The 230,686-nt window shown below is 70.1% G+C and carries 193 protein-coding genes and 1 pseudogene (2 of these 194 running past the window's edge); 93 read left to right on the forward strand and 101 right to left on the reverse strand.

Features of this window, described 5'->3' with window-relative positions:
• From ACQP2T_RS35530 to ACQP2T_RS35565, 8 genes are all read right to left on the reverse strand, one after another.
• Positions 1–2,507: the 5' portion of a glycoside hydrolase family 3 C-terminal domain-containing protein gene (locus ACQP2T_RS35530; protein WP_433509264.1), read on the reverse strand. Its footprint begins 412 nt before the window's first position; the window shows 2,507 of its 2,919 coding nt (coding positions 1–2,507); it begins with the start codon at positions 2,505–2,507; its stop codon lies beyond the left edge, outside the window.
• A gap of 11 nt (positions 2,508–2,518) precedes the next feature.
• Complete coding sequence (locus ACQP2T_RS35535; RefSeq protein ID WP_433509265.1) at positions 2,519–3,331, reverse strand: carbohydrate ABC transporter permease; 813 nt, start codon at positions 3,329–3,331, stop codon at positions 2,519–2,521.
• Positions 3,328–4,194 carry a carbohydrate ABC transporter permease gene (locus tag ACQP2T_RS35540; protein WP_433509266.1) on the reverse strand — a complete coding sequence of 289 codons (867 nt, stop codon included), beginning with the start codon at positions 4,192–4,194 and terminating at the stop codon, positions 3,328–3,330. Before ACQP2T_RS35540 ends, ACQP2T_RS35535 begins: the two co-directional genes overlap by 4 nt.
• Complete coding sequence (locus ACQP2T_RS35545; RefSeq protein ID WP_357952764.1) at positions 4,184–5,491, reverse strand: ABC transporter substrate-binding protein; 1,308 nt, start codon at positions 5,489–5,491, stop codon at positions 4,184–4,186. The genes ACQP2T_RS35540 and ACQP2T_RS35545 overlap by 11 nt, the downstream gene beginning before the upstream one ends.
• Positions 5,488–7,785, reverse strand: coding sequence for a TIM-barrel domain-containing protein (locus ACQP2T_RS35550; RefSeq protein ID WP_433509267.1), 2,298 nt, complete (start codon positions 7,783–7,785; stop codon positions 5,488–5,490). Before ACQP2T_RS35550 ends, ACQP2T_RS35545 begins: the two co-directional genes overlap by 4 nt.
• Positions 7,786–8,034: 249 nt before the next feature.
• The gene (locus ACQP2T_RS35555) at positions 8,035–8,961 is read right to left on the reverse strand and encodes a hypothetical protein (RefSeq protein WP_433509268.1); all 927 of its coding nucleotides are present in this window, start codon (positions 8,959–8,961) and stop codon (positions 8,035–8,037) included.
• Between the two features lie 144 nt (positions 8,962–9,105).
• Positions 9,106–12,276 (reverse strand): S8 family serine peptidase, encoded by a 3,171-nt coding sequence (locus tag ACQP2T_RS35560; protein ID WP_433509269.1) that lies wholly within the window; start codon positions 12,274–12,276, stop codon positions 9,106–9,108.
• A gap of 492 nt (positions 12,277–12,768) precedes the next feature.
• Positions 12,769–13,779 (reverse strand): LacI family DNA-binding transcriptional regulator, encoded by a 1,011-nt coding sequence (locus ACQP2T_RS35565; RefSeq protein ID WP_433509270.1) that lies wholly within the window; start codon positions 13,777–13,779, stop codon positions 12,769–12,771.
• Between the two features lie 126 nt (positions 13,780–13,905).
• Here ACQP2T_RS35565 and ACQP2T_RS35570 point away from each other — a divergent pair, with 126 nt between their 5' ends.
• Genes ACQP2T_RS35570 through ACQP2T_RS35590 form a run of 5 tightly spaced genes read left to right on the forward strand, consistent with a single transcriptional unit; the run spans position 13,906 to position 20,858 of the window.
• A complete protein-coding gene (locus ACQP2T_RS35570) occupies positions 13,906–15,267 on the forward strand; it encodes an ABC transporter substrate-binding protein (RefSeq protein WP_433509271.1) in 1,362 nt (453 codons plus the stop codon).
• Positions 15,267–16,181 (forward strand): carbohydrate ABC transporter permease, encoded by a 915-nt coding sequence (locus ACQP2T_RS35575; RefSeq protein WP_433509272.1) that lies wholly within the window; start codon positions 15,267–15,269, stop codon positions 16,179–16,181. Before ACQP2T_RS35570 ends, ACQP2T_RS35575 begins: the two co-directional genes overlap by 1 nt.
• Positions 16,178–17,020, forward strand: a complete 843-nt coding sequence (locus ACQP2T_RS35580; protein WP_433509273.1) for a carbohydrate ABC transporter permease — start codon at positions 16,178–16,180, stop codon at positions 17,018–17,020. Before ACQP2T_RS35575 ends, ACQP2T_RS35580 begins: the two co-directional genes overlap by 4 nt.
• A 36-nt stretch (positions 17,021–17,056) precedes the next feature.
• Entirely contained in the window at positions 17,057–19,150 is a 2,094-nt protein-coding gene (locus ACQP2T_RS35585) for a glycoside hydrolase family 2 protein (protein ID WP_433509274.1), read from the forward strand.
• Positions 19,151–19,208: 58 nt separating this feature from the next.
• Positions 19,209–20,858 carry a ricin-type beta-trefoil lectin domain protein gene (locus ACQP2T_RS35590; protein WP_433509275.1) on the forward strand — a complete coding sequence of 550 codons (1,650 nt, stop codon included), beginning with the start codon at positions 19,209–19,211 and terminating at the stop codon, positions 20,856–20,858.
• Between the two features lie 3 nt (positions 20,859–20,861).
• Here the strand turns inward: ACQP2T_RS35590 and ACQP2T_RS35595 are convergent, their stop codons facing one another.
• The 6 genes from ACQP2T_RS35595 to ACQP2T_RS35620 all read right to left on the reverse strand — a co-directional run bounded on the left by ACQP2T_RS35595 (position 20,862) and on the right by ACQP2T_RS35620 (position 29,487).
• Complete coding sequence (locus ACQP2T_RS35595; protein WP_433509276.1) at positions 20,862–21,737, reverse strand: carbohydrate ABC transporter permease; 876 nt, start codon at positions 21,735–21,737, stop codon at positions 20,862–20,864.
• Positions 21,734–22,612 (reverse strand): carbohydrate ABC transporter permease, encoded by an 879-nt coding sequence (locus ACQP2T_RS35600; protein ID WP_433509277.1) that lies wholly within the window; start codon positions 22,610–22,612, stop codon positions 21,734–21,736. The genes ACQP2T_RS35595 and ACQP2T_RS35600 overlap by 4 nt, the downstream gene beginning before the upstream one ends.
• Before the next feature lie 4 nt (positions 22,613–22,616).
• Entirely contained in the window at positions 22,617–23,939 is a 1,323-nt protein-coding gene (locus ACQP2T_RS35605) for an ABC transporter substrate-binding protein (RefSeq protein WP_433509278.1), read from the reverse strand.
• A 28-nt stretch (positions 23,940–23,967) separates the two neighbouring features.
• On the reverse strand, positions 23,968–26,064 hold the full coding sequence (locus ACQP2T_RS35610; RefSeq protein ID WP_433509279.1) for a glycoside hydrolase family 36 protein: 2,097 nt from the start codon (positions 26,062–26,064) through the stop codon (positions 23,968–23,970).
• Positions 26,065–26,104: 40 nt separating this feature from the next.
• Positions 26,105–28,270 carry a CBM35 domain-containing protein gene (locus ACQP2T_RS35615; protein ID WP_433509280.1) on the reverse strand — a complete coding sequence of 722 codons (2,166 nt, stop codon included), beginning with the start codon at positions 28,268–28,270 and terminating at the stop codon, positions 26,105–26,107.
• Between the two features lie 161 nt (positions 28,271–28,431).
• Entirely contained in the window at positions 28,432–29,487 is a 1,056-nt protein-coding gene (locus ACQP2T_RS35620; protein ID WP_433509281.1) for a LacI family DNA-binding transcriptional regulator, read from the reverse strand.
• Between the two features lie 198 nt (positions 29,488–29,685).
• Here ACQP2T_RS35620 and ACQP2T_RS35625 point away from each other — a divergent pair, with 198 nt between their 5' ends.
• The 3 genes from ACQP2T_RS35625 (at position 29,686) to ACQP2T_RS35635 (ending at position 30,875) form a co-directional block, all read left to right on the forward strand.
• Positions 29,686–29,997 (forward strand): STAS domain-containing protein, encoded by a 312-nt coding sequence (locus ACQP2T_RS35625; protein WP_433509282.1) that lies wholly within the window; start codon positions 29,686–29,688, stop codon positions 29,995–29,997.
• Positions 29,998–30,103: 106 nt separating this feature from the next.
• A complete protein-coding gene (locus tag ACQP2T_RS35630) occupies positions 30,104–30,520 on the forward strand; it encodes an ATP-binding protein (RefSeq protein WP_433509283.1) in 417 nt (138 codons plus the stop codon).
• Positions 30,521–30,725: 205 nt separating this feature from the next.
• Positions 30,726–30,875, forward strand: coding sequence for a hypothetical protein (locus ACQP2T_RS35635; RefSeq protein ID WP_433509284.1), 150 nt, complete (start codon positions 30,726–30,728; stop codon positions 30,873–30,875).
• Positions 30,876–30,994: 119 nt separating this feature from the next.
• Here the strand turns inward: ACQP2T_RS35635 and ACQP2T_RS35640 are convergent, their stop codons facing one another.
• From ACQP2T_RS35640 to ACQP2T_RS35665, 6 genes are all read right to left on the reverse strand, one after another.
• Positions 30,995–34,471 (reverse strand): ThuA domain-containing protein, encoded by a 3,477-nt coding sequence (locus ACQP2T_RS35640; RefSeq protein ID WP_433509285.1) that lies wholly within the window; start codon positions 34,469–34,471, stop codon positions 30,995–30,997.
• A gap of 265 nt (positions 34,472–34,736) precedes the next feature.
• The gene (locus tag ACQP2T_RS35645) at positions 34,737–35,570 is read right to left on the reverse strand and encodes a sugar phosphate isomerase/epimerase family protein (protein ID WP_433509286.1); all 834 of its coding nucleotides are present in this window, start codon (positions 35,568–35,570) and stop codon (positions 34,737–34,739) included.
• A gap of 41 nt (positions 35,571–35,611) precedes the next feature.
• Positions 35,612–36,808, reverse strand: a complete 1,197-nt coding sequence (locus ACQP2T_RS35650; RefSeq protein ID WP_433509287.1) for an ABC transporter substrate-binding protein — start codon at positions 36,806–36,808, stop codon at positions 35,612–35,614.
• Complete coding sequence (locus tag ACQP2T_RS35655) at positions 36,795–37,745, reverse strand: ABC transporter permease (protein WP_433509288.1); 951 nt, start codon at positions 37,743–37,745, stop codon at positions 36,795–36,797. Before ACQP2T_RS35655 ends, ACQP2T_RS35650 begins: the two co-directional genes overlap by 14 nt.
• On the reverse strand, positions 37,742–38,755 hold the full coding sequence (locus ACQP2T_RS35660; protein WP_433509289.1) for an ABC transporter permease: 1,014 nt from the start codon (positions 38,753–38,755) through the stop codon (positions 37,742–37,744). Before ACQP2T_RS35660 ends, ACQP2T_RS35655 begins: the two co-directional genes overlap by 4 nt.
• A complete protein-coding gene (locus ACQP2T_RS35665; protein ID WP_433519868.1) occupies positions 38,756–40,198 on the reverse strand; it encodes a sugar ABC transporter ATP-binding protein in 1,443 nt (480 codons plus the stop codon).
• 382 nt (positions 40,199–40,580) lie between these two features.
• On the opposite strand from ACQP2T_RS35665, the gene ACQP2T_RS35670 reads away from it, so the two are divergent.
• The 7 genes from ACQP2T_RS35670 to ACQP2T_RS35700 are packed head-to-tail and all read left to right on the forward strand — an operon-like array spanning position 40,581 to position 47,162.
• Positions 40,581–41,714: an inositol-3-phosphate synthase gene (locus ACQP2T_RS35670; RefSeq protein WP_433509290.1), complete on the forward strand. Its 1,134-nt coding sequence runs from the start codon at positions 40,581–40,583 to the stop codon at positions 41,712–41,714.
• Positions 41,711–42,556 carry an SCO3242 family prenyltransferase gene (locus ACQP2T_RS35675; RefSeq protein ID WP_433509291.1) on the forward strand — a complete coding sequence of 282 codons (846 nt, stop codon included), beginning with the start codon at positions 41,711–41,713 and terminating at the stop codon, positions 42,554–42,556. The genes ACQP2T_RS35670 and ACQP2T_RS35675 overlap by 4 nt, the downstream gene beginning before the upstream one ends.
• A complete protein-coding gene (locus ACQP2T_RS35680; RefSeq protein WP_433509292.1) occupies positions 42,526–43,419 on the forward strand; it encodes a sugar phosphate isomerase/epimerase family protein in 894 nt (297 codons plus the stop codon). The genes ACQP2T_RS35675 and ACQP2T_RS35680 overlap by 31 nt, the downstream gene beginning before the upstream one ends.
• Positions 43,364–43,870, forward strand: a complete 507-nt coding sequence (locus tag ACQP2T_RS35685; protein WP_433509293.1) for an EboA domain-containing protein — start codon at positions 43,364–43,366, stop codon at positions 43,868–43,870. The genes ACQP2T_RS35680 and ACQP2T_RS35685 overlap by 56 nt, the downstream gene beginning before the upstream one ends.
• On the forward strand, positions 43,871–44,716 hold the full coding sequence (locus tag ACQP2T_RS35690; protein WP_433509294.1) for a TatD family hydrolase: 846 nt from the start codon (positions 43,871–43,873) through the stop codon (positions 44,714–44,716).
• 2 nt (positions 44,717–44,718) lie between these two features.
• Positions 44,719–45,831: a metabolite traffic protein EboE gene (gene eboE / locus ACQP2T_RS35695; protein ID WP_433519869.1), complete on the forward strand. Its 1,113-nt coding sequence runs from the start codon at positions 44,719–44,721 to the stop codon at positions 45,829–45,831.
• Positions 45,831–47,162 (forward strand): alkaline phosphatase family protein, encoded by a 1,332-nt coding sequence (locus tag ACQP2T_RS35700; protein WP_433509295.1) that lies wholly within the window; start codon positions 45,831–45,833, stop codon positions 47,160–47,162. Before eboE ends, ACQP2T_RS35700 begins: the two co-directional genes overlap by 1 nt.
• A 31-nt stretch (positions 47,163–47,193) precedes the next feature.
• Here ACQP2T_RS35700 and ACQP2T_RS35705 read toward each other — a convergent pair whose 3' ends face one another.
• The 3 genes from ACQP2T_RS35705 to ACQP2T_RS35715 all read right to left on the reverse strand — a co-directional run bounded on the left by ACQP2T_RS35705 (position 47,194) and on the right by ACQP2T_RS35715 (position 54,182).
• Complete coding sequence (locus ACQP2T_RS35705; RefSeq protein ID WP_433509296.1) at positions 47,194–48,900, reverse strand: ThuA domain-containing protein; 1,707 nt, start codon at positions 48,898–48,900, stop codon at positions 47,194–47,196.
• Between the two features lie 10 nt (positions 48,901–48,910).
• The gene (locus tag ACQP2T_RS35710) at positions 48,911–51,730 is read right to left on the reverse strand and encodes a PQQ-dependent sugar dehydrogenase (RefSeq protein WP_433509297.1); all 2,820 of its coding nucleotides are present in this window, start codon (positions 51,728–51,730) and stop codon (positions 48,911–48,913) included.
• Positions 51,731–51,800: 70 nt separating this feature from the next.
• Positions 51,801–54,182, reverse strand: a complete 2,382-nt coding sequence (locus ACQP2T_RS35715) for an RICIN domain-containing protein (RefSeq protein ID WP_433509298.1) — start codon at positions 54,180–54,182, stop codon at positions 51,801–51,803.
• 326 nt (positions 54,183–54,508) lie between these two features.
• Between ACQP2T_RS35715 and ACQP2T_RS35720 the strand changes: the two genes are divergently transcribed.
• Together ACQP2T_RS35720 and ACQP2T_RS35725 are read left to right on the forward strand one after the other, a co-directional pair.
• Complete coding sequence (locus ACQP2T_RS35720; protein ID WP_433509299.1) at positions 54,509–55,246, forward strand: FadR/GntR family transcriptional regulator; 738 nt, start codon at positions 54,509–54,511, stop codon at positions 55,244–55,246.
• A gap of 322 nt (positions 55,247–55,568) precedes the next feature.
• Positions 55,569–57,017, forward strand: coding sequence for an arabinofuranosidase catalytic domain-containing protein (locus ACQP2T_RS35725; protein ID WP_433509300.1), 1,449 nt, complete (start codon positions 55,569–55,571; stop codon positions 57,015–57,017).
• Positions 57,018–57,075: 58 nt separating this feature from the next.
• On the opposite strand, the gene ACQP2T_RS35730 is transcribed toward ACQP2T_RS35725, so the two are convergent.
• From ACQP2T_RS35730 to ACQP2T_RS35745, 4 genes are read right to left on the reverse strand one after another with little or no spacing between them, the layout of a single operon-like run.
• Positions 57,076–58,215, reverse strand: coding sequence for a mandelate racemase/muconate lactonizing enzyme family protein (locus ACQP2T_RS35730; RefSeq protein WP_433509301.1), 1,140 nt, complete (start codon positions 58,213–58,215; stop codon positions 57,076–57,078).
• A gap of 25 nt (positions 58,216–58,240) precedes the next feature.
• Positions 58,241–59,068: a carbohydrate ABC transporter permease gene (locus ACQP2T_RS35735; protein WP_433509302.1), complete on the reverse strand. Its 828-nt coding sequence runs from the start codon at positions 59,066–59,068 to the stop codon at positions 58,241–58,243.
• Positions 59,068–60,003, reverse strand: coding sequence for a carbohydrate ABC transporter permease (locus tag ACQP2T_RS35740; RefSeq protein WP_433509303.1), 936 nt, complete (start codon positions 60,001–60,003; stop codon positions 59,068–59,070). Before ACQP2T_RS35740 ends, ACQP2T_RS35735 begins: the two co-directional genes overlap by 1 nt.
• A 28-nt stretch (positions 60,004–60,031) precedes the next feature.
• Positions 60,032–61,312, reverse strand: coding sequence for an ABC transporter substrate-binding protein (locus tag ACQP2T_RS35745; protein ID WP_433509304.1), 1,281 nt, complete (start codon positions 61,310–61,312; stop codon positions 60,032–60,034).
• Between the two features lie 126 nt (positions 61,313–61,438).
• On the opposite strand from ACQP2T_RS35745, the gene ACQP2T_RS35750 reads away from it, so the two are divergent.
• The 3 genes from ACQP2T_RS35750 (at position 61,439) to ACQP2T_RS35760 (ending at position 66,913) form a co-directional block, all read left to right on the forward strand.
• The gene (locus ACQP2T_RS35750; protein WP_433509305.1) at positions 61,439–62,209 is read left to right on the forward strand and encodes a FadR/GntR family transcriptional regulator; all 771 of its coding nucleotides are present in this window, start codon (positions 61,439–61,441) and stop codon (positions 62,207–62,209) included.
• Positions 62,210–62,576: 367 nt separating this feature from the next.
• Entirely contained in the window at positions 62,577–63,926 is a 1,350-nt protein-coding gene (locus tag ACQP2T_RS35755; RefSeq protein WP_433509306.1) for an RICIN domain-containing protein, read from the forward strand.
• A 164-nt stretch (positions 63,927–64,090) separates the two neighbouring features.
• Complete coding sequence (locus ACQP2T_RS35760) at positions 64,091–66,913, forward strand: glycosyl hydrolase family 95 catalytic domain-containing protein (RefSeq protein ID WP_433509307.1); 2,823 nt, start codon at positions 64,091–64,093, stop codon at positions 66,911–66,913.
• 85 nt (positions 66,914–66,998) lie between these two features.
• Here the strand turns inward: ACQP2T_RS35760 and ACQP2T_RS35765 are convergent, their stop codons facing one another.
• Both ACQP2T_RS35765 and ACQP2T_RS35770 read right to left on the reverse strand, forming a co-directional pair.
• Positions 66,999–68,402 (reverse strand): endo-1,4-beta-xylanase, encoded by a 1,404-nt coding sequence (locus ACQP2T_RS35765; RefSeq protein WP_433509308.1) that lies wholly within the window; start codon positions 68,400–68,402, stop codon positions 66,999–67,001.
• 550 nt (positions 68,403–68,952) lie between these two features.
• The gene (locus tag ACQP2T_RS35770; protein ID WP_433509309.1) at positions 68,953–70,236 is read right to left on the reverse strand and encodes an MFS transporter; all 1,284 of its coding nucleotides are present in this window, start codon (positions 70,234–70,236) and stop codon (positions 68,953–68,955) included.
• A gap of 264 nt (positions 70,237–70,500) precedes the next feature.
• Here ACQP2T_RS35770 and ACQP2T_RS35775 point away from each other — a divergent pair, with 264 nt between their 5' ends.
• The 4 genes and pseudogenes from ACQP2T_RS35775 to ACQP2T_RS35790 all read left to right on the forward strand — a co-directional run bounded on the left by ACQP2T_RS35775 (position 70,501) and on the right by ACQP2T_RS35790 (position 71,874).
• Positions 70,501–70,707, forward strand: coding sequence for a 2TM domain-containing protein (locus ACQP2T_RS35775; RefSeq protein ID WP_433509310.1), 207 nt, complete (start codon positions 70,501–70,503; stop codon positions 70,705–70,707).
• A 3-nt stretch (positions 70,708–70,710) separates the two neighbouring features.
• The gene (locus ACQP2T_RS35780) at positions 70,711–71,010 is read left to right on the forward strand and encodes a hypothetical protein (protein WP_433509311.1); all 300 of its coding nucleotides are present in this window, start codon (positions 70,711–70,713) and stop codon (positions 71,008–71,010) included.
• A 92-nt stretch (positions 71,011–71,102) separates the two neighbouring features.
• Positions 71,103–71,172, forward strand: a pseudogene (locus tag ACQP2T_RS35785) (hypothetical protein); the annotation flags it as partial.
• A 36-nt stretch (positions 71,173–71,208) separates the two neighbouring features.
• Positions 71,209–71,874 carry an alpha/beta hydrolase gene (locus ACQP2T_RS35790; RefSeq protein WP_433509312.1) on the forward strand — a complete coding sequence of 222 codons (666 nt, stop codon included), beginning with the start codon at positions 71,209–71,211 and terminating at the stop codon, positions 71,872–71,874.
• A 212-nt stretch (positions 71,875–72,086) separates the two neighbouring features.
• On the opposite strand, the gene ACQP2T_RS35795 is transcribed toward ACQP2T_RS35790, so the two are convergent.
• A complete protein-coding gene (locus tag ACQP2T_RS35795; protein WP_433509313.1) occupies positions 72,087–72,212 on the reverse strand; it encodes a hypothetical protein in 126 nt (41 codons plus the stop codon).
• Positions 72,213–72,405: 193 nt separating this feature from the next.
• Between ACQP2T_RS35795 and ACQP2T_RS35800 the strand changes: the two genes are divergently transcribed.
• The 4 genes from ACQP2T_RS35800 to ACQP2T_RS35815 all read left to right on the forward strand — a co-directional run bounded on the left by ACQP2T_RS35800 (position 72,406) and on the right by ACQP2T_RS35815 (position 77,784).
• Positions 72,406–73,521: a branched-chain amino acid aminotransferase gene (locus ACQP2T_RS35800; RefSeq protein WP_433519870.1), complete on the forward strand. Its 1,116-nt coding sequence runs from the start codon at positions 72,406–72,408 to the stop codon at positions 73,519–73,521.
• A 38-nt stretch (positions 73,522–73,559) separates the two neighbouring features.
• Positions 73,560–74,288: an ATP-binding protein gene (locus ACQP2T_RS35805; RefSeq protein WP_433509314.1), complete on the forward strand. Its 729-nt coding sequence runs from the start codon at positions 73,560–73,562 to the stop codon at positions 74,286–74,288.
• A 153-nt stretch (positions 74,289–74,441) separates the two neighbouring features.
• A complete protein-coding gene (locus ACQP2T_RS35810; protein WP_433509315.1) occupies positions 74,442–76,418 on the forward strand; it encodes a hypothetical protein in 1,977 nt (658 codons plus the stop codon).
• A 148-nt stretch (positions 76,419–76,566) separates the two neighbouring features.
• Positions 76,567–77,784 carry an ROK family protein gene (locus ACQP2T_RS35815; RefSeq protein ID WP_433509316.1) on the forward strand — a complete coding sequence of 406 codons (1,218 nt, stop codon included), beginning with the start codon at positions 76,567–76,569 and terminating at the stop codon, positions 77,782–77,784.
• On the opposite strand, the gene ACQP2T_RS35820 is transcribed toward ACQP2T_RS35815, so the two are convergent.
• From ACQP2T_RS35820 to ACQP2T_RS35905, 18 genes are all read right to left on the reverse strand, one after another.
• A complete protein-coding gene (locus ACQP2T_RS35820; RefSeq protein WP_433509317.1) occupies positions 77,757–79,088 on the reverse strand; it encodes an ROK family protein in 1,332 nt (443 codons plus the stop codon). The genes ACQP2T_RS35815 and ACQP2T_RS35820 overlap by 28 nt on opposite strands.
• The gene (locus ACQP2T_RS35825; RefSeq protein ID WP_433509318.1) at positions 79,088–81,163 is read right to left on the reverse strand and encodes an ABC transporter ATP-binding protein; all 2,076 of its coding nucleotides are present in this window, start codon (positions 81,161–81,163) and stop codon (positions 79,088–79,090) included. Before ACQP2T_RS35825 ends, ACQP2T_RS35820 begins: the two co-directional genes overlap by 1 nt.
• Positions 81,160–81,912, reverse strand: coding sequence for an SDR family NAD(P)-dependent oxidoreductase (locus tag ACQP2T_RS35830; RefSeq protein WP_433509319.1), 753 nt, complete (start codon positions 81,910–81,912; stop codon positions 81,160–81,162). Before ACQP2T_RS35830 ends, ACQP2T_RS35825 begins: the two co-directional genes overlap by 4 nt.
• Before the next feature lies 1 nt (position 81,913).
• Positions 81,914–82,801, reverse strand: a complete 888-nt coding sequence (locus tag ACQP2T_RS35835; RefSeq protein ID WP_433509320.1) for an SMP-30/gluconolactonase/LRE family protein — start codon at positions 82,799–82,801, stop codon at positions 81,914–81,916.
• Positions 82,798–83,664: an ABC transporter permease gene (locus ACQP2T_RS35840; RefSeq protein WP_433509321.1), complete on the reverse strand. Its 867-nt coding sequence runs from the start codon at positions 83,662–83,664 to the stop codon at positions 82,798–82,800. Before ACQP2T_RS35840 ends, ACQP2T_RS35835 begins: the two co-directional genes overlap by 4 nt.
• Positions 83,661–84,608 carry an ABC transporter permease gene (locus ACQP2T_RS35845; protein ID WP_433509322.1) on the reverse strand — a complete coding sequence of 316 codons (948 nt, stop codon included), beginning with the start codon at positions 84,606–84,608 and terminating at the stop codon, positions 83,661–83,663. The genes ACQP2T_RS35840 and ACQP2T_RS35845 overlap by 4 nt, the downstream gene beginning before the upstream one ends.
• A gap of 9 nt (positions 84,609–84,617) precedes the next feature.
• A complete protein-coding gene (locus ACQP2T_RS35850) occupies positions 84,618–86,189 on the reverse strand; it encodes an ABC transporter substrate-binding protein (RefSeq protein WP_433509323.1) in 1,572 nt (523 codons plus the stop codon).
• Between the two features lie 11 nt (positions 86,190–86,200).
• Positions 86,201–87,304 carry a mandelate racemase/muconate lactonizing enzyme family protein gene (locus tag ACQP2T_RS35855; protein ID WP_433519871.1) on the reverse strand — a complete coding sequence of 368 codons (1,104 nt, stop codon included), beginning with the start codon at positions 87,302–87,304 and terminating at the stop codon, positions 86,201–86,203.
• A 586-nt stretch (positions 87,305–87,890) separates the two neighbouring features.
• Positions 87,891–89,099 (reverse strand): allantoicase, encoded by a 1,209-nt coding sequence (gene alc / locus ACQP2T_RS35860; protein ID WP_433509324.1) that lies wholly within the window; start codon positions 89,097–89,099, stop codon positions 87,891–87,893.
• Positions 89,100–89,119: 20 nt separating this feature from the next.
• A complete protein-coding gene (locus tag ACQP2T_RS35865; RefSeq protein WP_433509325.1) occupies positions 89,120–89,674 on the reverse strand; it encodes an HD domain-containing protein in 555 nt (184 codons plus the stop codon).
• A gap of 5 nt (positions 89,675–89,679) precedes the next feature.
• Complete coding sequence (locus ACQP2T_RS35870; RefSeq protein ID WP_433509326.1) at positions 89,680–90,438, reverse strand: GntR family transcriptional regulator; 759 nt, start codon at positions 90,436–90,438, stop codon at positions 89,680–89,682.
• Positions 90,439–90,440: 2 nt separating this feature from the next.
• A complete protein-coding gene (locus ACQP2T_RS35875) occupies positions 90,441–91,196 on the reverse strand; it encodes an aspartate/glutamate racemase family protein (protein ID WP_433509327.1) in 756 nt (251 codons plus the stop codon).
• A complete protein-coding gene (locus ACQP2T_RS35880) occupies positions 91,193–92,110 on the reverse strand; it encodes an ABC transporter substrate-binding protein (RefSeq protein ID WP_433509328.1) in 918 nt (305 codons plus the stop codon). Before ACQP2T_RS35880 ends, ACQP2T_RS35875 begins: the two co-directional genes overlap by 4 nt.
• Positions 92,107–93,288: an ABC transporter ATP-binding protein gene (locus ACQP2T_RS35885; protein ID WP_433509329.1), complete on the reverse strand. Its 1,182-nt coding sequence runs from the start codon at positions 93,286–93,288 to the stop codon at positions 92,107–92,109. Before ACQP2T_RS35885 ends, ACQP2T_RS35880 begins: the two co-directional genes overlap by 4 nt.
• A gap of 2 nt (positions 93,289–93,290) precedes the next feature.
• The gene (locus ACQP2T_RS35890; RefSeq protein WP_433509330.1) at positions 93,291–94,136 is read right to left on the reverse strand and encodes a carbohydrate ABC transporter permease; all 846 of its coding nucleotides are present in this window, start codon (positions 94,134–94,136) and stop codon (positions 93,291–93,293) included.
• Complete coding sequence (locus tag ACQP2T_RS35895) at positions 94,133–95,023, reverse strand: carbohydrate ABC transporter permease (protein WP_433509331.1); 891 nt, start codon at positions 95,021–95,023, stop codon at positions 94,133–94,135. Before ACQP2T_RS35895 ends, ACQP2T_RS35890 begins: the two co-directional genes overlap by 4 nt.
• Positions 95,024–95,059: 36 nt before the next feature.
• Positions 95,060–96,313 (reverse strand): ABC transporter substrate-binding protein, encoded by a 1,254-nt coding sequence (locus tag ACQP2T_RS35900; protein ID WP_433509332.1) that lies wholly within the window; start codon positions 96,311–96,313, stop codon positions 95,060–95,062.
• A 32-nt stretch (positions 96,314–96,345) separates the two neighbouring features.
• On the reverse strand, positions 96,346–97,308 hold the full coding sequence (locus tag ACQP2T_RS35905; RefSeq protein WP_433509333.1) for a polysaccharide deacetylase family protein: 963 nt from the start codon (positions 97,306–97,308) through the stop codon (positions 96,346–96,348).
• 231 nt (positions 97,309–97,539) lie between these two features.
• Here ACQP2T_RS35905 and ACQP2T_RS35910 point away from each other — a divergent pair, with 231 nt between their 5' ends.
• Positions 97,540–98,688 (forward strand): DUF6986 family protein, encoded by a 1,149-nt coding sequence (locus ACQP2T_RS35910; protein WP_433509334.1) that lies wholly within the window; start codon positions 97,540–97,542, stop codon positions 98,686–98,688.
• A gap of 74 nt (positions 98,689–98,762) precedes the next feature.
• Here ACQP2T_RS35910 and allB read toward each other — a convergent pair whose 3' ends face one another.
• From allB to ACQP2T_RS35930, 4 genes are all read right to left on the reverse strand, one after another.
• Positions 98,763–100,073, reverse strand: coding sequence for an allantoinase AllB (allB, locus tag ACQP2T_RS35915; protein ID WP_433509335.1), 1,311 nt, complete (start codon positions 100,071–100,073; stop codon positions 98,763–98,765).
• Positions 100,074–100,160: 87 nt separating this feature from the next.
• The gene (locus ACQP2T_RS35920; protein ID WP_433509336.1) at positions 100,161–101,057 is read right to left on the reverse strand and encodes a carbohydrate ABC transporter permease; all 897 of its coding nucleotides are present in this window, start codon (positions 101,055–101,057) and stop codon (positions 100,161–100,163) included.
• Entirely contained in the window at positions 101,054–101,986 is a 933-nt protein-coding gene (locus ACQP2T_RS35925; RefSeq protein ID WP_433509337.1) for a carbohydrate ABC transporter permease, read from the reverse strand. The genes ACQP2T_RS35920 and ACQP2T_RS35925 overlap by 4 nt, the downstream gene beginning before the upstream one ends.
• The gene (locus ACQP2T_RS35930; protein WP_433509338.1) at positions 101,983–103,341 is read right to left on the reverse strand and encodes an ABC transporter substrate-binding protein; all 1,359 of its coding nucleotides are present in this window, start codon (positions 103,339–103,341) and stop codon (positions 101,983–101,985) included. Before ACQP2T_RS35930 ends, ACQP2T_RS35925 begins: the two co-directional genes overlap by 4 nt.
• A 179-nt stretch (positions 103,342–103,520) precedes the next feature.
• Between ACQP2T_RS35930 and ACQP2T_RS35935 the strand changes: the two genes are divergently transcribed.
• From ACQP2T_RS35935 to ACQP2T_RS35945, 3 genes are read left to right on the forward strand one after another with little or no spacing between them, the layout of a single operon-like run.
• On the forward strand, positions 103,521–104,195 hold the full coding sequence (locus ACQP2T_RS35935) for a GntR family transcriptional regulator (RefSeq protein ID WP_433509339.1): 675 nt from the start codon (positions 103,521–103,523) through the stop codon (positions 104,193–104,195).
• Complete coding sequence (locus tag ACQP2T_RS35940; protein ID WP_433509340.1) at positions 104,182–105,117, forward strand: dihydrodipicolinate synthase family protein; 936 nt, start codon at positions 104,182–104,184, stop codon at positions 105,115–105,117. The genes ACQP2T_RS35935 and ACQP2T_RS35940 overlap by 14 nt, the downstream gene beginning before the upstream one ends.
• On the forward strand, positions 105,114–106,250 hold the full coding sequence (locus ACQP2T_RS35945) for a mandelate racemase/muconate lactonizing enzyme family protein (RefSeq protein WP_433509341.1): 1,137 nt from the start codon (positions 105,114–105,116) through the stop codon (positions 106,248–106,250). Before ACQP2T_RS35940 ends, ACQP2T_RS35945 begins: the two co-directional genes overlap by 4 nt.
• Before the next feature lie 4 nt (positions 106,251–106,254).
• Here the strand turns inward: ACQP2T_RS35945 and ACQP2T_RS35950 are convergent, their stop codons facing one another.
• Genes ACQP2T_RS35950 through ACQP2T_RS35960 form a run of 3 tightly spaced genes read right to left on the reverse strand, consistent with a single transcriptional unit; the run spans position 106,255 to position 109,483 of the window.
• Positions 106,255–106,929 carry a GntR family transcriptional regulator gene (locus tag ACQP2T_RS35950; protein ID WP_433509342.1) on the reverse strand — a complete coding sequence of 225 codons (675 nt, stop codon included), beginning with the start codon at positions 106,927–106,929 and terminating at the stop codon, positions 106,255–106,257.
• Positions 106,926–108,041, reverse strand: a complete 1,116-nt coding sequence (locus ACQP2T_RS35955; protein WP_433509343.1) for a CaiB/BaiF CoA transferase family protein — start codon at positions 108,039–108,041, stop codon at positions 106,926–106,928. The genes ACQP2T_RS35950 and ACQP2T_RS35955 overlap by 4 nt, the downstream gene beginning before the upstream one ends.
• Positions 108,038–109,483, reverse strand: coding sequence for an aldehyde dehydrogenase family protein (locus ACQP2T_RS35960; protein WP_433509344.1), 1,446 nt, complete (start codon positions 109,481–109,483; stop codon positions 108,038–108,040). Before ACQP2T_RS35960 ends, ACQP2T_RS35955 begins: the two co-directional genes overlap by 4 nt.
• Positions 109,484–109,549: 66 nt before the next feature.
• On the opposite strand from ACQP2T_RS35960, the gene ACQP2T_RS35965 reads away from it, so the two are divergent.
• The gene (locus tag ACQP2T_RS35965; protein ID WP_358184595.1) at positions 109,550–110,710 is read left to right on the forward strand and encodes an acyl-CoA dehydrogenase family protein; all 1,161 of its coding nucleotides are present in this window, start codon (positions 109,550–109,552) and stop codon (positions 110,708–110,710) included.
• A gap of 6 nt (positions 110,711–110,716) precedes the next feature.
• Here ACQP2T_RS35965 and ACQP2T_RS35970 read toward each other — a convergent pair whose 3' ends face one another.
• From ACQP2T_RS35970 to ACQP2T_RS36010, 9 genes are read right to left on the reverse strand one after another with little or no spacing between them, the layout of a single operon-like run.
• Entirely contained in the window at positions 110,717–111,799 is a 1,083-nt protein-coding gene (locus ACQP2T_RS35970) for a C45 family autoproteolytic acyltransferase/hydolase (protein WP_433509345.1), read from the reverse strand.
• Complete coding sequence (locus ACQP2T_RS35975; RefSeq protein WP_433509346.1) at positions 111,796–112,413, reverse strand: FMN-binding negative transcriptional regulator; 618 nt, start codon at positions 112,411–112,413, stop codon at positions 111,796–111,798. The genes ACQP2T_RS35970 and ACQP2T_RS35975 overlap by 4 nt, the downstream gene beginning before the upstream one ends.
• 5 nt (positions 112,414–112,418) lie before the next feature.
• Positions 112,419–113,387 carry a P1 family peptidase gene (locus ACQP2T_RS35980; protein WP_433509347.1) on the reverse strand — a complete coding sequence of 323 codons (969 nt, stop codon included), beginning with the start codon at positions 113,385–113,387 and terminating at the stop codon, positions 112,419–112,421.
• The gene (locus ACQP2T_RS35985; RefSeq protein ID WP_433509348.1) at positions 113,384–114,121 is read right to left on the reverse strand and encodes an ATP-binding cassette domain-containing protein; all 738 of its coding nucleotides are present in this window, start codon (positions 114,119–114,121) and stop codon (positions 113,384–113,386) included. The genes ACQP2T_RS35980 and ACQP2T_RS35985 overlap by 4 nt, the downstream gene beginning before the upstream one ends.
• The gene (locus tag ACQP2T_RS35990; RefSeq protein ID WP_433509349.1) at positions 114,118–115,068 is read right to left on the reverse strand and encodes an ABC transporter ATP-binding protein; all 951 of its coding nucleotides are present in this window, start codon (positions 115,066–115,068) and stop codon (positions 114,118–114,120) included. Before ACQP2T_RS35990 ends, ACQP2T_RS35985 begins: the two co-directional genes overlap by 4 nt.
• Positions 115,065–115,910: an ABC transporter permease gene (locus ACQP2T_RS35995; protein WP_433509350.1), complete on the reverse strand. Its 846-nt coding sequence runs from the start codon at positions 115,908–115,910 to the stop codon at positions 115,065–115,067. Before ACQP2T_RS35995 ends, ACQP2T_RS35990 begins: the two co-directional genes overlap by 4 nt.
• A gap of 50 nt (positions 115,911–115,960) precedes the next feature.
• Positions 115,961–116,869 carry an ABC transporter permease gene (locus ACQP2T_RS36000; RefSeq protein WP_433509351.1) on the reverse strand — a complete coding sequence of 303 codons (909 nt, stop codon included), beginning with the start codon at positions 116,867–116,869 and terminating at the stop codon, positions 115,961–115,963.
• Positions 116,870–116,871: 2 nt separating this feature from the next.
• On the reverse strand, positions 116,872–118,491 hold the full coding sequence (locus tag ACQP2T_RS36005) for an ABC transporter substrate-binding protein (protein WP_433509352.1): 1,620 nt from the start codon (positions 118,489–118,491) through the stop codon (positions 116,872–116,874).
• Between the two features lie 12 nt (positions 118,492–118,503).
• Positions 118,504–120,408 carry a primary-amine oxidase gene (locus tag ACQP2T_RS36010; protein ID WP_433509353.1) on the reverse strand — a complete coding sequence of 635 codons (1,905 nt, stop codon included), beginning with the start codon at positions 120,406–120,408 and terminating at the stop codon, positions 118,504–118,506.
• 141 nt (positions 120,409–120,549) lie between these two features.
• On the opposite strand from ACQP2T_RS36010, the gene ACQP2T_RS36015 reads away from it, so the two are divergent.
• The gene (locus ACQP2T_RS36015) at positions 120,550–121,572 is read left to right on the forward strand and encodes a LacI family DNA-binding transcriptional regulator (RefSeq protein WP_433509354.1); all 1,023 of its coding nucleotides are present in this window, start codon (positions 120,550–120,552) and stop codon (positions 121,570–121,572) included.
• Here the strand turns inward: ACQP2T_RS36015 and ACQP2T_RS36020 are convergent.
• Positions 121,567–122,244, reverse strand: a complete 678-nt coding sequence (locus tag ACQP2T_RS36020) for a response regulator (RefSeq protein WP_433509355.1) — start codon at positions 122,242–122,244, stop codon at positions 121,567–121,569. The genes ACQP2T_RS36015 and ACQP2T_RS36020 overlap by 6 nt on opposite strands.
• Before the next feature lie 152 nt (positions 122,245–122,396).
• Complete coding sequence (locus ACQP2T_RS36025; RefSeq protein ID WP_433509356.1) at positions 122,397–123,740, reverse strand: sensor histidine kinase; 1,344 nt, start codon at positions 123,738–123,740, stop codon at positions 122,397–122,399.
• Positions 123,741–123,871: 131 nt separating this feature from the next.
• On the opposite strand from ACQP2T_RS36025, the gene ACQP2T_RS36030 reads away from it, so the two are divergent.
• Positions 123,872–124,978 (forward strand): hypothetical protein, encoded by a 1,107-nt coding sequence (locus tag ACQP2T_RS36030; protein WP_433509357.1) that lies wholly within the window; start codon positions 123,872–123,874, stop codon positions 124,976–124,978.
• A 69-nt stretch (positions 124,979–125,047) separates the two neighbouring features.
• Here ACQP2T_RS36030 and ACQP2T_RS36035 read toward each other — a convergent pair whose 3' ends face one another.
• The 3 genes from ACQP2T_RS36035 to ACQP2T_RS36045 form a co-directional block, all read right to left on the reverse strand.
• Entirely contained in the window at positions 125,048–126,625 is a 1,578-nt protein-coding gene (locus tag ACQP2T_RS36035; protein WP_433509358.1) for an RICIN domain-containing protein, read from the reverse strand.
• Between the two features lie 98 nt (positions 126,626–126,723).
• Positions 126,724–127,851 (reverse strand): lectin, encoded by a 1,128-nt coding sequence (locus ACQP2T_RS36040; RefSeq protein ID WP_433509359.1) that lies wholly within the window; start codon positions 127,849–127,851, stop codon positions 126,724–126,726.
• Positions 127,852–128,129: 278 nt separating this feature from the next.
• Entirely contained in the window at positions 128,130–128,912 is a 783-nt protein-coding gene (locus tag ACQP2T_RS36045) for a FadR/GntR family transcriptional regulator (protein ID WP_433509360.1), read from the reverse strand.
• 95 nt (positions 128,913–129,007) lie between these two features.
• On the opposite strand from ACQP2T_RS36045, the gene ACQP2T_RS36050 reads away from it, so the two are divergent.
• From ACQP2T_RS36050 to pucD, 6 genes are read left to right on the forward strand one after another with little or no spacing between them, the layout of a single operon-like run.
• On the forward strand, positions 129,008–130,033 hold the full coding sequence (locus tag ACQP2T_RS36050; RefSeq protein ID WP_433509361.1) for an LLM class flavin-dependent oxidoreductase: 1,026 nt from the start codon (positions 129,008–129,010) through the stop codon (positions 130,031–130,033).
• A complete protein-coding gene (locus tag ACQP2T_RS36055; RefSeq protein WP_433509362.1) occupies positions 130,030–131,193 on the forward strand; it encodes a M20 family metallopeptidase in 1,164 nt (387 codons plus the stop codon). The genes ACQP2T_RS36050 and ACQP2T_RS36055 overlap by 4 nt, the downstream gene beginning before the upstream one ends.
• Positions 131,194–131,196: 3 nt before the next feature.
• Positions 131,197–132,489 carry an MFS transporter gene (locus tag ACQP2T_RS36060; protein ID WP_433509363.1) on the forward strand — a complete coding sequence of 431 codons (1,293 nt, stop codon included), beginning with the start codon at positions 131,197–131,199 and terminating at the stop codon, positions 132,487–132,489.
• A complete protein-coding gene (locus ACQP2T_RS36065; RefSeq protein WP_433509364.1) occupies positions 132,486–133,343 on the forward strand; it encodes an FAD binding domain-containing protein in 858 nt (285 codons plus the stop codon). Before ACQP2T_RS36060 ends, ACQP2T_RS36065 begins: the two co-directional genes overlap by 4 nt.
• Before the next feature lie 3 nt (positions 133,344–133,346).
• Positions 133,347–133,811 carry a (2Fe-2S)-binding protein gene (locus tag ACQP2T_RS36070; protein ID WP_433509365.1) on the forward strand — a complete coding sequence of 155 codons (465 nt, stop codon included), beginning with the start codon at positions 133,347–133,349 and terminating at the stop codon, positions 133,809–133,811.
• Positions 133,808–136,087, forward strand: a complete 2,280-nt coding sequence (gene pucD / locus ACQP2T_RS36075) for a xanthine dehydrogenase subunit D (protein ID WP_433509366.1) — start codon at positions 133,808–133,810, stop codon at positions 136,085–136,087. Before ACQP2T_RS36070 ends, pucD begins: the two co-directional genes overlap by 4 nt.
• 91 nt (positions 136,088–136,178) lie before the next feature.
• On the opposite strand, the gene ACQP2T_RS36080 is transcribed toward pucD, so the two are convergent.
• Both ACQP2T_RS36080 and ACQP2T_RS36085 read right to left on the reverse strand, forming a co-directional pair.
• Positions 136,179–138,674, reverse strand: a complete 2,496-nt coding sequence (locus tag ACQP2T_RS36080) for a beta-glucosidase family protein (protein WP_433509367.1) — start codon at positions 138,672–138,674, stop codon at positions 136,179–136,181.
• A 173-nt stretch (positions 138,675–138,847) separates the two neighbouring features.
• Entirely contained in the window at positions 138,848–139,567 is a 720-nt protein-coding gene (locus ACQP2T_RS36085; protein ID WP_433509368.1) for a hypothetical protein, read from the reverse strand.
• A gap of 293 nt (positions 139,568–139,860) precedes the next feature.
• Here ACQP2T_RS36085 and ACQP2T_RS36090 point away from each other — a divergent pair, with 293 nt between their 5' ends.
• Together ACQP2T_RS36090 and ACQP2T_RS36095 are read left to right on the forward strand one after the other, a co-directional pair.
• Positions 139,861–141,339, forward strand: a complete 1,479-nt coding sequence (locus ACQP2T_RS36090) for an MFS transporter (RefSeq protein ID WP_433509369.1) — start codon at positions 139,861–139,863, stop codon at positions 141,337–141,339.
• Positions 141,336–141,812 (forward strand): MarR family winged helix-turn-helix transcriptional regulator, encoded by a 477-nt coding sequence (locus ACQP2T_RS36095; RefSeq protein ID WP_433509370.1) that lies wholly within the window; start codon positions 141,336–141,338, stop codon positions 141,810–141,812. Before ACQP2T_RS36090 ends, ACQP2T_RS36095 begins: the two co-directional genes overlap by 4 nt.
• Before the next feature lie 66 nt (positions 141,813–141,878).
• Here the strand turns inward: ACQP2T_RS36095 and ACQP2T_RS36100 are convergent, their stop codons facing one another.
• The 4 genes from ACQP2T_RS36100 to ACQP2T_RS36115 form a co-directional block, all read right to left on the reverse strand.
• On the reverse strand, positions 141,879–143,429 hold the full coding sequence (locus ACQP2T_RS36100) for a M4 family metallopeptidase (RefSeq protein WP_433509371.1): 1,551 nt from the start codon (positions 143,427–143,429) through the stop codon (positions 141,879–141,881).
• Positions 143,430–143,574: 145 nt separating this feature from the next.
• Positions 143,575–144,039, reverse strand: coding sequence for a hypothetical protein (locus ACQP2T_RS36105; protein ID WP_433509372.1), 465 nt, complete (start codon positions 144,037–144,039; stop codon positions 143,575–143,577).
• A gap of 41 nt (positions 144,040–144,080) precedes the next feature.
• The gene (locus ACQP2T_RS36110; RefSeq protein ID WP_433509373.1) at positions 144,081–145,250 is read right to left on the reverse strand and encodes an MFS transporter; all 1,170 of its coding nucleotides are present in this window, start codon (positions 145,248–145,250) and stop codon (positions 144,081–144,083) included.
• 207 nt (positions 145,251–145,457) lie between these two features.
• Entirely contained in the window at positions 145,458–146,441 is a 984-nt protein-coding gene (locus ACQP2T_RS36115; RefSeq protein WP_433509374.1) for a LacI family DNA-binding transcriptional regulator, read from the reverse strand.
• Between the two features lie 157 nt (positions 146,442–146,598).
• Here ACQP2T_RS36115 and ACQP2T_RS36120 point away from each other — a divergent pair, with 157 nt between their 5' ends.
• Genes ACQP2T_RS36120 through ACQP2T_RS36130 form a run of 3 tightly spaced genes read left to right on the forward strand, consistent with a single transcriptional unit; the run spans position 146,599 to position 148,740 of the window.
• Entirely contained in the window at positions 146,599–147,408 is an 810-nt protein-coding gene (locus ACQP2T_RS36120) for an SDR family oxidoreductase (protein ID WP_433509375.1), read from the forward strand.
• Positions 147,405–147,869: a pyridoxamine 5'-phosphate oxidase family protein gene (locus tag ACQP2T_RS36125; RefSeq protein ID WP_433509376.1), complete on the forward strand. Its 465-nt coding sequence runs from the start codon at positions 147,405–147,407 to the stop codon at positions 147,867–147,869. Before ACQP2T_RS36120 ends, ACQP2T_RS36125 begins: the two co-directional genes overlap by 4 nt.
• Positions 147,870–147,879: 10 nt before the next feature.
• Positions 147,880–148,740 (forward strand): haloalkane dehalogenase, encoded by an 861-nt coding sequence (locus ACQP2T_RS36130; protein ID WP_433509377.1) that lies wholly within the window; start codon positions 147,880–147,882, stop codon positions 148,738–148,740.
• A gap of 42 nt (positions 148,741–148,782) precedes the next feature.
• On the opposite strand, the gene ACQP2T_RS36135 is transcribed toward ACQP2T_RS36130, so the two are convergent.
• Positions 148,783–149,277: a cupin domain-containing protein gene (locus tag ACQP2T_RS36135; protein ID WP_433509378.1), complete on the reverse strand. Its 495-nt coding sequence runs from the start codon at positions 149,275–149,277 to the stop codon at positions 148,783–148,785.
• A 193-nt stretch (positions 149,278–149,470) separates the two neighbouring features.
• Between ACQP2T_RS36135 and wrbA the strand changes: the two genes are divergently transcribed.
• Positions 149,471–150,079 carry an NAD(P)H:quinone oxidoreductase gene (gene wrbA / locus ACQP2T_RS36140; protein WP_433509379.1) on the forward strand — a complete coding sequence of 203 codons (609 nt, stop codon included), beginning with the start codon at positions 149,471–149,473 and terminating at the stop codon, positions 150,077–150,079.
• 30 nt (positions 150,080–150,109) lie between these two features.
• Complete coding sequence (locus tag ACQP2T_RS36145) at positions 150,110–150,547, forward strand: YybH family protein (RefSeq protein ID WP_433509380.1); 438 nt, start codon at positions 150,110–150,112, stop codon at positions 150,545–150,547.
• Positions 150,548–150,607: 60 nt separating this feature from the next.
• On the opposite strand, the gene sigJ is transcribed toward ACQP2T_RS36145, so the two are convergent.
• Positions 150,608–151,558 carry an RNA polymerase sigma factor SigJ gene (sigJ, locus tag ACQP2T_RS36150; RefSeq protein WP_433509381.1) on the reverse strand — a complete coding sequence of 317 codons (951 nt, stop codon included), beginning with the start codon at positions 151,556–151,558 and terminating at the stop codon, positions 150,608–150,610.
• A gap of 50 nt (positions 151,559–151,608) precedes the next feature.
• Positions 151,609–152,343: a DeoR/GlpR family DNA-binding transcription regulator gene (locus ACQP2T_RS36155; RefSeq protein ID WP_433509382.1), complete on the reverse strand. Its 735-nt coding sequence runs from the start codon at positions 152,341–152,343 to the stop codon at positions 151,609–151,611.
• Positions 152,344–152,611: 268 nt separating this feature from the next.
• Between ACQP2T_RS36155 and ACQP2T_RS36160 the strand changes: the two genes are divergently transcribed.
• From ACQP2T_RS36160 to ACQP2T_RS36170, 3 genes are read left to right on the forward strand one after another with little or no spacing between them, the layout of a single operon-like run.
• Positions 152,612–153,916, forward strand: a complete 1,305-nt coding sequence (locus ACQP2T_RS36160; RefSeq protein ID WP_433509383.1) for an extracellular solute-binding protein — start codon at positions 152,612–152,614, stop codon at positions 153,914–153,916.
• On the forward strand, positions 153,913–154,833 hold the full coding sequence (locus ACQP2T_RS36165) for a carbohydrate ABC transporter permease (protein ID WP_393480926.1): 921 nt from the start codon (positions 153,913–153,915) through the stop codon (positions 154,831–154,833). The genes ACQP2T_RS36160 and ACQP2T_RS36165 overlap by 4 nt, the downstream gene beginning before the upstream one ends.
• The gene (locus ACQP2T_RS36170; RefSeq protein WP_433509384.1) at positions 154,830–155,642 is read left to right on the forward strand and encodes a carbohydrate ABC transporter permease; all 813 of its coding nucleotides are present in this window, start codon (positions 154,830–154,832) and stop codon (positions 155,640–155,642) included. The genes ACQP2T_RS36165 and ACQP2T_RS36170 overlap by 4 nt, the downstream gene beginning before the upstream one ends.
• A 3-nt stretch (positions 155,643–155,645) precedes the next feature.
• Here the strand turns inward: ACQP2T_RS36170 and ACQP2T_RS36175 are convergent, their stop codons facing one another.
• The 3 genes from ACQP2T_RS36175 to ACQP2T_RS36185 are packed head-to-tail and all read right to left on the reverse strand — an operon-like array spanning position 155,646 to position 158,702.
• The gene (locus ACQP2T_RS36175) at positions 155,646–156,830 is read right to left on the reverse strand and encodes an amidohydrolase family protein (protein WP_433519872.1); all 1,185 of its coding nucleotides are present in this window, start codon (positions 156,828–156,830) and stop codon (positions 155,646–155,648) included.
• A 37-nt stretch (positions 156,831–156,867) separates the two neighbouring features.
• Positions 156,868–157,314, reverse strand: coding sequence for a GAF domain-containing protein (locus tag ACQP2T_RS36180; RefSeq protein ID WP_433509385.1), 447 nt, complete (start codon positions 157,312–157,314; stop codon positions 156,868–156,870).
• Positions 157,311–158,702: an MFS transporter gene (locus ACQP2T_RS36185; protein ID WP_433509386.1), complete on the reverse strand. Its 1,392-nt coding sequence runs from the start codon at positions 158,700–158,702 to the stop codon at positions 157,311–157,313. Before ACQP2T_RS36185 ends, ACQP2T_RS36180 begins: the two co-directional genes overlap by 4 nt.
• Before the next feature lie 142 nt (positions 158,703–158,844).
• Between ACQP2T_RS36185 and ACQP2T_RS36190 the strand changes: the two genes are divergently transcribed.
• Positions 158,845–159,774 (forward strand): MurR/RpiR family transcriptional regulator, encoded by a 930-nt coding sequence (locus ACQP2T_RS36190; protein WP_433509387.1) that lies wholly within the window; start codon positions 158,845–158,847, stop codon positions 159,772–159,774.
• Positions 159,775–159,833: 59 nt separating this feature from the next.
• On the opposite strand, the gene ACQP2T_RS36195 is transcribed toward ACQP2T_RS36190, so the two are convergent.
• Positions 159,834–161,873, reverse strand: coding sequence for a spermidine synthase (locus ACQP2T_RS36195; RefSeq protein WP_433509388.1), 2,040 nt, complete (start codon positions 161,871–161,873; stop codon positions 159,834–159,836).
• Between the two features lie 183 nt (positions 161,874–162,056).
• Between ACQP2T_RS36195 and ACQP2T_RS36200 the strand changes: the two genes are divergently transcribed.
• On the forward strand, positions 162,057–163,415 hold the full coding sequence (locus tag ACQP2T_RS36200; protein WP_433509389.1) for a S8 family peptidase: 1,359 nt from the start codon (positions 162,057–162,059) through the stop codon (positions 163,413–163,415).
• 104 nt (positions 163,416–163,519) lie between these two features.
• On the opposite strand, the gene ACQP2T_RS36205 is transcribed toward ACQP2T_RS36200, so the two are convergent.
• Together ACQP2T_RS36205 and ACQP2T_RS36210 are read right to left on the reverse strand one after the other, a co-directional pair.
• Complete coding sequence (locus ACQP2T_RS36205; protein WP_433509390.1) at positions 163,520–164,245, reverse strand: ABC transporter permease; 726 nt, start codon at positions 164,243–164,245, stop codon at positions 163,520–163,522.
• Positions 164,245–164,985, reverse strand: a complete 741-nt coding sequence (locus ACQP2T_RS36210) for an ABC transporter ATP-binding protein (protein ID WP_433509391.1) — start codon at positions 164,983–164,985, stop codon at positions 164,245–164,247. Before ACQP2T_RS36210 ends, ACQP2T_RS36205 begins: the two co-directional genes overlap by 1 nt.
• A gap of 67 nt (positions 164,986–165,052) precedes the next feature.
• On the opposite strand from ACQP2T_RS36210, the gene ACQP2T_RS36215 reads away from it, so the two are divergent.
• Positions 165,053–165,763: a TetR/AcrR family transcriptional regulator gene (locus tag ACQP2T_RS36215; protein WP_433509392.1), complete on the forward strand. Its 711-nt coding sequence runs from the start codon at positions 165,053–165,055 to the stop codon at positions 165,761–165,763.
• On the opposite strand, the gene ACQP2T_RS36220 is transcribed toward ACQP2T_RS36215, so the two are convergent.
• Entirely contained in the window at positions 165,686–166,003 is a 318-nt protein-coding gene (locus tag ACQP2T_RS36220) for a DUF4190 domain-containing protein (protein WP_433509393.1), read from the reverse strand. The genes ACQP2T_RS36215 and ACQP2T_RS36220 overlap by 78 nt on opposite strands.
• A 91-nt stretch (positions 166,004–166,094) precedes the next feature.
• Here ACQP2T_RS36220 and ACQP2T_RS36225 point away from each other — a divergent pair, with 91 nt between their 5' ends.
• Positions 166,095–166,568: a nitroreductase family deazaflavin-dependent oxidoreductase gene (locus ACQP2T_RS36225; RefSeq protein ID WP_433509394.1), complete on the forward strand. Its 474-nt coding sequence runs from the start codon at positions 166,095–166,097 to the stop codon at positions 166,566–166,568.
• Positions 166,569–166,679: 111 nt separating this feature from the next.
• Positions 166,680–167,642: an ion transporter gene (locus ACQP2T_RS36230; protein WP_433509395.1), complete on the forward strand. Its 963-nt coding sequence runs from the start codon at positions 166,680–166,682 to the stop codon at positions 167,640–167,642.
• A 6-nt stretch (positions 167,643–167,648) separates the two neighbouring features.
• On the opposite strand, the gene ACQP2T_RS36235 is transcribed toward ACQP2T_RS36230, so the two are convergent.
• Both ACQP2T_RS36235 and rpsD read right to left on the reverse strand, forming a co-directional pair.
• Positions 167,649–168,923, reverse strand: coding sequence for a low temperature requirement protein A (locus ACQP2T_RS36235; protein ID WP_433509396.1), 1,275 nt, complete (start codon positions 168,921–168,923; stop codon positions 167,649–167,651).
• A gap of 2 nt (positions 168,924–168,925) precedes the next feature.
• Entirely contained in the window at positions 168,926–169,540 is a 615-nt protein-coding gene (gene rpsD / locus ACQP2T_RS36240) for a 30S ribosomal protein S4 (RefSeq protein WP_358184842.1), read from the reverse strand.
• 76 nt (positions 169,541–169,616) lie between these two features.
• On the opposite strand from rpsD, the gene ACQP2T_RS36245 reads away from it, so the two are divergent.
• Together ACQP2T_RS36245 and ACQP2T_RS36250 are read left to right on the forward strand one after the other, a co-directional pair.
• Positions 169,617–170,318 (forward strand): DUF2470 domain-containing protein, encoded by a 702-nt coding sequence (locus ACQP2T_RS36245; protein WP_433509397.1) that lies wholly within the window; start codon positions 169,617–169,619, stop codon positions 170,316–170,318.
• Positions 170,319–170,438: 120 nt separating this feature from the next.
• Positions 170,439–170,957 (forward strand): hypothetical protein, encoded by a 519-nt coding sequence (locus tag ACQP2T_RS36250; RefSeq protein WP_433509398.1) that lies wholly within the window; start codon positions 170,439–170,441, stop codon positions 170,955–170,957.
• 78 nt (positions 170,958–171,035) lie between these two features.
• On the opposite strand, the gene ACQP2T_RS36255 is transcribed toward ACQP2T_RS36250, so the two are convergent.
• Positions 171,036–172,226, reverse strand: coding sequence for an ROK family protein (locus ACQP2T_RS36255; RefSeq protein ID WP_433509399.1), 1,191 nt, complete (start codon positions 172,224–172,226; stop codon positions 171,036–171,038).
• Between the two features lie 142 nt (positions 172,227–172,368).
• On the opposite strand from ACQP2T_RS36255, the gene zwf reads away from it, so the two are divergent.
• The 6 genes from zwf to ACQP2T_RS36285 all read left to right on the forward strand — a co-directional run bounded on the left by zwf (position 172,369) and on the right by ACQP2T_RS36285 (position 181,376).
• Positions 172,369–173,844, forward strand: coding sequence for a glucose-6-phosphate dehydrogenase (gene zwf, locus ACQP2T_RS36260; protein WP_357952640.1), 1,476 nt, complete (start codon positions 172,369–172,371; stop codon positions 173,842–173,844).
• Between the two features lie 41 nt (positions 173,845–173,885).
• Positions 173,886–175,826 (forward strand): phosphogluconate dehydratase, encoded by a 1,941-nt coding sequence (gene edd / locus ACQP2T_RS36265; protein WP_433509400.1) that lies wholly within the window; start codon positions 173,886–173,888, stop codon positions 175,824–175,826.
• A gap of 52 nt (positions 175,827–175,878) precedes the next feature.
• Positions 175,879–176,883, forward strand: a complete 1,005-nt coding sequence (gene glk / locus ACQP2T_RS36270; protein ID WP_433509401.1) for a glucokinase — start codon at positions 175,879–175,881, stop codon at positions 176,881–176,883.
• On the forward strand, positions 176,880–177,491 hold the full coding sequence (gene eda, locus ACQP2T_RS36275; protein ID WP_433509402.1) for a bifunctional 4-hydroxy-2-oxoglutarate aldolase/2-dehydro-3-deoxy-phosphogluconate aldolase: 612 nt from the start codon (positions 176,880–176,882) through the stop codon (positions 177,489–177,491). The genes glk and eda overlap by 4 nt, the downstream gene beginning before the upstream one ends.
• Before the next feature lie 433 nt (positions 177,492–177,924).
• Positions 177,925–180,915 (forward strand): AfsR/SARP family transcriptional regulator, encoded by a 2,991-nt coding sequence (locus tag ACQP2T_RS36280; RefSeq protein WP_433509403.1) that lies wholly within the window; start codon positions 177,925–177,927, stop codon positions 180,913–180,915.
• A gap of 80 nt (positions 180,916–180,995) precedes the next feature.
• Complete coding sequence (locus tag ACQP2T_RS36285; RefSeq protein ID WP_433509404.1) at positions 180,996–181,376, forward strand: hypothetical protein; 381 nt, start codon at positions 180,996–180,998, stop codon at positions 181,374–181,376.
• A 1-nt stretch (position 181,377) separates the two neighbouring features.
• Here the strand turns inward: ACQP2T_RS36285 and ACQP2T_RS36290 are convergent, their stop codons facing one another.
• Positions 181,378–182,532 carry an RtcB family protein gene (locus ACQP2T_RS36290; RefSeq protein WP_433509405.1) on the reverse strand — a complete coding sequence of 385 codons (1,155 nt, stop codon included), beginning with the start codon at positions 182,530–182,532 and terminating at the stop codon, positions 181,378–181,380.
• Positions 182,533–182,754: 222 nt separating this feature from the next.
• On the opposite strand from ACQP2T_RS36290, the gene ACQP2T_RS36295 reads away from it, so the two are divergent.
• Both ACQP2T_RS36295 and ACQP2T_RS36300 read left to right on the forward strand, forming a co-directional pair.
• Positions 182,755–183,279, forward strand: coding sequence for an NUDIX hydrolase (locus ACQP2T_RS36295; protein WP_433509406.1), 525 nt, complete (start codon positions 182,755–182,757; stop codon positions 183,277–183,279).
• 185 nt (positions 183,280–183,464) lie between these two features.
• Positions 183,465–185,393 (forward strand): protein kinase domain-containing protein, encoded by a 1,929-nt coding sequence (locus tag ACQP2T_RS36300; protein WP_433509407.1) that lies wholly within the window; start codon positions 183,465–183,467, stop codon positions 185,391–185,393.
• A gap of 23 nt (positions 185,394–185,416) precedes the next feature.
• On the opposite strand, the gene ACQP2T_RS36305 is transcribed toward ACQP2T_RS36300, so the two are convergent.
• A complete protein-coding gene (locus ACQP2T_RS36305; protein WP_433509408.1) occupies positions 185,417–186,700 on the reverse strand; it encodes an MFS transporter in 1,284 nt (427 codons plus the stop codon).
• 376 nt (positions 186,701–187,076) lie between these two features.
• Here ACQP2T_RS36305 and ACQP2T_RS36310 point away from each other — a divergent pair, with 376 nt between their 5' ends.
• A complete protein-coding gene (locus ACQP2T_RS36310; protein ID WP_433509409.1) occupies positions 187,077–187,670 on the forward strand; it encodes a maleylpyruvate isomerase N-terminal domain-containing protein in 594 nt (197 codons plus the stop codon).
• A 186-nt stretch (positions 187,671–187,856) separates the two neighbouring features.
• Here the strand turns inward: ACQP2T_RS36310 and ACQP2T_RS36315 are convergent, their stop codons facing one another.
• From ACQP2T_RS36315 to ACQP2T_RS36330, 4 genes are all read right to left on the reverse strand, one after another.
• Entirely contained in the window at positions 187,857–188,489 is a 633-nt protein-coding gene (locus ACQP2T_RS36315) for a response regulator (RefSeq protein ID WP_433509410.1), read from the reverse strand.
• A 241-nt stretch (positions 188,490–188,730) separates the two neighbouring features.
• Positions 188,731–189,837 (reverse strand): sensor histidine kinase, encoded by a 1,107-nt coding sequence (locus ACQP2T_RS36320; protein WP_433509411.1) that lies wholly within the window; start codon positions 189,835–189,837, stop codon positions 188,731–188,733.
• A 174-nt stretch (positions 189,838–190,011) separates the two neighbouring features.
• Positions 190,012–190,617, reverse strand: coding sequence for a histidine phosphatase family protein (locus ACQP2T_RS36325; RefSeq protein ID WP_433509412.1), 606 nt, complete (start codon positions 190,615–190,617; stop codon positions 190,012–190,014).
• A gap of 143 nt (positions 190,618–190,760) precedes the next feature.
• A complete protein-coding gene (locus ACQP2T_RS36330; RefSeq protein WP_433509413.1) occupies positions 190,761–192,005 on the reverse strand; it encodes a PEP/pyruvate-binding domain-containing protein in 1,245 nt (414 codons plus the stop codon).
• 59 nt (positions 192,006–192,064) lie between these two features.
• Between ACQP2T_RS36330 and ACQP2T_RS36335 the strand changes: the two genes are divergently transcribed.
• From ACQP2T_RS36335 to ACQP2T_RS36345, 3 genes are all read left to right on the forward strand, one after another.
• Positions 192,065–192,460 (forward strand): DNA-binding protein, encoded by a 396-nt coding sequence (locus tag ACQP2T_RS36335; protein WP_433509414.1) that lies wholly within the window; start codon positions 192,065–192,067, stop codon positions 192,458–192,460.
• Complete coding sequence (locus ACQP2T_RS36340) at positions 192,457–193,092, forward strand: transcriptional regulator (RefSeq protein ID WP_433509415.1); 636 nt, start codon at positions 192,457–192,459, stop codon at positions 193,090–193,092. Before ACQP2T_RS36335 ends, ACQP2T_RS36340 begins: the two co-directional genes overlap by 4 nt.
• 68 nt (positions 193,093–193,160) lie before the next feature.
• Positions 193,161–194,786, forward strand: a complete 1,626-nt coding sequence (locus ACQP2T_RS36345) for a serine/threonine-protein kinase (protein WP_433509416.1) — start codon at positions 193,161–193,163, stop codon at positions 194,784–194,786.
• Here the strand turns inward: ACQP2T_RS36345 and ACQP2T_RS36350 are convergent.
• Complete coding sequence (locus tag ACQP2T_RS36350) at positions 194,783–198,001, reverse strand: BTAD domain-containing putative transcriptional regulator (RefSeq protein WP_433509417.1); 3,219 nt, start codon at positions 197,999–198,001, stop codon at positions 194,783–194,785. The genes ACQP2T_RS36345 and ACQP2T_RS36350 overlap by 4 nt on opposite strands.
• 267 nt (positions 198,002–198,268) lie before the next feature.
• On the opposite strand from ACQP2T_RS36350, the gene ACQP2T_RS36355 reads away from it, so the two are divergent.
• Positions 198,269–198,823 carry a hypothetical protein gene (locus ACQP2T_RS36355; RefSeq protein ID WP_433509418.1) on the forward strand — a complete coding sequence of 185 codons (555 nt, stop codon included), beginning with the start codon at positions 198,269–198,271 and terminating at the stop codon, positions 198,821–198,823.
• Positions 198,824–198,972: 149 nt separating this feature from the next.
• Positions 198,973–200,172 (forward strand): hypothetical protein, encoded by a 1,200-nt coding sequence (locus ACQP2T_RS36360; protein WP_433509419.1) that lies wholly within the window; start codon positions 198,973–198,975, stop codon positions 200,170–200,172.
• On the opposite strand, the gene ACQP2T_RS36365 is transcribed toward ACQP2T_RS36360, so the two are convergent.
• A complete protein-coding gene (locus ACQP2T_RS36365) occupies positions 200,169–201,089 on the reverse strand; it encodes a carbohydrate kinase family protein (RefSeq protein WP_433509420.1) in 921 nt (306 codons plus the stop codon). The two genes, ACQP2T_RS36360 and ACQP2T_RS36365, sit on opposite strands and share 4 nt — an antisense overlap.
• Before the next feature lie 14 nt (positions 201,090–201,103).
• Positions 201,104–202,129, reverse strand: coding sequence for a LacI family DNA-binding transcriptional regulator (locus ACQP2T_RS36370; RefSeq protein WP_357646170.1), 1,026 nt, complete (start codon positions 202,127–202,129; stop codon positions 201,104–201,106).
• Between the two features lie 352 nt (positions 202,130–202,481).
• On the opposite strand from ACQP2T_RS36370, the gene ACQP2T_RS36375 reads away from it, so the two are divergent.
• Positions 202,482–203,762 (forward strand): ABC transporter ATP-binding protein, encoded by a 1,281-nt coding sequence (locus ACQP2T_RS36375; protein ID WP_433509421.1) that lies wholly within the window; start codon positions 202,482–202,484, stop codon positions 203,760–203,762.
• A gap of 102 nt (positions 203,763–203,864) precedes the next feature.
• A complete protein-coding gene (locus tag ACQP2T_RS36380; protein WP_433509422.1) occupies positions 203,865–203,987 on the forward strand; it encodes a hypothetical protein in 123 nt (40 codons plus the stop codon).
• A 327-nt stretch (positions 203,988–204,314) separates the two neighbouring features.
• Here ACQP2T_RS36380 and ACQP2T_RS36385 read toward each other — a convergent pair whose 3' ends face one another.
• Positions 204,315–204,935, reverse strand: coding sequence for an IS110 family transposase (locus tag ACQP2T_RS36385; RefSeq protein WP_433509423.1), 621 nt, complete (start codon positions 204,933–204,935; stop codon positions 204,315–204,317).
• Between the two features lie 551 nt (positions 204,936–205,486).
• On the opposite strand from ACQP2T_RS36385, the gene ACQP2T_RS36390 reads away from it, so the two are divergent.
• The 4 genes from ACQP2T_RS36390 to ACQP2T_RS36405 all read left to right on the forward strand — a co-directional run bounded on the left by ACQP2T_RS36390 (position 205,487) and on the right by ACQP2T_RS36405 (position 209,112).
• Positions 205,487–205,882: a GntR family transcriptional regulator gene (locus ACQP2T_RS36390; RefSeq protein ID WP_433509424.1), complete on the forward strand. Its 396-nt coding sequence runs from the start codon at positions 205,487–205,489 to the stop codon at positions 205,880–205,882.
• Positions 205,879–206,775 (forward strand): ABC transporter ATP-binding protein, encoded by an 897-nt coding sequence (locus ACQP2T_RS36395; protein WP_433509425.1) that lies wholly within the window; start codon positions 205,879–205,881, stop codon positions 206,773–206,775. Before ACQP2T_RS36390 ends, ACQP2T_RS36395 begins: the two co-directional genes overlap by 4 nt.
• Positions 206,772–207,794 (forward strand): ABC transporter permease, encoded by a 1,023-nt coding sequence (locus tag ACQP2T_RS36400; RefSeq protein WP_433509426.1) that lies wholly within the window; start codon positions 206,772–206,774, stop codon positions 207,792–207,794. Before ACQP2T_RS36395 ends, ACQP2T_RS36400 begins: the two co-directional genes overlap by 4 nt.
• A gap of 124 nt (positions 207,795–207,918) precedes the next feature.
• Complete coding sequence (locus tag ACQP2T_RS36405) at positions 207,919–209,112, forward strand: alpha/beta hydrolase family protein (RefSeq protein ID WP_433509427.1); 1,194 nt, start codon at positions 207,919–207,921, stop codon at positions 209,110–209,112.
• Between the two features lie 193 nt (positions 209,113–209,305).
• On the opposite strand, the gene ACQP2T_RS36410 is transcribed toward ACQP2T_RS36405, so the two are convergent.
• Together ACQP2T_RS36410 and ACQP2T_RS36415 are read right to left on the reverse strand one after the other, a co-directional pair.
• Complete coding sequence (locus ACQP2T_RS36410; protein WP_433509428.1) at positions 209,306–209,608, reverse strand: transposase; 303 nt, start codon at positions 209,606–209,608, stop codon at positions 209,306–209,308.
• Positions 209,556–210,470 (reverse strand): SDR family oxidoreductase, encoded by a 915-nt coding sequence (locus ACQP2T_RS36415; protein ID WP_433509429.1) that lies wholly within the window; start codon positions 210,468–210,470, stop codon positions 209,556–209,558. The genes ACQP2T_RS36410 and ACQP2T_RS36415 overlap by 53 nt, the downstream gene beginning before the upstream one ends.
• 45 nt (positions 210,471–210,515) lie before the next feature.
• Between ACQP2T_RS36415 and ACQP2T_RS36420 the strand changes: the two genes are divergently transcribed.
• From ACQP2T_RS36420 to ACQP2T_RS36435, 4 genes are all read left to right on the forward strand, one after another.
• Complete coding sequence (locus ACQP2T_RS36420; RefSeq protein ID WP_433509430.1) at positions 210,516–211,469, forward strand: AraC family transcriptional regulator; 954 nt, start codon at positions 210,516–210,518, stop codon at positions 211,467–211,469.
• A gap of 349 nt (positions 211,470–211,818) precedes the next feature.
• Positions 211,819–212,001, forward strand: a complete 183-nt coding sequence (locus tag ACQP2T_RS36425; protein WP_433509431.1) for a hypothetical protein — start codon at positions 211,819–211,821, stop codon at positions 211,999–212,001.
• Positions 212,001–213,155: an AAA family ATPase gene (locus ACQP2T_RS36430; protein WP_433509432.1), complete on the forward strand. Its 1,155-nt coding sequence runs from the start codon at positions 212,001–212,003 to the stop codon at positions 213,153–213,155. The genes ACQP2T_RS36425 and ACQP2T_RS36430 overlap by 1 nt, the downstream gene beginning before the upstream one ends.
• Positions 213,152–213,754: a DUF4276 family protein gene (locus ACQP2T_RS36435; RefSeq protein WP_433509433.1), complete on the forward strand. Its 603-nt coding sequence runs from the start codon at positions 213,152–213,154 to the stop codon at positions 213,752–213,754. The genes ACQP2T_RS36430 and ACQP2T_RS36435 overlap by 4 nt, the downstream gene beginning before the upstream one ends.
• Positions 213,755–214,077: 323 nt before the next feature.
• Here the strand turns inward: ACQP2T_RS36435 and ACQP2T_RS36440 are convergent, their stop codons facing one another.
• Complete coding sequence (locus ACQP2T_RS36440) at positions 214,078–215,595, reverse strand: sulfatase-like hydrolase/transferase (RefSeq protein WP_433509434.1); 1,518 nt, start codon at positions 215,593–215,595, stop codon at positions 214,078–214,080.
• Between the two features lie 108 nt (positions 215,596–215,703).
• On the opposite strand from ACQP2T_RS36440, the gene ACQP2T_RS36445 reads away from it, so the two are divergent.
• The 11 genes from ACQP2T_RS36445 to ACQP2T_RS36495 form a co-directional block, all read left to right on the forward strand.
• On the forward strand, positions 215,704–217,494 hold the full coding sequence (locus ACQP2T_RS36445) for a sulfatase (protein ID WP_433509435.1): 1,791 nt from the start codon (positions 215,704–215,706) through the stop codon (positions 217,492–217,494).
• A 26-nt stretch (positions 217,495–217,520) separates the two neighbouring features.
• On the forward strand, positions 217,521–218,930 hold the full coding sequence (locus ACQP2T_RS36450) for a sulfatase family protein (protein WP_433509436.1): 1,410 nt from the start codon (positions 217,521–217,523) through the stop codon (positions 218,928–218,930).
• Positions 218,931–219,023: 93 nt separating this feature from the next.
• Positions 219,024–219,665 carry a TetR/AcrR family transcriptional regulator gene (locus ACQP2T_RS36455; RefSeq protein WP_433509437.1) on the forward strand — a complete coding sequence of 214 codons (642 nt, stop codon included), beginning with the start codon at positions 219,024–219,026 and terminating at the stop codon, positions 219,663–219,665.
• A gap of 122 nt (positions 219,666–219,787) precedes the next feature.
• Positions 219,788–221,359, forward strand: coding sequence for an ABC transporter substrate-binding protein (locus ACQP2T_RS36460; RefSeq protein WP_433509438.1), 1,572 nt, complete (start codon positions 219,788–219,790; stop codon positions 221,357–221,359).
• Positions 221,356–222,303, forward strand: a complete 948-nt coding sequence (locus tag ACQP2T_RS36465; protein ID WP_433509439.1) for an ABC transporter permease — start codon at positions 221,356–221,358, stop codon at positions 222,301–222,303. The genes ACQP2T_RS36460 and ACQP2T_RS36465 overlap by 4 nt, the downstream gene beginning before the upstream one ends.
• A 2-nt stretch (positions 222,304–222,305) precedes the next feature.
• Positions 222,306–223,208, forward strand: coding sequence for an ABC transporter permease (locus ACQP2T_RS36470; protein WP_433519873.1), 903 nt, complete (start codon positions 222,306–222,308; stop codon positions 223,206–223,208).
• The gene (locus ACQP2T_RS36475) at positions 223,205–225,256 is read left to right on the forward strand and encodes a dipeptide ABC transporter ATP-binding protein (protein ID WP_433509440.1); all 2,052 of its coding nucleotides are present in this window, start codon (positions 223,205–223,207) and stop codon (positions 225,254–225,256) included. The genes ACQP2T_RS36470 and ACQP2T_RS36475 overlap by 4 nt, the downstream gene beginning before the upstream one ends.
• Positions 225,253–226,275 (forward strand): SUMF1/EgtB/PvdO family nonheme iron enzyme, encoded by a 1,023-nt coding sequence (locus ACQP2T_RS36480; protein ID WP_433509441.1) that lies wholly within the window; start codon positions 225,253–225,255, stop codon positions 226,273–226,275. The genes ACQP2T_RS36475 and ACQP2T_RS36480 overlap by 4 nt, the downstream gene beginning before the upstream one ends.
• A 107-nt stretch (positions 226,276–226,382) precedes the next feature.
• Positions 226,383–227,945 (forward strand): sulfatase family protein, encoded by a 1,563-nt coding sequence (locus ACQP2T_RS36485; RefSeq protein WP_433509442.1) that lies wholly within the window; start codon positions 226,383–226,385, stop codon positions 227,943–227,945.
• Positions 227,946–227,961: 16 nt separating this feature from the next.
• Positions 227,962–230,415 (forward strand): beta-glucosidase family protein, encoded by a 2,454-nt coding sequence (locus ACQP2T_RS36490; protein ID WP_433509443.1) that lies wholly within the window; start codon positions 227,962–227,964, stop codon positions 230,413–230,415.
• A 53-nt stretch (positions 230,416–230,468) separates the two neighbouring features.
• A protein-coding gene (locus tag ACQP2T_RS36495; RefSeq protein WP_433509444.1) for a sulfatase family protein crosses the window boundary here: on the forward strand, positions 230,469–230,686 show its 5' end (the start). The gene runs 1,138 nt beyond the window's last position; only the first 218 of its 1,356 coding nucleotides appear in the window; it begins with the start codon at positions 230,469–230,471; the stop codon falls past the right edge of the window.

A 230,686-nucleotide genomic window follows, 5' to 3' on the forward strand; every position in this document is an offset into this window, starting at 1 on the left:
CGCTGCCTGATGGCCGAGGAGGAGCCGCCGACCAGGACGTCGTGGGTGGCCGTCTCCACGGTCCACTTGCCGCGGGTGACGTCCCACAGGGCCAGGTCGGCCTTCTTGACGGTCAGCTTCACCGTACGGCTCTCGCCGGGGCGCAGCGTGACGCGGGTGAAGCCGCGCAACTGCTTGACCGGCTGGGTGACCCGCGAGCTCTGCTGGTGGGTGTAGAGCTGGACGACCTCGTCACCGGCCCGCGACCCGGTGTTGGTGACCTTGACGGTGACGTCGTAGGAGTCGCCGCGCGGGGTCACCTTCATGCCCTGGTAGCCGAAGGTGGTGTAGCTGAGGCCGTGGCCGAAGGCGTAGCGCGGGTCGCCCCGGTGATAGAGGTAGGTCATCCCGGTCTTGGTGAGGTCGTAGTCCAGGATGTCCGGCAGGTCGTCGGAGCGGTACCAGGTCTGGGTGAGCCGGCCCGCCGGGTTGCGGTCGCCGAAGAGCACGTCGGCCACGGCGTGCCCGGTCTCGGCGCCCGCGTGGGTGGTCCAGAGCAGGGCCGGGGTGTCCACGTTCATGGTGGTCGGGTAGCTGTCCTCCAGGACGACCACGGTGTTGGGGTTGGCCGCTCGCACGGCCTTGATCAGCTCCTGCTGGCCCTGGCCGAGCGCGAGGGTGGAGCGGTCGTGGTTCTCGCGGCCGTAGACGAACGGGTTGCTGCCGACCACGACCACCGCCGCGTCGGCGCCCTTGGCCGCCGCCGCCGCGGTCTTGGCGCCGCTCTGGACGACCTCCCTGGCGAAGTGCGCCGCGGCGGCCTTCGTCCCGGTGCCGAGCGTGCCGTCCGCGCCGACGGTCACGTAGTGCTCGGGGAAGGGCCACCAGCCCTCGTTGACCTCGTAGCCGACGTACTGGATCAGGTACGTGCCGTCCGCCTGGGCCTCCAGCCGGAACTGCTGCTGGACGAACCAGCCGCCCGGGACGTCGGAGTTGGTGACGTACGGCCCGAAGTTGCCGGTGAGCAGCTTGCCGTTGCCCACGTTGCGCAGCGTCGAGACGTCGCCGGTCCAGTCGGTCTGGTCCCAGGTCGAGGCGCCGCCGGGCGCGGTGTCGGAGACGACGACGCTCTGGCCCGTGGTGCCGGTCGCGGTGACGTACTTGCCGCTGGCCAGGTCCTTGAGCGCGATCCGGTCCAGCGCGTCGGCGCCGGTCACGGCCGCCCGCGCGCCGAGCCGCTCCTTGATGCCGGCCAGCGGGGTCACCTTGTACGGCATGGTGCCGCCGTACCAGTCGCTGAAGAGGGTGTCCTGCAGCGGCCCGAGCACCGCGACCTTCTTCAGGCCGGTCGAGAGCGGCAGCGTTCTGCCGGAGTTCTCCAGCAGGACCATCGCCTCGCCCGCGGTCTGCCGGTTGAGCCGCTGGTTCGCCGCCGAGTTGATCACGTCCTTGGTGATCTTCGCGTACGGCCCGCCGTCGGGGTCGAGCTGGCCGAGCCTGATCCTGATCGACAGCACGTGCCGCACGGCCCGGTCGATGTCGGCCTCGGTGATCAGCCCTTGGGACAGGGCGGACTTGATGTTCGCGGTCATGAGGGAGGGGTCGTCGTTGTTGACCGTGAAGCTGTCCAGGCCGGCCTTGAGCGTCGCGGCGACGGCCTCGGGCTTGGTGTCGTAGTAGTGCTCGTACTCTTGCAGCGCGTCCGGCGCCCAGGCGTCGCTCACGTTGTAGAGGTCCTTGGCCGTCCACGAGCGGACGACCGCGTCGAGGTCGGGGTTGACGGTGTTCGGCCGTCCATTGACCAGGTTGTAGGAGGCCATCACGCCGGTGGCGGCGTCGTTGGAGATGGCCGGCTTGAACGCGGCCTCGTCGTACTCGTGCTTGATCCTCGGCCGCAGGTTGGAGGAGGTCAGGCCGCGCAGATATTCGTTGTTGTTGGCCAGGTAGTGCTTGAGCACCGGCGCCGTCTTGAGGTAGACGGGGTCGTCGCCGGACAGGCCCTTGCCGTAGGCGGTGGAGATGGCGCCGGTCAGCAGCGGGTCCTCCGAGTAGCCCTCCTCGTTGCGGCCCCAGCGCGGGTCGCGCAGCAGGTTGACCACCGGCGCCCACACCTGGGTGCCCCACAGGACCGGGTCGATCGCGTTGTAGCCGCGCACCTCGTCGCCGACGGCCGAGCCGACCCGCTTGATCAGCTCCGGATCCCAGGTGCTGGCCAGGCCGACGGCCTGCGGGAAGACGGTGCCGCTGGCCAGCTTCTGGGTCCAGGCGTCGTTGTGGTCGTTGGACCAGGCGACGCCGTGCAGCGCCTCGGTCCCGGCCTTGAAGTACGGCAGGCCGAGCCTGGGGATCGCCGGCTGCGACTGGTGCAGCAGCGAGATCTTCTCGTCGAGGGTGAGCCGGCCCAGGAGGTCGCCGACGCGCTGGTCGAGCGGCACGGCCGGGTCCTGGTACGGCAGGACCGCCGAGGCGTGGACGGGCGCGGTACCCATCGTGAATGCCAATAAGACGGCCGCTAGGGCTCGCTTCATGATGGAAGCTCCTACTTGATGGCGCCGACCGTGATGCCCCTGGTCAGCGTCCGCTGGAAGATGAGGAAGAACGCGACGGCCGGGACGATGCCGAGCAGCGCCGAGGCGCTGGACATGGTGGCGTCCATGTACTTCTCGCCCTGCAGCACGCCGAGGGCGACCGGCACCGTCTGGGTGTCGTTGGAGACCAGGAAGATGAGCGGAAGGAAGAACTCGTTCCAGGTCCAGATGAAGAAGAAGATCACCAGGACCGACAGCGTGGGCCTGCTGATCGGGACGACGATCCGCCACAGCGCCAGGAAGCGCCCCGCGCCGTCCATCCGCGCCGCCTCGAGGATCTCCTTCGGGAACTGCCCGAGCACGGCACTGAGCAGGTAGGTGCCGAAGGCGGCCTGGATGACGGTGAACACGATGATCACCGACAGCTTGGAGTCGTACAGGCCGGCCGCCTTGGCCAGGTAGTAGAGCGGGTAGGCCAGCGCCTCCTGCGGCAGCGTGTTGGCCACCAGGAACAGCACGAGGATCCACAGCCGGCCGCGTACCCGGCCGATGCCGAGGGCATAGGCGTTGAGCACCGACAGCAGCACGGCCAGCACGGCGACGGAGCCGCTGATCACCAGGCTGTTGAGGAGCTTCTCGCCGAAGTCGACCCGGGTCCAGAACGCGATGATCCCGTCCAGGTTCAGGCCCTGCGGCGGGCTCAGCGGGCTGCCCGCCGAATACTCGGCGGGCGTCTTGAAGGCGTTGAAGGTGACGATGACGAACGGGAAGAGCATGACGGCGGCGAGCACCGTCAGCGCGGCCAGGGTCGGGTAGCGTCTCACGGCTTCCGCTCCTGGAGGAACAGGAAGGCCGAGGTCACCACGACGATGATCAGCGCCAGCACGGTGGCGATGGCCGAGCCGTAGCCGATATTGGCCTTCTGGAAGAAGTTCAGGTAGGAGAAGTACGAGGGCACCATCGTGGCGTTGCCCGGCCCTCCCCTGGTGAGCACGAAGATCGGCCCGAACACCTTGAGCGCGGCGATCGTGCACGTCAGCAGCACGACGAAGATCTCAGGACGGATCTGCGGGATCGTGATGTGCCAGAACCGGCGCCACCACGAGGCCCCGTCGATCTCCGCCGCCTCGTGCAGCGCCGGGTCGGCCCGCTGCAGCCCGGCCATGAAGATGACGACCGGGTAGCCGAGCTGGAACCAGACCATCACCGCCATCACGGTGGCCAGCGCGTAGTCGGGATCGCCGAGCCAGTTGACCTTCAGCCCGAAGATCTGGTTGACCGCGCCGTAGGTCGGGTGCAGCATCCAGCCCCACACCACCCCGGCCACCGCGACGGGCAGCACTTGCGGCAGGTAGTAGGCCGCCCGCAGGGCCGCGGCCGTGCGGGGGCCGAACCTCTTGCCGATGTAGTCGAACAGCGCGGCGGCCAGCACCAGCCCGATGACCGTGGGGATGATCGCCATCGCGACGATCAGCCCCACGTTGTTGCGGAACGACGTCCAGAACCGCTCGTCCGCGAACAGCCGGACGTAGTTCTGCGTACCGATCCAGGTGGGTGTGCCCACCCCCGACCAGCGGGTGAAGCTCGTCGCGACATTCATCACGAACGGCACGACGATGACCGCGGTGAACAGCACCGCGCTGGGGATCAGGTACGGCCAGTAGCCACGCTCTGTTCTAGTTGCCAAGGTCGGCGAGGTTCTCGTTGTACGGCTGGGCGATCTCGTCGAGCACCTTCGCCGGAGGCTTGCTGCCGTTGATGAGGTTCTGGACACCGGCCACGAGCACGTCGTAGTAGCCGGGGGCCGGCCAGTCGGGGTAGAAGGCCAGCTGGTCCTGCGAGGTGAGCTTGTTGAAGTTGTCGATGAGCTCCTTGCTCTTGGGGTCGGTGATGGCGGCAGGGTCGGCCGCGACGGGGACGCCGCCGGAGTTGCCGAGCAGGTTCTGGATCTCCTTGCTCATCGTGATGTCGATGAAGTCGTAGGCCAGGTCCTTGTTCTTGGACTTCTCGGGGACGACCCAGATGTTGCCGCTGGAGCCGGGGGCGAGCTGGTTGCCGGGCCACAGGAACGAGCCCCACTCGAACTTCTTGATCTCCGTCTGGAACCGGCCGTACCACCAGCTGCCGGACACCATGATCGGGAACTTGCCGCCGATGAACGCGGTGGCCATGTCCTCGGCCTTGATCCCGGCCGAGTCCTTGGCGATGTACCCCTTCTTCACCCAGTCGGCCATCGTGTCGGCGGCGTAGGTGAGCTCGGGACCGTGGAAGTCGACCTTGCCCTTGTAGAGCTCGTAGGAGTCGACCCACGCCCGGTTGGCCTTGCTCAGCGCGAGCAGGTAGAAGATCTGCTGGGCGGGGTATTCGGCCCCGGCCGTGGAGATGGGCGTGACGCCGGCCTTGGCGAACTTGTCCAGCGCCGCGGTGAACTCCTCGAACGTCGTCGGCACCGTGACGCCGTTCTTCTCGAACAGCTTCTTGTTGTAGTAGACCATCACGTACTCGCCGTAGTTCGGCACGCCGAACCACTTGCCGGAGCCCATGATGCCCCGGTCGTCATACTTGGCGGTGGTCTGCAGGCTGGCCGACAGCAGCTTGTCCCAGCCGCGCTTGGTCGCCTGCTCCGACAGGTCCGTCAGCAGGCCCTGCTTCGACAGCAGCCCGGCGGTGGCGTTGCCCTTGTTGTACTCCATGACGTCGGGCGCCTCGTCGGAGTTGAGCACCATGCTGGCCGTCTTCTGGATCTGCTCGAAGCCCTTCTCCTCGAACTTCACCGTCACGCCCGGGTGGGTCGATTCGAACTTCTTGATCGCCGCCGCCCAGGCCTTGCCCATCGCGCCTTCGGCGCTCTCGTAGTGCCACAGTTTGAGCACGCGCGGCTGGCCGCTCGCGGCGGGCTGCTGCCCGTCGGAGCCGGAGCCGCAGGCGGTCAGGGTCAATGCCGCGACGGCGAGCGCCGCCGCGGCACTTCTCAGCTTGATCATGGTGTCTCCTGGGAGGTGATGACCGCCCGGACCGGGGCGCCCGCCACAGGGGCGAACTCGACCCCGGCGACCCGCTTCGGACCGGTGACGGTGACGTGCAGGGTGTCGCCGTCGCGGGTGGCCTCGACGACGGTCTCGCCGTCGAGATCGTGGACCGTGCTACGGCTGTCGCCGCCCCCGAAGGCGACAAGGGTGATCTCCGAGGGGACGTCCACGGTGTCCCCAGGCGTGGTGACCGGGATGAGCGCGCCGTACCGGACGAACAGCGGGATCTGCTCCAGCGGCGCCGAGACGGCGCGGTAGCGCCCGCCCTCCAGCAGCTCCCCGGTCCAGTAGTCGGCCCACCGGCCCTCGGGCAGGTACACCTGCCGGGTGCCGTCGGGCGTGGTCATGGGCGCGACCAGCAGGTCGCGGCCGAGCAGATACTCCAGGTCGGCCTGCCAGGCGACGGGGTCGCCCGGATGGTCGACGCACAACGCCCGCATCATCGGCGCGCCGGTCCGCGCGGCGTCCACGGCCGCCGAGTAGAGGTAGGGCATGAGCCGGTACCTCAGCCGCAGCGCGGCCACCGCCTCGGCCTCCACCTCGGGAAACTCCCACGGCTCGCGGCTGGTGGTGCCGTGCAGCCGCAGCAGCGGGGAGAGCGCGCCGAACTGGGTCCAGCGGACGTAGAGGTCGTCGGCCGGGCGGCCGGTGAAGCCGCCCGCGTCGTGACTCCAGAACGGCACGCCCGACAGGCCGTGGGCGAGGCCGCCGCGCAGCGTGCTGCCCATCGCCGGGTAGCTGGTGAAGGTGTCACCGCTCCACTGGGCCGAGTGCCGCTGGCCGCCCAGGAACGACGAGCGAGCCCAGACCAGGCCGTGCCCCTTGACCTCGCGGGTCACCTCGGCGACGGCGTCGTTGAACAGCAGCGTGTAGACGTTGTGCAGGTCGGTGCCGGTCATGCCGTTGAAGGCCGTCGCGTCGTGCGGCACGCCCTCGGCGAAGTCGGTCTTGAACGCCTGTACGCCTTGCTGGAGCAGGGGGCGGAGCAGTCCTTGGAACCATGCGACGGCGGCCGGGTTGGTGAAGTCGACGATGCCGCAGGCCGGGTAGGACCCGTGCCAGCAGTCGGCGACGTACGCCTCGCCCTCCTGCTTTTTCAGGAAATATCCGGCTTCGGCGGCTTGGGGGAAAGCTGGGCTCAGGTGGGAGATGTAGGGGTTCATCCAGAGGCAGACCTTGAAGCCCATCCGGTCGAGCTCTTCGAGCATCCCGGCGGGATCCGGGAAGCGGGCCTCGTCCCAGCGGAGGTCCGACCAGTGGCCGTCGGTCTGCCAGTAGGTGTCCAGGTGCAGCACGTCGCACGGGATGCCGCGCTCGCGGATCGTCCGGGCCCGCGTCATGACCCGCTCCTGGCTGTCCACGAAGAAGCCCGAGGAGATCCAGGTGCCGAACGCCCACTTCGGCGGCAGCGCCGGACGGCAGGTCAGCCGGTCGTAGCGGTCGAGGATCTCGGGCGGCGTCGGCCCGGCGATCACGTAGTAGTCGATCAGGTCGTCGGGGACGACGATCTGCACGACGCTGTGCGTGGACTGGCAGACGTCGAACTCCGTCGGCGCCCCGCTGTCGACGACGATGCCGTATCCCCTGCTCGACTGGTAGAAGGGCACGTTCTTGTAGGCGCGCTGCGACTCGGCGCCGAAGGCGTCGAAGTTCCACATGACGGGCCGCTGGCCGCGCTTGTCGAGCGGGGTGAACGACTCCCCGAACCCGGCGAACGCCTCGTCGGCCGGCGCGGCGAAGCTCTCGTGGTAGGCGACCGTGACGCCGTCGGCGTGGGAGCGGCCGAACGGCAGCGTACGCAGCCGCCCGCTGATGTCGGTGTGCCCCCGATCCTGCTCCACCAGCGTGGCGCCCGCCGCGTCGGTGAATCGCAGCCGCCACGGGTCCAGGGTGATCTCCGCGCGCAACGAGCCCGCGTCGATGCTCAGCCCTCCGGGCCGGGTCTCCACCCGGGCTCCGGCATACGTGCCCGGTGTCACCAGGGAGGTCGCCCGGGCCGAGCGGGCGCGGGCGTCCACGTCCTGGCCGAGGCGGACCCGGATCACCCCTTCGCCCGCCACCCGCACCTGTACGACCAGGCTCTCCTCCGCCGAGGTGATGCCCTTCAGCGTCACCCCCGAGTCGTCCACGGCCACCGGCTCGGCGGCGGTCAACGCGGACAGGCCCTGTTCGCCCCGTGTGCGGACCGGCAGCTCCGGCGGGTCGGCGACAAAGTACTCGTGCGCGACCAGGGGCGGGCGGTAGGGCATGAAGGCTCCTTCAAGTGACCGGCACGGCTCGCGAGTTAGTTTTCCGTCCCAACCAACAAACGTCAACGGTCGCCCATTAGTTTAGATGCCAGCCAAACAAAGGAAGTGGCCGTGCGCTGACCCCGAGAGACTGCGCACGCACGCGCGGGGGCCTCACCCCAGGTGCGGGGGCCTCACCCCAAGGCCCGGGGTCCTCACCCCAGACGTGGGGTCCTCGCCTCAGGTCCGGGGGCCTCGCCTCAGGTCCGGTCAGAGTCTCCGGATGCAGGTGATCGCCGGGTAGGGATCGGGGCCGTGGGCCAGCCCGTACAGCGTGGTGGTCGAGCTCGTCACCGAGTAGTCGGCGGGCCGCCGGCACTCGAACTCGATGCTGACGTGCCCGACGACCTTCCCCCACGCCTTCTTGGCCTTGCAGGACACCTTCTTCAGCCCGCCGACGATGGAGTTCTCGGTGCCGAAGACCGTCTTGCGCTTCTTGGTCTTGGGCGCGGTCAGACAGCTCGCGAGCGCGTACTGCGGACCGACCTCCTTGGCGTCCTCACCCGGACCGACGCACACGTAAGAGCCCTGCCACTTGTAGGCGTAGGACCAGATCTTGCGCGTGCACGCCTTCTTCGTCTTGGTGAAGGACCTGATCCGGCCGGGGCCGTGGGCGTCGTAGCAGGCCCGCTCCTCGACGGTGACGACGGGATCGTCCTCGATGAGCGTGCAGTCGCCGACGCGCAGGAGCCCGCCGCCCTTGCCGACGTCCCCCGGGTGCGGGGCGCGGCGGTTGCGCAGGCAGGCCGTGCGCGGCTCCTGGCCGGCCGGGGTGTCCAGCAGCCCGTCGCTGTCCTTCGGGCACTCGACCGGCCCGTTGCCCTGGTAGACGAGCTTGGTGATCCGGGCCCCGGCCGTCACAAAGGCGCAGTCGACGAGTGCGGGGACCTGGCTGTCCGGTTTGGGCACCTGAACGTCAAGGCAGAGCCCGGCCGCCCAGGCGGTCGGCTGGCTGGTCGGCTGGCCGGCGGGCTGGCTGGGGGGCTGGCTGGGGGAAGGCGGCGAGTTCGGCGCGAGCGAGCCGGCGGCGGAGGAGGGCGGAGGCGTCTGCGTCGGCGGGGTGTCACCGTCGCAGGACGACACGGTCACGATGACCGCCGCCACCAGGGCCGTCACCGTCCATAACCTGCTGCTCACGTCCCGCCACCCCCGCCAGATCGCCGTCGGGGAGATCTTCATCCACGAGCCGCCGCCTGACAAGACACCGCCGGCGACCCGCCACGGCCGCGGGTTCCCAGACCCGGCCGATGAGGAGCCGGGCCTGGGTGGTGTGGTCGGCGCTCAGCCGATGGCGTAGGCGCGGGTGATCGTCTGGGTCAGTCCGATGCCCTCCGTGTCGGTCACCGCCGCGCGGAGCGAGACGAACCCGGCCTCACCCGGGTTCGGCACCATGGCGGACCAGCCCGAGCCGGTACGAACGACCGGGATCCTGCGCCAGTTCGCGCCGTCGTCGACGGACATCTCCAGCCGGACCGACTTCGCCTGCACCGGCGCGGACCCGGAGTTGCGCTCGATCCGGATGGGCAGGCGGGTCACGCTGCCCGGCTCGGCGCGGTTCGACCCGTCCAGGCCCTCGGGGTTGTACCGGACCGCGGTCAGCGGCAGCGGCTGCGCCTTGACGGTGGTCGCGGACGGGAACGTCCAGACTGACTCCACGCCGGTGGACAGCGCCGAGTGCGGGACCTGCCTGCGCATCGACGCGGTCAGCGTGTACGAGCCGCGCCCGGAGGGAAGGTCAGCGCGCAACTGGCACTTTTCCTGCTCGTAGACCCAGCAGCCGGCGAGGTCGGCGGTGGCCAGCACCTGCCCGTCCTTGGCGAGGGTGGCGACGCCGGTGGCGGCGGTGTCCGACCCCGTCCTGCCCGCGCCCCCGTCGGAGAACAGCCCCACTCCGGAGAAGGTCAGCTTGTCGCCGGTACGATCGCCGCCCGGCAGCAGGAAGGCCGGCCCGATGACCGCGGCGTTCCAGACCTCGCTGGTCTGGCCGCGCTTCAGGGCCTTGCCGCCGTCGAACATCAGCGAGGTGCCGACCTGGAGCCCGCTCTCGTAGGTCAGCCCGGGAGTGCGGTAGTGGATGAGCGTGCCGGGCAGGGTGATCTCGCCGACCAGCGGCGACAGGGCTGAGGCGGGGAAATCAGTGCGCAGTCCGGACATCGGCATGCCCGTGGCCGCCGCTCCCGCGGCCCGGTAGGTCGCCGTGACCTTCGCCAGATCCTTCTGCCGGAAGTTGTGGGCAGGATCCTCGGGGAGGCCGTCGGTGCGGTGGTCGACGATGTGGTAGGCGTACGGGCTGGGAGAGGCGTCCTTGCTGAGCCACGTGGTCTCCACACCGTAGGTCAGACCTGCCTGGCGGCTGGGAACGACGAAGAGGTCGCTGTTGACGTCGCCATTTGTCGACCACCAGGAGTTCCATGCGCCGTGGGTCACCCCGAGGGCGTAACCGCGCTGACGTTCGGCGCTCGGATCGTCAAGCGTGATCTTGGCCGCCTTGCCCTGGCGCGCGTCCACCGTCAGCTTCTGGTCGCCTCCGTCGATCTTCAGCGCGGGGTCGGCGATCGTCGTGACCCACTTCCCGTCGATCTTCTCCGCGATCTCGGTGTAGACGCTCCAGTCGCCCTCGGGCAGTCGTACCTTGGCCACACCGTCACGGAAGGCCGGCTGGTGGATGGCTCCGGTCTTGGCGTCGTAGATCTGGCTCTGCATGGGGTTGACGGGCCGGCCCTGCTTGTCGACGACGGTGAGCGTGACGTCGTAGGACTCGGGCTCGACGTAGGCGCCGGCCAGCGTGCGGACCACCGTCTCGCCCGACCTGGCGGTGACCGTTCCCGGGTAGTCGCCCGGCGCCTTGCCACCGGCGTCGATGGTGAGCGTGACCGAGGCCTCGCCCTTGGCCGGGACCGTGACCTGATCGGCCGGCAGCTTCAGCACCTCGCCCTGTGCCGACAGGTCGAGGGTGACCGAAGCGTCGCTCGCGTTGGCGTACGTGATCGTTTTGGTCGTCACCCGCTCGCTGGCGGCGTTCCAGGGGAAGGCCGCCCAGAGGTTGCCCTGCGCGACCGTGACCTGCTGCTTCAGCACGCGTACCAGGTCGATCAGCCCGGCTCCCTGCTGATAGAGCGTCGCGTCCTGAGCGGGCGCGGCGCTGCCGATCAGCGCGGCCTTGAGCTGCGCGCCCGTCCACTCCGGGTGGCGCTGAGCCAGGATCGCCGCCGCTCCCGCCACGTGCGGGCTGGCCATCGAGGTGCCGCTGAGCGGTCGGTGGAGGCCGTCGGCGGTGCCCGCCGCGGCCGCGGCGACGATGTTCACGCCCGGCGCGGTCACGTCGGGTTTGATCGCGTGGTCGCTCACTCGCGGCCCCGGGCTGGAGAATTCGGCCATGCGACCCTTTTTGTCCACCGCGCCCACGGTCAGCGCCGCCTCAGCACTACCGGGACTGGTAACCCTGCCGCTGGCGCCGCCATTTCCCGCCGCCGCGACGAACAGCGTGCCGGTCCGCTCAGAAAGCGTGTTGACGGCCTGCTCCAGTGGGTCCAGATCGATGCTGTCCGTGTCGCCGAAGCTCATGTTGACGACCTTGGCCTTGACCTCGACGGCCGCCCACTCCATGCCGGCGAGGATGGCCGAATCGGTCGGGCCCGCGGGACCGCCCACCTTCCCGATCGCCAGCGTCGCCTCCGGCGCCACGCCCCGATACTTCTGATCCCTTCCCGCAACGATCGAGGCGACATGAGTGCCGTGGCCGAGGGAGTCGCGAATGTCGGGTTCGTCGCTGAAGTTGCGCTCCTGCTGTACCGCGTCCTTCAGGTCCGGATGGTCGGGGTCGTAGCCGGAGTCGAGGACCGCGACGGTGACGCCCTTGCCCGTCATGCCCTGCTGCCACGCCTGCGGGGCGCCGATCTGCTTGACGCTCTCGTCCAGCGAGAACGATCTGCGGCCGTCCAGCCACAGCTTGCCACGTCCCGCCGCCAGGCCGCGGGCGCCGCCGCCCGTCAGGTCCTTCCAGGTCTGGGCGGCGTTCGCCTTCGGCACGCGCGCCGCGCTCATCCCAAGGCTGGATAACTGACGGACCCGCTGGGCGCCCTGCGGCGCGACGGCCTGCCCAGCGTTCCCCTGCGAGATGACGGGTATGTCGGGGGTGTCGGCGTCGCCGTACTTCCAGGCCAGAAGCTGGGTGACGTCGAACAGCCGCCGGTCCAGCACACCCTGGGCGATCAGCGGTGTGGCGTCGGCGGGTATCACGTAGAGGTGGCCGCCGAGCACCTGGCTCGTGAAGTCTGTCCGCCTGCCGGGACCGGGCTCCACGCGGTGCCCCGGCCCGGTGACCACGACCCGGTCACCGGTGATCAGGGTCACCCCGTTCTCCTGCTGAGGCGGGGCCTGCTGGGCCCACGCCGGCGTGACGCCGATTGCTCCCGCCGCGAGAGCGGCGATGAGCGACTTGCCTAAATTCACGGTCTACCTCATAGACGTAGGTTGATGATCTTCTCCTCTGCTATTCGCCGAAAGGCGCGTTCGTCTTCCCGAGGTGCCATCGGGGAGCACAGCGAGACGCTCGGCGAGGGGCCGTCCCTGCCGAGCGTCTTTTTGAATGGAGCGTTGAGCTCAACGGCGGTGGCGGCGACGGCGGCGCGCGAGCGCGGCACCGCTGCTGTCACTGGACAGATCCGGAGGCGCAGGGTACGGCGGGCGGATCATGCCGAAGAAGCACAGAATAGACATGGTGTTCTCCGTGGGATTCTGGTGTCAGCGGGGACGGGTGCTGCCCCCTCTATCCACGTTAGAACAACCCGAGCGCCCACAGGCTGCCCGCCGAAAGGGCTTGTGACCTGGATTTTCATCTCCCGCACCCATGCTGAGACCCAAGCCCCTGCGCCGTCCACCGCGCTTTACCCCGCGAACATGCCGGTGTGGCGTTCGGGCTCCGATAGGAAAGACTAGGCTCCGTTAGAGAGCGGTGCTCTCCCGGACGATGAGGCGGTGGGGGACGACGATCTCCGACGGCGCGGAGCCCGAGCCGTTGATCGACTCGATGAGGACGCCCACCGCCAGCCGGGCGATCTCCGCCTTGTCCGGGGCGACCGTGGTGAGGCTGGGCGTGCTGTACTCGCCCTCCTCGATGTCGTCGATGCCGACCACCGCGACGTCGTCCGGGATGCGGCGCCCGGCCCTGTTCAGGGCGCGCATCGCGCCGAGGGCGAGCAGGTCGTTGTAGCAGAACACGGCGTCGGGCGGGTCGGGCAGCGCGAGCAGGCGCTCCATCGCCTCCAGGCCCAGACGCCGGTGGAAGCGCGGGGTGGGGACGATGAGCCGCTCGTCGACGTCCAGCCCCAGCCGGGCGTGCGCCTGCCGGTAGCCGGACGTGCGCAGCTGCGCGGTCTCGCCGGTCGCGTACGGCTGATCGCCGATGGCGGCGACGCGGCGGCGGCCCAGCTCCAGCAGATGCCCGGTGGCCGTACGGGCGGCGGCGACGTTGTCGATGGCGACATGGTGGAAGCTGCCGTTGAAGATGTGCTCGCCGAGCAGCACGATCGGGACCCGGTTGCCCCGGCCGCGCAACTCCTCGGCGGAGATGGCCAGCGGGCTCAGCAGCAGACCGTCGAACATGCTGGCCCGCGAGTCACGGGCCAGCAGCTCCCGCTCCCGCTCGGCGTCTCCGTCGGTCTGGTCGACCATCACCACGTAGCCGTGCGCCCGAGCCGCGGTGATCACCTCGCGCACCAGCTCGGCGAAGTAGGGGACGTCCAGCTCGGGGACGACCAGGCCGATCATCCCGGTGCGGCCCTGCTTGAGGTTGCGGGCGATCAGGTTGGGCCGGTATCCCACCTCGTCCAGCACGAGCTGCACCCGGGCCCGCAGCTCGTCGGAGACCGGCGCGTAGCCGTTGACCACGTTGGACACCGTGCGGATCGAGACGTTCGCCCGCTTGGCGACGTCACGCAACGTTGGACGGGCCATGTTCCTCCTCTGCGGTTGGTGTGATCATAACTCACTCTTGCATCGTTGCAGAGGAGTATGCATTATGTCTGCATCGTTGCAGAGCATTTGCTGCGACCGTGCCGTACCCCCGCCTGAGGAGTAGAGATGTCCACACCCGCCATGGCCCGCCGCGGCTTCCTCAAGGGAGCGCTCGGAATCGGCGCGCTGGCCGCGGCCGGCGCCTGCGCTCCCGGCGGCGGCACCAGCGCGGCGCCGAGCAAGCTGGCCAAGCCCACCGTCACGGCGTCCACCTCCGCCAAGGGCGAGATCACGATCTGGAACCGGTCCGGTGACCTGTTCAAGGTGTTCGACGCGGCGATCGGCAAATTCCGGCAGGCCTACCCCGGGGTCAAGGTGAACCACCTGGCCGTCGACATCGACGCCAAGCTGGCCAACACCCTGATCAGCGGCACCGACGTGCCGGACGGCAGCTTCTGGGACGACGCCAAGATCGGTGGCCAGTCCGAGCACCTGTACGACCTGACCGACCTGATCGCCCCCTACCGCGACAAGGTCGCCCCGTACAAGCTGTCCGTCAACACCGTCGGCGGCAAGATCTTCGGCGTGCCGTGGGACCTGGACCCCGGCCTGCTCTGGTACCGCGAGGACATCCTCCAGGACGCCGGCGTCGACCCGGCCGGGATCGGCACCTACGACGACCTGCTGACCGCGGCCCGGACGATCAAGGAGAAGGACCCGAAGACCAAGCCCATCCACCTGGACAAGAACCCGTTCCTCGGCCAGCTCTGGCTGGAGATGCTGGCAAACCAGCAGGGCACGAGCCTTGCCGACGCGCAGGGCAAGCTCCGGCTGGAGTCGGCCGAGTACCGGCGGACCCTGACCTGGATCCAGGACGCGGTCAAGGGCGACCTGGTCACCCACGCGCCCTACCTGGAAGCGGCCGACATCAACACCCTCGACAGCGGGCAGCAGGTGTTCGTCCCGTGGGCGATCTGGTGGTCGTTCGCGCCGCAGCAGCTGCTCAAGGCCACCAAGGGCAAGTGGCGGGCCGGGCCCCTGCCCGCGTGGACGCCCGGCGGCGCCCGCAGCGGCGCCATGGGCGGCAGCAGCTTCATCATCCCCGCCAAGGCGAAGAACCCCGAGCTGGCCTGGCTGCTGTACGAGTTCCTGTGTTTCACCGAGCCCGGCTGCACCGCCGTCTACGGCCCCAACAGCATCTACCCCGGCGGCCTGTCCACCTCCGTGCCCTCCTTCACCCCGGCGCTGAAGCCGGACAAGCCGCTGTTCAAGCCGATCGACGCGCTCGGCGGCCAGGACCTGTGGAAGGTCGCCGTCGAGGCCGCCGCCACCATCCCGGCCGCCGCGCCGATCCCCGTGTGGTGGGCCCAGTCCGTGGACTATCTCGGTGACAACACCCAGCGCCTGATCGAGGGGAAGATGTCCCCCGACGACGTGATCGCCGAGTCGGCCAAGAAGATCCAGCGCAACCTGATCGACCGGGCCTGATGTCGGCTCTCACCGCCACGACGGCCGGGCGGGCCGCCACCGGCTCGCGACGCCTGCCCCGCCTGTCGCCGTACCTGTTCATCGCGCCGTTCTTCGCGGTCTTCGCGGCCTTCGGCGTCTACCCGCTGGTCTACGCGCTGCGCCTCAGCTTCACCCGCTGGCGCGGCGCGGGCGAGGCCACCTGGGTCGGCGCGGGCAACTACGTCTACCTGCTGACCAACCCCGACTTCTGGGCCTCGCTCGGCAACAGCGCGGTGATGTGGCTGCTGATCGTGCCGGTCCAGGTCATCGCCGGACTGGGCGCGGCGGTGCTGCTGGCCAACGCGCGGCTGCGACTGCGCGGGCTGTTCAGGGTCGCCTTCATCGCGCCCTTCGTGACACCGCTGGTGGCCATGGCGCAGGTGTGGATCGTGGTGTTCGACGAGGACTACGGGCTGGTCAACCACGTGCTCGGGCTGGTGGGCCTGCCCGCCGTCGGCTGGCTGACCTCCACCGCGTGGGCCAAGCCGACGCTCGCGCTGCTGTTCCTGTGGAAGACCACCGGATTCGCGATCATCATCCTGCTCGCCGGGCTGCAGGCCGTACCGGGCGCCGTGTACGAGGCCGCCTCGATCGACGGCGCCTCCCGGTGGCGGCAGTTCTGGTCGCTGACCGTGCCGCTCGTCCGGCGCAGCATCGCCTTCCTGGTGGTCGTGCAGACGCTGGCGGTCTTCCAGATGTTCGCCGAGCCGTACGTGGTCACCGAGGGCGGCCCCTACGGCTCCACCACCACGGCCGGCCTCTACCTCTACGACCACATCTCGGCATCCGACCTGGGCACCGGTGCCGCCAACTCCTTCCTGCTGGTGCTGCTGGTGTTCGGCCTCTCGCTGGGCGCGGTGCGACTGCTGCGCCCGAAAGACGAGGTCTCATGAAACAGGCCAGGCCCGGCCCGGCGCAGTACGTGGTGCTCGCGCTGCTCGCCGTCGCGTTCCTGTACCCGATCTGGTGGGCGCTCAGCTCCTCGCTCAAGCCCGCCGCCGAGATCATCACCAGCCCGCTGTCCGTCGGCGGACCAACGCTGGACAACTATCGGGCGATGTTCGCCGACGTGCCGATCGGCACCGGCTTCGTGAACACCGCGCTGGTCCTGGCGGTCAAGGGCGCGATGACGATGGTGTTCTGCCCGCTGGCCGGCTACGCCTTCGCCAAGTACACCTTCCCCGGCAAGAACGCGCTGTTCGGGGTGGTGATGCTCACGCTGATGCTGCCGACCCTGGTGCTGATCATCCCGCTGCTGCTGGAGATGAGCTCGCTGGGCTGGGTCAACACCTACCAGGCGCTGATCCTGCCGGGCAGCGTCGACGCCTTCAGCATCTTCTGGATGCGCCAGGTCATCGCCGCGATCCCGGACGAGCTGCTCGACGCCGGGCGGGTGGACGGCGCGAGCGAGTTCGGGGTCTTCGCCCGGGTCGTCATCCCCGTGATCCGGCCCGGCCTGGCCGCGCTGGCCGTGCTGACCACCATGAACATCTACAACGACTTCGTCTGGCCGGTCGTCGCCGTCAACGACACCGCGCACCAGACGGTCCAGGTGGTGCTGTCGACCCTGGCACAGAACGTCACCGGCAACCGCGTCGGCGCCGACTTCGCCACCGTCTGGGGTGAGCTGCTCGCCGCCGGCAGCATCGCCATGCTGCCGCTGCTGGTGATCTTCATCCTGCTGCAGCGCCACTTCATCAGCGGAATCCTCGCCGGCAGCGTCAAGGGCTGACCGGGCACACCTTCTCATGATCGGAGCACCCTTCCAATGACGCCGCGTGCGGAATACCCGCGCCCCCACTTCGACCGGTCGCACACCTGGTCGAGCCTGAACGGCGACTGGGACTTCCGGGCCGACGCCGACCAGGGCTGGGACCGGACCATCACCGTGCCTTTCGCCTGGGAGACCCCGGCCTCCGGCATCGAGGCCCACTGGCTGCCGGTCGCCTGGTACCGCCGCCGGATCACCGTCCCCGCCGACTGGGCGGGACAGCGGATCGTCCTCCACTTCGGGGCCGTGCACCACGAGGCCACCGTCTGGGTCAACGACACCGAGGTGGCCCGCCACGTGGGCGGCTACACGCCGTTCGAGGCGGACATCACCGACGCGCTGCGCGACGGCGAGCAGGAGATCCTGGTACGGGTCTCCTCCCCCGCCGACAAACGGGAGATCGCGCACGGCAAGCAGCGCAGCATCCCGCGAGACGACTTCGACGGCGTGTGCTTCACCCCTTCGTCGGGCATCTGGCAGAGCGTCTGGCTGGAGGCGCGGCCCGCCACCCACCTGGCGGCGCTGAAGCTGCGCCCGGCCGAAGGGCTGGACGGCATCGAGGTCGAGGCCCGCGTCGGGGGTTCCAAGGGCTCCGCTCCGGCGATGCTCCGGCTGACCGTACGCGGCCAAGGGACGACGGTGGAGATCCCGGTCTCCGGCGACACCGCACACGCCGCGCCGCAGGCCGATGGGGACGCCGGTGGCGGTGTCGTGCGAGCCGTGCTGCCGATCGCCGAGCCGCGCCTGTGGTCGCCCGAGGACCCGCACCTCTACCACGTGGACGCCGAACTGGTCTCGGCCGACGGCACCGACCGGGTCACCGGCTACACCGGGCTGCGCCGGATCGAGGTGTCCGGCGAGGACCTGTACCTCAACGGCCGGCGCCTGTTCGTGCGCGGCGTGCTCGACCAGGGCTACTGGCCGCGTACCGGCATCACCGCGCCTGACGACGCCGCGCTGCGCCGCGACCTCGAACTGGCCGCCGCCGCGGGCTACAACCTGGTGCGCAAGCATCTCAAGCTGGAGGATCCGCGCTTCGTCCACCATGCCGACACACTCGGCGTGCTCCTCTGGGTCGAACCCGCCGCCACCGGCCGGTTCTCGGCGGAGTCGGTCGCCGCCTTCGAGGCGCAGATCGCCCCGATGGCCGAGCGCGACGGCAACTCCCCCGCGATCGTCATCTGGGGCCTGTACAACGAGGAGTGGGGCCTGGACTGGGATATCCCCGGCGACCCGGCCAAACAGGACGCCGCGGCCCGCGCGTACGACCTGCTCAAGGCCCTCGACCCGACCCGGCCCGCGGTCGACAACTCCGGCTGGGCGCACGTGAAGACCGACCTGCTCGACTGGCACTACTACGACGAGTCGGCCGCCTCCTGGGGCCGGACGATCGCCGCGCTGCTGAACGGCGACCAGGACGACTTCCCCGTCCCGCTCGGCCCCGACTACGTGGTCCGCAAGAAGCTGACCGGGTCGCCGTCGCAGCCGCTGCGCGGTCTGCCCAACCTGAACAGCGAGTACGGCACCGGCTTCACCAGCGTGCAGCGGGGCTGGCAACTGCGCTGGCAGACCCAGGAGATGCGGCGCCACGACCGGCTGGCCGGCTACGTCTACACCGAGATGTACGACATTGAGCACGAGTCGGCCGGGCTGCTGGACTTCGAGCGCCGCGCCAAGGACCTGGCCGGGGTGGATCCGGCGCACGTCAACGCCACGACGACGCTCGTCCTGGACGTGGTCCCGGTCGCCCCCGGCCGTGACCTGCTCAGCGAGAGCGGGCGGGTCACGGTCCCGGTCCGGATCTCCCATCACGGCACCGACTCCGTCAGCGGCCACCTGCACACCGCCTGGTCCCCCGTCTTCGGGCCCGCGCCCGCGCGACCGGGTACGGCCGGGGAGCGGGCCGAGGCCAAGCCGTTCCTGCTCGGCGCGCCCGCCGAGGTCCACGCCGAACTGCCCGAGGGCTGGACCAGCGGCCGCCTGCACATCGCCCTCGTGTCCGACGACGGCACCGTCCTGGCCCGCTCCGCCGTGGACGTGGACACCCGCATCGCCCCGGTCATCGGCGACGACCCCCAGGCCCGCCCCTGAGTACAGCCGGAAAACGTCCCGGTGAGATCCGCTCACCGGGCCCACCCCAGGAGACACCGTGCGCATCGCACCACCCCCCAGGCGCCCGTTACCGCTGGTGATGGCACTGACCCTGATCGCCGGGCTGCTCGTGGCCCTGGCCGGTCCCGCCTCGGCCGCACCGGCCGGACAGGTGCTCTACTCCCCCAACCTGACCACCTATCCCCAGGGTGACGCCAGCTACCCGAGGGCCGTCCGGCTCGACTACGACGGCTCGCCGAACGAGACGATGCTGGCCACGTTCGCCCGCAACAACCACAACGCGCCCAACGCCTTCCCGATCTACCGCAGCACCGACGGCGGCCGCACCTGGACCGCCAACCCGATCTCCACGATCACCTCGCACACCTCGGGCTGGGACCTGGGCGCCCCGGTCCTGTACGAGGTGCCGCGCACCGCGAACGGGCTGAACCAGGGCGACCTGCTGGCGGCGGGCACGGCCTGGCACGTCGGCGACTTCACCGCGCAGAAGGTCGAGGTGTTCAAGAGCACCGACCACGGCGTCACCTGGACGTGGCTGTCCAACTGCACGCAGACCAGCGGCCAGCCCAACACCGTCGGGCACGGTATCTGGGAGCCGTGGTTCCTGCTCGCCCCGAACAACACCCTGGCCTGCTTCATCTCCGACGAGCGGCCCGCGAACACCCCGACCAACAACCAGGTCATCGGCCACTACACCTCCGCCAACGGCGGCCAGACCTGGAGCCCCACGCTGACCCAGGACGTGGCCTTCCCCGGCGGCAACCTGGCCAGGCCCGGCATGTCCATCCTCACGCCGCTGCCGAACGGCACGTTCCTGATGGCGTACGAGCTGTGCCGCGACGCCACCGACCCGGACCACGCCTGCGAGGTCTACACCAAGACCAGCCCCGACGGCCTCAACTGGAGCGCGGCCGGGACCATCGTGCGCACCTCCGACAGCCGGGAGCTGCTGCACACCCCCTATGTCGCCTGGCTGCCCGGCGGCGGGCCCAACGGCACGCTGCTGATGTCCGGCCAGCGCGTGGTCGCCGGCCCCACGGGCAACAAGACCGTCAACGGCGAGTCGGGCCTGGTCCTGTTCGCCAACACCAACCTGGGCACCGGCGCGTGGACCGAGATCGAGGCCCCGGTGACCGTCAACCCCACCGGCGGCTACGCCCCCGGGGCTCCGGCCTGCCCCGGCTACAGCTCGCCGATCGTGCCCGCCGCCGACGGCACGAGCTTCCTCTACCTGGCCGGGACCCAGCTCACCGGCAACCAGTGCCAGGTCCGCTACGGCATCGGCACGCTAGGCGGCCCGGTCGGCCAGATCACCGGCCCGGCCACGGCCGGCAAGTGCCTGGACGTCGACACCAACACCAACGCCAACCGCAACGCCGTCCAGCTCTGGGACTGCGGCGTCGCCACCGGCCAGCGCTGGTCCATGCACCCGAACGGCACGATCCGGGCGTTCGGCAAGTGCCTCGACATCGACGCCAACGCCACCGCGAACTTCAGCAAGGTCCAGCTGTGGGAGTGCAACACCGCGGGCGGCCAGCAGTGGCGCAAGCGGGCCGACGGCTCGCTGCTCAACCCGCAGTCGGGCCGCTGCCTCGACAGCCCGCAGGGCGCCACGGCCAACGGCACCCGCCTGCAGATCTACGACTGCAACGGCCTCGACCCGCAGAAGTGGACCGTCCCCCAGTAGCCCCTACTTCACCGCGCCCCCGGTGATCCCCGAGATGATCCTGCGCTGCGCCACGGCGAAGACGACCAGCAGCGGCAGGCTCATGAGGATGATGTAGGCGAAGATCAAGTGCCAGTTGTTGAGGTAGAGCCCGGCGTTGGCCACCTGGAACAGGTTCAGGGGCAACGTGTCCATCCGTCCGCCGATGACGAAGAACGCGTAGAAGACGTCGTTCCACACGTACAGGCAGATGAGGATCGTGGCGGTGGCCAGCACCGGGCGCAACATCGGCAGGATGACCGAGACGAAGACCCGCACGGGGCCCGCGCCGTCCATGCGCGCGGCCTCCTCGATCGACAGCGGCACCGTACGGACGAAGCCGGTGACGAAGAAGACGACGGTCGACAAGTAGATGCCGACGTAGACGCCGATCATGCCGGTGAGGGTCCCGGCCAGGCCGAGCTGGCGCAGCAGCAGCACGATCGTCACCACGGCGGGCGGCAGCACGATGCCGCTGATGGCCAGCGCGTACAGGACGGCGTTGAGCCGGGTGGCCCGGCGGGCCAGGATCCACGCCGCCATGGAGCCGAACGTCAGCACCAGGGCGACGGCCGGGACCACGATCAGTACGCTGCCGAGGAACGCGGCCGGGATGTCGCCCTGGGTCCACACCTGCGCGAGGTTGTCCCACAGGAGCCAGCGCGACGGGAGCGACAGGTCCGGCGAGAGCGCCTCCGACTGCGACTTGGCGGCCGTCGAGACGATCAGCCACAGCGGCACGCCCATCACGGTGGCGACGAGCGCGACGACGGCGAAGGGACGCAGCCGCGCCGCGAGGCCGCTGGCGCGGGGCGGCCGGACCCGGCGGCGGCCGCGGACACCGAAGGCGGGGATGGTCACAGGATCTCCTCCCGCTTGCGCAGAATCCGGATGACGGGGAAGGCCAGCAGCCCGACCAGCAGGAACAGCACCAGGCTCATGGTCGTGGCCTGCGCGAACAGGCCCTGCCCGAAGGTGCGGTAGATGAAGATGTTGAGGATCTCGGTGCTGCGCGCCGGCCCGCCCCCGGTGGTGGCCTGGACGATGTCGAAGCCGTTCATCGAGCCGAGCAGCGCGGTGGCGACGTTGAAGGTCACCGCGGGCGCCAGGAGCGGGAAGCGGATCGACCAGAACGCCTGCCAGGGCGAGGCGCCGTCCATCCTGGCGGCCTCGGTGACGTCCTCCGGCACGGTCTTCAGCCCGGCCAGGTAGATGAGCATGGACAGCCCCATCCACTTCCAGGCGTGGATGAGCGAGACCACGACCAGCGTCCAGGTGGTGTCGCCGAGCCAGGCGACGCTGACCGGGTGGCCGAGCAGGCCGCCGAGCAGGCCGTTCAGGCTGCCGTTGGGTTTCAGCAGCGCCTGGAAGACGTAGCCGACGGCCAGCGCCGACATCAGCACCGGGATGAGGAAGAACAGCCGGGCGATCCGGTTCAGCCAGGTGTCGCGCTCCAGCAGCACGGCCAGGCCGAACCCGAACAGGTTCTGGAACAGCGCCACCAGGACGGCGTAACTCACGGTGATGCGCAGCGCGCTGAACAGCGTGCCGTCCGACAGCAGGTCGGTGAGGTTGTCCAGCCCCACGGGGCGGATCTCGCTCTTGAAGCTGGACCAGTCGGTGAAGGCGTAGATGAAGTTGAACAGGGTCGGCAGGAAGAAGAAGACGAACAGGATCGCGAAGGCCGGGATCAGGAACCACATCGGATGCGTGCGGCGCACGCTGGTAACGGTCATGTGGTCAGAACCCGGACGCGCCGGCCGCCTTCGCGAGCTGGGCGAACTGCTTCTGGGTCGCGGCGGCCACCTGCTCGGGCGTCAGGCTGCCGGTGATCATGTCGGCCAGGTTGAGGTACAGGTCGGGGTTGGCCACCGCGAGCGCCTGCATCGAGCCGACCGCGTCGCCGAGCGACTTGTGCACGTCGAGCAGCGCCTGCGGCACGCCCGCCGGGCTCGGCACGTCGGCGCGCAGCGAGACGGTCTTCCGGTCGGCGACGAAGCCCTGGTAGCCGGGGCCCATCCAGTACGACAGCAGCTGGCGGGCCGCCGCCTCGCGCTTGGCGTCGCCGGTCCTGAAGGCCACCAGCGCGTTGCTCTGGTCGGGGATGAAGGTGCCCACGTTGCCGGACGGCGAGACCGGGAAGAAGCCGATCTTCTTGTCCAGCGTCGCGGTGTCGGCCTTGGCCTGGAGCTGGCCGAAGAAGGAGTTCACCTGCACGGCCATCGCCGCCTTGCCCGACAGCAGCGCCGCGCCCTGGTCCTCGAACTTGGCCGTCTTGATGTCGGCGTTGAACAGGCCCTCGCCGATCAGCGCCTTGTACTTCTTGATCGCGTCCAGGATGGTCTTGTCGGAGAAGGTCTCCTTGCCGGTGTTGACCCGGTCCCACAGGCCGTCGCGAGCGGCGTCGGCGAGCTGCACCTGCACCCACCACTGGGTGGCCCACTTGTCGCCGGCCATCTCGAAGAACGGGGTGACGCCCTTGGCCTTGAGCTTGCGGGCCGTCTCCACCATCTCGTCGAAGTTCTTGGGCGTCGCGGTGATGCCGTTGGCGGCGAAGACCTCCTTGTTGTAGTAGACGCCTTCGACGGCCGGGCTGGTGACGAGGGCGGCGTAGCGGGTCTTGTCCAGCAGGCCGGTGATGTCGCGCAGTTCGGGCGTCATCGAGGCGATCCAGGGGGCGCCGTCCAGCGGCTGGAGGTTGGTCCTGGCGTTCAGGGCGGTGAGCATGGAGGCGGTCGGCTGCCAGAAGGCCAGGTCGGGCTTGTCGCCGGTGGCCACCTTGGTCTGTACGCCCTGCTCGTACGGGTCCGGGATGGTGACCACGTCGACCTTGGCGCCGGTGGCCTGGGTGAAGGCGTCGGTCACGGCTTTGGGCACGGTGTTGCTGTTCTGGGCGGCCCAGATGGTGAGCGTGGTGCCGTCGAGCCGGCCGGTGGGCGCGGCCCAGGCGGCGGGCTGCCCGTTCCCCGCCGGGGTGGCGGCGGGTCCGGAGGCCGGGTCGCTGCACGCGGTGAGGGTCAGGAGCGCGGTGGCGGCCGCGGCCGTGATCGCGGTGAGTTTCACGGTGTGTTTCCTTTTGGTCCGTGGGGGGTCAGAGGGTGCGGAGCTTCAGGATTCGGGCGGTCGGTCCGGTAACGGTGCTGGTCACGGACAGCTCGGCGGTCTGCGGGTCCCACGAGTGGCCCCATCCTGCCTTATCGCCCGGGTAGACGGTCTCGATCTGGACGGCGCGCCCGGCCAGGTGGGGCAGCGACAGGACCGAGGTCTCGGCGGCGCCGGCGCGGCGCCACAGCCCGAGATGGGTGGTGTCCCCGGCGCGCAGGCCGAGGGCGAGCCAGTGGTCGGCCCAGCCGGGCAGGCCGAGCGGCCAGCACGGGAGCGCGCGCACCAGGTCGGCGCGCAGGTCGCGGTGCGCGCGTACGCCCGCCCGCACCAGGTCGAGCTGGGCGGCGCTCATGGCGGGCAGGTTGCCCGACAGGTAGAGCCGCCCCAGCACGCCGGTGCACATGGTGAAGACGAGTTCCTCGTCGGTCATCTCCGGTTGCGGGTAGGCCCAGTTGGCGGCCTGTTCCGGCAGCATGGACAGCGGCGCGGCCACGGCTATCGGCGGGTAGCGCAGGAAGTCCTGCTGATCGCTGGTCGACTGCAGGTTAAGCCGGGACAGCAGCGCGTAGTCCATCCGCATCGCGCCCGACGCGCAGTTCTCCAGGACGAGCCCGGGGTGCCGGTCCAGGACGCCGTCCAGCCAGGCGAGGTGCGCCCGGTTGCAGGCCAGCAGCCCGGCGCCGGCGCTGTCGGCGTCCAGGTCGGTGCCGGCGCCCGGGTTGATGTTGTAGTCGAGCTTGAAATAGCCGACGCCGAGCTCCTCCACCAGCCGGTTCACCACCTGGTCCAGGTGCCCGGTGGCCGCGGGGTGACGCAGGTCCAGGTGGTAACGGCCGTGCTCGGCCACACGCCGGCCGCCGCGCTGCAGGAACGCCTCGGGGGGCAGCTTGTCGGCCATCGGGCTGCGTACGCCGATCACCTCGGGCTCCAGCCACAGCCCCGGTGTCATCCCCCGGTCCCTGATGTGACCGAGAACCTCCTGGATGCCGCCCGGGAAGCGGCTCCGGGACGGCTCCCACGCGCCGACGCTGTCCCACCAGGCGCCGTCGTTGTCGTACCAGCCCGCGTCGACGCAGAAGATCTCCGCCCCGGCCGCGGCGGCGGCGTCCACCAGCGGCAGCAGCTTGGCCGTCGTCGGGTCGCCCATCAAGGTGTTCATGTAGTCGTTGAACACGACGGGTAGCGCGGACCTGTCGGGGTGCGGGCGCAGCAGCGCGCGGCGGTGCTCGGTGAGCGCGGCCACCGCGCCTTCGAGCCCGTCGTCCGAGACGGCGACCGAGACCGGCACCGTGGTGAAGGACTCCCCCGCCGCCAGGGTCTGGCTCCACTGGTGGTCGGCGTCGGTGGGGCCGGTGGCCACCACGTACACGCCGTCCAGCCGCTCACCGGTCTCCCACCCCCAGGCGCCGTTGTGCTCGATCTGCCACAGCCAGGTCTGGCCGGTGCGCCGGTCGGCCAGCCCGCCCATCGGCACGTACCGTCCGCTGGACCAGGTCCCGGTGCTGCTCAGCGCGTACCGGCCGCGCCCGTGCTGGCCGTGCGCGGCCAGGCCGAGGTCGGCGATGTGGTCGGCGAGCGGCCGCCTGCTCCACCTGCTCTCGCCCAGCCACTCGCTGTCGGCGGACAGGACGTCCACCTCGCTCACCGGGCGGCCGAGGAAGCCGCCGGCGAAGGAGGAGACCGCGAGCAGGAGCACCGGGTCCGTGCCCTGGTTGGTCACCCGTACCTGGGCCTGGCAGGCGGCCACGCCGTCGAAGGAGCGCAGCGTCAGCTCGGCCGCCAGCCCGGACACCTCGTCGCGCAGCTCGACGCGCAGCGTGTGCCAGTCGCCGTCGCGGCTCTGCTCGGCGCCGGCGTACCGCAACCGGCAGCCGACCGCCGTCTCCGACAGCCGCTGCGAGGCCTTGGCCCGGCCCTCGCCGGGGATCAGCACCTCGACCAGCGGCTGCGACAGACGGGACGACTCGGCGCCGGGGGGTCCCAGCCTCTGGAGGGCCACCGGCCGGTCCGGGTGGATCTCCACCACCGCCGCCAGGGCGCCATGTCCCCAGCGCAGGGTCTCGACCACGTCGGCAGGCTTCACGTAACTCTCCTTCGGTTGTGCGGTGGTGGTGAGACAGGCGTCAGCCGAGAGCGGCCGCGACCTGGATCCGGTCGACGTCGGGGCCGTACGCGGCGGCGTTGCCGAACTCGATCGTGTTGGCGCCGGCCCTGAGGTCGGCGGTCATCACGGTGGTGCGGAAGTTCGACCAGCCCAGCGTGTTGCGGAAGTAGACCCGGGTGGACGTGCCGCCATTGACGCGGATGTCGGCGTAGCGGTCCACGATGTTGGTGTTGTAGTTGGACGCGCCCTCGCCCAGCTCGCCGTTGGCGTAGGTGATCACCACGCGGTAGCGGCCGGCGGCCGGGGCGTTGACGCCGGTGAAGCGCAGGATGTTGGCGGCACCCTTGCCGATGTAGCCGACGTACGAGCCGCCGGACGCGGCGCCGTTGGCGCCGACCACCGCCGTGCCGCCCAGGACGTTGGCGCCGCTCTCGGCCTCGTAGGCGGTGACGGTGCCGGTGGTGGCGGTCACGTCCAGATAGTCGAGGTTGACGGCGTCGCGGTCGTCGGTGGTGAAGGCGTGCACGCCGACCCGGTTGACGCCGGCCTGGAGGAACGCCTTGGTCGTCACCGTGTTCCAGGTGTTCCAGTCGGCGGTTCCCGGCAGCGTGAGGTCGGTCAACGCGGTGCCGTTGAGCACCAGGCGGGCGGCCCGGTTCTGCGGCGCGCCGGTGTACGGGCCCGCCGAGTAACGCAGGCCCAGGTTGTAGTAGCCGTCATTGGGCGCGGTCACCACGAACGTGGTCGCGGCCGAGTCGCTGGCGCCGTACCCCTCGGAGAAGGAGGTGCCGGAGTAGCCGGTGTTGGGACCGTAGGTGACGCGGGCGGTGCCGCCGAGCGCCGCGTACTCGGCCTGGTAGCGGGTGGCCGGGCCCGCGGGCGTCAGGTCGGTGTTCGGGGTGACGATGACCTGGTACGCGGCGGCGCCGTTCAGTCCGGTGATCGGGACGGTGATCTGGCCGCCCGAGACCGTGTAGTCGCCCTCGTGGATCAGGGCCGGGCCCGGGGAGGCGTTGAGGCCGGTGCTGTTCACCCCCCACACCGTCACGTGGACCGAGCTGCCGAGGTAGGGGGCCGAGGCGATGCCCTTGACCACGACGTCGGCGGCGTAGGTGTCGTTCACGCTGAGCGAGCCGCCGAAGATCACCCGGGCCTGCTTCCTGGCCGGGTCCAGAGCGGCCAGCCCCTGCAGGGAGCCGTTCCTGGTGGGCGGGGTGACGGTGACCGTGTGGCCGGTCAGCTCGCCGTACCACTTGTACAGCCACCACCCGCCGGTGGCCTGGTTGTTCCTGGTCACCAGGTCGTTGAGCGCTCCGGCCGTGGTCCAGTAGGCCAGGCAGGCGTCCACCTTGCTGTTCTCGAACCGGGTCACGTACTGGACCAGGTTGCCGGGCACGCCGAGGTCGCCGGAGGAGCGGGCGTACTCGTTGATCGCGATGGGCCGGGGGCTGATGCCGAGGCTCGTCTCGATGGCCCGGTAGTCGGCGTGGTGGTCGTACCAGCTGGTGAAGAAGTCGTTGCCGAGCTCGTGCCAGGTGAAGACGTCGGGCAGCACGTTGTTGGCCTTGGCGTAGGTGAGGAACGCGCGGTGGTCGGCCGAGCGGTAGGAGGCGAAGTTGGGGCCCGCGATCCGGGCGCCGGGGTCGATCGAGCGGATCTTCTGGAAGACGCGCTTCCAGGCGTCGAGCAGGCCGTTGAGGTTGCCCTGGTACCAGATCTGGTCGGGCTCGTTGAAGGGCACGTACACGTACGACGTCCGGTACGGGTCCGCGACGATCTTGCGGGTCATCGTGTCGACCTTGGCCAGGTAGTCGTCGATGCCGAGGTTCTCGTACGGCCATTGGCGGTAGACGTCCTGCATGTAGACCTGGATGTCACGGCCGCCGGTGCGCTTGAACATGGGCGCGATCTGGAGCGCGTCGCCGTTGGGATGCTGGAGGCCGTCGGGCGCCTTCTGCGCGGTGACCTGAGGCTTGAGGGCCGCCAGCATGGTGTCGGTGGGTATTCCGTCGTTGCCCAGGCCGTACAGGAAGCCGGTCGCGCCGTACTTCAGCGGGCCCGTGTCCGAGGCGAGGTCGACGACGAGGGCAGGGGACGCGGCCTGCGCGGGGGCGGCGGCGCAGAGCAGGGCCGAGACGAGCGCGGAGACGACGGTCGTGACACCCAGGAGCCGGAACGAAGTCAACGGGAGTACCTCCTGCCGGGAGAGGAGCGGCCATGTGACCGGTCACATGGAGTGTGAGCGGTCACATGGCAGGAGCGGAAGGGCCCTTTGCCGGATTGTTACGCGCCGGTTTCGAGTGCGGTCTCAGGTTGAGACGCGGCGCGTTCTCGGCGGGGGCGGTCTCAGGAGGCGGCGGTGCGTGGGGGTGCGGTCGACTCGCGCACGATGAGGCGGGGCGGGGTGAGCTCGGTCTCGGGCTGCGGCTGCCCGGTCAGCTCGGCCACCGCCGCCAGGAAGCACGCCCGCCCCAGCCCGACGAAGTCCATCCGTACGGTGGTCAGTGCGGGGATCCAGAACGCCGAGCCGGGAATGTCGTCAAATCCGACGATGCTCACGTCACCGGGCACGTCCCGGCCGGCGTCGTAGAGGGCGCGGCGCACCCCCTGGGCGATGTCGTCGTTGCCGCACAGCACCGCTGTGACGTCCGGATCACCGGCCAGCCGTTGCCCAGCCAGATAGGCGGCCCGGATGTCCCAGCCGGAGGCGACCACCTCGGGGATCTCGGCGCCCGCCCGCGACAGGGCGTCGCGCCAGCCTGCCTGACGACCGCTGGAACGCCCCTCGGACGGGATCGCCACATGGTGCACGGTCCGGTGGCCCAGGGCCAGCAGGTGCTCGGTGGCGTCGGCGGCGGCACCCCGCTCGTCCAGCGCGATCGTGACCCTGCCCGTGTCGGGCGCCACCGGCTCGGTCGCGGCGATCGCCGGTATGTCCGCCGGCAGCGCCTCCAGCACCGCCGTGCCCGCCGGGTCGAACGCGATGACGACCAGGCCGCCCGCGCTCGGGTCGCTCACGTAGTCGACGGTCTGCTTGATCTCGGCGGGCGAGTCGGACTCCACGACCCTGACCCCCACGGCCAGGCCCTCGGTCCGCGCGGCCTCCTCGATGCCCTGCAGCGTGGAGGCGTAACCGTACAGCATGGTGTTGGACGTCACCACGGTGATGCCCGGAGCGCGCCCCAGGCCGAGCGCCCTGGCGGCCCGGTTGGGCCGGAACCCCAGCGTCTCGATGGCCGCGCGCACCGCGGCCCTGGTGTCAGGGTGTACCCGCGGCGAGTCGTTGAGCACGCGTGAGACGGTCTGGTAGGAGACGCCCGCCGCCGCCGCGACGTCGCGGATGCTGGGCACGGCCCCTCTGCGGGCGCCGGAGCGCGGCTCGCGCCGAGGGCTCGGACTCACGATCACATCGTAAGGCTCCGCCCCCGCCCACCTGCCCGCTGGGAGCCGTCGCCGGGTGGCGTGGCGGTCGGGCGGGTGATAAATACCCCTATGTACCGGACAATGTTGGGATGCGGGCAGCCGACCGGCAGTCCGGAGCGCATCATGGGGGCGAGCTTGCCGTGCTCGGAATCGGCATCGGCCCAGGAAGGAACGCGCATGGAGGTCGTGTCGGTAGGCACCGTGACCGACGGCACGCTGGAAGTGGTGCTGCGCGGCGACATCGACTTCACGAACGCGGCCTGGGTGCGGAGCACGGTCTCCGCCGCCGTGCTCGACCAGCGCCCTTCCGTGGTGTGGATCGAGATGAGCGAGGTGGCCTTCATCGACTCCTCCGGGATCGGCGTGCTCGTGGACGCGATGAAGGCGTCCGCCGAGGTCGGGGCGGCCTTCAGCGTGCGGCATCCCACGTCGCGGGTGTTCGACCAGCTGCGCATCACGGGGCTGCTGGCCGCGTTCGGTCTGGCCTGAGGAGGGCCGAGCTGACGAGCGCCGGGCTGACGAGCGCTGGTCGCCACCGCGACCTCCGCTCCGCGGCCCCGCCGCCCCGCCCGCGCCGGTCGGGGCGGGCGCGCCGATGAGTGAACCCGGCGAGGCCCCGGAGACACGGTACGACTTCGACTTCGGCACTCTCGTGCTGCTGCGCCGGTTGGTGGAGCGATACGCCGCGCGCCACGGCCTCACCGGGCGAGACCTGTACCGGTTCGTGGTGGCGGTCAACGAGATCACCACCAACGCGGTGCGCCATGGCGGCGAGCGCGGACGGCTCAGCCTGTGGCAGACCGGCGGCCGACTCTACTGCCGGGTCACCGACAACGGCCCGGGGCTGGCCCGGCCGGACTCACAAGGCCAGCACGCCGTACCGGCCGACAGCAGCAACGGCCGAGGCCTATGGCTGGCCCGGCAATGGGTCAACCGGCTGACCATCGAGAGCGACACCAACGGCACCACCATCACCCTGGAGGCCACGCCCTCGCGGCCGGACCACCCCTGAGACCGCGACCCCGGGCCGCGTCTATCGGGACGCGAGATCCAGCCGGCCCGGCTCGCCGAGCCCGCGGGCGTGTCGTACGACGCGTTCAGCAACCTGCCGGCCGACCTGCCCGTGCAGGCCACGCCCGTACGGCGCGGCGTCGGCACCATCCCCAACTCCGGCATGGCCACGGCGCTGTCCACTGGCTCGTCCCCGATGGCGGGTCGTGGGGCGCCATGCCGGCGGGCGTCACCTCGACCGGCGCCGCCCGGCACCGGCCGCGGTGCGCGACGTGCTCGCCGACGCCGACCACGCGGCAGGTGCGGAACTACGTCTCGGCCCATGGGACGTACGTGTCCTGCTGGAGATGCCATAGTCCTCGCTGGACCATGACCCGTCGGGCCGGGGCCGCCAGCCGCGATGACGCCCCTGCCGTCCAGACCCCTGGAGCCGCTACGGAAGGGCCGGCTCCAGAGTCCGGACGGCACACGGCGTTCAGACGCGAGTCCACTTCTGGTTGTTCTGGCCGTTGCACGCCCAGATCTGCACCTTGGTGCCGTTGGCGGTGCCGGCGCCGCTGACGTCCAGGCACTTGTTCGCTCCGACGGCGGTGACGCTGCCATCGGCGTTGAACCGCCATTTCTGGTTGTTCCCCCCGTTGCAGTCCCAGATGATCAAGGCAGTGCCGTCCGCCGTCCCGCCCCCGTTCACGTCCAGGCACTTGTTGCCGTACACCCGCAGCTCACTCGCGGCGGTCGACGTCCACTGCTGGCCGGGCTGCCCGTCGCAGTCCCAGATCTGCACCTGTGTGCCGTTCGTCGGCGAGGCGCCGTTGAGGCATCGGTTCGAGCCCATACCCCGCAGCGCGCTGGTGCTGCCCGGGGGCGAGCCGCCGCCCTGCCCGACGCCCTTGCCGTTGAAGGTGAACGAGTCCACGTCGAAGGAGTTCGCCGACGACCCCTTGAACACGAGGTAGACATTGTGGGTGCCACCGGGGTCGGTGACCTTCACCGCGGCCAGTGATGCGTAGGTGTTCCATCCGCCGGTCGCCGTCACGGGACTGGAGGCGATGAGCGCCCCGGTCGGCGAGTCGGCGTGCAGTTCGATGGACGCCCCGGTGTTGGACGGCGCCGAGACCCGGAAGGACACCGTGTCGATCCCGGACATGTTGATCGGGCTGAAGGAGATCCAGTCGTTGCCGGAGATGTCGCCGATGCGCCTGCCGCCTTCGGCTCCGGGCTCATCGACGATCCGGATGCCGGATGAGCCGGTGTAGTGCTCGGCCTGCTTGTGCTTGGGCTGCAGGGTGACGCCAGTGCTGCCCTTCAGGCCGCCCTTGTCGGTGTAGTCGGCGGACAGGGCGTAGTAGACGTTGGCGGCCTCGTCATGGCCGGAGGCAGTGGTCGTGACCGTCCCGGAGCAACCGGTGTACTGACCGGTGTCGTGGGCGTGCTGGTCATGGCCGAGCGCGGTGATCACGTTGACCTTGGCGCAGTCGACGGCGCCGTCCTCGGGGTCGGTGACGTTCACCGCGTAGGCCACCTGGTCGCCGAAGTCGATGAACCCGCCGTCGGGCGGAGCCGAGAAGACGACCTTGGGACGGGTGTTGCCGACGCCGATGGACAACGTGACGCTGCCCGTCTTCCCGCCGGAGTCCCGTACGGTCAGCTTGGCCGTGTAGGTGCCGTTGGCGTTGTAGGTGTGGGACGGGTTGGCGCTGGTGGAGGTCCCGTTATCGCCGAAGTCCCACGCGTAGGTGATCGCGTCGCCGTCGGGATCGGACGAGCCGGCCGAGGAGAACGCCACCGTCAGCGGTGCCGCGCCCGAGTCGGGAGTGGCGCTCGCCTTGGCCACGGGGGCGCGGTTTCCGGCTACGTAGTCGACCCGGTAGACGCTGTCGTCGGTGTTGTCGTGGCCGAAGCCGTTGCCCCAGTCGGCCATGTAGAGGGCGCCGTCCGGACCGAACTTCATGTCGATCGGCGCATGCGGGGCGAGCTGTGCCGCAAAGGGGTTGATCTTCAGGAGGTTGCCCGAGGAGTCCAGGCGGAACTCCTTGACGAAGTTGCGGCTCCAGTCGTAGAAGAACGGCGTGCCGTCGAAGTACTCGGGGAACCTGCGGTCAGAGCCGCCGGCCGCGTCGTAGCGGTAGAAGGGGCCGCCCATCGGGGCGGCACCGCCGCAGCAGTTGATCTCGGGGAACTCAGCCGAGGCGTGGTAGTTGTACCAGAGGGTCGCGGGCTTGGCCGCGGGCAGATTGGTCAGGCCGGTGTTGTTGGGCGAGTCGTTGACCGGTGCCGAGCAGTTGAACTTCGCACCGGAGGCGTTGGTGGCGAAGTTGAAGTCGTTGAAGGGGATGTTGTTGCCGACGCAGTACGGCCAGCCGTAGAAGCCCGGCTGCTTGATCAGGTTCCACTCGACGGTGCCCTCGGGACCACGGCTGGAGTTCGCGGAGCCCGCGTCGGGGCCGTAGTCACCCACCGAGAGCCAGCCCGTCACCTTGTCGACCGAGAAGCGGAACGCGTTGCGGAAGCCCATCGCGTAGATCTCCGGCCGCGTCTTGGCGGTGCCGGGCGCGAACAGGTTGCCGGACGGAACCGTGTAGGTGCCGTCGGTGTCGGGGTGGATGCGCAGGATCTTGCCGCGCAGGTCGTTGGTGTTGGCCGCGGACCGCTGTGCGTCGTAATGCTCCCGGCCCGGCCGCTCGTCGATCGGGGCGAAGCCGCTGGACCCGTTGGGATTGGTGTCGTCACCCGGGCCGATGTACAGGTTCCCGCCCGGCCCGAACGCGAGGTAGCCGCCGGTGTGGCCGGGCTCGTCGACGTTCCGGTACGCCGGAACCTCGATGATCTTCTTCTCACTCGCCAGGTCGAGGCTGGTGCCGTTGAAGGTGAACCTCGACACCCGGTTCACCTCACCGCCGTTGGACGGCGAATAGTTGATGTAGATCCAGCCGTTGGTGGCGAAGTTCGGATCCAGCGCCAGCCCGATGCCACCGTCCTCGCCGCCGTCGTACACCGGCAGGGTGGCGATGACGCGCGTGCCCCCGCCATTGGCGGGGATCAGATTGACCTTGCCCGAGCGCGACATGTAGAAGACCCTGCCGTCGGCGGCCACGTCGAGTTCCATCGGCTGGTCCGGTGCGCCGTCGAGGGTCACCTTCTGGAACCGGGCCGCGACGGTGCCGCCGCAGTCGCCTGGCGCCGCACCCGCCGCCCACTTCAGCCCGCCCAGCAGGTGCTGCTTGAACAGCGGCTCCGAATAGGAGGACGCCTGGTGGCCCATCGCGGTGGCCCACAGCCGGCCGCCCTCCGGGTTGTGGCACCAGGAGATCGGGTGATCGGCGCCCATCTTGTTCGGCCCGGCGTCATACGTGGTCTCGTCCGCGCTCACCAGCACGTGCACCGAGCCCCGCAGGTTCTTGTCGAAGTTGTACCACTCCTCCGTGCGCACCCACCGATCCGGCAGCCCTTTCGTGGACGGGTGAACCTTGTCCGCCACCTTGGCGGTGCCCTGCAGGATCGCCGAATGCGCGGTCATGTGCGCGCCGGCCAGGGCGACCTGGTCCCACCAGGGAAACTGCGCCTCGATGTTCATGTCGGTGGCGTTGTGGATCGCGACGACGCCGTGGCCGCCGCGCACGTACGCCTGGAAGGCCTGGCGCTGGGCGTCGTTATCCCACACCATGCCGCTGGTCTGCAACATGATCACCGCGTCGTAGGTGTTCAGGGTCGCGGCCGTGAAGACGGCGGAGTCCTCGCTCTGGTCGAGCTGGAAGTTGTTGTCGGCCGCCATCTGCTGGAACATCGCGACACCGGCGGGGATGGAGTCATGCCGGTAGGCGCCGCTCGCGGTCTTGCTGAACAGCAGCACCTTGAACTGCGGAGCGGCGGCGTGCGCCGCCAGCGGCACCGCGGACAGCCACAGCCCTAAAAAGGCTGCGGCGAGGGCGGAAAGCAGGCGTGATATTCGCATGAAGGATCTCCTGGGGGGCGGCGCGTGGCGACCACGTGAGACCAGACGTCGAATCGATTCGGAACGAAAATAGGTCTGGCTAAACATAGGTGTCAAGCGGGCTTATTCCGCGAATACAGGACCACCTTTTCGCTTCTATCGAGCCAGAGTCTCGCTGCGCTTACCGGGTATCAGCAGGTGAAGGCGGTTCTTTCGATGCCGTACTTTCTCACCAACCCCCAGCGAGCCAACCAAAATAGCCCTTCGATAAGTATGAAACTTTCAATCAGAGAGTGCGCATGTAGGCGAGGCCGTCCACAGCCAGCGCGTCCTGGCTTTCCGCGAGGGGCCGCCAGATGGAGGCGGCGGTGGCGATGGTCTGGTTGTGCGCGGTGAAGGACTCGATGACGAGCGGCCCGTGATAGCCAACGTCGCGCAGGGCCCGGGTGAAGCCGGGCCAGTCGAAGCGGTCGGCCCCCGGCGTGCCGCGATCGGTGCCGCAGACCTGCACGTGCGCGATCCGATCCGCCGCGGACCGCACCGCCCGGGCGGGGTCTTTCTCCTCGATGTTCATGTGGTAGGTGTCGAGCGCCAGATGACAGTCCTCGGGCAGCGCTTCCAGCGCCTGCTCGACGGTGTTGATGAGGCTGGTCTCGTACCTGTTGAGCGGCTCGACCGCGAGCTTCACCCCGCGCTCGGCCGCATGGTCCAGGACGGGCCGCAGATGCTCACGCAACTCGGCGTAGGCGGCGCGGCGCTCGTCCGGTGCCAGCCGCCACGTACGGCCGACCGAGGCGTAGGCCGGCCCCCCGATCACCGGGGAGCCGACGGTCACCGCTACGTCGACGCAGTACCGCAGATAGTCCTGGGTGTCGCGAACGGTCGCCGAGGAGGCGGCCACGAGCTCGCGCCCGGGCGGCATGACGAGCACCACCGACGCGGCCAGCCCGTGCTCGGCCAGCACCGCCGCGGCCTTGCCCGGGTTCCACTCGCCGGGTCGCTCGACGGGTAGCTCGATGACGTCGAAGCCCCACCCGGCGATGCGGGGCGCGAGCCGCGCCAGGTCCTCGTCGGTCAGCGGGGAGACCCAGACCCAGGTGTTCACTCCGATGGCGAACATGGCGTCCCTCCTCTTCGTCGTCGGTTCGCGGAAGGAGCCGATCAGCTCTTCTTCCCGCCCCAGGTCTCCGGGAACCCGGGCAGGTCCTCACAACCGCACAGCGCGTAGTGCAGCGGCGGCATGTTGGGCCTGAGGTAGGTCGACAGGTTCTCGCTGGTGATCGTCGGCTGCGGCAGGTTCCACATCTTGGGCACTTCCTCGCCCTTGAGGATCTTCAGCGCGGCGATGATCGGGGTGCGCCACTGGTAGGTCGGGTACGTGGGCGCGACGGCGGTGAGGTTGGCATCCTTCCACTTCCGCAGGAAGTCCTGCTGGTCCTCGCCGTTGATCGGCGGCACCGGCACGCCCGCGTCCTCGAACGCCTCGATCGCCGCCACCGTCGTGGCGCCCGAGTCCATCCAGACGCCGTCGATCTTGCCGTGCCGCTGGAGGTAGTCGCTGACGATGCTCTTGGTCTTGGCGGCGTCGCCGTCGGTGAACTCCATCCCCACCACCTGGAGCCGGCTCTTGTCGAAGACCACCTTCGCCGCCGACCAGCGGGTCTCCAGCACGTCCACGCCGGGCAGGATGCGCAGCGCCAGCACCTTCCCGCCCGCCGGCACCTTCTCGACCAGGAACTCGGCGGCGTCGGCGCCGAAGGCATAGCCGCCGATGGGCTTGATGAACGTCACCGGGCAGTCCGTCCCCACGCCCCGATCGAACACGATGACGGGCACCTTCCCGCAGGCGGCCGTCACAGCGGGGGTGAGCGTGGCCGTGGTGTTCGGCGAGACGATCAGCGCGTCACAGTCCTTGGCCCGCAGCTCGGCGATGTCGGAGATCTGCTTGTCGTCCTTGCCCTCGGCATCCAGCGCGGTGAACTTCCCGATCTCCTTGTGCAGGCCGACCTCGGCCTGCATCGACTTCCACCCGACCTGGCGCCAGGGGTTGTCGACCGCCGCGTTGGAGAAGCACAGGTGGTACGGCCCGTCCTTCTTGTACTTCGCCGTCTCGACCATTTTCGGGGCGATGGCCTGTTCCCAGGGCTTGTCGGTGGGACCCTGCGGCGTCTGGGAGCGCATGGCCAGCTGGGCGTCGAAGTCCGCCTGCACGAAGAACTTCGACTGCGCGCCCGTGCCCGGACCCTGAGCGCTTGTGGCGGGCGCCGCGGATCGGGTGGTGGACGTCGGCTTGTCGGTCGTGCAGCCGACGAGGACGAGCGCGGCGAACAGGGCGGCTGTGGCCTTATGACGCGGCATGTGCGTCTCCTCTTCGGGGGGTGAACTTCCGGGGAAGCCGGATGGCTCCCACCGCGGCCGCGGCGATGATGATGACGCCCTGCACGGTGAACTCCAGCGCCCCCGAGATTCCGTACAGGTTGAGCAGGGTGAACAGCGCCTCCAGCGTGAAGCCGCCGGCCATGGCGGCCGGCACGGAGCCGCGCCCGCCGCCGAGCGCCACGGCGCCGAGGACGACCGCGGTGATGGCGGAGAACTCGAGTCCCTGGCCCGCCCGCGCCGATACTCCGGCGAAACCGCCGAGCAGGATCGCCGCGACGGCCGCGGCCAGACCGGAGAGCATGAAGGCGAAGATCTTGACCCGGTCGACCCGGACCCCGGACAGTGCGGCGGCACGCTCGTTGTCGCCGGTGGCGATGAGGGTCTTGCCGAAATCGGCACGCATGAGCCAGATCGCCGCCGCGCCCACGGCCAGCAGGATCAGCACCGACCACGGCAGGAGCCCGAGGCCGCCGCGGCCGAACATCCGGAAGCCCTCCGACAGCGCGCCACGCGGGGCGCCGCCGGTCCAGAGGAAGACCGCCCCGCTGAGGACGAGCAGCATGCCGAGCGTCACGATGAACGACGGCACCCGCAGCTTGGTGGTGACCACTCCATTGACCAGTCCGACGAAGAGCCCGACGGCGATCAGCAGTGCGAGGACCGGCCAGGTGGCGGACTCGTCGCCGTCGATGAGCCGCGCGGCGATCACCACTTCGGCCGTCACCAGCGAGCCGACAGACAGGTCGAACTCGCCGGAGACGATGACGAAATACTGTCCCGCGGCGAGGATCACCAGCGGCGCGGCCCGCTTGAGGAACGCCAGGATCCCGGCGGGCTCCAGGAAGTGGGGGTTGGCGACCGTGATCGCGGCCAGCAGCACCACGAGGACCGCGAGGATGGGAAGTGCCCGTTTCATGCCGACCGCCGTGTTCCGCGCCGGGCGTAAACGGCCACCGCGATGACGATGACCACGCCGCGGACCACGTCCTTGGCGAAGGAGTTGACCTCGAGCTGGTTGAAGATGGTGTCCAGGACGGCCAGCAGCAGGACCCCGCCCACGGTTCCGGCGACCCCGCCCTTGCCGCCGGCCAGCGCGGTGCCGCCGAGCACGACCGCGGCGATGGACTCCAGGTCGTAGCCGCCGTCGGTGCCCACCGTGGGCGCTCCCGCCCCGAGCCTGCCGGCCAGCAGCAGGCCCGCGATGCCGGCGCAGAGCGAGCAGAGCACGTGCGTGAGCACGATGACCTGGCCGGTGCGGATCCCGGACAGCCGGGCGACCTCCTCGTTCCCGCCGACCGCGTAGATCCGGTATCCCAACCGGGTCCTGCTCAGCAGGAACCAGGCCACGATGGCCACGCCCGCCCAGAGCATGGCGGAGACGGGGATCGGCCCGATGCGGGAGTAGCCGAGGATCTGGAACGACTCGGGCACCTTGCCCGCCGGCCCGTCGTACAGGTGGTCGACGACGCCCCTGATGATGAGGGCGACGCCGAGCGTGGCGATGAAGGCGTGAACCTGGAGCCTGGTGATGATCAGCCCGTTGAGCAGCCCCACCAGCGCGCTGATGGCCAGCACCGCGGCGACCGCCGTCGGGATGTTCCCGTCCCGGCCCGCCATGATCTCCGCCGCGACCAGCGAGGTCAGGCTGATCAGGTACGCCACGGACAGGTCGAGCGAGCCGGCCAGGATCGCCAGTGTCTGGCCGATCGCCACGATGCCGAGGGCCGCCGAACGCTGCTGGATCCCGACGACGCTCTCCATGGTGAGGAACTGATCGCCGTCAAGCGCGACGAGGGCCCAGCCGACCGCGACCAGGCCGAGCAGCGCGAGGAACACCACCTGCGTGGGTTCGCGCAACCGCGCCGCCAGGCCGCCGTGCGTCTCGCCGGGGCGGGCGGGGCGGCGCACGCGCACGAGCAGGTTCAATCAGGCCACCTCTCCCGCGGCCAGGCGCATGACGGCCTCCTCGGAGGCCCCGGCCGGCAGCGTGCCGGCGATGCGGCCGTCGCGCAGGACGACGATGCGATCGCTCATGCCGATGAGCTCGGGCAACTCGGAAGAGATCATCATGATGGCCATGCCGTCATTCGCCAGTTCGCGCATCAGGTCGTGGATCGCGGCCTTGGCCCCGACGTCGACGCCCCGCGTCGGTTCGTCGAACAGCAGCACCCGCGGCGCCATGGTCATCCATTTGGCGAGCACGACCTTCTGCTGATTGCCTCCGGACAGGTAGCGGACCTCCTGTTCCTGGCGCGGAGGCGAGAGGCGTACCCGTACGAGCAGGTCGTGGAGGCCGTCGCGGCCCTTGGCGCCCGCCGCGCGGGCGACGAGCAGGGCGTTGTCGCGTACGGACTGGTGCGGGGCGAGCCCCTCGGCCTTGCGGTCCTCGGTCACCAGCCCGATGCCCATGGCCACACCCTCCCGGACCGAGCGGGGGCGCGACGGGGTCATCTCGCCCGTGGTGAACGGCTCCGCGCCGAAGATCGCTTTGGCGAGTTCCGATCTGCCGGATCCCTGCAGGCCCGCGATGCCGAGGATCTCCCCGGCGCGCAGTTCCAGATCGATGTCGCGGAGCTTGCGGTTGCCCGCTCCGCGCAGGCTGAGCCGTACCTCGCCGGCGCCCGCCGAGCGGGGCGGGAAGTAGGCGCCGAGGTCGCGCCCCACCATCAGGCGGATCAGCTCGCCGGGGGACACCTCGCCGATCGGGAGCGTGGTGACGCGCGAGCCGTCCTTGAGCACGGTGACCCGGTCGGCGAGATCGGACACCTCGCGTAATCGGTGGGAGATGTACACGACGGCGACGCCGCGTTCCCTCAGCCGCCCGATCAGCCGGTAGAGCAGCTCGACCTCGTGCTCGGCGAGTGCCGCGCTGGGCTCGTCCATGACGAGGAGCCGGGCGTTCACCGACAGCGCCTTGACGATCTCGACGATCTCCCGCTGGGCCACCGACAGGCGCTTGACGGCGTCGCGGGGGCCGAAGGGGCCCTCGCCCAGCTCGTCGAGGAGCCGCGCGGTCGCCTCCTCCATCGCGGCCCGATCGACCAGCCCGCCGACCAGGCCGCGCCGGACGGGCTCGCGTCCGAGGAAGACGTTCTCGGCGACAGTGCGCTCGGGCAGCAGGTTGAACTCCTGATGGATGATCGCGATGCCGGAGCGCTGCGCCTCAAGCGGATGGCCGAAGGAGACGGGGTGACCGTCGATCTCGATCGTGCCCTCGTCCGGCGGGTGAACGCCGCAAATGATCTTCATCAGGGTGGACTTTCCGGCACCGTTCTCGCCGACCAAGGCGTGGACCTCGCCGGCCGTCACGTCCAGGTCCACTCCGGACAGCACCCGCACACCCAGGAAGCTCTTGCCGATGCCACGCATGCTCAGCACCCCGCCTCCCCCATGTGGCCGGTCCTGCGGGCAGGGGTTTGAGGGTGAGCCCTGGGGGCGGCGGCAAGTTTCTGCCTTATATCCCTCATGCTGCCGGATGCTAAGCGGGCTTATGTCGATGGTCAAGCAAAAGCTCGCACCCTCCCGGCATAATCGGTGGGTCTACAGCAGGGCTCATCAGGTGGCCACGCAGCACCTCGGCGACCGCGCGGGCATCGCCGGTGCGGTGATGATGGCCATAATCGGCGGATCTTCAGACAGCGATAAGCCTGCTTATGCTTGACCACCGACAAAAATGGCTCTTACCATCACGGAGACTTACATACCGGATGCCTTCCGCATGCGGGGATAGTCCCGACACGATGGAGCTTTCATGGACAAGCTCGGTGTGTGGCTTATCGGGGCGCGAGGATCCGTGGCGACCACTGCCATCGTGGGCGCCGCGGCCATCAGGGCGGGAATCGCGACCCCGCAAGGATGCGTGAGCGAGTCCCCCGGCTTCCCAGGGCATCTGGTTCCGCTGACCGAACTGGCCTTCGGCGGCCATGACATCACCGAGACCTCCTTACGCAAGCGCGCCGAACAGCTGGGCAGAGCAGGGGTCATATCATCGGACCTCCCGGAACTGCTCGCGTCCGATCTGGACGCCGCCGACGCCGAGATCCGGCCGGGCTACGTCCCCGGCGACGGCGGCCGGGCCGCGACCCGGCTGATCGACGACATCGCCGGCTTCCGGTCCCGGCACGGGCTGGCCCAGGTGGTCGTCGTCAACGTGTCCTCGACCGAGCCCCCGGTGGATTCGCGCCCGGAGTTCGAGAGGCTGGCCGATCTCGAGGAGCGGCTCGCCGCGGGAGACGACGTCCTGCCGCCGAGTTCGCTGTACGCCTTTGCGGCGTTCCACGCCGGGTGCGGCTACGTGGAGTTCACCCCTTCCACCGGGCCGGCCCTGCCCGCCCTGGCGGAACTCGCCGCCCGGCGGAGAGTGCCGTACGCGGGACGCGACGGCAAGACCGGCGAGACCCTGGTCAAGAGCTCCCTGGCGCCCATGTTCGCCGACCGGGCACTGCGGGTCCGCTCCTGGTCAGGGCTCAACCTCCTCGGCGGCGGCGACGGGGCGACACTCGCCGATCCGGCCGCCAGATCCAGCAAACAGCTCTCCAAGGACCAGGTCGTCGCGAAGGTCATGGGCGGACCCGTCGAGGGTGAGACGCACATCGACTATGTCCCGGATCTCGGAGAGTGGAAGACCGCCTGGGACCACGTGACGTTCGAGGGATTTCTCGGCGTGCGGATGACGCTGCAGTTCACCTGGCAGGGCTGCGATTCGGCGCTGGCCGCTCCCCTCGTACTGGACCTGGCCCGGCTGGTCGCCCGTGCGCACGAGAAAAGACGGCACGGCGTCCTGCCCGAGCTCGGTTACTTCTTCAAGAGCCCGCTGGGGACGGACGAGCACGCGCTGGCCGCCCAGTACGCCCGGCTGCGCGCCTTCGCCGAGGAGCTGTCATGAGGGCGCTGCTCGAGCTGGTCCGCGCCCCGGCCGCCCTGTCGGTGCCGGGGGACACCATGGCGGGGGCCGCCGCCGCGGGGCGGCGGCCGGCACCCGGCCTGGCCCTGGCGTCAGTGCTCATGTACTGGTCGGGAATGGCGCTCAACGACTGGGCAGACCATAAGGCGGACGCCGTCGAGCGTCCTGAACGCCCGATCCCGTCAGGCCGGGTTCGCCCGGGCGCCGCGCTCGGGCTCGCGGCCGCCCTGACCGGCGCGGGCCTGGCCACCGCAGCCCTCGCCGGCGGCCGTCGCGGTCTCACCGTGGCCGGCCTGCTGGCCGGCGCGGTGTGGGCCTACGACCTGGGCCTCAAACGGACGGCGGCGGGACCGGCCTCGATGGCGGCCTGCCGCGTGCTCGACGTGCTTCTGGGCGCGGGCGAGCAGGCCAGGGCCGCCGTGCCGGCGGCGCTGGCGATAGGTGCGCACACCTACGGGATCAGCGTCCTGGGCCGGGCCGAGGTGGCGGGGGCGGCACGCGGGACCGCCGAGCGCGCGCTCGTGGCCAGCACCGCCGCGGCCGGGCTCGCGGCCGCCTCCTGCGTGCGCAACCGAGCCGCCGACCGAGCCGGAGCGGGCGTCCTCATCGCCGGCTATCTCGCCTTCACCCTCCCGGTCCAGGCCGGGTTGCGGGCCCGTCCCGACCCCGAGAACGTCCGGCAGGCCGTCCGCCTCAGCATCCTCGGCCTGATACCGCTCCAGGCGGCGGCGGTCGCCGGTGGCGGGCGGTTCACCGCGGCGGGCGCGCTGCTGTGCTCGCTTCCCCTGGGAACGTGGCTCTCATCCCGGCTGGCGACATCGTGAAGTGGGCCTACTGCACCAACGGCTTCGCCGGCCACCGGCTCCCCGAAGCGCTCGCGGTCCTGGCCGATCTCGGCTACACCGGTGCGGCGATCACTCTGGACCACGGTCATCTCGACCCCCACTCCCCCGGTCTGGCCGCGGAGGTGTCGCGAATCGCCGGGCTCCTCGACCGCCTCGGCCTCGATGCCGTGGTCGAGACAGGCGGGCGTTACACCCTCGATCCCCTGCGCAAACACCATCCGACCCTCATCAGCGACGACGCCGAGCGCAGAGTGGAGTTCCTGACCACCGCGATGCGGGTCGCCGCCGATCTGGGCGCTCCCGTGGTGCACCTGTGGAGCGGTGTGCGGCCCGACGGCATGCCGGAGGCGGAGGCGTACACGCGGCTGGCCCACCAGTGCGCACGGCTGCTCGACGTGGCCGACCAGGTGGGCGTCACGCTGGGATTCGAACCCGAACCCGGGATGCTCGTCGCCGGACTGGACGGCTTCGAGCGGCTGCGCGCGACGCTCGGCGGCCATGACCGGTTCGGTCTCACCCTCGACATCGGGCACTGCCACTGCGTGGAGCGGGAGGACCTGGGCACCTGTGTCCGCCGGGCGCTGCCGTACACCGTGCACGTGCAGATCGAGGACATGCGCCGCGAGGTCCACGAGCACCTGGAATTCGGCGAGGGTGAGATCGACTTCGTGCCGGTGCTCGCCTCTCTGCACGGCTACTCGGGTCTGGTGGCCGTGGAGCTGGCCCGGCACAGCCATGCGGCCCCGCAGGTCGCCCGCCGCTCGATCGACTTCTTGAGGAGGGCACATGAAGGAGCCGGCGCGCGAGTGGCTGGCACAGGCCGTCCGGCAGGTGGAGGCTGACCCGTACGCGATCCACGGGCTCTTCGCGCAGGCCGAACGGCGGGGCGGCCCCGGCGCCCGGCGCGCGCTGCTCGGCGCGCTGCACGGCGACCACGCGGTGCTCCACGGCCTGTACGAGGCCGGCGACAGCGGCGAGAAGCTGGCGATCCTGACCGTCCTGCATGAGCTCGATTCGGGAGGAACGGAGGTCGGGCTGGTGGAGGACGCGCTGCGCACCAATGACGCGCGGCTGGTCGCCGCCGCTCTCGGCCCGTACGGCTCGGCGTGGCTGGACGACCACTCCTTCCGTCAAGGAGTGCTCAAGTGCGTCTTCATGTCGATCCCGCTGGCGGCGGTGGCCGAGCTGGACCGCCGCTTCGACGCCGAACTGGCCCGGATGCTGTCGGACTACGCGGCGGAGCTGCGGGCGGCCGGCCGGCCCGTCCCGAGCGACGTCCTGGAGAGGAGCTGAATGCGCATCTTCGACCCCCACATCCACATGACCTCCCGGACCACCGACGACTACCAGCGCATGTACGCCGCGGGGGTCCGGGCCGTGGTCGAACCCGCCTTCTGGCTGGGGCAGCCCCGCACCAACGTGGGCAGTCTCCTCGACTACTTCGACGCTCTGCTCGGCTGGGAGCCGTACCGTGCCGCGCAGTACGGCATCCACCACCACTGCGCGCTCGCGCTCAACCCGAAGGAGGCGAACGATCCGCGGTGCGCGGGGGTGCTGGCCGAGCTGCCGCGATACCTGCTGAAGGACTCGGTCGTCGCGGTCGGCGAGGTCGGCTACGACTCGATGACGGCAGAGGAGGAACGGGCCTTCGAGACCCAGCTCGCCCTGGCGCAGGAGAATGACCTTCCGGTGCTCGTGCACACTCCGCATCGGGACAAGGCCGCGGGCACCCGCCGGAGCCTCCACGTGGTACGGGACGCCGGGATACCCCCCGAAGGGGTGCTCATCGACCACCTCAACGAGATGACCGTCGGCATGGTCGCGGAGTCGGGCTGCTGGATGGGGTTCTCGATCTACCCCGACACCAAGATGGACCCGGCTCGGATGGTGGCCCTGCTCAAGGAGCACGGGACGGACAGGATGCTGGTGAACTCGGCCGCCGACTGGGGACGGAGCGACCCGCTCAAGACGCGCGAGGTGGCCGACGTCATGCTCGCGGCCGGCTTCGGCGAGGACGACGTGGATCGGGTGCTGTGGCGCAACCCGGTCGCCTTCTACGGGCAGAGCGGCCGCCTCGACCTCGAGACCGCTTCGGAAGCCGGCCCCGACCACGCCGGCAACACGATCAGGCGGGGGTGACCATGCGGCTGCGCCATCCGGACGGCTCGACGGTGCACCTGTCCTACTGCACCAACGTCCACGCCGCCGAGGATCTCCCCGGCATCCACGCTCAGCTGTCCGGCGTCGCCGCGCGGGTCAGGCGGCTGCTCGGCGTCGAACGGCTCGGGCTCGGGTTGTGGCTGTCCCGGCACGCCGCCGCGGACGTCCTCGCCCGGCCCGGGGAACTCGCCGGACTGCGCGAGCGGCTGACCCTGCTCGGGCTGGAGGTCGTGACCCTCAACGGGTTCCCCTACCGCGGCTTCCACGACGAGATCGTGAAGTACCGCGTCTACACCCCTGACTGGGCCGACGCGGAGCGGCTGCGTTACACGCTCGGGCTCGCCGAGATCCTCGCCGCGCTGTTGCCGGACGGCGTCACCGAGGGCACTATCTCGACCCTCCCCCTCGCCTGGCGGACCGGGTGGACGCAAGAGAAAGCGGCGGCGGTCATGGCCAATCTCGACGCGGTCGCCCAGGGCCTGCGCGCGCTGGCCGGTCGTACCGGCAAGGTGATCCGGCTGGGCTTCGAGCCGGAGCCCGGTTGCATCGTCGAGACGACGCCCCAGGCCACCGCCCTGCTGAGCGACGTGGATCATGACCACCTCGGCCTCTGCCTGGACGCCTGCCACATGGCCGTGGGCTTCGAGGAGCCCGGGGCGGGCGCCCGTACCGGGCTGCCCATCGTGAAGCTCCAGGCGTCGTGCGCCTTGGTGGCCCCGCCGGGGGCACAGCGGGCGCTGGCCGCGTTCGACGAGGCCCGCTTCCTCCACCAGACGCGCTCCGCCACCGGATACGCCGACGACCTGGGCGAGGCCCTGGCCGGCGGCCTGCCCGCGGACGAGAGCTGGCGCGTGCACTTCCACGTCCCGCTGCACGACGCGCCGCCCCCACCGCTCGCCACCAGCGCCCCCTACCTGCGTGACCTGCTGACCGTGCTCCTCGGCGGAGAACGGCCGCTGACCAGGCACGTCGAGGTGGAGACCTACACGTGGAACGTGCTTCCCGGCGCGCCGGCCGATGTCGCGGAAGGCATCGCCGCCGAGCTCGACTGGATGCGGGGACAGCTCGCCGCCCTCGGGCTGAAGGAGACGTGATGGCACCGCTGATCGTGATCAATGTCGTCGGGCTCACCCCGCGCCTGCTCGCGCACATGCCGAACGTGGCGAAGGCGGGCGCGGCGGCCGCGCTGCGGCCCGTGCTCCCGGCCGTCACCTGTTCGATGCAGGCCACCCTGCTGACCGGTTCGATGCCCCGCGACCACGGCATCGTCGGCAACGGGTGGTACTTCCGGGACCTCGGCGAGGTGCTGCTGTGGCGCCAGCACAACGCGCTCATCCAGGGTGACCAGCTGTGGACCGCCGCGCCCGGCCTGCGCACCGCCAACGTCTGCTGGTGGTACGCGATGGGCGCGCCGACCGACCTGCTCGTCACCCCGCGCCCCGTCTACCACGCCGACGGCCGCAAGTCCCCCGACTGCTACACCCGCCCGCCCTCACTCCACGATGACCTCGAGGCCGCGCTGGGGCCTTTCCCCCTGTTCACCTACTGGGGCCCCAAAGCGGGGATCGCCTCCTCCGAATGGATCATCGCCGCGGCCCGCCGCATCCTGGCCCGCGAACGGCCGGATCTGCTGCTGGTCTACGTGCCGCACCTCGACTACGACCTCCAGCGGTACGGCCCCGCCGGTCCCGAGGCCATCGCGGCGGCCCGCGCCGTCGACGCCGCGCTGGCTCCGCTCCTGGCCGAGGCCGCCGAGGTGGTCGTGCTCTCGGAATACGGCATCACCCCGGTGTCCCGCCCGGTGGACATCAACCGGGCGCTGCGGACCGCGGGTCTCCTGGAGGTCCACGTCCAGGCCGGGATGGAGTACCTCGACCCGTGGGCGTCCAGGGCCTTCGCCGTCGCCGACCACCAGGTGGCCCACGTGTACGTACGCGATCCGGCCGACCTCGACCGCACCCGCGCCGTCATCGCCGAGATCGCCGGCGTGGACGAGGTGCTCGACCACGCGGGGAAGGCGAAGTACGGGCTCGACCACGAACGCGCCGGCGAACTCGTCGCGGTCGCGGAGCCCGACGCCTGGTTCACCTACTACTACTGGCTCTCCGACGACCGCGCCCCGGATTTCGCCAGGCTCGTGGACATTCACCGCAAACCCGGCTACGACCCCGCCGAGCTGTTCATGGACCCGAGTGACCCGTTCGTCAAGCTCCGTGCGGCGGCGGCACTGGCCAGGAAGAAACTGGGCTTCCGCTACACGATGCGGGTGGTACCGCTCGACCCGGCGCCGGTGCGGGGCAGTCACGGCCGGCTGCCCGACCACCCCGACGACGGCCCGCTCATCATCGGCCCGTTCGACCGTGACTCCTACGAGGCGACCGAGGTCAAGAGCCTCCTGGCCGGCCTGGCCCGGGGAAGCCGCTGACCGCGGACACCCCCGGGCCGTCATGTCGGCCTCAGACGCGGGTCCAGCGCTGGTTGGTTCCTCCGGTGCAGGGCCAGATGCGGGCCTTGGTGCCGTTGGCGGTGCCGCTGACGTCCAGGCACTTGTTCGCCCCGACCGCGGTGATGGTGCCGTCGGCGTTGAGGCGCCACTTCTGGTTGTTCTGACTGTTGCAGTCCCAGATGATCACTGCGGTGCCGTCCGCCGTCCCGGCCCCGTTCACGTCCAGGCACTTGCCGCCAGAGGCCCGCAGCTCACCAGAGCTGGTGGCGGCCCACTGCTGGTTGGCCTGCCCGTTGCAGTCCCAGATCTGCGCCTGCGCGCCGTTGGCCTGCGAGGCGCCGTTGACGTCCAGGCACCGCCCCGACCCCACACCCTTGAGGGCGTTCGAGCCGCCCGGTGTGCTGGTCAGTTCCTTGACGCGGATGTTGCGGAACGACACCACGTCGCCGGACCCGTGGTTCTGGATGCCGATGTAGCCCTGCTGGAGCGAGCGGACCGGATCGGTGTTGGTGAAATCATTGATTCTGGTGCCGTTCAGGAACACCTGCAGCCGCTCACCCTCCACCAGCAGCTCATAGGTGTTCCACTGGCCCGGCGGGTTCAGCGCCGCGTCGCGGGCGGCGATGTCGGCGGCCTTGAACCCGTAGATCGCCCCGGTCGTCTTGTCCGGGGTGTCGGTCGCGTCGATCTGCACCTCATATCCGGTGTTGAGCGCCGCGTCGGGATCGCTGGTGGCCGGGAAACCGACGATCACCCCGGAGTTGGAGTCGCCGGTCATCTTCCAGTCGAGCTTGACCGAGTAGGAGCGGAACTCCTTGGCGTTGTACCACAGCATGCCCATGCCGCCCTGTGAGGTCAGCGTGGCGTCGCTGTTGGCGAACGAGCCCGGCCCGGCCTGCGACCAGCCCGTCGTCGAGCCGTTGTACAACGTCGTGTACCCGGTCTCCGGGCGGCAGTCGGCGTTGGTGGCCTTGGCCGCGTACCGGATTCCGCCGAGCAGCAGCGCGCGGAAGTTCGAATCGGCGTACGACTCCTTGGTGTGCCCCAGACCGGTGTAGAACGCGCGGCCGGAGGACTGAGGGTGGCACCAGGTGATCGGGTGATCGCCCATGCCGCCGCCGCTGTAGGTGCCCTCGTCCAGGCTCTGCAGCACCCGGACGTTCGATCGGGGGTTGGTGCGGTAGTTGTACCACTCGTCGGTACGTGACCAGGTCGCCCCCAGGTGAGCGGTCGCGGCGTGCGCCCGGTCCTCGGTCCGTACGGTGGCCTGCTGGATCGCCGGGTGGTTGTTGAACCAGGCTCCCATCAGCTGCCCGTAGTAGCCCCAGTTGTACTCGGTGTCCGCGGCCGAATGCACCCCCACGTAACCGCCCCCGCCGTCCACGTACGTCTGGAAGGCGGCCTGCTGGTTGTCGTTCAGCACGTCACCAGTGGTGCTGAGGAACGCCACCGCCTTGTACTGGGCCAGATTGGCCGTGGTGAAGGCGTTCGAGTCCTCGGTGGCGTCGACGGTGAAGTCGTTGGCCGCCCCCAGGTCGCGGATGGCCTGGATCCCGTTGGGGATCGAGTCGTGCCGGAAGGCGGCCGTCTTGGAGAACACCAGCACCTTGAAGGCGGCCGACTGGGCGGGGATGGCGGGGATCACCGCCGCCGCGATGATCCCCGCCACCGTCACTGAGAGGCGTCGCAGCACAGATGTCTTTCGGTCGCTCAGCATGGGTGTCCTTTCAGGCGCGGTTCCAGCGCTGGTTGGTTCCTCCGGTGCAGGGCCAGATGCGCATCTTGGTGCCGTTGGCGGTGCCGCTGACGTCCAGGCACTTGTTCGCCCCGACTGCGGTGATGGTGCCGTCGGTGTTGAGGCGCCATTTCTGGTTGTTCTGACCGTTGCAGTCCCAGATGATCACCGCGGTGCCGTCCGCCGTCCCGGCCCCGTTCACGTCCAGGCACTTACCGCCATAGACCCGCAGCTCACCCGCGGCGGTCGACGTCCACTGCTGGTTGGCCTGCCCGTTGCAGTCCCAGATCTGCGCCTGCGCGCCGTTCGTCTGGGAGGCTCCGCTGACATCCAGGCACCGACCGGACCCCACACCCTTGAAGGCACTCGTGGTCCCCGAGGGCGGGGTGCCGGTGTCGAGAGTGATGTCGTCCAGGTCGAACAGGTAGCCCTGCCCGGTCGGGCCGCGGAAGACCAGATAGAGCGAAGTGGTGCCGGCCGGCGCGCCGCTGAGGTTCGCCGAGACGTCGGTGAAGGTGTCCCAGCTGCCGGTGCTCACCACGTTCACCGTTCCCAGCAGTGTGCCCGTCGCCGAGCCCGCCCGCACCTCGATCCGGCCGCCCGCGCCGGCCGAGGACACCCGGGCGGTGATCCTCGTCGCGTTGCCGAGGTCGTACGGCTGGAAGGAGATCCAGTCGCCGTCGTCGGTGAAACCGACCGTCTTGCCGCCTTCCGCGGTGGCGTGGTCGGCCGTCTGAATGCCCTGCTGGGCGCCGAAGTGCTCGGCCTGCCGGTGCCGTGGCTGGAGCGTACGGTCGCTTGTGGAGGTCAGACCGCCCTTGTCGGTGTAGGAGGCCACGAAGACGCCGTAGATGTTGGCCGCGGCGTCGTGCTCACCGTCGACCGGCACCGAGATGGAGCCCGAGCAGCCGGTCTTGGAGGTGATCTGGTGGCGGTGGCTGTCATGGCCGAGGAAGTAGGCGACGGTGACCCCGGCGCAGTCGATGGTGCCGTCCTCCGGGTCGGTGACGGTGACCTGGAAGGGCACGGTGTCGCCGAAGGAGAACAGCTGCCCGTCGGCAGGGGTGGTGAGGCTGACCGTCGGCGCGGTGTTGCCGACGTTCACGATCACGTTCGCCGTGCCGGTGAGACCCTGCGGGTCCCGGACCGTGAGCGTCGCCGTGTAGGCGCCGTTCGTGGTGTAGGTCTTGCTGGGATTCGCCCCCGTGGAGGTGGTGCCGTCGCCGAAGTTCCACGAGTACGTCAGCGCGCCACCCTCCGGGTCGGAGCTGCCCGCCGAGGAGAAGTTCACCGTCAGCGGAGCCGGTCCCGACGTCTTGTCGGCGGACGCCTTGGCGATCGGATTGCGATTGGCGCTGCCGATGTACTCGATGCGATACAGCGCCTGGTTGTTGTTGCCGTCACCGTAGTCGAGGACGTACAGGGCCCCGTCAGGGCCGAAGGCCATGTCCATCACCTGCGTCCCCGACCAGGGGAACGACGAGATCTCCCCGTAGGCGCCGTCCGGCTTGACCTCGATCGCCTTGATCCAGCGCCGGCCGTACTCGCCGGCGAAATACCGCCCGTCGAGCGCCTGGGGGAACTTGACGGCCGAGTTCAAGGTGGGGTCGTAACGGTAGACCGGACCACCCATCGGCGACTCCGACCCGGAGCCGAACTCCGGCGGACTTCCGGCGTCCCCCGCGTACCTGATCCACGCCGGCTTCGCCGGAGGCAGCGTGGTCAGGCCGGTGTTACGGAAGGAGTTGTTGGTCGGGCCGCCCGCGCAGTTGTACTTCGGACCGGTGCTGTTGGTGGCGAAGTTCCATTCGTTGTAGGTCTCGCTGGTGGTGTTCGTGCCCGTGCAGTACGGCCATCCGTAGTTGCCCGCACTGGTGATGCGATCGAACTCCACCTGCCCGCTCGGCCCCCGGTTGGAGTTGGTCACGCCCGCGTCCGGCCCGTAGTCGCCGAGGTAGACGATGCCTGTCGCCTTGTCCACACTCATCCGGAACGGGTTGCGGAAGCCCATCGCGTAGATCTCCGGCCGGGTCTTCGCCGTCCCCGGCGGGAACAGGTTGCCGCCGGGAATCGTGTAGGTGCCGTCGGGCTGCGGCTTGATGCGCAGGAGCTTGCCACGCAGGTCGTTGGTGTTGCCGGCCGAGCGCTGGGCGTCGAACTGCGGGTTGCGGTCGCTCCGCTCGTCCAGCGGGGAGTAGCCGCTCGACTCGAAGGGGTTGCTGTCGTCGCCGGTGGTCAGATAGAGGTTTCCGGCGGCGTCGAAGTCGAGGTCCCCGCCCACGTGACAGCACAGGCCGCGGTCGTTCTGGACCCGCAGGACCACCTTCTCGCTGGCCATGTCGAGAGTGTCGTCCGGCTTGAGGATGAACCGGGACACGTACAGCTCGCCCTTCCACTGGTCGAACTGCGTCTGCGAGCCGTTGCTCGGCGCATCACCGTTCGGCGTGCTCAGCCGCGGCGAGTAGTAGAGCCAGATGTACCGGTTGGACGCGAAGTCGGGGTCCACCGCCACACCCTGCAGGCCCTCCTCGTCGTGACTGTAGACGTTGAGCCTGCCGGCCACCTTCGTGTTGCCGTTGACATCGGTGACGCGCACCGTGCCGTCGCGCGCCGTGTGCACCACCGACCGGTTCGGCATGACGGCCAGCGACATCGCCTCACCCAGCTCGGCACCTCCCGACGCGAGAGACACCTGCTGGTAGTCGGCCGCCGGAATGGCGAGGGCGTTCGCCGGGGAGGCGTCGAGCGCGAGTGCTCCGGGAATGATCAGCGCCATCGTGGTCAGCAAGGTGAGCCACGGACGTCGGGACATGAGTGTTCCTCTGCTATCGAATCGATTCGAGCGCTTGTCGTCCCCGAGAGTTGGGCGCCGCGAGACGGTGTCAGGCGCGGGCCCACTTCTGGTTGGTTCCTCCGGTGCAGGGCCAGATGCGGGCCTTGGTGCCGTTGGCGGTGCCGCTGACGTCCAGGCACTTGTTCGCGCCGACTGCGGTGATGGTGCCGTCGGCGTTGAGGCGCCACTTCTGGTTGCTCTGACCGTTGCAATCCCAGATGATCACCGCGGTGCCGTCCGCCGTCCCGGCCCCGTTCACGTCCAGGCACTTACCGCCATAGACCCGCAGCTCACCCGCGGCGGTCGACGTCCACTGCTGGTTGGCCTGCCCGTTGCAGTCCCAGATCTGCGCCTGCGCGCCATTGGCCTGCGAGGCTCCGCTGACGTCCAGGCACCGACCAGACCCCACACCCTTGAGAGCACTCGTGCTCCCCGGCGGCGAGCCCTGGGGCCCGGCGGACGCCATCACGGCCTGGGCGCCCGCGGGCCAGGCGCCGTTGGTGACGGTGACATTGTTGTTCACCACATTGCCGCGGTCGCCGTTGGTCACGTTGGTGCTGCCGTTGGTCGACCAGTTGCCGGTGAGGGTGAAGTTCCCCATGTTCTCGCCGCCCCAGTAGTTGGCGGTGGCCCAGGTGCCGGTGTTCGAGAGCACGTTGCCGGTGACGGTGTAGTACTTGGAGCCCTCGTCGAAGTAGATCCCGAACCAGCCGTTGGTTCGCAGGCAGTGGTTGCCGCTGATCACCGCGTTCGGGTTCCACGACAGCGTGTAGATACAGCCCCCGTCGGTCATCTGCCGCATGACGTCGTGCACGTAGTTGCCGATGAGCTTGTTGCCGGACGCGGTGGTGGGAGTGGTGTAGCGCGGCTGGTAGTTGTACAGGCCGCGGTTGGCGTACTGGTTGCTGCCGCCCGGCTCGTTGGCGCCCCAGCCGTACCCGATCGACATGCCGGTGTACGGCAGGTTGTAGACCTCGTTGTGTGACACGTCGGTGTTGGTGACGTAGGTGGTCAGGACCGAGACGATGCCCCGGTAGTCCAGGCCGAGGTCGTGGACGCGGTTGTCGCTGACGGTGATGTTCCGGTTGACCATCCGCTGGTCACTGGGGTGGTGCGCGTCGGCGCGCACGCCACCGACCACGATGCCGCCGGCCGCGCTCTGGGCGATCTCGGACCGGGTGACCGTGATGTCGGCGGCGCCCAGGCCGACACCGCTGGCGTGCGCGTTGGCGTCGTTGCCGATGCCCACGGCCGTCTGACCGAGGTTGACGAACCGGGAGTCGATGAAGGCGATGTTGTTGGCCGCGGACACCTGGACGGCCGCCGGCATCTGATACCAGTTCGGCCGCGCGGCCTCGAACTGCCGGCACCCCTCCTGGCAGGAGGTCAGCCTGTCGGCGGGCCAGTTCCAGCTGCCCGCGATGTAGGCGCCGGTCTGCTGGTCCGCGTAGCCCTGGTCGCCGCTGGGTCCGAGCCAGGACGTGCCGGTGAACGTGATCCCGCTGAACGTGATGTGGTGCGCGGGCGCGTCGTAGGAGCCTCCGACATTCACCAGGGACTGGAGAATCGGCAGCTCGACGCTGATGTTGCTCATGTTCTGCCCGGCGGCCGGGATGTAGTACAGGACGCCGGTCCCGGGGTTGACGTACCACTCCCCCGGTGCGTCCAGGAACTCGTAGGCGTTCTCCAGGTACAGCGGACCCGCCCGGTGCGGCTGCGTGAAGGTGTCGTACCCGAAGGTGTTGTTGTTCCAGCCGGGCTGCCGCATCGTGACGAAGTTCCCGCTGATGCTCTGCACCGTCACGTAGCGGTCCGTGAACGAGCCCACGCTCTCCATCTCGACCCGGTTCTGGTTGGCCAGGGTGTTCAGATAGTTCAGCGCGCTGCTGCCGAACCTCAGGCCGGTGCCGCTCGCGGTGAAGTCCGACCGGTTCACGGCCGTACGCGCGCGCGTGGCGATGGCGCCGTCGACGTAGAGCTGCCGGGTGTCGATCCCCGAGCCGACGTCGGCGCGCCAGATGTTCTTCCCCGAATCGGCCACGGTCCATCCGGCGACCGCCCTGGCTCCGCTGATGACAGGATGGGCGCCCGCCGCGGCCTGCCATTTGACGGTGTAGCCGTTGTTTCCGGAATCGGCGGCGGTCAGCCGGAGCGGCGCGGAGAGCCGGTACACCCCGTCGGCCAGTTCGACGACGATGTCCCCGGACATGGCGCCGTTCAGCGAACGTACCGCCGTCTGCGCCGCGGCCGGCGAGCACGGCTGGGCGGACGTGCAGGCGGTGCCCGTGCCGGCGGGTGACACGTAGAGGGTCGTGGTGGCCGCTAGGGCCGGGGTGGCGGGGGCGACGAGCGCGAACGCCGCGGCCAGCGCAGCGGCGAGGATGCCGATCAGAACCGGTCTCAGCGCCGTGACGGGCGAAAATGACTGCACAGTGGTTCCTTTGGGGGGTACGGGTGTGGCCAGATCACGCCCTGCTGCTCAGGCAGGTGACACCTTTCTGAGGGTCTTCGCTTCTCATTACGTGGTGAGTATTGATACCCGTCAAGACCTTAAGCCTGCTTATTTCGGCATTTGCACACCCAAGCCATGGCCACAGTTAGCCGATTCTCATCTTCGACCAGCGGCTATACCCGCCATTGCAGACGACCGCGCCACTCGGCCCTGCATGAACCGTTCATATGTGTCGTACTAATCAGGAGCGTGGGAGAACACCCTCATCAGTCATACTTTGCAGAGAACGGCGAGGAGGAAGCACGGTGACCGACACCCCGCGTGAGAGCGGATACCGGCCGGGTTACGAGGTGGCCGCCGAGCAGGTACTTGAATTCATCGTCCGGCTCGGCCTGCGTCCGGGCGACCGCATGCCGACCGAGATCGAGCTGGCCCGGCAACTGGGCACCAGCCGCACAGTCGTACGCGAGGCGGTGAAGATACTCTCCGCGCTCGGCCGGGTACGCGCCCAGAAGGGCCGCGGCCTGTACGTGGCCGATGACGAGGGGATGCTCGGCACCGGGCGCTGGGCCTCCTTCTTCCTCCCGACCGACCTCGACCACGTCTACATGCTGTTCGAGTTCCGCCGGGCGCAGGAGATGGAGACCAGCAGGCTGGCCGCCCGCCGCGCCACCCCCGCGGAGCTGAGGGCCATCGAGGAGGCGGCCGGCTTGTGCCGCCACGGCTTCGAGACCGGACAAGAAGACCTGTTCAACGAGGGCGACGACACCTTCCACACCGCCATCGCCACGGCCTCGCACAACATGTTCCTCCAGGTGGCGGTGCGAGAGGCCCGCAGGCTTCAGGCGCAGTCCAACCTCATCGGGCTGCGCGGCTCGGTGGGCGGGCACGCCGCCAAGGCCGTCGAGGAGCACGACGCCATCTACCAGGCCATCCGCGCCGGCGACTCGGAAGCCGCCGCCCAAGCCGCGGCCACGCACATCGACAACACCCTCGACGACTACCGGAGAGAGATCCAGCAGCGCCTCTTCTCATCCCAGTGACCCGGCCGGCCGAACCGGTTCGCCCAGCCGGGAACCGACGTGAGCCGGCGGTGGATGAACGTTTCATCGAGCCCGACCACGAGCGTCGCCGATGAGTGCCGCCGGGCAGGGGTTCCGGCAGGCAGCCGGACAGGACGGAGCCTTGACAGGCCGTCCGCCCGTCGTATGTGCTTCGCCGTACACCGCTGCCTCCCCCCTCCTCAGTGAACCGTACGTGGCGAATCGATTCGCACCGGCCTCCGAGCGCGCTACTTCCAAGGAGTACGACATGCAGCCTTCATCCGTTCCCTTATCGGGCTCTCGGGCAGCCGTCCTCGCGGCTGTGTTGACGGCGCTGGCGACCCTCTTGGCCGCCGCCCTGACCTGGTCAGCACCGGCCTCGGCAGCGACCACGCCACTGATGGGCGTGGGGTCGGGGCGGTGCCTGAACGTCAGCGGAGCCTCGCAGACGAACAGCGCGCAGACCCAGATCTGGGACTGCAACGGGCAGGCCAGCCAGCAGTGGACCTCCACCAGCTCCGGTGAGCTGCGGGTCTACGGCGGCAAGTGCCTCGACGTTTACGGCGCCGGCACCGCCGACGGCACCAGTGTGATCATCTGGGACTGCAACGGTCAGAACAACCAGAAATGGCGCCTCAACGCCGACGGCACCATCACCGCGGTCGGCGCGAACAAGTGCCTGGACGTCTCCGGAGCCGGCACCGCCAACGGCACCAAGGTGCAGATCTGGGCGTGCCATGGCGGCACCAACCAGCAATGGACCACAAGAACCGAGCCCACACCGACGCCGACCCCGCAGCCGCCCGGCGCGCGCCCGTGCGACATCTACGCCTCCGGCGGCACGCCGTGCGTGGCCGCGCACAGCACGACACGGGCACTCTACGGCTCGTACAGCGGCAACCTTTACCAGGTCAGGCGCTCCTCCGACAACACGACCAGGAACATCGGCGTGCTGACCGCGGGTGGTGTCGCCGACGCCGCGGCCCAGGACTCGTTCTGCACCGGCACCACGTGCGTCATGACCGTCGTGTACGACCAGTCCGGGCGGGGCAACGACCTGTGGTACCAGGGATCCAGCGTGGTCCCCGGCTCCCCGCAGAGCAGGCCCGCGATCGCGACCACCGAGTCGCTCACCGTCGGCGGCGGCAAGGCGTACTCGCTCTACATCAACCCCGGCAACAGCTACTGGCGGGACGGCCACCTGACCGGTGTGCCCACCGGCAGCGCGCCCGAGGGCATGTACATGGTCACCAGCGGCACCCACGTCAACGGCGGCTGCTGCTTCGACTACGGCAACAGCGAGACGACCAGGAAGGCCGACGCCGCCGGCGCCATGGACGCCATCAACTTCAGCACCCAATGCTGGTTCGGCGGCTGCTCCGGGACCGGCCCCTGGGTCCAGGCCGACCTGGAATGGGGTCTGTACCCCGGCGGCAGCCAGTCGTGGAACCCCAACCAGCGGGCACTCCCCCACAAGTTCGTCACCGCCACGCTGAAGAACAACGGCACCAGCCGGTTCGCCATCAAGGGCGGCAACGCGCAGTCCGGCAGCCTGTACACGCTGTACGACGGGTCGCTCCCCAACGGCTACAGCCCGATGAAGAAGCAGGGGGCCATCATCTTGGGCAGCGGCGGCGACTGCTGCAAGCCCGATGGCGGCGCCAATCTCAGCGCCGGAACCTTCTACGAAGGAGCCATGATCGCCGGCTATCCCACCGACGCCACCGAGAACGCCGTCCAGACCGACATCATCGCCGCCGGCTACCGCTGACCCGGTCTCACGAAACCGTCGGCAAACCCGGACGCCACCCGGCGAGGGGCACATGACACTAGGTCTGATGGAAGCCACCGGTGACCTCCAGCAGCCGTCGTCCGGCGTGCTCCGGCCGGATGTTGGGGCCTCCTGCGGCCCTGGCGTCCGGTCGGCGGGTGAACGCGTTGATCGCGTGCTCGTCGATCGTGATGCCGAGGCCCGGCGAGTCTCCGAGGATGAAGGCGCCGTCCTCGACGTACGTGCCGAGCGACAGTCCGAGCGGCGAGTGCAGGTCCTGCAACTCGCTGACCAGGTGGTTCGGCACCGACGTCGCGGCGTGCAGCAGCGCGACCGGAGTGGTCCCGATCGGACTGACCGGAAGGTCATGGGCGTGCGCGAGGGCCGACACCCGCAGGAAGTGCGTCACCCCCCAGACCGCGGCCGTCTGGACGATGTCGACGGCCCCCGCGGCCAGCAGCGGACGGAACTGCTCGAGCCCGGTGAGGTTCTCCCCCGTGGCGACGGAGGCGCGGATCCCGCGACCGACGACGGCCAGTCCTTCGGAGTCCCACCGCCGGACCGGCTCTTCGATCCAGGTGAGGTCCAGGGTGCGCTCCAGCTCGCAGACGTGCCGGACCGCCTGCTTGCGGGTCCAGGCCTCGTTCACGTCGAGCATCAGGCCCGGCCTCGATCCGTGCCGGACCTCGCTCAGCACGTCCCGTACCACTGTCAGGCGGTGCCGGTCGCGGTCGATGTCGAGGCCGCCCTTGATCTTGGCCGCGCGCAGGCCGTGCTGGGCGTAGATCCCGTAGACCGAGACGAGTTCGTCGTCGGTCAGGCCGATGTCGAGGCCTGAGGCGTAGGCGGGGACTCGCCGGTCGCGTCCGCCCAGCAGCCGCCAGAGCGGTTCACCGGCCGCCTGTGCCTTGATGTCCCACAGGGCGGTGTCGAGCGCGCCGATCGTGCCGAACACGGCTCCCGCGTGGCCCGCCTTGAACGTCTGCCGCAGCATGCGGTCGTACAGTGCCGTCACGCCGCGTGGATCCTCGCCCTCGATCGCGGCGAACACGGCGTCGATCTCGACGTGCGGCCCGAGGCCGATGCCGGTGATCCCCTCGTCGGTGTCCACCATGACGAGCGGCACCGAGACGACGCCGTCGGCGAAGACGCCGTTGGCGTCACCGACGGGACGGCCCCATTCCTGGACCGTCGTCATGGTCCGATACCCCGTGATCCGCATGTCAGCCCTTCGTGGAACCGGCGGTGACACCGTCGGCGATCTGGCGCTGGAGGAACAGATAGATCATGAGCACGGGTATCGCGGCGATCAGGACCCCCGAGGCGAAGGTGGGAATGTCATCGGAATACTGTCCGCGCAGCGCGTTGACCCCGATCATGAGGGTGCGATGCTCGGGCGACGGCATCATGAGCAGGGAGATGAGCACGTCGTTCCAGCAGAACAAGGCGTCGAGAATGCCGACCGACAGCAGCGCCGGAACGCCCAGTGGAAGCATGATCCGCCGGTACACGCCGTACACCGTGTTCCCGTCGATCCTGGCCGCGTCGACGATCTCCACCGGAATGGTCCGGTAGTGGCTCGTCATCAGGAAGACGGTGAACGGCAGGAACTGCGCGACGTAGGCCAGGATCAGCCCCGGATAGGTGTCGATGAGCCCGCTGTCGGCCATGACCCTGGTGAGCGGCACCATGATCACCTGGAAGGGGATGAACAGCCCCGCCAGACAGCCCAGGAAGATCGCCGAGGATCCGCGGAAGCGCAGTTGACTCAGCGCGAAGCCCGCCATCGAACCCAACAGCAGCAGCAGGGCCACGGCGAATGCCACGACGATGACCGAGTTGACGAAGTATCGCGCCATTCCGGCGCCGGCCCACGCCTCGGCGAGGTTGTCCCAGCGCAGGGAGCCCGCCGGGGAGAACCGGTCGAGGATGTAGTCGCGGCGGGTCTTCATCGCGACGTTGGCGGTGAACACGAGGGGATAGATCGTCGCCAGCGCGAGCACCGCCATGGAGACAGCGGCCACCCACCTGGCCGGACGCCGGCCGGGCATCAGTCCTGCCTCCCCGCGCGCCGGAGCAGAGTGATCTGCGAGAGCCCCACCACGAGCATGACGACGAAGAGAACCGTCGAGGCGGCCGAGGCGAGCGCCGGCTGGTTCAGCTGTCCCTGCTGGTGCCAGATGTAGAACTCCGGCAGGTAGGTCGAACCCTCCGGCCCCCCGCCGGTCATCACGAAGAGCAGGCCGAACATGGACGTCAGCATCCCGATCATCGTGGTCACGAAGACGAACTGAATGGTGCGCGTCAGGCTCGGGATGATCACGTGCCAGATGATCTGGCCGAGCGAGGCGCCGTCCACGCGGGCGGCGTCCAGCAGCGAGGCGTCCAGGGTGCTGAACCCGGCGAGGAACACCACCAGAGCCATCCCGAACGTCGCCCATATGTGCACGCCGGCAACCGTGAACATGGCGATGCCCGGATCGCCGAGCCAGTCGATCGGGCCGACGCCGACCGCCCCGAGGACGGCGTTCAACGGGCCGTCGAACCCGAGCATGAGGTTGAAGATCGCACCGACGATCACCGGTGAGAGCACGGCCGGAAAGAAGTAGACACTGCGGTAGACCCGGTGACCGGGCACCCGCAGATAGATGAAGGTCGCGAGCAGACCCGGAATCGCCACCGCCACGGGAAGCAGCAGCACCAGCAGCCCGACATTGGCCAGCGAGGTGCGGAACAACGGGTCACCGGCCAGCTCCAGGTAGTTGCCCAGGCCGACAGGGGTTCCGTTGAGCTCTCCGTCACCCGTGAAGGAGAAGTTGACCCCCAGGACCAACGGCCACAGCCGCAGCACCACGATGATCAGTACGGCCGGCGCCACTAGGACGTAGGGGGCGAGGCGCTCGGCGCGCGCCCTACGGGTGGTACGGGCGCCCCGGTGCGTGACGGTCGCCGCGCCGTCTCGCCCGGAGCCGGCCGGGCGGACCAACGGCGACGGACCTCCGACAGGCACCCGGTCAGCCCGCCCGGTCGGAGGCGGCCAGCTGCTCCACAGCCTTGTCCACAGTGGTCGAACCACTCAGGAGCTGCTGGGACAGTCTTCCCATCAGGTCCAGGGTCTTGGAGGACAGCGCGACATGCAGGGCGGGCTTACCGGTCTTGATCTCGGGCACGATCGCGGCGACGGCCGGGCCCGCCTGAGAGACGTCGATCGTCGTGTCGGACGCGATCGCGCCGGCCTTGGCGTAGAACGCGGCCAAGGCGTCGGTCGAGGTCAGGGATCGCACCAGGTCGGCGGCCAGCTTCGGGTCCTTCGTCCACTTGGCGACGGCGTAGCCGATGCCGCCGTCGTACGGAAGGCTGGGGCCGGCCCCCTCGGTGACGACCGGGGCCGGCATGACGCCGATCTTGCCGGGCGGCAGGAACTCGGCGAAGTCCTTCCAGTGCCCGACGTCCGACATCAGCCCGATGATGTGCGCGGCCTTACCGGTCTCGAAGACCCTGAAGATGTCGGTGAACATCGCGGTGGAGTTGGCGCCGTCGTTGTTCAGCCCTTTGTCGCCGGCGTCCTTCCACAGGTCGAAGATCCGCTTCACGTGGGGGGAGGTCCAGTCACGCTTCCCGGCGATCCAGTTGTCGTACTCCTGAGGCGTCAAGATGCCGGAGCCGAGGCCTGACATGAAGAACTGGATGCCGATGCCTTCCTTGTTGCCGAGCGCGAAGCACGCGGCTCCCGTCGCCTTCTTGATGGCGGCGCAGCCGCTGACCAACTCGTCCCAGGTCTTGGGCGGCTTCGCCGGGTCGAGACCGGCTTTCTCGTAGAGCGCCTTGTTGTAGTAGATCGGGTGTCCCTGCAGGGTCACCGGCGCGGCATAGGTCTTGCCGTCCTTGCTGAAGGCGTCCCAGCCCGCCAACCGGCTCTTGTCGTCGCTCACGTACTGGTCCAGCGGACGAAGCGCGGCGACCCGATCGCGGAGCTGTCCGCCCCCGTTGAACAGCATGACGTCGGGTCCCTTGCCGGCCTGAATGACCGTGCCGAGCAAGGTGTAGTACTGGTCGAAGGGCTGGGCGACGAACTCGACGCTGACGCCGGGATGCCGCTTGGCGAAGTCGGCCTTCGCTTTCTCGATGTAGGTGGCCGCCGCCGGTTCGCCGGACTTCCAGTCCCACACCACGAGCTTCCGCGGCTTGGACTGCGAGTCTCCGCCGGACGGGGACTCCGTCCGCGCCGCACTCCCGCAGCCGGCCACGGCCAGTCCCGCGGCAAGCAGGACCGACCATAACGCCCGCTGCTTCATAGCTGTTCACCCTCCGAGAGCGGCCGACCGTCCTCGCGAAACATAATTCGTATGACGTATTACGGTCAAGAGGGACATGTAGACTGCTGCGGTCGCGCTGTCCTTGCCAGGTCACCGGAGGGGGATATGACGGCATCGCAGGAAACGGGCAGCGCTGTCCCGGCACCACCGGCCTGGGCCCAGCGGCCGGCCAGCCTCGCCAGAGCGGTGACCGCCGAGCTGGTGGAGCGCATCGTTCGCGGCGTACACCCGCCGGGGACGCCGCTGCCCACCGAGCCCGCGCTGTGCGAAGCCTTCTCCGTGAGCCGCACCGTCGTCCGGGAGGCGGTGAAAGTCCTGCAGGACAAGGGACTGGTACGGGTCCGTCAGGGTTCCGGCACCATGGTGACCCCTCCGGTGATGTGGGACATGCTCGACGAACTCGTCCTCGGCGCGGCCATCGCCGCGGACGAGAGTCTGGCGATCCTCGACGACCTCGTCGTCACGCGGCGCGTGCTGGAGTCCGACATGGCCAACGTCGCCGCCCGCCTGGCCGAGCCGGACACCATCGAGCAGTTGCGCGCGCTGGTGGATCGGATGGACGAGCTCGTGGCCGACCCGGTCACCTACGCCGAAAGCGACCGCGCCTTCCACGACACGATCATGCGGGCGTCGGGAAACCGCATCGCCCGAGGCGTCGTACGGGCGATGGAAAGCCAGGTCATCAACACCGCCCGGTACATGGGCCGGACCGAGCGGGCCTTGTGCGTGGCGTCGAACCTCGGCCACCGCCGCGTCTACGAACGCATCGCCGCCCACGATCCCGCGGGTGCCGCCGAGGCGATGTTCAATCACATCACCGAGGCCTGGATCGTCCGCCGCAGCGGAACGGCCGACCCCGTACGGCTGGAGCGTTAACGCCCGTTCGCGTCCTCGGAATCGATTCGATCGAGGGCTGTGAAAGTTTCATCGCGGCGCGTCAGCGGCGACCACGGTCGCTTCTCCTGGTCAGGCGCCGGAGCGACGGGGTCATCTCGGGCGCGGGCCCTCAATGTCGAGAAGGCCGATCCTTGACAGGTCTTGTCACGGTCATATTTGCTCCGCTGCACCATCATCTCTTGCCGCCAGGAAGAAAGGAGATCCCATTACGGCGGCGTTGAGTGAGCGCTAACACCTCAAGAACTCGACCGGCCGGCCGCCAATGCCCTCACCCCCCAGAAAAGGTGGTAGAAGTAGCTTCCCTTTTACGTGTGCCCACCCAAAAAAAGGGAAAGGAATTTGCGTGATGTCGAGGCTTGGATACCTCTTCACCGCCATCGCTTCCGCTGTACTGCTCGTCGCCCTGGCCACGGTGCATACGGCGCTGGGCGACACCGCGCCTCCGCCCCTCGCACAACAGAGCGCTCTCGCGGGCACCGCCGGATGCGGCAAGGCCCCGACGCTGAGAAGCGGTCCGCAGTCGATTACGACCAGCGGGAAAAACCGCAGCTATATCCTGAGAATTCCAGACAATTACAACAACACCACCCCTTACCGGTTGATCTTCGGATTCCACTGGAATGGCGGCACCGCCAACGATGTCGACGGGGGCGGAACCAGTGGGTACCCCTGGTCCTATTACGGGCTCAGGGCATTGTCGAACAACACCGCGATCTTCGTCGCGCCCCAGGGCTTCAACAATGGCTGGGCCAACTCGGGCGGTGAGGACATCACCTTCGTCGACGACATGATCCGCCGGATCGAGGCGGACCTCTGTGTGGACACCTCCCAGCGCTTCGCCATGGGCTTCAGCTACGGCGGCGGCATGAGCTACTCGCTCGCGTGCACCAGGGCGACGACCTTCCGCGCCGTGGCGGTCTACTCCGGCGGGCAGCTCAGCGGGTGCAGCGGCGGCAACGAGCCCATCGCGTACATCGGGCTGCACGGCCTCAGGGATCCGGTGCTCAACATCTCCGCGGGCCGGTCGCTACGTGACAGGTTCGTCAGGAACAACGGCTGCACTCCCCAGAACCCGCCGGAGCCGGCGCAAGGCAGCCTTACGCACGTCGTCACCTCCTACTCGGGGTGCCGGGCGGGGTATCCGGTCGCATGGGCGGCGTTCGACGCCGGCCATACCCCCGGTCCCGTGGACGGGAAGCCCGGCGACTTCGAGCCCGGCGAGAAGTCGTGGACCAGGCCAGTGGTGTGGAACTTCTTCGCGCAGTTCGGAGGCGGCGACCCGAATCCGACACCGACTCCAACGATTGATCCGCCGGCGACAGGCGCGTTCAAGGGTGTGGGGTCGGGGCGGTGCCTGGACGTCAGCGGAGCCTCGCAGGCCAACGGCGCGCAGGCGCAGATCTGGGACTGCAACGGGCAGTCCAACCAGCAGTGGGCCGCCACCAGCTCCGGTGAGCTGCGGGTCTACGGCGGCAAGTGCCTGGACGTGAACGGGGCCGGGACGGCGGACGGCACCGCGGTGATCATCTGGGACTGCAACGGTCAGAACAACCAGAAGTGGCGCCTCAACGCCGACGGCACCATCACCGCGGTCGGGGCGAACAAGTGCCTGGACGTCAGCGGCACCGCCAACGGCACCAAGGCCCGCATCTGGCCCTGCACCGGAGGAACCAACCAGAAGTGGGCCCGCGCCTGACGGCCCGCGACAGCTGACCACGCACCATCGCCGGGACGAGTTCATCGCCCCGGCGATGGCCACGAGCACGCAGGCGCGTACGTGCTGCAGGGCGCGCGTATCCAACGGAGGCCGACCCCCGCGAACTTGGAGAACCGAAAATGGCTGATTTATCGCGAAGACAAGTGCTGAGATTCGGCGCGGCCGGAGCCGGAGCCGCGCTGTTGCCGTTGCAATGGACGGCCGCGGCCCGGGCCGGGTCGGTAGCGCCTCCGGAGGTGCGCGCCGCGAACGATCTGGCGCTCTGGTACGACAAGAGCGCCGGCACGGAGTGGCTGCGTGCGCTTCCGATCGGAAACGGTCGCCTGGGCGCCATGGTGTTCGGCAACGTCGACACCGAACGGCTTCAGCTCAACGAGGACACCATCTGGGCCGGCGGGCCGTACGACCAGAGCAACACGAAGGGTGCGGCGGCGCTGGGGCAGATCCGGCAGTCGGTCTTCCAGAACCAGTGGAGCCAGGCCCAGACCCTTGTCGACCAGAACATGCTGGGTAACCCTTCGGCTCAGCTGGCCTACCAGCCGGTGGGCGATCTGCGACTGACCTTCGGCAGCGCCGCCGGGGTTTCGGAGTACAACCGTCTCCTGGACCTGACCACGGCCACCACGACGGTGACGTACCTGCAGAACGGCGTACGGTACCGGCGCGAGGTGCTCGCGAGCGCGCCGGATCAGGTGATCGCCCTCCGCCTGACCGCCGACAAGCCCGGCTCGATCACGTTCTCGGCGACCTTCGGCAGCCCGCAGCGGACGACGCGGTCCAGCCCGGACGGCACGACGGTGGCGCTCGACGGCATCTCCGGCGACCAGAGGGGCCTGACCGGCAAGGTCAGGTTCCTGGCACTGGCCCGGGCCGTCGCCGAGGGCGGCAGTGTCAGCAGCTCCGGCGGCACCTTGCAGGTAAGGTCCGCCAACAGCGTGACGGTGCTGATCTCCATCGGCTCCGGCTACGTGAACTACAAGGACGTCAGCGGCGACTATCAGGGCATCGCCCGGCGCCATCTCGACGCCGCCGCCGGCAGGGCCTACGACGACCTGCGTGGCCGGCACGTCGCCGACTACCAGCGGCTGTTCGGGCGCATGACGCTCGACCTCGGCCGTACCGCGGCGGCCGACCAGCCGACCGACGTACGGATCGCGCAGCACGCCAACAGCAACGATCCGCAGTTCTCGGCGTTGCTGTTCCAGTACGGCCGTTACCTGCTGATCTCTTCCTCGCGTCCGGGCACCCAGCCCGCCAACCTGCAGGGCATCTGGAACGACTCGCTGACCCCGTCCTGGGACTCGAAGTACACCCTCAACGCCAACCTGCCCATGAACTACTGGCCGACCGACACGACCAACCTGTCGGAGTGCTACGAGCCGGTGTTCCGGATGATCAACGACCTCACGGTCACCGGCGCCCGCACGGCCCGGGTGCAGTACAACGCCTCCGGCTGGGTGACCCACCACAACACCGACGGATGGCGAGCCTCGTCGGTCGTCGACTTCGCCGCGGCGGGCATGTGGCAGACCGGCGGCGCGTGGCTGTCCACCATGATCTGGGATCACTACCTGTTCACCGGCGACCTCGATTTCCTCCGGCAGTACTACCCGGCGATGAAGGGGGCGGCGCAGTTCTTCCTGGACACCCTCGTGCAGGAGCCGAGCCTCGGGTATCTGGTCACGAACCCGTCGAACTCCCCGGAACTGACCCACCACGCGGGCGTCAGCATCTGCGCCGGACCCACGATGGACAACCAGATCCTGCGGGATCTGTTCAACGGCTGCGCCAAGGCGAGCGAACTCCTGGGCACGGACGCCGGCTTCCGGGCACAGGTCCTGGCCGCCCGGGACCGGCTCGCGCCGATGAAGGTGGGCTCGCGCGGCAACATCCAGGAGTGGCTGTACGACTGGGTCGAGACCGAGCAGAACCACCGGCACATCTCCCACCTCTACGGCCTGCATCCCAGCAACCAGATCACCAAGCGCGGCACTCCCGCGCTGTACACCGCCGCACGGCGGACCCTCGAACTGCGCGGTGACGACGGTACGGGCTGGTCGCTGGCGTGGAAGATCAACTACTGGGCGCGGATGGAAGAGGGCACGCGTGCGCACGACCTCATCCGCGCCCTCGTGACGACGGCCCGGCTCGCGCCCAACATGTTCGACCTGCACCCGCCCTTCCAGATCGACGGCAACTTCGGCGCGACGTCCGGCGTCGCCGAGATGCTGCTGCAGAGCCACAACGGCGAGCTTCACGTGCTGCCGGCGCTCCCGGCGGCCTGGCCGAGCGGAAAGGCGCAGGGTCTTCGAGGGCGCGGCGGCTACACCGTGGACGCGACGTGGAGCTCCGGCGGAGCCACCGAGATCCTCATCAGGTTCGACCGTGACGGGACGGTCAACGTGCGCGGCCGGATCTTCGCCGGGACCTACCAGGTGGTCGACACCACGACCGGCGACCCCGTCAGCGTCGCCAAACCCGAGAACGACGTCATCAGATTGACCGGCCAGGCCGGTCGTACGTACCGCGTGACCGGGTCCGGCCCCGCGCCGGCGACCTACGTGCGGATCATCAACGCGACCACCGGCCTGGCGCTGGACAGCGGCGGGAATGTCGCCTCCGGGGCGAACCTCAAGCAGTGGAACTGGGACGGCAGCACCAACCTGCAGTGGCAGCTCGTGGACCTGGGCGGCGGGTGGTACCGCATCGTCAACCGTGCCAACGGCATGGTCGCCGACAGCTGGGGCAACACCGCCAACGGAGCCAACGCCAGGCAGGCGGCGTGGGACGGCGGCAACAACCAGCAGTGGCGCCTCAACAGCACGGGCAACGGCCGCAACCAGATCATCAACCGCGGCACCGGCACGGCCCTCGACGGCATGGGCAACAGCACAGCCGGCTCCACCGTGGCCATGTGGACGCCGAACAACAGCACCAACAACCAATGGACCATCACGGGCGTGTGAACCCCGACGACGCTCGCAGACCTTCGCGCGCTTCGCCGCAACCGGCCACCGGTTGCGGCGAAGCCACGGGCCTGCCGACGCGGCTTCAGGAACGTCCGCTCCAGGTCCACTTCTGGTTGTTGCCGCCCGAGCAGGAGTACAGCTGGATCCGGGTGCCGTTGCCGGTGCCCGCGCCGACGGCGTCCAGGCACAGCCCCGACTGCACGCCGACGATGGTCCCGTCGGAGTTGACCCGCCACTTCTGGTTGTCGCCGCCCCAGCAGCTGTAGATCTGCACCTTCGCGCCGTTCCCGGTGCCGGCGGCGTCCAGGCACTTGTTGCCGTACACCTTGACCTCACCCGCGGAGGTCGAGCTCCACTGCTGGTTGGACTGGCCGTTGCAGTCCCACAACTGCACCTGAGTGCCATCCGTGGTGGTGGCGTTGGGCACGTCCAGGCAGCGACCGGAGGCCACACCCCTGATCTGACCATTGTCGCCGGGCGGCGTCGGTGTCGGTGTCGGAGTGGGGTCGGGGCCGCCTGGCGAGGCGGCGTTGAGGGCGTTGAGGACCGCGTCGTAGGCGGGCTTCTTGTTGCCGCCGCTGAACAGTAGTGGGGTGTCGCCTGATCGCCAGGAGTCCTGGTCGCGTACTCCCCACACGGTGATGCCGGCGCAGCGGGCTACCGCCAGGCAGTCGTTGGTCACGGCGGCGTAGGTCTGGGCGGAGGCGCCTTGGATGTCGAGCTCGGTGATCTGCACGTCCACTCCGAGGGCGGCGAAGCTGGAGATGGTGGTGCGGTAGTTGCTGTTGTAGGGGCTGCCGCTGTTGAAGTGCGACTGCAGGCCGACGCAGTCGATCGGCACGCCGCGCTGCTTGAAGTCGCGGACCATGGTGTAGACGGCCTGTGTCTTGGCCCAGGTCCAGTTGTCGATGTTGTAGTCGTTGTAGCAGAGCTTGGCGGCCGGGTCGGCGGCGCGCGCGGTGCGGAAGGCCACCTCGATCCAGTCGTTGCCGGTGCGCTGCAGGTTGGAGTCGCGCCGCCCGCCTCCGCTGTCGGCGTAGGCTTCGTTGACCACGTCCCAGGCGTAGATCTTGCCTTTGTAGTGGCCCATGACGCCGTTGATGTGGTCGATCATGGCCTGGCGCAGGCTGCTGCCCGACAGCGACTGCATCCAGCCGGGCTGCTGGGAGTGCCAGGCCAGCGTGTGGCCGCGCACCCGCTTTCCGTTCTGCACGGCCCAGTTGTAGATGCGGTCGCCGTTGGTGAAGCTGAACTGGCCCCGGTTGGGCTCGGTGGCGTCGATCTTCATCTCGTTCTCGGCCGTCACCATGTTGAACTCGCGGCCGGCGATGGTGGTGTACTGCGAGTCGCCGAGCTTGCCCGCGCTGATGGCGGCGCCGAAGTAGCGCCCGCTCTGCGCGGCGGCCGCGCCGAGCGTACTCGCCGCCGCTCCGGCCGGCATGGTCGGTACGATCACCGCGGTGACCACGCCGACAGCGGCGATCATCGACCAGCGTAAGCCGCTCAAGGGCCGCCTGGTTCCGGGCGAGGGTATGGCGTTTGCACCCATGCCTGAGCCTCCATGTCTGAAATACGGAAACGGAACACGCGGGGACACACCCCACGGGATCGACGCCGCGCCCACCGCCGGAACGCACGCCACCAAGGCGTCACTTGGCGACTCAGTGTGGAAATGTATCCGAAACATGTCAAGACAGACCCGAAAAGTTTCAAACACATTTGGCCGCTGACTTCAGCACTACAGGGGTCTTTGCCGGTCATGATGCGCACCGAAACTTTCGCCGATTCCCGCTGCAAAGGACGAAGAGCCATGAAAGTTTCATATCCATCGCCGATCACTTTGGAGAGAAGGCGACTCGACCACCCGGCGCAAGCGAATGGTCCATGTCTGAACGTCGGTGGATCAGGATGAAGGGGCCCCTCTAGCCGCCGACGGGACCAGCACGCAACTCCGCCACGCCAAGACCAAGCCCGACGGCACGATCGAAGCCCATTCCGTCACTGTGCCGCTTGAGGCAGCGGACGAGGCCACGCCATCACACGGGGTCAGAGTGCGTCTCCGGCTGGAGTTCCGCTCCAGCCGAGCCGCTCAGCGGAACGGAAGGCTTCACCCGGGCGACGGTCACGATGTACAGGAGCAGGCCGGCGCTGGTCAGGGCGAACCCGGCCCAGACGGTGGACAAAGTCCCCCAGCCGGCGTTGAGGGTGACGGCGCCGCCGATCGCGCCCAGCGAGTTGGCCAGGTTGAGTGCGGCCAGGTTGAGCGCGCCCATCAGGGTGGGGGCGTCCGGCGCGAAGCCGGTCAGCCGCACCTGGATGGTGGGGATCGCGAACATCATCGTCGCGCCGACCCCGAACAGGCAGGGCAGCAGGATCACCAGGTTGCCGCCGGCCACGCCGATCAGCGCCAACAGCGCCAGGACAGCGCTGTAGCCCCAGATCAGGCCGCGGTTCTCGTACCGGTCGGCGACGCGTCCGCCGAGGTGGTTGCCGGCCGCCATGCCGAGGCCGAAGACGGCGAGCGCGATCGGGATGAGCGAGGCGTCCCGCAGCGCCGCGTCGGTGATGAACGGGCCGATGAAGGTGTAGACGGCGAAGATGCTGGAGATGCCGAGCGCCGCGACGGTGACCATCAGCCAGACGTTGAGCCGGCGCACGGCCTGCAGCTCGCCGGTGATGGAGCCGCCGTGCAGGTCATCGGTACGGGGCAGCCAGGTCACCAGGGCGGTGCCCGCGAGCAGGCCGATGGCGACCACGACCCAGTACATGGTGCGCCAGCCGGCGTTCTGGCCGATGAAGGTGCCGAGCGGCGACCCGACGACGGTGGCGATGGTGAGTCCTCCCATGACGGTGGCGAATGCCTTGCCACCCTTGCCCGGGCCGTACACATACGCCGCGACGACGGCTCCGGCGCCGAAGAACGCGCCCTGCACGCTACCGGCGACGAACCGGAAGACGACGAGCAGCACGATGTCCGGCGCCAGCGCGGACAGCCCGTTGCCGATCAGGAACAGGGCGATCATGCCCAGCAGCAGTGTGCGCCGGTTGACCCTGGCGGCGAGCAGGGTGATCGCCGGCGAGCCGATCACCACCCCCATGGCGTAGGCGGTGATCGCGTGAGTCGCGACCGGGATCGACACGTTCAGATCGGATGCGAAGAGCTGGATGATGCCGTTGCTGCCGAACTCGCCGGTGCCGATCGCGAAGGTGCCCAGTGCCAGCGCGAACAGCGTCAGCTTCGGATTGCGGCTGGGCGACTTCACGGAGGTGTGCCGGTTCTCTTCGGCGGCGCACTGGCCTTCGTAGGCGCGCTGATGCAAGGTCCCGTCCTCGTGGGGAATCGGTGGAAGAAGCGTGGTCAACGCGCGGCGTCGGCGGCCACGCCGCGCAGCGGATTCGCCGGGGCGAGGACCGGATAGCCGTGGGTGGGCGTCATGGATGCGGAACCCTTCAGCAGAGGTTGATCGCCGGTCAGCGTAGGGCCGGGGACTTGACGATCTCTGCATGGCCGGGTCCCTCATCGTCAAGTGCGTCGAGCTAGCGTGACGCCGTCGTGCAGGTAGGCCGTCGAAGAACGGGTCGAGATGAGATCGAGAAATAGCGAGCATCAGCTGAAGGTGGGCCTGCGGGTTCACGCCATCTGCTACGTCGTGGCGCATGTGGCGCAGGTCGTGGTGTGGTGGCTCTTCACCCCGCAGCTCTTCTTCTGGCCGCTGTATTCGCTGGTCGCCTGGGGTGTCGGGCTGGCGTTCCACTTCAGGGCGGTCTCCTCGCCCTCCCGGCGGGACTGAGCGGTGTCGTTCTTTCTCGAGTTCGTACGCGATCCCATGACGGTCGGCGCGGTCGCGCCGAGCGGCCCGGCATTGGCCAGGGTGGCGACGGCGGTCGTCCCCAGTACCGGCTCTCCGACCGTCGTGGAACTCGCCTACGTACATGCCCGCTGGACCCCGCCTGCCCGGCGCCTGCTGCGCTCCATGCGGTCGCGGTTCGACGAGGTGGTCATCAGCCGGACGGTGTGGGCGAATCTCCCACCCGCTCTGGTCTACTACTGCCGCCGCCCGGCGGAGGGCGACGTGGACGGCGCGATGCGCTGAAGATCGACACCTAAGCACCGCTGCCAGCCTTCGCCGACGGCAGCGGCTTCACCGCGATCGTCCAGCGGCTTGCCACCGACGGCTATCCGGTCGTGGTCGCGCCGAACCCGCTTCGGGGGCTCTCATCCGACGCGGAGCAACTCAAGGCGCTGCTGAACAGCATCGAGGGACCGATCGTGCTGGTCGGCCACTCATACGGTGGCGCCGTCATCTCCAGCGCCGCTGCCCGGCGGGCAGGTCGACCTCTACATCGACCCGAGAGTGTTCCATCCCCATTTCGCCGGGGATCTGCCCGCCGAGGAAGCCGCGCTCTTCGCGATCACGCAGCGTCCAGCCACGGGCTCCGCCCTCGGTGAGCCCGCCGCCGACCCACAGGCCTGGCACACGATCCCGAGCTACAACCTGATCAGCGGCGCCGACCGGATCATCCCGCCGGCGGCGCAGGAGTTCATGGCCCAGCGCTCCGGCGCGACCATCGAGGTGGTCGAGGGCGCTTCGCACCTGGTGTTCGTCTCGAATCCGGGCCCGGCCGTGGCCCTCATCGAAAAGGCGGCGAGTGAAACCGCGCAAATGCGATGGCGCGGGCGTGCGGAGCTCAGCCTGACGCTGGACGACTTCCGGCGACTGGGCCGGTGGCAAGCTCGGCAGGGAAGTCGTGTCGACCGGTCGCGTGGCTCTGACCGTGGTCAGAGAGGGTTGTTTTCGCCGAGGAGGAGCGCGGAGCCGATGTGTTGCCAGTTCCAGAGGCGTTCGGGGCCGTGCTGGATGACGAGGCTGACGGCGTCGAGCGTGAGTTCGCGTGCTGGAAGGCTCAGGCCCAAGGCTTCGATCAGTGGGGCGGCGGGCTGGGTGACGGTGCTGTAGGCAACGGTGATGGGTGGCACGTCGGCAAGTAGGGGGCGAGCCGGTCTCTTGCTTCCTGGGCGAGGGCGTGGGCCTGGGGGTAGCGGCCGACGAGCACGTGCCAGTGGAAGGTGCCTGCGCCCGGTTGTGGTTCACGCGCACGTTGCTCTCCCCCGATCGGTTGATGTCGCCCCTAGCCGGCAACCTCAACCGAACTCGAGGTCAACCCGCGATCACCAGTCCAGCTCGGCCGCAATGCCGAACCGGTTGCCGTGCCGTTCTCCTTCGTCGACGCCATTCACCCCGGCATCCAGCGGGTCTACGCTGTACGCACGGGCAACGGGCAGTTGCTTGCTCATAGATCTCGACCCCTGCCTGTTACTGGGCTGCACCACCGCCGAGACGCGCGAGCGGCTCTTCATCGAGTTCGGCCGCGCCCCGCGCAGGCTTCTCGACGGCCCGCATCCCTGGCCCGTAGCCAGTGCTCCGAAGCCCGTTCCGCACCCGCTGACCGCGCACCACGGTGAGCGCACGCCCGTAAGGGAAGCCCAGATGCCCCTCACGCTCCCCCAGTTCACCATCAAACCGCATCCTCACCTGCGTCCTGATGCCGAGCGGCAGCAGATTCTGGCCGCACCCGGCTTCGGCCGGTACATGACAGATCACATGGTCACCATCAAGTGGACCGGCGAGGCGGGCTGGCATGACGCCGCGCTGGGCCCATACGCCCCGCTGACCATCGACCCGGCCGCCACAGGACTGCACTACGGCCAGTCGATCTTCGAAGGGCTCAAGGCGTACCGGCAGCCGGACGGTACGGTCGCGCTGTTCCGGCCCGAGGCCAACGCGCACCGCTTCCAGGCGAGCGCCCGCCGGATGGCCATGCCGGAGTTACCCGTCGAGCTGTTCATGAAGGCATGTGAGCTGCTCGTGAGTCACGATAGGTGCTGGGTTCCCGACGCCGCGGAGCACTCTCTGTATCTGCGGCCGCTGATGTTCGCCACCGAGAGCACGCTCAGCGTCCGGCCCTCGGCCGAGTACCTGTTCCTGCTCATCGCCTCCCCGGCCGGGTCGTTCTTCCCCGACGGCATCAGACCTCTGTCGGTGTGGATCGCCGAGGACTATGTACGGGCCGCCCCGGGTGGCACCGGCGCCGCCAAGTTCGCCGGGAACTACGCCGCCGCGTTCCTCGCCCAGAACGACGCCGCCGAGCACGGCTGCGACCAGGTGGTCTGGCTCGATGCGGTCGAGCGGCGCTGGATCGAGGAAGTGGGCGCCATGAACCTCTTCTTCGTACGCGGCCACGGCCCTGCCGCCGAGATCACCACCCCCGCCCTCACCGGCTCACTCCTGCCCGGGATCACCCGCGACAGCGTCCTCACCCTCGCCCGCGACCTCGGCCACCCCGTCAGCGAGAGCCGCATCAGCCTGGAGGAGTGGCAGACGGGCGCGGCGGACGGCTCGATCACCGAGGTCTTCGGCTGCGGCACCGCCGCTGTCATCACCCCCGTCGGCCGGGCCCGCACACGCACCACCGCCTGGCAGATGGCAGACGGCCGGCCCGGTCCCCTCACCCTCTGGTTGCGCGAGAAGCTCATGGCCGTACAGACCGGCCGTGCCCCGGACCCGCACGGCTGGGTGCACCATCCGCGCACGACAGCGCACTGACCTGCGCGAAGGACGCCATTCCCTGGAGTGGGCTCCATGTGTACGGCTCTGTCCCCGTCGGAAAATGCCGTCCGGAGACGCGGTACGACTTCGACTTCGGCACGCTCGTCCTGCTGCGCCGGTTGGTGGAGCGCTACGCCGCGCGGCACGGTCTCACCGGGCGAGACCTGTACCGGTTCGTGGTGGCGGTCAACGAGATCACCACCAACGCGGTGCGCCATGGCGGCGAGCGCGGACGCCTCAGCCTGTGGCAGGCCGACGGCCGCCTCTATTGCCGGGTCACCGACAACGGCCCGGGGCTGGCCCGGCCGGACGCGCAAGGCCAGCACGCCGTACCGGCCGACAGCAGCAACGGCCGAGGCCTATGGCTGGCCCGGCAATGGGTCAACCGGCTGACCATCGAGAGCGACGCCAACGGGTCAGCAGCACCTCGCCAGGCTCGTTGGCGCCCAGAACATCCGGTGCTCACAGTGGCTCAGGTCTACCGGATGGTCGAGGTCATCGAGCGGTGGGACAGCCGCCAGTACAGCTTCGCCCCCGGGGTGGTCGCGTGGTCCTGGTACAGGGTCGAGACCTGGTTGGCGTTCAGCTCGGCCAGTTGCCTGCCCTCCTTGGGCGGGGTGTTGGCCGGGTTCGGCGGGCTGGCCCACGGCTCGATCATGTGGTCGGTGGCGGTGGTGAGCCAGCCGGGCACGTGGTTCGGCGCGCCGGTCTTCGCGGAAGGGTCGCCGCCGCGATTGCGGTCGTTATTTACTTCACACTATTGAATAAATCCTCTAAGGTCGAACCGTCGGTGCCAGGCTGACGTCGACTGATCCGCCTCCGTGCAGCGGAGTCGGCAAGAGGAGAAATACATGTTCGGGCATCTCGGAGACAGTCCCGTGAGGCGAGCGAGACCTCAGGGGCGACCACAACGATCGGTGCGCCTGTTAGCGGCGGCCTCGCTCATCGCGCTGGCCGGTGTGGCCGCGCTTCCGCTGTCCCCAGCTCAGGCGGGCGCGGCGCCGACGAGGATCACCGTCTCCCCGGAGCGCTACGTGACGTCGGACGGCCGCCCGGTCGGGGAGGTCCCCGCGGCGATCGTCGGCGCCAACCAGCGGTGGCCGGACGATGGCAAGGGGATCTGGAACTCCGCCGCCGGGCGGCCGGCCGACGGGATCGTCCGGCTGAGCAAGCAGGCGGGCCTCGACATGCTCCGTTACCCCGGTGGCACGGTCGCGAACCTCTTCGACTTCAAGCGGGCGATCGGCCCGCAGGACCAGCGGAAGTGCCAGACGTCAGGCGGCTTCGCGAACGGCCGCTTCGCTTCGACCGACAGCCGCTTCGGTCCCGATGAGAACGAGAAGTACGTCCGGTCCATCGGCGGTGAGACAATGATGATGGTGTCGGCGATCAATCAGTCCGCCGCCGGCGCCGCCGATTTCGTCGAGTACATGAACGCTCCCGCCGACGGCAAGGCGACGAACCCGAACGGCGGCGTGGACTGGGGCGACGTACGCGCGCGCAACGGTCACGCCAAGCCCTACGGCATCCACTACTGGGAGTTCGGGAACGAGCCGTACCTCGTCGGCCAGCACTACTGGTGGTCGGGAGAGGCGGCGGCGCGCCTTCAGCAGTTCATCAAGGGCGGCTGGCAGCGGCAGACCGCGAAGGACGCTGCCTATCAGGACAACGACGGCCTGTTCCTCGGCTGCGACCTGGCGACCCGCCGCCAGGGCACGGGTGCGCCGAACCAGGAGTACCGGGTCAGATTCGCTCCCATCGCACTGCCCGGTGACGACGAAGGAGCCCCGGGCGTCGGCGACGGGCCGATCACCGAGCCCGTGCTCCGCGTCGCGGGCAGCCCCTGGCAGCGGGTCGCGAGTCTCGCCGGGCAGGCGCCTGACGCGCATGTCTACACCGTCGGCAAGCTCGACGGGATCGTCCACTTCGGCGACGGTACGCACGGGGCCGTTCCGCCCGCGGGGGCGTCCCTGTCGATCGAGTACACCAGTGGCGTCCACCAAGGCTACGTCGCTTTCCGTAAGGCGATGAAGTCGGTCGATCCCTCGATCGAGGTCTGCTCCGGCTGGGGCCGCCCGGAGTTCGTCGAGGCGATGGGATCGCGCCCGTACGACTGCCTGGGCACGCACTCCTACAGCACGCCCCCGGAGGACGGCACACTCACGCGCTATGGCAATCTGCAGGTCGCGACCGCGAAGCGGGACGCCGACCTGCGTGACCTGCGCGACCGGATGGCGCGCTACTTCCCTGACACCGCCACCCGGCCGGACCTGCTCGTCACCGAGTACGGCACGCTCAACACGCCCGCGCCCGCCTACGAGGCCCGGCTGGCGCACGTCCTGTACCTGGCCGCGCAGGTCGCCGGCCAGATGGAGAACGACGTCAGGGTGTCGATCAACTCCAACACCGCCGACCTGCCTTCAGCCGCTGGGGCGCCGAATCCGGCCAATCTGTTCGGCAGCCCACCAGGCTTCCTCATGACGGGCCGGGCCAACGTGCTGGGGCTGTACGCCACGATGGCCGGTGGTCACGTCGTCAAGAGCACCGTGACCGGAAACCCGGTCCTTACGGCGCCGGCGGGGACGTACGCCGCGCTTCGCGTGGTGTCCGCGTGCGCCGGCGGCGTCATCCGGACAATGGTCGTCAACCGCGACGCCGAGCACGCCGTGCCTGCCGACGTCGCGCTGCCCGGCAAGGGCGTCACCGGCCCGGTGAGCGTCTCGACGGTGAACGGCGCCTCGGTCGAGTCCTACAACGCCCCCGGTCATCCAAGCGACATCAGCGTGCGCACCTCACAGGAGAAGGCCGACGGTGGCGTCCTGAGCCACGAGTTCGAGCCGCACAGCGTGACGCTGTTGCGGTTCACCGGGCACGGGCGAAGCTGCGGTTCCTGAACTCGTCCGGCTCCCGAGCTCGTCCGATTCATGAGATCCGGGCGGCCGACCCGAGCGCCGGCCGTCCGGGCTCCGACGTACTGTGCTGCGGCACGCACATAGGATCAACGGAATCAGCGGCTGTCCGGCCGGCGCAGGAGGGAGCCTCGTGACGACGCGAACGGCGCTGCAGGGACGTCAGCTGGGCCAGCAGCTCGACAGCCTGCGACGCGGTAACGCCGCCGCGGTCCTGTCCGAGATCCGTGCTCGCGGCGCGGTGTCACGCTCGGAGATCGCGTCCAGCGTGGGACTCAGCGCCGCCGCCATCACAAAGATCATCATTGAGCTGGAGCGCGCCGAGTACATCGCGGAGGCCCCGCAGACCGAGCCGGCGTCGGCTCAGGCGCGTGGGCGAGGCCGGCCGCGTCGGCCCATCACGCTCAATCCGCACCGTCATCGATTCGTGGGTGTGCACGTCGGGCTGCAGCGGGTCACCGTCGGGCTCGTCGACCTGGCCGGCCAGGTGGTCGCGCTGCGGTCCCGCAAGCACGGCAGCGCCGCGCCCCGGACCGTGCTGTCGACCGCCACCCGTCTGGTGCGTGAGATGGTCGAGCAGTCCGGCGTACGACGCGAGGACGTGGTGGGCTACGGCGCCTGCACGGGTGGCTGGGTGCCGCCCGAGTCCGGCGCCGTCCGCACCTTCGAGGGACTGGGCTGGCACGACGTGGCCTTTTCCGAGGGGCTCCGGGTCGACGGCCTTCCGGTGCCACGAGTCGAGTCCACCGTTCGGGCGCTGGCACTGGCCGAGGCCCGGCTCGCGGCGGACGCCGGCGCGCGGAACGTTCTTTACGTCTTCGTCGGCAACGTCATCGGGTGCGCGCACGTGGTGCACGGGGACATCGCGCGCGGTCAGCACGACGCGGCAGGGCTCATCGACCACGTCAGCTCCGGTTCCCGGTCCGCCGTCCCATGCACGTGCGGGCGCCGTGACTGCTTGTGGGCGGTGGCCAGCGACGCCGCGCTCACGCTCGAGGCGCAGCAGCGCGGGCTGTTGCCAGGCGGCACGACCATCGACGACCTCGTCAAGATCTCCGAGGGACGCACGGTACGCCGAATGCTCGAGCTGCGCGCCGCGCGCGTCGGCACGACCGTGGCCGCACTGATCGATGTCCACGACCCGGACCTCGCGATCATCGGCGGCGGCGAGGTCGTCTCGTCCACGGAACGGTTCGAGCAGGTCGTGTCGGCGGCTCGCGAGCGAGTGGTCGGCGGGCGCGAGCCGACCCCGATTCAGCCCGCGGTCCTGGTCGGGCCGTCGGGTCTCGTCCAGGGCGCGGCTACACCGGTGCTCGACGCCTTCTACGCCGATCCTCTTGCCCGGCCATAGCCATCGCTCGCCGCGCCGGTCAGGGAAGGCCGCCCGGCTCCGGCCGAATGAGCGGGCAGCATGCCGACCGGGTCGGTGAAGAAGGCGTGCAGGACGAGACTGGCCGATCCACGTACGAGGGAGCCGGCGCCCAGACCAGTCGGTACGATGCGGTCGGCGGCGTCCGGACGGGTGAGCCGGCGGGCAGCGGCGGAGCGCAGGGCGCCGAGGTGCTCCGGCGTCTGGAGCAGGCCGCCGCCGAGCACGAGGAGGTCGGGGTCGAGCAGGTCGAGGAGGGTGGCCGCGGCCACTCCGGCCAGTTCGGCCCGGGTCCGGAGGAGGTCGGTCGCGGCCGGATCGCCGGTCCGTGACTTCTTGACCAGCGACTCGAACGAAGCGTGTGGTCGTACGATACCGGCGCTGCGCGCCCTCGCCAGGACGGCGACGTCGCTGGCCAGGGCCGCGAGGCAGTCGCGCCGGCCACAGCGGCACCGCTCGCCGGGCGCGTCGGCGTCGAGCGCGTCGGTGCCGAGCGACAGATGGTCGATGGTACCGGCCGCGGCGTCGTGGCCCTTCCTCAGCCGGCCGTCGATCATGAGCCCCGCGCCGACGATGTTGCCGATGAAGAGGAAGACCGAGGAACTCGTGTCGCGCGCGGCGCCGAGGTAGGTCTCGGCCAGGGCCAGGCCACGAACGCTGCTGTCCACCAGGACGGGATGACCGGCCGGCCCGATCTCGGTCACGAGCGGCACGTCCCTCCAGCCCAGCAGTGGGTGCTCGACGACGACGCCCCGGGCCGGGTCGACGCGTCCACCGGTCACGATGCCGGTGCCGAGCACCCGGTCGGCTCCTCCGGCGGCCGCTACGAGCTCGGTGTGAAGATCCCGCGCCTCGGCGAGGATGCCGGAGCGGGTCGGCCGGCGGTGCGTGACGGCATGTTCCACGACGACGTTGCCCGCGAGATCGAGCAGGCCACCGGTGGTCCGCCGCAGTCCGATGTGCAGGCCGATGAAGCGGTGGTGGGAGGTGTCGAGCGCGACCGGTACTCGTGGACGGCCGGTGTCTCCTCCCATGACGACGGCCAGCTCGCGGATCACGCGCATCCGGATCATGTATGCGGTGATCTTGGTGAGGCTGGTGGCGCTGAGTCCGGTCGTCCGGGCGATCTCGGCGCGGGCGGAGGCGCCGAGCTGGAGCAGGGCCCGGGCGACCTGCGCCGTGTTCCTGCGGCGCAGACTCTCGAGTCCGCCGACCGGGGCCGGATCGAGTCGGTGCGCATGCCCGGGGACGATGGCGTGACCGTCGCCGGACGCGTCCAGGTTCATCACGGCACCACGGCCGCGCTGTCGAGACCGCTTCGGCGCAGTTCCCCGGGGAAGTGGCAGGCGGTGTACTGGCCAGGGGCGACCTGCCGGAGGGGCGGTCGTTCGGTGGCGCAGATGGTGCGGCCGGGGTTGGTCAGCGGCCCGATCGGGCAACGGCTGTGGAAACGGCACGCCGGGGGCGGATCGATCGGGCTGGGCACGTCACCGCCGAGCACGATGCGCTCCCGCTGGCGCTCGCGGGCGGGATCCGGCTCCGGCACGGCGGAGAGCAGGCTGGCGGTGTACGGGTGCTGGGGGTTGGCGGTGATCTCTTCGGACGGACCGGACTCCACGATCTGTCCGAGGTACATGACCATGATGCGGTGCGAGATGTAGCGGACGGTCGCCAGATCGTGCCCGATGAACAGATAGGACAAGCCGAGCCGTCGCTGCAGATCCTGAAGGAGGCTGATGATCTGTGCCTGCAGGGAGACGTCGAGAGCGGACACCGCTTCGTCGCAGACGAGCAGCCGGGGATTCACCGCGAGAGCGCGTGCGATGACGATGCGCTGTCGCTGACCGCCGGAGAACTCGTGCGGGTAGCGGGCGGCCGCCGCGGGGTCGAGACCCACGAGGTCCAGCAGCTCCGTGACGCGGTGCCGCGCTTGCTCTCCCTTGGCGAGGCCGTGGACGAGAAGGGGTTCTCGTACGGCGTCGCCGACCGTGAGGCGGGGGTTCAGCGAGGACATGGGGTCCTGGAACACCAGTTGCGTCTGGCCGCGGTACCAGGCGAGGTCGGCGCCGCGCAGGACTCCGATGTCCCGGCCGTCGAACCGGATGGTGCCGGACGTGGCCGGGTGGATGCCGAGGAGTGCCTTGGCCACGCTCGACTTGCCGCAGCCGGACTCGCCGACCAGCCCCACCGTCTCGCCGGGCGCGATGGACAGGCTGACGCCGTCGACGGCGCTGACGTACTGCGTGGTCCGGCGCCAGGGCGAGGTGCGCCGCTTGACAGGGAAGGTCTTCACCAGCTCGTCGACCTCGAGCAGCGGAGTCTCAGGCCCTGCCGTGTGCTCCCGCGACGCGGGCGCGCCCGGTTTCGCGGCCGGCGGCAGCTCGCCGTCCGGTCCGGCGATCCAGCACGTCCAGTCCCGGCTTGCGCGTTCGTTGGAGTACGTCGGCGGGTGCTCTTCGTGGCAGCGTTCCTCCGCCACGTCACAACGTGGCGCGTACGGGCATCCGGGTATCGGCGCGACCAGGTCCGGCGGGCGGCCCTCGATCGGCACGAGCGGCAGCCGGCGGGAGGCGGCGAGTCGTGGGGTCGCGGCCAGCAGGGCTCGGGTGTAGGGGTGGCGGGGTGAGGTGAACAGCGCGTCCACCGGCGCCTCCTCGACGATGTGTCCGCCGTACATCACCGCGACGCGTTGGCACGACCGGGCGACCACGCCGAGGTTGTGCGTGATCAGCACGATCGCGGTCCCGAGGTCACGGTTGAGCTCGGTGAGGAGGTCGAGGATCTGCGCCTGAATGGTCACGTCGAGAGCCGTGGTGGGCTCGTCGGCGATGACGACCTCGGGGTCGTTGGCCAGGGCCATGGCGATCATGACGCGTTGCCGCATCCCGCCGGAGAAGGCGTGCGGATAGTCGGCGAGCCGGGCGTCGGGGTCCGGGATGCCGACCCGTCTCATCAGGTCGACCGCGCGGCCGCGTGCCTGCGAACCGGTGAACTTACCGTGGCTGAGCATCGCCTCGACGAGCTGGGTGCGAATCTTCATCACCGGGTTCAGCGAGGACATCGGGTCCTGGAAGATCATGCTGATACCGCCGCCGCGGACCTCGCGCATCTCCTTCTCGTCCAGTGTCAGCAGGTCGCGGCCCTGGTAGCGGATCTCCCCGGACTCGATGCGTCCGGGCGGACGCACCATCCGGAGCAGGGACATGGCGGTCACCGACTTGCCCGATCCGGACTCGCCGACGAGAGCGAGCGTCTCACCGGCGCGTACCTCGAAGGAGACGCCGTTCACCGCCCGCACCAGTCCGCGCTCGGAGTCGAAGCGCGTGACGAGGTCACGGACCTGGAGGACTGACTGGCTCATGACCGATCTCCTTCCGGGAGTCGTGCGAGGACGCCTCCGTCCACGGCGAGGATGGCGCCGGTGACGAACGAGGCGTCGGGCCCGGCGAGGAAGGCCACACATCGGGCGACCTCCTCGGGGCGGCCGGGACGTCGCAGCGCTGCCCCGCCGATGGCCGCGGCGAGACGCGCGGGATCGCGGCAGATGTGGGCGTTGCGCTCCACGGCGATGAAGCCGGGAGCGACCGCGTTGACCCGGACGCCGAGAGGGCCCCACTCCACCGCGGCGGTCCGGGTGAAGGCGACCAGCGCCGCCTTCACGGACGCGTAGGCGCCGAACGCGGGCGCCGCTCGGAAGGCGTGTACGGATGCGACGTTGACGATCGCTCCCGGTCGTGAGTCCAGAGCCGTCACGAACCTGCGGCTCAGCTCGACCGGGGCGCTCAACGACACGGCGAACGTGCGCTCCCATCCCGCCGGGGTTCCGTCGAGCAAAGGAGCCCTTTCTTCGGCAAAGGCACAGTTCACGAGCACGGCAAGGTCTCCCGGCAGAGAGTCCGCGGCGGCGAGGCACGCGTCCTGGACGCCCGGGTCGGTGATGTCGCCGACGACCGCGCGCCACGACCGGCCGTCGTCGTGCTCGGCGACGGCCTCATCGATGTCGACGGCCACGACGTTGCCGCCCAAGGCGTGCAGATGCGTCGCTATGGCACGTCCGATACCGCGGGCGGCGCCGGTGACGACACTCACGGTTCTCTCGTAGGTCGGCATGTCAGAGCTCCATCCGCGAGGTGGGCAGGCCGCGTACGCCGGTGCCGAGCCGGAAGAGCGCGCCGGCGCCTCGGGCGATCTCCCGCGGTCTTTCGTCCGGTGCGACGGGCCGTGATCCGGTGGTGATGAAGAGCTGCCGGAGGCCGGGGCCGCCGAACGCGCAGCTGGTCGGGAAGCGGGTGGGGAGTGCGACGTGCTCCTCGAGGGTTCCCGAGGGGCCGTAGCGGCGGACCGCGCCGCCGCCGGCGAGCGCCACCCATACTCTGCCGTCGGCGTCGACGGTGATTCCGTCGGGCATGCCGTCCTCGTCGCGGATGCGCAGGAACGGACGTGCGGCGCCGATCGAACCGTCGGCCGGGTCGAACGGGTAGGCGTTCACCTCCTGGCGCAGGGAGTCGACGAAGTAGAGGGTGTCGCCGGACGGACTCCAGGCGAGACCGTTCGCGAGCCGGACGTCGTCCAGGACCCGGACCGGGACGTCGCTCCCGGGGTCGAGCCGCCACAGGCCGCCGGAGCGGACGGGGCGGTGAGGCATCGTCATGGTCCCGATCCAGAGGCGTCCGGCCGGGTCGACGGCCGCGTCGTTCGCCCGCATGCACGGGTCTTCGGGGATGTCGGCGAGGTGACGAGCGCCCTGGTCGATCAGCTCGAGCACGCAGAGTCCGGCGGTGACGACGCGCGTGCCACGCGTGCTGAGCACCACCGAGGACAAGGGCGCGCCCAGGTCGGTGGAGGTGGTCTCGCCCGCGAGGGAAGTGGCGTTCAGCAGGCCGCCCCAGATGTCGACCCAGAGCAGCCGGTGCGCGTCGTCGTCCCAGATCGGGCCCTCCCCGAGCAGGGCGCCGGCGCCGGTGAGGGGTTGCGGGGTGGTGTGTTCGGTCGAGTTCATCGGCGTAGCAGCCCTCGGTTCAGTCCGTCCGCGATGAGATTGAAGCCCAGCACCAGAGCGGTGACGACGATGATGGGGCCCAGTGCGTACCAGGGATTCTGGTCGAGAAAGTTGACGCTGGTCCTCAGCAACGAGCCCAGCGACGGGGCCGGCGGGCGGACGCCGATGCCCACGAAGCTCATCGCCCCTTCGATGAACACCGCCGTCGACAGGCTGAGGGCGGCCTGGACGATGAGCGTGTCCAGCGCGTTGGGCAGGATGTGGCGCAGCAGGACACGGCCGCGGCTCGCGCCCACCACCTCGGCCGCGACCACGTAGTCGCGCGAACGTTGCGCCTGGATCGCCGACCGGGTGAGCCGCCCGAAGAGCGGGACGTTGACGACGACGCAGGTGACGACGATGGCCGTCATCCCGGGGCCGACGGCGGTGGCCGACACCGCGACACCGAGGACGAGAGCGGTGAAGGCGAGCTGCACGTCGAAGACCCGCTGCACGATGGAGTCCACGATCCGGTGCGATCCGCACAGCAGACCGAGAGCGATGCCCAGCAGCCCTCCGATCGGAACGGCGAGGCCGGCCACCACGACGTCCTGCCGGATGCCGAACAGCACCCGGCTGAACACGTCGCGGCCGAACTCGTCGGTGCCCAGAAGGTGCGAGGCGCCGGCCCCGGCGAAGCTGTCACTGCTCTGCGCGTCGAAGCCGTACGGTGCGATCCAGGGCGCCAGGATGCCGAGCACGAACAGCGCGGCGACGATGACGAGTCCCGCGGCGGTCTCGGGGAATCGCAGGGCCCGCGACCAGCGCGAACGCTGCGGCCGGGAGGCGGCCGTGGCGGCTGGGGTGGACAGGGCGATCATCATGCCTCCAGCCGGATGCGGGGGTCGATCGCCGCGTGGAGGAGGTCGGTGAGGGTCTGCACGACCACGAATACCGCAACGGCGAACAGGAGCAGGTCCTGGACCAGGACGTAGTCACGGTCCAGCACCGACGTGACCAGCAGGTCGCCGATGCCGTGCCAGCCGAAGATGGCCTCCACCACGATGGCGCCGCCGAGCAGCTGCCCGACCTGGATGCCCAGCACGGTGAGCACCGGCGGCAGGGCGTTCGGGACGACGTGCGCGCGGACCAGGCGATAGGCGGTCAGGCCCTTGGCCACACCGGTGCGGATGAAGTCCTCGTCCATCACCTGCCGTATGGAGGCGGCGAGGAAGCGGGCGAGTGTGGCCGCGGTGGGCAGCGCGAGGCACAGCGCCGGCATGAGGAGGTACTGCAGGGCGAGGTCGGGGCTCTGCGTCAGCGGCATGTACCCGGTCGCCGGGAGCAGCCGGATCGTGACGGCGAACAGCAGCACCAGCAGGACGCCACTGACGTACGGCGGCAGCGCGAAGGCGAGGGAGACGAGCGCGCCGACCGGCCGCGTGACGAACCGCCGCCGGCCGGTGCCGAGCACCACGCCCGCGAGGCCGCCGAGCACGACGGCCAGGAGCAGAGCGGCCACTGTCAGGGTGACCGTCTGCCCGAGCGCGGCCCCGATCGCGTGCGATGCCGGTTCCTTACGGATGTAGGAGGTACCGAGGTCGCCGGTCAGCAGGTCCCGGGCCCACTGCGCGTACTGGAGGACGGGGCTCTGGTCGAGACCGAGGTCGTGCCGGACCGCTTCCCGGGTGGCGGCCGTGGAGTCGGGGCCCGCCAGGACGTCCGCGGCGTCGCCCGACGCGAGCCGCGGGACGGCGAAGACGAGCACCGACGCCACGACCAGCACGAGGAGAGCGGACGGGACACGCCTCAGTGCGTAGCTAATCATCGGTCGGCATCACTTCGTCAGGTAGGCGTCGTCAAGATCGAGATAGTCGTACATCGTGTACCGCAGGCCCTTCAGCTTCGTGGAGATGGTGAAGGTGTGCGCGCTGACCACGAGGTCGCTGACGAACTGCTGGTCGAGCAGGAAGTCGTTGACCCGCGTGTAGGCGGCCTTGGCGGCGGCGTCGTCCGCCGGCGTCCAGAGCTGTTTCGCGATGGTGCGGTACTCATCGGAGTCGAAGCTGGAGGCGTTCTTGTCGGCGTTGAACGGGAAGGCGCCCTTGACGAGGGTCGCGGGGCCGAGCTGGCCGAAGCCGTGCACATTGACGAACAGCCCTGGCATGTCGCCGCTGCCGAGCTTGGCGAAGAAGTCGGGCGCCTGGAGCGGTACGAGCTGCGCCCGCAGGCCGACCGCCTTCAGGTCGAACTGGACGATCTCGGCGATGGCCTTGTTCGTCGCGAACCCGGAGTTGAAGGCGACCTCGACCGTCTTGCCGGTGGCGCCGGCCCGGCCGATCAGCTGCTTGGCCTTGGCGAGGTCCTGCGCGTAGGTGTCGGCCTTGCGCTGGTCGAAGGCCGGTGAGGACGATGACCATGGCAGGGAACTGGTCCGCCCGATGCCGGCGAGAGCCTGCTTGAGTATGCGGTCGCGGTCGATCGCCCAGGCGATGCCCTGCCGGACGTCGCGGTCGTCGAGTGGGGCGATCTTGACGTTCGAGCCCACGTAGTACGTCGCGTCGTTCGCATCGGAGGCGATGACCTGGAATCCGGGATCGTTCTTGATCGCGGCGGTGTCCAGGGGCGCCAGGTCGAGAGCGAGCTGGGTCTGCCCCGAGCGAAGCGAGGAGAGCATCGACTGCGACTGGCTCTGCACGCTGATGTGCACGCCGTCCAGGTACGGGCGGCCCTTCTGCCAGTAATTGGCGTACCTCTTGAGGTCGACACCGGAGCCGGGCGTGTACTTCACGACCTGGAACGCTCCCGTGCCGACGAACTTCTTTCCGGCGAGGAGATCGTCGAAGGTGTCCTTGTCGACGATCGGCGTCACCTCGAACAGGTCGAACAGGTTGGACACGGGCTGTGCCAGGTGGAGCGTCACGGTGTTCGCGTCGTCGGCCTTCATCCCGGTGATGGCGGCGGCCACGTGCTTGAGCTGCGACGGGACGTCCTGGCGCGTCATGGCCTTGAGGGTGAAGACGACGTCGTCGGCGGTGAACGGGCGGCCAGAGTGGAAGGTGACGCCGTCCCGCAGTTTCAGCGTCACTGTCTTCTTGTCGGGCGCGATGTTCCAGCTCGTGGCCAGCTCGGGCTGAGGCTGGAGGGAATGATGGTCGTAGGCGGTCAGTGTGTTGAAGACCGTCCGTATGACGCTGAAGTTCGGATTGTTCTGGGACAGGAACGTCGAGGGCGCGATGTCGGCGCTCTGCACGATGTTCAGGATGCCGCCCTTCCGCGGCCCGGAATCGTCCGGCGATGAGTTGACCGCCGACCGGCATCCTGAGAGGACGAGCGCGCCACAGGCGACGAGCGCGATGATCGTCAAACTGGATCGGCCGCGGAGGCGGGGAATGAACTGCTTGGACATCGATGGCCGTCCTAGATATTCGTGGACCACAGAACTCGACAGCTGGGATGGTTCGGTTGGAGGGTGACTCCGAGGCCGGGACGGTCGGTCAAGTAGAGCCGTCCGTTCACGACGCGCTCAAGCCCGCTGACGAGCTCGGAGCGCCATGGTGTCTCGCCGAACTGGTACTCCAGCACGGTGGCGTTGGAGCATGCGGCGAATGTGTGGGCGCTGGCCGCGGTGGCGACCGGCCCTGAGGGATTGTGAAGTGAGATCGCCAGATCCGGGGCCGAGCGGGCGATGCGCAGCACGCGTTCCACACCTCCGGCGTGTTTGACATCCGGCATGAGGACGTCGATCAGCCGGCCGGCGACCGCGGCGCGGGCCTCCTCCGGGTCGAACATGAGCTCTCCGCCGGCGAGCGGAAGGGCCGTCGCCGCTCGAAGCGCACGCAATTCCGCCACTGAACCGATGCTGACGGCGTCCTCCAACCAGGCGATCCCGAGGCCCTCAAGACTGGGGAGGAGCCGGTGCACCTCCTCGGCGGGGAGGCGCTCATGACAGTCGACCTTCAGCTCCACCTCATCGCCGATGGCGGCGCGAATCGCCCTGAGCCGGGCCATCCCCGTGGTCGCCAACGGCTCCCCCGGAACGCTGACGTCGAAGGGCGCGCACTTGACCGAGGTGAACCCCGCGCCGACCGCGCGGCGCGCCATCACGGCGACGTCCTCGGGAGAGCGGCCGCCCGGCATGCGGTTGATGTTCGCGTAGACCGGAACGGAGCCGGGATCCGAGCCGCCGAGCCACTTCCACACCGGCTCGCCGGCCGCCTGCGCGGCGTGGTCGACCATCATCTGCTCGAGCCCACCCATGAGGGTGGCGGTGACGAGCCTGCCGTCCGAGTTCGTTCGTGACACCTGGTCCGCCAGGTCGGCGAGAACGGCCTGACGGTCGGCGACCAGGTCCCGGCCCACGAGCCGGCGACATGCCGCGGCCAACTGTTCGAGCAGCCGTGCGCGGTCCCCCGCGTCCGAGCACTCGCCGACCGCGACGCGATCGCCGTGTCGCATGACGAGGAAGTGCCATCGGCTCCTCTCGCTGACCTCAGCCTCGACAAGCTCCAGTGTGCGCTGCATCCTCACGTACCCCTCCCGATTTGCTAAACAGTAGAAAATAAATAAGGAGGGTGTCAACGGTCAATCGCTTCAGGATGTTCGCGTCGGCAGGTGGCAAGGCCGCCACGGGCGGATCGAACGCGGCAAGATGAGGAGTACAACGGGAAATGCGACTGGGCGGGCCTCCTGATCACAAGGATCGGAGAGCCCGCCCAGGTCGTTGCTGGTAGGGCGCCCGGGGCTCGAACCCGGAACCTACGGATCAAAGTCCGCCGCGGCCACGGCCCTCTCGATCTCGGCCCGCCGCGCGGGCCACCGTCGCCGCCGAGTTGCCGGGCCTGCTCGCCGAGCTCCGCGAGAGCCCGCCGCCGACCGCCACCGCCGGCTGGGACGCCTTCGGCCGGACCGCCGACGACCAGATCACCGGCGTCAGCCCTTGACCGCGCCGGCGCTCAACCCGACCGGCACGGTGAACCGGTCCGGCGAACTGATGAACATGATGGCGAACAGGAAGTTGTTCCACGCGCTGATGAACGCGAAGGACCCGACGGCGACGATCCCCGGCTTCAGCGACGGCAGGCGGGCGCGTACCCGCCGAGCATGCCGATCACCGTCGAGACGACGAGGCCGGCGATATCGCTGATCGGTGCGCGAGAGTGGGAAAGACCAGGTCTTCAAGCAAGCCGGCATCGGCCGGATCCAACCCGGCGGCCGCCCAGACGCCCGCGACATCGGTAGCGACGACGGACAGGTCGCGGCGCACCGCTGTCAGCCGCTCCGTTCCCTCGGCAGAGACGCCCTTCGCGGCGCACCATGCACGCAGGAACGGCTCAGGACAGTGTCGCAGCCAGCGAATGAGGAGATCCGCACGGCCGCTGGGGCTCAGCCAGCTCTCCAGGCGCAGACGGGCGAGACCACCGTCCGGATGGATGTGTACCCGCAGGTAGCGTGCGTGCGTACCGGAGGGCAGGACGAAGCGTTGCCTCCGGTCGCCCTCCAGCGGCGTGCGGGGCAGCACCGTTGTCCAGTCGCCGTCGGTCCGCGGATCCCTGTCGGCGATCTCGAGAGAACAGGCGTCGGGGGCGTTCCCGATGAAGTGGGTGGTGTCGATCTCCGCCAGCACGGGGTGGCAGGCCGCGCCGAGCTTGATCACCATCCAGTCGTGTCCGTCGTCGCGGCGGCGGCGGGTCTCCCAGCCGTCTTTGGTCGCACCGGCGAGGCCGGGCCGCAGAGTGTTGTCCGGTGGGCTGTAGAAGCCGTCGCTGACCTCGGTGACGGTCGCGCCGGACAGCAACGCGGCGCTGTCGAAGTATTCGCTCACCGAGCGGGGGTCGAGGACCACGTCGCCCAGGACCCGCAACCGCGCGACGCCGCCGTCGGGGTGGATCCGCAGGCGCACGTGCGTCGCGATGGTGTCATCGCTGACCGTGTACTGGTTGGCGGTGTCGCCTTGGCACGGCGAGCGGTCGACGATCTCGCGCCAGCCCTGTTCGGTGTCCCAGGGCTCACCAGGATCGAAGGTGCCGGCGTCGACAGAGACCGCGGCCGGATAGTTGCCGGTGAAATAGGCCGTGTCGACAACGACAGCGGAGATGATCCCGGGTACCGCCAGCCGGACGATCACCCAGTCGGTACCGCCGTCGCGGCGCCGGCGGGTTTCCCACCCGTCGTAGAGGGCGCCGCGCGGGCCACTGCCGCCGTCGTGGCGGGCGGGCCCGTCGTGGATGAGGTTCTCCTTGGCGACGAAGAACTCGTCGTTGGCGGCGAGGACCGCGGCGCCGAGGCCACGGGAGGCGAGATTGACCGGTGTTGTCATGGATGTCTTTCCGGGAGCGTTCATCGCAGGGTCGTCCGGCCGGTGTTCTTGCAGAACAGAGGCTGACCTTCGTGCAGCAGGACGCTGTCCGAGTCGGCGAAGTCGGCGTAGTGCACGATGAGTGCTTCCTGAGTCTGAGGCAGGACGGTGGACAGGTCGGTGTGAGCGATCACCGCGTGCACGAGGTCGATCGGCAGCCCGGCTTCGTGCATCCAGAACGCGGCCAGGAAGCCGTGCTGGTAGCGATGCCCGACAACGGATCGGGCGGCACCGCCGGGGATGGGCTGGAACTCGTGCAACTTGCTCACGTCGTGCAGCAGCGCGATCGTGAGGACCGCGTCGGAGTCCACGACGACGGTGTCACGCTGAGCGAGGATCTCCGCCATCGAGTGGGCCAGGCGCGCAACGGACCGGGAATGCTCGACGAGGCTGTGACCGGGCAGGTCAGGACCTTTGGGGCAGGCGGTGACGGTGTCCCATCCGCTGGTTCGCCACGCCTGTTCCCAGATCCGCAGGACGGTGGAGCGCAAGGTGTCGTCGCGGATCCAGGCGGCCTCGGGCAACAGCTCGGCCATCGCATTCACGCGGGCCCCGGCCCGCCCCTGTCGAAGTTGGCCAGCGACGGCTCCCTGCCTCGTTCGATGTGGGTGTAGGTGACGGTGCGGGCGAGTTCTTCCTTGCCCGAGGCGATGGCGTCGAGCATGTCGTGGTGCTCGTCGCAGGCTTTCCGCGCGTCTCGCTGGGAGGTCAGGTAGAACAGCCAGATCATCTCGTGGGAGATGGTGCGCATCAACGAGCGCAGCAGCCGGTTCTGGGTGAGTTCGACGACTTCGATGTGGAACTGGGTGCTGGCCTTGGCGATCTCCAAGTGGTCGCCGGACGCGATGGACTGCTCCGTCGCGGCGAGCCGGCGCGCGAGGCCGGCTGTCGAGGCACCCTCCCGGACCCGCCGGGCGGCGTAGCGGGCGGCCTCGACCTCCAGGGCGAGCCGAGCGTCGAACAGGTCGATGACGCGATCGGCGGTCCAGGTGCTGACCACGGCGCTGCGGCGAGGCTCGGCGATGACGAAGCCGTCGTGCTCCAGACGACGGATCGCCTCCCTGATCGGCACCCGCGAGACCTCGAAGCTCTCGGCGAAGCGATTCTCGTTCAGCCGCGTGCCCTGCGCGATCGTACCGGTGATGATGCCGTGCCGGATCCCGTCGTAGACGCGTTGCAGCACGCTGTTCGGGCTCGGCGCTGATGCCACCGCGTCGGCGCCGTTCGGCGCTGATGCCACCGCGTCGGCACTGTTCGGCGCAGATGCCACCGCGTCGGCACCGCTCAGGGGGACGTCCATCGCTACCTCCTGTCGGCGTTGCTCGTGAGTGCTGTCCGCTGTGACACGGGCCAGCCGACCCATCGTTTCGCATCGTTCGGCGGCGCGAACGCACCTTTCTTGCTGGTCTTCTTACCGAGCGAGACGAGCGACTGGGCGATGACGACCGCGCTGGCGACCGGGTCGATGACCGGCACGCCGAGCCGCTGTTCGAGCAGTTGGTCGAGGCCGGCGAAGCCGGCGCAGCCCAGCACGATGGCGTCGGCGCCGCGGTCCAACAGCGTCTCGGCGGCGCGGGACAGCGTCTCGACGAGCTCGTCGCCGCTGTCGTGGATCGACACGACGGGCACGTCGGTGGCCACGACGGCGGTGCAGCGCTCGCCCAGCCCGCTGTTGCGCAGGCTCTCCTCGATCCCCGGTATCGCGGTCGCCATGGTGGTCACGACGCCGAACCGGTGCGAGACGAGGCTCGCGACCTGCGCGGCCGCCTCGGTGATGTCCACGACCGGCTGGGTGATGAGCTGGCGGGCGCCCTCGCGGCCGTGCTCGCCGAACCCGGCCATCACGACCGCGTCGAAGGGCTCCGGGTAGGTCGCGACGGCGTCGAGTACGGCGGCCGCGGACACGAAGCTCTCGAAGTAGCCCTCGGCGGATTCCGGGCCCCACGCCGGCTGGATGCCGATGATCTCGGTGCCGGGTCCGGCGGCGGCGCGCGCGTTCGTGACGATCGTCGCGGTGACCTCGCTGGAGGTGTTGCAGTTGACCACGAGCAGCCTCACGGGGTGACTTCCCGCGATGCGCGCGTGGCCGGCACGGAGTCGATCAGCACGTCGTAGCCGAGCGGCTGGGAGACCAGTCCGCCGAGCGCGATGCCGGCTTGCCAGCGGTCGTAGCCGGCTCGGTTGATCTCGGGCGTGGTCCACATGCCCCACGTACGGTACTGGTCGGTCAGGGCCACCAGCAGGCCGATGTCGAACTTCGGGAACAGACTGGTCAGCAGGTCGGCGTAGGTGTCGGCAGGGGCGTCGAGTACGTCGGCCATGCCTCTGCCCAGCGCCCGGAAGAAGCGGGTGTGCAGGTCGCGCTGCTCGTCGGTGGGCTCCCTGAGCGTGTAGTAGACGCTCCAGGGGATGTCGCCGCCGGCCTCGGCGAACGCCCGGACGACGGCGACATCATGGGACCCCGCGAGCTTGGACGCGTTCGGGTAGTCGATGAGCAGGTAGTCGCCCATGCCACCGACGAACAGTTCGCTGAGCATCGCCCCATCGAGGTCCTGGATGAAACGTACGTCGCGAGCGTCTATGTCGTTCTCCGCGAGCAGCATCTTGAGGTAGAGCCCCACGCTGGCGCCGTTGCTGCCCTTCATCAGCACGGTGCCGCCGACGAGGTCGGTCAGGCTGAACGACGCCGGGTCACCGCGCCCGACCAGGGCCAGGGGCGCACGGTTGGCGACCTGCGCGAACGGGGTGTAGCGAGAGCTACGACCGAAGTACATGCTCGGCACCCAGATGCCGCCGAGCGCGGCCTGGCTGGTGCCGGCGGCGAGCTCGGTGAGCACGAGGTCCCAGGGACTGGGGACGACGGCGTCGACGGCCAGGCCCTCGTGCTCGAAGTAGCCGCGGTGTGCCGCCATGTATTCCGGCAGGTAGTTGAGGCTGTGGCCGGTCGCGGCGATCCGGAACGGCTGGGTCATGCGTGTGCTCCTTGCAGCGTTTCGAGGTCGACCCGCTGGGTGGTGGCCGGGTCGAACCAGGTGACATCGGCGGGGGTGTAGTCGAGCCTGCGGTGGTCACCGACGGAGACGTCGATGTCGGGGGCGACCTTGGCCCAGAGCAGTTCGTCGGAGCCGGCCAGACGGCGTTCGTGGTCCTGGTGTTCGTGGATCACCCGGCAGCCGATCTGTGCCTCGCCGCCGAGCCGCTCGACCGACATCACCTCGACGGGGATCGCTCCCGCGGCCCCCTTCTCAACGGCGCGGAGCTTCTCTGGCCGGATGCCGAAGATGTGTTCGCCGCCGGTCGGCAGTGGCCCGGTGTGGGTCCAGGTCGCGCCGCCGTGGTGACGCAATTGGGGGCCGTCGCGGAGTACGGGAAGCAGGTTCATCGGCGGGGAGCCGACGAAGCGTGCGACGAACGTGTTGGCGGGTCGTTTGTAGATGTCGTCGGGGGTGCCGAACTGCTGGACGACGCCCTTGTCCATGATCGCGATGCGGGTGGCCATGGTCATCGCTTCGATCTGGTCGTGTGTGACGTAGATGAACGTCTTGCCGACCTCGTGGTGCAGCGCGGAGATCTGGGCTCGCATCTGGGCGCGCAACTTGGCGTCGAGGTTCGACAGCGGCTCGTCGAGCAGGTAGAGCGACGGGTCGCGGATCAGGGCTCGGGCCAGGGCGACCCGCTGGCGCTGCCCTCCGGAGAGGTTGGCGGGGCGCCGGTCGAGCAGATGGTCGAGCTCGAAGGAACGAGCCAGGTTCTCGACCTGCTCGCGCACATCGGGTCGCTTCGCGATGCGCCGGCGCATGATCGCGTTGATCACCGGTACGTGGTACTGGGGCCTGAAAGCCTCCATCACGAGCGGGAACGCGATGTTGTCCCGCACGCTCATGTGCGGGTAGAGCGCGTACGACTGGAAGACGAAGGCGATCTTGCGTTGTGCCACCGGCCAGTCGTTGGCCGGTTCGCCGTCGAAGAGCAGCTTTCCGGAGGTGATGTCGGTCAGCCCGGCGATCATGCGCAGCAGCGTCGACTTCCCACAGCCCGACGGCCCGAGCAGGACAAGGAACTCGCCGTCCTCGACCTCGGCGTCGAAGGAGTTGATGATCTCGTTGACCCCATAGGACTTGGAGACCTGTTCGAACTTGAGTGCAGGCATGGTCAACCCTTCACGGCGCCGGAGGCGATGCCGGCGATGATGCGTCGTTGCACGAGCAGGAAGAAGGTGATGGCCGGGATCGCGAACACCAGGGCGGAGCCCATGATCGCCGACATCGGTGTTTCGTTCTGTCCGATGAAGGAGGCGAGCCCGACACTGGCCGGCCACAGTTCGCGGTCAGAGACGAACGTGGCGGCGAACAGGTATTCGTTCCATCCGGCGAAGAACGCGACGACCGCGGCCGCCGCCACGCTGGGCGCGATGATCGGAAGGACGATCATCGTCAGGATCGACAGCCGGGGACACTTGTCGATCATGGCTGACTCCTCCAGCTCGTACGGGATCTTGTCCATGGCGCCCTTGAGCACGAAGGCGGTGACGGGCAGCACGAACGCGGTGTCGGCGAGGACCAGGCCGCCGAGGTTGTTGAGCAGCCCCAGCTTGATGAAGACGGTGTAGAGCGGCACGAGGATGAGCGCCTCGGGCAGCACCTGGGTGGAGAACATCAGGAATCCGGTGAAGCCCTTACCGCGGAACCGGAAGCGGCTCAGCGCGTAGCCGGCGAGCGAGCCGAGCGTGAGAGCGAGCAGCGTGGTGCCGAACGCGATGAGGACCGAGTTCGACACCCATGTCCCCAGCTCCACTTCCCCCAGCTTCTCCAGCAGGTTCGGGAAGTTCTGGAGCTGGAGCAGGAACTTCTGGCCGGAGCCGTACAGGTCGTCGTCGGACGCCAGCGCCGTGTTGAGCATCCAGTAGAGCGGGAACCCGGCCATGATCACCATGACCGTGACCGCGATGTATCGAAGAGCGGACCATCCCGTCCGGGCCACCGATCTCAGCATCGTCATTGTGCGGCACCTCTTGCTTCCCGCTTCTCGAAGTACTGGTAGACGGCGGCGACGAGCAGCGAGAGCATCAGCCCGATGACGCCGAACGCGGCGGCCTTGCCCAGCGAGTAGTCGCGGAAGGCGGCTTGTTGCAGGCTCACCACGAGCGTGCTGGTGGAGTTCAGTGGGCCACCGCCCGTGAGCAGGAAGATCAGTTCGAACATCCGCATCGACCAGATTCCGATGAGGAGCGCCGCCAGCCGTATCGCCGGCTTGATGTGCGGGAGCGTCACCGCGCGGAAGACGTTCAGCGCGTCGGCCTTGTCGATCCGGGCCGCCTCGACCACCTCTTCGGGCACCGACTGCAAGGTGGCGAGCACGACCAGCATGACGAACGGTGAGAACTGCCAGACCACCGCGGCGATCACCGAGAACAACGCCGAGTCCTCGGACGTCAGCCACGCCTGGGACGGCAGCCCGAGAAGGCCGAGGATCTCGTTCAGCACGCCGCTCTGCTGGTTGTACAACCACGACCAGCCCAGTGCCGTCGCGACCGGTGGAACCGCCCAGCCGAACGTCAGGATCGAACGCGCCGCGCCGCGGCCGCGGAACGGCCTGTCCAGCAGCACGGCGGCGGTTGTCCCCAGCAGCACCGTCAGAGCGACGGTGCCCAGCATGAAGCACACTGTGGTGATCAGTGTTCTCAGGAGTTCGCCGGAGCCGATGATGTCCCGGTAGTTGCCGAGCCCGATGAACGTCCCGCTGGTCGGGTCGGCCGTGGTCGAGTCCGTGAAGCTGGTCCAGATCTCAGCGACAGCGGGCCCGATGATGATGACCGTCATGTAGGCCAACGGCAACGCGATGAACGCGTACGGCGTGACCTTGCGCAGCTTCGTACTCTGCGGCATCCGCTTTCCTTCCGCCTCGTGCCGGGCTTGCCACGCCTACTTGGCCGCGGCCTCGGCCTTGCCCTGCGCCGCGGCCAGAGCGGTCGCCGGGTCGGCGCCGGAGACCACCACGCTCTCGACGGCGTCCATCACCGGCGCGAAGATCGCCGCGGTCTTGGTCTCGTGCCCGGTGACCAGCAGGCTCTTCGACTTCGGGGCAACCTCCTCGAAGGTCGGCGCCCACGGGTTGTCCGCGACGAAGGACTTCGTCTGGGCGACATCGGTGGCCAGGGTGTCCGGGCCAGAGGCGTTACGCAGCGCGCTCTGCCCGGCGCCGGACATCAGCCAGGTGACGAAGTCGGTCGCGGCCCGCACGTTCTTGGAGTTCTTGTTGACGCCGACCAGGATCTGCTGGTGCGCGCCGGGGTTGGCGAACGGCAGGGGTGTGACACCGACGTCCTTGGACGGGACACTGCCGCCCGTCGCCATGTTGAGCGTGCCGCCGCTGTTGTCGAACACGAAGGCGACCTTGCCGGCCTTGAACCGGGTCCGCGAGGTGGTCATGTCGTCGCCCGTGGCCAGGATGCCGGCGTCGTACATCTTCTTGAACGCGGTGACCGCGGCGACGTTCTGCGGTGTGTTGACGGTGATCTTGCCGTCGGCGGAGAAGACGCCGCCGCCGTAGCCGTAGAGCCAGTTCTCGAAGTCGAGGTACCAGCTCGGGTCGGCGTTGCTGTTCCGGGTGGCCAGGCCCACGGCGCCGGTCTTGGCCTTGACGGCCTTGGCGGCGGCGATCAACTCGTCGACGGTGGCCGGAGGTTCGGTGATCCCCGCCTGGGCGAGCAGCGTCTTGTTGTAGACCAGGGCGTACGCTGCCCGCTGCCAGGCCACGCCGTACTGGGTGCCGTTGACGACACCGGCGTCGCTGGTGTCGTTGAGGCCGGTGGCCTTCTGCACGACCGAGGTCAGCGGCACGAACGAGCCGCCGGCAGCCGCGGTGACGAAGACACCGTCCTGCGCGATGATCACGTCGGCGCCCTGCCCGGCGCCGAGCTGAGTGGTGATCTTGGAGCCGAAGTCCTTGGACGGGATGGCGTCCTGCTTGAGCTTGACGTTGCCGTTGGTCTTCTCGTACTCCTGGACGGCGGCCCAGAGGTTCTTGCCGCGCAGCGCGTCGAGCCACTGCGAGTTGGCGATCGTCAGGGTGATCTTGCCGTCGCTGGAGCCGGAGCTTGAGCAGGCGATCGCGGTGGACAACAGCACCGTGGCGGTGGCGACTGCGCCAAGGGCCCGGAAGCGCTGAGCGATCATGAGTATCGAATCCTTCTTGTGCGGGGGGTGGTTCAGCTGAGCGAGTCGAGGGCGTGGTGGTTCCAGGCGTTGTCCGGGGCGAACCGCCGGGCGAACGCGACGGCGATGTCGTTGCGCTTGGCGACCCAGGCGCCCTCGAAGCCCGAGACGTAGTCGAGGAAACGCCTGATCGAGTCGGCCCGGCCCGGCCGCATGATGCGGGCGTGCAGGCCGATCGACATCATGGAGCCGCTGGTCTCGGACTCGGCGTAGAGGACGTCGAAGGCGGCTTTGAGGTAGTCGAAGAAGTCGGTGGAGCCGGTGAACCCCGGCCCGCTCTGGCCGCCCCAGAAGCGCGCGTCATTGGTGTCGACCGCGTAGGGAAGCACGAGCATCGGCCGACCGGCCACGTCGGTGTAGTAGGGCCGGTCGTCGTTGCTGGTGGCGGAGTCGTAGAGCAGGCCCTCTTCGGCCATGACCCGCCGTGAGTTGGTGGTGATAGGTGGACGGGGGAAAGCGCCCAGGATGCGCTTGCCGGTGAGCTCAAGCGTCTGCTCGATCGCCCGGCGCAGGTCGGCGCGTTCCTGCTCCTCGGTGAGCCCGATGCGGCTGATGGACCGCGTGCCGTGCGACACCATGTCGCAGTTCTCCGTCCGCAGACGTTCCGCGAACGCCGGGTTGACGGCGAGCGCCTCCGAGGAGACGAAGACGCTGTACGGGAAGTCGTATTCGCCGAACATGCGCAGTAGGCGCCAGATGCCGACGCGGGTGCCGTACTCGTACTCGCCTTCCTGCATCAGATCCCGCTCCGAGGGCGGCAGCTGGCTGCGTACCCAGGTCCGCGAGTCACGCTCCTCGTCGCCGAGCAGCGGGTTGCGTTCGGTCCCCTCCTCGTAGTTGATCGCGAGGTTGATCGCGACCCGGCGCCCCTCAGGCCAGCTGAAGGCCGGGGGCTGCCCCTGGTACCCGAGGAAGTCGCGGGGCCGTCCCTGCGCGTCCCCACCTTGACTCGACATGCCCCAACTCCCTCATTCTGTATAACCAGATGGCCGCTGTCTGCGTAAAGTACCAGCAAAAATAAGCTCCGTCTGCAATCTGGTAGTACAAGATTAGGGCCAGATGTTCCAGATCGATGGTCGGCTCGTTACCGGGATGTAAACCCGCACGCCCACCGAACACGGCGCACCGGCTCAGCCGGACGCCCCCAAGAAGGGAAGTCGCTTTCCGTGACCGAGGTCGATCGACTGATGAGGCTTCTCCCCGAGGACTACGAGACTCTCGACACCCATCTCGCCGCGCACGACGGTTTCCTCGCCGACAGGTATCCGGGAGACAGTCCCGGCCGCCAGCCGGTGCACACCGTCTACATCCCCGCCGACCAGATCGCCGGCTTCCGCGACTGGGGTCCGCGAGCGCTCGAAGCCCTGGATGCCTTTCCTCCGCTGCCGTTCCCGGCGGACTTGGCGGACCGCGTCCGGCGCAAGCTCATCACCGAACCCATCGAGGACCTGCGCGTCGACTTCGAAGACGGCTACGGCGTCCGCGACGACGAGCAAGAGGACGCGGCAGTCCACGCCGCCGTCGCGGCGCTCACCGCAGGGCCGCGACCGCCGTTCGTCGGCCTGCGCGTGAAGTCGCTCGAAGCGCCGACCCGGCATCGGGCGCTACGCACACTGGATCTGTTCGTATCGCTCTACAGCGAGCCGTTCGTGATCACCCTGCCGAAGGTCAGCGGCCACGACCAGGTCACCGCCATGGTCACACTGCTCGACCTGCTGGAGAGGCGTCATGGGCTGCCGCCGGGAGCCCTCACCTTCGAGATCCAGATCGAGCTGCCGTCGGCGATCCTCGGCGCGGACGGCAGCTCGACCGTCGCCCGGCTCATCACCGCGGCCGACGGCCGCTGCGTCGGACTGCACTACGGCACTTACGACTACAGCGCGGCCGCCGGAATCGCCGCCGCGTACCAGGCCATGGACCATCCTGTCGCCGACCATGCCAAGGCGGTCATGCAAGCCGCCGTGGCCGGCACCGGGGTCCGGCTCTCCGACGGCTCGACCAACATCCTGCCGGTCGGAGACAGCGCCGAGGTCCAGGCGGCCTGGGCGCTGCACCACCGTTTGGTCCGGCGGTCTCTGGAACGCGGCTACTACCAGGGCTGGGACCTGCACCCCGCCCAGCTTGTCACCCGGTACGCGGCCACCTACGCCTTCTTCGCCGACGGAGCCGAAGCGGCGGTGACCCGCCTGCGCCGCTACCTCGACCGGCAGTCCGACGGCATTCTCGACGAGCCCGCCACCGCTCGAGCTCTCGCCGGATACCTGCTGCGCGGGCTCGACAGCGGCGCGCTGGAGGACGTCCACTACTCCCGTGACGAGCTGACCGGACTGATCTGATCATCGCGACAGGGCCCACCGGCTGGGGCTCGACGCCCGCCGGTGGACTGTTCCGTGTCAGAGACCCGGCACGGTCAGGGACGGACCAGGAACCGGCCGCGCGGGGCTTCGCCGGTGACGACCTCGCCGCGCAGCCAGGTCGTGCGGACCCGCCCGCGCAAGGTCTTTCCCGCGTACGGTGTGACGGGGTTGCGATGATGCAGGCCGGCGGCGTCGACCGTCCACTCGGCGGCCGGGTCGAAGGCGACCAGGTCGGCGTCACCGCCCACGGCGATGCGGCCCTTGCCGGTGAGCCCGACCAGGTCGGCGGGGCGCCGGGCCATCCATTCGACCACGTCGGCGAGGGTGTGCCCGCGCGCGGAGGCGGCTGTCCAGATGACCGGGAGACCGAGCTGGACGGAGGCGATGCCACCCCAGGCCGCGGCGAAGTCGCCGGTGTCCCGGCGCTTCAGATCCGGCGTACACGGCGAATGGTCGCTGACCACGCAGGTGATGAGGCCGGACGTCAGGGCCGCCCACAGCTGGTCCTGGTTGGCGGTGTCGCGGATGGGCGGGCAGCATTTGAACTCGGTCGCGCCCGCGGGGATGGACCCGGCGTCGAGGGTGAGGTAGTGCGGGCAGGTCTCCGCGGTGATCCGCAAGCCCTCGGCGCGGGCCTCGGCGATGAGCGGCAGTGCCGAGGCCGCGGAGAGGTGCAGGATGTGGACGCGCGCGCCCGCGTCCCGGGCGGCCTTGATCGCGGTAGCGACGGCGGCGTGTTCCGCGTCCGGGGGCCGCGACGCCAGGAAGTCCGCGTACTCCGCCGACGCCTCGGCCGCGCGCAGATGGTCAGGATCTTCGGCGTGGACGACGAACTGCGCGTCCACGGCGGCCAGGGCCTCGGCGAGCAGGCCGGGGTCCAGCGGCGGGAACTCGGGCACCCCGGAGTCGGCGAGGAAGGCCTTGAAGCCGAAGACCCCGGCCTCGTGCAGGCCCGGCAGGTCGGGGGCGTTGCCGGGGATCGCGCCGCCCCAGAAGCCCACATCGATGTGAATCTGCCCGGCCGCCGCCTGGCGCTTGATGTCGAGGGCCTCCGTGCTGACCGTGGGCGGCAGGCTGTTGAGCGGCATGTCCACAATGGCAGTGACGCCCCCGGCGGCGGCCGCCCGGGTGGCGGTGGCAAAGCCTTCCCATTCGGTACGCCCTGGCTCGTTCACGTGTACATGCGTGTCCACGAGGCCGGGCAGCAGTGCCGTCTCCCCCAGGTCGAGATCCTCCGCGGCCTGCGGCGCCGGGGCGTCGTAGGCGTCGATGGAGACGATCTTCCCCGCGCGCACCGAGACGGCGGCCGCGCGGACGCCGTCTGGGGTGACCGTGGTACGGGACCGAAGCACAAGATCAACCATGTGCAGAGCGTAACGGCACCACCCCACCGTGATCACAAGTGGGTCTGCAGAGGCCCTCTACCAGACGATCTCGACCGCGCACCGGCGTCAGCCCTTGACCGCGCCGGCGCTCAACCCCTGGATGAGAAAGCGCTGGACGTACGCGAAGAGCACGACGACGGGCGCGACGGCGATCAGACCCCCAGCGGCGAGAGCGCCGAAGTCGCTGCCGAACTCACCCAGCAGATAGCTCAACCCGACCGGCACGGTGAACCGATCCTGCGAACTGATGAACATGATGGCGAACAGGAAGTTGTTCCACGCGCTGATGAACGCGAAGGACCCGACGGCGACGATCCCCGGCTTCAGCAGCGGCAGGACCACCGCGCAGAACGCCCGGATCCGGCCGCACCCGTCCACCTGAGCCGACTCCTCCAGGGTGACCGGCACATTTCTGATGAAGCCCGCCATGAGGACGAGGGAGAGCGGCAGGTGGAAGACGGTGTCGGCGATGATCAGGCTCCACAGGCTGTTCGTCAGATAGAGCCCGTTGAAGATCTGGAAGAGCGGGATGAGCATCATGGCGCCCGGGATGAACTGGGTGCACAGCATGATGACCAGGAAGAGGTTCTTGCCGCGGAAGGTGAGGCGGGCGAGCGCGTACCCGCCGAGCATGCCGATCACCGTCGAGACGACGAGGCTGGCGACCGCGACGGCGATGCTGTTGCGGAAGTAGACGCCGAAGCCCGAGCCCTCCCAGACCCTGGTGAAGTTCTCCAGGGTGATGGGCCACGGCACGAGGGCCGTGGAACCCGGTGGCCGGAAGGCGAACAGCACCATCCAGTACAACGGGACGAGCGTGAAAAGCAGGAACAACGTCAGCGGCAGCCACAGCATCAGGCGGTCGCCCATCGAGCGCCGTCGCTTGCGGGCCGCGTGCCGCCGGGTCGGGGGTGCGACAGGCGCCGGGGCCCGTCCGACGTCGTCGCGGGTGGCGAGGCTCACTTGCCCTCCTTGGAATCGCCGGAGCTGATGCGCAGGTAGACCATGGACGCGAAGGTCAGCAGCAGGAACGCCGTGACGGTGAGCGCGGAGCCGTAGCCGAAGTCCTGGTCGTGGATGGCGGTCTGGGCCACGTAGAGCGGCAGCGTGGTCGTCGAACCCGCCGGGCCGCCGGCGGTCATCGTGTACAGCAGGTCGACGTTGTTGAACTCCCACACCGCCCGCAGCAGCGTGGCGATGACCACGGCCCTGCGGATGTGCGGCCAGGTCACCGCCGAGAACCGGCGCAGCGGCCCGGCGCCGTCGACGTTCGCGGCCTCGTACAGCTCCAGCGGCACCGACTGCAGGTCGGCGAGGATGAGGATGGCGAAGAACGGGATGCCCTTCCACAGCTCGGCGATGACCAAGGCCCAGAAGGTCGTGCCGGGCTCCGACAGCAGGGAGGTCCCGTACTCGCCGATGCCCATGGACGCCAGGTAGTGCCCGATCCCGGTGGTGGGGTTGTAGAGCAGGATCCAGATCGTCGTGGTGAGGATGCCCGACACCGCCCATGGGCTGAAGGCCAGGGCGCGGGCCAGCCCGCGCCCCACGAAGGTGCGGTTCAGCACCAGCGCCAGCGCCAGGCCGAACACGAACTGCAGCCCCACCTCCACGAACACCCACTGGGCGGTGAAGCGCAGGCTCCGCCAGAACACCTCGTCGGCCAGCAGTGCCCGGTAGTTGTCCAGCCCGGCGAACCCGTCGTCGAGGGGCCGGGTGAGGTTGTGGTGGCGCAGGCTCTCCCAGAAGACGCTGAGCACGGGGTAGAGCAGGAAGACCAGCACCAGCACGACGGCCGGCGCGATCAGCAGGTACGCGTGCCCGGCCCGGGACCCGGTGGGGCGGCGCGCCGCAGGCGGGCGGCGCACCGGTTCGGCGGTCGTGGAGCTCATCCGTGCTCCTTGTCGTACTTGCGCTTGGCCGTGGTCAGGGCCGTGGCCGCGGCGGTGAGGAAGTCACGGGGCGTCAGGCTGCCCTGCAGCACCTTCTGCCACTCCGGAAGCAGGTCGGTGACGGTGATGGAGCTGAATTCCGGCAGGTAGTAGGGCTGTTCCAGGGTCACGACGCCGGGCTTGGCGGCGGCGTCCAGCGCGGCCTTCATGGCGGCGTTCTCGGTCACCCACTTCTCTTTCGCGACCGTCTTGTTGCCCGGGAGGTATCCGGACTTCTGGGCCCAGAAGCTGTTGCCCTCGGGCTCCATCGTGTAGGCGAGGAACTTCCAGGCCTCCTCCTGGTGTTCGCTCTTCTCGAACATCGCGAACCCGGTCGTCATCCAGCCGGTCAGGACCTGGTTGTCCGGCCCGGGGAAGGGCGCGACGGCGCCGACCTTCTCGGCTCCCAGGGCGGCGACGTGGTTGGGGTAGGAGCCGATGCTGTGGCTCAGCATGGCCGCGCCGCCGTTGCCGAACTGGGCCACCATGGTCTTGAAGTCGGCGGTCAGGTCACTGCGCGCGGTCTGCTTGCCGAACAGGGCCACGTACTTCTCGCAGGCGGCGATGACCGCGGGGTCGTTCAGCGTGGAGGACCCGTCCTCGCGGAAGAACGTGCTCACGCCCGCGCGTGGATAGACCATCTGCACGAACTGGCTGAAGAAACCGTTGCCGCCGCGCAGCGTGTAGCCGAAGCGGCCGGAGGAGGCGTCGGTGAGGCGGCTCGCGGCCGCGTCGAAGTCCGCCCAGCTGGTCGGCGGCTTCAGCCCGGCCTCCTTGAACCAGTCGGCCCGATAGTAGATCACGTCGGCGAGGCTGGTGGTGGGCGTCAGGTAGAGCTTTCCGTCGGGGGCGGCGGCCCGGGTGGACTTGAGCATCTGCTCGGAGATGTTCTGTTCGAGGCCGGCCTTCTTCAGGCGTTCGTCCAGGGGCGCGAGCGCGTTCTGGGCCACCAGGGCCGCGAGGTCGGACGCCTTCGGGGTGAGCAGGTCGGGTGTGGAGCGCGTGGCGATCGCGGTGTTGATCTTCTGCATGTACTGGTCAGTGGGCAGGCCCAGGTAGTTGATGCGGATGCCGGGGTTCTTGGCCTCGAACATCGAGATCAGCTTCTTGAGGTTGGCCGTGCGCTCCGGGCGGGTGTCGGTGTCCCACAACTGCAGCGTGACGGCACCGCCGCTGCCGCCGCCCGAGCCGCCGCAGGCGCTCACCGCAGACGCCAGGCCCATGGCGACGCCGGCCTGTGCCGCCGTCCGGATGAAGCCGCGCCGGGACAGGGCGTGCCGGCCGAGAACCTCGGCCGGGTGCTGCTGACGGGTCATGGGTCTTTCCTCTCGTTCACCAACAACTACGCTCCGCTGTGCGGTTGCCATACGGTACATGAGATATGAGATTTAGGGTATGGTCGGTTCCATACAATGGGCCATGTGCCCTTCGATCACACCCTGGCGGCCAGACGGAGCGCCGGTTACGGTGATCGACGACAAGGGAAGGAGCGCGGGTGAGTGAGACAGTGTTGGGCGTGATCAAAGCGTCTTCCAGGACGGCCCTCGTCCTCGAAGCGCTGCGTCGCGGCATTCTGAGCGGCGAGCTGCCGGCCGGGCGGGCCCTCGTGGAGGTGGAGCTCGCCAGCCGTTTCGGTGTCTCCAAGACTCCGGTGCGCGAGGCGCTGAAGACGCTCAGCGGCGCCGGCCTGGTCACCATCGGCGAATACACCGGGGTGACGGTCCGCCAGGTCGACGAGCGCCTCACTCGCAACGTGTTCGACGCCCGATGCCTGATCGAGCCGGTCGCGGTGCGGAGAAGCATCGAGGCGGGATTGCGCGACGGCGGCCGGCTCGCCCGCGAGGCCCTGCGCAAGGCGGACGAGGCCACGGACGAGGTGACCCGCAGCCTCGCCAATCGCGACTTCCACCGCGCCCTCTACGCCGACTACGACAACGAGGTGCTGGTCGGCGTGCTCGACCAGCTGCGCGACCAGACGGCCCTCATCTCCGTCAACGTCTGGTCCCAGCGCCCCTCCTGGGAGGACGAGGCGGAAGAGCACCGGCAGATTCTCGAGGCGGCACTGAACGGGCAGGCCGACGAGGCGGCCCGGCTCGTGTTGCAGCACATCAGCGTGTTCCAGGAGCGAGCGCTCCAGCAGATCAAGGAGGCCGGCCGTGAGGTTCGGTGAGCTCTCCCGGGCCCTGCGCGACGTGGTCGCCATCCCGGTCACGCCCTACGCCGACGGCGTCCCCGACCTCGGACTGTACCGTTCGCTGCTGCGCCGCCTGGTCGACGCGGGCGTCAACGTGCTCACCCCGAACGGCAACACTGGCGAGTTCTACGCCCTGAGCGCCGAGGAGCGGCTTCAGCTGATCACGGCCGCCGCGGAGGCCGTGCGGGGAGAGGCGCACCTGCTGGCCGGGATCGGCCTCGACGTCGCCACCGCCGTCGAGGAGGCCCGCCACGCGGCGGCGCACGGCATCCGGATGGTCATGGTGCACCAGCCGGTGCACCCGCACGTGTCGGCCCAGGGCTGGCTCGACTACCACAGGGAGATCGCCGAAGCGGTGCCGGACCTGGCCCTGGTCCTCTACCTGCGCAACGCCTGGGTCGACGGCCGGCTGCTGACGCGGCTGGGCGACCTGTGCCCCAACGTCATCGCCCTGAAGTACGCCGTCACGGATGTGAACCGTTTCGCGCAGCTACGCGCGGAGACAGGCCCCGACCGGTTCGTCTGGATCGCCGGACTGGCCGAACCGTACGCGCTGTCCTACGCCGTCCACGGAGCCGAGGGCTTCACCTCCGGGCTGGTCAACGTCAACCCCGCCTTCTCGCTCCGGCTCAGGGACGCCCTGCGCGAGGAGCGCTATCCGGCGGCGGAGCGGATGCTCCACGACATCGCGCGGTTCGAGCACCTGCGCGCGGTCGACGGCGCAGCCAACAACGTCAGCGTCGTCAAGGAGGCGATGCACCAGCTCGGCCTGTGCGACCGCGCCGTCCGGGCGCCGAGCACCGTCCTCGGCGAACCCGAACGGCAGGAGGTCGCGCGGATCCTCACCGAGTGGGCGAAGGCCGACGACCTCGGGCCCCTGCCCGTGGCGGCCTCATGAGGATCAGCGGCCTCCGCTCGTTCGTGCAGCGCGTCGGCGACCGTCCCCGGGTGCTGGTGCGCGTCGACACCGACGAGGGAGTCAGCGGCTGGGGCGAGGCCTACAACCACGGTCCCGACCTGGCGCTCGGTCCCCTGCTCGACTACCTCGGCGGGCAAATCAGGGGTGCGGACCCGCGGCGCGTGGAATACGTGTCCCAGCTCCTCCTCCGCACCGCCAGGTTCCCGCAGGGAGCGCTCGGGCTGGCGGCGATCGCCGCCATCGACCACGCGCTGTGGGACATCACCGCCAAGGCGCTCGGGGTGCCCGTCTACCAGGTGCTCGGTGGCGCCGTACGGGATCGGGTGCGCGTCTACTGCGGGCTCTACTCCGCGCCCGACCCCGACGAGTGCCGCCGCCAGGCCACCGAGCTGCATCAGCGCCACGGATTCACCGCCTTCAAGCTGAGCCCGTTCCGTACGGACTTGCACGCCAGACGCTGGGGCCTCGTCGTCGCCGAGACGGCGGAATGGGCTCAGGAGGTCAGGCGTAGTTGCCCGGAGGAGTTCGACTTCGCCTTCGACGCGCACGCCAAGATCTTCGAGCCCTACCAGGCGGTTCAGCTCGGCAACGCCCTGGAGCCGATGGACCCGCTCTTCCTGGAGGAGCCGCTCCGCCCGGAGCACTTCGCGTCCTGGGGCTACCTGCGCCAGCAGTTGCGGGTGCCCCTGGCCACCGGAGAGAGCCTGTACTCTCCCCACGAGTTCCTGAACCTGCTCACCCACGGCGGCGCCGACATCGTCCAGCCGGACATCTGCGTGGTGGGCGGCATGTCCCAGATGCGGCGCATCGCGACCCTCGCCGAGACCTTCAACACCATGGTGGCGCCCCACAACCCGATGGGGCCACTGGCCACCGCGCACAACGTGCACTTCGCCGCGGCCTGCAGCAACTTCTCGATCCTGGAGTACAAGCCGGAGACGACGAGGTGGTGCCCGGACCCGTACGTGCCGGTCGACGGGCACCTGGAGCTGCGGCCCGACCGGCCCGGCTGGGGGATCACCATCGACGAGGACGCCCTGGCGGAGGACGACTACGTGCACTGGGAACGCCGGGTTCCCGTCCGGCCGGACGGGTCACTCGCGTTCTGCTGACACCTCAGCCGACCGTGCCGGGAGCCAGTCGCGTCTCTATGGCCGTCACCGCGTGGGCGCGGTGGGCGGCCAGGACGGCCACCACGGCCTCCGCGTCGCGGCGGCGCAGGAGGTCGAGGGTGGCGCGGTGCTCCTCGATGACCCGCTGCCGGTTGGGCTCCTCGCCGTAGTACAGCGACCGGTAGGCGTCGGTGGAGTCCCACAGCGTCCTGATCAGCCGGACCAGCCGTGGCAGCCCTGACCACTCGAAGATCGTCATGTGGAAGCGGCGGTTGGCCTCGGCCATCTCCAGCACGTCGCCCGCCGCCGCGGCCCGCTCGACCTCGGCCTGCGCCCGCTCGGCCGCCGCCAGCCCGGCGTCGGTGAGGCGTTCGACCGCGCGGCGGACCGCCTCGGCCTCCAGCAGCTCGCGGATCAGGTAGACCTCGCGCAGGTCGTCGAGCGAGAGCCGCTGCACGCAGTAGCCGCGATGCGCCTTGTACGTGACCAGCCCTTCCCCCTCCAGGGTCTTGAGCGCCTCGCGCAGCGGGACCCGGCTGACGTCGAACTCCTCGGCCAGCGCCTCCTGCCTGATCGGGTCGCCTGGACGCAGCCGGCCGGTGGTGATCGCCCGCCTGAGCTCCTCCAGGACGAACTGCTGGGCCGTGGGCGGCCTGCGGTGCCCTTCTACCGAGGTCATTGCCCCAATATCTCACGGACCCAGTCCGCGTCCTGCCCGAGCGAGGGCGGCGGGAGGCGGTACTCCGGCGGCGTCGCGCCCAGGGCGATGGGGTTGGCCACCTGGTCACCGGCCAGGGGCTCCAGCCCGAGTTCGGCGGCGAAGGCGAACGCCGCGTCCAGGGTGTTGATCGGCCCGCACGGCACCCCGGCCGGGGTGAGCGCGGCGAACCAGTCGTCGGCCGTACGCGTCCCGAGGGTCCGGTCGAGCTCGGCCACGAGCACCTCCCGGCCGGCGACCCGGCCGGTGTTGGTGGTGAACCGGGGGTCGTCGGCCAGGTCGGCCCGGCCCAGCACCTCGCACAGGGCGCGGAACTGCCGGTCGTTGCCCGCCGCGATGACTATCGGCCGGTCGGCGGCCTGGAACACCTCGTACGGCACGATGCTGGGATGCCGGTTCCCCATGGCCTTCGGCACCACCCCGGCGGCGGCGTACCCGGAGGCGTGGTTGGTCAGGGCCGACAGCAGGGACGACAGGAGCGACACCGAGACCCGCTGTCCCTGACCGGTGGCGTCGCGGTGGCGCAGCGCGGCCAGTATGCCGAGCCCCGCGTGCAGCCCGGTGATCACGTCGACGAGGGCCACGCCCGCCTTCGTGCCGGGGCCTTCCGGCTCGCCCGTCACGCTCATCAGGCCGCCGACGGCCTGCGCGATCAGGTCATAGCCGGGCAACTCCGCGCCCTTGCCCGCACCGAACCCGGTGATCGAGCAGTAGACCAGCCCGGGGTTGGCGGCGCTCAGGGCGGCGTAGCCGAGGCCCAGCCGGTCCATGGTGCCCGGCTTGAAGTTCTCGACGAGCACGTCGGCGCGGGCGGCCAGCGCGCGGGCCACCGCCAGGTCGGCCGGGTCGCGCAGGTCGAGGGCGATCGAGCGCTTGTTCCGGTTGACGGCCAGGAAGTAGGTGGCCACTCCCCCGGCGTGCGGCGGCCCCCACGAGCGGGTGTCGTCGCCGGCGCCGGGGCGTTCCACCTTGACGACGTCGGCGCCGAGGTCGGCCAGCAGCATGGTCGCGTACGGCCCGGCCAGCACCCGGCTGAAGTCGGCGACCAGCAGCCCGGACAGAGAGCCGCTCATGCGGGGGCGCCGAGGTAGACGGTCACGGTCTGGGTGAAGAACTCGCGGGCCGCGCGCCCCTGCTCCCTGGGCCCGAAGCCGCTGAGCTTGCGCCCGCCGAACGGCACCCAGGGGAAGGTGCCCGCCGACTCGGAGTTGATGTGCAGCACGCCGACCTCGAGGTGGTCGACGGCCTGGAGGGCGGCGCCGAGGTCCCTGGTGAAGATCGCCGCCGACAGGCCGTGCTCGCTCCGGTTGGCCAGCCGCAGCGCCTCCTCGGGACCCGACGCACGCACGGCGCCCACGACAGGGCCGAACAGCTCCCTGCTCCACACGTCCACGTCCGTGCCCGGCAGCGCGAGCACGGTCGGCGGCGTGAACCAGCCGGCCGCGAGGTCGCCGTCGGTGTACGGCCGGGCGCCGGCCAGCACCGTGGCCCCCTGCCCGAGCGCGTCGCGCACGCCCGCCGCCACCCGGTCCCTGGCCGCGGCGCTGACCAGCGGACCCATGTCCACCCCGGTGCCGAGCGGGTCGCCGACGACCAGCTCCTCGGCCTTGGCGGCCACCTTGCGCAGCAGCTCGTCGGCGACGGACTCCTCGACCACCAGCCGGGAGGTCGCCGTGCACTTCTGCCCGGTGGACCGGAACGCGCCCATGCACACCTGCTCGGCGGCGTGATCGAGGTCGGCGTCGGCCAGGACGACGGCGGCGTTCTTGCCGCCCATCTCGGTCTGCACCGGTTTGGCCAGCTCGCCGCAGCGCGCGATGACGGCCCGGCCGACCTCGGTGGAGCCGGTGAAGGAGATCACGTCCACGCCGGGGTGATCGATGACGGCCGCGCCCGCCTCCGCCTCGCCGTACACGAGGTTGAGGACGCCCGCGGGCAGGCCCGCCTCGACCAGCGCGCCTGCCAGGCGGGCGGCGAGCAGTGGGACGAGCGAGGACGGCTTCCAGACGACCGTGTTGCCGTAGGTGAGCGCGGGCGCCAGCTTCCAGGCGGGGATCGCGATCGGGAAGTTGAACGGGGTGATCACTCCGGCGACGCCGACCGGTTTGCGCATAACAAGGAGGTTCTCGCCAGGGCGCGGAGAGGCGTAGATCTCGCCGCTCTCCCTGTCGGCCTCGGCGGCGTAATAGCGGAGAATCCTGGCCGCGCCGCGTACCTCCGCCACGCCCTCGGGCAGGGTCTTGCCCTCTTCGCGGCTCAGCTCCCGCCCCCACTCCTCGGCGGACTCCTCGACCAGGGCGGCCGCCGCGGTGAGCACGGCCGCGCGTTCGTGGTGCGGGGTGGCCCGCCAGCCGGGCGCGGCGTCGCGGGCCGCGCGGATCGCCTGCTCCACCTGCTCGGGCCCGGCGGCCCGGCCGCGGGCGACGATCTCGTCCGGGCGGGCGGGGTTGGTGTCGGCGAACTCCGCGCCGGATCCCTCGATCCAGCGACCGTCCACGAGGTTCAGGATGTCCATGGTCAACGCACCCTAACTGTGTCATATTGGATTTTCAATATTGGATCCAAAATACGGAGCTGGGACATGCATCCATCCGCCCTCTTCGCCATCGACGGCCTGCTCACCGACGAGGAGCGCGACATCCGCCAGGCCGTCCGGCAGGTGTGCGACCGGGAGATCCGGCCGTACGTCGCCGACTGGTTCGAGGCGGGCGCGCTGCCCGCCCGCGAGCTGGCCCGCTCGCTCGGCTCCGTCGGCGTCCTCGGGATGCACCTGGACGGGTACGGCTGCGCGGGCCTCGGCGCCGTCGCCTACGGCCTGGCCTGCCTGGAGCTGGAGGCGGCCGACTCCGGGCTGCGCAGCCTGGTGTCGGTGCAGGGCTCGCTGGCCATGTACGCGATCTGGAAGTACGGCAGCGAGGAGCAGAAGCGGGAGTGGCTGCCCGCGATGGCGGCCGGTGAGCGCATCGGCTGCTTCGGCCTCACCGAGCCCGACTTCGGCTCCGACCCGGCGGGCATGCGGACCACGGCAAAGCGGGACGGCTCCGACTGGGTGCTGAACGGCACCAAGATGTGGATCACCAACGGCTCGGTGTCCGACGTGGCCGTGGTCTGGGCGCGGGCCGAGGAGGGCATCCGCGGCTTCCTGGTGCCCGCGGGCACGCCGGGCTTCGCCGTACACGATCTCAAGCGGAAGGTCTCCCTGCGCGCGAGCGTGACGAGCGAGCTGGTGCTGGATGGTGTACGGCTTCCGGAAGAGGCGATGCTGCCCGGCGCCCGCGGCCTGTCCGGGCCCCTCGGCTGCCTGAACGAGGCCCGGTTCGGCATCGTGTTCGGCGCGATGGGCGCGGCGCTCGACTGCCTGGAGACCGCGCTCTCCTACGCGGCCGAGCGGGAGATCTTCGCCCGGCCGCTCGCCTCCTTCCAGCTCACCCAGGAGAAGCTCGCCGACATGGCGCTGGAGCTGGGCAAGGGCCTGCTTTTGGCGGTGCATCTCGGGCGGCTGAAGGAGCGCGGCGAGCTCACCCCCGAGCAGGTGAGCGCCGGCAAGCTGAACAACGTGCGCGAGGCCCTCGACATCGCCCGCACGTGCCGCACGCTGCTCGGCGCGAGCGGCATCACCCTGGAGTACCCGGTGATCAGGCACGCGGTCAATCTGGAGTCCGTGCTGACCTACGAGGGCACCTCGGAGATCCACACCCTGGTCCTGGGCAAGGCGCTGACCGGCGTGCCCGCCTTCCACTGACGGGGCTCAGAAGGTCTGCCAGGTCGAGGCGGTGACCTGGCAGAGCCTGCCCTTGTGCACCCGCATCTCGGCCGCGGCCACGTCCAGGCTGATCACCGCGAGGGTCTCCCAGCGCTGGTCGAGCGGGAGTGCCGGGTCGGCGTGCGCGCACACGGGCGCCACCGGCGCGTGGCAGGTCATCGCCCGCGCCCTGGCCGTGGCGTCCGGGTCGCCCAGCTCGCCGGTCCGTTCCGCCAAACGTTCGAGCCTGGCGTACGTGCCCGGCCGCTCGGTGCCCAGCCGCTCCCCCGCGCTCAGCGCGCCGTCCAGGAAGTGGTTGGCGTGCAGCAGTACGCCGGCGGTGTCCGCCTCGACCACCGCGACGCCGTCCGGGCAGATCTCCAGCGACCTGGCCCCCTCCGCCGTGACCACGGTGATGACCGTGGACGCGGACGTCTTCGCCGACCTGGCGATCTCGGTGGCCTGCTCCAGGGTGGCGGCCTCGTCCAGGATCCTGCGGGCGACCACGTGCACGGGCACGCCGACGTTCGCGTGGTCCGACTCGTGGCGCAGGATGTTGAAGTGCGCGCCCAGGCCCGCGCTGTTCACGCCGATCTTGGCCAGCACCCCGAACTCGGTGAAGGTGCGTACCTTGTGCCCTTCGCGCGGCTCGTACGCCCACAGCACTGGCGCGTCGCGCAGATGGTCGTGCCAGTCCCAGGTCTGCGTCGTGCGCGGGGGCAGCCCGCCGCCGAGCACGACGGCGGTGGAGCACTCGCCCTCGCCGTCGTGCCGCAGCGCGGCCAGGATCTCGGTCCGCGCGTTGACGACGGCGACCTGCCAGTCCGCCAGGCCGCAGCCCGCCGCGATGCCGCCGATCTCCTCGGCCAGCTCCGGCGCCCACGCGGCCGTGCTGTCGAGCGCCCGCCCGCCCAGCTCCCTGACCCGCCCGTGGCTCGCGCCGCTCACCTCGAACAGCCGCAGATATCCGTCGAGGTTGGCGTGCACGGCCTCGCGCCAGCGGGCGCCGAACTGCCGCCCCCGTCCCGCCGCGTCCAGGCAGGTGGAGGTGTAGGAGGGAAACGTGGTGTTGGAGGGAAACGTCGTCATCTGGGGGCTACCTCGTCCATCAGTGCCGCGACGGCGGCGTCCGCGTCGCGGCGGACCCGGTGTCGCTGCTCGTCGTCCTTGTCCTGGCTCAGCTTGAACACGCTCTGCTCGGCCGTGACCCGCACCCGGAAGGCCGCCACCCCGGGCACGAGCTTGGCGAAGCGCTCCTCGGAGGCCAGGCTGGGCCGCCAGCTGGGCGTCCGTGACGACTCCAGCTCCGCCACCGTGCGCCGTACCACGTCCAGGGGGTCGGGGTACGGCTCGATCAGGCCGGTCAGGTGGACGGCCGCGTAGTCCCACGTCGGTACGGCGGGATCGACCGCGTAGCTGGTCGGCGAGACGTAACCGTGCGCGGCGGAGAAGACCACGAGCACCGTGGGCACTTCAGCGGAGGACGGGTCCCAGGCGTGCCACTGCGGGTTGACCCTGGCCATGTGGCCGAGCAGCGTCGCGCCCACGAACGTGGACTCTCCGCCGCTCTCCACGATGACGGGCACGTGGCTGGCCACGGGCACGCCGCCGGTCGCGGTGATCACGAGCGCGAACGGGTTCGTCCGCACCAGCCGCGCCACGTGCGCGTGGTCCGGCGCCGCGAAACGGGGGAAGCTGTACATCCCTCCTACTCCACGCTGCTCAGGATGGCGTCCCAGGCGACCTCCGACGCCAGGGCACCCAGCCCGGCGGGCTTGAGGCCGCCCAGGTCCACCTCGTCGGTGGTCAGCGCGAACAGCACGTCGCCGTCGTTCTGGGTGTGGAACGGCTGGATGCCCCGGTGCATCGAGCCGTGCACCTGGCGGCTCAGCTGGGTGAGCTCGATGTCGGCCAGCCGTACGTTGGTCACCAGGACCGTCAGCGTGGTGTTGCCCATGACGGCGGGAGCGTCCGAGGCGATCGCGTAGTCCACGCTCGGGTGGCGCCTGGCGTCCTCGTCGGCGTGGTAGTTGCCGCGCAGGATCGTCCCGTCGCGGCCGACGACCACGCCCACGGAGTTGACCACCGTCGCCACCAGGACCTTGGCCGCCCCGAAGGTGCCGAAGGCGGCGCCCTGCCCGGCGAACTCGGCCCTGGCGAAGTCGACCTTGCCCGCGCTGGCGCTGCGTCCGGCGCCGCACCTGCCCACGGGGAACTCACCCTCGACGGCGGCGCGCAGCGCGGCGCGGCCCAGCGGCCCGTCGGGGTGCACGGCGTTGTCGCGCGTGGAGAAGTCGTAGATCACCGCGCCCGAGACGAGCTGCAGCTCGTCCCACTTGGTCTGGTTGCTCCGGCGGGCCAGCAGTTCCTCGCTCACCCCGGCCACCGCCGACATCCCGTACACCGACCCGCCGGTCAGGCAGATGGCATGGTTGTAGTCGTAGCCGCCACTCAGGCCGACCGCGCCGCCACGGGCGTCCACGGCGGTCCGCGCGCCCGCCGGGACGTGCACGACGGTGCAGCCGGTGGGCCCCTCGCCGTACTCCGCCGTGCCGACGAACACGCCGGGCAGGTCGAACGCGACCGAGCCGCGCCCCGGGCTGGGCTGCGGGGTCAGCGGGAGGTCGGAGTTACCGGGCACGCCGGCGGCGAAGGCCGACACGGGAGCGAGGGTCACAGGGACTCCAGGAGTTGTCGCGAGTACGGATGTTCGGGGGCTGCGTAGAAGGTGGCGGCGTCGGCGGTCTCGACGACCTCGCCGCCGCGCATGACGGCGATCCGGTCGGCCACGTAACGGACGGCGCCGAGGTCGTGGGAGATGAACAGCGCGGCGAAGCCGTACCCCGCCTGCAGATCCTTGAGCAGGTTGAGGATCTGCACCTGGACGGAGACGTCCAGGGCGCTGACAGCCTCGTCGAAGACGATGAAGCTCGGCCGGGTGATCAGCGCGCGAGCGATCGACACCCGCTGCCGCTGGCCGCCGGACAGTTCGTGCGGGTAGCGGTCGGCGAAGCCGGCCTCCAGGCCGACCTGTTCGAGCGCCTCGGGCACCAGCTCACCGGCGGCCTTCCCCAGGACGGCGAGTGGCTCGGCGACGCTCTGCCCGATGCGCATCCTGGGGTTCAGTGACCAGTGCGGGTGCTGGAGCACCGCCTGCATCCGCCCGGCCAGGTCCTTGCGCCGCCGGGGGAAGGGGCGGCCGTCGAACCTGACCGTGCCGGTGGTCGGCCGCTGCAACCCGAGCGCGACCCGGCTGGTGGTCGTCTTGCCCGAGCCGGACTCGCCCACCAGGCCGAGCGTCTCGCCCTCGGCGACGGCGAGCGAGACGCCGCGCATGGCGTCCAGCCGGGTACGGCGCAGCGGCGGGCCCGTGGTGAAGGAGACCGTGACGTCGGTGAGGTCGAGGATCACGCGATCACCTCCAGCTCGGCGGCCCGGTGGCAGAGCACGTCCTTGGCGCCGACGCGGATCGGCTCGGGGCGCTCGGTGGCGCAGCGGTCCTCGGCGAAGGGGCAGCGGGGCGCGAACGCGCAGCCGGGCGAGGGACCGGTCAGGACCGGCGGGCGGCCCGGCACCGGCTCCAGCCGCACCCCGGGAACGGCCACGGCGGGGGCCGACCTGGCCAGGGCGGCGGTGTAGGGGTGCACGGGATCGCCGAGCACATCGGCCGCCGGGCCGGTCTCGACGACGCGCCCGGCGTACATGACCGCCACGCGGTCGCACCTGCGGGCGACGGCCGGCAGGTCGTGGCTGAGCCAGACGATGCTCGTGCCCGCCTGCCTGGCCAGCGCGAACACCACGTTCAGCACCTCTTCGCGCACCTGGCTGTCGAGCGAGGCGGTCGGCTCGTCGGCGACCAGCAACTCGGGCGAGGCGGCCATGGCCAGCGCGATGGCCACCCGCTGGGCCATGCCGCCGGACAGCTGGTGGGGGTAGGCGGCGGCCACGCGCGGGTCGTCGAGCTTGACCCGCCCCAGGTGAAACGCCACGTCCGCGTCGATCTTGCGGCCGTGTGCTCGCAGGACGAGCCGGAGTTGGGCGCCGACCCGCATGGTCGGGTCGAGCGAGGCGATCGGGTCCTGGAAGACGAAGCCGAGCCGCTGTCCGCGCAGCCGCCGCAACGCGGTGGGCGGCAGGTCCAGCACCGGCTCGCCGGCCACGCGTACCGTACCGGCGGCCACCACCGCCTGGCGGGGCAGCAGGCGGCCGATCGCCGCGCCGAGGGTGGACTTGCCCGACCCGCTCTCGCCCACCACCCCGACGGCCTCGCCCGCCGCCACGCGCAGGTCGGCGCCGTCGAGGGCGCGGGCCGTCCCGTAGTCGACCTCCAGGCCGTCCACTTCGAGCAGCGCGCTCATATCAGTGACCTCGTCTCCCTCGGCTCGAACCGGTCGCGCAGCCCGTCGCCCAGCACGTTGATGGACAGGATGGCGAGCACCAGCACGACGCCGGGCCCGATGATCAGCCAGGGAGCGGCCATCATGTACGTGCCACCCTGGCGGATCAGCACCCCTAGCGACGCCTGCGGCGGTTGCACGCCGAAGCCGAGGAAGCTCAGACCGCCCTCGACCGAGATGCCGACCGACAGGGCGTAGGTGCCCTGGACCGCGATCGTGCCGGCCACGTTCGGGAGTACGTGGCGGCCGAGGATGCGCGGCAGTCCCGCGCCGCTGATGGCCGCCGCGGTCACGTAGTCGCGTTCGGCCACGGCGACGGCGGCGGCGCGTACGAGCCGGGTCATCAGCGGGATCGTGACCAGCACGATGCTGGCCACGGCCGCGAGCTGACCGGGCCCGGCGACGGCCGCCACCAGGATCGCCAGGACGATGGCGGGGAAGGAGTAGAGCAGCTCCACGACCCGCATGATCAGCTCGTTCAGGTAGCCGCCCCGGTATCCGGCCAGGATGCCGAAGCCCGCGCTGAGCGCGGCGGTCACCAGGACGGCGGCCGAGGAGAGCAGCAGCGTGGTGCCGACACCCTCCATGACGCGCGGCAGCATCGAGCGGCCCAGGTTGTCGGTGCCCAGCCACCAGCCGGGCCCCGGCGGCCGCAGCCGCGGGCCCACGATCGCGTCGGGGTCCCCACCGGCGTGCACGAGCGAGCCGAGCGCGACCAGGACGAGCAGCAGCAGGCAGCCCAGGCCGGTCAGCGACAACGGATCGAGCCGCTGCCTCGGCCGTCTCCTCTTCACAGCCTTCATGCCAGCCGTCTCCTCCTCGCCAGCCGTCTCCCTCATGCGCCTCCCGAGGTTCATGCGCGTTTCCCGAGCCTCGGGTCGACCAGGCCGACGAGCAGGTCTATCAGGACGTTCATCACGATGAACACGGTGGCCGCCAGCAGCACGCCCGCCTGCACCACCGCGTAGTCCCTGCGCCCCACCGCCTGGACGACGTACGAGCCGATCCCCGGCAGGTTGAACAGGTACTCCACGATCAGCGCGCCACCGAGGAGGTAGGCGGTGATCGTCGCGGTGAGCGTCAGCACGGGCCCCGCCGCGTTGCGCAGGATGTGGTGCCGGACGATGAACCACGGCGTCTCGCCCCGGGCGACGGCGGCCGTGACGTGTGGCTCGACCAGCACGTTCAGCACGGCGTCGCGGGTGGTCCTGGCCGTCGCCGAGATGGCGAAGATCGACAGCACCCCGGCGGGCAGCAGGTAGCCGCTGGTCTGCAGACCGTACCGGGAGACCACGAACACCACCAGGCTGCCCAGCGCGAACTCGGGGACGCTCACGCCCAGCCCGCTCAGCAGCCGTCCCGCCGCGCCGCCGCCTCCGGGGCGGGCGCGCAGCGCGGTCAGCACGCCGAGCGGCACCCCCGCCAGTACGGCGGCGGCGACGGCGAACAGTGTGAGCTGGGCCGTCACCGGAAGCCGGGCCCACAGCTCGGCCGCGACCGGCTGCCGGCTGATCATCGAGGTGCCGAAGTCCCCGGTGCCGACCGCCGCCAGCCAGTGCCCGTATTGGGCGAACACCGACTGGTCGAGCCCGTACCTGGCGGCCAGTTCGGCCTTCTGCGCGGGCGTGGCGAACGGGCCCAGGATCGTCTCGGCGAACCCGCCCGGCATCAGCCGCAGCGCCGCGAAGATCAGGACGGAGATGCCGAGGAGGGTGACGGCCGAGCTCAGCGCCCGGCCCGCCCACCACAGCAGGAGCCGCATCGTCAGCCCTTCTTGACCCGGGCGTCGGCGACCAGCCGGAGCAGGTTGCCGTAGCCCTCGGTGGCGTACAGGCTCGGGCTGACCCCGTCGGCGCGATAGGCGATCGTGGCCGGGCGGGTGACCAGCGGGATCATCTGCGCGTCGGTGTCCACCTTGGCGCACACCGCGGCCAGCGCCTTGTCGCGCTCGGCGCCCGCCGGGGTCTCCGTCGCGGCGGTGATCAGCGAGTTGAGGTCCTTGTCGGCCTGCATGAAGCCCGCGTTGAAGCCGGCGACGTCGGGGTTCCACCAGGTGGTGACCATGCCGGGGTCTGCGTATCCGGCGAACCACGACAGCGCGGCGTCGAACGTCGCGGGCACCTTGCCGTACACCTTGCCCGCCCAGCTCGCCTCGTCCATCTGCTCGATCTTGACGGTGACGCCGGCCTGCTGGAGGTTCTGCTGGATCACCTGGGCGACGGCGGGGGCCGGCTCGGTGGAGTAGATGCTGAGCGTGAACGACAGGTTCGCGACGCCCGCCTGGGCCAGCAGTTCCTTGGCCTTCGTGGCGCCGCCGGCGGTGGCCGAGGGCAGCGTGGCCGGGTCGCAGGAGCCGGGCAGGCCGGCGGGGGTGACGCCGGTGGGCTTGCCCTGGCCGCCGAGGGCCACTTCGGCCATCTGCTTGCGGTCCAGCGCCATGTTCAGCGCCTGGCGGACCCGGGGGTCGGCGAACTTGGGGTTCTTGGAGTTGAGCATCAGGTAGTAGAAGTCGGTGGTGGCCTGGGTGGCGACCTTGACGTTCGCGGCGCCGGCCAGCATCGCGGCGGAGTCGACGTTGCCCAGGGCGGCCAGGGCGGAGCTGCCGTTCTGCACGGCGGCGACGCGGGCGGCCTCCTCGGGCGCGATCGTGACGGTCAGGCTGTCGGCGGCCGGCTTTCCCTTGTCCCAGTAATGCTCATTGCGGGCGAAATTCCAGGACACGTCCTGGCGGTGTGCCCGCACCTTGAACGGCCCGGTGCCCAGCATCTCCTTGGCCGGGTCGAGCGTCTTCGCCTCGATCTCCTTCATCGGCAGGATCGCGGCCGGGACGTTGGCGAGCGCGGCCAGGAACGGCGTGTACGGCTTGGCCAGCGTGACCTTGACCGTGGCCGCGTCGACCTTGGTCACCTTCTCGACCGGGCCGAGCTGTCCTCGCCACACCGACTTGGCGGCCAGCAACCGCTTCAGGCTGCCCACCACGTCGTCGGCGGTCATCTGCCTGCCGTTGGAGAAGGCGACGCCCTTGCGCAGGTGGAACACGTACGTGGTCGGGTCGGGGTTGTCCCAGCTCTCGGCCAGCCGCGGCTGCGGGCTGAAGTCGGGCCCCACGGTGACCAGCGTCTCGTAGACCAGCGACATCAGCTGCCAGGAGGTGGCCACGTCGGCGAGCTGCGGATCGAGCCCGGTCGCCGCGCCGCTGTCGATGTGCACCGCGACGTTGAGCGCGCCGCCCGCGGGCAGCTTGCCGTCGGCCACGGCCAGGTAGCCGGGGGCGGCGGCCGAGCCGGTCGCCGCGGTGCCCGGCGGAGCCGCTTCCGTGCCGCCGCCGCAGGCGGAGGTGGCCAACACGACCGCCGCGACGCTACCGGCCAGTCTGTATCGCATGACGCCTCATCTCTAGTGGCAGGAGCCCTGGCTGCTCGGCGGGACGTCGAGCGTGGGGTTGCGATCGAAGAACCCGACGGGCTTCAGGGTGAATCCGCACGTGTCGACGGGCATGATCGGCCAGTCCTCGGTACGGGGGAAATGGGTCAGCCCGAACGTGTGCCACAGCACGATGTCCTGGCCGTCGATGTCGCGGTCCGCGGCCGTGTACGCGGGCAGCCCGGCGCCACCCGGATGCTGGTTGACCAGGTCACCAGCGGGATAACGCTCCTGCGGATGGTACCTGGTGACCCAGAGGTGGCTGGTGGCGAACTCCGCCCTGGCGCGGATCGAGGAGTTCTCGTGGGCGAGCAGGGTGGGCAGGCCCTCGGGGTGCAGCGCGTAGCCGACGGGCTCGCCCAGGCGGTTGGTCACCTCCGGGTTGACCACGTGCCAGGTCCGGCCCGTGGCCAGGTCGGCGTCGCGCCTGCCCGCCGCTTCGGTGCGCAGCCTGGTGGCCTTGCGGCCGAAGGCGTTGCCGTACGGGTTGCGCTCGTCCATGGGCAGGCGTACGACCTCCACCTCGTCCACCGCGTTGGCCGGGCCGTCGACCATCATGTCCAGCCGCGCGGAGAACAGGTGCTGGTGGTAGGGCGCCGCCAGCCCCGGCGCCACCTGCGAGCCGTACGGCGCGGCCCGCTCGTCGTAGGCGCCGGTGAACACGATGCCGGTGGCCTTGACCTCCAGCTCGATGGTGCCGTCCAGGTAGAGGTACCAGTAGAAGCCGTAGTCGTAGTTGCCGACGGTGACGAAGAAGGAGATCACCAGCCGTCGCTGCCTGCGTGTCTCACGCGATTCGTTGGCCGGGTCGGTGTGCTTCCACAGCACGCCGTAGTCCTCTTCGTGCATGCAGATCGCGTTGGGCAGCACCTTGGGCGAGCCGTCGCCGCCGGTGACGGTTACGTCGAAGTAGGTGATCTCGCCCAGGCAGTCGCAGCCCAGCTCCAGCGCGTTGGCCAGCTTGCCGAGCTGGTATTCGCCGGTGTCGAAGTAGTTCTGCCAGAACCGGACCGGGCTCGGGTCCCCGTAGGGCACCAGCATCTCGGCCACCGACGCCCGGTAGACGATGGGCCGATTGTCGAAGCCGATCTGATGCAGGACCAGGCCCTCGCGCATGTCGTAGCCGAGGCGGACGTTCCACTTCTCCCAGGTGACGAGGTTGCCGTCGATGCCGAAGCTGGGGCCCTCCGGCTGGGTGATGTGGATCGGGCGCTGGCTGGTGCGGTGCTCGCGCTCCAGGTGGTAGTCGCCCGCCTCGGCGGGGATGGGCAGCACGCCGGTGTCGACGATCTCGATCACCACGCCCTTGAGCAGGTCGACGAAGGCCACCAGGCCGTCGATCGGGTGCGCCCAGGGCAGGCTCTCCTCGGTCGGGCGCAGGTGGGCCAGCACACGGGCGATCCGCCTGCCCTCCTCGCCCGGCAGGCCGTAGCTGCCCGCCGACAGGGCGGCGAGCCACACCAGGGCCGTGTCGTCCAGGCCGCGCCGGGCCAGTGCCGCGGCCCAGCCGGCGTCGGCGCCGAGCACCCGCCTGACCAGCTCGTGCTCCTCGTCCAGCATGGGGACCTGGCCGTCGGTGATCGGGTCGATCGGCCGGCGCTCCACCACGTGTCCCTCGGTGAGCGAGACGACGACGTCCTGCGCCTGCTCGCTCGCCAGGTCGAGCACGAGGGCGCGGGCCCGCCGGGCGGCGGGCGCGTCGCCGAGCACGTCCTCCTTCGGGGGCTCCTCGATCCCGAGGTAGGCCACCCGGCCGGTGGCGGCCAGCACTCCGTCGTCCGCCATGATCCGCCTGGCGTCCTCGATCTCCTCCGCACTGAGCGGGTCGAGCGGATGCGACCGCTCCCCGACCCCGAGAACCCGCCGTCCAGCTGCCATCCGGCTTTCCGCCCCTCCCTGCCCTTTGCCGGAACGTTCCGGCATGCGGGCCAAGATACTTCCGCCTCAGGACGAGGACAAGACCTTTCGCGAGGTCGATACATGGCGGAAACAGATCAACGGTGGCGCTAGCATCGGGGCGTGCGCGCAGACGAGCCGGCCACTATCCTCACGGTCGCCAAGACGGCAGGGGTCTCCAAGACGACCGCGTCCGACGCGCTCAGGGGCTCCGGCCGGGTGTCGGAGGAGACCAGGGCCAGGGTGATGGAGGCCGCCGACGCGCTCGGCTACGTACCCAACGGGTCGGCCAGGCACCTGCGCCGCGCGAGCACCGGCACCATCGGCCTGCACGTGCCGGAGGTGCTCACCCGCTCGTCCTACTACATGTCGTTCGTGTTCGGGGTCGTGCAGGGGGCGGCCGACAACGACTACGACGTCACGCTGATCACCTCGGGCCGCCGCACCCCGCGCGTCGACGGCCTCGTGCTCGGCGACCCCCTGGGGGACGACCCGATCGTGGCCAAGCTCATGGACACCGGCCTGCCCACGGTCACCTGCGAACGCTTCACCGGCACCGGCCGGGCCGACGGCGTGGTCCGCTCCGAACACGCCGAGATGCTGGGCCGCCTGATGGACCACCTGCGCGCCTCCGGCGCGACCCGTCCCGCGCTCATCGTGGCCGGCGACGTGAGCGACTGGGCCGCCTCCGTGCACCGGGGCTTCCGCGACTGGTGCGTCCGGCACGACGTCGATCCGCTGGTCCGTACGGTCCCCTTCGACTGTTCGGCGGGCGAGGTCCACGAGGTCGCCCGCGAGCTGCTGGCGCTGGAGCCGCGCATCGACGCGCTGGTGTGCGGGCCCGCCGGATCGGCCACGGACCTGCTGCCGCTCCTGCGCGAGGAGGGCCGCGACCTGCTCCGTCGCGAGGACGGAAACGACCTGCGTCGCGGGGAGGGTCGCCGCCTGCTGCTCGCGTCGTGCGTCGACAGCACCGCCATGCAGCTGGCCGACCCGCCCATCACCGCCATCGACCTGCGCCCCAGGGAGGCGGGCGTACGGTGCGCGGAGCTGCTGTTCGATCTGCTGTCGGGCACGGCTTCGGCGGGGACGGAACGCATCCACCCCATCGAGCTCACCCTGCGAGCCTCCACGCGGGGTTCATGACGCGCCTTCGGCATCGTGGACGACCAGGGCGAGCTGGACCCGGTTGTCCAGAGCCGCCTTGGTGAGGATGCGCGAGATGTAGCCCTTGACCGTGCCGACGCTCATGTGCAGCTCGGCGGCAATGACCGCGTTGGGCTTGCCCTGCCCTACCGCCAGCGCGACCTCACGCTCCCGCTCGCTGAGCCGGGCCAGCACCGTCCGGGCGTCGGCCCGGCGACGGCTCTCCTCCTCGGGCACCAGGTGGGCGATCAGCCGCCGGGTGACGCTCGGGGACAGGATCGGCTCGCCGTCCACGACCCGGCGGATGGCATCGACGATCCCCTCCGGCGGGGTGTCCTTGAGCAGGAACCCGCCGGCCCCCGCCCGCAGCGCCTTGAACACGTGCTCGTCGGCGTCGAACGTGGTGAGCACGACCACCTCGGGCGCATGGGACCGGCTACGCAGCCGCCGGGTCGCCTCGATGCCGTCGAGGCCGGGCATCCGGATGTCCATCAGCACCACGTCGGGAGCGTGCGCGTCGACCGCGGCCACCACCTCCCCGCCATCGGCCACCGCCCCCACCACCTGGAGGTCGGCCGCGCCTTTGAGCATCAACGCCAGACCGGCGCGGACAAGCGCGTCGTCGTCGACGATCAGCACCCGGATCGACGACCGGGACGGCGGCGGTGCCATCTCCTGCGGTTGCTGCGCAGGTGGTTGGCCCGCGAATGGCTGCGGCCCGGATGGCTGCTGCCGCGCCGGCGGTTGGGCCGCGGGTGACTCCGGCGCGGGTGGCTGCCGCGCCGGCGGTTGGATCGCGGGTGGCGGCGTTTGCGGCGGCTCGGTCACACGGGCCATGGTAGCCACGCCACCAGCCGGAACCCCCCGCCCGCCACTGGCCCGCACGCCAACCGGCCACCCGCCAGCGCCGCCCGCTCCGCCAACCCGGCCAGCCCCGCACCTGCCCCGGTCGTCCCGAGATCGCCCCCTGACGCCGGTGCTCCGGACGCGCCGATATCCCCGGAAACGGCATCGGGTCTCGAACCGCCGACGAGTCCGGGGGCCTCGCCAGGCCCCACGCCCGCGGCGAATACGGCATCCGGCCCAGACCGCCTCACGCCACCGGCCGACCCAGCATCCGGTGCCGATGAAGCCGTCCCGCCAGGCGACGGATTGTGTACCTCGACCCGCAGCTCGGCGCCCGCCGTACCGGAGAGGACGACGGTGACCGGCTGGCCGGGTGCGTGCTTGCGCGCGTTCGTGAGCCCTTCCTGGACGATGCGGTACGCGGCGCGCCCGGTGACCTCCGGCAGGTCGGCCAGCCGGAGCCCGTGATCGCGCAGCTCGACCCGCATCCCGGCGCTCCGGGACTCCGCCACGAGCGACGCGAGATCCGGGCGGCCGGGCGACAGCGAGCCGTCATCGGACGGCGGCGCCTCGCGAAGCACCGAGATCACCGCCCGCAGCTCCTCCAGTGCCAGCCGCGCGCTCAACCGGATCACCCCCGCCGCGTCGGCCACCTCCCCCGGCGTGGCGTCCGCGTTGAACTCCAGCGCCCCCGCGTGCACCGCCAGCAACGACAGCCGGTGGGCGAGCACGTCGTGCATCTCCCGCGCGATGCCGATCCGCTCGGCCCGGCGCGCCTCTTCGGCGCGCAGCCGCTGGTCGGCCTCGGCCCGGCGAGCCCGCTCGGCCAGCGAGAGCACCAGCTCCCGCCGGGTGCGCGCCAGCATCCCCCAGCCGGTCAGCGCCCCGCCGAACAGCACCCCCACCAACGCCCACACCGGATAGGGCGCCAGCCCCGGCGGCCGCCAGGCGAACCTGCCCAGCGTCGCGGCCACCCCCGCCACCCCCACCGCGATCGCCGCGGGCGGCTTCCGGTAGAGGGCCACGATCAGCGTGGCGATCCCGGCCGCCACCGAGGCGGCCGCGGCGGGCACCGACAGCGCGATGACGGCCAGCCCCACGGTCACCGGCCACCTGCGGCACAACCACAGCCCCGCGCAGGCCAGAGCGCCGCCCGCCACGTCGGCCACCAGATACCAGCCCGGTGTGCCGCCCGTCAGATCACCCCAGACGACCCCGGCCGCGCCGGCGAGCGCGAGCATGAACCCACCCGCCCCGACCGCCCAGTCGCGCCGCGACCGAATCCAGCCGGGCCGTACGTCTTCCGCACCGGCCACGAACATGACCGCTGATGCTAGCCCGCCACCGACCCGTGCGTAAGCAACCAAAGTCACTGCCGGAAGACGACCAAGGCTGCCATGGAGCGGTCTTCTGGTAGCAGCGGTGATCACCTGTCGCGCGACACCGTGGCCCCATGACCACAACAGACTCCAGCGGACGCCGCCGGTGGGCCGCGCTGCTGCTCGCGGTGATCACCCCGCTCGTCGCCGAGCTCACCCTGGGCAACCCGCCCCTGAGCCAGATCTGGCTGATGCTCCTGTGGGTGCCGATCTACGGCGCGGGCACCGTGCTGATCCGCGAGCTGGTACGCCGGCGCGGCGCGGGCTGGCTGTCGATCCTGCTGCTCGGGATCGCGTACGGCATCGTCGAGGAGGGCCTGGCGTTGCAGGCGCTCAGCAGTCCCACCCTGTACGGCGTCGCCGGGTGGGCGCCCAGGATCCTCGGGCTGAACAGCGCGTACACCGAGCTCAACCTCCCCTACCACGCCGTGTTCAGTGTGGCGCTGCCGATCCTGCTGGTCGACCTGGTGTTCCCAGGTCTGCGGGAAAGGCCGTACCTGAAGCGGACCGGGCTGGTGGTGACCGGGGTGGTGTTCGTGCTGGGCGCGGCGCTGCTGCGGTTGAGCGTGACGGGCTTCATCGACCCCGGCTACCAGGCGCCGCTCCCGGTGGTGGCGGGCTGCCTGGCGGCCGTGGCCCTGCTCGCGGTGCTGGCACTGCGCGTCGTCCCCCGCGCCTCGCAGCTGGCCTCCAGCACATCGCAAACCGTCCCGCACTCATCGCGAACCGCCTCGCACTCATCGGCTCCGGCCGCCGGTACGGGCGCGGTGCCCGGTTCGTGGGCCGTGGCGGCTTTCGGGGGCCTCGTCGCGTTCGGGTATCTGGCGCTCCTGTTTCCCTTCGGCGGCGCCACGCAGCCCGCCTTCACCCGGGGCAACTGGGTGGCGGTGCCGATGCTGGCCGCGGCGGCCCTCGCGGTGGTCGCGTGGTGGCTGATCCGCCGCTGGACGACGAGCGGCGCGTGGACGGACCGGCACAGCCTCGCGCTGACGGGCGGGGCGCTGGTCGCGCACACCGCCTTCGGTGTGCTGGCCAACGCCGCGACCCTCACCGAGCGGGCCGAACTGACGGCGCTCGGGCTGGTCATGATCGGTCTGCTGGCGCTGCTCGGCCGCCGCTCACCGGCGCCGGCGGCGCAGCCTGCCGAGACTGCCCACCGGCCGCGAACGTCCGGCCCCTAGGCGCCGGCTGAGGCGCCTTACCGCTGCGGACGTCCGCCTCTAGGCGTCGGCTGAGGCGCCTTACCCAGGTCAGGTACGGGTCCAGCGTTGGTTGGCGCCGCTGTTGCACGTCCAGATGGTCAGCTTGGTGCCGTTGGCGGTGGCGTTGTTAGGCACGTCCAGGCACTTGTTCGCGCCGACGGCGGTGATGGTGCCGTCGGAGTTGAAGCGCCACTGCTGATTGTCCTGGCCGTTGCACTCCCAGATGATGACGTTGGTGCCGTCGGCGGTTCCCCGGTTGTAGACATCCAGGCACTTGCCGCCATAGACCCGCAGCTCACCGCTCGTGGTCGGCGTCCACTGCTGGCCGGCCTGGCCGCCGCAGTCCCAGATCTGCGTCTGCGCGCCGTTGGCCTGCGAGGCGCCGACGACGTCCAGGCACCGGCCCGAGCCGACCCCCTTGATCGCGACCGCGGGCGGCGTGACGATGCCTCCTCCGGTCACGACGTACATGGCCGCCCCGTGCCCGGGGACCGACGCGCTGATCGTCCCGGAGGAGGAGGACGTCGTGTGCGCCCACAGGTCGCGCACCGAATAGGAGGACGCGGACCCCAGCCCCAGAGCGGAGGCGGTGGTGGAGACGGTCGAGGTCGAGGTGCCCCGGTTGAGGAGGACGACGGCGACCGAGCCGTTCGACATCGGCTTGCGCCAGACTTCCAGGTTGCCGTTGTCGCTGATCTTGTGGCCCTGCTTGCCTCCCCAGTCCTGGTTGACCGCGATGACCTCGGTGTTGGTGAGAATCGTGCGCGTGTCGGCGCTCATCGTACGGATGTCGTTTCCGGCGATGAGAGGGGCGTTCAGCAGCGACCACAGGCTGAAGTGCGCGCGGCCCTCGGTCCCCGTCACCCCGCCGACGCCCACCTCCAGCATGTCGGGGTCGTTCCACCCACCCGGGCCCGAGTACGCGTCGAGCCCGACCTGCTGGTCCAGGATGCCCATGATCGAGTTCCAGTTCGCCGCGATGTCGCCCGTGTCGCGCCAGGAGTTGCCCACCGGCATCCCCCACGTCCACACGCTCTCCTGCCCCCAGTTGCACAGGCTGTACACGATCGGACGGCCGGTGGCGGCCAGCGCGTCACGCATGGCCGTGTACCGCTGCTGCCCGTTCAGGCCCTTGTGATCCCCGCAATTGTCGTACTTCAGGTAGTCGATCCCCCAGGACGCCCACAGCGCGGCGTCGCGGCGCTCGTTGCCCAGGCTGGCCGGGTACCCCGCGCACGTCGTGGTTCCGGCCGAGGAGTAGATGCCGAGCTTGAGCCCCTTGGAGTGGATGTAGTCGGCCAGGGCCTTGATGCCGTTGGGGAACTTCTGCGGATCCGGCACCAGGTCGCCGTTGGCGTTGCGGCTCTTGGTGGACCAGCAGTCGTCGATGTTGACGTAGGTGTAGCCCGCCGCCGCCATGCCGCTGGAGATCATGGTGTCGGCCGTCTGACGGATCAGGCCGTCGTTGACGTTGCAGCCGAAGCTGTTCCAGTCGTTCCAGCCCATCTGGGGTGTGCGGGCCAGGCCGTTGTCCAGGGCGGCGGCCGGTGACGTCGCACCGCCGATCGCGACGATGGAGCCGGCCGCGAGTATCGCCGCCATGGCCGGACCGAGAATTCTGCGCATTCTCCACCTACCGGGTATCGGGGGTCTCCGGGCGCTCTTGGAAGGTTCACCCGGAGGTGACGGCGTGGGGGCGGACCGCCGTCCCTCGGGTGGTGACGTCATGAGGTGGGGCGAGTCCAGCGCTGGTTGGCGGCGCCACTACAGGACCAGATCTGGAGCTTGACGCCGTTGGCGGTAGAGGAGTTCGGCACGTCCAGGCACTTGCTCGCGCCGACCGCGGTGATGCTCCCGTCGCCGTTGAAGCGCCACTGCTGGTTGCTCTGTCCGTTGCAGTCCCAGATCAGCACCTGGGCGCCGTCGGCGGTGCTCCGGTTGGCCACATCCAGGCACTTGCTGCCGTAAACCCGCAACTCGCCCGCACTGGTCGGCGTCCAGTTCTGGTTGGACTGACCGTTGCAGTCCCAGATCTGCACCGACGCGCCGTTCGCCTGCGAGGCGGCGGAGACATCCAGGCATCTGCCCGAACCCACGCCTCTGATCGCCCCCGCACCTGGCGTTGGGGTGCCGCCCCCGGGCTGGCCGATGCTGCCGGATACCGACTGCAGCGCGGTGTACCAGGCGGCGGCCATCTTGTCGTAACCGCCGGCGGTGGGGTGGATGCCGTCGATCAGGTCGGAGGTGGTCAGCTTGCTGTGCATGTCGACCAGGTGGACATGCCTGCCGCTGTTCACCTTGCTCTGGACGATGCCGGGGATCGCGGCGTTGAAGGTACGGGCGGCCGACTCCTGGCCGGAGTTGGACAGCGGGATGATGGTCGCGACGAAGACGTCCGCGTCGGGCACGGCCGTGGTGATGTGGTCGATCAGTGTGGACAGTCGTTGCGGGGCACCGGCCAGGTTGTAGTTCTGCAGGACATCGTTGGTGCCGATGTGCAGCAGCACCGTGCGCGGCGTGTACGTACGCAGCCAGCCGGTGATGTTCGCGTCGATCTGGTCGATCCGCCACCCGGGATGACCCTCATGATCGTGGTCGCCCAGGCTGCCCGGCCCGTTGAACTGCGACCCGACGAAATCGACCGTGTAGCGGCCGGCGGCCAGGCGCTGCCACAGCCCGATCCGGTACCCGCCCGGCACCTGCGTCCCCTCGGTGATCGAGTCGCCCAACGGCATGACCCGCACCCCGCCGTTGGACTCCGCGTCGGCGGGCCCCGCCACCATCGCCGCGCCCGCCACCAATAAGGCGGCGGCCGTGAACGCGGCGGCCCACCATCGTCTCCATGTACGCATGCGCAACCCCTCGCCATATTGTGAGCGTTAACAACTCTTCGGGATCCCGGGCTCCTTCCATGGACACCGACTGAGGTGGTGGTGTGGCGGAGCAAATATGACGTGCGAAGATCCGTCAAGGGTCCGCCCCCTCTGCCGCGTTTCCGCCGCTCCGGGGATTGACCTGATCTGGCCTGACGGTGTGCGGTCTCGCTGCGGCGGCGGCGTGGGGCAATGAAACGTTCATCCCGTGGCATGGGAGGGAGGGCATGGGCGCGCGTCCGCGCCGGCGGGCCGCGTCAGGTGAAGCTGCCGAGAATGGTGCCGAAGTCGAGCATCTCCGGCACCGGCTCCTGCCCGGTGGCGGCTCGCACCTCGCCGTAGAGCGCGCCGATGTGGTGGACGACCGCCCGTCGCACCCCGGCCGGATCCCGTTTGGCCAGCGCGGCCAGCATCGCCCGGTGGTGCGGGTCGAACCGCTCGTCCGCCCGGCCCAGGGCGAGCGTGTGCGCGCGGAACTCGGCCATCTGCGGCACCAGCGCCAGGTACATCTGCAGCAGCAGGTCGTTGTGCGCGGCCCGGATCAGGCTCTCGTGCACCAGCTCGTCGGTGCCCACCAGCACGTCGAGGTCGCCCTTGCGGCGGGCCGCCTCGTGCTCGCGGCAGCGGGCGGCCATGGCGTCGATGTCGGCCTGGGTGGCGCGGACGCAGGCCAGGCCCGCCGCGGCCAACTCCAGCCCGATCCGCACCTCCAGCACCTCGGCGATGGCCGGCCCCTCGCTGGCGCTCCAGCGCGCGAACTGCGGGGTCGGCTCCGGCTCGGTGCGATGCCGGACGAAGGTGCCCCGGCCGCGCACCACCTCGACCACGCCGAGCGTGTGGAGCTTGCGGATGGCTTCGCGCAGCGAGCTGCGCCCGACCTGGAACTGGCGGGCCAGCTCCGGCTCCGAGGGCAGTTGGTCGCCCGGCCGCAGAGCACCGGAGTCGATCTCGGCCAAGAGCTGCTCGGCGATCACGTCGGGCAGCGGGGTGCGAGCCAGCGGCTCGTACCGGGCACTCTCACGGGTCTGCTCGGCGCTCACGCCGAGCATTCTGCCACAAGCGTTGACTGATGTCAGACAACAGACTAGCTTGCCGAACTATCCCGAGGAGGAACCACCAGAGCAGAGGTGATCGCATGATCAAGGTGGGCGTGCGCTTCCCGCCGTGCGGACGAGCGGACCAGGTCGCCGAGGAGGTGCGGCGCGCCGAGCGCCACGGTTTCGACGTGGCCTGGATCGCCGACTCGCAGCTCCTCTGGCGCGACGTGTACGCGGTGATGGCCGTGGCCGCGACCCGCACCGACCGCATCGGCCTGGCCACCGCCGTGACGAACGTCGTCACCCGCCACCCGACCGTGGTGGCCTCCGGCATCAACACGGTCGCGGAGCTGGCGCCCGGCCGCGTCGTGCTGGGGCTGGGCACGGGTGACAGCTCGGTGAAGCCGCTGGGCATCCGCCCCACCACGCGGGCCGAACTCCGGTCGGCGATCGGCGAGATCCGCACGCTGCTGAGCGGGCAGGAACAGGTGTACGGCGAGCGGCGGCTACGGCTGCGTGACGCCGGGGGCGCGGTGCCCGTGCACATCGCGGCGAGCGGGCCGCGCACGCTGGAGTTGGCCGGAGAGATCGCCGACGGCGTGGTCACGCTGGCCGGCATCTCGCCGGAGACCCTCGGCCAGACGATGAAGGCGGCGCGGGCGGGCCTCGCCGGGTCCGGCAGGGCCTTCGAGTTCACCGCCGGCGCCTTCTGCAAGGTCACCGACGACCTCGAACGCGACGCGGCGGTGCTGAAGCCGATCTGCCTGCACATGGCGACCATCGGCGGCCAGGACTTCCTGCGCGTCGCGGGCATCGAGCTGGCGCCGCCGCCGCACGTGCCCGAGGTCTATCCGGACATGGTGCACGCCGAGGACTGGAAGCTGGCGATCGAGCACGCCTCGAAGTGGGTGAGCGACGAGATGGCGGTTCGGTTCGCGCGGACGTTCTGCCTGTTCGGCACCGTGGACGACATCGTGGAGCGGGCCAGGCGCGCGGTCGAGCTGGGCGTGACGGGCTTCTACCTGCGCCACGTCGGCAATTACTCGCTGCCGAGCGAGCTGATCGAGAGTTTCGGCGGCGACGTGCTCCCCCGCCTGCGCGCTCTCGATGGGACAGCTCGGTGACCGGCGAGTACGTCGTGGACGCCCTGGCCGCGCTGGCCCGCGTGCCCTCCGCCGTGCCCCTGGGCGCCGAGACGCTCATCGCCCCCGACCACCCGACGCTCGTGCGTTACGTTCAGGACCACCTGCGCCCGGCGTTCCTGGAGGTGGGCGCCGACGACATCATCGACCTGCCGCTCAACCAGTTCGCCGTACGGCTGGGCGACGGCCGGGGTCCGACGCTGGCCCTCATGGCGTACACGCCGACCCAGCACCACAACCTGATGGCCGACCCGTGGTCGGGCGACATCCGCACCCTCGACGGCGAGCCGTGCCTGTTCGGCCAGGGGGTCACGCAGAACAAGGCGCATCAGGCGTGCCTGCTGGACCTGGCCCGGTGGATCGTGGCCGAGAACGTGCCGCTCCACGGCACCCTGCTGCTCTGCGTCAACAACGAGGGACGCAGCAGCCACGACTGCTCGCGAGCCATCCTGGACGCGCTGCCGAAGACCCCTGACCTGGTCATCCAGCTCTTCTGCACGGGGTTCGACGTGTCGATCGGCAACCGGGGCCGGGTCGACGTGCTCGTCGAGATCGAGGGCAGGACGGCGCACTCCTCTGCTCCGCCGGGCAGCGGCAGGGTGATCGACACGGCCGCCGACGTCGTCGTGAAGCTCCGCGAACTCAACGCGAAAGCCCAGAGCAGGAAACACCCCGAACTGGGGCACGAGCAGGTCGTGCCGTACCTGGTGAGCTACGAGCCGCTGGCCCCGCACACCCTGCCCGGCTCGGCGCGGATCACCGTGGACCGGCGGCTGCTGCCCGGCACCGATCCCGACGACGCCGCCCTGGAGATCGCCCAGGCGCTGAAGGGGGTGGCGGGTGGCTGCGACATCGCCGTCCGGCCCGGCGTCACGATGCTGCCCGCCTACCTTCCGCCTGAGAGGCGAGCCGTGCTCGACGCGCTCGACGGCGCGATCCGCGCCCGCCTGGGCGAGCCCCGGCACACCGTCTACGGCGGCTCGTTCGACGCGGGCGGGCCGGCCGAGCGCGGCATCCCCACCGTCATGTTCGGTGTGCCCGAGGAGGGCGACCTGCTCGGCGACGACTACGTGCGGCTGTCGGCCGTACGCGACGAAGCCGCCATCCTGCGTGACACCGTCACCCGCTTCCTGGAGGCGTGAACCATGGCAACGAGCTCCACCAGGGTCGTCCTGGCCAGCCTCGCCGGGACGACGATCGAGTGGTACGAGTTCTTCATCTACGGCACCGCCGCCGTCCTGGTCTTCGACAAGCTGTTCTTCCCCAGCTACGACGACCTGGTCGGGACGCTGCTGTCGCTGTCGACGTTCGCGCTGGCGTTCGTGGCGAGGCCGATCGGCGGCGCCCTGTTCGGGCACTTCGGCGACCGGCTCGGCCGCAAGTCCATGCTGGTCGTCACCCTCTGCCTGATGGGCGGCGCGACGCTCTGCATCGGCCTGCTGCCCACCTACGACTCCATCGGCGTGGCCGCCCCGATCCTGCTCGTGCTGCTGCGCGTGGTGCAGGGCCTGTCGCTGGGCGGTGAGTACGGCGGGGCCGTGCTGATGAGCGTCGAGCACGCGGCCCGCTCCCGGCGCGGCTTCTTCGGCGCCCTGGTGAACACCGGCGCGGCCTGGGGGCTGCTGCTGGCCAACCTGGTCTTCCTGCTCACCTCGCGGCTGTCCGACGACGCCTTCCTGACCTGGGGCTGGCGGGTGCCGTTCCTGCTCAGCGCGGTCCTGGTCGGCTTCGGCCTGCTCATCCGGCTCAAACTGGCGGAGAGCCCGGACTTCCAGGAGGTCAGGCAGCGCGGCGAGGTCAGGAAGGCGCCGCTGGCCGAGGTGCTGTCCCGGCACTGGCGCCGGGTGATCCTGATGTGCCTGGCCTACATCCCGGCCGGCGCCACGTTCTACATCGCCACCATCTACTCGCTCGGCTACGGCGAGAAGAAGCTCGGCCTGGACCGGGACATGATCCTTCAGCTGGTGCTGCTGGTCAACGTGTTCACCATCGCCGCCATCCCGTTCTTCGGCTGGCTGTCGGACCGGGTGGACCGCAAGAAGATCTTCTGGGTGAGCATCATCGGGATGGCGGCACTGCCGTACGTGTGGTTCTCCGCCTTCCAGAGCGGGTCCTTCGGGGTGATGCTGCTCGGCTTCCTCGCGCTCTTCATCCCGTACGCCGCCAACTACGGCACGATGCCGACGTTCTTCGCGCATGTCTTCCCGCCCGAGGTGCGCTACACCGGCATGTCGGTCGGCTACACGCTGGGCACCGTGTTCGGTAGCGGCCTCGCCCCGATCATCGCCACCTGGCTGTACGACTCGACCGGCACCTCGACGTCGATCGCGCTCTACATGACCGCGGCCGGGCTGGTCGGAGCGGTGGCCACGCTGTTCCTCTCCGAGCGGGCCGCCGATCCCGAGCGGACGGGCGAGGCGGGACGGGTGGCGACGTGACGGCGTTCCTCACGGCCGGCGACCTGCGGCACGCCTGCGAGCTGAAGGCCGCCCATCCGGACGCCACGCTGATCGCGGGTGGCACGGACGTCATGGTCGGCCTCAACTTCGGGCATACGGCTCCGTCCAAGCTGCTCGACATCAGCCGCGTGCCCGAGCTTCAGGAGTGGTCCCGGGACGGCGACACGGTGCGGCTCGGCGCGGGTGTGCCGTACACGCGGATCGTCGGCGGGCTCGGCGGCCCACTGCCGGGACTGGCGCGGGCGGCGCGCACGATCGGCTCCGCGCAGATCCGCAACCGGGCCACCGTCGGCGGGAACCTCGGCACGGCCTCGCCCGCCGGCGACGCGCTGCCGCCGCTGCTGGCGGCGCGCGCCTCGATCGAGCTCGCCTCCTCGCGCGGCCTCCGCCATGTTCCGGCCCGCGACTTCTTCCTCGGGCCAGGCCGTTCGGTGCTGGCCGACGACGAGATCGTGGCGGCGGTGCGGGTGCCGGCCGCGACGGGGCCCGAGCAGTTCGCCAAGCTCGGGCCGCGCAACGCCATGGTGATCGCGGTCGCGTCCGTGGCGCTCACCCTGGATCCGGTACGGCGCCGCGTCGGCTGCGCCGTCGGGTCCGCGGCGCCGACACCAGTGGCCGCCGAGGCCGCCGAGACGTTCGCCGCCGCCGAGCTCGACTGGGACGGCGGCCGCGAACCGCCTGCCCCGGTCGCCGCCCGATTCGCCGCACTCGTGGCGGATGCGACCGCACCCATCGACGATGTCCGGGCCAGTGCCGGTTACCGCCGGCACGCGGTCGCCGTACTCGCCCGCCGTACCCTCGCGTGGGCCTGGCAGGAATACCGGAGGAGCTGACCGATGCGGGTCGATCTGGAGGTGAACGAGGTTCACCGGAGCCTCGACGGAGTGACGCCGGGCGAGAGCCTGCTTCATCTGCTACGCGAACGGGTGGGGCTGCCCGGCTCCAAGAACGCCTGCGAGCAGGGGGAATGCGGCTCCTGCACGGTCTACCTCGACGGGACGGCCGTGTGCGCCTGCCTGGTGGCCGCCGGGCAGGCGCACGGCTCAGCTGTGGTGACCGTCGAAGGGCTGGCCGACGGCGAGGAACTGCACCCGGTGCAGCGGGCGTTCGTGGACGCGGGCGCCGTGCAGTGCGGGTTCTGCACGCCGGGTCTGGTGGTCGCCGTGCACGACCTGCTGGCCCGCTCCGCCGACCCCGGCGAGCCGGAGATCCGCGAGGCCCTCGCGGGCAACCTCTGCCGCTGCACGGGGTACGAGAAGATCTTCGACGCCGTACGGCTGGCGGCGGGGCGATCGCGATGACCACGGCACCGCACACAACCGTGCGCCAGGGCGTGGGCGAGTCCGCACGCCGGCCCGACGCCGTCTCCAAAGTGCGCGGCGACTTCGCCTTCTCCTCCGACCTGTGGCACGACCGGATGGTGTGGGGCGCGACCGTCCGCAGCCCGCACCCGCACGCGCGCCTGCTGTCCGTCGACCCGGCCGGAGCGCTCGAACTGCCCGGCGTGCACGCGGTGCTCACCGCCGCCGACGTGCCCGGCCACAACCGCTACGGGCTCGAACGCCGCGACCAGCCCGTACTCGCCGAGGATCGGGTCCGCTACATCGGCGAGCCCGTCGCCGTCGTCGCCGCCGACACCCCCGAGCTGGCCCGCCGCGCCGCCGGCCTCGTCCTGGTCTCCTACGCGGAGCTGCCCGCGCTGACCGACCCCGAGACGGCGCTGACGGGCCCGGTCCTGCACGAGGGTGGGAACCTGGTCAAACACCTGCGCATCCGGCGCGGCACGGTGGCCGAGGCCGACGTGGTCGTGACGGGCGAGTACGAGGTGGGAATGCAGGACCAGGCGTTCCTCGGGCCCGAGTCGTGCCTGGCCGTGCCCGGCGAGGACGCCGGGGTGGACCTGTACTGCTCGACGCAGTGGCTGCACGTCGACCAGGACCAGCTCGCGGAGTGCCTGGCCCTGCCGAAGGACCGGGTGCGGCTGACGCTGGCCGGGGTCGGCGGGGCGTTCGGCGGGCGCGAGGACCTCAGCGTGCAGGCCCACGCCTGCCTGCTGGCGCTGCGGCTCGGGCGGCCGGTGAAGATGAGCTACGGCCGCGAGGAGTCCTTCGCCGGCCACGTGCACCGCCACCCCGCCCGGATGCGCTACGAGCACGGCGCCACCCGCGACGGGAGGCTGCTGTACGTCAAGGCCGACATCCTGCTCGACGGCGGTGCCTACGCCTCCACCTCGGCCGCCGTGACCGGGAACGCGGGCTGCTTCGCCACCGGCCCCTACGAGGTCCCGGCCGTCGAGGTCGACTGCCGATCGGTCTACACGAACAACCCGCCCGCCGGGGCGATGCGCGGCTTCGGCGCCGTACAGGTGTGCTTCGGCCACGAATCACAGATGGACCGGCTGGCGACGGCGCTCGGCATGGACCCGGTGGAGCTGCGCCTGCGCAACGCGGTGGGCACCGGCTCCGTGATGGCGACCGGGCAGCGGGTCGAGGGGCCCGCGCCGGTGGCCGAGCTGCTGCGCCGGGTCGCCGCCAAGCCCCTCCCCCCGCCTCCCGGCGAGCTGCTTCCCGGCGGGACCTCGAACTCCACGCGGGCCGAAGGGCTGCGGCGCGGCGTGGGGTACGGCGTGTCGGTGAAGAACATCTGCAAGTCCGCCGGGTACGACGACTTCGGCACGGCCAGGGTCCGGGTGTTCGCGCACGACGGGGAGGTGTTCGCCGAGGTGCACACGGCCGCGGCCGAGGTCGGCCAGGGGCTGGTGACGGTGCAGGCGCAGATCGCGCGGACCGAGCTGGCGGTCGAGCGGGTCACGGTCCTGCCCGCCGACACGGCCGTCGGCGACGCCGGGACCTCCTCGGCCTCGCGGCAGACGTGGATGTCGGGCGGTGCCGTGCGGGCGGCCTGCGCGGCCGTACGGGCCAGGCTACTGGAACGGGCGGCGGCGCTGCTCGGCGAGCCCGTCGAGGCGCTCGGGTACGACGGCGAGGCGGCGGCCGCGGTGTCGACGGCGTCAGGCCGGAGCGTCACCCTCGCGGACCTGCTGACCGCGACGGACGTCGACGAGACCGCCGTCTTCCGCCACCGCCGCACGCGCGCGCTGGACCCGGAGACCGGTCAGGGCGACGCCCACGTCGCGTACGCCTTCGCCGCGCACCGGGCCGTTGTCGACGTGGATCCCGAGCTCGGCTCCGTGCGCGTCGTGGAGATCGCCTGCGCCCAGGACGTCGGCAAGGCGATCAACCCGGCCGCCGTCGAAGGGCAGATGCACGGAGGCATCGCGCAGGGGCTCGGGCTGGCCCTGATGGAGGAGGTCCTGGTGCGTGACGGGCGGATTCTCAACCCGTCGTTCACCGACTACCTGATCCCGACCACGATGGACATGCCGCCCACCGTGCTCGACATCCTCGAACTCCCGCGCCCCGACTCGCCGTACGGGCTCACCGGAGTGGGTGAGCCGCCGCTGCTGTCGGCTCCGGCGGCCATCGCGGCGGCGATCAGGGACGCGATCGGCGGCGCGCTCGACCGGATCCCGGCCACGCCGGAGGCCGTCGCGCGCGCGGCGAACCGGTTCCCCTGACCCGCGATGCGGCGAGCGGCCACCTCGAGGTTGTACCGACGGTCGCGCAGGCGCTGGACGGCCACGGCCTGCGCCTGCGCGACGACCACGGTCAGCGGGCCCGGCTCACCGAGATGGCGGGTGACAGTCGTGGAGTCGTCGAGGAGGAGCCGATCTCCAGCTGGAAGGTGCCCGGCTCGACGGCCCAGCGGCCCGCCGCGACGTCCCAGTGCTCGAAGGCGCGCCGCCGGACGGTCACCGTCACCGCGACCTCCTCGCCGGGGGCCGCGTCGACCGTGGCGAACCCGGCCAGCCAGCGCCGGGGGCGCTCGACGGCGCTGTCGGGGCGGCTCGCGTACACCTGCACGACCTCACGCCCGGCCCTGTCACCGGCGTTCCGCACGCGAACGGTGACCTCGCCCGCAGCGCCATCATCGACGTGGCGGACCTCTGCGGCACCGTACTCCCAGGTCGTGTAGCCGAGGCCGTGGCCGAAGGGGTACAGGGCCTCGATCCGGCCGCGGTAGCCGATCGCCGGTCCCTCGTCGTAGGCGAGCACGCCGTCGACCGGCTGCGTGGCGGCGTGGTCGCCCTCGTGGAGGGGCCATGAGGTGGGCAGCCGCCCGCCGGGCTCCATCCGGCCGAGCAGCACGTCGGCCAGCGCGTTGCCGTACTCCTGCCCGGGGAACCACGTGAGCAGGACCGCGGCGACCTCCTCGTGCCAGGGCAGCAGGACGGGGGCGCCGGAGTTGACCACGACGATCGTGCGCGGGTTCGCGGCGGCGACGCGGCGGACGAGGTCGTCCTGCCGCCCCGGCAGCGCGAGGCTCGTCCGATCGAACCCCTCGCTCTCGACCTCCTCGTTGGTGCCCACGACCACCACGGCGACGTCGGCGGCGCGGGCCAGCGCGACGGCCCGCTCGATCTCCTCCTCGTCCGTGCCGTGCGGCGTCTGCAGGTTGAGCTGGAGCGCGGGGCCGGGCAGCCCGCCTTCCGTACGCTCGCGATCATGTACCAGCGTGACCTCGACGCTCTCACCCGCCGCGAGCCGGACGGGGTGGGTCCGCTGCGGCGGCGTCAGCATGGCCTCGACCATGTCCGCGCCCGGCGGCAGGGTGAGCACGGCGTCGTAGGCCTCCTCCCCCGCGACGAGGAGCCGGTGCCGGCCGAGCCCGGAGGAGCCGATCTGGTACGTACCGGCCTCCGTGGCCCTGATCAGGGCACGGACCTCGATCGCGGCGAGCCGCTCCGGCACGACCCCCTCTGGGTAGGAGCCCATCACCCAGTTGAACGCGCCCCCGTCGCGCCGCTCCACCGCGAGCACGGAGCCGTTCTCGTCGAGGTATCTCACCTCAGCGCCATGATCCGTACCGTCGGGCAGGCAGAGCCAGGGGGCCCGCGCGATCGGCGTGCGGGTGTGCGCGACGACGCCGATGGCGTGCGTCACCTCGACGCCGTCGCCGACCGCCGCGCGCAGGCCGTCCAGCGGGGAGACCGTGTACGGCGGGAACACGGTGGCGCTCCCACCGCCCAGGGTCCTGGCGACCTCCGCGTTGGGCCCCAGGACGGCGATCCCGCGCAGCTCGGCGGGGGCGAGCGGCAGCGCCCCACCCTCGTTGCGAACCAGCACGAACCCGGCGGCCGCCGCGGCCCGCACCTCCGCCGCGACCCGCTCCTGCGTGTACGCCGTACCGGCGGCGGTGCCGACCGTGTCGGCGGCCGCGATGTCCGGGACGACGTCGGCGGGGGTGTCGGCGGTGTCCAGGGCGCCGACCCGGGCGGCCAGGCGGAGGATGCGCAGCACCTTCTCGTCGACGGCCGACTCCGGAACCGTGCCCGCCCGTACCGCCGCCACCAGCGCCTCGCCCCACGGACCCGACGGCCCGGGCATCGCCAGGTCGAGCGCCGCGTTGCCGGCCGCCGCCGTCGAACGGGTGGCGAACCAGTCGGACATCACGACCCCGTCGAACCCCCACTCGTCCCGCAGGACGTCCTGCAGCAGCGGGTTCTCGGTCATGGTCGCGCCGTTCACGCCGTTGTAGGCGGCCATCACCGCCCACACCTCGCCCTCCCGGACGATGGCCTCGAAAGGCGCCAGATAGAGCTCGCGGAGCGTCCGCTCGTCCACCCGGGCGTCGAGGGTCATCCGCTGGGTCTCGGAGTCGTTGGCGACGAAGTGCTTGACCGTCGCGCCCACTCCCCCGCCCTGCACGCCTCGCACGTACGCGACGCCGATCCTGGCCGTCAGCAGCGGGTCCTCGCTGAAGCACTCGAAGTGGCGCCCGCCGTACGGGGACCTGTGCAGGTTGACCGTGGGGGCGAGCAGGACGTCCACCCCCTTGCGCCGCGACTCGGCGGCCAGCAGGCGGCCGATCGCCTCGACGCGGGCCTCGTCCCAGGTGGCGGCGAGGGCGGTGGGCGAGGGCACGTTCACGGAGGTGTCGCGCTCGTCCCAGATCTCGCCGCGGACACCGGCCGGGCCGTCCGAGACGACCAGCCGGCGCAGGCCGACGGCCGGTTCGGGGTGGAGCGACCAGAAGTCGGCACCGGTGAGGAGCCTCACCTTCCGCTCCAGGGGAAGTGCGGCGACAAGGCTTTCCAGCTTCATGAGGGGGTCCCTGAGGTCGGGGGTGACGGCGTTGGGGCACGTCTTTCACTCCCGTTACTGATACGTAGAAGTGAGACGTATCCGTAAACGTAGCCGCAGCTCCGGAAGGAGCACAAGAGGGGGGTCGAGACGGTCCACCCCGACGGTGACCGCACACCGGTGGCGCCGCTGGATCAGTTTCCGATCAGTGGACCGTACTCGCCCCGCACCCGGGCTTTGATCGAGGCGTACTTCGGGGCGTAGCGGGTGTAGAAGTCCTTGCCGCACTCCAGATCCTCCAGCGCCGCCTTGATCTCCCGATCGAGGTACGGCCTGGCCTGCGCCGCAGGGACATCCGGGGCCCCAAGGTCGGACTTGCCTCCCAGCTTCTGCCACTGGTCCATGAACTCGGTCTCCCCTCTCTTGGCCAGCGCCGTCGGCTTGGTCGAGGGGACGCGCCGCCCCTTGCCGCCGAGGCAGCCGGCGAAGCCGTCGGCGAGTGAGACCAGCGCCGAGTCGCCGTCGATCTCGGCGGCCTCCAACTCCTCCTTGGCCTCGCTCATGAGCTCGAATCCGTCCATTGGCGAATCCACCTCCTTGTTCAGCACCTCCTTCGCGGCCTTGCCGACGCAGCTGTTCTTCGCCTTTTTGTAGGAATCGAACTGAGAGGCGTTGAACTTCTGCATGATTTGGTCGTTCGGGTTGCCCCTGACAGCGGCCTCGGCGCTTTCGATGCTGCCGCTCAAGGGGTCCTGCGGGTAGACGAACTGGGCGAAGACCCCGAAGCCGTACTTCTGGCGGTAGGTCTTCATGGCCTCGTACGTACTCAGATCGGGTTCGGGCCGCTCCGGCGCGATGTAGGCGACGTATTTGAAGCCCTTCTGCTTCATGCAGTCGGCCTTGATCTGCTCCATCTTGGGCCGCGGATCCGCTGACCGTTTCGCGGCGACGGGGGCAGCGGCCGGTTCGGCGGCACATCCCGATATGAGGGCCAACAGTAGCAACCACGTGACACGACGCATGGAATCTCCAGATAAGCCGGGACGCGCGCATGCGCGAATCGTGCGACATGACGGCCGCGACGATCTTCTAGGGCGCCGATCAAGATACTCCGTTCAACGGATATTGGGCAACTCGCAAGACCCCGGACCGGCGGCCTGGCACCCCCGGCGAGCCCGACATTTAGTTCCATGAATATAATTGTTATATGCCAGCAACCAATGAGCCCGTCGCCACCCTCAAGGAGACCGGGCCACCCGGGCCGGACCGCCGGCGGCGGCTGGTCATCCTCGCGATCTGCTGCCTGAGCCTGTTCATCGTGGGCCTGGACAACACGATCGTGAACGTCGCCCTGCCCGCCATCCAGCGCGACCTGCACGCCTCCGTCTCCGGCCTGCAGTGGATCATCGTCGCCTACACGGTCGTGCTGGCCAGCCTGCTCATGCTCTCCGGCTCGACCGCGGACCGGTTCGGACGACGCCGCACCTTCCAGACCGGCCTGGCGCTGTTCACGCTGGGCTCCCTGCTGTGCTCGCTCGCGCCGAGCCTTGGCTGGCTGGTCGCCGCGCGGGCACTGCAGGCCGTCGGCGGCTCCATGCTCAACCCGGTCGCCATGTCGATCATCACGAACACGTTCACCGAGCCGGCGGAGCGGGCGCGCGCCATCGGCGTGTGGGGTGGCGTGGTCGGGATCAGCATGGCTCTCGGGCCGGTGATCGGCGGGCTGCTGGTGGATGGGGGCACCTGGCAGACGATCTTCTGGATCAACATTCCCGTGGGGCTGGCCGCGCTCGTCCTGTGCGCCCTGTTCGTGCCCGAGTCGCGAGCCCCCCGGGCCCGCCCGATGGATCCCGTCGGACAGCTCCTGGTCATCGTGCTGCTGGCCGGGCTGACGTACGGAGTCATCGAGGCGCCGTCCGCCGGGTGGGGCTCGGGGCAGACCATCGCCTGCTGCGGGGCGGCCGCGCTGGCACTGGCGCTGCTCATCCCGTACGAGCTGCGCCGGGCGGAACCGCTGATCAACCCGAGGTTCTTCCGCAGCGTCCCCTTCGCGGGGGCGACGGTCATCGCGATCTGCGCGTTCGCCGCGCTCGGCGGGTTCCTGTTCCTCAACACCCTCTACCTGCAGGACGTCCTCGGCTACTCGGCGCTGCACGCGGGGCTGCTGACCCTGCCGATGGCCGGGCTGACGGTGGTGTGCGCGCCGCTATCCGGGCGCATCGTCGGCGGCGCCGGGCCGCGCGTGCCGCTGATCATCGCCGGCGGCGCCATGTCCGTGAGCGCGCTGATCCTGACCGGGCTCACCGCCGACACCCCGACGTGGCGGCTCATAGCCTCGTACGTCGTCTTCGGGCTCGGCTTCGGCATGGTCAACGCCCCGATCACCAACACCGCCGTCTCCGGCATGCCGAGCGCCCAGGCCGGGGTCGCCGCCGCCGTGGCCTCCACCAGCCGCCAGATCGGCCAGGCACTCGGCGTCGCGGTGCTCGGATCCTTGGTCGCCGCCGCCGTTCAGGGACCATGGCGTACGGGTTTCCCGCAGGCCAGCCACATCGGCTGGTGGATCTGCACGGCATCCGGCGCGGTCGTGCTGGTGCTCGGTATCCTCACCACGAGCCGCTGGGCCAGGCGCACCGCCGAGCACACGACGGAGCGGCTCATCCACAGGATGGCGGGCACCGTATGAGCGAGGCGACGAACGACAGCGTGACCGGCGAGGCCGCGCGGGACGCCGTCGCCCGTTCCTGGGCGGCCATGTGCTTCCTCGTCCTGAAGCAGGAGAACCGCCGCAAGGAGGTCGCCGACACGCTCGGCATGAGCTTCTTCCGGGCCAAGGCGCTACGCCGCCTGCTGGGCGGCCCGCTCACCATGCGCGAGCTGACCGCCCGCCTGGCCACGGAGAAGCCGTACACCACTCTGGTCGTGGACAACCTGGAGCGGGCGGGCTACGTCGAGCGCAGCGTGCATCCCGACGATCGCCGCTCCAAGCTCGTCACCCTCACCCCGGACGGCGTCGCCGCCGCCGAGCAGGCCGAACGCATTCTGGCCCGGCCGCCGCGCGCCCTGCTGGCGCTGGAGCCGGCGGACCTGGCCGCCCTCGACCGGATCATGGCCAAGCTTCAGTCACCTGCCGAGGTGACGAACGAACAAGCGCCCTGAGACGGCCGGAAGCGCCCTGCTCAGGCGGATTGCGGACAATCCACGCTGAACAGGGCGCCATCGTGCTCAGGGACAGGTCGGCTCGCCGCTCTGCGCGGGTACGTTCACCCCGCTCCAGGCCGCCTTGACGACGTTGAACTCGACGCAGCCGGTGAACAGCGTCTTGGTCGCCCGCAGCGTGGCCACGCGCGCCTTGGCGTGCGTCCACGGAGCCGTCTTCATGTTCAGGCCGGTCTGGAAGATCTGGCCCGCCTTGCGGGCGCCGACGCCGGTGATGGCCGCGCCACCGTCACATCGGGTGCTGGCCGGCTTTCCGCTCGGGTTCGTGCCCTCGGCCAGCAGGTAGAACCAGTGGTTCTGCGGTCCGGCCGCCGCGTGCACCTCGGTGCTCGGGATGGAGGAGCTGTAGCAGTTCGGGTCGCCCTCCGCCGACGGGTTGTACATGTTCCTGATCTCGCCGCTGCCCACCAGGTTGACCTCTTCGCCGACCAGGTAGTCGGGGGGGTCGAGGCTGGCCGGCTCGTTGGCGTACGCCTCGGTCAGCGCGCCGAAGATGTCACCCGTCGACTCGTTCAGGCCGCCGGCCTCGTTGCCGCTGCCGCTGCTGCCGCCGGAGAACTGGAAGATGCCGTGGCCGAACTCGTGCCCGACGACGTCCATCGAAGTGGCCTGCCTGGTGTTCGCGGAGTTGTGGCCGAAGGAGCCGTACGACCCGTTCCAGAAGGCGTTGGCGTCGTTCAGCCCGACCCTTATGGGGTAGCCGCGGCCCGAGCCGTTGATGCCGTTGCGACCGAGCCACTCGCTGAGCATGCTCCATTCGTGCTGGACCGCGAAGAGCGCGTCGACGCAGGCCGTCTCCAGGTTCGTGCCGCTGCCGTTGCCCCAGCTGTCGGTCGTCTTGGTGTACACCGAGCCGTTCTGGCCGCCGCACTGGACGCCGGTGCGCGTGGGGTCGACCATCCGGTACGTCGGGGACGTCGCGATGGTGACCGGGTTGCCGTTGTAGTAGCTGTTGCCAGTGCCGTCGACCACCTGGTCCCACTTGTCGAAGACCTGGCCGTCACGCGCGTCCACGTACACGTGCAGGATGCTCGACTGGTCGGCGGTGGCGGCCACGACCTCCCACGCCAGGCGTGGCGTGGCCGTGGCGGCGTGCACCACGAGAGTCGGCGTGCTGATCGAGGTGGCCTTGGGCGCCACGTTGCGGGCCGTGTCCGCCGCCGCCTGCGCGGCGATCTGCGGCTTGGTGTCCAGGGCGATCTTCGCCTGCTGGCCGGTGTCGATCGTGCTGACGGCCTTGCCGGACTTGTCGGTCGTGACGACTACCTCGCCACCGAAGACGGGCAGGCCGGCGTAGGTTCGCGTGTAGGTGAGGTGCTGTATGCCGTTGACGCCGGCGATGGTCGACGACAGGGAGAAGGCGTCCTGGTCGGCGGCCATGAGCTGCGTCCGGTTGGACGCGATGACGCTCTGCGCGGTCGCCACCGCGACGCTGCGCTCGGACGATGAGGGTGGGTCGGCCGCCTGGGCGTTCGCGCTTGTGACGCCCGCCGGTGCGGTGATGGCCAGGGCTAACGCGAGTATGGCGGCAGCGCCCAACCTGAGCTTGGGGTTCACGCTCGTTGCTCCTCAGGGGGGTGGAGTGGACGAACCCCGGCCGGCTGGGGGTGCACTCAGACTCGCATCGCGAGTGACCTAGGTGATACCTCCCAATTTGCCCATACCGCAGTGGTATGGCCTTCCCAGACCCGACCAATCGCGGTCAGGTGGCCTCACCCAGCTGTTCGGCCACCCGCTCCAGGCCATCCTTGATGAGCCGCCCATAGTCGTCGTCGCCGAGCACGCCGATCCCGGCTCTGGCCTGCTGGAGGTGCTCACGGGCGCGACCGAGATCGCCCAGCTTGCGGTAGCACTCACTCAAGTTCAGGTGCAACGACGGATACAGGCCCGCCACCGGAAGCGCCACCCCGACCTGCGCCACCTGCTCATCGGTGACCCGATCGGCGGCGGCGAGCGCCCGCAGATCCCACATCAGCTCCTGGTGCACGTCGTCCTGCACGTCGGCCATCGAGTGGGCGAGAACGCAGACATGCAGTGGATCGCCTTGCTCGCCACCGATGTCATCCCAGATCTGCGCGAACAGGTCGCGAGCGGCGTCAGGCTGGCCTTGGCGGTGATGTAAGTCCACCCCCTGGCCGATCCGGGCCATCGTCGCGTCGGCGGTCATCAGCGACTCCTTCAGTAGTCGATCATCAGCGGCCAGCCTACTCAGTCGTCGTGGGCGATGAGCATGAGCTGCCGCCACAGCAGCACGACGAACACCGCGGAGCCGGCGAAGGCGAACCAGAAGGGCGCCGCGACACCGAAGCGGGTGGCCAGGACACCGCCGATCAACGTGCCGACCACCAGACCGGCGTAGCAGCAGATGCTGTAGACACTGCCCACCCGGCCCTGGAGTTCGTGTGGGACCGCGCGCTGGCGGACGGTGGTCGAGGTCGTGCCCCAGATGAAGGCGTGCGCGCCAAAGGCCAGGAAGATGGCCCCGGCGACCCACGGTGAATGGGTCAGGGCCAGCCCCAGGTGGGTGAACGTCTCGATGATGAGTCCGATCCGCATCAGGGCGCCGAGACTCACGCTACGAGTGATGGCCCCGTACAGGCCGGTGCCGATCAGACCGCCGATCCCGCCGATGGTGGTCATCAGGCCGAACCCCATGGCGCCCAGGCCGAGCTGTTCCTGGGTGTAGAGGACGAGCACCGACCAGGCCGCGCCGAACGTGAAGTTGAAGATCAGGATGGTGAGCGCCAGCGTACGGACCGGCGCGTGCCGGATGGTCCAGGTGAACCCGGCGATGAGCTCCCGTACGGTGTCGGGCTTGGGGCCGTCGGCCGGCCGGCCGTGCGGAGGCAGCCTGATCCGGGAGACCAGGACGATCCCCGCCACCACCAGGAGCAGCTGGCCCGCGAACGGCCAGGTGAAGCCCAGCCCGAACAGTGCCGCGCCGACCGGCGGCCCGGCGAGCTGATTGAGCGTGATGAATCCGGTGCCCAGGCGGGCGTTGGCGATGACGAGATCGTCCTTGCCGACCATCATGGGCGTCAGCGTGGCCGTCGCGCTGTCGGCGAACACCTCGGCGATGGCTCGGAGCGCGAGCGCCGCCAGCGCCGTCGCCACGGTCACCGTGCCGGTCACGATGAGCGCGACCAGCACCGTCAGCACCACGGCCCGTACGGCGTTCGCGACGAGCACGATCCTGCGCCGGTCGTGCCGATCGGACAGCACGCCCGCGTACAGGCTGAACAGCAGCGGCGGCGCCCAGCCCACCAGGGCCGACAGCGAGATCATCAGCGGGTCGCGGGTCAGCGTCGCGATCAGCAGCGGGCCCGCGGCGGCCGCGGCCCCGTCACCGAGATTCGTCAGCCAGCTCGAGGCCAGCAACCACCGAAACCCTGTCCCCAGCCGGGCAGGCAGGACCCTCTCCACCACAGTGACCACGAGCGCAAAACCATACGTTTCGCGGGGATCTACGGCAACGCATTTTCGCGTCCACGCGCTATGTCGTGAGCAGGCATTTCCGCGTCAACGCGTTTGTCGCGAGGAGGGTCGCAAGGAGACATCGCGCCGTCGTCCGCGTCGGACCCCTCGTCAGGCGGACTCGCGGATCACCAGGCTCGCGGTCTCCGTCCGAGGGGACTGCGGGGAGCGCGCGCCGTCGGCCCGCAGGATCATCTCCGTCAGGTGCTCGGCCACCGTCTGGGTGTGCTGGTCGACCGTGGTCAGGGGCGGGACGGCGAAGGGCGCGAGCGGGATGTCGTCCACGCCGATCACCGCGAGGTCGTCGGGGGCGGCCAGGCCCGCGGCCCGCATCCCGGCCAGCAGCGCGAACGCGGTCTCGTCGTTGTAGGCGCAGACGCCGTCGACGCCCGCGGCGTGCCAGCCGCGCGCCACCTCGGCGGCCGTGATCGTGTCGAGCGGCACATCGCGTACGTCCGGCGGCTCCAGCCCCAGCTCGGCGCAGGCTTGGCGGACGCCGCCGAGACGCAGGTGGTAGAAGTCGCGGACGCGTGGATCGTCCGGCGCCGCGTAGCCGATGCGGCGGCGGCCGGTGGCGGCGAGATGTCCGGCCTGAAGGCGGCCGATCTCGGTCTGCGGCAGCGTCAGGACGTTCTCGCCGCCGCCGTCGAGCCGGGCGCCGACCACCTTGATGCCGGCCGCCCGCAGGCTCGCCCGGTCTTCGGAGGAGATGGCGGTGAAGGCGACGATGGCGGTCGGCTCCAGCTCGCGGGCGAGCGCCGTCACGGGCAGGCGGCGTTCGCGCCGGGTGATCGCGGTCAGGCCGTGTCGTTCGAGGTCGTCGGTGAGGTTCTCGACGAGTTGGGCCAGCGTGGCGCCGAGCGGCACGTCGGACAGCACGATCAGCACGAGGTCACTGCGGCCCCGGCGCAGGGTGCGCGCGGCGGCGGAGGGGGCGTAGCCGAGCTTGTCGACCGCCGCGAAGATCCGGCTCCGGGTCTCCTCGGAGATCTTCTGATGCGGCACGTTGTTGAGCACATAGCTGACCGTGGTCTGCGAAACCCCGGCTTCCCTGGCCACATCGATCGAGGTGATCCGGCGCTGCCTGGCTGCCATCCATCCCCCCAGTACGGATCCGGGCTGAATCGTAACAGTGGTGTCGGCAGGGGTGGCCCTGGCCCTATCTGAGTCAGTTATCCAACTAACTGTGGACAAGCACCGCGCGGACGCACTAGGGTTTTTCTCAGTCAGCCAACTAACTAAGGACTACATCATGATCGTTGTCACGGGCGCCACGGGTAACGTCGGACGCGAGCTCGTCAGCGTCCTCGCCGCCTCAGGCGAGCAGGTCACGGCCGTGTCCCGCCAGTCCGCCCAGTTCGCCGAGGGTGTACGGCACAGCCGGGCCGACCTGAACGACCCCACGAGCCTCCGCTCCGCGCTGGAAGGCGCCGACGCGCTCTTCCTCCTCGTGGCCGGAGACGACCCGCACGCGATCCTGAAGGAGGCCGCGGACGTCAAGCGGGTCGTCCTGCTCTCCTCGCAAGGAGCGGGCACCCGTCCCGAGGTCTACCGGCACCCGGCCCTGTTCGAGCAGGCGGTGCGCGAGTCGGGGCTGGACTTCACGATCCTGCGGCCCGGCGGCTTCGACTCCAACGCCTACGCCTGGGCCGAATCCGTCCGGACGCGGCGCACCGCCGCCGCGCCCTTCGGGGACGTCGGGCTGCCGACCATCGACCCGGCCGACATCGCCGCGGTCGCGGCCGCGGTCCTGCGGGAGTCCGGGCACTCCGGCCGTACCTATGAGCTGACCGGACCCGCGCTGGTCACCCCGCGCGAGCGGGCGGCGGCGCTCGGCGCGGCGCTCGGCGAGCCGGTGCGGTTCGTGGAGCAGACCCGCGAGGAGGCACGCGCGCAGATGCTCCAGGTGATGCCCGAGCCCGTCGTCGAGGGCACGCTCGCCATCCTGGGCGAGCCGACCGCGGCCGAGCAGACCGTCAGCCCTGACGTCCAGCGCGTGCTCGGCCGCGCGCCGCGCACCTTCGCCGACTGGGCCGCACGCAACCTCCCCGCCTTCCGATGAGCACAACTCCCCACCTTCCGGACCTTCCGGCCGGCACGACCCGCCGTCCGGGAGACGCGGCTCGCCGCCTTCCGGCGGGCGCGGCGGCGGGTGTCGCGGGTTTCCTCGCCGAGCCGCACGTCGCCACCCTGACCACCCTGCGTCCCGACGGCTCGCCGCATGTGGTCGCGGTCCGCTTCACCTGGGATGAGGTGGCGGGGCTGGCCCGGGTCCTGACCGTCGGCGGCACACGGAAGGCCAGAAACCTCGCCGGGCAGGGCAGCCGTGTGGCGCTCTGCCAGGCGGTGGGGTTCCGGTGGGTGACGCTCGAGGGCGTCGCCACTGTGCACGACGTACCCCATCGGGTGTCCGAGGGCGTCAGGCGCTATGCCGAGCGGTACGGAGCCCCGCCACCCCACCCACCCGGCCGCGTGGTCATCGAGATCGCGGTCGATCGCATCACCCAACTCAACCTTGGCTAAGGACAGAATCATGGCTTTTCACCACGTTCTCGACTCGACCCTGCACTACCGCGAGTCCGGCACCGGGGCGCCGATCGTCTTCCTGCACGGCAACCCGACCTCGTCCCACCTGTGGCGAGAGGTCATGCCGGCCGTGGGACCCGGACGGCTCCTGGCCCCCGACCTGATCGGCATGGGCGAGTCGGGCAAACCTGACATCGACTACACCTTCGCCGATCACGCCCGTTACCTGGACGCCTGGTTCGACGCCCTGGACCTCCAGGACGTGGTGCTGGTCGGGCATGACTGGGGTGGCGCCCTGGCCTTCGACTGGGCCACGCGGCATCCGGGCCGGGTGCGCGGCATCGCCTTCACCGAGACCATCGTCAAGCCGATGACCTGGGAGGAGTTCCCCGAGGGCGGCCGCGAGCTGTTCCGGGCGATCAAGACCGAGGGCGTCGGCGAGGCGATGATCCTGGACGACAACGCCTTCCTCGAGCAGGGGCTGCCGGGCACCGTCGCCACCCCGATCTCTCAGGGAGACCTCGACGTCTACGGCAAGCCGTACCCGACGCGCGAGAGCAGGCGGCCGCTCTTGCAGTGGCCGCGCGCGATGCCCCTGGGCGGCGAGCCCGCCGACGTCGTGGCCAGGGTCGAGGCGTACGACCGGTGGCTGGCGGCCAGTACGGACGTGCCCAAGCTGCTGCTCACGTTCGCGCCCGGGCCGGGGGTCATGATGCACGAGGACATGATCGCGTGGTGCGCGGCCAACATGGCCGCCCTGGAGATCGAGCACTCCGAGGAGGTCGCCGGCCACCACACCCCGGAGGACCATCCCGTCTTGATCGCCACGGCCATCGCGGCCTGGGCGGACCGGCACGGCCTCCGCTGACAGTGGCGGACGACCGACTGACGCACCCCCGCCACGCACGGCTCACGGTACGGCGTATTGGTCGTGCGCGGCATAAAGCTCAGTCCATTCCTCGTCGGTGAGCCGCCGACCGGCAGCGACGATTTCGGCGAGCTCCTGGAAATACGTCTCCCGGGGCGCCCCCGGTGTGAACAGCACCAGCATGGAAGCAGGCGCGTCGGAATCGTTGCTGAAAGCGTGGACTCCGCCTGGCGGTACGTACAGGAAATCGCCCGGTGTCGCGTCCAGCCATCGCTCTCCGTCGTACAGCGAGACAGTCCCCTCCAGGACGAAGAACGACTCGGAAAAGGTCCGGTGAAAGTGGGCGCCGGGGCCGTTCGGAATCGCGGCCATGTCCCAGCGGTAGAGGCCGAATTGGCCATCGGTGCTCGCGCCGGTCGCCAGATAGCCGACCCGGGACTTGACTCCGATCGTCAGGTCCGGCGGTGCGTCGGCCGGGCGATAGGTCGCACCGGCGATCCCGTGTTCCGTCAAGTATCGGGGCGGCGGATAGGACATCGTTACTCGCTCCTAGCGGTGGATCATTCCGGGCGGCCCGACCCTATGTGACGAGGCGGCCCACCGGGAGAGCCAATTCCCGCCTGTTCGATTGAGCCAACCTCCGGCGAGCGAGGTGTCCAGGCGCGTCACCTCACATTGCGCGGGGCTACGTCGTCCTACCGATGAACCGAACCGAAGGAGCGAACCGACCATGGAACCCGTCAAGGTCGCGATCATTTACTACAGCGCCACCGGCACCGTGCACGCTTTGGCGCGAGCCGTCGCCGAGGGCGCGGAGAAGGCCGGCGCACACGTACGACTGCGCAAGGTCGCCGAAACGGCTCCATCAGAGGCGATCAGCGCCAACCCGGCCTGGGCCCAGCACCGCCAGGACACCGCCGACGTCACCGAGGCCGCCCACGACGATCTGGAGTGGGCCGACGCGGTGCTGTTCGGCACCCCCAGCCGCTTCGGCAACCCGGCGAACCAGCTCAGGCAGTTCATCGACACCACTGGTCCGCTGTGGTTTCAGGGCAAGCTCGTGGACAAGGTGTACTCGGCTTTCACCGCCTCCAACACCGCCCACGGCGGTCAGGAATCCACCCTCCTGGCATTGGGGAACACCTTCTACCACTGGGGCGGCATCATCGTGCCCCCCGGTTACGCCGATCCCGTCCAGTTCCAGTCGGGCAATCCCTATGGCACCTCCCACGTGGGCGGCGATGGCCCGCCCAGTGAGGTGATCTTGCAGGCGGCCCGCTTCCAGGGCCGCCGCGTCGTCGACACCGCGGCCTCACTCAAGGCCGGCCGCGCCGCCTGACCCGGCACGGGTTGATGAACGGAGGATGCGATGAATTCGAACGAGTCCGAGGTTAGAGCACTCTTGGAGAGCCGAGTCGATGCCTGTCAGACAAAGGACATTGACCGCCTCATGTCACATTACTCTTCTGACATTGTTTATTACGATGTCGTGCCGCCGCTCCAGTTCGCGGGATCCGATCAAGTCCACGGCAACTTTGTGCGGTGGTTCGATGAATACGATGGTCCCATCGGCCTGGAAACGCACGACCTTACGATTGCTACAGGAGAAGATATCGCGTTCGCGCACATGCTCCACTTGGACTCCGGGACACGCAAGAACGGGCTCCAGAGCGCTATATGGGTGCGATCGACAGTTTGCTGCCGACGGTCAAGCGACAAGTGGTTGATCACGCACGAACATATCTCGGTGCCGATCAACCCTGAAAACCTGCAAGCCTGGTTCCCGCCGGGGTTCGAGCCGGCCTGATCGTTTGGCCGGTAGGGGGCGCCGCACTGGTGCGGCGCCCCAGGACACGACCGGCACGCGTCAGCCTGTCGTCCAGGGCCGGAGCTTCTCAGGGTTCCGCACCCCCCAGATGTGCTTGACCCGGTCACCCGCGACCTCGAACGCCATCACGGTCACGGTGACGTCGTCCAGCTGAAGCACCAGACCGGGCTGACCGTTGACCGTACGCTCCAGGATCGTCAGATCGGGTGCCATGTCGGCGATGGCGAGGATGTAGCGGGCGACCTGCGCGCCGCCTTCGATCGGGTGGAGCCCGGCGCTGACCAGACCGCCGCCGTCGGCGATCGCCGTGGCGTCGGGGTCGAGCAGGCCGATGAGGGCGTCGATGTCCTTGGCTTCCCATGCCTGCTTGAAGTCCCTGACGATCCCGGCCTGCCGGGCTGCCGGAGCAGAGGGGGACTGCGCGGCGCGAATGCGGCGGCGGGCCGAGGTGGCCAGCTGGCGACAGGCCGCCGGCGTACGGCCGACGATCTCGCCCACCTCGGCGAAGGAGTAGCGGAAGACATCGTGCAGGACGAGCGCGACGCGCTCGGCCGGGGTCATCTCCTCAAGCACGACCAGGAAGGCCATCGTGATCGACTCGTCGAGGGTGACGCGGTCGGCCGGGTCGGCCGACCGCCCGGTGATCCACTCCGTGGGGTCGGGCACCGGCTCGGGGATCCATTCGCCCACGTAGCGTTCGCGCCTCGCGCGGGCCGAGCCGAGCAGGTCCAGGCAGATGCGGCTGGCGACCGTGGTCAGCCAGCCGCTGGGGGATTCGATGGCGTCCTGCTGCCGCTGGGTCATGGCGTACCAGCGGGTGTAGGTCTCTTGTACGACATCCTCGGCATCGGCCAAGGAGCCCAGGAGGCGATAGGCGAGATTGATCAGCTTGCGCCGCTCGCTCATGATCGCGCTCAGGCCCGGATCGAGCCCGCCGCCTCCTGGCTCGGGTGGGGTGGTCATGGTGTCGCCGACTTTCCGTTGTCCCATGTGTTCTCCCCAGTACGACGAGACAACACCACGGACTGTGAGGCGGCGCGCTACCCGGCGATCTCGACGTTGTGCCGCCGGTCGCGCAGGCGCTGGACGGCCTCGGCCGGTGCTCCCGCGTCCACCACGATGACGTCGAACTTCTCCAGCGGCGCCACCCGGTGCAGCGCCACCCGGTCGAGCTTGGTGTGGTCCACCGCGAGGACGCAGCGCGTGCCCGCGGCCACCATGGCCCGCTTCACCAGCACGATCTCCTGCTCCTGGTGGAAGGCGTGCCGGTCGGAGATGGCCGAGGTGGAGACGATCACCATGTCGGTGTTCATGGCCTGGACGGCGTCGACGCAGCCGACGCCCAGGAACGAGTCGTGCGTCGGATGGTATTCGCCGCCCAGCGCCATGAGCCGGATGCCGGGCACGGGGGCGAGCAGCTTGACGGCCTCGAGGAAGTTCGTCACCACGGTCAGGGGGGCCACCTCGCTGAGATGGCGAGCGACGGCCAGCGCGGTCGTGGAGTCGTCGATCATGACCGAGCTGCCCGGCTCGATCAGCCCCACGACGTGGCGGGCGATCGCCTCCTTCTCCTCGGTCTGGGCCGTCAGCCGGTAGGCGATGTTGCTCTCGAAGACGCTCGACGCCTGCGCGCTCGCGCCGCCGCGGTATTTGCGCACCATGCCCTGGAACTCGAGCTCGTCGAGGTCGCGGTGGACGGTCATCACGCTCACGCGGAACACCTCCGCGAGCTCGCTCACCGAGGCGGAGCCGTGCCGCATGAGATGCTCCGCCATCGCCTGGCGCCTGACGACTCCCCTGTCCGAGTGTTGGCGTGATTTCACCTGCTCCCTCCCGGTTTTGATGACAGAACGATGACAGCGCGGTGGCAGCTGTGATGACAGCGCATCGTAGCGCGGCGCGCACCCTTGACACCCCTGCGGAACGGCTCGTAGTCTCCTCGCACCTTCACAACTTCACACGTTTTAACGTTAGATGTAACTAATTAAAACGTTCGCATCCCTCGGGAGCCCCCCAATCCCGTCAGACCGAGGAGACAGTGCAATGACCGAGCTACGCGACGCCAGGCTGAGCCGCGTTCAGTTCTTCCGCATGATGGGCGGTCTCGCGGTCGCCGCCGCGGCGACCGCGTGTTCGACCAAGCCACAGACCACCGGCTCCACCGGCCAGGGACAGGCCTCCGCCGTCGAGCTGAGGTTCGTCGGCGTGGCCGACCAGAAGGCGCCGATGGACGAGTTGGTGGCGGCCTACAAGCAGGCCAAGCCGGGCGTCAACCTCGCCACCTCGTTCGCCCCTACCGACCAGGTCATGACTTCGGTGCGTACTCAGCTCGGCGCGGGCAACTCGCCCGACCTGCACGTGGTCTACCCGGGCAACGGCAGCGCGATGTCGATGGATCAGATCGCCGGGGCCGGGCTGCTGGCCGACCTGTCCGACCAGTCGTGGACGCAGACGATCCCGACCGGTTTCAAGCCCGCCTTCCAGAAGGACGGCAAGACCTACATCTACTCGGCCGGTTCCTCGGTCATCGGCGCGATCTACAACAAGAAGGTCTTCCAGGAGGCGGGCGTGGACGCGCCGCCGACCACCTGGACGGAGTTCCTGGCGGTCTGCGACAAGCTGAAGAAGGCCGGCAAGACGCCGATCGCCCTGGGCGCGCAGACGCCGTGGGTCACCCAGCTCATCACGTACGCCCTCGTCCCCTCGACCGTGTACGCCAAGGACCCCACCTTCGACGACAAGCAGGCGGCGGGGCAGACCAGTTTCGCCAAGTCCGGCTGGCGCGACGCGATGGAGATGTACCTGGAGCTGCAGAAGCGCGGCTTCTTCAACGACAAGCCGAACGGCACCACCTTCGAGCAGCAGATCTCGATGGTGGCCACCGGCAAGGCGGGTATGGCCATCCAGGTGTCGGCAGTGCTGCCGGACTTCCGCAAGTCGGCGGGCAGTCCCGACGACCTGTCGATGTTCCCGGTCCCCGGCGCGGACGTGGCGGACCAGGTGTGGATCCCGGCCGGCGTGGTGGTCGGCCTCGGCGCCGCCGCCAAGGGCAAGAACGTGGCCGAGGCCAAGGCGTTCATCGACTTCCTCGGCAAGCAGGAGAACATCAACCGCTGGGCCAAGGCGATCGCGGCCATCCCGCTCACCCAGGACGCCTCCTCCACCATCGACCCCGCCGTGCAGTCGTTCCTGCCGTTCACCAAGGACCGGGCCGTGCCGTTCATGGACCAGCGCTGGCCCAACGCCGAGGTGCAGCCGGTCCACTTCGCCGTGATCCAGGATCTGCTCGCCGGCAAGATCAAGATCGATGACGCGCTGCGGAAGATGGACGAGGCCTACGCCAAATGACCATGACAGCGACGCCCGTCGGACGATCCACCGCCGCGGCCGGCAAGCCGCGGCGGCGGTTCGCCGCGCTCTCGCCCTCGTGGCTGTTCGCGGCGCCCGCCCTGGTGGTGTACGCCGTCGTCGTGCTCTATCCCAGCCTGGCGGGCATGCTGTACGCCTTCACCGACTGGAGCGGCATCGGCGCGGACAAGTCCTTCGTCGGGCTGGCGAACTTCCAGACGCTCCTGCACGACGACCAGGCGATGGACTCGATCGGCAACACGCTGCTGCTGACCGTGGCGATCGTCGTGGTGCAGAACGCGGTGGGGCTGCTGCTCGCGCTCGGCGTGCACGCGAAGCTGAAGAGCCGGGCGCTGCTGCGGGTGATCTTCTTCGCGCCGGTCGTCGTCAGCCCCGTCATGGTGGCCTTCCTGTGGAAGTACATCTACAACCCCGACCCGTCCGCCGGGCTCAACGGGCTGCTCGGCCTCAAGATCGACTGGCTCGGCGACCCGTCGCTCGCGCTGTGGTCGATCGCGGCCACGGTCGTGTGGCAGTACGCCGGCTACTCGATGGTCATCTTCCTGGCTGGGCTGGAGGGTGTGCCGAAGGAGCTGCACGAGGCGGCGATGATCGATGGCGCGAGCACCCTGCAGCGCTTCCGGTACGTCACCTGGCCGCTGCTCGCCCCGGCTCTGACGATCAATCTGATGCTCTCCACGATCGGCGGTCTCAAGCTGTTCGACCAGGTCTTCGCGGCGACCAACGGCGGCCCCGGCTACGCCACCGAGACGCTGTCGACCGTGCTGTACAAGCAGGCGTTCGTGTTCGGCAAGTTCGGCTACAGCACCGCGATAGCCCTGGTGCTCGCGCTGTTCGTGGCCGCGGTGTCGCTCGTGCAGGTCTACTACCTGCGCGGCCGGGAGGTGGCCCAGTGAGGCGGACGTTCCTGCTGGAGATCGTCATGATCGTGGTGGCGGTGGCGTTCCTCTTCCCGGTGTACGCGCTGATCACCCTGTCGCTGAAGGACCCGGCGCAGATCTCGCAGACGCCGCTGGCGCTGCCCGCCCCGCCCACGACGGACAACTTCGCCAAGGCGTGGTCGGCGGCCGCGCTCGGCCCGTCCCTGATGAACAGCACCGTGATCACCGCGGTCAGCCTGGTCGCCCTGATCGCCCTCGGCTCCTTCGCCGCCTACTACCTGGCCAGGGCCAAGAGCCATCTGGGCTACGGGCTGTACGTGCTGTTCCTGCTGGGCATCGTGCTGCCCTTCCAGCTCGGGATGATCCCGCTCTACCAGCTGGTGACCGACCTGGGGCTGATCGGCACGCACGCGGGGATGATCCTGTTCTACACGGGGATCCAGTTGCCGTTCACGGTGTTCCTCTACACCGGGTTCATCCGCGCGCTGCCCCGCGAGTACGCCAGCGCCGCCCAGATCGACGGCGCCTCGCATCTGACCGCGTTCACCAGGGTCGTCTTCCCGCTGCTGCGGCCGATCACCGGCACGGTGCTGATCCTCAACGCCGTCTTCATCTGGAACGACTTCTTCACTCCCCTGCTCTACCTGGGCGGCTCGGGGTTCGAGACGGTGCCGGTGAGCGTCTTCGCCTTCGTCGGCCAGTACGTCTCCGACCACGGACTCGTCTTCGCCGGGCTGGTGCTCGGGGCGCTGCCGATCGTGGTGATCTTCCTCCTCCTGCAGCGCTACGTGATCAAGGGCTTCGCCAGCGGGCTCAAGGGCTGAACATCACCCGGAGACCACCTGGCCGCCCTGCACGACGTGGCGGATGTGCTTGGGCTCGGCGAGCACCCCGAGGTCCCGCAGGGGGTCGCCGTCGAGCACGAGCAGGTCCGCCCGCGCGCCCACCGCGAGCGTGCCGATCTCGCCGGCCAGCCCGACGAGGTCGGCCGCGTTGACCGTGGCGGCCCGCAGCACGTCGATCGGCTGCTGCACCTCGCCGCGCAGCCGGAACTCGTGGTTCTGGTGCCGTTGCATGCCGCCCAGCAGGTCGCTGCCGTAGGCCAGGCGCACGCCCGCACGGGCGGCCCGCTCCAGCGCCTGGAGCCCGGCGCCGAGCACGTCGTCGACCTTCCGCCAGTTCGACTCCGACAGGCCGAAGCTCCGGCCTTCCTCCTTCAGCGCCCAGTACGTCACCAGCGTGGGCACCAGGTACGCGTCGTGGCTCAGGAACAGCTCCACGCTGCGCTCGTCGAGCAGGTTGCCGTGCTCGATCGACCGTACCCCGGCCTCCAGGGCGCGGTTGATCGCGCGGGCCGTGTAAGCGTGCGCGGCGACGTAGCGGTTGGCGGCCTCGGCCTCCTCCACGATCGCGCGGAGCTCGTCCATGGAGTACTGGGTGGAGTCGACGCGGTCCGTCGGTGAGGCGACGCCGCCGGAGGCCATGACCTTGATGTGGTGGGCGCCCTTGCGCAGTTCGTCGCGGGCGGCGGCGCGCACGGCGTCCACGCCGTCGGCGATCCGGCCGACACCGGCGCAGCAGGGGTGGTCGTCGCGCCCGTTCTGGCCGCGTCCGCGCTGGTCGCCGTGGCCACCGGTCTGGCTCAGCGCCTTGCCGCAGAACAGCAGCCGCGGGCCGCGAATCAGCCCCTCCTCCTGGGCGTCGCACAGCCCGTAGTCGGCTCCGGAGGCGTCGCGGACGGTGGTGAAGCCGCGGTCCAGCATCTGCCCCATCAGGCGGGCGCTGTGCGCGGCGACGTACGAGGGCGACATGGCCGAAAGACTGCCCAGGTCGGCGGTCGAGGCGGTGACGTGCACGTGCGCGTCGATCAGCCCGGGTACGACGACACCACCGGCCACGTCGATCACCCGCGTGCCCGCGGTGCCGACCAGTCCCGGACCCGCCTCGACGATGCGGCCCTCCTCCAAGCGCAGGTCACCTTCGGCGTAGTCACCGGTGACCACGTCGAGCATGAGGGCGTTACGCAGCAGCAGACTCACTTGATACCTCTCAGGTCGTCTCGGCGGTTCCGTGTACGGCGGCGCGCAGGGCGGGCACCGCGAGCGGCGCCAGGGACGCGGCGACGGCGACCGACTCCTCGTCGTAGCTGCCCTCGGCGTCCAGGATGTTCAGCACCCCGAGCACCTCGTCCCCGTCTATCACGGGCACATTGACGATGGCCCCGCAGCCCAGGCTCTCGATCAGCTCGTGGTCGGCGAACACCTCCCGCACGGCCGCCCGGTCCGGGCCGAAGTACGGCTCCCCCGCCTCGATGCAGCGAGCCAGCCAGCCCTGGGCGACCTCGACGGTCTTCTCCCCGCCCACCGGATAGCTCGCGGGGTCGCTGCTGTGGACGCGCCGCAGCGCCTGCCGTTCGGGAATCCAGGCCAGGACCGTGAACAGCCGTACCCCTACTGACTCCCGGACCTTGTCCTCCACGTCTTTCAGGTCGGTCATTTCGCCATCTCCCCCGCTGTGTCGGCGGGATCGCCCCGCTCGGTCAGGTCCTCCAGCGACCGTCCGGCCGTGGCCAGGCCGAAGACGATCACGCAGACCACCCCGGTCACCAGCACGGCCGTGGTGAGGCCGAACACGCCGGCGAATCCCCAGCTCGCCGCCGTCAGGCCGATGATCGTGGGCGCGAGGATGCTGCCGAGGCGGCCGAACGCGCTGGACAGGCCGGTGCCGGTGGCCCGGATCCAGGTCGGGAACAATTCCGGCGTGTAGGAGTAGACGCCCGCGTACGTCCCGTTGAGGAAGAAGGAGAGCACCGCGCCCGCGGTCGTGATGGCGACCGGCGTGTCCACCTGGGACAGCCAGAGCGCGCTGATCGCCGCGCCCGTGAGGTAGAGCGCGATGGTGTTCTTGCGGTCCAGCCGCTCCAGCAGCCAGGCGCCGGAGAAGTAGCCGGGGATCTGCGCCAGATAGATGATGATCGAGAACTCGAAGCTCTTCGTCACCGTGATGCCGCGATCCACGAGCAGGGTCGGGATCCAGGAGAAGAACCCGTAGAAGGAGAACGTGATCACGAACCAGATCAGCCAGATGACGGCCGTCCGCCTGGCCATGGCTGGGCTCCACAGGAACCGCAGCGCGCTGAGCAGGTTCACCTTCGGCGTGACCGTCGCGGGCTGCACGGTGTCTTCGGGCACGGGCGGGAGGACCTGACCGGTGGCCCGCTCGACGCGGCGTTCGAGATCGACGACCACCGCCTCGGCCTCCGCGTGGCGACCCTGCTGGAGCAGGAAGCGCGGCGATTCGGGCAGCGAGCGCCGCCACCACAGCAGCATCACGACCGGCACGGCGGTGATCAGCTGCGCGACGCGGAAGCCGTCGTCCATGGTGGGCACCACGAAGCGGCCGATCAGCGCGGCCAGGACGAAGCCGAAGGAGAAGAACCCGGCCAGCGCGCCGATGAACCAGCCGCGCCGCTTGGCCGGGACGAACTCCGACAGGAACGGCGCGATGATCGCGCTCTCGGCCCCGGCGCCCGCCCCGGCGAGGACCCTCGCGCCCAGGAACGCCTCGTAGTTCGGCGCGAACGCGGCGACCACGGAGAAGAGCGCGTAGAAGGCCAGCGCGTACATCATGACCTTCTTGCGGCCGATGCGGTCGCCGAGCATGCCCGCGGCGATCGCGCCGAACAAGAACCCGAACGGGGTCGCGGACCCGATCAGCCCGAGCTGGCCGGCGTCGAGGCCCCATTCCGCCCGGGCGCTGGGCAGCAGGAAGGCGACCACGGCGGAGTCCATGCCGTCGAAGGTGTAGCCGAGTCCGCCGATGAGAAGCAGGAGATAGTGCGGACGGCTCAAGGGGAGCCTGTCCAGCCGGGCCAACAGGGTCATCTCACGCACCTTCCCAAGGCCACAGCCCTGTAGAACGATTCCAGGCAACGTATAGTGCAAATCCATAAAATTGCAATAGTCTTTGCATATTCGCGGTGGTGAGAACGCGTAGCATGTCTCCCAGCCACGGGGAGAGGATCAAGTGACAGAGCGCGCCACGGACACCTTCCAGGACTGGCTGCGCGAACGGATGCCCGAGCGCGGGCTGTCCCCCAAGTCGGCCGCGGTGCTGAGGGTGCTCCTGTCGCAGCCGCGCCGGGCGTCGTTCGGCTCGGCCACCGAGCTGGCCCAGCTCGCGGGCGCGAACGTGGCGACCGTGACCCGCACCGCGCAGGCGCTGGGCTTCGCCGGGTGGCCCGCGCTCCAGCAGGAATTGCGCGCCCGCTACCTGTCCTCGCTGAGCGCGCCCCAGGTCGCGGCCGAGCACAGCGGCGACGGCTCGCCCAGTTCCCGATCGCTCCGGCGCGACCTGGAGAGCCTCGCGCAGCTCAGCAGGCGCCCGAACGAGGGCGCGCTGCGTACCATCGCCGAGGCCGTCGCCACCGCGGGGCGCACGGTGATCGTCGCGGACGGCAGTTACGCGGCGGTCGGCATGGCGCTCGCGCACAACGCCCGGCTGGCCGGCTACCCCGTCGCGGCGATCACCAGCGGCGACGCCGAGCTCGCGAACTCCATCGCGGCGATCGGCCCGGGTGACGTGCTGATCGCCATCAGCTTCTGGCGGCTGTACGAGAGCACCGTGCTGGCGGCCAACGAGGCGCGGGCCCGGGGCGTCCGCGTCTTCGCCTTGACGGACGTGGCCGCCCCGGCCCTGGCGAACGTGGCCGAGGAGGTGGTGATGGTCCCGGCCGAAGGGGTGGCGTTCTTCCCGTCACTGACCGCGGGCATGGCCGTCGCGCAGGCGCTGGTCACGCAGCTGGCCACCGTGGACCCGGCCCGGACGAGCGCCTCCATCGAGAGGGCCGAGGGCATGTGGTCGAAGTTCGGCCTCCTGCACCGGCGCCCCGTACCAACGGCCCCCGTCGACCAACGCGAGGACGAACCCGTCGACCGACCCGGCGCGGGCCCCTAGCGACCCGGACTCAGGCCCGCAGCGGGCCTGAGCCGGTCCGTAGCGCGCCCGGCCCCTTGCTATGAGGCCGCCACCGACTTGCGCGGCAGCAGGACGAAGGCGCCCAGGTAGAGGACGGCGGCCACGATGAGCAGGCCCTTGTAGCCGATCACCAGCGCCAGGTATTCCAGGCAGCCGCCCACCATCGCCCCCAGGAGGTTCGCCCCGAAGGACGTGGTGGCGTCCGCCGAGTCGGAGAAGCGTTTGGCGAAGACAACGTTCGCCGCGAAGATCGGCAGGAACGCCACCGTCACCGCCGCGACCGCCCGCAGGGGCAGCGGCAGCGACAGCAGCCACGTGTTCGGCACCAGCCAGGCCAGCAGCAGGCCGCCGAACAGCACCCCGTACATGACCGGCAGTGGCGGGGTGCGGAAGCGGCGGGTGATCTCGACGGCGGCGAGCACCGCGACGAGCACCCCGGCGAACACGATCGCGTTGACCACCCACGTCGTGCCGAACAGCAGCGCGAAGCCCGTCACGCTCTTGGTCTCCAGCAGCATGAACGCCACCCCGAGCAGGAACAGGTCGGCGTAGGGGCGCATCCGCCGGTAGGGCCCGGCGACGACGCGGACGGCGATCAGGCTGACCGCGAGGATCAGGCCGAGCGTGATGAGGTACAGCGACGGGATGTCGCCGTCCTTCAGGTAGAGGAACGGCCGGTCGTCACCGGTCGGCGGCGGGGTGCCCGCGGCGGCGCCCGCCCACTCCCCCGCGCACCGCTGCGCCGACGCCGTCGCGCCCGCCGTGATGACGGCCTGCTGGCCCGCCGTGCTGACCACGTCGACGCACGGCTTGTGGCCGAAGGCGTTCTGCACGGTCGAGGCGAGCCGGTCGACGAGCCAGCTCTCGCGGTAGTAGTTGTACATCGAGAAGGTCCCGGTGGGCTTGAGGTGCGCCCGGGCGGCCCGCATGGCCTCCTCGGTGAACAGGTAGCTCTCCAGTCGCAGCGAGCTGGCCCCCGACACGAGCGTAAGGGAGTCGGGCAGGGCGAACAGGATCAGGTCGTACTTGTCGTCGGTCCGTTCCAGGAAGGCGCGGCCGTCGGTGATGTGGGTGGTCACCCGGGGATCGTCGTAGGGCTTGTCGGGGTGCAGGGAACCGCCGAGTTCGCGGAGTTTGGGGTCGATCTCGACGGCGTCGACGTGGGTGGCGCCCTTGGACAGGGCGATCGCCACGTCCGTGCCGCTGCCCGCGCCGACGATGAGCACGTTCTTGGGCGGGGTGCTCGCCCGCTCGTACGGCAGGCCGTACTGGCGCTCCCACTGCAGCCGGGCGGCGGCGGGCACGGCCTGCTGGTGCGGGATGCCGTTCACGGAGATGTCGGTGACGGGCACGCCGAGCTGCTGGAACTGCTTGTAGGTGACCTTGTAGTACGGCGACCAGAACGCCCCGGCGGACAGCGTCTCGGCCAGCAGCAGCGCCACCACCGCCAGCGACGGCACGGTGACGAGCCCGAGGTAGATGATCCGCGGCCGGGGCACCAGCAGGACGCCGTAGGCGGCGGCCGCGATCAGCCCCCAGAACACCGGCGGCGCGCTCAGGAACGACAGCGCGGTGAAGACGGCGATCCCCGACAGGCTGCCGATCAGGTCGTACCGGTAGGCCTCCAGGCGGGGCAGCTCGGGGAAGCAGCGCCCGACCAGCTCGGCCGGTCCCATCAGCACGAGCGCCGCCGCGCAGAAGATCACCGGCAGGATCAGCCACGCGGGCGGACCCGTGGTCTGCAGGCTGGTCCAGTAGAGGACGCCCTCGGTGTTGCGGTCGACGGTCACCGGAAAGGTCAGCACGACGAAGACCAGGCCGAACAGGATGACCGGCGAATAGTACGGCTGCCGCCGCGCCCGCCCCACGCGCAGGAACCCCAGCCCGATGCCGAGGAACGACCCCAGAAGCACGAAATTGGTGAAATAGCTGAGATGCACGATGTTCGAGCCGGTCCACCGGATCAGCGCCAGCTCCAGGAAGAGCATGAACCCACTGGCGAGAATGAGTCTCGGCCGCACCGCCAGCCAGTGGTCGCCGTCCTCGCCGGTGGCCGTCTTTTGTGCCTGGAGCGTCATGCCGCCTCACGCTAGTGAACCGACCGGGAACAAGGAAGCCTGACAGCGGGAATGAATATCGTCCCCTTAGCGGCTTTTACGGCATTTCAGCAGGTCAAAGCCCATGAGATGTGCTGGACACGCCCGAACAGATGAAGGAATCTTGGGAGGTTCATTTCCCTCCGAACATTCCGGTGGTGCCTCATGCGCGTTCTCATTCAGCTGCGCCCCTCCCCCGATCTGGTCGCGGCAGTCGCCGATCCCGGCCAGACCGCCACCACGGCCGACGTCGCGGACGGCCTGCCCGGAGTCGAACTCGACAACGCCTTCACGCCCGTGCCCCTCCCCCGGCCCGTCCCGCCGCCCGGCGGCGATCCGCTGTCACTCAACCAGCCGCTGGACTTCTCCCTGGCGGCCGAGGACGCCTCGGTGCTGGTTCGCGGCACGATCTCCGACGACGAGCTCCTGACCCGCGTGACCCTCCTGCCCACCCTCCGGCCCGACGTCGTGGGCGTCTACGCCGATCCGGTCGTCGAGTCCTCGCTCACCTGCGGCGGTGACGCGCCGTTCGGCGACTGGCACGACGTCGAACGGCTGCTCAACGTCCCCGGACTGCACGCCGAGGGGCTGGACGGCTCCGGGGTGACGCTGGCCGTGCTCGACACCGGCATCAACGCCGCCCACGTCGCCAGGCAGCTCGGCCGGGGCGTCACGCTCGACGCCCAGCGCAGCTGGAACCCCACGGGCGTCGACGGCCGGGCGGGCGAGTTCGAGGTCGCCCATGGCACGATGTGCGCCTTCGACACGCTCATCGGCGCCCCGCAGGCGTCGCTGATCGACATCCCGGTGCTGCGCTCCACCCGTCCGGGCGGCTCGGCGCTCGACGGGCTGCTGTCGGACGCCGTGGCCGCGTTCGCGCACCTGCGCATGGTGCTCGAGGCGCAGCCCGAGGAGTCGAGGGCGCTGGTGATCAGCAACTCGTGGGGGTCGTTCTCCCCCGAATGGGATTTCCCCGTCGGCCATCCGGGCAACTACTCGGACAACGCGGCGCACCCGTTCAACCTGATGATCTCCAGCCTCGACAGCGCGGGCGCCGACGTGCTGTTCGCGGCCGGCAACTGCGGACGCGAGTGCCGCGACGGCCGCTGCGCCTACCCGAACCGGCCGATCACCGGCGCGAACTCCCATCCCAGGGCCCTGTCGATCGGCGGCGTCGACGTGAGCGGCACCCGGGTCGGCTACTCCTCGCAGGGGCCGGGGCGGCTGACCGCCCGCAAGCCCGACATCTGCGCTTACACCCATTTCTCCGGGTCCAAGGCGTTCGGCGATGCCGAGCCCGACTCGGGCACCTCGGCCGCGACTCCGGTCGCCGCCGGGCTGGTCGCGGCGATCCGTACGCGCTGGCCCGCCTCGCGGCTGCGGCCCGCGCAGTTGCGCGCGCTGCTCCGCCGTACGGGCGAGGACCGCAGCGAGGTGGGATTCGACTACGACTACGGCTACGGGATCGTCGACACCGCCGGGATCATCGCCGCGCTCCAGCGCCGGGCCAGAAGCATGTCCTGACGGAGTGCCGTGGCGGGGGTGGCCGCAGTGGGCGTGGCCACGGTCGCGGTGACCGTCGAGCCCGGGTGGCCACCCCCGCCGCCACCCGGGCTCGGCTCAGGTCCTCAGGCGTTCTCCTGGTTGAACACCCGCGTCCCGATCGTGACGCTGACCAGGGCGAAGACCACGGTCACCGCCACCCCGACACCGACCGTGCCGGTGGCGTAATGTCCGGCGAACAGGTCACGCAGCGCCTCCAGGACATACCGGAACGGGCTGATGTGCGAGAGCGCGTCCAGCCAGCCGGGCGCCATCGACATGGGCAGGAACGCGCCCGACAGCAGGACCAGCGGCAGCACCGCGGTGCTCATCACCGGCGCGAAGAGCTGGTCGTTGAGCGTCAGCGCGACCGCGTACGACAGCGCGGCCAGGCTGAGCCCGAGCACGACCACCAGCACGAGCCCGGCCACCACCCCCGCGGCCGGGGCGCGCAGCCCGAAGGCGTAGCCGACCGCGACCAGCAGCACGGCCTGGATGATGAGCGTGACCGCGTTGTTGAGCACCCGGCCGAGCAGCAGGGCCAGGCGGCTGGCCGGGGTGACGCGCATCCGCTCCAGCACGCCCGAGCGTTTCTCGAAGACCACGCCGAACCCGGCCATGCCGGTGCTCATCAGGCCGAGCTGGATGATCAGGCCCGGCACCAGCGTCTCCCAGGTGCCGATCGTGGCGAAGATGGGCCCGAACAGCACGAGGAAGACCAGCGGCTGGATGACGCCGAAGACGATGGCGATCTTCTGCCGCAGCGTGCTACGCAGGTTGTGACGGAACAGCAGATAGGTCTCTCGCAGCATCAGACGCCCGCCTCCTCGCGCAGGGACCTGCCGGTGATGTCCAGGAACACGTCGTCGAGCGTGCGTCCGCCGGTCTTGAGCTCGGCCGGCGCGCCCTCGGCCACGATGCGGCCGTGGTCGATGATCAACAGCCGGTCGCACAGGGCGTCGGCCTCGTCGAGGTAGTGCGTGGTCAGGAAGACCGTCACACCCTGCTCGGCGCGCTGCGCCCGGATGTGCTCCCACAGGTTGGCCCGGCTCTGCGGGTCGAGCCCGGTCGTCGGCTCGTCCAAAAACAGCAGCACGGGCCGGTGCAGCAGACCGAACGCTATGTCGAAGCGGCGCCGCTGGCCGCCGGACAGGGCGCCTCCGGGTCTGGGCTCCAGGCCGGTCAGGTCGAGCCGGGCCAGCACCTCGCGCACCCGGGGCCCGGCCTCGTCGCGGGACAGGCCGTACAGCATGGCCTGGAGTTCGAGCTCCTCTCCGAGCGGGGCGGCCGGGTTGATCCCCCCGCTCTGCGACACGTAGCCGATGCGGCGCCGCACCTCGCGGGCGTCGCCCAGCAGGTCGTGGCCCGCCACCGTGGCGGTGCCCGACGTGGGCTGGAGCAGCGTGGTCAGCATGCGCATGGTCGTGGTCTTGCCGGCGCCGTTGGGGCCGAGGAAGCCGACGATCTCGCCTGGCTCCACCGATATGTCCACACCCTTGACGGCTTCGACGCCGCCTTTGAAGGTCTTGCGCAGACCTACGGTCTTGATCATTTTCATCGCCTCCAAAAATAGAGTAACCACAATTTTGGGGTTGCTGCAATATTGGTAGCATGGAGGCATGGACGAGGGGCTGCGCGAGCGGAAGAAGCGGGAGACCAGGCAGCGGATCGCCGACATGGCGATGGGGCTGTTCATGGTCCACGGGTTCGACAACGTCACCGTCGCGCAGGTGGCGAAGGCCGCCGACGTGTCGGTCAACACGGTGTTCAACTACTTCGGCACGAAGGAGGACCTGTTCGCCGACCGGCAGAGCGAGGTGGTGGACCTGTCGAGCAAGGTGGTGCGCGAGCGGCGGCCCGGCGAGAGCGTCGTGGCGGCCTTCCGGCGCGACTTCCTCGACGCGCTCGACACCGGCGACTGGCGTTACGGGATGAGCGAGGGCTCGGAGGTGTTCGGCCGGCTGGTCAGCGAGAGCGCGGCGCTGGTCGCCAGGATGCGCGAGGTGGAGCACCTCGCGGCCGTCAACCTGTCGGCCACCATCGCCGAGGAGACCGGCGCCGGGCCCGACGACCTCACCCCGCAGCTCGTGGCCGACCAGATCCTGGCCGTGACGCGGCTGCTGTCCCGGCACGCGACACGGCGCAAGACGGCGGGCGAGGACTGGCCCGAGATCCGGGCCGACGTGCGTGCGCAGGCCGTGAAGGCGTTCGACCTGCTGGAGACGGGGATCGGCGGCTACGGCCGCCGATCGCTAGTCGTCGAAGCCGCCGAGGAGGGCGGCGCCACCGAAGACCACGAACATGATCAGGTAGAGGCCGATCACCGCTAGCATCAGACAGGTGCTGACGATGCCGCAGACACGGCCGGCCGACACCATGCCCCGGTTCTCATAGACGTAGCCGCTCTGGTCGATCTCCCGGAGCGCCTTGGTGCCCATCGACCAGGCGAAGGGGCCGAGGATCGCACAGACGACCAGGCTCAGGATGCCCAGGACCAGGATCGTGGTGCCGTTGGGGTGCGTCTGAGGCGGTGGCCCGTAGTAGGAGGGGCCGTAGTTGGGATAGGACATCTGCGCTCGCCCCCGTTGTCGATTAGGCGGTTTTTTATACCACAGGCGCTCCGCCGTCCGCAGTTGACCAAACGCTTGCTACACTCGCCGCATGCTCCGGGTTCTGAGGCTCTTCCTCCATCGGCTGGCGGCGGCCAAGTGGTTCATGAGGGCCGGTCCCAAGTTCATGCCGCAGCTCGACCGGACCGTGCACCGGCTGACCCGGGGACGGCTGCTCAGCAACAATCCGGTCATCCCGACGCTGATCCTCGTCACCACGGGCGCCAAGTCTGGCCTGCCGCGCAGCTCGCCCCTAGCCTGCCTGCCCGAACCCGAGGGCACCCTCCTCGTGGTGGGCAGCAACTTCGGCCAGGACCACCACCCGGCGTGGAGCGGCAACCTGCTCAAGACGCCCACGGCCACGGCCAGCTTCCGGGGGAAGGACTTCCCCGTCACCGCCACGCTGCTGACCGGCGCCGACCGTGAGGCGGCGTGGCCGTGGCTGATCGAGCGGTGGCCGCTGTTCGACCGCTACACCGAGGTGTCGGGGCGGGAACTGCGCGTCTTCCGACTGACACCGACATAGTGACCTCGAGGTGTCGGGGCGGGAGCCGCGGGTCTTCCGACTGACACCGACATAGTGATCTCCTGCGTCATCATGGTGGGGCAACTTATCCGTCTTTAGGAGCCCCTTCCCGTGCGTGAACGCACCCGAGCCTTCGTCGAGGACCAGCGTTTCCAGCGGTTCATCGTCGGCGTCATCCTGCTCAACGCGGCCACCCTCGGCCTCGAAACCGTGCCCGCCGTGGTCGAGAACTACGGTCACCTGCTGACCGTGGTCGATCACGCGGCGCTCTACATCTTCGTGGCCGAACTGCTCGCGAAGATCTATGTCGAACGCTCGCGCTTCCCGCGCGATCCGTGGAACATCTTCGACACCGTGATCGTGGGGATCGCCCTGGCCCCCTTCGCGAGCGGCCTGTCGGTGCTGCGGGCGCTGCGCATCCTGCGGGCGCTGCGCCTGCTGTCGGTGGTGCCCAGCCTGCGCCGGGTCGTCTCCGCCCTGCTGCGCGCGATGCCCGGCATGAGCTCGATCGTGCTGCTGCTCTCCCTGGTCCTGTACGTGGCCGCCGTCATGGCCACCAAGTTGTACGGCGACACGGCGCCGAACCGCTTCGGCAGCCTGCCCACCTCGCTGTTCACCCTCTACCAGACGATGACGGGCGACGACTGGGGGAACATCGCCAGGGAGGTGATGAACACCCACCCCACGGCCTGGATCTTCTTCACGATCTTCATCCTGATCTGCACGTTCGTCGTGCTCAACCTGTTCATGGCCGTCGTGGTGAGCGCCATGGAGGAGGAGTCGGCGGCCGAGCGCGCGGAGCAGGACGACGGCAACGCGGCCTCGCTCCAGGCGATCCTGGCCGAGCTGACGACGCTGCGCAAAGAGGTCACCGAGCTGCGCGAAGAGCAGAACGTGCTGCTCGACCGGGCGGAGGCCGCAGTGGCCGCTCGGCCAGGCGATAGCGGGAGCCGGAACGGAAACGGGAACGGGAACGGGAACGGGAACGGCGGCCGAAACGGAAACGGAAACGGGGGCGGCGGCCGAAACGGAAACGGGAGCGGCGGCCGCTCGGTCAAGCGGGGACGGCGATAAGCGCGGCTAAGCGGGGACGGCGGTAGGCGCGGCGGGCTTGTAGGCCACCCGCCAGAGGGCGACCCCCAGCAGCAGCGCCACCACGCTCCACGCCGGCACCAGGCCCGCGATCCCGGCGACCAGCAGCGGCACCACGATCGAGGGCACGGCCCAGCCCCAGATCCACCGGCGCCCGGCGCGGCTGGCCACACCGAGCACGGTGGAGGCGGCGAAGTAGACGGCGAGGCCACCGCACAGCACCCACGAGATCCCGGCGTGCAGGTGCTCGGCGGGCGCGGACGCCACCACGCCGAGCCCCGCCGCGGTCGCGGTGATGCCCGCCGTCATGGCGTAGTGCGCGGGCAGCGCGATGTACGGCTTGAGCCCCCGCTCGTGGATCTCGGGCACGGCGCTCAGGCCGTACTGGAGGGTGAGCCACCACAGCGACACGATCAGCCCGAACCCGGCCACGGCGGCCATGCCGAGCGGCCAGTTCCAGCTGATCCCGGAGGAGGCGATCACGACCTGCATGACCGCCTCGCCCAGCACGATGATGACGAACAGCCCGAGTCGCTCGCCCAGGTGCGCGGGGTCGAGCACGGCGACCTTCGGCGCATCCAGGTAGCGCGCCTCCAAGATCCTCCCGCCCCTGGCCGCCCTGCGCAGCTCGCGCGCCCTGAGCCGATCGGCTTGTGCCGTTATCTCCTTGACCAACCGCTCCGGCCGGCGGCTCTGCAGGATGGAGAAGGTGACGTCCAGCGCGATGCCGAGGCCCCACAGGCAGTAGCGCCACTCGCCCTCCACCCCGAGCGAGGCGATCCACGGGGTGATGCCCGCGCCGAGCTGGGCCGCGGGCCAGGAGGTCATCACCGTGCCGGCCGCCTGGATCGACCGGGAGGCACTCATCCGGCAGGTGACATAGGCGAAGATGAACCACTCGTCGTGTGTGCCGACGCCGGGGATCACATGCGCGACGTCGGGGGCCGCCGCCGCCATGACCGCGATGCCGAACATCCCGATCAGCATGCTGCGCAGGTGCGTCTTCTCGGCACGGACGTTCGAGTAGAGCGTCAGGGTTGTCCAGATGCTCCACACCGCGTAGTAGAGGATGGCGAATAACGCCACGTCCCCCCATGTCGGATGCTGGAGGCGGTGCGCGAGCTGCGCCACCGCCACCACCACGACGAGGTCGAAGAACAACTCCAGCCAGCTGGCGTGCCGCTCACTCACGCCGCTCGCGGCTCCCGCGACTTCCGCGCCACTCGCGGCTCCCGCGGCACCCGCGGCTCCTACATCACTCACGGCTAACGAGAATAGAACTCCACGACCAGCTGCTCGTCCACCGGGACGCTGATCTGCTCGCGCTCGGGCCTGCTGACCAGCGTGAACCGCAGGTCGGAATGATCGACGGACAGGTAGGCCGCGATCCGCTCGTCGGCGTACACGCCCTCGGCGGCGGCCACGAACGGCTGCATCCGGCGCGAGCGTTCCCGCACGGTGATGACCTGGCCGGGCTTGACCAGGTAGCTGGGGATGTCCACCTTGCGGCCGTCGACGGCGATGTGGCCGTGGTTGACGTACTGCCTGGCCGCGTAGATCGACGGGGCCAGACCGGCCCGCAGCACCAGCGAGGCCAGGCGGGTCTCCAGCAGCGTGACCAGCTCGGCGCCCGACGCGCTCGGCTTGCGCACGGCGAGGTCCCAGTAGCGGCGCAGCTGCCGCTCCGACACGTCGTAGTACCAGCGCAGCTTCTGCTTCTCCAGCAGCCGCAGCCCGTAGTCGCCGGAGTTGCGGCGGTTGGTCTTGCGGCCGTGCTCGCCCGGCGGGTAGGGGCGCTGCTCGAAGTAGCGGACGGCCTTCTTGGTCAGCGGGACGCCCGCGCGACGTGACAGTCGCACCTTCGGACCGGTGTAGCGCACGTTCACCTCATGTGGTTAGGTAGTCCTTACTTAGGTAAGGCTAACCTATAGCTAAGTGAGATCTCAAGGAGGCGCCATGCTCACGATCCCCGAGCGGATCCGCACTCTTGCCGCGTCGGCGAGCGTCGCCCGGCTGTCCGTCGACGGCGCCCCCGCGCCCGCCCGGGGCGGGGTCGACGAGCGGGGCCGCCCGGTGCTGCTGGTACGGCCGGGCGAGGCGCTGCACGGCCTGCGCGACGACGCCGTCGTGGCGGTGAACCTGACCGCCATGCGCGTGCTCGGCCAGGTCTCGCACCCCCGTGGGCTGATCGAGGTGCAGGGATGGGCGCAGGCGGTGCCCGAGAGCGAGGCGCGCGGGGCCGCCGTCGCGGTCGCGGCGCACACGGCCGACGAGGCCCTGTTCGAGGCGCTGGAGAGGTACGGGCGGCCGGACGCGCCCCGGCTGCTGCGGCTCGACGTCGGCCAGGTGGTGTACCTGACCGGGCACGACTCCGGAGTGCTGGACGCCGACGACTACCTCGACGCCACCCCCGACCCGCTGGCCACCACCGCCGAGCGCGTGCTGGCCCACATCAACGAATCGCACCGGGCCCAGCTCGCCGGCGGGGTGGCCAAGCAGCTGGGCGGGGACGCCGGGGACGTGTGGCTGTGGGAGCTGGACCGCTACGGCGCGACCGTCCGGGCGGACGAGCAGCTCGTACGCTTCGCCTGGCCGACGCCCGCGCACACCGCCCTCTGCCTGGAGACCGCGCTGCGCGGCCTGCTGTGCGCGTGCTGACCGCCCCTGCCGGGGACGTGCCGACCGCCTTGCTGTGCGCGTGCTGACCGCTTAGGAACTTGATCACGATTCGCCAGGAGTCGCCCGAGATGGGGTGCCGAGTTACTATCATCGGCGCCTGTGGATCACACAGAGCGGCGCAGGCGGATTCTGATGGTCGCCGGATTGATGGCCGGTTGCCTGATGCTGGCCACCGCGGCGATCCTCGTCGGCGGCGCCTTCACCGGGACACAGCTCACCATGGCCAGCCTGCCCGACCGTGGCCACCACCCGGGCCCGACACGGCGCGAGCCGGGAGCGATCAAGTCGAAGCTCGCCCGCTATCGCGTCCCGGTCACGCGCCCGGTCCAGTCCACGCCGCCCCCTGCGGACGCCGCGCCCACCCGCCGGGCCAGGAGGACCGCCCCGGCCACCCCTGCCGCCACCCGGGCGACCGGCAGCCCGCGTCCCCAGGCCAGCCCCACCCAGAGCCCGTCACCGACTCCGCGGCCCAACCGCACGACCATCACCACGCCGCAGTTCGCGCTGCCCGAGGCGGTCAGCGCCCGCACGCCGTCACCGAGGAGCACCCCCACGGACTGGCGCACACACCCGCGCAAGACGAAGAAGCCCCGGCCGACCCGGTTTCCCCAACGGTGAGGGCCTGACCGAACCGCATCCCCAACGGTGAGGGCCCGACCGCCGCCGACCGCCAGGAAGCGGCCTTGAGGCCGACCGTCAGGAAGTGACCTTGACGCGGGCGATCATGCTCTCGTCGACGGCGTCCGGCGAGAGCACGTGGTCGAGGACCATGACCGCGCACCCGCTGATGCCCGCCCCGGCGCCCAGCCTGCTGGGCTCGATGCGCAGCCGGCGGGTGGCCAGCGCGGTGGAGCGGCGGTAGACGACCTCGCGGATGCTCGACACCAGCGGCCCGAACGCCTCGGCCACGTCGCCGCCGAGCACCACGACCGACGGGTTGAGGATGTTCACGGCGATGGCCAGGACCTCGCCGATCTGCCGGCCCGCCTCGCGGACGATCGCCATCGTCTCGGCGTCCCCGGCGCGCACCAGCGCGGTCACGTCGGCGATGGTCTTGACGTCCTTGCCCGCGGCCCGCAGGTCGCGCAGCAGCGCGGTGCCGCTGGCGACCGAGTCGACGCAGTCGATGTTGCCGCAGCGGCAGAGCACGCCGCCGCCGTCGCGCACGGGGATGTGGCCGATCTCGCCCGCCGCGCCGAGCGCACCGCGCAGGATCTCGCCGCCCGCGATGACGCCCGCGCCGATCCGGGTGGACACCTTGACGAACATCAGGTCGTCCAGGTCGGGATAGGCGCCCCGGTGCTCGCCGATGGCCAGCAGGTTGACGTCGTTGTCGATGAGTACGGGCACCGGGAAGCGCTCGCGGACCACCGGCGGGATCACCACGCCCGTCCACGACGCCATCACCCTGGCGCTCTCGGTGCGGCCCTGTGCGAACTCGACCGTGGCGGGCATGCCCATGCCCACGCCCCGCAGCATCGAGCGCGGCCGGTCGCCGAGGAGTTCGTCCCAGGTGTCCATGACGAGCGGCAGCACCACATCGGGGCCCTGCTCGACGTCGATGGCGAAGTCGCGCCCCTCGAGCTCGCGGCCGGCCAGGTCGCAGACCGCCACCCGCGTACGGGTGGCGCCGAGGGCGGCCACCAGCACCACGCCGCCGACGGCGTTGAACTCCAGGCGGACCGGGGGCCGGCCGCCGGTGGACGGCGCGTCGGCCCGCTCCACGACCAGACCGCGGTCGAGCAGCTCGCCGACCCGCAGTTGCACCGCGGGGCGGGACAGACCGGTCACCCGGCCCAGATCCGCTCGCGTCACGGCCTCACCGGTGCGGATGAGGCGGAGCACCTCGCCACTCGTGGCGAGCGTCGCGGCGGTACGTCGAGGCATCCGCCAAGTGAATCACAGGAGGTTAGGTAATGAAAAGTCTCGACTTTTTTATCTCAAATAGCAAAACTCTGCTTGTGCAGTTACCCAACTCTGGCTAGTGTCCGTTCTGTCCCTGCTTGGTAGATCATCGGAGTTCCCAGCCGTGTCCCCCTCTCCCACCCCCGCCACCGCGCACGCCGCCGACCTCGTCGTCTTCGGCGGCACCGGCGACCTGTCCATGCGCAAGCTGCTCCCGGCGCTGTACCACAGCGACGTGGAGGGCCGGCTCTCGCCCGAGACGCGGATCATCGCCATGTCCCGGGGCGGGCTGACCGACGAGGACTTCCGCGGCAAGGTGGACGCCGAGGTACGGGACCAGGTCCCGGCCGACCTCGGCGCGTGGCAGCGCTTCCTCGGCCGCCTGCACCACGTGTCCGTCGACGTGGGCGGCACGAACCGGTCCGGCTGGCGCGCGCTGGCCGCCCTGCTGGGCGGGCACGAGCAGCGCGACCGGGTGTTCTACCTGGCCAGCCCGCCGATGACGTTCGGCCCGTTCTGCCGCGAGCTGGACCAGGCGGGCCTGGTGACGCCGCGCTCGCGGGTGGTGCTGGAGAAGCCGCTCGGCCGCGACCTGGCCAGCGCCCAGCGGATCAACGAGGAGGTCGGCGCCATCTTCGACGAGGCGCAGATCTTCCGCATCGACCACTACCTGGGCAAGGAGACCGTGCAGAACCTGCTCGTGCTCCGCTTCGCCAACGCCTTCCTGGAGCCGATCTGGAACTCCCTCTGGATCGATCACGTGCAGATCACCGCCGCCGAGACCGTGGGCACGCCCGGCCGGCGCGGCTACTACGACCAGGCCGGCGCACTGCGCGACATGGTCCAGAACCACCTGCTCCAGCTGCTCTGCATGACCGCCATGGAGCCGCCGGCCCGCAACGACCGCGAGGCGATCCGCGATGAGAAGGTGAAGGTGCTCCAGGCGCTGCGGCCCATCACCGGCACCGAGGTCGACCGCTTCACCGTGCGCGGCCAGTACACCGAGGCCGACGGCATGCCCGGCTACCTGGACGAGCCCGCCTCCACTCCGCCCACCGAGGCGTCGCGGCGGGTGGAGACGTTCACCGCGATCCGCGCCGAGGTCAAGAACTGGCGGTGGGCCGGGGTGCCGTTCTACCTGCGCACCGGCAAGCGCCTGCCGCGCCGGGCATCAGAGATCGTGGTGCAGTTCAAGGACGTGCCGCACTCCATCTACCCCGGCGGCTCACCGAACCGCCTCGTCCTGCGGCTGCAGCCGGAAGAGGGCATCGAGCTGCACATCATGGCCAAGGAGCCGGGAGCGGGCGAGGTGGCGCTCAAGCCGGTGCCGCTGAGCCTCAGCTTCGGCAAGACGTTCACCGCGCGCGTACCCGAGGCGTACGAACGGCTGCTCATGGACGTGCTGGCGGGCAACCCGACGCTGTTCATGCGCCGTGACGAGGTGGCCGCGGCCTGGCAGTGGATCGACCCGATCCTGGCCGCCTGGGAGTCGTCCGCCGAACTGCCCGAGCCCTACCCCGCCGGGTCCACCGGACCGGCGGGCGCCCACGAGCTGCTCGCCCGCAGCGGTCGCGAGTGGCACGAAGAGGACCAAGCGTGAACAAGCCGACTTGGGGTCGAGGACCCACTGAAGGAGGGTCTATGCACCCCGTCGTCCAGGAGATCACCGACAGGATCACCGAACGCAGCCGAGCCAGCCGCACCGTCTACTTGGAGCGGATCCGGCGCGAAGGTGAAGCCGCCCGTGCCAAGGGCCCGGCCCGCGCGCACCTGGGCTGCGCCAACCTGGCACACGGCTTCGCCGCCGCGCCGGCCGCCGACAAGCCCCTTCTGATGGGTACGGCCAAGCCCGGCGTGGCGATCGTGACCAGCTACAACGACATGCTCTCGGCCCACCAGCCGTACGAGACGTACCCGGCCGAGCTGAAGGCGGCGGTGCGCGCGGCCGGTGGCGTGGCGCAGGTGGCGGGCGGCGTGCCCGCGATGTGCGACGGCATCACCCAGGGCCGCGCCGGCATGGAGCTGTCGCTCTACAGCCGAGACGTGATCGCCATGTCGGCCGCGATCGCGCTGTCGCACGACATGTTCGACGCGTCGCTGCTGCTGGGCGTCTGCGACAAGATCGTGCCGGGCCTGCTGATCGGGGCGCTGCACTTCGGGCACCTGCCCGCCATCTTCGTGCCGGCCGGCCCGATGACCTCGGGGCTGCCGAACAAGGTCAAGGCCCGCACCCGGCAGCTGTTCGCCGAGGGCAAGGTGGGCCGGGACGAGCTGCTCGACGCCGAGGCCAAGTCGTACCACTCCCCCGGCACCTGCACCTTCTACGGCACCGCCAACTCCAACCAGGCGCTGATGGAGGTCATGGGCCTGCACCTGCCGGGCTCGACGTTCGTCAACCCGCACACCGAGCTGCGGCACGCGCTGACCGAGGCGGCCGGGCGCCGAGCCGTGGAGATCACCGCGCACGGCCCCGAGTACACCCCGGTCGGCGAGCTGGTCGACGAGAAGTCGATCGTCAACGCCGGCGTGGCGCTGCTGGCCACCGGCGGCTCCACCAACCACACGCTGCACCTGGTCGCCATGGCCGCCGCCGCGGGCATCGTGCTGACCTGGGACGACCTGGCCTGCCTGTCGGCCGTCGTGCCCTCGCTGACCAAGATCTACCCGAACGGCCAGGCGGACGTGAACCACTTCCGCGACGCCGGCGGCATGCAGGTGCTCATCGGCGACCTGCTGGACGAGGGCCTGCTGCACGCCGACGTGCTGACCGTGGCCGGGCGCGGGCTGGACCACTACCGGTCGGCTCCGACGCTGTCCGACGGGAAGCTGACCTGGTCGGAGGTGACCGGCGGCAGCGCCGACCTCGACGTGCTGCGGCCGGTGGCCGCGCCGTTCTCCGCCGACGGCGGCATCCACATGGTCGAGGGCAACCTGGGCCGGGCCGTCAGCAAGGTGTCGGCGGTCAAGGCCGAGCACCTGGTGATCGAGGCTCCGGCCAAGGTGTTCGACGACCAGCTCGAACTGCTGCGCGCCTTCGAGGCGGGCGAGCTGGACGGGCAGGACTTCGTCGCGGTCATCCGCTACCAGGGGCCGAGCGCGAACGGCATGCCCGAGCTGCACAAGCTCACGCCGCCGCTGGCCGTACTGCTCGATCGGGGGCAGCGGGTGGCGATCGTGACCGACGGCCGCATGTCGGGCGCCTCCGGCAAGGTGCCCGCGGCCATCCACCTGTCGCCCGAGGCGGCGGACGGCGGGCCGATCGCGCTGGTCCGCGAGGGCGACGTGATCAGGCTCGACTCGGCGGCGGGGACGCTGGAGGTGCTGGTCCCGGCCGAGGAGCTGGCCCGGCGCACGCCCGGCGGCCGGCCGCTGAGCGACGCGCAGTGGGTGGGGACCGGGCGCGAGCTGTTCGCGACGTTCCGCCGCATGGCGGGGCACGCGGAGCAGGGGGCGGGGATCTTCGGGATCAGCGGCGCCGAGTCGCCGGACCACGGCCCCGGGCTGGGCTTCCCCGCCGAGGCGGGCGCCTCGCACCTGGAGTCGGGCGCCCCTCGCGGGCGGCACGCGAGCATCGCCAGGTGACCCCCGTGTCCCTTGATCTGCCGTGGCCGGTCGCCGAGGCCGACGAGCTGTCGTGAGCGCGTTCGATCCGCCGTGGCTGGTCGCCGACATCGGCGGCACCAACGCCCGGTTCGGGCTGGTCACCTCGCCGGGAGCGCGGCCGTCGCACGTCGCGGTCCTGGCGGGGGCCGACTACGCCACTCTCCCGGAAGCCGTAGCCGCCTACCTCGCGCAGCACGCGGGCGGAGTGCGGCCGGGAGCGGCGTGCCTGGCCGTGGCCGGACCCGTCGAGGGCGAGCGCTACGCGCTGACGAACTCGGCCTGGAGCGGCTCGGCGAGCGACCTCGGCCTGCCGTACACGATGATGCTGAACGACTTCGAGGCGCTGGCCGTCTCGCTGCCCCGTCTGGAGTCCGGTGACCTGGTGTCCCTGGGCGGTCCGGAACCCGGCCACGGCGTCAAGGCGGTGCTCGGGCCCGGCACCGGGCTCGGCGTCGCCGGGCTGGTGCCTGCCGACGGCGGCTGGACGCCGGTCTCCGGCGAGGGCGGGCACGTCACGATACCGGTGCGCGACGACCGGGAGCGGGAGATCGTCCGGGTGCTCCGCGCCGGGGGCCTGGACCACGTGGTGGCCGAGCACGTGCTGTCGGGCCCCGGCCTGGTGGTGCTGCACCGGGCGCTGGCCGAGGTCAACGGCGTCGACGCGCCTCGCCTGTCGTCGGCGGACATCGTGGCGCGGCTGGACGACTCGCTGTGCGCGGAGACGGTCGAGGTGTTCTGCGGGATGCTGGGGAGTTTCGCCGGGAACGTGGCGCTGACCCTCGGCGCCCGGGGAGGCGTCTATCTCGGCGGCGGAGTGCTGCCCCGTATCGTGGAGCGCGTGCGTACCAGCGACTTCCGAGCCAGGTTCGCCGACAACCCGGACATGGCCGGCTACCTGTCGGCCATCGCGACCACGCTCATCGTCGCCCCGCAACCGGCGCTGACGGGCGCCGCCGCCTGGCTGGCGCAGCGCGCCGCAGGCGGGCGGCTGCCCCATGTCACTGAGATGTACCCATTGAGGAGAGAACTGTCATGAGCCTGCTCGATCTCGCCCCCGTCATTCCCGTCGTGGTGATCGACGACGTGGAGACGGCCGTGCCGCTGACGCGGGCGCTCGTCGCGGGCGGCCTGCCGGTCATCGAGGTGACCCTGCGTACCGAGGTCGCGCTGGAGGCCATCGCCAGGATCGCCGCCGAGGTGCCGGAGGCCACGGTCGGCGCCGGAACAATCCGGACTTCTTCTGATATTGGGGCGTCTTTGGCGGCTGGGGCGCAGTTCCTGGTCTCGCCCGGGACGACGCTGACCCTGGCCGACGCGCTGGACGCGAGCGGGCTGCCGTACCTGCCGGGCGCGGCGACCGCCTCCGAGGCGATGGCGCTGGCCGAGCGGGGGGTGAAGGAGCTGAAGTTCTTCCCCGCCGAGCCCGCGGGCGGCGTGGCGTACCTGAAGGCGCTGTCGGCGCCGCTGCCGTACGTGCGGTTCTGCCCGACGGGCGGCATCAGGCCGGCCACCGCGCCCGACTACCTCGCGCTGCCGAACGTCGGCTGCGTCGGCGGCACCTGGCTGACCCCGGCCGACGCCCTGGCCGCGGGCGACTGGGGCCGGGTGGAGAAGCTGGCCTCCGAGGCCGCCGCCCTCCGCTGAGGCACTGAGGCACCCGCCCCCAACGCGATCTATACGGCACCTATACGGCCGCTGAGCAGCCTGAGCCTGACTGGCTTATCGCGTCGCAACGGAGGTGGACGGTGTTGAAGAAGCCTTGGGGGCCACCGCTCTCCGTCGCCCCGCCGCTGACGCCCGGTGCCTACTCGGAGAGCATAGTGATCACTCCTCGCTACACCTACGACCCTTTCAGCAGCCGCGGCTGACTTCCGGAAGGGAACCCCCGACTCCATCTCCCTGAATTTCTTCCTCGCCGTGCCCGCCTTCGGCTGACAAACGGGCTTGACATCGGCGGGAGCCGTCATAAAGGCTTCCGTCGATGTTGGCGTTGCATGGGTTGACGGGAAAAGAACCATCGTGCACATTTAAGCGACTTTGATCTTCTTTGTGCACTTTAGTCTTGTCCGGGGGCGCGATGGAGTTCGCCGTTCTGGGGCCGCTTGACATCTCGGCCGATGCCCAGTCCTTACCGCTCGGCGCCGGAAAACAGCGTGCCCTGCTCGCCGAACTCCTCTGCCGTCCGGGACGCCCCGTCTCCCCCGCCACGCTCATCCAGGCGCTCTGGGGCCAGAGCCCGCCCCGCACCGCGCCGGACAACCTCCGGCTCTACGTGCACCAGCTCCGCAGGACGCTGGGCCACGACCGGATCACCCGCACCGCCGCGGGCTACGTACTCACCCTCCAGCCGGGCGAACTCGACGCGGACAGGTTCGAGGAGCTGGCCGAGCGGGGCAGGAGCGCCCTGTCCGCCGGCGAGCACGAACGGGCCGCCGAGCTGCTCAAGCAGGCGCTGGACCTGTGGCGCGGCCCCGCGTACGCGGAGCTGAACCTGACCGTCGGGCTCAGCGACCACGCGCACCGCCTGGAGGAGGAGCGGCTGATCGCGCTGGAGAACCGGATCGAGGCGGACCTGGCCCGCGGGATGCACGCCGCGCTCGTCGCCGAGCTGACCGGGCTGGTCGGCGAGCACCCCCTGCGGGAACGGCCGCGCTGGCAGCTCATGCTCGCCCTGGCCAGGTCGGGCCGCCAGGCGGAGGCGCTGGCCACCTACCGCGACGCCCGCCGGGTCTTCGCCGCCGAGCTCGGCCTCGATCCCGGCGCCGAGCTCCGGCGCCTGCACCAGGCCATCCTCACGGGCACCCTGCCCGTCGAGTCCGCCGCCGTGCCGCCGGACGACCCCTCCCCCCGTTCCCCCGCCCAGTTACCGGCCGACATCTCCGACTTCACCGGACGGAGTGAGCAGCTCGCCGAGCTGACGGACCTCCTCGGTGACGGCCCGCCTCCAGGGCCGGGGCCCATGCGTGTGTACGTCATCGCGGGGATGGGCGGGGTCGGCAAGACGACGCTGGCCGTACACGCGGCCCATCTGATCGCCCAGCACTACCCCGACGGACAGCTCCACACCAACCTGCACGGCGCCGAGTCCTCCCCCGCCGATCCCGCTCAGGTGCTCGCGGCCTTCCTCACCGCGCTCGGCGTGCCGCGCCCCACCCTGCCGGAGACCCTTGAGGAGCGGGCCGCGGTCTTCAGGAGCCGGCTGGCGGAGCGCCGGATGCTCATCGTGCTCGACAACGCCGCCTCGGAGCAGCAGGTTCGCCCGCTGTTCCCCGGTACGTCCGGCTGCGCCGTCATCATCACCAGCAGGACCCGGCTGACCGGGCTGTCCGGCGCGGCGGTGGTCGAGCTCTCGGTGCTCCACCCCGAACAGGGCGTGCAACTGCTCTCCAGGATCGTCGGGGCCGACCGGGTGGCCGCCGAGCCGGAGGCGGCGGCCGAGCTCGTCCGGCTGTCGGACGGCATACCCCTGGCCGTCCGGGTGGCGGGCGCCCGCCTGGTGGCCCGGCCGCACTGGCCGCTGACCCGCCTGGCCGGGCAGCTCACCGACGAGCGGCGGCGGCTGGACCAGTTCACCACCGGCGACCTGGCCGTCCGGGCCAGCCTGGCGCTCAGCTATGTGGGGCTGGATCCCGACGCGCGCCGGGCCTTCCGGCTGCTCGGCTCGCTGGACGTGCCCGACTTCGCGGGCTGGGTGGCCGGGGCGCTGCTCGACCTTCCCGTGGCGGCCGGCGAGGAGCTGGTCGAGACGCTGGTGGACACGCAGCTCGTGCTGTTCAGCGGGATGGACGCGGCGGGCCAGCCGCGCTACCGCTTCCACGACCTCGTCCGGCTGTACGCCCGCGAGCGCGGTGAGCTCGAAGACGAGCCGGAGGCCGTGGGCGCGGCCCTGAGCAGGGCCTTCGGCGCCTGGCTCGCGCTGGCCGAACGCGCCACCGAGCGGGTGCCGGGCACCTCCTCGGCCATCATCCACGGCACCGCCCCGCGCTGGAACTCCCCCGACGGCGCCCCCTGGGACGGGCCGGCCGTCGAGGATCCGATGGCCTGGTTCGACACCGAGCGGACGGCGCTGATCGCGGCTATCCGCCAGGCGTGCTCGCTGGGCCTGGCCGAGGTCGCCTGGGACACCGCCTGCTGCGTGGAGCGCTACTTCGACGTGTGCGGGCAGTTCGACGACTGGCGCGGGCTGCACGAACGCGTCCTGGAGGTCTGCCTGGCGACGGGCAACCGGCTCGGCGAGGCGGTGATCCGGCGCGGGCTCATGCACGCCACCACGTGGATGGAGACCGGCGGCGAGGCCATGGCCGCGCAGTACGAGGGGGCCGAGCGGCTGATCACCCTGTTCTCCGAGCTGGGCGAGGAACGCGGGCTGTCCGACGCGTACGTGCTGCGGGCCTGGGGCGAGGCCGCCAGAGGCGACATGGCGGAGGGCCTGCGGTCCGGGCAGATCGCCTTGAGCCTGGCCGAGAGCAGCGGCCACCAGAGCGGGCAGGCCAGGGCGCTGGTGTGCATGGCGGTGGCGTACGGGACGCGCGACATCAAGATGGCCATCGTGCACCTGCTGCGCGGCCTGGAGCTGGCCGAGAAGCTCGGCAATCCGCGCTTCGAGGCGACGACGCTGCAGTTCCTGGGCCTGGCGCACGCCCATGCGCAGGAGTTCGACGCCGGGCTGGAATACCTGGTCAGGGCCCTGGCCATCTACCGCCAGATCCGCGATCCGCTGCTGGAGGCGATGGGCCTGGTCGCTTTGGCCAGGCTGTACGCCGGGCACCACGACCCGAGGGCGCGGCCCGCGGCCGAGGCGGCCGAGATGCTGAGCCGCTCGCACCGCCTGGCCCACCACCAGGCCGACGCGCTGTGGGTGCTCGGCGGGGTGGACCTGGCGGAGGGCAGGATCGACGAAGCGGTCGCCCATCTGGAGGAGTCGGTGAGGCTGTGGCGTACGCGGGGGTGGCAGGAGTTCCTGGCCGGTGCGCTGGCCGACCTCGCCGAGGCCTACACCGCCGCCGGCGACCTCACGGCGGCCGTCGCCGCCCGTAGTGAGGCGACCGCGCTCACGGGATCTACCTAGGCCGGATGAGTATCACGGCGGATGGCGGGAAGGTCCGTCGCCGATCAGGATGGCCTTCACACCTCGTCTTGGGGAGTCTCATGACCCGTTCCGTCCTTGTGTGGGCCCTGGTCCTCGTCGTCGTCGGAGCCGTCGCCGTGGCGCTCTGCGTCGCCACCTCACCCGTGGCGTCCGCCGAGGCCCCGCGTGAGTTCTTCGACTCGCCCTTCCTGCTGCCCGCCTTCCTCGTCCTGGCGGTCCTGGCCGGTCTGGCCGGGTGGTTCGCCCCTCAGGTGGGCTTCCTGTGGGGCCTGCTGGCCGCCGCCCCGTTCTACGTCTACTTCGCGTCGGGCGTGGTCAGGGAACTGCGGGAGGGCGGCCAGGGTCTCTGGCCGGTCGGCCTGCTGTACCTGGTCGGGCTCACGCTCATCCCGCTGATCGCGGCCCTGGCGACCTCGCTGGTCGCCAGGGCGCGGGGGTGACTCACCCCTTGTAGTTGAAGATCTGGCGGAGGGTGTGCTGAACCGCCACCAGATCCTTCTGGTCCGCCATCACCTGGTCGATGGACTTGTACGCCTCGGGGTGCTCGTCGACCAGCGCGGCGGCCCGGTCCGCGTTCCAGGTCCGGCCGCTCATCGCCGCGGTCAGGGAGGCCGCGGACAGCTCCCGCTTCGCCTTCGTACGGGACATGCGGCGGCCCGCCCCGTGCGAGCAGGAGTTGTACGACTCGGGATTTCCCCGCCCGCGCACGATGTACGAGCGGGTGCCCATCGAACCGGGGATCACGCCTTCGTCGCCGGTGTCGGCCTTGATGGCGCCCTTACGGGTGATCCACAAGGACTTGCCGTAGTGGGTCTCCTGCTGGGTGAAGTTGTGGTGGCAGTTGATCGTGCGAACCCGCTCACCCTGGCCCGCGACCCGGAACAGGGCGTCGACCAGGACCTTGTCCATCCGCGCACGGGAGGCCATGGCGTAGCGCTGGGCCCACAGCATGTCCCCGATGTAGGCGGTGAACTCCGGCGTGCTCTGCACGAGGTAGGCCAGATCCGGGTCCTCCAGGCCGATCTCCTGCTTCTTCATCAGCTTCTTCGCACCCGTGATGTGCGTCTGGGCGAGCTGGTTGCCGATGCCGCGCGAACCCGAGTGCAGCACCGTCCAGACCCGATCGCGCTCGTCCAGGCAGACCTCGACGAAGTGGTTGCCGGAGCCGAGGGTGCCGAACTGGTCGGACACCTTCTTGGTCTGCTTCGGGTTGAGATCGGTGTGCGGCAGGCCGAGGTCGCTGAGGGCCCGGTCCATCGACGGGTCGTCGTGGCCCTTGCCGACGCCGGCGGGGATGCGCCGCTCCACCATCGGCATGAGGGCGGCGAGGGTGTCGGGCAGGTCGGCGGCAGTCAGCGTCGTCTCGGTGGCGACCATGCCGCAGCCGATGTCCACGCCGACGGCGGCGGGGATGATCGCGTTCTCGGTGGGAATGACCGAGCCGACCGTGGCGCCGATGCCGACATGGGCGTCGGGCATGAGCGCGACGTGTCCGGAGACGAAGGGCAGGCGGGCGGCACGAGCGGCCTGCGTGATCGCGCCTTCGTCGATCTCGCTGGCCCACGACAGCAGGTTCGGTGCGGGCTGGTTCGGCATGGGATAGGTCTCCTCGCTGGTTCGTGATCAGTTTGGCGAGACCAGGAGGCGATTCCCACCCATTTTATCGAATTCCGGCTTTGTGGAGTGGCGTGCGCTTCGCCCTGCCGCACTCTCCGGGCGCGGCGTTCTCCCACGTGCGCTTCTCGTGTGGTGCCGGTTCAGGCGGGCATCGCCTTGTAGCGTGGTGCCGGTTCAGGCGTCCACGCTGGGAGCAGCCGCATGCGCTGGCAGGTCCACTCCGAAGAGCCGCTCTACACCGACCGCTGGCTCGATGTCCGCGTGGCCGACGTGGAACTCCCGGACGGCAGGCATCTCGACCATCGCCTCATCCGTACGGCGTCGGGAGCCGGAGCCGTCGTCACCAACGGTCAGGGCCGGGTGCTGCTGATCTGGCGGCATCGCTTCATCACCGACACATGGGGCTGGGAGATCCCGACCGGCCGGATCGAGGAGGGCGAGGAGCCGATCGTGGCCGCCGCCCGCGAGGTCGAGGAGGAGACCGGCTGGCGCCCCGGCCCCATGCGACCGCTGCTGTACACCCAGCCGTCCAACGGCATCTCCGACTCGGCGCAGCACGTCTTCCGCGCCGACGGCGCCCGGCACATCGGGTCGCCCGCGGAGCCCTGGGAGGCCGAGCGCGTCGAGTGGGTCCCGCTCACCGACGTCCGCCGCCTGATCGACAAGCGCGACATCGTCTGCGGCACCACCATGAGCGCGCTGCTCTACCTCCTCATCGAGGGGTGAACGGTGCCCCGCGCGCGACTGGGCGATCACGTGCCGTGCAAGCTGGGAGGCGAGCCCCAAACCCGTCCAAACTCAGTGGCCACCGGGTGACCCGTTCCTCCGTTAGAGTCTTGGGGAACGGGCATGCCGGGCGGAGGATCGGTCGGTTGAGGCAACACGGCAACGAAGGCGAGAGGAAAGCGACGTTGGGGCAGCAGGGGCGCTCCGCAGGCACTCCGCTGACGCCGGAAGACCCGTCGGCGATCGGCCCCTATGAGCTGATCAGCCGCCTCGGCTCGGGCGGCATGGGCACCGTCTATCTGGCCAAGGCCGCCGACGGCGTACAGGTCGCGCTCAAGGCGATCCGCCGCGACTACACCACGGACCCGGTCTACCGGGCGCGCTTCCACGAAGAGGTGTCCAACGCCCGCAAGGTCGCCTCGTTCTGCACGGCCCGCGTCCTCGACCACGGCGAGCACGACGGGGTCCTCTACCTCGTCACCGAGTACATCGAGGGCGTCTCCCTCGAGAACCACCTGATCGAGCACGGCCCGCTGACGCCGTCCGTCCTGCACTCGGCGGCCGTGGGCGTGGCGGCGGCGCTGACCGCGATCCACGCCGTCGGCCTGGTGCACCGCGACCTCAAGCCCGCCAACGTGATGCTGACGCTGGGCGGCCCGCGAGTGATCGACTTCGGGCTGGCCCGCTCGTCCCACGTCACCACCCGCCACACCAACGCGGGCATGGTGATGGGCACGCCCGGCTGGATCGCTCCCGAGCAGGTCTTCGAGGGCCGCACCAGCCCGGCGGGCGACGTGTTCGCCTGGGGATCGCTGATCGCCTACGCCGGGCTCGGCGGCCATCCGTTCGGCGAGGGCGACGCCTACGTCATGGCGGCGCGCGCCCGCACCGCCCCGCCGGACCTGCGCGGCCTGCCCGCGCCGCTCGACCGGCTCGTGGCCGCGGCCATCCACCCCGACCCCGCGCGCCGACCGGCGGCCAAGCAGCTCCTGCTCGAACTCGTGGGCGCGGCCGACGAGCCGGCCGCCCAGCTCGCCGCGACCCGCCACCTCACCAGCTCGTGGAACCCGTCGGAGTTCCCGCCGCTGGCCGAGTTCCCGAACAATCCGCAGGTACGCCAGGCGCCGCCGGGCTGGACCCCGCCACCACAGGCGCCGCAGGCCCACCAGCCGTCGTCTCACCAGCCGTCGTCTCACCAACCGTCGTCTCACCAACCGTCGTCTCACCAACCGTCGTCTCACCAACCGTCGTCTCACCAACCGTCGTCTCACCAACCGTCGTCTCACCAACCGTCGTCTCACCAGCCTCAGGCGCACCAGCAGACCGGCATGGGGCCGCTGCCGGGCCGCGGGCCGGGTCCGCACCCGCCCGCCCAGGCGCCGCCCCCGCCGCCCCGCCAGTCGCCTCCCCGCCAGGCGCCGACCCGTCAGGCATCCCCCCGCCAGGCATCACCACCTCCTGGTCCGGCGAGTCAGGTACCGCCGTCCCTCCAGACGGGGCAGGTGCCACTCTCCGCTCGTCAGACGGGGCAGGTGCCGCTTTCCGCCCATCAGACAGGGCAGGTGCCGCTTTCCGCCCATCAGACAGGGCAGGGACCGCTGCCACCTGGGCCGAGGGGCCCGGTGGGGTTCCCGGTCAAGCGGAAACGGAGCGTGTTCACCGGCTGCGTGACCGCCATCGTGGTGGCCATTGTGCTGTTGGTGCTGCTGCTGGCCGTACTGGCGTGGGCGCTCAGGTCCCCCGACCCGGTCGGCGCGGACAGCCCGGTGCAGGACGGGAAGCTGAAGTTCGCGGTGACGGGCACCAAGTGCCCCAAACCGGCCAAGGGCGCCAAAGAGCGCACCTGCCAGGTGAGCCTCAAGGTCAACAACGTCGGCCAGGAGGCCAGGGTTCTCTACCCCGGCCAGCAGAAACTGCTGGACGAGGACGACGCGTTACACGGCGGCACCAAGCTGCTCGACAAGGCGGGCGCCGAGGTCACGCCGGTCCGCATCGGGCCGGGCCAGTCCTTCAGCGGCGCGCTGCTGTTCGAGCTGCCGAAGGAGGCCCAGCCCGCGGGACTGGAGCTGCATGACTCCGGCCTGAGCACCGGAGTGCGGGTCAGGCTCGATTGATGCCGTAAGCGGCGAGACGCGGGTCAGGCTCGATTGGTACTGTATGAGGCGGGGTCGGAGATGTCGACCTTCGACCGATCGGGCAGCGCGACCGTCGCGACCAGGCCGATCACCGCACCGATGATCATGAACACGGAGATGGCCTGCCAGCCGTAGTCGTGCAGCAGCCAGGTGGCGATCAGCGGTGCCGGTCCACCCGCGATGACGGAGGCCAGCTGATATCCCAGCCCGGCGCCCCCGTACCGCAGACTGGTCGGGAAGCTCTCCGCGATGAGCGCCGCCTGCGGTCCGTACTCCATGGAGTGCTGGAGCTGCGTGACCATCATCGTGACCAGGATGACGACGGCGATGCCGGTGTTGAGCAGCGCGTAGTAGGGGAACGCGATCACCGCCAGCAGCGCGGCCCCGATGAGATAGAGCCTGCGGCGGCCTATTCGATCGCTGAGATGCCCGAAGTACGGGATCGCGAAGAGCTCGACGGCCGCCGCGGCGCTGACGGCGGCGAACGCGAACGTTCGCGACATCCCGATGGTCGGGGACGTGATGTAGGTGATCACGAATGTCGTGTAGAGGTAGAACGGCATCTGCTCCGGGATGCGCAGGAGCGCGCTGAGCACGACCTCCTTCGGGTGCCTCTTGAGCACCTCGACCACCGGCAGCTTGGCCACCTGCCTGGTATCGAGGAGCTTGGCGAACAGCGGTGTCTCCATGACCCGCAGCCGCACCCAGAGACCCACAGCGACCAGCACCAGACTGGCCAGGAACGGAATCCGCCAGCCCCAGTCCTTGAACGAGTCGCCGGCCGCGAGAGCCACCAGCGACATCGCGCCGGTGCCGAGTATGAGGCCGATGGGCACGCCGACCTGCGGCCAGCTGGCCATCAGGCCGCGCCTGCGCTGGTCGCCCCACTCCATCGACAGCAGCACCGAGCCGCTCCACTCGCCGCCGACCGCGATCCCTTGCAGGATGCGCAGGATGACGAGCAGGATCGGCGCGATCACGCCGATGGTGGCGGTGCCGGGCAGCACGCCGATGAGCGCGCTGGAGACGCCCATCATGACAAGGGTGATGATGAGCGTGGCCTTACGCCCGATGCGGTCACCCCAGTGGCCGAAGATCGCCGCGCCGATCGGCCGGGCGGCGAACCCGACCGCGTACGTGGCGAAGGACGCCAGAACGCCCGCATAGGGGGTGGACTTGGGGAAGAAGACGTCGGCGAACACGGTCGCCGCGGCCGTGCCATAGAGAAAGAAGTCATACCACTCGATGGCCGTACCGACGACACTCGCCGTCGCCGCTCTTCTCACCTGGGATTGGTACTCCGCCGCTGGTAACCCGTGATCGTGCGTCACCCGCGCCTCCTCAGCCCGGACCGGGACTCCCAGTGTGATCCGGCTCACACGTCACCCGGTTTGCGCCATGCGTACCCGGCTGGCGAGGAGTGAACACTGGATTTGTCAGATCGTTAGCGACAAATGGTGTCTTTCTGGTGTCGGACGCCGTCTGTTACGGTCTCGTCGCCGCAGGCATCACCGCTTCGACCGCCCCACTCGACCGTCACCCTGCGGCGGGAAGAGCAGACGTAACCGTATGGCCGCTGAACGAAAGACATCTCACGACGCCACCCCTGAGCGACTCGGAAACGGCCGGCCGGGGCCGAACGACGCAACAGTCCAGCCCTTCATGACGGCGACGACCGAGTGTCAGGCGTACCTGGAATCGGCGGCCGACCAGGACTGGTCCCGCTCGATCCCCGGCATGGGGTGGACCGTGGCGCAGACCGTGGCGCACATGGCCGACACTCTCCTGTGGTACGCCACGGACCTGGCCGCCGGAGAGCGGGAACTGAGCACCATGGACCTCGCGGTACGGCCGGGCACCCCTCCTCGGGAGCTCATCGCCACGCTCGGATCGTTCGCCACCGTGCTGGCCAGGGTCGTGAGCGGCACGCCGCCGGACGCCCGGGGCTGGCATCCGTACGGCCTGGCGGACGCGTCCGGCTTCGCCGCCATGGCCTGCGACGAACTGCTCGTCCACACCTACGACGCCTCCCGCGGCCTGGAGACGGAGTTCGTCCCTTCGGAGGAGGTCGCCCTGGCAACGCTGCGCCGCCTGTTCCCGTGGGCTCCGGAGGGAGCCGGGGCCTGGGAGACCCTGCTGTGGGCCAACGGCCGAGCCGACCTACCGGGTCAGGAGCGGCAGACGGGCTGGCGCTGGCACTGCGCACCACTGGCGGAGTGGGACGGCACCAATCCCCGGATGGCCGAGCGCCGTTGACGAGGAGTCCCTGGCCGCGGCGCTCAAGGAGGCGACCCGATGAACTGGCTCGTCCTGCTGCCGGCCGGTACCGCGTACGCCGTCTTCACCGGCATCGGCGCCGCCGGCGCGATGTTGCTCGACCCGCCGTACAAAACGACCGTCCAATGCGCGCTGACGCCCCACCACGCGATCTCGCACGGCTCCTCACGGTGGGAGAGCGGTCCCCGAGTTCCAGGCCCAGGCCGCGATCCCGACCCGATTGGCCGCTCCCACCTTGCGCTGGATGTTGGCCACATGCGTCTTCGCCGTGCCTGCGCTGATGAACAACTCGGCGGCGATCTCACCATTCGTACGCCCATGCGCGACCAGGCGCGCGATCTCCGCCTCCCGCTCCGTGAGCGGTTCCCCCAGCGGTTCGGGCCGGGAGGCGCGGAGGTGGCGCAGCAGTCGCACGGTGACCTGCGGGCTGATGAGCGTGTCCCCGGCCATGGCGGCACGGATCGCCTCGACGAGCAGCGTCGGACCCGACCGTTTCAGCAGAAACCCGCAAGCGCCGTTGCGTAGCGCCGTATGCACGTAGTCATCGAGGTCGAAAGTGGTCACCACGATCACCCGCGTCTCCCGCGCGAGCACCCTGGTGACCTCAAGCCCGTCCAGCTTGGGCATGCGGATGTCGGCCAGTACGACGTCGGGCTTGAGATGCCGGGCGAGCCCCACCGCCGCCTGCCCGTCAGCCGCCTCCCCCACGACCGTCATATCGGGCTGCGAGTCGAGAATGAGCCGGAACCCGATCCGTACGTCGTCCTGATCGTCCGCGACGAGAACCCGAGTCGTCACGTCATCCCCGCTTCCTGCCGGATCCATGTCATCACCAGCTTTCCACCCGCGCCACGCGGCATCCCACCCTTCCACCTGTGTCATGCCTCGCTGGCACCGCGCCTTCCTGGTTACGCGCTCTCACAGCGCCTCGGACATCCTCGTGATCTTGGACACTCGCCGGTACTGCTGCGGCCAACGCGAGCGGAGACGTCGCGTGCGACGCTCTGCCGAGGACCGAGGCTCAGGCAGCTTTACGAGGTCAGACGGGGACGGTCGCCGTGACACGCCAGCCGGCGCCGTGCGGACCCGCCGAAAGGGAGCCGCCGACTGTCCCGAGCACCTCGGCGAGCCCCGCCAGGCCGAAACCGCCCTTGCGGCCGAGCCCGGCGAAGCGACCGCCGCCCGAACGATTCCCACCCGAACGACCGCCGCCGGAACAGTCAGCGCCTGAATGATCAGCGCGATCGCCCTGCGCCGCACGACCGACCCCACGATCGCCAGCCGCCTGACCGGTGCCGCCATCATCCTGCACCCGGACGTGGACCATGTCCCCGTCTCTCGTCACCGCGATGTCGACTGTGGTCGCCCGCGGCGCGTGCCTGCGTACGTTGGTCAGGGCCTCCGTCACCACCCGGTAGACGGTTGCCGACGCCTCGCGGGAGATCTGCTCCGCCTCGACGGCGAGATTCACTCGGACGGTCGGCGAGAAGCCGTCCGCCAGGTCCCGCAGCCCGTCGATGCCGGGTGCGGGGCCTCTGGCAGGCTCGTTGAGCATGTGGACCGTACGGTCGAGCGACGTCAGGGCCCGCTGGCCGCCCTCCTCGATGCGCCGCAGGGCGTCCTCGATCCGTGGCGGCAGTTCTGGGGCGAGCCGGGCGGCCTGGGCCTGTACGAGCATGCCGCTGACATCGTGCGCCACGAAATCGTGCAGGTCACGCGCCAGAGCGAGCCGCTGATCCCGTACGGCCTGCGCCACCGCCCGACGCCGGTTGCCATCGAGCGAACGCAGATAGAGCCCGGCCGCGGCGACCCCAACCGCCCCCAGCGACCAGCCCGCGCAACCGGCCAGTATCAGCGAGGGCGGGCCAGGCCAGACCATTCTCAGCAAGATGGTCGAAATCGCGAGACCGGGCACGAGGGCTGCGAGAGGCGCGCGGCGGGCCGCGAGCAGCGTCAGTGCGAGCAGTGCCGGCACCTCGATCACCAGCCAGAACGTGGCGTCTCCATGGGTGCCGGTCAGCGGATGGTAGGCGGTGATCGCCAGGGAGGCCGCTCCCCCGCCCACGGCCGAGTACGCGGGAGGGACGCGCGGCCTGAACGCCACCACCAGCGCGCACAACTGGACCACCGCACTGATGAGGTTCACGATGTCGACCCTAGAGCGCCTCGGCCGCAGGAGCTTCAAGAAGCAGCCGCCTTCTGGCGGGTGACGTTCGACGACCCGCCCGTCAACCTTTCGACCGTGTGACGACGCCCGGTGAGCGGGTTTCGGTCCACCACCGTGTACGGCTTCCACGCCTCGCCCTTGGCCGGAGCGACCTCACGGCCTGACGCCTTCGGGGAACCCGGTCCAGCGCAGGCTGGTCGGGAGGTGACTCATGTCGTTGAACATCACGAGCGTGGGCGGCAGGCCGTTACGGTACTCGATGACCGTCAGTGCGGTGTTGGCGCTGTTCAGTCCGAGCCACCGGGACGGCGGCGCGTCCAGTGCGTGCCGTACCAGCCACGCGATCGGATAGGCGTGCGTTACCAGGACCTCGTGTGTGTCACGCTGGGTCCCCGCCTCGGGGACCTTCGCGAATCGGGCGACCAACGCCTCGGCCAGCCTGTGGCCCGAGGCCGCCTCGCCTTCGTCGTAGCCGTCGAAGAAGCCGGCCCAGGACGGAGGCGTTTCGGCCGGGCTTGGAACGTAGGGCACGTGGTCGATGAGTTCGGCGGCCTCGGCCACGGGCACATTCGGTAGATGCCGGGCGAGTTCGTGCGCGCTCGCCACGGCGCGTGGCAGCGGAGAGTGCCACACGGCGTCGACCGGTACGCCGGCGAGCCGTTCGCCCAGCAGGCCCGCCTGCCGGCGCCCGATGTCGGTGAGCTCCCCGAACGCGTTGGCCGCGCCGTGGCGTGCCAGGTAGAGGTGTCGCGTTGCCATGAGTGGTCAGGAACGCGGTGCCCGTGCGGGCCCGCTTCCCATCTCCTTCGATTTCGATCCGTGGGTGTGGGTTCGGTGGCGGGATGCCTGGGTGGGACCGGCCTTTGGCCTGGCAGAGGCCGGCCAGGGGCGGAAGCGGCCAGTCACGCGTGTGCCGCCGTGACGATGCCGTTGGTGCCGTCGAGGGTGATGACGGTGTCGTCGTGGAGCGTGCTCGTCGCGTTCGCGATGCCGAGGACGGCGGGGATGGCGTGCTCACGAGCGACGATCGCGGCGTGGGAGAGCACGCCGCCGGTCTCGGTGATGACACCGGCGGCGACGCGCAGCAGCGGCGTCCAAGCGGGGTCGGTGAAGGGGCAGACGAGGATGTCGCCCGGGCGCACACGCGCGAAGTCGCCGGGGCCGCGGACGATTCTCGCGGTGCCGGTTACGGTCCCGTGGCTGCCTGGTGTACCGGTGAGCATGCCGGTTACGGTCCCGGGGGGCGCGGTGGCCGGGGTGGGCGAGGCGCTGGAAGGCGAGGTCGGCCGTGGGGGTGCGGCGGTGACCGGCCGTGCTTGCAGTATCCAGACGCGGCCGTCGACGATCGCCCACTCGATGTCCTGTGGTCCACCGCGTACGGCAGCAATGTCTTTGCCCAGCTTGGCCAGCCGCGTGGCGGTCGCGTCGTCGATCGTCGGCCGGTCCCGGGTACCCGTAGGCACGTCGCTGATGACGAGCCGCGTGCCGTGCCGGTCAACGCGGGTCCGTTTGTCGGCGACGGTACGGGTGACCGACCCGTCCTCGGCGACGCGGTAGGCGTCAGGGGTGACCGTGCCTCCGACGACGCTGGGGCCGAGCCCCCAGGACGCCTCGATCCGGGTCGCGTCGTCCGGGCCCGCGGGTGTGAACATGACCCCGGACACCTCGGCATCCACATGGCGTTGGACGAGGACGGCCATCACAAGATCGTCGGGCGGCTGGTCGTCGCGCCGGTAGTCGATGGCACGTGCGGAGAACAACGAGGCCCAGCAGGAACGTACGGCATCGGCGACCTCACCGGCTCCGCGCACGGCGAGAAAGCTCTCGTACTGACCGGCCGCCGATGCCTGGCCGGTATCCTCGTTCGCCGCCGACGATCTGACCGCCACGGACGGATCGCCGAGCTCGTCGAGTGCGCTTCGCAGCGCGTCAATCACGGTGGCGTCGACCGGTCGGGATTCGATCACCTGCCGTGCCACGTCAGGATCGAGCCGCCCGAGGTCCAGGTCGCGGACGGCGGCAAGGTACGCGGCGTACGAGACGACGAAGCCGTCAGGAACCGGCAGGCCCGCGCGGAGCAGCGCGCCGAGTGCGCCGGCCTTGCCTCCGCAGGTGTCGGCGGCAGCCTCCATTAGGGGTACGATCATCCACCCTTGCCCTTCAACAAATGATTGACAACGTTTTGTTGATTGTGCAGGGTAAGTGCATGCCACGCAAGCAGGACATCGCTCACAACACGCAGACCGATCACGTACAGGCCCGCCACGAGCAGGACGCGCGTGAGCGTCTCCTGAACCTGGGCGCGGATGAGCTCGACGCCCGTCCATGGCGACCCTCCCCCGCCCCGCTGTCGGCGGTCGACCTCGTGCAGTTCGCCGTCTGGCGCAACGCCGACCTGGACCCGGAGGACATCCTGAGCGCGCTCGCCCTCCTGCCCGCCGCACGCGCCGAGGTCGAAGGGCTCGAAGCCGGTCTGCTGTTCATGGCCCGGAGCGCGGGACTGACCTGGGCACAGATGGCGCAGGCGATGGGGTTCAACTCGCCGCAGGCGTGCCAGCAGCATTTCACCCGCCTGGCGGGACGATCGGACGCCGGCTCATGACACGGGACTCCGCGGCCGACCTCCTGGTCCTGCACTCCGTACGCATCACCGGGTTCGCGGACACCCCGGTGATCGCCTATCGGTACGGGCTCGACGCGGCCGAGACGAAAGAGATGCTGCACGACGCCGAGGCACGTGGGTGGGTCGAGCACACCGCCTTCGCCGGTAGCGGGGGTTGGTCGCTGACCGAAACGGGCCGAGCCGAGAACGAGCGCCTGCTCGCGGCCGAGCTCGCCCGCGTCGGTGGTGCCGATGTGGTCCGTGACGCCTACCGCGAGTTCCTCCCGCTGAACGCCCTCCTGCTACGAGCCTGCACAGACTGGCAGCTCCGGCCCACCGCCGGCGATCGGCTCGCCGTCAACGACCACTCCGATCCCGCTTGGGACGCCCGGATCCTCGACGAGCTGGCCGGCATCGACCGCGCGCTCCTGCCGCTCGCGGACCGGCTCCGGGGCGTACTCACCCGGTTCCGCGGATACGACACACGATTCGGCGCGGCCCTGGCGCGCGCGCGAGCCGGGCAGGGCGCCTGGGTCGACCGCACCGACGTGGACTCCTGCCATCGTGTCTGGTTCGAGCTCCACGAAGACCTCATCGCCACGCTCGGCATCGACCGCCACGCGGAACCCTGACCCCACGCTCCGCCGCCCCGGGTCGACCAGCCGGGCCCAGCGGCCAGGGACGCGCTACGCTCTCGCGCGTGTCCGAAATATCGGTTCCCGGCTATGAGATCCGGGGCGTGCTGGGGCAAGGTGGCTTCGGGATCGTCTACCTCGCGCTCCAGTCCGCCGTCGGTCGGGAAGTGGCGCTCAAGGTGGACAACCGGGTGCTGCTCTCCGACCGCGACAGGCGCCGCTTTCTGCGCGAGGTCACCGCGGCGGGCGCGCTGTCGGGGCATCCCCATGTCGTGCCCGTCTACGATGCCGGGCTGCTTCCGGACGGCCGGCCGTACATGGTGCTCGAACTCTGTCCCGGCGGGTCGCTCTCCGGTCGGCGGCTGCTGCCGGACGCGGTGCGGGACGTCGGGGTACGGATCGCCGACGCGCTGGCCGCCGCGCACGCCCAGGGTGTGCTGCATCGCGACGTCAAGCCCGCCAATCTGCTGCTCAACCGCTACGGACATGTGGCGTTGTCCGACTTCGGCTTGGCCACGATGCCTGACTCGGGGCCCGACGCGTCGGTGACGCGGGAGTCGCTGACGCCTGCCTACGCACCGCCGGAGGCGTTCGAGCTGGCCGAGCCGAGCGCCGCCGGTGACGTCTACTCGCTGGCGGCCACGTTGTACGCGCTGCTGTCCGGGCGTCCGCCGCGTTTCCCGGCCAGTGGGGTGCCCAATCTGGCGATGGTGCTGGCGATGCATCGCCTGCCGGTGCCCGAGATTCCCGGAGTGCCGCCCGCGCTGACGGCGGTGCTGCGTCAGGCGCTCGTCAGCGACCCGCACCAGCGGACGCCCACCGCCGCCGCCTTCCGCGACGCACTGACCGCCCTCCGCCTCGACACCGAGCCGGTGCGGCAGCACTCCGGCTTTCCGGAAGACACGGTCGGCTCAGGGCCGATGAGCTCCGGCCAGCCCAGCGCCCCGTCGCCCGCTGATCCGTATCAGATGGGGCAGGCGGCACCGGCCGCTGGGCCCGCGTCGCAATCGGTCAGCCGACCCGTGGGGCGGAGGCGGCGGCATGGCGGTGGCCGGGACGTCCGGCGGGACGACACCGTTGAGCCCGCCGCTCCCAGGGGCGTCTCCAGGGTGTTCCTGGTGATCATGTCGGTCTGTGCGCTGGTGCTGGCGACCGGCGCGGGAGTGGTCGTCTACGACCACTTCGCGCGCGGGCCGGAGACGGAACCGACGCCGAAGGCCACCGGCGAGGCGGCCAAGAAGACCACGACGGCGGTCAAGATCGCCGGTGTGGAGACCTACACCAAGGGGTGTCCCGCGTCCGCGGTACCCGGGGCGAAGGCGGCGTGCGTCAAGGAGTCCGAGTGCTGGGGCGGGCTCGTCATCACCGCGGGCGACACGACGGCGCGGCGGCTCGGCTGCGAGGAGACTCATTCCTGGGAGACGTACGCGATCGCGCCGCTTCCGGCCGACTCTCTCACCTACGACCAGCGTGACCTGGCCAGACATCCCACGGTGAAGAAGGTCTGCGCCAAGGCAGTCCTACTGGCCACGAGGTACGGCCCGGCCAAGAACATTGCCGGAAATAAGTGGATATCAGATGTCATGCCGCCTTCGTCGGCACAGTTCGACCAGGGTGTGCGGGTCTACCGCTGCGTTGGTGCTCTGGAGGGCGCCGAGAGATCCGGGTCCGTGTTCCGTCCCTCCTCTTAAGTGGGCCACAGGTCGTCATTGAGCAAGGGGGTGACGGCTCCTTGGCATTGTGTGCGCGATGAAGCCGCACGTTCGAGCGCCTTGTCCGCCAGAGCGGCGTGGCGGCAAGCGGGGACCGCGCGTGTCGCGGTCTCGGCGGCGAGCAGGTGGTGACCGAGCCGGGCGAGGGCGTCGGTGGCGTCCAGCAGTGCCTCGCCATCGGCGTGTCTCAACCCATGAGCCGCTCTCGCCAGCACGTGGCTCATGGGTGTGTCGAGCTCCCCGAGATCGCCCTCGCCGCCGAGGCGCAGCACGTCGTAGCGGGCCATCGCCTCGACGCTGGGCAGTCCTATGCCGCGGGCCAGCCCCGCCGCGTACCGAGCCGTGCTCACCGCCTCGGTGAGGCGGCCTTCCGCCGCCAGCGTCCAGGCGTTGCCGAGCACGATCCACGGGGAGAAGAGCCGGTTGGCCTCGTTGCCGGTCTGGTCGGCGCGGTCCATCCAGGCTCGCGCGTCGTCCGCCGCGCCACCCAGAGCGGTGGCCGTGGCCAGACCGGCCAGGAAGAGATGGGTGAGCCGGAGGGTGTCGCGGCCGTCGAGCGCGTTGATCGCCTCCCTCAGGGATCGGCCGGCGTCGGCCGGTCTGCCCTGCGCGCATTCCACGAGCCCGCGGAAACCGAGGTATCCGGCCGACATCATCGGGCTCTGCCCGGACAGCACCTGCCGATATCCGTCGTCCGCGACGCTCCATGCCGCGTCCAGCTCGCCCATGGCGAGGTGCGCCAGAGACCGGGCGACCCCCAGCTCGACCACCCCCCAGGGCAGCTCCGCCTGGCGCGCCTCGGCCACGGCCAACCCCCGCTCGTGGTAGCCGGTGGCGTCCACGGCCCGCCCGAGAAAGCCCGCGGCCGCCGTGGCCGCCGCCATGGCCCAGATGACGGCCTGCGCACTCACCGAGTCCGAGGCCAGCAGGTGGTCGGCGGCATCCAGCACGGCCGCGCAGCGTCCGTCGAACAGCAAGATCCAGGTGCGGATCCCCTCGGCCAGATCCTCCCCCGCCCGGCCGCGCAGGAGATCCAGCGTCCGCTCGGCGGCGACGGCGTCGCCGTTGCCCCAGTACATGGTCTCGGCGCGGGCGAGGGCCCACGGCAACAGCTCGTCGCCGAGTGGGGGCTGCTCCGGCAGTACGGCTGCCGCCTCGGCGCTGCGGCCACGGTATTCGAGCACCTCGGCCAGCAGCGCGTCGGCGTCCACGGAGGGCTCGGCGTCTCTGGCGGCGCGCGCGAGCCGTTCGGCCAGGGCGAGGTCGGCCCGGTTGACGGCCTGGCGGGCGCCGGCCCGTACGATGTCGGCGCGTACCACCGCACCGCCTTCGACCTGCCAGAGCGCGGCCCGCAGCAGGTCGTCGCGACGGTGCAGAGGGGTGTCCAGCAGCGCGCCCGCCAGCCGCCACCACAGCTGCCGGGCGCGGCCGGCCGATAATCGGGCGCGCAGCACCTCGCCGTAGAGCGGGTGCGCGAGCCGTACCTGGACGCGGTTGCCCACGCGCTCGGACACGGCCAATCCGTGTGACTCGGCCTCGTCGATCGACGCCGGATCCACCAGCTGTGCCAGCAGCGCCAGCGGAAGCGGCTCGCCACACGCCAGCAGCTCCAGCACCACCGGGGTACGCGTGCCGAGCGGGCGCAGGCGATCGGCGAGCAACTGCTGGATCGCGCCACGGGGACGGTAGTCGCCCGCGAGGTGCCACACACCATGCGTCTGGCGCAGCGCGTGGTCGGTGATGGCCGTCGACAGCAACTCGCGCAGCGCGAGTGGGTTGCCCGCCGCGAGGCCGCCCAGCCGGCGCCGGGTGACCCCGTCGACGTCCCCCATGAGGGTGTGGTCGAGGAGCCGGTCCACGGCGTCCGCCGGCAGTTGCCCGAGGTCGAGCCACGGCGCCTGGCCGTCCTTCCACAAGGTCGTGATCGCGTCGGGGATGGGCGCTCCCGCGCGGCAGGTGGCCACCACGAAGGCCAGGTGCTGGGCCGCGAGGTGCCCGATCAGGGCCGCCGATCCCGTGTCGAGCAGGTGCGCGTCGTCGACGCCGATGACCACGCGCTGTTCCCGGCCGTACTCCCGTATTCGGGCGGCCGCCGCCGCCAGCACCGGCAGCCCATGGCCTTCGGGGATCTGATCGGCGGGCAGCAGGTTTGCCACCGCGCCGAACGGGATCGCGGCCAGCGAACCCGTCGCCGCCACCCACTCGCTACGGCAGCCCCGCGCCCGTGCCAGGATCTCCCTGGCCAGCCGGGTCTTGCCGATGCCCGCCTCACCCGAGATCACCACGCCCTTCGCGTCACCGCGCCGCAGGCACGACCGGATCGTGTCCAGCTCCTCGTCCCGCCCCACGAACGGCCAGCCCTCTCCTCGATGCGCTGGTGCGGGCGACTCGCCACCCCCGGGCAGGCGACCTGGCACCATCCGCGGCATGGGCGGCCGTCGCGGGGCGGCCTCCGGCTCGTTCTCCATCTCGTTCTCCGTGAGTATCGCCTGCTGCACCTCTCGCAGCCGCTGCCCCGGCTCCAGACCCAGCTCGGTCCGCAGGACGTGGCGCGCCCGCTGGTAGGTCTCCAGCGCCTCGGCGCGCCGCCCGCACCGTTCCAAGGCCGTCATCAGCAGGGCCCAGCGGCGTTCCCGCAGCGGGCCCTCCCGTACCAGGCGATCCAGCTCCTCGACGAGGCCGGCGTGCCGGCCCAGCCGCAGCCGCGCGTCGGCGTGGTCCTCGACCGCGCCCAGCCGCAGCTGCTCCAGCTGGGTCGCCCGCGCCTCCGCCCACCGGGCGGGCGGCACGTCCGCCAGCACCGGCTCGGGAGTGCGCCACACCGCCAGCGCCCGGCCCAGCCCTGACGCAGCACTTTCGAGACGGCCCGCCTCCAGCTCGCGCCGCCCCGATGCCACGCCTCGTTCGAACACCACCGCGTCGATATCGCCATCGCCGCCGGCGAGGAGCTCATAGCCGCGCCGTCGCCCGGCCAGGACGTCGCCGCCCACGAGCCGGCGCAGCCGCGTGACGTAGGCGGCGATCGTGTTGGCCGCCGTTCTCGGTGGCCGCTCACCCCACACCGCGTCCACCAGCCTGTCCGTGCTCACCACCCGCCCGGCCTCGATCAGCAGCACCGCCAGGACCACCCGCTGCTGCTCGGCGGCCACCCGTACCCACCCGTCGCCTGTGTGGATCTGTAACGGACCCAGCATCCGAAACCGCATCGCCCCGTGCCTTCCATCCGACACCGCCGCGAACAGTTCGTCATCAGGCGGTGTGCGGATGACGGGCGGAGTCATCGCCACGTCATCCGTCGCGTCGATCGACAGGTCATGCGCCCCGTCGTTCGCCAGGTCATGGCTACGTCATGCCATCTCCGTAGCGTCCCCAGCAGTCAGGTGATCGCGCCATTCGCGCGAACGCGGAGCACGAACACTCGGCGCGCCCGCGCCGACCCAACCTCGGAGGGAAGAACGCGCATGAAGATCCGCCGGCAACACCGATCCCCCGTAGTCATCGCCCGAGCCACCGTCACGCGTGTCCTGAGCGTGCTCGTGCTGGCCGTCGGCCTCGGCACGGTGGTGGCGGCGCAGGCCTCCACGGCGGCCTCCGCCGCGCGGTGCAACACGGCCGCGCACGTGTACATCAACGGGGCCTACATCAAGTACGAGACCGATCCCATCGACGGCCCCATCGCCGACTTCACCGTCCGCAACGGCCAGCGATACAACGTCGGCGGCAACGGCATCACCCCGGACGAGGACCCCTTCTGGGCCTTCTATCGCGTGTCCGACGGTTCCCACGCGTCCACCATCATCGGTAACCGGACCGGTGGGAACTGCGTCTCCAACCAGAAGACGTTCATCTCCTCGCTGACCCCCGGCACCTACATCATGCGGGCCTACTACTACGGCGGAAACAGCGGTGCGACCATCTCCGGCCAGGCTCAACTGCGCATGATCGTGCTGCCCGCGCTCAACGCCACCGCCCGGCAGTCCGGTGTCGGTGAGCTCGACAGCGGCGCCTCGCGATAGTTCCACCGCCTGCCAGGCCGCCGTCCCTCTCATCGTTCGGGGGATGGCGGTCTGGCTGCTTCGGTTGTCCGACCGGTCGCCGGCGCCTCACGGTAGTGTGCTTGGCCCGTACCCACGGAGATCACCCAGGACGGACGCGCACAGGAGGCATGGTGGGCCTGCGACTGGCAGCCGTCACTCTGGTGATGGTGGCGCTGAGCGGATGTTCGGTCGTCTCGGCTCCCGGCCGCGAGCCCGGCCCGACCGATCGCGTCACCTCCAGTAGCAGTCCGAGTGGTCGCGTCACATCCAGCCCCAGCTCCAGTGCCAGTACCCCGGTCGCGACGCGCCCCAAGGGTCGCTGGCGGGTGGTCTACCGGCAGAAGGGGCTGGACTACGGTGCCGAGTTCCTGGACATCGCGGCCACGGGCGCGGCCGACGCGTGGGCGGTCGGTGAGCGGACGTTCGGCACCGACGGCCACGAGGCGTTGCTGGTCCACTGGGATGGCGAGCGCTGGCGACGGCTGACGAAGGAACTGCCGAAGCAGGCCCGGTACGTCACGCTCACCAAGGTAGACGCCACAGACCCCGGCAACGTGTGGGTGATCGCCGAGGACAAGGAGGGCGGTGAGTCCGGGCTGCTGCGCTTCGACGGGCGGCGCTGGTCGTTCATCCCCGATCCGGTGGTCACGTCCGAGGGGGATACCGCGAGTCCGTCGGAGGTGGTCGCGCTGGGTGGGGGGCAGGTGTGGGCGCTCGGTGACGGGTGGGCGCGGCACTTCGACGGGCAGCGCTGGACCAGCCAGGCGATCCCCATCACGACGTACGGGGCCGTCGCCGTGTCGCCGCAGGACATCTGGGCGGTCGGCGAGGTGGACCCGCTGCCGGACGACGGCTATGTGCAGGCGGAGCCGGCCGTCGCGCGCTTCGACGGGCGCGCCTGGCGGCGCGTACCGCTGCCCGCGCCGTCGGAGCCCTCGCCGTCGCCGTCGCCGTCCGGCTCGGTCGACTCGCGGGTCTCGGCGGTGCTGGCCGTGGCCGCCGACGACGTGTGGGCCGTGGGCGGCTACGAGACGTCGGACGGCGCGTTCCGCCCTCTGTCCTACCGGTGGAACGGCATGGCCTGGCGGGCGGTCGCCATCGACGGCGGCCAGTTGACCGGGATCGCCCGCGACAGTGATGGCGTGGTGTGGGTCGCCTCCCGGAAGACCGTCGCCGAGGACGCGAAAGACGCGTACCGGCTGCTGGCCGAAGCGGGCGGGCGGTGGTCGCGGGTCGCGCCTCCCGCCCCGGTGACCGCGATGACCGCGCTCCCCGGCGGGAAGCCGCTGTGGGCGATCGGCCAGGACGCGATCACGGAGTATCGCTAGGGCTCGGCTCTTTCACGCGGCTCAGCGGGGTGGGCTCGGTGAATGGCGTCATGGCCGCTCGCCCGGCTCAGCAGCATGGACTCGGTGATCGGGGACTCGTGGGTGCCGAGGACGGTGCAGGCGTGGGCTCCGGCGGTGGCGCCGAGCCGTACGCGCTGCTCCAGGGGAAGTCCGCGCAGCGTGCCGTACAGGAAGCCAGAGACGAACGCGTCGCCCGCGCCGTTGCTGTCGGCGACCGGACCGGGCAGGGGCGCGGCCGGGAAGGCGCGCAGCGGCGTGTCGCGGGTGAGGACCAGGCAGCCGTCGGCGCCGCGCGTGCAGACGACCGTGTGGGCGCGGCCGCGTTCGATGATGGCGGCCATGGTGGCGGCCGGGTCGGCGAGCGCGGCGGCCGAGAGGAAGACGAGGTCGGAGCGGTAGGCGAAGTCCCGGTGGTAGTCGTCGACGCCGTTCCAGTCGTGCAGGTCCGTGGAGACGGGCATGTCCAGGTCCGGGTATACGTGGCGGCAGAAGTCGGTGATCGACACGTGCGCGTGCCGGGCGCGGACGCCCTTGTAGAGGTGGCTCGGGAGCCGCTCGCCGGGCGTGACCCTGGGGTCGAACAGCGAGGTGCGGCGGCCGTCCGGATCGACCAGCAGGACACTGCGCCGGGTGCCCGCCCGCGCGGGCGCCCAGGTGAAGTCGAGGCCGCGCAGCGCGTGGCGGATCAGCGCGCCCTGCGGATCCTCGCCGATCAGGTCGGCGAACGTGACGTCGAGCCCGAGCGCCGCACAGCCGAGCGCGACACCGGCGCCGGTGTTGCCGATCCGGTCGATCACGGGCGGCACGGAGTAGGTGTCCTCGTACGGGAGGGGCAGCGCGGGCACGTACACGGTGGTGTCGACCCCGGCGCCGCCGAGGACCAGGACATCGCGCATGGGCACGGACGGTGTCACCGGTTCACCAGCGGGCCGGAGCCCGTGGAGCCGCGGACCACCAGCTCGGGCTGGAAGACGAGCTCGACGTGCTTGGCGGGCGCCCCGTTGACCTCTTCGAGCAGAGTCTGCACCGCGGCCGTCGCCATCGCGCCGATCGGCTTGCGTACGGTGGTCAGCGGCGGATCCGTGAACGCGATCAATGGCGAGTCGTCGAAGCCGACCACCGACACCTCGCCCGGCACGGCCAGCCCCTTCTCGCGGCAGGCGCGGATCGCGCCCAGCGCCATCAGGTCGCTCGCGCACACGATGCCGGTGCAGCCGCGCGACAGGAGCTGCATGGCCGCCGCCTGCCCGCCCTCGACGGAGAACAGCGAGTGCGCGATCAGCTCGTCGACGGCGCTCGTGCCGAGGAGCTGGGCCATGGCCTGCCGGTAACCCTCGATCTTCCTGATCACGGGTACGAACCTGCGCGGCCCCAGCGCCAGCCCGATCCGCTCGTGTCCGAGGTCCACGAGATGCTGTACGGCCAGCCGCGCGGCGAGCCGGTCGTCCGGCGAGATGAACGGCGCGTCGATGTGCTCGCTGTAGCCGTCGACCAGCACGATCGGCAGCCCGCGGTCGGTGAGCCTGGTGTAACGGTCCATCCGCGCGGTGGTGTCGGCGTGCAGCCCCGACACGAACACGATGCCGCTCACCCCACGGTCGACCAGCAGTTCGGTGAACTCGTCCTCGGGCGCGCCGCCCGGCAGCTGCGTGCAGAGCACGGGCGTGTAGCCGTGCTGGGTCAGCGCCTTCTCGATGGACTGGGCGAACGCCGGGAAGATCGGATTGTCCAGCTCGGGGGTGACCAGGCCGACGAGCCCGTTGCTGCGCTGCCGCAGCCGGGGCGGCCGTTCGTAGCCCATGAGGTCGAGCGCGGTCATCACGGCCTGGCGGGTGGCGACGGAGACGCCGGGCTTGCCGTTGAGCACCCGGCTGACCGTGGCCTCGCTCACCCCGGCCTGGGCGGCGATGTCGGCGAGGCGCGCGTGACCGGTCATGCGCGCCACTGTACTTTCCACCGAGCCGCCGGATGGAACGCGCGCGGGACGTCGGAGGCGGCGAAGCCGCGCCTGTACACGGAGTACGTCACAGCCTCGCGCCACCCCTGATCATGCTCCGCAGCCCCTAAGACGGTCCCGACAATGAAAGCTCTTGCCGCAATTTCCCGCAAGCCCTTCCAAGTCACGATTTTTCCGGATGTTTCCGCCATCGGATGCCCAAAACCCCTAGCCGAAACCCGATTGGGCAGAGATCTTTTATGACAAGGGTGGACATGTAGCGTTAAGGCGCGATGTACTACCCCTTCAATCAGCCCCGTCACAGGTGACACGTGCGCAAGGTGTTGGGCCCATGAGCTCGGTCGTTCTCGACAAAGTGACCAAGGTGTACCCGGGTAGCTACCTGGCGGTAGACCGACTGAGCCTGAAGGCCGAAAATGGCGAGTTCCTCGTTCTGCTCGGCCCCTCCGGCTGTGGCAAGTCCACGCTGCTGCGGATGATCGCGGGTCTGGAGGAGATCACCGAGGGGGACCTCTGGCTGGACGGCCAGCTGGCCAACCACCTGGCGCCACGTGACCGCGACGTCGCCATGGTGTTCCAGAACGGCGCCCTCTACCCGCACAGGACCGTACGCGGCAACATCGCCTTCCCCCTGGAGATCGCCAAGTCGGACCCGGCACAGGTGCGCGAGCGCGTCACCGAGCTGTCCAAGGCACTGCACATCGACGACACCCTGGAGCGCCGTCCGGGCACCTTGTCCGGCGGCCAGCGCCAGCGCGTCGCGATGGGACGGGCGATCGTCCGCCAGCCCAAGCTGTTTCTCATGGACGAGCCGCTGTCCAACCTCGACGCCGGCATGCGCACCGAGCTGCGCATGGAGATCTCCGCCCTGGTCAGATCGCTGAACGTCACCACCATCTACGTGACGCACGACCAGGTCGAGGCGCTCACGCTGGCCGACCGGATCGCCATACTCAACCGCGGCGTCCTGCAAGATGTCGGCACTCCGGCGCAGATCTACAACGACCCGGCGACGGCGTTCGTGGCGGCCTTCCTCAACTCCCAGCAGCTGAACCTCCTGGCCGCGACCGTGCGCACGCCGCAGAACCAGTACGTCATGCTCGACTTCGGCCCGCACCGGCTGACGCTCCCGTGGAGCGATCCCCGCGCCTACGCCATCTCCCAGCACACCGGCGGCCAGGTGCTGGTCGGCCTGCGCCCCGACGGCCTGGCGCCGGTGCCCGAGTCGTACGAGGGGCCGTCGTTCTTCGGCCGGGTGCGGGCGCTGGAGTACCACGGCCACGAGTGGCTGGCCTACATCGAGTGCGGCGTCCCGGCCGTACCGGTGCCCGAGCCGCCGGACCGGCGCGTCCAGGCCAACGGCCGCAAGGACGGCTCGGGCGGAATCGGCGGGCTGGTCCGCCGGATGTTCTCCCAGCGCGAGGAGCGGGAGGAGCAGGAGCAAGTCGGGCAGAACGCCGGCAGCGGCATCCATCGCCGTTCCGACATCATCGTCCGCCTGGGTGGACGGCCGGTCTGGCGGGCCGGCGAACCGGCCAAGGTGGCCATCGACCAGAGCCGCCTGATGATCTTCACCCCGGACGGGGCCCGCATCGACCCACCCCGCCGCTGACCCTCTGCCCAGGCGGTGTGGCTGGCCGAGGAGGTCGCGCACGCCGAGCGACGGCCTGAGCGGGTTCGGGAGGAACTGCTGAAGCATCCGCGTGAGGAGCGGATGGAACCGCCAGCGCCTGGACGGATCTCCCGGATCGTGGCCTCGGCCCTGCACAACACGGAGGTCGCCTGGTCGGTGCGGATCGCCTCTCGGTTGAGTCCCGAGACCACGCAGCGGATCTAAGGCATGCTCTCGATCCGGTCCACGACGTTCTTGACGGTGCGCACCTGGGCGGCAGCCAGCGTCCGTGGCTGCGGAGCGGGCAGCGGCAGCAGCGGCCACCTTCTTGGTCACATCGCCGTGGCGCAGCAGCCCTTCGGGGGCGTGCGCGGTGATCCAGGAGAACAGCGCCGAGGCGTGCGCGAGATGGTTGTTTACGGTCGCGGCGGCCATCGGCCGGATCGAAGCGCTCGGGAAGCCCGACCACCTGACCGGAAAATGGGAGCCTCAGCTGGGCGCGCGGCAGCGAACCTTGGCCTGGTGATGGGCGGAGGTTGTGAAGGGTGTGGTTCAGGCGGTGGGGGTGAGCGTGACGGTGAAGCCCAGAGCCTCGAGCTGGCGGATGTGGTTGCGGGTCTTCGTGCCCTTGTCGATGCGTTGGCTGTGGTAGCCACTTCCAAGGTCGTGGAAACGGGTGGCGGGGTCGTTGAGTAGATGCCAGATGATCACTAAGACGGAGCGTGCGACGGCGACCAGGGCTCGGAGCTTGCCGCGGCGTTTGACGATGCGCCGGTAGCGTTCCCCATCGATACGCAGTCGTGTGTAGTCGCGTAAGCGCCGGATCTCGGGTGGTGGCACGAAGGAGGGCCGGAGCATCCCGCGTTCGGTGAGCTTGGCCAGCCATACTGCGTCCAGATTGTCCGTTTTGGGGCGGCCCGGCACATTCTTGGCATCGCGGGCATTGACCAGCTGGACCGTCAGCCCGCGAGCTTCCAGCAGGTAGAAGAAGATCCGCCAATAGTCCGAGGTCGACTCGACCGTGATCAATTCGACCTGCTGGCAGGCTAGGTGGTCGGCCAGTTCGATGATCGCGTTGGTCCTGGCCTCGACGTCCCACACCCTGGTGACGCGCCGACCCGATCCGGACTCATGGGGCAGGCGCGTGCACACCTTGCCCGAGGCCTTGGCCACGTCGATGGCGCAGACCCGCTCGGTGAACTGCTCGTGCAGTGTCGGAGGCGATCTCCTCCGACACTCCCTTCACGGGGCCTCCCCTTCTCAAGCTGATAGAGAGGGTGCCCGGGGGCCTCGGTCGGGAGCCGAAATTCTGACCGGCGTGCTCGAAGCACAGTGCAAGACCCGTCAAGGTCAAGGCCCCGCCACCAAACTTTCGTACGGCCTCACAGGCCAAAGGTGGTACCGGCGTCGGCGGACAACCCCCACCGAATTTTCACGCCTGCACGGCGTCCCCCACAGGGATATCAGAACTTTCGTGAAGTGATTTCGGCGCGATCGGAGCCCGGGCCAGACGGGGCCGAGCTGGGGCTGGAGGGCGGCGTAGAGCCAGATTACTTCACGGAAGGGCCATTTCCTGAAGGGGATCGGCATCCGGCAGATCACGGGCTTCTCACCGGGCCCCCGGGACAGAAACCGGCGGGTGATGTCAGTGATCCTCCACTTGCCGGCGGCCACGGTCTCTCAATGGGTTATTGTCTTATGACATTAGATGAATGGAGCAAGTGGTGATCGAGTTCCATCTGGATGACGGGTCGGGCGTCTCGCCGTATCTGCAGCTGGTCCAGCAGGTACGGCGAGCGCTGCGGCTGGGTTTGCTGCGTGAGGGGGATCGGCTTCCGACGATCAGGGACGTGGTGGCCCAGGTGACGATCAATCCCAACACCGTGCTCAAGGCCTACCGGGAGCTGGAACACGCTGGGCTGGTCACCGCCCGTCCGGGTGCCGGCACCTTCGTCACGGTGACGCTGGCCGACGCCACGCTTGCCGCCGCGTACGGCCCGCTGCGTCAGGACCTGCGGCGCTGGCTGGCCAAGGCCCGCCTGGCCGGGCTCGGCGACGAGGACATCGAAGCCCTGTTCATGACCACTTTTCAGACCGCCGCTCAGGAGGACATAGCGTGACCGCGATCCTGCGGGCCCAGGCTCTGGGCAAGAAGTACAAGCGGAGCTGGGCGCTGACCGATTGCACGCTGGACATCCCAGCCGGGCATGTGACCGGCCTGGTCGGCCCCAACGGCGCCGGGAAATCGACGCTGCTGAACCTGGCCGCCGGGATGCTGACACCGACGTCGGGCACGATCGAGGTGTGCGGCGGCCGTCCCGGCAGCGGCCCGGCCCAGCTGGCCAGGGTCGGTTTCGTCGCCCAGGACACCCCCACCTACCCCGCCTTGAGCGTCGCCGACCACCTGCGGCTCGGCGCCCGGCTCAACCCCGGCTGGGACGACGCCCTGGCCCGGCAGAGGATCAAGCGGCTCGGCCTCGATCCAGCCCGGCCCGCCGGGAAGCTGTCGGGCGGCCAGCGCGCCCAGCTCGCCCTGACCCTGGGCATCGCCAAACGGCCCGAGCTGCTGATGCTGGATGAACCGGTTGCCGCACTCGACCCGCTCGCCCGCCGCGAGTTCCTGCAGGACCTCATGGACGCCGTCGCCGAACACGGGCTCAGCGTCGTGCTTTCCACCCATTTGATCGCCGACCTGGAACGCGTCTGCGACCACCTCATCGTGCTGGTCGGCTCGAAGGTCCAGGTGGCCGGAGAGGTCGAGGACCTGCTGGCCGCCCACCACCGGCTCAGCGGCCCGCGCCGCGACCTGTCCACGCTGCCCGCGAACCAGCACGTCATCTCCGCCAGCCACACCGACCGGCAGACAACCCTGCTCATCCGCACGGACGAGGCGATCCTCGATCCCGCCTGGAACGTCGGCCGGCTCAGCTTGGAAGACCTCGTCCTGGCCTACCTGAAAAGGCCCGCCGAGGCCGGCCACGACCACCGCCCCGCCCTGGAGGTCCTTCGATGACCTGGCTGACCTGGCGCCAGTTTCGTACCCAGGCCGCCACGGTGGCGGCCGCCCTGGTCGTCGTCGCCGCGATCTTGGCGATCACCGGCCCCCACCTGGCCGGCCTCGCGTCGGGTGAGCCGAATCTCTTCCTGACCCGCATCACCGCCACCGACGGCATTCTGTACTTCGGCAGCGCCGTGCTGGTCTACCTGTTGCCCGCCGTCATCGGGATCTTCTGGGGCGCGCCGCTGGTCACCCGCGAGCTGGAGATCGGCACGCATCGCCTGGTGTGGAACCAGTCGATCACCCGGACCCGGTGGCTGGCCACCAAGCTGGCCATCGTCGGCCTGGCCGCCATCGCCGGGTCCGGGCTGCTCAGCCTCGCGGCCGGCTGGTGGGCCGGCCCCATCGACGCTGCGGCCGACGCGAGCGACGGCAACCCCTTCCCCGCACGCGTCTCTCCGCTGATCTTCGGCGCGCGCGGGATCGTCCCGGTCGGCTACGCCGCCTTCGCCTTCGTTCTTGGCGTCACCATCGGACTGCTGGTGCGCCGGACCGTGGCCGCCATGGCCATCACCCTGGCCCTGTTCGCCGCCATCCAGCTCGCCGTCCCGTTCACGGTGCGCTCGCACATCATCCCCGCGGCCCAGCAAACGGTCGCGATCGACAAAACGAACGTCAGGTCCTTCAAGGTCGACAACACCGGCCAACCCAAGGAACTGACCGTGGCCGGCCCTTCCGGCGCCTGGGTCCTGTCCAACGAGACCATCGACGCCACCGGCCACGCCGTCGCCGTCCTGCCCGCATGGTTGGCCGGCTGCATGCCGCCGCCACCAGGACAGGGCTCCCAACCTAACGCGCCTGGCGCTCAAGCGTGCTTCGCCAAGCTCGCCGACCTCGGCTACCGGCAACGGGTGACCTACCATCCCGCCGACCGCTTCTGGGCTCTGCAAGGGGCCGAAACCACACTCTTCCTCATGCTGTCCGCCCTGCTGGCCGGGCTGTGCTTCTGGTGGACCAGCCACCGCCTGACCTGACCTGACCTGACCAGCCGATGCCGGCTCGGCTTCTTATAGAGGCCGCCGGCCAGCCGCCCACGCCCGTTGAAGCACACCTTCGGGCGGCCATTCCCTCCTGCCACAAACAGAAACGGACATCTCCATGAAACGCGCGACCACTGTCACCGGGGCCTTCATCCTCGCCCTGTCCACCTGCACCGTCTACGCCCCCGCAGGCATCGCGTCGTCCATCGGCCCGGCGGCGACCAGCCCCGCGACGGTGCCCAACAGCGCACCGAAGCTGCCCAAGCCCACCGGCTCCCATCCGGTCGGCACCACCTCCCTGCACGTGAAGGACGCCTCTCGCCCTGACCCTTGGGTCCCCGAGGCCAAGCAGAGAGAGCTCATGGTCTCGCTGTGGTACCCGGCCAAGACGCCGAACGGACGGCGAGCGCCCTACATGACGGCCAAGGAGTCGGAGCTCATCCTGAAAGGAGCGGAGATCACCGGCGTGCCGTACGACGTGCTGAGCAAGACGCGCACCAACGCCTTCCTCGACGCCAAGCCGGCAGGGAGCAGGCACAGCCTGCCACTGGTGGTGCTTTCACCAGGCTTCACCGAGCCCCGCAGCTCGCTCACCGCCCTGGCCGAGGACCTGGCCAGCAGAGGGTACGTCGTGGCCGGGATCGAGCACACCTACGAAAGCCTGGCCACGAGCCTTCCCGGCGGCCGGGTCGTCACCTGCGTCGCCTGCCAGGACGACAAGGGCAAGGCGTTCTGGGCCAAGCTCGGCCAGAGCCGGGCGGCCGACGTCTCCTTCGTCCTGGACACGCTGACCGGGACCCACCCCAAGTGGAAGAGCGCCTCACTCATCGACAACAAGCGGATCGCGATGGCGGGCCAGTCCGCCGGAGGCGCGAGCACCATCACCGCCATGCTGAAGGACACCCGCATACACGCCGGGATCAACATGGACGGCACCACCTTCGCCCCGATCCCGGACAGCGGACTGCCACGACCGTTCATGTTCCTGGGCACCAAGGCCGACCACAGCCCGGGCGGCAAGGACACCACCTGGGAGCGCGACTGGGCCCACCTGACGGGATGGAAGCGCTGGCTCGTGGTGGCCGGGGCGGAACACGCCTCCTTCACCGACACCGCACTACTGGTGGAACAACTCGGCATCCACCGCAACCCCAACCTGACCGCGACCCGCGCGGTGGAGATCACCCGCGCCTACACCCGAGCCTTCTTCGACCAGCACCTGCGTAACAAACCCCAGCCCTCCCTGAACAAGCCCTCGGCACGCTACCCCGAGATCAAGCTCTGCTCGGTGAAAACGAAGACCTGCTCCTAGCCGCTCACCCGGCATCGCCGCCGTCTCCATACCGGCATAGATCCTCTTCGTTCCCCCTTCGGCTCCCCTGACCCTCCGTCTGCCCCCGCCTTGGTCAGGACGGGCACGGTCAAAGCCAGCAGAACCCCGGCCCAGGTGGCGTGCACGCCGAGGCGGTTACCGCCGCCGGCGTTCCCCACCTGGGCGCTCGGGCTCAATCCACTTCCGGAACGGAGATGAGGGGCTGCTGGTCGCCAAGGGCCCAGGTCACCGCCGCCCTTCGGCTTCGGCATCTACTTCCCCTTATATCGATTTTGACGATGCCGCGGACGCGGGCGCGACGCCCGCCGTGCCGTCGCCGCATCAGATGCGCGATCTTGCGTTCGGCCTTGGGCCGGGTCGCGCGGCAGCGGGCCGGCCGGTCTGGATCGCTGCTGCGCTCCCGGCCTTGGGCCAGGTGCTCCTCATGCGGGCTGATCTTGATCGCGCGGCCGTCCTTGGCCTTGCCATGCTCCAACGGCCGTCGCGTCCTTGACGAAATCGGCGAAGTCGCGAGGAGGACGGCCGAGCGCACGCTGCACTCCGTCGGACACGTGCTCGTCCATGCCGCGCCGAATCGGAGCGACCGCGTCGGCATAGGATCCGGCATCGGGCCTCGGCCAGCCCTCAGCGACCAACTGAGCGATGAACTCCTCAGCCGTCAGAGGCGTGTATCGCACAGTTCGGCCGGTGGCTTCCGAGATCAGGGCGAGAGCCTCGCCGATGCTCAGCGCGCGCGGTCCGGACAGTTCATAGGTCTGTCCAACGTGTCCGTCCTCCGTAAGTGCCGCGACCGCCACCGCGGCGATGTCCTCGGCATCGACGAAGCTCGCCGCACCATCACCGGCCGGTAGCCGCAACTCGCCGGCCAGCACCGCCGCGCGGAAGAAGCCCTCGCTGAAGTTCTGCGCGAACCAGCCGGGCCGCAGGATCGTCCACGCCAAACCGCAGGAGCGCACCGCGTCCTCGCCATCGACGTGGGTCTTGCCCACCGCGTCGTTGTCGCCCGCGTATCCGGGCACGTCCACTCCACGCCCCGACAACAGCACGACGCGTTCGACGCCAAGCTCCTTCGCCCGCCGAACGAACGGCCGGGTCAGCAACTCGCCATCGTGCGGCACGATGAAGACCCGCCGCGATCCCTCCAGCGCGGCATCCCACGTGCTCGGGTCGGTCCAGTCGAAGCGAGGGGCGCCGGAGCGAGACCCCACGCGAACGGCCATGTTCTCGCGCTTGAGCCGAGCCACGATCCGTGCGCCGACTTTGCCGGTACCACCGGTAACAAGAATGGGAGGTTGTGTCATGCGTCCACTCAACCCTGATGTGGTGAGCGTATCCATGGCCACAACGCTCAGTTCGATGTTCGGGCGTCTAACCTTGGGCTCGTGGACACACTGACGGACCTACTGGACGGGGTACGAGCACGCGGAGCCCTCATCCATCAGGCGATCATGACCTCGCCGTGGTCCCTGCGTTTCGCCGGCGGCGCCCCGCTGACCCTGCTCACCATGCTGGACGGTCAGGCTTGGATCATTCCGCCCAACGGCGAGACGGCGGCCATCGGCCCCGGCGACATCGCCATCGTCCGTGGCCCCGCCTCCTACACCGTGGCCGACAACCTGGTCACCCCACCTCAGCATGTGATCACCAGCGCCTACTACTGCGCGGCCACGGCACGGGCGGTCGCGGATGACGATCTGGCCCTGGATCCGCGTACCTGCGGCGTCACGGAAACCGGCTCGGCCATCCTGCTCACCGGCGCCTACCAGGGCCGGGGTGGGATCAGCGACCGCCTGCTCGACGCCCTGCCGGGCATCCTCGTCGTCTCCGATGACGAATGCCGCTTCCCGCTGCTCGACCTGGTGGCGGCCGAGGTCGTCCGGGACAAGCCAGGCCAGCAGGCCGTCCTCGACCGTCTGCTCGACCTGATGCTCGTCTCCGCCCTGCGTGCGTGGTTCGATCGCCCGCACACGCACGCCCCGGTCTGGTACCGCGTCAAAGACGACGCTGTCGTGGGCGCCGCTCTCCGCCTCATGCACGGCGATCCCGCCCACCCGTGGACAGTGGAAGGTCTTGCCACCGAGGTCGGCGTCTCCCGAGCCTCCCTGGCCCGCCGGTTCACCGCCGAAGTCGGCGAGCCTCCTATCAGCTACCTGGCCAATTGGCGTATGGCGCTGGCGGCCGATCTCCTTCGCGACACCGACATCACCGTGGGTTCCATCGCACGCAAGGTCGGCTACTCCGGCACCTTCGCGCTCAGTGTCGCGTTCAAACGCCGGCTTGGCATCACCCCCAGCCAGCACCGCGCCGCCGCGCCGCGGGATCAGCGCAGTGGTTGATCATCTCGGGGCGTGGATGTGAGCCACTTCTGTGTGGAGCCGCACAAGCTGAAGGAGGTCGGCACGGTGCCTGACATCCTCGGTGTCGGAGCTACTGAGCGCCATGACGGCTCTGGTTGCCGCAAGCAGCCGCTGTGCTGCCTCCTGTACGACTGACGCCTGTGGGAAGGTGAGTTCGGCGAGTTCGCGAGCAGCGGCGCTACGGCGCGGAGTTCCGACGGCTGGCCGAGTTCGCCGACTCGCTGCATCGTGCGGCGACTCTCGGTGAAGATGTCGTACAGCTTGCCTGTGATGGTTTGACGAGTGGGTTGTTCAATCCTGCTCTGGATGCTTTGGACGGCGATGTGACGTGAAGACCAGCCACAGCCAACTGGCGAACCTGACCTGGAAGGTGGCCGAAGCGAAGGACTCGCCGAGTCGGACGCCGGCGGCGATTGATCAGCAGGTCAGTTTCCTAAATGAACGCAAGCAAGTGCTGATCACCGCAGCAGTGATCGGGCAGATCGACGTGACGACGGCGCGGGGGGTGTGATGGGCAACACAGTGCCGTTCCTCCGGCGTGTTCAGGTGACCGGCTACAAGAGCATCGCCTCGTGTGATGTCACCTTCACGCCCTTGCTCGTGTTGCTCGGACCGAATGGCGCGGGCAAGAGCAACTTCCTGGACGCCCTACAGTTCGTGGCGCAGGTCCTGGGGCCGTCGACGCCCGCTGATGTCGTCGCCGCGCGTGGCGGACTGGACGAAGTGCTCCGTCGGGCACCGCAACCAACCGACCAGTTCAGCATCCATTTGGAGTTCACCGTGGATGGCGCTGACGGTCCTCAACCGGCCGAGTACGGCTTCACGATCGGTCGTGACTCGACAGGACGCCGCCCGCTGGTGATCAAGGAAGAGCACTGCGTCATCAGTCCCCGAACCGAGCAGGAGGCCGAGTTCAGGGTCGTCGCCGGAATGATCCTCAATGAGGGCGGCATCGAAAGGGACCAGCTCTACCTGCCACTGGCCGCTGCACGGAGTGCGTTCAGTGAAGTCCACCGCAGTCTGCGTTCCATGCTCTTCCATCACCTGAGCACCGATCAAATGCGGCAGATCGAGCCCGATCGACGCGGGACACAGCTCGGCTATTCAGGGGAGCGACTGGGGTCGGTACTCGGCACGCTGGCCGAGCGGCATCCGGTCTTCAAGCAGCGTATCGACGACTATTTGCAAGCGATCGTCCCGACAGTCGCCGGCATCGATCAGCAGATCCTCGGTGACTATTCGACGGTGGAGCTCCGTACGCCAGACACCGCCCGGCCGTTCGGCCCGAAACTGATCTCCGAGGGGACTTTGCACGCCGCCGGGTTGCTGACCGCGCTCTTCCAGCCCGTGGTGCTGGAAGGAAAGGCCAGTCTCGTGGCGATCGAGGAGCCGGAGACCGCTCTTCATCCGGCCGCGACGGGAGCGCTCTTTGACGCGTTGACCGAAGCGAGTGAGCGCGTTCAGGTCATCGTGACCACGCAAAGCGCCGATCTGCTCGACCACGATGACTTCGATCCTTCCTGGGTGCGCATGGTGACTATGAAGGATGGCATCACCGTCATCGGTGAGATCGATCCAATAGTGCACGGGGTGCTTGACGACAAGCTGGCGACCCTGGGTGAACTCATGCGTGGTCGGCAACTACGTCCGAAGGGGTCTGAGTGAGCGGGCCGGTCACGATCGCCTCCATCGTCGAAGGACACGGCGAGATGACGGCCGTACCCGAGTTGCTGCGCAGAATCGCCTACGCTTCGGGCATCTGGGAAGTGCGCGTCCCGGAACCGCAACGTGTGCCTCGCGGTTCGATGATTGCGCCTGGCGGGATCGAGGCGGCGGTGCGAAAGTCCGCGGCTCTTCACATAACAGGTCCCGGGGGAATCCTCGTCCTGATCGACGCCGATAAGGACTGTCCCGCGGCGTTGGGACCCGCGTTGCTCTCCAGGGCCCGTGAGGCTCGCGGTGACAAGGAGATCGCCGTGGTCATCGCGCACAAGGAGTTCGAGGCGTGGTTTCTGGCTGCGGCCAAGTCGCTGTCCGGACGTCGGGGCCTGATCGATCCACTCGAGCCGCCGCCGGATCCTGAAGGTATTCGAGACGCCAAGGGATGGTTGACCGCGCACAAGATCGACGGCACGTCGTACAAGGAAACAGCCGACCAAGCCGCGTTGGCGGCGCTCTTCGATCTGGAGCAGGCCCGTGGGGGCGCGCCTTCCTTTGACAAGTTCTGCCGAGATGTCGAACGACTCCTGAGAGGTGGCTCATGAGCGGTGCCCCGGCGAACAACCCCGCCCTCCCCACCCCGGGAACACCGCTGTGAAGGGCTCATCGGTAAAGATCAAGTAGGAGTCGGTACCGGTCTCGATGATGTTGCCGCGACGGTCAAACCCGCTCCGACCCGGCGAAGCGTGTTCGGGAAGTCAGCCCGAGCGTAGCGAGGTCGTTCAGGGGGCGGGCGTCAGCCCGCCTGGGAGGACGTCCGGAGCGAAGCGGAGGGCCTTTGTGGGGGGTGGGCATCAGACGGCCAACCACCGAATCGGGTAACGGGCGGGGAGAAAACGCCCGGAGCGAAGCGAAGGCCCTTTGGCTTCTAGCCGGGCGCATGCGTAGCGGCCTGGCCGGGCGCCGGTAGGTCGACCGCCGGCCGACGGGGGTCGCGGGCCGGTGGCAGGACGTCCGTGGTGGCGGCCAGCCAGGACAGGATGGCGGTGCGCATCCTGTCCTCCACGGCCGCGTGGCGCGGTGAGCCGCTGAGGTTGCGGGTCTCGTCCGGGTCGGCGTGGCGGTCGTACAGTTCAGGTCCTTCGTAGAGCCGCCACACGTAGGTCCAGTCGCGGTCGCGGGCGGCGAACGCCTTGCCTGCCAGGCGCGGGTTCTCGTGCTGGAGCTCGCCCTTGAGGTCGTACGGGAAGGCGCCGCGCTCCATCCGCGGCTCCTCCTCGGCCAGGAACCCGCCCTCGGTGAAGGCGTACGCGCGGTGCTCGGCGTCCGGATCGTCGAACAGCGGCCGCAGGCTGCGCCCGTAGTGGCTGTGGGTGGCGCGGATCCCGGCGAGGTCGAGCAGGGTGGGGAAGACGTCGACGAGCTCGACGAGGGCGTCGCTGGTGCGGCCCGCGGGCACCGGGCCGCCGCTGAGGATCAGGGGGTCGCGGGTGACGCAGGCGTGCATGGCGGACGGCCACTTCTCGATGACGCCGAAGTCGCCCAGGTACTCGCCGTGGTCGGAGAAGAAGGCGAACAGGGTGTCCTCAGCAGAGCCCGTCGCGGCGACGGCGGCGCGGACGCGCCCGACGTGATCGTCCAGCCGGGAGACCATGCCGTGGTAGACGGCGGCGACCTCCTGCCAGATCTCGGGAGTGGCGCGGGCGAGTCCGTACTTGTCCCGGATCGCCGAGAGGTAGTCCGGCGCGTTCCCGGACGGAGGCGGGACCGGCGCGGGCTGCGCGGCGCGGTCGTGCAGGGAGAACCACGGCTGCGGCACCTCGAAGGGGCAGTGCGGTGCCACCAGGGGCACGAACAGCAGCCATGGTTGTTCGTGGGCGCCGCTCAGCCACGACTCCGCGGTCCGCACGGCCGCCTCGTCGAAGCCGACCGCGTCGTCCAGGACCTCGCCGCCGTAGAAGAGCCGGTCCCAGAGCGGGTCGTCGGCCCCGGTGACCTCCGGACGGTGGCGCCCGCGCTCGTACGGCTCGCCTCCCCAGTGCGGCCCGGCGGGCGGCCGCGTGAAGCCGTGCTCGTCCGCGCTGAGCTCGGTCGCGCCGGGCGCGAACGTGTCGCCCCGGTCGCCCGCCCAGACCACCCGGTAGCCCTGCTCGCGGAACGCGCGCAGGAAGTTCGGCTCCTCCGGACGCAGGAGCGCGTCGAGGGTCCGGTGGCCGGCCGTGTGCGGGTACCAGCCGGTGAGGAACGACGCCCGGCTCGGCGAGCACACCGGGTGCTGGACGAACGCGTTCGTGAACGTCATCCCGTCGGCGGCGAGCGCGTCGAGGTGCGGGGTACGGGCGCGCTCGGCGCCGAACGCGCCCACCGCGTCCGCCCTGAGCTGGTCGGCGACGATCACGACGACGTTGGGTGAGCGGGCCACGAGTCCTCCGGAGGGGGTTGCCATGACGCCGAGGCGGCGGTTGTATGTCCGTGACGTTACCTACCTAATACTCGGTAGGTAAAGGACCTCATACTCGGCAGGTTAAAGAACCTCGCCGGAAAGTGAGACCCCGTGAAGGCCATCGTCGTCATGTTCGACAGCCTCAACCGCCGCCATCTACCGGCCTATGGGGCGCGGGATGTGCGCGCGCCGAACTTCGCCAGGCTCGCCGAGCGCACGGCCGTCTTCGACAACTGCTACGCGGGGAGCATGCCGTGCATGCCGGCGCGCCGGGAGATGCACACCGGGCGCTACAACTTCCTGCACCGGGGGTGGGGGCCGCTGGAGCCGTTCGACGACTCGGTGCCACAGCTGCTCACCGACGCGGGCGTGCACACGCACCTGGCCACCGACCACGCCCACTACTGGGAGGACGGAGGAGCGACCTACCACAACCGGTTCCGCACCTACGAGTTCTTCCGCGGCCAAGAGGGCGACTTCTGGAAGGGCCAGGTCGCGGACCCGGAGATGCCGCCGGACCTCAAACGCGTCCGGCGGCCCGCCTACCGCCAGGACTGGGTGAACCGGCGCTACCTCGCCGACGAGGCCGACCACCCGCAGACGCTGACCTTCGACGCGGGCCTGCACTTCCTGGACGTCAACCACGCCGAGGACGGCTGGTTCCTGCAGATCGAGACGTTCGACCCGCACGAGCCGTTCTTCAGCTACCAGCGCTATCACGACCTCTATCCCGAGGACTACGACGGTCCGCACCTGGACTGGCCCGACTACGCGCAGGTGCTGGAGACCCCCGAGCAGGTGGCGCACGTACGCAACCGCTACGCGGCGCTGCTGTCGATGTGCGACCGCTCGCTGGGCCGGGTGCTCGACCGCATGGACGAGCTGGACCTGTGGCGCGACACCCTGCTCATGGTCGTCACCGACCACGGCTTCCTGCTGGGCGAGCACGGCTGGTGGGGCAAGAACGTGCCGCCGTGGTACGACGAGACGATCCACACGCCGCTGTTCGTGTGGGACCCCCGCGCCGCGGAGGCCGCGGGTGAACGCCGCTCCGCCCTGGTGCAGACGATCGACTTCGGGCCGACGCTGCTGGAGTGGTTCGGCCTCCCGTGTCTGCCCGACATGCAGGGCAGGCCACTGGGTGAGGTGGTCGCATCGGATAGGCCGGTGCGTCAGGCGGCCCTTTTCGGCGCTTTCGGCGGTCACGTGAGTGTCACCGACGGCCGCTACGTCTACATGCGCGCGCCCGAAGGCCCGTCCAACGGCCCGCTGTTCGAATACACGCTGATGCCCACGCACATGATGGCCCGCTTCCGCCCCGAGGAGTTGCGCGCGGCCGAGCTCGTGGCGCCGTTCCCGTTCACCAAGGACGTGCCGGTGCTGCGGACCCCGGGCCAGGCCATGTCCAACCCGCACACGTTCGGCACCCTGCTGTTCGACCTCCAAGAGGACCCGGAGCAGCAGCGGCCGTTGATCGACGACGCGCTGGAAGCCAGGATGATCCGTCTCCTGGTCGGCTTGATGCGGAACACCGACGCGCCTGCCGAGCAGTACGAACGGCTCGGCCTGCCCGCGCACGACGAGCCCGACGAACGCCACCTGCAGGTGCGGCGGCAGTGGACCCGGGTCGTGGCGGCACGCGAGCCGGTGCGGCGCGAGGACTACCCCGATGGGCCCCTGAGCGTGCACACCCCGCTGCGGGAACTACTGACCGACCCGGCCGCGCGAGCGCTTCTGGAGCAGCAGATCCCCGGCCTGCTGGCGGGCCCGCTCGGGGCCATGGCAGGACCGCTCAGCCTCGTGGAGGTCGCGGCCACCGCCATCGGGCTGCTGCCGCGGAAAAAGCTCGCCGAGCTCAGCGACGCGCTGCTCGGGCTGCGCGCGGCGGAGGCCGCCACATGAGCTTCCGCCGCCCTAACATTCTCTGGTTGTACTGTGACGAACTGCGCGCCGACGCGCTCGGCTGTTACGCGACGGCGGGCGGGTTGAGCCCGCGCACTCCCGCCGTGGACGCGCTGGCGGCCGGCGGAGTGGTGTTCGACCGCTGCTACGCCAACTCGCCGGTATGCGTGCCCAGCCGGACCGCCGCTCTGACCGGCCTTTCCCCGGAGCGGACGGGCGTCTACCACAATGAGGCGGCAAGCCCGGGGTTTCCGCTCCCCGAAGGGCTGGTCACCTTTCCCGAACTGTTCGCCGCCGCGGGCTACGCCACCGCCAGCTTCGGCAAGGAGCACATCCCGTCCGCGCTCACCCCCTGGCAGCTTGACGACCACACCGGTGCCGGAATGCGCGACCCGCTGGGCGGCTGCGACGAAGGTTCGCTGGTCCGGACACCGGGCATGCGCTTCGTCGTCGGCGGCAGGCACCCTGATGAGGCTTACCGCCCCGAAGAGGTGACCCGGCGCGCCATCGCCTGGATGCGCCAGGCGTCCACGCCGTTCCTGCTGCGCGCGTCGTTCCTGCAGCCGCACACGCCGGTGGTGCCCCCTCGGCGATGGGCCCGCGCCTTCCGGCCGGACGCGCAGCCGGGCCGCGGCCTGGACCGTGGCGTCGGTGAGAGCCGGTTCGAACGGCGCTTCGGCGAGCTGAACGGCGGGCGCGAGATGGCCGAGCACGATCTGCGCCGGGCCCAGGCGGACTACCTGGCGCTGGTGGCCTGGGTGGACGAGCAGATCGGCGCGCTCCTGGCCGCGCTGGACGAGCTCGGCATGGCCGAGGAGACCATTGTCGTGCTCACCTCCGACCACGGCGTGCACCTGGGGGAGGGGGGTGCGTTCGGCAAGCACACCTTCGCGCCGCAGAGCCAGCGGGTGCCGCTCATCGTGCGCCGGCCCGGCCATCTGGCCCCGGCGCGGCGCGGCGATCTCGCCCAGTCCCTCGATCTGGGCCCGACCCTGCTCGGTCTGGCCGGGATCGGGGCAGAGGCGGAGAGCGGCGGCCGCGATCTGTTCACCGACCCGGCTCCCGACCACGTCATGGCGACCATCGGCTACGGAGGCCCGGCGAGCCGGGCGTTCCCCAACCGGAACGCGGGCACCTGGTACGGCGGGCGCGGCTGGCCCCGGCGCACCTGCATCCGGAACAGGCGCTACCGGCTCGACGCGACCGTCCGCCTCGACGGGCGGCCCGCGACGCCGGACGAGGAGGACGTGTTCCTGGCCGACAGCCTCGCCGACCCCGGTGAGCTGCGCGATCTCGCGGCCGACCCGGGGTGCGCCCGCGTACGGGACACGCTGCTCACGGCACTGCGGGCCCACGCCCGATCGGCCGCGGAGGTCCCCGACGAACTGATCGCCCAGCTCAGCGGTGCGGCCTCCACCCATATTACTGGCCGGTAGGACTTTCTTACCTACCGAGTACTCGGTAGGTTACGGGTAATTCACAGCGTGGTAACCAGGCCGTGAGCCGGTGGACGCGGAACGGAGACACGCATGGCGCGAACGGAGACAGGCCGGGTTCGGCGCCCGGCAGCCGCGCGGCGGGAGCAGATCCTCGCCGTCGCCGCGGACGCGTTCGCCATCGCGGGCTTCCGGGGCACGAGCCTGGCCGAGGTGGCCCAGAAGGTGGGGGTCTCCCAGCCGGGACTGCTGCACCACTTCAGCAGCAAAGAGGCCCTCATCATCGCGGTGCTCCAGCAGCGCGACCTCCAGGACGAGCAGTACGTCGAAGCGCGGTTCGCGGGCAAGGAAACCACCACCCGCGAGTGGCTGATGGCGTTCTGCCGCCGCAACAAGACACAACCCGATCTCGTCCGGCTGTTCACCGTCCAAGCGGCCGAAAGCCTGGACCCGGCGCACCCCGCCCACGACTTCTTCTATCAGCGCAACCAGCGGGTCAGGAACCGGATAGCCCGGTTGATCGAGGCCGACCAGGAAAAGGGCCGGCTCCTTTCATCACTCGATCCGGCAGCCACGGCCGCCGAGCTGGTCTCGCTGATGAACGGTCTCCAACTGCAGTGGCTCCGCGACCCTGCGATCGACATGTGCGGGCTTTTCGAGACGAGCCTGCTGCGCCTCGAAAACCACCCGAACACCGTGACTCCGCTAGTAGAGCCTCCGCAGGCGAAGGCCTGACCTTCCAGAAACACCCCCTGCGCCACGATCCCCGCGCGGACCGGCGCATCAGTCGGCATGACGATGTCAGCGCAAGCGTGCTCACGAGCGACGTCGTCCCGGCTTAACAAGGAGCACCAAACATGCGCATAGGCATACAAAGCCATCGACACTCCCGTTCAGCTCTCCGAGTCGCCCTCGCCCTGGCCCTGTCGTCCGCGTTGACGGCAGGCTGCCAGTCCGCGGTCAAGCTGGAACAGCGACAAGCCACCGGCGCCTCCACCGCGAACTGCCGAACGGGTGGCACGCTGGTCGCCGCGAGCGCCCAACCGCCCATCCCCGGCCGTGTCCTCGCCCAAGGCGCCGCCAACCTGTTCTGGGTGCGCGGCGTCTTCGAACCGCTGATCAGCGTCAAGGGCAGCGACCTCGCACATCCGGTGCCGTTGCTGGCGACCGCGTGGAAGGTCGGCGGTGACGACCGGACCGCCACGATCACGCTGCGTGAGGGCGTGACCTTCCATTCCGGCCGCCCCTTCACCTCGGCCGACGTGGTGTACACCTTCAAGCAGGCGCTCACCCCGGCGAGCCCGTCGAACGACAAGCAGATCATCAGCGGCTGGCAGATCAAGGCGACGGGCGAGCACGAGGTCACCATCGAGTCCAAGACACCCCTGTCGCCCGTGCTCGCCAGCGTCCTCGATGACACCCCCATCGTGGACTCGCAGACCTACAAGGACCTCGCCGACGGCTCCAAGATCATTGGAACCGGGCCCTACCGGCTGGAGCGCTACCAGCCGGGCGCCCAGATCACGCTGGTCCGCAACGAGCGCTACTGGGACAAGACGCTGCCCCATCTCGACCGCATCGAGAACGTGGTGATCTCGGACTCGACCGCTCAGCTCGCCGCCCTGCGGTCCGGGCGGGCACAGCTGGCGTCCGGCCTGACGACCCAGGACGCCGCGACCGTCACCCAGAAGGGCGGCCAGTTCCAGCTCAACGAGGGCCAGAACGTGCTGTACTCCCTGGTCTTGGAGGCGAACGGAGCGTTCGCGAAGAAAGCCGTCCGCCAGGCCGTCGGGTACGCCATCGACCGGGACCGCATCAAACAGCAGGTCTTCAGCGGCCTCGGCAACACCAGCGGTCTGCTGTGGCCGACCGGCCCCGCGTACCCCAAGGATCTGGAGAACGCCTACCCCTACACCCCCGACCGGGCCCGGCAGCTGATCGAAGAAGCCGGCGCGAGCGGGGCCGAGGTGCCGATCACCATCATCAACAACCCCCAGCTACAGGCTGTGTACCAGATCATCGCCAACAACCTCACCGACATCGGGCTCAAGCCGACGCTGGTCGCGCTCCCCGCGCCGGACTACCAGGCTCGACTCGCCGCCGGAAAGGGCGGGAACTACCTGTCCTTCCGCGGTCAGGTGCCCAGCCCGTCGCTGGTCGCCCAGACGAACCCGGACGTGCGGCTGCAGGGCGCCCACCGCACCTTCACCAGCCCGGAGTACACCGCTCTCGTGCGGGCGGTGATCCAGGCGGGTGACGGGCAGGCCGGCGTGGAGGCGGTGCGGAAGCTCACCACGTACATGCACGACCAGGCGGTACAGCACGTACTGGTGACGACCCCGGCCATCACCGTCAAATCCACGGCTGTCCAAGGGCTCTCCCTGGTCTCCGGCGGCCTCCTCTCACGTGAGACGTGCCTGGTCCGATGATCCGCTACCTGATCCAGCGCATCCCGTCAGTGGTGCTGGTGCTGCTGGCCACCAGCGTGATCGCGTTCCTGCTGCCGCGGCTGGCACCGGGCGATCCGGCCGCCGTGATCGCCGGCCCGGAGGCCACCCCCGAGACCATCGCCGCCATCCGTGTCCAGTTGGGCCTGGACCAGCCGTTGGTGACGCAGTACCTGCGCTGGATGGGCGGCCTGTTCACCGGCGACCTCGGGCGATCCTTCCAGTACGGTCGCCCGGTGGCCGAGCTGATCGCCACCCGCGTCGAGAGCACGGTGGAGCTGGCCGTGCTGGCCGGACTGTTCCTGGCGCTGTTCGGGATCGGGCTGGGCGTGCTGGCCGGCTCCGCCCGCTCGCGGTGGTCGCGCGTGTTCGCCGACGCGGCGAACACCGGCCTGCTGGCCGCGCCCCCGTTCCTGGTCGGGCTGCTGCTGATCCTGGTGTTCGGGGTCGCCATCCAGCTCCTGCCCATCAGCGGCGAGATGTCAGTGTTGCAGAGCCCGGACCTCGGAATGCAGTATCTGCTGCTGCCCGCCCTGGCGCTGGCGCTGCCGATGTCGGCCGGTGTGGCGCGGCTGGTGCAGACCTCGATGCTGGCGGTGCGCGAGGAGGACTTCGTCGATCTGGCGGTGGCCAAGGGCGTGCCGTCCCGGCGGATCAGCGTCCGGCACGTACTGCGCAACAGCCTGGGCCCGGGGGTGGTCGCGATCGGGATCCGGTTCGGCGACCTCCTGGCCGGCGCCGTGGTGATCGAGGCCATCTTCGCCAGGAACGGGCTGGGCCAGCTTGCCGTCTCGGCGGCGCAGAGCGCCGACTACGCGGTCATCCAGGTTCTCATCGTCGGCACGGTGCTCATCGCCGTGATCGCGCAGCTGCTGACCGAGATCACTCTGGCCGTTCTTGATCCCCGGATCCGATTGGGGCAGTGAAGATGACCATCGCGAAGAAGGCGCCTGCCGCTCCGGCGTTGCTGGAAACCGGCGAGTCGACGGTCCGCCGCCGGCGCGACCGCCGCAGCGCGCTGGCGCGGTACGCGCAGGCGTTCCAGACCTCGAAGGGCATCGCGGCGGCAGTGCTGCTGACACTGCTGGTCTCGCTGGCCCTGCTCGCACCGGTACTCGCACCAGGCGGCTACGACCAGCAGGCCAGGGACGCGCTCGCCGGACCGTCCGCGGCGCACCTGCTGGGCACCGACGAGTTCGGGCGCGACATCGTCGTCCGTACGCTGTATGGACTGCGTACCGACCTGAGTCTGATCCTCACCGCGGTGCCGGTGAGCATGGTGATCGGCACACTGCTCGGCCTGGTCGGCTATGTCTCCCGGAGGCTCGGCTCGGCGACCCAGCGGGTGCTGGATATCATCCTCGGGTTTCCCGGCCTGATCCTCGGCATCATGATCGTGATGATGATCGGCGCGGGTTGGACGGCCCTGTTCGCGGCGATCGTGATCGCCGGGCTGCCCGGCTTCGGCCGCCTCGCCCGCGCGGGGCTGCTCGCCCAGCAGCAGCGGGAGTACGTCCTGGCGGCTCGCGTGCTCGGTGTGCCACGCCCGACGGTGATGGTCCGCCACATCCTGCCCAATGTGGTCGACCCCATCCTGGTGCAGGCCACCGTGTTCATGGTGGTGGCGATCTTCATCGAGGCCGGGCTGAGCATCGTCGGGCTCGGGATCAATCCGCCCAATCCGTCGCTGGGCGCGATGCTCAATGTGAGCGCCCGCTACATCGACACCCTGCCCTCCTACGTGATCGGCCCCGGCCTCGTGCTGCTGTTGCTCGCACTGTCCTTCACTCTCCTGTCCGACGCTCTCAACCAGGCGGCGAACCGACGATGACACAGCTCTCGCAGCCCCTCCTGGAAGTGAGTGGCCTGCGCACCCAGTTCGACACGCCGGACGGCGTGGTGCACGCGGTCAACGACGTGACCTTCTCGATCCGGCCCGGCCAGATCGTCGGCATCGTCGGCGAGTCGGGATCCGGCAAGTCCGTGGCCGCCCGCTCGATCCTGCGCATGGTACGCGCGCCCGGCCGTATCGCCGCGGGTGAGGTGCGCTACCGGGGCACCGACCTGCTGACCCTGCCGGACAAGCGGATGCGGGAGCTGCGCGGCCGGGAGATCGCGATGGTGTTCCAGGACCCGCAGTCCGCGCTCAACCCCGCGATGACCGTCGGCGACCAGATCGCCGAGGCGCTGATCGTGCACGGAACCGCCAAGCGCGAGGCGCGTAAGCGGGCCGGGGAGCTGCTCGACCAGGTCGGCATCCCCGACGCCGGCCGCCGGATCGACGACTATCCGCACCAGTTCTCCGGCGGCATGCGGCAGCGGGTGGTGATCGCGGTGGCGCTGGCCGGCTCGCCGTCCCTGCTGATCGCCGACGAGCCGACCACCGCGCTGGACGTGACCGTGCAGGCGCAGATCCTGCGGCTGCTCGGCAGGCTCCGCGACGAGCTGGGCATCGCCGTACTGATGATCACCCATGACATGGGGGTGGTCGCCGAGATGTGCGACGAGGTCGTCGTGATGTACGGCGGCCGCGTCATGGAGCGCGGGCCCGTGGACGTCATCTTCGCCCGCCCCGAACTGCCCTACACCGCCGACCTGCTCGCGGCCATGCCCCGCATCGACGAGCACTCCGCCGGGCGGCGCCTGCCCTCCATCCCCGGCGCCCCGCCCGACCCCGCGAACCTGCCCCGGGGCTGCCCCTTCCACCCGCGCTGCCGGTTGAGCGAGGACATCTGCGCCCAGGAGGTGCCCGTGCTGGCACCCCGGGCGGGTGACGGCCACCTGGCCGCCTGCCACGTCACGCAGGGCGGCGCGGCGATCCCGCCGATGCGCACCGCCGCCGCCGCGTCCGCGCGCCGGGAGCAGGCCCCGGCGCCGCTGCTGGAGATCGACGGCCTCAGGGTGGACGTCAACGCCGGCCGAACCGGCCTGATCCGCAGGCACCGCCCGGTGTACGCCGTCGACGGGGTCGGCCTGACCGTCTCCGGCGGCGAGACCCTCGGGCTGGTGGGCGAGTCGGGCTGCGGCAAGTCCACCCTGGCCAGGACCATCGTCGGCATCAACGTGGCCGCCGCGGGATCGATCCGCGTCGGCGCGCACACCGTCGGCGGCAAGGACCCGGCCGGCGCCCGGGAGCTGCGCGAGACGGTCCAGTACGTCTTCCAGGACCCGTACGCGTCGTTGAACCCGCGCCGCACCGTCCGCCAGTCCCTCGAGGAGGCGCTCGCCGTGCGCGGCCTGCCGGTGGCCGAGCGGGCCGCCGAGGTGACGGCGCTGGCCGAGCGCGTCGGGCTCAACGAGGGCCAGATCGACCGCTACCCGCACGCCTTCTCCGGCGGGCAGCGCCAGCGCATCGGGATCGCCCGCGCCCTCGCGGCCCGGCCGAAGCTGCTGGTGCTCGACGAGCCGGTATCCGCGCTGGACGTGTCGATCCAGGCGCAGATCATCAACCTGCTGGAGTCGCTGCGCGATGAACTCGGCCTCGGTTACCTGTTCATCGCCCATGATCTGGCGGTGGTGCGGCATCTCAGCGATCGGGTCGCCGTGATGTACCTGGGCCAGTTCGTCGAGGTCGGGGACGCCGAGTCGGTCTACACCGCGCCGCAGCACCCGTACACGGCGGCGTTGCTCGCCTCGTCCCCGATCCCGGACACCGCCGGGCGCGCCCGCGAGCGGATCGTGCTCGGCGGCGACCTGCCCAGCCCCATGAACCCGCCGACCGGATGCCGCTTCCGCACCCGCTGCCCGATCGGGCCGCTGCACCGCCCGGACCGTACGGTCTGCGCCGAGCAGGCGCCCACGCTCACCCCCACCGCCACGGGCCAGCTCGCCGCGTGCCACTTCGCCGGCGAACTGGCCGGGACCGGGGTGCCGGCATGAGCGGCTGCTGCGCCCCCGGCCGCCCATCCCCCGGCGGCCCGTCCCCTGACCGCCTGTCTTCCGGCGGCCCGTCCCCTGACCGCCCGTCCCCTGACCGCCCGTCCTCCGACCGCCCGTCCTCCGACCGCACGCCGGTGGCCGCTCCGCGCGGACGAGAAGGGCACGGATCCGACGCCGGGATGGTACGGCTCGCGGGCGGCCCCTTCCGGATGGGCACCGACGACGCCGAAGGTTTCCCTTCCGACGGCGAAGGCCCCGTCCGCACAGTGGAGCTGTCGCCGTTCCTCATCGACCGCTACGCGGTGACGAACGAGGATTTCGCGGCTTTCGTCGCTGATACGGGATACGTCACAGAAACGGAGCGGATCGGCTGGTCCTACGTCTTCGTCCGGTTCCTGAGCCGGGAGTTGCGCCGGATCTCGCCGCGCCCCGAGGTCACCCCGTGGTGGGCGGCCGTCCAGGGGGCGGACTGGCGCCATCCCGAAGGGCCGGGCAGCCTCCTGGAGGACCGCGGCGACCACCCGGTCGTCCATGTGTCCTGGCACGACGCCGACGCCTACGCCCGCTGGGCCGGCAGCCGCCTGCCGACCGAGGCGGAATGGGAGTACGCCGCACGCGGCGGCCACGACCAGCGCCGCTACCCATGGGGCGACGAACTCACCCCCGGCGGCCGGCACCTGGCCAACATCTGGCAGGGCCGCTTCCCGGTCACGAACACCGCCGAGGACGGGTACGCGGGGACCGCGCCGGTGCACGCGTTCCCGCCCAACGACTACGGCCTGCACAACATGGCCGGCAATGTCTGGGAGTGGTGCGCCGACTGGTGGGGCACCGACCACGCCCCCAACGCCAAGGACCCGTCGGGCCCGCGCTCGGGCACCGACCGGGTGATGCGCGGCGGCTCGTACCTCTGCCACGCCTCCTACTGCAACCGCTACCGGGCCGCCGCCCGCTCGCACAACACACCGGACGGCTCCGGCGGCAACACGGGCTTCCGCTGCGTCCGCGACTCCAACTGAACGACCGCGTCCGCGGGTCCGCGGCTCCAACTGAACGGCTGCCTCCGCGAGTCCAGCTGATCGACCGCGTCCGCGACTTCAACTGATCGACAACATGAAGGGTTTCCATGCGCGTCATCTACATTGATGTCGACACACTCCGGGCCGACCACACGCAACCCTACGGCTACCAGCGCCCGACCACCCCCAACCTGCAAGGGCTCGCCGACAAGGGCGTCACCTTCGAGCGCTACTACTGCTCCGACTCCCCCTGCCTGCCCTCGCGCACCGCGCTGACCAGCGGCCAGTTCGGCATCACGAACGGGGTCGTCGGGCACTTCGGCGAGGCCGCCCGCTACCGGCTCGACTCCGGCCACAGCCCGCATCCGGAGCGCCCGCTGCTCGGCCAGCGGCTGGGCCAGCACGGCTACTACACGGCCGCCGTGTCGATGTTCGCCGAGCGGCACCGGGCCTACTTCTTCCTCGGCAACTTCCGCGAGTCCATCCGGGCCAGCGACGAGATCAACGACGAGGACGGGCGCGACATCAACCGGGTCGGCCTCGACTGGATCCGCCGCCACGCCCACGAGGACGACTGGTATCTGCACCTGACCTACTGGGAGCCGCACACCCCGTACCTGACCGAGCCGGGCTGGACCGAGAAGGCGGCCGAATCGGGCCCGCCCCCGGCCTGGCCGGACCAGGAGGCCATCGACGGGCACGCCGAGGTCTACGGGCCCCGCAGCGCGCTGGACCTGCACTACTCGGTCGTGCCACGCCCCTCGCCGGTCCCGCACAACATGCCGGACGCCATCCGCACCCGCGCCGACTACGAGCACCTCATCAACGGCTTCGACGGCACGATCATGTACTGGGACAGCCTGTTCGGCGAGCTGCTCGCCACGCTGGACGAGCTCGGCATCGCCGAGGAGACCGCGATCATCGTGAGCGCCGACCACGGCGAATCCTTCGGCGAGAACGGGTCCTACGCCGAGCACGGCCACGCCAACGAGCCGGTCCACCGCGTGCCGATGATCGTCTACTGGCCCGGGGTGACCGACGACCTGCCCGAGGACGCGCGCCGCTGCGACGCGCTGCTGTACAACGTCGACCTGGCCCCCACGCTGTGCGACCTGCTCGACATCCCGATCCCGGGCGGCTGGCAGGGCGCCTCGTTCGCCGACGCGGTACGCGGCTCCGCCATCCCGTCGAGGCCGTACCTGGTGCTCGGCCACGGCGCCCACACCTACCAGCGGGCGGTGCGCACCCGCGAGCACCTCTACATGCGCACCTACCATCCGGGCAGCTGCCGGGCCGAGTGGGAGCAGCTCTTCCACGTCGAGTCCGACCCGCATCTCACCACCGACCTCATCGACAAGGAGCCGGAGCTCGCGGCGCGAATGCGGACGCACCTGTCGGAGTGGTGGCACACCTACGCCGGCCGGCCCGGCGCGCTGCCCGACCCCATGCAGACGACGCTGCAGGTCGGGCCCACCTACTACAACGACCCGGCCCGCTACATGGAGCACCTGCGCGCCACCGGACGCGAACACCTCGCCGACGACCTGGCGGAGCGGCTGTCCACCGCGACCGGCGCCACGCCGGTCTCGTGGCACGCCCCGGAGATCCCGTGGACGTCCGAGCGGCACGCCGAGCTGGAACGCAGGATGACCGCTGCCAAGCCGGCCTGACCGGAAAGTGACCGCGATGACCACCCCACACCCCGCCTCCCTGGACCTTCCTGGGAAGGTGGCCCTGCTCACCGGCGCGAGCATGTTCACGCTTCGGCCCGAGCCGTCCATCGGGCTCGGTGAGCTGCGCATGTCCGACGGGCCGACCGGCGTGCGCGGCATGACGTTCACCGGCGGCCGCACGGTCGCCCTGTTCCCGAACGCGACCCTGCTGGCCTCGTCCTGGAACACCGGCAGCGCCTACGAGGTGGGCAGAATGCTCGCCGAGGAGGCCGTCGCGCAGGGCGTGCACGTCGTGCTCGGGCCGACGATCAACCTGCACCGCAGCCCCCTCGGCGGACGGCTGTTCGAGGCCTACTCCGAGGACCCGCTGCTGTCGGGCGTGCTCGCCGCCGCGTACGTGCGCGGGCTGCAGGACCACGGCGTCGGCGCCTGTCTGAAGCACCTGGTGGCCAACGAGTCGGAGACCGCCCGGCACACCGTGGACAGCGTGGTGGACGAGGCCACGCTGCGTGAGGTCTACCTGCTGCCGTTCGAGATCGCCGTCGCCGACGCGGACGCCTGGTCGATCATGGCCGCGTACAACCGGGTCAACGGCGTCCCCGCCACCGAGCAGCACCACGTGATCAACGAGATCGTCAAGGGCGAGTGGGGCTATCGCGGGCTGATCGTCTCCGACTGGTGGGCCACGACGAGCGCCGCGGCCGCCGCCAACGGCGGGCTCGACCTCGTGATGCCGGGTCCCGCCGGGCCGTGGGGCGCGCACCTCGTGGCCGCCGTCGAGGCGGGCGAGGTCGACGAGGCGGTGATCGACGACCACGTACGCCGATTGCTGCTTCTCGCGGAACGGGTCGGCGCGCTCGGCGAGCGGCCCGGGAAGTCGCCCGGCGAGCAGCCCAGGTCGCCCGGCGAACAGCCCGGGAAGTCGTCCGGGGAGCTGCCCGCCCCGGACAGTCCGGTCCGCCGGGCGCAGCTCACGAAGCTGGCTGCCGAGGGCATGACCGTGCTCAAGAACGAGCAAGCGACCCTGCCGCTGGCACGTGGCACCACCGTCGCGCTCATCGGCCGCCACGCGGTCGACACCATCGACATGGGTGGCGGGTCGGCCCAGGTCAATCCCCCGTACCAGGTCAGCGTGGCCGAAGGGCTCACCGCGCTGCTCGGCGACGCTGTGACGGTCGTGGACGGGGTGGAGGTCCGGGACCGGCCCGTACCGGCCGCGCCGGGCTTCGCCGTACACCCGGTCACCGGCGAGCCGGGTGTGCAGGTGATGGTGTACGCCGAGAACGGGACACTGATCGACGAGCGGCACGCCGCCTCGGGCGCCACGATGATCGGGATCGACGACGACCTGCCGGAGCCGCCGCACGTCGTACGCCTGCGGGCCCGCCTGCCCGAGGGTGGGCGGGTGCGGGTCGGCGGGATCGGCGCAGGCTCCTGGCAGGTGCGCGCCGGTGACCACGTGGAGCGGTTCGAGCTGGCGCTCTCCAGCGGAGACGTCGGTGAGGCGGTCCTGCGGCCACCCGGCGCCACGACACTCGCCGACGTCGCGCCGGGCGACGTCGTCGAGGCCGAGGTCATGCCGGCGAGCACGGGTCCCCGCGGCAAGAGGGGGCTCTACGGGCTGGCCGCGCACCCGGCACCGGACGACGTGGAGAGCGTGACGGCCCGCGCGGTCAGCGCCGCCCGCGCCGCGGACGTCGCCGTGGTCGTCGTCGGGCTCACCGAGGAGCAGGAGACCGAGTCGGTCGACAAGACCACCCTGCGGCTGCCCGGCGCCCAGGACGACATGGTCACGGCGGTCGCCGCCGCGGCCCGCCGCACGGTGGTCGTGGTCAACGCGGCGACCCCGATCCTCATGCCGTGGCTCGACCAGGTCGACGCCGTACTCTGGGCGGGCCTGCCCGGACAGGAGGGCGGTCACGCCGTGGCGGCCGCGCTGCTCGGCGACATCGAGCCGGCCGGCCGCCTGGTCACCACCTTCCCGGCCGCGGACGGGGCCGCCCCTGCCTGGTCGGTCACCCCCGAGGAGGGCAGGCTCGGCTACACCGAAGGCGCGTTCGTCGGCTACCGCGGCCACGAGGCCGGCCGCGCGCCCCAGCCCGCGTTCTGGTTCGGGCACGGCCTCGGCTACACGACATGGGCGTATTCCGACGCCGTACTCCTCGACGAGCAGGGCCGGCGCGTCGCCGTGACCGTCACCAACACCGGTGGCAGGAGCGGGCGCGAGGTCGTCCAGGTGTACTTCCGTCCTGACGACCCCCGCCAGCCGGTGCGGCTTGTCGGCTGGCAGGCCGCGACCGTCCCTTCCGGCGAGAGCGCACGGGTCGAGGTGAGCGCCGACCCCCGCGTGTGGCGCCGCTGGGACGACGAGCGCGGGACCTGGGAGTCGCTGCCCGCGCGGGGCCGGATCCTGCTCGCCCGCGGCCTGGGCGACGTCCGCGCCACCCTCGAACTGACCGGCCGCTGAGGAGCGTCATGCCATCGCGCCACCCTCGAACTGACCAGCCGCTGAGGAGCGTCATGCCATCGAACATCCTGCTGATCACCGCGGACGACATGGGCGGCGACACCCCGGGCTGCTTCGGCGGGCCGGCGGAGGTGACCCCCGCTCTCGACCGGCTCGCCGCCGAGGGGATGACGTTCGGGCGCGCGCACGTGGCCATCGCCGTGTGCCAGCCCAGTCGTTCCGCGATCATGACCGGCCGGTGGCCGCACCGCAACGGCGCGCAGGGGTTCGA

Source organism: Nonomuraea sp. CA-143628, from assembly GCF_050942315.1.
Lineage (GTDB): Bacteria > Actinomycetota > Actinomycetes > Streptosporangiales > Streptosporangiaceae > Nonomuraea.

What these genes read in the sequence shown, in the direction of transcription:
- ACQP2T_RS35545 (WP_357952764.1), bottom strand. Translation starts at nt 5,491, where the DNA reads ATGATCAAGCTGAGAAGTGCCGCGGCGGCGCTCGCCGTCGCGGCATTG.
- ACQP2T_RS35550 (WP_433509267.1), bottom strand. Translation starts at nt 7,785, where the DNA reads ATGCCCTACCGCCCGCCCCTGGTCGCGCACGAGTACTTTGTCGCCGAC.
- ACQP2T_RS35565 (WP_433509270.1), bottom strand. Translation starts at nt 13,779, where the DNA reads ATGGCCCGTCCAACGTTGCGTGACGTCGCCAAGCGGGCGAACGTCTCG.
- ACQP2T_RS35570 (WP_433509271.1), top strand. Translation starts at nt 13,906, where the DNA reads ATGTCCACACCCGCCATGGCCCGCCGCGGCTTCCTCAAGGGAGCGCTC.
- ACQP2T_RS35575 (WP_433509272.1), top strand. Translation starts at nt 15,267, where the DNA reads ATGTCGGCTCTCACCGCCACGACGGCCGGGCGGGCCGCCACCGGCTCG.
- ACQP2T_RS35580 (WP_433509273.1), top strand. Translation starts at nt 16,178, where the DNA reads ATGAAACAGGCCAGGCCCGGCCCGGCGCAGTACGTGGTGCTCGCGCTG.
- ACQP2T_RS35585 (WP_433509274.1), top strand. Translation starts at nt 17,057, where the DNA reads ATGACGCCGCGTGCGGAATACCCGCGCCCCCACTTCGACCGGTCGCAC.
- ACQP2T_RS35600 (WP_433509277.1), bottom strand. Translation starts at nt 22,612, where the DNA reads ATGACCGTTACCAGCGTGCGCCGCACGCATCCGATGTGGTTCCTGATC.
- ACQP2T_RS35625 (WP_433509282.1), top strand. Translation starts at nt 29,686, where the DNA reads ATGGAGGTCGTGTCGGTAGGCACCGTGACCGACGGCACGCTGGAAGTG.
- ACQP2T_RS35630 (WP_433509283.1), top strand. Translation starts at nt 30,104, where the DNA reads ATGAGTGAACCCGGCGAGGCCCCGGAGACACGGTACGACTTCGACTTC.
- ACQP2T_RS35640 (WP_433509285.1), bottom strand. Translation starts at nt 34,471, where the DNA reads ATGCGAATATCACGCCTGCTTTCCGCCCTCGCCGCAGCCTTTTTAGGG.
- ACQP2T_RS35645 (WP_433509286.1), bottom strand. Translation starts at nt 35,570, where the DNA reads ATGTTCGCCATCGGAGTGAACACCTGGGTCTGGGTCTCCCCGCTGACC.
- ACQP2T_RS35650 (WP_433509287.1), bottom strand. Translation starts at nt 36,808, where the DNA reads ATGCCGCGTCATAAGGCCACAGCCGCCCTGTTCGCCGCGCTCGTCCTC.
- ACQP2T_RS35655 (WP_433509288.1), bottom strand. Translation starts at nt 37,745, where the DNA reads ATGAAACGGGCACTTCCCATCCTCGCGGTCCTCGTGGTGCTGCTGGCC.
- ACQP2T_RS35665 (WP_433519868.1), bottom strand. Translation starts at nt 40,198, where the DNA reads ATGCGTGGCATCGGCAAGAGCTTCCTGGGTGTGCGGGTGCTGTCCGGA.
- ACQP2T_RS35670 (WP_433509290.1), top strand. Translation starts at nt 40,581, where the DNA reads ATGGACAAGCTCGGTGTGTGGCTTATCGGGGCGCGAGGATCCGTGGCG.
- ACQP2T_RS35675 (WP_433509291.1), top strand. Translation starts at nt 41,711, where the DNA reads ATGAGGGCGCTGCTCGAGCTGGTCCGCGCCCCGGCCGCCCTGTCGGTG.
- ACQP2T_RS35685 (WP_433509293.1), top strand. Translation starts at nt 43,364, where the DNA reads ATGAAGGAGCCGGCGCGCGAGTGGCTGGCACAGGCCGTCCGGCAGGTG.
- ACQP2T_RS35690 (WP_433509294.1), top strand. Translation starts at nt 43,871, where the DNA reads ATGCGCATCTTCGACCCCCACATCCACATGACCTCCCGGACCACCGAC.
- eboE (WP_433519869.1), top strand. Translation starts at nt 44,719, where the DNA reads ATGCGGCTGCGCCATCCGGACGGCTCGACGGTGCACCTGTCCTACTGC.
- ACQP2T_RS35700 (WP_433509295.1), top strand. Translation starts at nt 45,831, where the DNA reads ATGGCACCGCTGATCGTGATCAATGTCGTCGGGCTCACCCCGCGCCTG.
- ACQP2T_RS35705 (WP_433509296.1), bottom strand. Translation starts at nt 48,900, where the DNA reads ATGCTGAGCGACCGAAAGACATCTGTGCTGCGACGCCTCTCAGTGACG.
- ACQP2T_RS35710 (WP_433509297.1), bottom strand. Translation starts at nt 51,730, where the DNA reads ATGTCCCGACGTCCGTGGCTCACCTTGCTGACCACGATGGCGCTGATC.
- ACQP2T_RS35730 (WP_433509301.1), bottom strand. Translation starts at nt 58,215, where the DNA reads ATGACGACGGTCCAGGAATGGGGCCGTCCCGTCGGTGACGCCAACGGC.
- ACQP2T_RS35735 (WP_433509302.1), bottom strand. Translation starts at nt 59,068, where the DNA reads ATGCCCGGCCGGCGTCCGGCCAGGTGGGTGGCCGCTGTCTCCATGGCG.
- ACQP2T_RS35745 (WP_433509304.1), bottom strand. Translation starts at nt 61,312, where the DNA reads ATGAAGCAGCGGGCGTTATGGTCGGTCCTGCTTGCCGCGGGACTGGCC.
- ACQP2T_RS35750 (WP_433509305.1), top strand. Translation starts at nt 61,439, where the DNA reads ATGACGGCATCGCAGGAAACGGGCAGCGCTGTCCCGGCACCACCGGCC.
- ACQP2T_RS35755 (WP_433509306.1), top strand. Translation starts at nt 62,577, where the DNA reads ATGTCGAGGCTTGGATACCTCTTCACCGCCATCGCTTCCGCTGTACTG.
- ACQP2T_RS35765 (WP_433509308.1), bottom strand. Translation starts at nt 68,402, where the DNA reads ATGATCGCCGCTGTCGGCGTGGTCACCGCGGTGATCGTACCGACCATG.
- ACQP2T_RS35775 (WP_433509310.1), top strand. Translation starts at nt 70,501, where the DNA reads ATGAGATCGAGAAATAGCGAGCATCAGCTGAAGGTGGGCCTGCGGGTT.
- ACQP2T_RS35795 (WP_433509313.1), bottom strand. Translation starts at nt 72,212, where the DNA reads ATGAGCAAGCAACTGCCCGTTGCCCGTGCGTACAGCGTAGACCCGCTG.
- ACQP2T_RS35800 (WP_433519870.1), top strand. Translation starts at nt 72,406, where the DNA reads ATGCCCCTCACGCTCCCCCAGTTCACCATCAAACCGCATCCTCACCTG.
- ACQP2T_RS35820 (WP_433509317.1), bottom strand. Translation starts at nt 79,088, where the DNA reads ATGAACCTGGACGCGTCCGGCGACGGTCACGCCATCGTCCCCGGGCAT.
- ACQP2T_RS35825 (WP_433509318.1), bottom strand. Translation starts at nt 81,163, where the DNA reads ATGAGCCAGTCAGTCCTCCAGGTCCGTGACCTCGTCACGCGCTTCGAC.
- ACQP2T_RS35830 (WP_433509319.1), bottom strand. Translation starts at nt 81,912, where the DNA reads ATGCCGACCTACGAGAGAACCGTGAGTGTCGTCACCGGCGCCGCCCGC.
- ACQP2T_RS35835 (WP_433509320.1), bottom strand. Translation starts at nt 82,801, where the DNA reads ATGAACTCGACCGAACACACCACCCCGCAACCCCTCACCGGCGCCGGC.
- ACQP2T_RS35840 (WP_433509321.1), bottom strand. Translation starts at nt 83,664, where the DNA reads ATGATGATCGCCCTGTCCACCCCAGCCGCCACGGCCGCCTCCCGGCCG.
- ACQP2T_RS35845 (WP_433509322.1), bottom strand. Translation starts at nt 84,608, where the DNA reads ATGATTAGCTACGCACTGAGGCGTGTCCCGTCCGCTCTCCTCGTGCTG.
- ACQP2T_RS35850 (WP_433509323.1), bottom strand. Translation starts at nt 86,189, where the DNA reads ATGTCCAAGCAGTTCATTCCCCGCCTCCGCGGCCGATCCAGTTTGACG.
- ACQP2T_RS35855 (WP_433519871.1), bottom strand. Translation starts at nt 87,304, where the DNA reads ATGCAGCGCACACTGGAGCTTGTCGAGGCTGAGGTCAGCGAGAGGAGC.
- alc (WP_433509324.1), bottom strand. Translation starts at nt 89,099, where the DNA reads ATGACAACACCGGTCAATCTCGCCTCCCGTGGCCTCGGCGCCGCGGTC.
- ACQP2T_RS35865 (WP_433509325.1), bottom strand. Translation starts at nt 89,674, where the DNA reads ATGGCCGAGCTGTTGCCCGAGGCCGCCTGGATCCGCGACGACACCTTG.
- ACQP2T_RS35870 (WP_433509326.1), bottom strand. Translation starts at nt 90,438, where the DNA reads ATGGACGTCCCCCTGAGCGGTGCCGACGCGGTGGCATCTGCGCCGAAC.
- ACQP2T_RS35880 (WP_433509328.1), bottom strand. Translation starts at nt 92,110, where the DNA reads ATGACCCAGCCGTTCCGGATCGCCGCGACCGGCCACAGCCTCAACTAC.
- ACQP2T_RS35885 (WP_433509329.1), bottom strand. Translation starts at nt 93,288, where the DNA reads ATGCCTGCACTCAAGTTCGAACAGGTCTCCAAGTCCTATGGGGTCAAC.
- ACQP2T_RS35890 (WP_433509330.1), bottom strand. Translation starts at nt 94,136, where the DNA reads ATGACGATGCTGAGATCGGTGGCCCGGACGGGATGGTCCGCTCTTCGA.
- ACQP2T_RS35895 (WP_433509331.1), bottom strand. Translation starts at nt 95,023, where the DNA reads ATGCCGCAGAGTACGAAGCTGCGCAAGGTCACGCCGTACGCGTTCATC.
- ACQP2T_RS35900 (WP_433509332.1), bottom strand. Translation starts at nt 96,313, where the DNA reads ATGATCGCTCAGCGCTTCCGGGCCCTTGGCGCAGTCGCCACCGCCACG.
- ACQP2T_RS35905 (WP_433509333.1), bottom strand. Translation starts at nt 97,308, where the DNA reads ATGTCGAGTCAAGGTGGGGACGCGCAGGGACGGCCCCGCGACTTCCTC.
- ACQP2T_RS35910 (WP_433509334.1), top strand. Translation starts at nt 97,540, where the DNA reads ATGAGGCTTCTCCCCGAGGACTACGAGACTCTCGACACCCATCTCGCC.
- allB (WP_433509335.1), bottom strand. Translation starts at nt 100,073, where the DNA reads ATGGTTGATCTTGTGCTTCGGTCCCGTACCACGGTCACCCCAGACGGC.
- ACQP2T_RS35925 (WP_433509337.1), bottom strand. Translation starts at nt 101,986, where the DNA reads ATGAGCTCCACGACCGCCGAACCGGTGCGCCGCCCGCCTGCGGCGCGC.
- ACQP2T_RS35930 (WP_433509338.1), bottom strand. Translation starts at nt 103,341, where the DNA reads ATGACCCGTCAGCAGCACCCGGCCGAGGTTCTCGGCCGGCACGCCCTG.
- ACQP2T_RS35945 (WP_433509341.1), top strand. Translation starts at nt 105,114, where the DNA reads ATGAGGATCAGCGGCCTCCGCTCGTTCGTGCAGCGCGTCGGCGACCGT.
- ACQP2T_RS35950 (WP_433509342.1), bottom strand. Translation starts at nt 106,929, where the DNA reads ATGACCTCGGTAGAAGGGCACCGCAGGCCGCCCACGGCCCAGCAGTTC.
- ACQP2T_RS35955 (WP_433509343.1), bottom strand. Translation starts at nt 108,041, where the DNA reads ATGAGCGGCTCTCTGTCCGGGCTGCTGGTCGCCGACTTCAGCCGGGTG.
- ACQP2T_RS35960 (WP_433509344.1), bottom strand. Translation starts at nt 109,483, where the DNA reads ATGGACATCCTGAACCTCGTGGACGGTCGCTGGATCGAGGGATCCGGC.
- ACQP2T_RS35965 (WP_358184595.1), top strand. Translation starts at nt 109,550, where the DNA reads ATGCATCCATCCGCCCTCTTCGCCATCGACGGCCTGCTCACCGACGAG.
- ACQP2T_RS35970 (WP_433509345.1), bottom strand. Translation starts at nt 111,799, where the DNA reads ATGACGACGTTTCCCTCCAACACCACGTTTCCCTCCTACACCTCCACC.
- ACQP2T_RS35975 (WP_433509346.1), bottom strand. Translation starts at nt 112,413, where the DNA reads ATGTACAGCTTCCCCCGTTTCGCGGCGCCGGACCACGCGCACGTGGCG.
- ACQP2T_RS35990 (WP_433509349.1), bottom strand. Translation starts at nt 115,068, where the DNA reads ATGAGCGCGCTGCTCGAAGTGGACGGCCTGGAGGTCGACTACGGGACG.
- ACQP2T_RS35995 (WP_433509350.1), bottom strand. Translation starts at nt 115,910, where the DNA reads ATGAAGGCTGTGAAGAGGAGACGGCCGAGGCAGCGGCTCGATCCGTTG.
- ACQP2T_RS36000 (WP_433509351.1), bottom strand. Translation starts at nt 116,869, where the DNA reads ATGCGGCTCCTGCTGTGGTGGGCGGGCCGGGCGCTGAGCTCGGCCGTC.
- ACQP2T_RS36005 (WP_433509352.1), bottom strand. Translation starts at nt 118,491, where the DNA reads ATGCGATACAGACTGGCCGGTAGCGTCGCGGCGGTCGTGTTGGCCACC.
- ACQP2T_RS36010 (WP_433509353.1), bottom strand. Translation starts at nt 120,408, where the DNA reads ATGGCAGCTGGACGGCGGGTTCTCGGGGTCGGGGAGCGGTCGCATCCG.
- ACQP2T_RS36020 (WP_433509355.1), bottom strand. Translation starts at nt 122,244, where the DNA reads ATGGCACCGCCGCCGTCCCGGTCGTCGATCCGGGTGCTGATCGTCGAC.
- ACQP2T_RS36025 (WP_433509356.1), bottom strand. Translation starts at nt 123,740, where the DNA reads ATGTTCGTGGCCGGTGCGGAAGACGTACGGCCCGGCTGGATTCGGTCG.
- ACQP2T_RS36030 (WP_433509357.1), top strand. Translation starts at nt 123,872, where the DNA reads ATGACCACAACAGACTCCAGCGGACGCCGCCGGTGGGCCGCGCTGCTG.
- ACQP2T_RS36035 (WP_433509358.1), bottom strand. Translation starts at nt 126,625, where the DNA reads ATGCGCAGAATTCTCGGTCCGGCCATGGCGGCGATACTCGCGGCCGGC.
- ACQP2T_RS36040 (WP_433509359.1), bottom strand. Translation starts at nt 127,851, where the DNA reads ATGCGTACATGGAGACGATGGTGGGCCGCCGCGTTCACGGCCGCCGCC.
- ACQP2T_RS36050 (WP_433509361.1), top strand. Translation starts at nt 129,008, where the DNA reads ATGATCAAGGTGGGCGTGCGCTTCCCGCCGTGCGGACGAGCGGACCAG.
- ACQP2T_RS36060 (WP_433509363.1), top strand. Translation starts at nt 131,197, where the DNA reads ATGGCAACGAGCTCCACCAGGGTCGTCCTGGCCAGCCTCGCCGGGACG.
- ACQP2T_RS36070 (WP_433509365.1), top strand. Translation starts at nt 133,347, where the DNA reads ATGCGGGTCGATCTGGAGGTGAACGAGGTTCACCGGAGCCTCGACGGA.
- pucD (WP_433509366.1), top strand. Translation starts at nt 133,808, where the DNA reads ATGACCACGGCACCGCACACAACCGTGCGCCAGGGCGTGGGCGAGTCC.
- ACQP2T_RS36080 (WP_433509367.1), bottom strand. Translation starts at nt 138,674, where the DNA reads ATGAAGCTGGAAAGCCTTGTCGCCGCACTTCCCCTGGAGCGGAAGGTG.
- ACQP2T_RS36085 (WP_433509368.1), bottom strand. Translation starts at nt 139,567, where the DNA reads ATGGAGCAGATCAAGGCCGACTGCATGAAGCAGAAGGGCTTCAAATAC.
- ACQP2T_RS36090 (WP_433509369.1), top strand. Translation starts at nt 139,861, where the DNA reads ATGCCAGCAACCAATGAGCCCGTCGCCACCCTCAAGGAGACCGGGCCA.
- ACQP2T_RS36095 (WP_433509370.1), top strand. Translation starts at nt 141,336, where the DNA reads ATGAGCGAGGCGACGAACGACAGCGTGACCGGCGAGGCCGCGCGGGAC.
- ACQP2T_RS36105 (WP_433509372.1), bottom strand. Translation starts at nt 144,039, where the DNA reads ATGACCGCCGACGCGACGATGGCCCGGATCGGCCAGGGGGTGGACTTA.
- ACQP2T_RS36115 (WP_433509374.1), bottom strand. Translation starts at nt 146,441, where the DNA reads ATGGCAGCCAGGCAGCGCCGGATCACCTCGATCGATGTGGCCAGGGAA.
- ACQP2T_RS36120 (WP_433509375.1), top strand. Translation starts at nt 146,599, where the DNA reads ATGATCGTTGTCACGGGCGCCACGGGTAACGTCGGACGCGAGCTCGTC.
- ACQP2T_RS36125 (WP_433509376.1), top strand. Translation starts at nt 147,405, where the DNA reads ATGAGCACAACTCCCCACCTTCCGGACCTTCCGGCCGGCACGACCCGC.
- ACQP2T_RS36130 (WP_433509377.1), top strand. Translation starts at nt 147,880, where the DNA reads ATGGCTTTTCACCACGTTCTCGACTCGACCCTGCACTACCGCGAGTCC.
- ACQP2T_RS36135 (WP_433509378.1), bottom strand. Translation starts at nt 149,277, where the DNA reads ATGTCCTATCCGCCGCCCCGATACTTGACGGAACACGGGATCGCCGGT.
- wrbA (WP_433509379.1), top strand. Translation starts at nt 149,471, where the DNA reads ATGGAACCCGTCAAGGTCGCGATCATTTACTACAGCGCCACCGGCACC.
- ACQP2T_RS36145 (WP_433509380.1), top strand. Translation starts at nt 150,110, where the DNA reads ATGAATTCGAACGAGTCCGAGGTTAGAGCACTCTTGGAGAGCCGAGTC.
- sigJ (WP_433509381.1), bottom strand. Translation starts at nt 151,558, where the DNA reads ATGGGACAACGGAAAGTCGGCGACACCATGACCACCCCACCCGAGCCA.
- ACQP2T_RS36155 (WP_433509382.1), bottom strand. Translation starts at nt 152,343, where the DNA reads ATGGCGGAGCATCTCATGCGGCACGGCTCCGCCTCGGTGAGCGAGCTC.
- ACQP2T_RS36160 (WP_433509383.1), top strand. Translation starts at nt 152,612, where the DNA reads ATGACCGAGCTACGCGACGCCAGGCTGAGCCGCGTTCAGTTCTTCCGC.
- ACQP2T_RS36165 (WP_393480926.1), top strand. Translation starts at nt 153,913, where the DNA reads ATGACCATGACAGCGACGCCCGTCGGACGATCCACCGCCGCGGCCGGC.
- ACQP2T_RS36175 (WP_433519872.1), bottom strand. Translation starts at nt 156,830, where the DNA reads ATGCTCGACGTGGTCACCGGTGACTACGCCGAAGGTGACCTGCGCTTG.
- ACQP2T_RS36180 (WP_433509385.1), bottom strand. Translation starts at nt 157,314, where the DNA reads ATGACCGACCTGAAAGACGTGGAGGACAAGGTCCGGGAGTCAGTAGGG.
- ACQP2T_RS36185 (WP_433509386.1), bottom strand. Translation starts at nt 158,702, where the DNA reads ATGACCCTGTTGGCCCGGCTGGACAGGCTCCCCTTGAGCCGTCCGCAC.
- ACQP2T_RS36195 (WP_433509388.1), bottom strand. Translation starts at nt 161,873, where the DNA reads ATGACGCTCCAGGCACAAAAGACGGCCACCGGCGAGGACGGCGACCAC.
- ACQP2T_RS36200 (WP_433509389.1), top strand. Translation starts at nt 162,057, where the DNA reads ATGCGCGTTCTCATTCAGCTGCGCCCCTCCCCCGATCTGGTCGCGGCA.
- ACQP2T_RS36205 (WP_433509390.1), bottom strand. Translation starts at nt 164,245, where the DNA reads ATGCTGCGAGAGACCTATCTGCTGTTCCGTCACAACCTGCGTAGCACG.
- ACQP2T_RS36210 (WP_433509391.1), bottom strand. Translation starts at nt 164,985, where the DNA reads ATGATCAAGACCGTAGGTCTGCGCAAGACCTTCAAAGGCGGCGTCGAA.
- ACQP2T_RS36215 (WP_433509392.1), top strand. Translation starts at nt 165,053, where the DNA reads ATGGACGAGGGGCTGCGCGAGCGGAAGAAGCGGGAGACCAGGCAGCGG.
- ACQP2T_RS36220 (WP_433509393.1), bottom strand. Translation starts at nt 166,003, where the DNA reads ATGTCCTATCCCAACTACGGCCCCTCCTACTACGGGCCACCGCCTCAG.
- ACQP2T_RS36225 (WP_433509394.1), top strand. Translation starts at nt 166,095, where the DNA reads ATGCTCCGGGTTCTGAGGCTCTTCCTCCATCGGCTGGCGGCGGCCAAG.
- ACQP2T_RS36245 (WP_433509397.1), top strand. Translation starts at nt 169,617, where the DNA reads ATGCTCACGATCCCCGAGCGGATCCGCACTCTTGCCGCGTCGGCGAGC.
- ACQP2T_RS36255 (WP_433509399.1), bottom strand. Translation starts at nt 172,226, where the DNA reads ATGCCTCGACGTACCGCCGCGACGCTCGCCACGAGTGGCGAGGTGCTC.
- edd (WP_433509400.1), top strand. Translation starts at nt 173,886, where the DNA reads ATGCACCCCGTCGTCCAGGAGATCACCGACAGGATCACCGAACGCAGC.
- eda (WP_433509402.1), top strand. Translation starts at nt 176,880, where the DNA reads ATGAGCCTGCTCGATCTCGCCCCCGTCATTCCCGTCGTGGTGATCGAC.
- ACQP2T_RS36280 (WP_433509403.1), top strand. Translation starts at nt 177,925, where the DNA reads ATGGAGTTCGCCGTTCTGGGGCCGCTTGACATCTCGGCCGATGCCCAG.
- ACQP2T_RS36285 (WP_433509404.1), top strand. Translation starts at nt 180,996, where the DNA reads ATGACCCGTTCCGTCCTTGTGTGGGCCCTGGTCCTCGTCGTCGTCGGA.
- ACQP2T_RS36290 (WP_433509405.1), bottom strand. Translation starts at nt 182,532, where the DNA reads ATGCCGAACCAGCCCGCACCGAACCTGCTGTCGTGGGCCAGCGAGATC.
- ACQP2T_RS36295 (WP_433509406.1), top strand. Translation starts at nt 182,755, where the DNA reads ATGCGCTGGCAGGTCCACTCCGAAGAGCCGCTCTACACCGACCGCTGG.
- ACQP2T_RS36310 (WP_433509409.1), top strand. Translation starts at nt 187,077, where the DNA reads ATGACGGCGACGACCGAGTGTCAGGCGTACCTGGAATCGGCGGCCGAC.
- ACQP2T_RS36325 (WP_433509412.1), bottom strand. Translation starts at nt 190,617, where the DNA reads ATGGCAACGCGACACCTCTACCTGGCACGCCACGGCGCGGCCAACGCG.
- ACQP2T_RS36330 (WP_433509413.1), bottom strand. Translation starts at nt 192,005, where the DNA reads ATGATCGTACCCCTAATGGAGGCTGCCGCCGACACCTGCGGAGGCAAG.
- ACQP2T_RS36335 (WP_433509414.1), top strand. Translation starts at nt 192,065, where the DNA reads ATGCCACGCAAGCAGGACATCGCTCACAACACGCAGACCGATCACGTA.
- ACQP2T_RS36340 (WP_433509415.1), top strand. Translation starts at nt 192,457, where the DNA reads ATGACACGGGACTCCGCGGCCGACCTCCTGGTCCTGCACTCCGTACGC.
- ACQP2T_RS36350 (WP_433509417.1), bottom strand. Translation starts at nt 198,001, where the DNA reads ATGCTGGGTCCGTTACAGATCCACACAGGCGACGGGTGGGTACGGGTG.
- ACQP2T_RS36355 (WP_433509418.1), top strand. Translation starts at nt 198,269, where the DNA reads ATGAAGATCCGCCGGCAACACCGATCCCCCGTAGTCATCGCCCGAGCC.
- ACQP2T_RS36360 (WP_433509419.1), top strand. Translation starts at nt 198,973, where the DNA reads ATGGTGGGCCTGCGACTGGCAGCCGTCACTCTGGTGATGGTGGCGCTG.
- ACQP2T_RS36365 (WP_433509420.1), bottom strand. Translation starts at nt 201,089, where the DNA reads ATGCGCGATGTCCTGGTCCTCGGCGGCGCCGGGGTCGACACCACCGTG.
- ACQP2T_RS36370 (WP_357646170.1), bottom strand. Translation starts at nt 202,129, where the DNA reads ATGACCGGTCACGCGCGCCTCGCCGACATCGCCGCCCAGGCCGGGGTG.
- ACQP2T_RS36375 (WP_433509421.1), top strand. Translation starts at nt 202,482, where the DNA reads ATGAGCTCGGTCGTTCTCGACAAAGTGACCAAGGTGTACCCGGGTAGC.
- ACQP2T_RS36380 (WP_433509422.1), top strand. Translation starts at nt 203,865, where the DNA reads ATGGAACCGCCAGCGCCTGGACGGATCTCCCGGATCGTGGCCTCGGCC.
- ACQP2T_RS36400 (WP_433509426.1), top strand. Translation starts at nt 206,772, where the DNA reads ATGACCTGGCTGACCTGGCGCCAGTTTCGTACCCAGGCCGCCACGGTG.
- ACQP2T_RS36405 (WP_433509427.1), top strand. Translation starts at nt 207,919, where the DNA reads ATGAAACGCGCGACCACTGTCACCGGGGCCTTCATCCTCGCCCTGTCC.
- ACQP2T_RS36415 (WP_433509429.1), bottom strand. Translation starts at nt 210,470, where the DNA reads ATGGATACGCTCACCACATCAGGGTTGAGTGGACGCATGACACAACCT.
- ACQP2T_RS36430 (WP_433509432.1), top strand. Translation starts at nt 212,001, where the DNA reads ATGGGCAACACAGTGCCGTTCCTCCGGCGTGTTCAGGTGACCGGCTAC.
- ACQP2T_RS36440 (WP_433509434.1), bottom strand. Translation starts at nt 215,595, where the DNA reads ATGGCAACCCCCTCCGGAGGACTCGTGGCCCGCTCACCCAACGTCGTC.
- ACQP2T_RS36455 (WP_433509437.1), top strand. Translation starts at nt 219,024, where the DNA reads ATGGCGCGAACGGAGACAGGCCGGGTTCGGCGCCCGGCAGCCGCGCGG.
- ACQP2T_RS36460 (WP_433509438.1), top strand. Translation starts at nt 219,788, where the DNA reads ATGCGCATAGGCATACAAAGCCATCGACACTCCCGTTCAGCTCTCCGA.
- ACQP2T_RS36465 (WP_433509439.1), top strand. Translation starts at nt 221,356, where the DNA reads ATGATCCGCTACCTGATCCAGCGCATCCCGTCAGTGGTGCTGGTGCTG.
- ACQP2T_RS36470 (WP_433519873.1), top strand. Translation starts at nt 222,306, where the DNA reads ATGACCATCGCGAAGAAGGCGCCTGCCGCTCCGGCGTTGCTGGAAACC.
- ACQP2T_RS36475 (WP_433509440.1), top strand. Translation starts at nt 223,205, where the DNA reads ATGACACAGCTCTCGCAGCCCCTCCTGGAAGTGAGTGGCCTGCGCACC.
- ACQP2T_RS36480 (WP_433509441.1), top strand. Translation starts at nt 225,253, where the DNA reads ATGAGCGGCTGCTGCGCCCCCGGCCGCCCATCCCCCGGCGGCCCGTCC.
- ACQP2T_RS36485 (WP_433509442.1), top strand. Translation starts at nt 226,383, where the DNA reads ATGCGCGTCATCTACATTGATGTCGACACACTCCGGGCCGACCACACG.
- ACQP2T_RS36490 (WP_433509443.1), top strand. Translation starts at nt 227,962, where the DNA reads ATGACCACCCCACACCCCGCCTCCCTGGACCTTCCTGGGAAGGTGGCC.